Below are 163825 nucleotides of genomic sequence, written 5' to 3'. Positions count from 1 at the left end.
CTGGAACGACGACTATCTCATCAATGCCATCACTCATATGCGATAGCCCTGCCCTCGCGGGGGAGATGCCCGGCAGGGCAGAGGGGGCGCGAAGGTTCGCCAGCCTCCGACTTTACGCAATGTTCTGCCCAAACTCCGCTGCTCCGTCTGATTTCTTTCTGATTTGTACGTCGGCGGGACAGCGCCCCCCTCTGGCCTGCCGGCCATCTCCCCCGCAAGGGACCCGCAAGGGGGGAGATCAGCAGCTTCGCCGCCGAGCGGTCCAGCCTTCCCGCTTGTTGATGTCAGAAAACCTTCATCGTTTCGAAATGTGCCTGAAACATTGAAGCTGGAGCTTGGCGGCGACGTTCAACGCCATCCAGGAGACAGCCATGAACAAGATTTCAATGACGCGGCGCGCTTTCGTCACGTCGGCCAGCGCCGTTGGCCTGGTCGGCGCCTCGGGTCTCGCCCTTCCCTATTACTCGCGCGCCAATCAGCGCCCGGCCTTCACCCATGGCATCCAGTCCGGCGACGTCGACGCGACCAGCGGCATGGTCTGGACGCGCACGGACCGGCCGTCGCGCGTCATGTTCGAAGTGTCGTCGACGGAAAGTTTCGCCAATGCCGTCCGCCTGGCGCCGCTCGATACCTCGCCGGCCAGCGACTATACGGTGAAGCGGCTGCTCACCGATCTCGCCTCCGACCAGGATATTTTCTACCGCATGGTCGCGGCCGATCTTGCCGACATCAACGCCGTTTCCGAGCCGATCGTCGGCCGCTTCCGCACGGCACCTGCCTCGAAGCGTGACATCCGCTTTGCCTGGTCGGGCGACACCGCCGGCCAAGGCTGGGGCATCGACGAGACCGGCATGAAGACCTACGCCACGATCGCCAAGCACACGCCCGACTTCTTCCTGCATTCGGGCGATACGATTTATGCCGATGGTGCGATGAAGGACGAAGTCGACCTGCCCAATGGCGGCAAGTGGAAAAACACAGTGCTGATCAACGAAAAGCGCAAGGTTGCCGAGACGCTGGACGAATACCGGGCGCAGTGGAAATACAACATGATGGACAAGAACGTTCTTGCGCTCAGTGCCATCTGCCCGACTTTCTATCAGTGGGACGACCATGAGGTGCTTAACAACTGGTCGGACTCGAAGGACCTGAGCGCCGACGACCGCTACACAGAAAAATCAATCCATGTGCTGGCAGCACGTGCGGCGCGCGCCTTCCACGAGATGACGACGATCCGCTACGAACCGTCGGAGCCGGGCCGCGTCTACCGCAAAATCGCTTATGGTCCGCTGCTCGACGTGTTCTTCCTCGACATGCGTTCCTACCGCGGCCCCAACGGTCCGGATATGCAGGAGACGATGACGCCTGAATCGCGCATCCTCGGCGAACAGCAGATCAAGTGGTTGAAGCGTGAGCTGGCAAATTCCAACGCGACGTGGAAAATCATCGCCGCCGATATGCCGCTCGGCCTCGTGGTCTGGAATGACGGTACCAAGAAGGTCGGGGCCGAGGCAGTCAGCAATGGCGACAATGGCCCGGCCAAGGGGCGCGAGCTGGAAATTGCCGACCTTCTTCGCTATATAAAGAACGCGGGCATCAGCAATACCGTTTGGCTCACCGCAGACGTGCATTACACGGCCGCGCATTACTACAATCCGGACAAGGCGCAGTTCCAGGACTTCAATCCGTTCTGGGAATTCGTTTCGGGTCCGATCCATTCAGGCACGTTCGGACCGAATGGTTTCGACATGACCTTCGGCCCGGAGCTGAAGTTCATCAAGGCACCGACTGCCGAGCAGGGTCAGAACCTGCCGCCGTCGGCCGGCCTGCAGTTCTTCGGACTTGTCGATATCGATGGCGCTACAGAGCAGCTGACGGTGCGGCTGATGGATCGCGACGACAGCGAACTCTACAAGGTCACGCTCGATCCGGTGCGGTCGGCGTGAGCGACTGCACCATTATCCTCGGGCCAGCCCGAGGGTAGGACGTGTATCAATCGGGATAGCAGACGACGGGAATGTTGGGCCAGACGGCGCTGTCGCATCCGGCATTTTGCTGCCTTTGCTTGAAGGCGGCGCTGACTGGCCCGGTCACCACCGGGTCGACGCCATCGGGAGCATCGGCAAAAAGCTGCTCCGCCGACCGCTTGTCGGACGGCAGGGCAGTCCGCGTCTCCTTGAACGACGCGGCCGACTGCGCCGCGCCTGCCGCGAGGAGGACGGCGAGTGCGCTACATGCCAAAATCGGCCGGAGTCTGCTGCCTGCGTCGATCATGAAATTCGAACTGCCCGGACCATGAAAGGTTCCGCCTTGGTTAATAATTCCACTTCACACCAAGACATTTAAGATTTGGTGACTTTATTTGGTGACTCGCCTCCTCTTTCGCAATTGCGAAAAACCCTGTATGAGCCGCCCAACCGAAAGAGGCAGCGCCTTTGGCCTGCTGCCTGCAACGCTCCCGAGACCAAAACATGAAAATCCGCAATATCGCGATCATCGCGCACGTCGACCATGGAAAAACCACCCTCGTCGATCAGCTCCTGAAACAGTCCGGCTCGTTCCGCGACAACCAGCGTGTCGCCGAGCGCGCCATGGATTCGAACGATCTCGAAAAGGAACGCGGCATCACCATCCTGGCCAAGGCGACCTCGGTCGACTGGAAGGGCACCCGCATCAACATCGTCGACACGCCCGGCCACGCCGACTTCGGCGGTGAGGTCGAGCGCATCCTGTCGATGGTGGATTCGGCCATCGTGCTGGTCGACGCCGCCGAGGGGCCGATGCCGCAGACCAAATTCGTCGTCGGCAAGGCGCTCAAGGTCGGACTGAAGCCGATCGTCGTCATCAACAAGATCGACCGGCCGGATGCTCGCCACGTCGAGGTGGTCAACGAGGTGTTCGACCTGTTTGCCGCGCTTGACGCGACCGACGAGCAACTCGACTTCCCGATCCTTTACGGTTCGGGCCGTGACGGCTGGGTCTCCGAAAACCCCGAAGGTCCGAAGGACCAGGCTCTGGCGCCGCTGTTCGACCTCGTCATCAAGCACGTGCCGGCGCCGACCGTTCATCCTGGCCCGTTCCGCATGATCGGCACCATTCTGGAAGCCAATCCGTTCCTCGGCCGCATCATCACCGGCCGTATCGAATCCGGCACGCTGAAATCCAACCAGGCGGTCAAGGTGCTGCACCATGATGGCACCCAGGTCGAAACCGGCCGCATCTCGAAGATCCTTGCTTTTCGCGGGCTCGAGCGCCAGCCCATCGACGAAGCGCAGGCAGGCGACATCGTCGCCATCGCCGGCTTGTCGAAAGGCACCGTCGCCGACACGTTCTGCGACCTGTCGGTGACCGAGCCGCTGCACGCGCAGCCTATCGATCCGCCGACGGTGACGATGTCGTTCCTGGTCAACGATTCACCGCTGGCGGGCACCGAAGGCGACAAGGTGACCAGCCGCGTCATCCGGGACCGCCTGCTGCGCGAGGCCGAAGGCAATGTCGCGCTGAAGATCGAGGAATCGCCGGACAAGGATTCGTTCTTCGTCTCCGGACGCGGCGAATTGCAGCTGGCCGTGCTGATCGAGACGATGCGCCGCGAAGGTTTTGAGATCGCCGTGTCGCGGCCGCGCGTCGTCATGCAGAAGGGCGAGAACGGCGAATTGCTGGAGCCGGTCGAGGAAGTCGTCATCGACGTTGACGAGGAGCATGCCGGCGTCGTCGTGCAAAAAATGTCGGAGCGCAAGGCCGAGATGGTCGAGCTGCGCCCTTCGGGCGGCAATCGCCAGCGCATCGTTTTCCACGCGCCGACGCGCGGCCTGATCGGCTACCAGTCGGAACTGCTGACCGACACGCGCGGCACCGCCGTGATGAACCGGCTGTTCCATGCCTATGAGCCTTACAAGGGTGAGCTGCCGGGCCGCACCAACGGCGTGCTGATCTCCAACGAACAGGGTGAATCGGTGGCCTATGCCATGTGGAACCTGGAAGACCGCGGCCCGATGGTCATCGACCCCGGCGTCAAGGTCTATCAGGGCATGATCATCGGCATCCATTCCAGGGACAACGACCTCGAAGTCAACGTGCTCAAGGGCAAGAAGCTGACGAACATCCGCGCCGCCGGCAAGGACGAGGCAGTGAAGCTGACGCCGCCGATCCGCATGACGCTGGAACGCGCGCTGGCCTGGATCCAGGACGACGAGCTGGTCGAAGTGACGCCGAAAACCATCCGCCTGCGCAAGCTCTATCTCGACCCGAACGAGCGCAAGCGTTTCGAGAAGTCGGCGAAAGTGGTCGGCGCGGCGTAAGCCACTTTTCTCAGCCATTATGAGGGAGGGAGCACGTGCGTGCTTCCTCCCTCTATCTTACCCGCCGGCAGCCGCGATAATGCCGTCCCGGTCTGGATTACTAGACAGGTCGATGCGGATCGCCGTTCCCGCTCGGGCTGGCCTGCGCAAGGCTTTGGCCCCGTCCGGACCAACGGCCAGCAATCGCTTCTCTTCCCAAACCTGAAGCCGCGATCGCGAGATACCGAGTTCGTTGGCGAGCAACCGGTCGAGCCGCAGCGCTGTCGGCATTTCGAGCTCGAGCTGGAGTTCGAGGCCGGCGGTGTTTTCCGGCCTGTCCCCGAGCACCTGCTTATGAACGGCGGCTTCAGGAAATTCCTCGACGCGCCCGATCCTGCTTCGCAATGCGGCAATATCGAAAGCATGGCGCCGCGCCAGGACCGGATCGTTGCATTCGAGCGCCTGCAGCAGGGCCGGCTCGATGTCGCGGCGATTGCAGCGCTCCAGAATGCCGAAATTCCAGGAATTGTCGCAATCGATGCACCGGTAGATCAACCAGGCATCAATGCGTTTGCCATTAGCATTGACCCGGAATTTGCCGCTGCAGCGATAGGCTTTCAGGCCACCGCAGCGATTGCAGTTGAGGTGAGGTCGCGGTGCGGTCTTGGGCGCGATCGCCCAGCGGATACGCAGTATCGAAGGCATGCCGAAAAGCCCTTCCCGTCGGGAAGTTCGTCAGATCGGCGATGTCGAGATGCCCCTGCGGGCACGGCGTGGCGAGAGACTGCGGCAGTTGGAAATAAGCGTCGCGGGTGATTGTGCGCGACAGCGGTTCAGCAGTGCCAAACCGGTCTCGAACCGCCACCCTGAGGAACACATGATGTGAAAACAGGCGCCGCGACTGCGACGCCCTGCTCTGTGTTGGGGGAGTTGGCGAGACCGGCGGTTACGTAGGCAAAGTGAAGCTCGAAATGATGTCGGGACGACATTTCTAGCCGCGAGGTGCCCAGCCGACAAGCCTTCTTTCGGTAGACGCTACCGTCGTCGGAACAGTTGGGTTATGTTGAATGACTCCAAAAGTTTCTAACGAGATCCGCGTCATGCATTTCACGTCGCTTCTGATTTTTGCCGGCGCCCTGCTTGTTGCCGCCGGCTCGCCGGGCCCGTCGATTGCCGCACTTGTGGCGCGGGTCATCGCAAAAGGGTTTCGCGACGTGTTTCCGTTCCTGCTTGCCATGTGGATTGGCGAAGCGATCTGGCTGTCACTGGCGGTGTTTGGCCTCGCCGTGGTGGCGCAGACGTTCCACTTCGCCTTTGTCGTCGTGAAATGGGTTGGCGTCGTCTATCTCGCCTGGCTTGCCTGGAAGATGTGGACGGCACCGGTCGAGGCAAAAGAAGGCTCGCTGCCGCGCGACGATTCGCCCGTCAGACTGTTCTTTGCCGGCATGGCGGTGACGCTCGGCAACCCCAAGATCATGATGTTCTATCTGGCGCTGCTGCCGACCATCATCGATCTCGGTTCAGTCCGCGTGATCGGCTGGGTCGAGCTGACGGCGACCATGGCCGTGGTGCTGGTCGCCATCGATTTGACATGGGTGCTCGCCGCATCGCAGGCGCGCAAGCTCTTGAGGAGCAAGCGGGCGATGAAGATCGCCAACCGCATCAGCGCCGGCACCATGGCCGGCGCTGCGGCGGCGATCGCGGCGCGGTCCTGAGCCGGCGCGTCAACCCATTTCAATTATCGGTGCGATCTCGACGCTGAAACCCGGGTCCGTCAGGATAGGACAATCCTTGGCTTTGCCGACGGCATCGTCGATGTCTTTCGCTTCGATGATGGTGTAACCGGCGGTTGGATTGCTGCCGCCATTGTTCTCGACCTTGCCGCCGGGCAGCAGGGTCTTCGACATGCCGACTGGATTGCCACCGTCGACCACGGCTGAGCCAAGCTTGCCGTACCAGCCGTTCCAGGCATCCATCGCTGCCTTCCGTTCGGCCTCCTCGGTCGGCATCTTGCCCGAGCCGTGATAGACGTAGAGAAATTTCGCCATGTTCTCCTCCTTTGATCGGCGGCATCGAACCGGCATGCGGTCATGCCGCATGCCGATCATCGGACCAAACCGGCAAACAAGCAACGAGAATGCGATGTAGCTAATATATACGACCGCGGTGCCCTATCGCGCCATCGCGTGATATTCATCGTTCGGCCGCATATCGATCGCCGATGCCAGCCGGTTCGACATGTTGAAGAACGCGGCAGTCGAGGCGATATCCCAGATGTCGCGGTCGGAAAAGCCCACTTGCCGCAGCGCCGCCCGGTCGGCTGCGACGATCTTTGCCGGCTGCTCGGTCAGCTTCACCGCGAATTCGAGCATGGCGCGCTGCCTGTCTGACAGCTCGGCGGCGCGAAAATTCATCACCATCATCTCGCCGAAGGCCGGGTCGCCGGAAAGCTGGCGCACCGCCGCGCCATGTGCAACCAGGCAATAATAGCAATGGTTGACCGATGAGACGACCACCGCGATCATCTCTCGCTCCAGCTTCGACAGGCCGGATTCACCCAGCATCAAATCATTGTACATGTCGGTGAAAGCGCGCAGCTTCTTCTCGTCGAAGGCGTAGGCGAGCAGCACATTGGGAACGAGGCCGAGCTTCTCCCGGCATTTGGCGAAATAGGCGTTGGTCGCTTCGCTCAGCTCCGCCGGTGCGAGGTCCAGCGCGGTGATTTTGTCTGTCATAGGGGATTTCTCCTCGTTTTCCGCCAGGCTGCCGGTGAATTCCGACATTTCGTCGCAAGCCGTCAAACCTTTGTCGCCAAATACCCGTCATCTGCTACGATAGTTGTAAAAACATGACGGGAGGGAATTAGCTCATGGCCGGCCTGAAATCCGCAAGCCAGTTGAAAAAGATGAGTCCGGCCAAGGGCAGCGAAAAGCCCGGCAGGCTTGCCGACTACTTGCTGGCCCGAGCTCCGGCCGAAGATGTCGCCGCCTACGACGTCATCGATCTCGAACGCGCTGCCGAACTCGCCGGCCGCGCTGTCGCCCGGCACAAGAAGGACGACTGCGTCGTTGCCATAGACGTCGATTCCGGTGTCGTCCGCCAAGGCCGGCCGATGACGGTGATCACCGTCGTCAACGACAACATGCCGTTCCTGTTCGATTCCGTCCTCGGTGAGATTACAGAGAGCGCCGGCGAGCCGCTGCTGGTTACCCACCCGGTCATCGTGGTCAGGCACGGCAAGAACGGCGTCGAGGAAATCCTCGGCGATGGCGGTTATGCCAAGGGCGAGCACAGCCATGACCGGCTGAGCGTCATCCATGTCCATATCGGCCGCCTTTCGGCCGAGCAGGCCGAAGGCCTTTCCGCACGCCTGACGAAGCTGCTCGGTCAGGTGCGCGCCGCCGTCATCGACTGGAAGCCGATGCTTGCCCGCCTCGACCAGGCGATCTCGGAATTCCGCTACTCGCCGGTGCCGCTCGACAAGGCCCATGTCACCGAGGCGATCGCCTTCCTCGAATGGCTGCGCGACGACAATTTCACCTTTCTAGGCATGCGTGAATTCAAATACACCGGCGGCGAGAAGAGCGGCATGCTCGAGCGTGCCGAAAAGCCCGGCCTCGGCATCCTTTCCGATCCCGACGTGCTGGTGCTCAGGCGTGGCACCGAAGCGGTGAGCACGACGCCGGAAATCCGCGCCTTCCTGCATGGGCCGGAACCGCTGATCGTCACCAAGGCCAACGCCAAGTCATCGGTGCACCGCCGCATCTACCTCGACTACATCGGCGTCAAGACCTACACCGGCAAAGGCGTGCTTTCGGGCGAGCTGCGCATCGTCGGACTGTTCACCTCGACTGCTTATACGCGCTCGGTGATGAAAATCCCCTATCTGCGCTCGAAGGCCGAAACCGTCATTGCCAAATCCGGCTTCAATCCCGGCGACCACTCCGGCAAGGCATTGATCAACGTGCTGGAGAGCTATCCGCGCGACGAGTTGTTCCAGGTTCCGGTGCCGATCCTGCGCAAGCATGCCGAAGCCATACTGGGATTGATCGAGCGGCCGCGCGTCAGGGCATTGGTGCGTGTCGACCAGTTCGACCGCTTCGTCTCCGTGCTCGTCTTCGTGCCGCGCGACCGCTACGACAGCGTCGTGCGCGAGAAGATCGGCACCTATCTGAAGACCGTCTTCGAAGGCCGGCTGTCGGCCTATTATCCGGCCTTCCCGGAAGGCGGGCTGGCGCGCGTCCACTTCATCATCGGCCGCTCCGGCGGCAAGACGCCGAAGGTCGAGCAGGCGACGATCGAGGCGGCGATTCGCGACATCGTACGGACCTGGGACGATGCACTGCGCGAGACCGCGACCGAGACCGGGGCCGACGCGAAGCTAACGGCCATCGCCTCGCGCTTTTCGGAAAGTTATCGCGACAGTTTCCCGCCGGCCGTGGCGCTGGCCGATGCCGGGCGCATCGCCAGGCTCGATGCGTCAAATCCGATCGCCATCGACTATTACCGTCACGCCGACCAGAAGCCGCATCAGGCGGCGCTGAAAATCTATCACCATGGCAGCCCGGTGGCGCTGTCGCGGCGCGTGCCCGTGCTGGAAAACATCGGTTTCCGCGTCATCAGCGAGCGTACTTTCGAGGTCGGCGACAATCAATCCGGCATGGTCTTCATCCACGACATGGAACTTGAGAACAGCTACGGCAGGCCGATCGACCTCGGCAATGGCGGCGCGCTGTTCGAGGACGCGTTCCTTTCCGTCTGGCGCGGCAATGTCGACAATGACGGCTATAACGGCCTCGCCCAGACCGCAGGCCTGTGGTCGGGCGAGATCACCGTCCTGCGCGCCTATGGCCGCTATCTGCAGCAGGCCGGTATCCCGCAGAGCCAGGACTTCATCGCCGCCGCACTCAACCGCTATCCCGAGATCGCCCGCGGACTGCATGCGCTGTTCGTCGCCCGCCTCGGCCCGACGGATGAGACGGAAGGCGTCGTTCAGGCCAAACATCTGAAGGCCAAGATCACGGATGCGCTGGAAGACGTTCCCAACATCGACGACGACACCATCATCCGACGTTATCTGAACCTGATCGAAGCCTCGCTGCGCACCAATCATTTCGTTGCCGATACGAAAGAGAAGGGCCAATCACTGGCGATCAAGCTCGATTCGCAATCGGTCGACGGGCTGCCGGCGCCGCGGCCATGGCGCGAGATCTTCGTCTATGGCTCCGAGGTCGAGGGCGTGCATCTGCGCTTCGGCCCGGTCGCGCGCGGCGGCCTGCGCTGGTCGGACCGTGCCCAGGACTATCGCACCGAGGTGCTTGGCCTGGTCAAGGCACAGCAGGTCAAGAATGCGGTGATCGTGCCGGTTGGCGCCAAGGGCGGCTTCTACCCGAAAAAGCTGCCGATGAGCGCCGGGCGCGACGCCATTTTCGAGGCCGGCACGGCCGCCTACAAGAATTACGTTTCCAGCCTGTTGTCGATCACCGACAATATCGGCCTGGACGGCGTCATCCCGCCAGCCGGCGTGGTGCGGCGCGATCAGGATGATCCGTATTTCGTCGTCGCCGCGGACAAGGGAACGGCGACCTTCTCGGACACCGCCAACGCCATAAGCGAAAGGCACGGCTTCTGGCTCGACGACGCTTTCGCCAGCGGCGGTTCGGCCGGATACGACCACAAGAAGATGGGCATCACCGCGAAGGGCGCCTGGGAAGCAGTCAAGCGGCATTTCCGCGAGATGAACCGCGACATCCAAACCACGCCGTTCACTGTCGTCGGCGTCGGCGACATGTCGGGCGACGTGTTCGGCAACGGCATGCTGCTGTCGGAGCAGACCCGGCTGATCGCCGCCTTTGATCATCGCGACATCTTCATCGATCCCGATCCCGACATGGCGGCTTCGATGGCCGAGCGCCGGCGTATGTTCGCTCTCGCCCGTTCAAGCTGGCAGGATTACGACAAGACGAAGCTGTCGGAGGGCGGCATCATCGTCTCGCGCAGCCAGAAGTCGATCACCTTGCCGGCGCCCGCGGCTGCGGCGATCGGCCTCGGCAAGACAACGGCCACGCCAGTCGAGATCATGAGTGCCATTCTCAAGGCGCCGGCAGACCTTTTGTGGTTTGGCGGCATCGGCACCTATGTCAGGGCATCGGGCGAGACCAACCAGGACGTCGGCGACCGTGCCAATGACGCGATCCGCATCACCGCGCTCGACCTGCGTGCCAAGGTCATCGGTGAGGGGGCCAATCTCGGCGTCACGCAGCGGGCGCGCATCGAATTCGGATTGAATGGCGGCCGCTGCAACTCAGATGCGATCGACAATTCGGGCGGCGTGAATTGCTCCGACGTCGAGGTCAACATCAAGATCGCGCTGGCTTCCGCCATGCGCAAGGGATCGCTGACCCGGCCGGCGCGCAACAAATTGCTGGCCGAGATGACCGATGAGGTCAGCGCCCTGGTGCTGTCCAACAATTACCAGCAGACGCTGGCGCTGTCCCTTGCCCGCAAGCGCGGCCTTGCCGACATCGCCCATCAGAGCCGTTTCATGGCGGCGCTGGAGGCGCGCGGACTGCTCGACCGTGCCGTCGAGACGCTGCCGTCGCCGGCGGCCCTTGCCGAGCGCGAGACGCGCGGCGAGCCGCTGACCAGGGCCGAGCTCGGCGTGCTGCTCGCCTATGCCAAAATCGTGCTGTTTTCCGACATCGTCGTCAGCGACGTGCCGGACGACCAGCATTTCGACCGCGACCTGATGGGCTATTTCCCGGACCGAATGGCGAAGAAATATGCGTCCGAAATCCACGGCCATCGCCTGCGCCGCGAGATCATCGCCCGTGTCGTCGCCAACGATCTGGTCAATCGCGGCGGTCCGTCCTTCGTCAACAGGCTGCAGGAAGCGACCGGGCGCAGTGCCGCCGATGTCGTGCGCACCTTCGCGGTGGTGCGGGACGGCTTTGCGTTGCCGGCGCTCTATCGCCAGATCGACGCGCTCGACAACCAGATCGACGGGCAGATCCAACTCGACCTCTATCAGGCGGTCAGCCGGCTGATCTTTATGACGAGCGGCTGGTACCTGAAGAATGATGCCGGCACCGCGCCGCTCGGGCAGCGGATCACCGAATTGCAGGATGCGCGCAAGGCGTTGGAGCCGAAGCTTGTGTCGCTGCTGCCGGCCTTCTCTCGCGAGCGGATCGAGGAGCGGCGGCACGGCCTGTCGAAGGGCGGCGCGCCGGAGAGTCTTGCCGAACAGCTGGCGCTGACCGACGTGGCGGAACTCATCCCCGACATCGCGCTGACGGCGCGGACGGCGAGTGCCGGCATCGTCGCTGCCGCCAAGGCGTTTTTTGCAGTCAGCGATGTCTTCCGCATCCCGCGCGTCGAGGACGCGGCGCGCTCGATCACGCCCTCGGATTATTACGATCAGCTGGCCCTTTCCCGCGCCACCGACACGATTGGGGCGGCCAGGCGCGGCATCGCCGTGGCGGCACTCACCGGCCATGCCGAGGCGGCGGATCCGGTGACAGCATGGTTGGAGGCCGGCGGCGAACGGGTCGGACGCATTCGCGAACGGCTGCAGGCGCTGACCGAGGGCGGCGACATCACCGTGTCCCGGCTGTCCGTGGCGTCTGGCCTGATGAGTGATCTGACGGCGCTGTGAGCAGTCTTCCACATCGCGCGGGCTTGCCGGGAAGAACTGCGCTATAGAGCGAACGGCGCGCTGCGTTGGGGCGCCCGGAGCATGATCGCGAACGTAACGATCGGCTTTTGGACAAGATCGTGCTCAACAAGAAGACGGAGCATCATCCCGATTCGATCGGCATGGAGCAAGCTCCAGCGGAGGGGACATGGCTGAGATGGCGGTGCAGCGTGCGTCGGGACGCGGTATCTGGGGATGGATGCTGTTCGACTGGGCGGCCCAGCCGTTCTTCACGGTCGTCACCACCTTCATCTTCGGTCCTTATTTCGTCTCGCGCATGGCCAGCAATCCCGAGACCGGGCAAGCGGCCTGGGGCTACGGCATCGCCGCCGCCGGCCTTGTCATTGCCGTTTTGTCGCCGGTCCTCGGCTCGATCGCCGATCAGACCGGACCACGAAAACCGTGGATAGGCTTCTTCGCCGCGGTCAAGATCACCTGCCTCACCCTGCTGTGGTTCGCCGCGCCCGGCTCCAATCTTTTTCTGGTCGTGGCGTTGTTCTCGCTGGCGTCGGTCGCGGCGGAATTCTCGACCGTGTTCAATGATTCGATGATGCCGCGCCTGGTGCCGAAGAGCGACATCGGTCGGATCTCGAACATGGCCTGGGGGCTTGGCTATCTCGGCGGCATGATCGCGCTGATCTTCGTCGTTACCGTCATGGCCGGCTCGCCTGAAACCGGCAAGACCGTCGTTGGGCTCGACCCGATCTTCGGCCTTGACCCCAGGCTAGGCGAGGACGCGCGCGCCACCGGGCCGTTGTCGGCGGCCTGGTATTTCCTGTTCATCCTGCCGATGTTCTTTTTCACGCCGGATGCGATCAAAGGCATTCCAATCGGGCCGGCGGTGCGCGAGGGCCTGTCGGAACTGAAGTCGACGCTGGCCGAAGTTCGCAAGCGCAGCGGCATTTTTCGCTTTCTCGTCGCCCGCATGATCTATCAAGACGGCGTCAACGCGCTGCTGGCGCTGGGCGGAACGTTTGCGGCGGCGATGTTCCATTGGTCGATCACCGAGATCGGCCTGTTCGGCATCATCCTCAACGTCGTTGCCATCGTCGGCTGCCTGGTTGCCGCACGCCTCGACACAGCACTGGGTTCCAAGACCATCGTGATGATTTCGCTGGTCATGCTGAGCATTGCCACGATCGGCATCGTCTCGACCGGCCCAGGCTATACGCTGTTCGGCGCCTGGGTGATGCCCGGACTGGATGGCGGCGGGTTGTTCGGCACGGCGGCCGAAAAAGCCTACATTTTCTACGGCCTGCTGATCGGGCTTGCCTTCGGGCCGGTGCAGGCATCGTCACGCTCCTACATGGCGCGCAGCGTCTCCGCAGCCGAATCGGGCCGCTATTTCGGCATCTATGCGCTGGCCGGTCGGGCAACGAGTTTTGCCGCACCCTTCATGGTGGCCACGATCACCCTGGCCAGCGGCTCGGCGCGGCTCGGCATGGCGGCGATCGTGCTGTTCCTCGGCGCCGGCATGGCGATCCTGATCGGCACGCCCTATCCGGCGGATCGGCCGGCAGAGTGAGCTGCTCTTCCCCTCTCCCACAGCGGGAGGGTAAGGCGTCCTAATGCCGGAAGTGCCTCACTCCGGTGAAGACCATGGCAATGCCGTGAGCGTCGGCGGCGGCGATGACGTCGTCGTCGCGCATCGAGCCGCCCGGCTGGATGACGGCGGTGGCGCCGGCTTCGATTGCCGACAAAAGCCCATCCGCGAACGGGAAAAAGGCATCCGAGGCGACGACCGAGCCCTTGGTCAAAGGCTCCGTCAGACCGGCGGCCTCGGCCGCGTCGAGCGCCTTGCGCGCGGCGATGCGCGAGGAATCGACCCGGCTCATCTGGCCGGCGCCGATGCCGACGGTGGCGCCGTCCCTGGCATAGACGATGGCGTTCGACTTGACGTGCTTTGCCACGCGAAAGGCGAATTTCAGATTGGCCATTTCGGCCGGCGTCGGCGCGCGCCGGGTCACCACCTTCAGCTCGAGATCATCCACCACCGCATTGTCGCGGCCCTGGACGAGCAAGCCGCCAGCAACCGATTTCAAGCCAAGGCCCGCGGCGCGCGGGTCGGGCAGGCCGCCGGTGACCAGCAGGCGTAGATTCTTCTTGACGCCAATGATGCGGATTGCATCATCGGACGCCTCCGGTGTGATGATCACTTCGGTAAAGGTCTTGACGATCTCTTCGGCGGTTGCGGCATCGAGGATGCGGTTCATGGCGACGATGCCGCCGTAGGCCGAGACCGGGTCGCAGGCCAGCGCCTTGGCATAGGCCGCTTGCAGCGAAGCGCCTTCGGCAACGCCGCACGGGTTGGCGTGCTTGATGATGGCTACCGCTGCGGAGCGGGTCGGATCGAACTCGCCGACCAGCTCGAAGGCGGCGTCGGTATCGTTGATGTTGTTGTAGGAAAGCTGCTTGCCCTGAAGCTGGCGTGCCGTGGCGACGCCCGGCCGCCTGTCGCCGTTGACATAGAAGCCGGCGCCCTGATGCGGGTTTTCGCCGTAGCGCATCACCGACTGCAGCCTGCCGCCGAAGGCGCGCCATGTCGGATGCTCGATCTCCAGCGCCTCGGCGAACCATCCCGAGATCGCCGCATCGTAGCTGGCGGTGCGGGCAAAGGCCTTGGCTGCCAACTTCTTGCGGAAATCCAGCGACAACGAGCCGAAATTCATCTCCAGCGCGTTGAGCACCGAGGCATAGTCGTCAGGGTCGGTGACGATGCCGACGTATGCGTGGTTCTTGGCCGAGGCACGGATCATCGCCGGGCCGCCGATGTCGATGTTTTCGACGATCGCGGCGTAGTCGGCGCCGGAGCGGCGCACCTCCTCGAATGGATAGAGATTGGAGACGACGAGATCGATCGGCTCAATGCCGTGGTCGCGCATCGCCGCGGCGTGCTCTGGATCGTCGCGCACGCCGAGCAGTGCACCATGCACCGACGGGTGCAGCGTCTTGACGCGCCCGTCCATGATCTCGGGAAAGCCGGTGAGCTCGGATACGTCGTGCACCGCCATGCCCGCATCGGCGAGGGCCTTTGCCGTGCCGCCGGTCGAGACCAGCTCGACGCCGGCCGAAGCCAGCGCCCTGGCGAAATCGATCAGGCCGGTCTTGTCGAAGACGGAGAGCAGCGCGCGACGGATGGGTACAAGGTCGGGCGCGGGAATATTCTTGGCGGCGACGGCCATGGGCTGGCGGCCTTTCCACGTGTGGTTGGAGAGCGTCCGCGGGCCGTAGCATATGAGGCCCGGAAATCAAGCCGCAAGGCTTGATCAGTGTCTGCCGTTGCCACCAGCTTCAGCTTTTTCCTGACGGCCGGCGATAATTGTCCGCGTCAGTTGCCAATGGACCTCGGGAATCTCCGAGGCCTTGAAGGCAAGCACGATCTGGCGGCTGCGGCGTGGGCCGCCAAGCCCGGCGAAATAGATCGATTCCTCGACCTCGGGTGCCACTTCGGTGGAGGTAAACACCCAGGTGTCGGCGTGGTCGGCGGTCAGCACCAGACGGTCATGCTCATCCTGGAGCACGTTTATGTCGGGATGGACATGGAAACGCACTGTAACGAAATCACGGCCATTGTTGCGGATAGAAGCGCCGCCCGGCCGCAGGAAGCGGTCCCTGCCGGCAAGCACATTGCCCTCGGTCGACAATTTCAGCTCGCGCTCATGCAGGAAGCCGAAGCGCGCCACATAGCCGTCATGGCGGGCGATGAAGCCCTGGCTGCCCTTCTGGTCGGTGCGCTTGCAAGGCACATGCTGCGGCCCGCCTATCAAAGGCGTGCCGAGCAGGTCGTTGACGCGCAAGGAGTGGTTGAAGCGCGCCGACGACGTGTCGTTGATGGTAGCGGTGGAGTGGGCGGCGGTGGCGCGGGCAAGCGGCCGGAACTCGGCGGCACCATAGGTGTCTATGCCGGCATTGACGATATAATGCTGGCGGCCCGACGACAATTCGAAGGCGAGGCATCCGGCGTGAGCAGCATTGGACACGTCGACGGGCGGCGGCGGGCCGGTATCGGCGATCACCGTGACACCACCCATCGACAGGCGCTCATAACCCGAATGCGGCGCGTGCAGCAGTGGTGCGCCGGCGGTGTCGTCGTGATGCAGGATGCTGGCGATGCGGTCGTGGATGGTGGCGCCCATGCCGTTGAAGCGGGCAAGGCTGCCATCCTGATGGCGAAAGAAGCGCAGTGCCGGCAGCATCCGGTCGATGGCGCCGATCAGGGCGGCCGGCGGTGTCTCGGCCTGATTGGCGTATGTCTGGCGCAATGGCAGAAGGTCGGCGAGGATTTCAAGCACGGTCATCGGATTACGCGAGATATGGCCGCCGTCAGGCAGGATCTGGCGGTCGAGCTCCTCGGCGAGATTGCGGGTGGCACCGCGCAGCGCCGAGGCCGGCGCCGGCAGCGACAAAGCGGCAAAGGCCAGCGCAATGCGGGCGCGCAGCCTGTCCTTGCCGTCCGGCATCTCGCGCACCATGGCGCGCAGATAGCGGATCTGGACGGCAAGCGATTTCAGGAACGCACGGTAGAACGGAAACTCGGCGCCCTGCAACACGATCGAGGAATGCTGCAGCCAGGCAATGACACGCTTGGCCGTCGTGCCGGGCTCCCAGGCGACGCCGGAAATATGGCTGCCATGGATTGCAATCCAGTCGGAAACCAACGCCCGCGCGTTGGCGGCGGCGAGCTCCGTGCTGGCGGCACGCATGTGGCGCAGCCAGCGAAAGCCATGCAGCGTTTTTTGCCAGCCGGGATTGGGCACGTCGATCTGGAAGGGCGATTTGCCACCGGTCTCGACCAGATGCCCCGAAAGCGGATAGCGGCCGTAATAGATCTCGAGCGCGATCTGAGGATCGGCGAGGCGCAGGTCCGGCGGGGCAATCAGGACGCGCTCCGGCGTGCGGCCGGAGTAGCGCCAGCGATAGAGTGGCCCGGCGCGCAAGCGCCGGCGCGTCTTGCGCCAGAACTCCCTCGCGACAAGCGTCCACAGACGCGTCGTGTTACCGGCAGCGATTGCCAAAACCCCTCCTGATCGTCCTCACCCAAGCACAAGTTTATATGATTCAAGAACTTGTGCGAAGGCGAATTCCGCGGCAGTGGGGCCGTTCAGCCTGTTTTCCATGCCTCCTCGCCCCAAGAAGTCGGATGGCGCTTCAAGATCGGCCCTTAGCCGGCTCTGCGCATGCGGGCGGCAAAGAAACCGTCCAGCCCGGAACGCGCCGGTGAGCCAAGCTCCAGATCGGCAGGCGTGGTGCGCAACGTGCCTTGCGGCGTCAGGAATGGGTCGATGCCGGCAATCTCGCCTGGCCGAAGCGGGTCGTCGATGATCTCCGCATTGCCGGCGAGAAAGTCGCGATAGAGCTCTTCGCCTTCCAGCGGATCGAGCGAACAGTTGGAAAAGACGATGCGACCGCCAGGCTTGACCAAGGTGATGGCGCGGGCAAGCAGCCGGCGTTGCAGGTCGGCCAATTTTTCGACGTCGACCGCCGTCTTCGTCCAGGGAACGTCGGGATGCCGCCGCACCGTGCCGGTCGAAGAGCAAGGTGCGTCGAGGAGGACGGCGTCGAAGCGGTTCTTCGGCTCGTATTTGAGCAGATCGGCCTCGACGATCTCCGCGGCCAAGCCGAGCCTTTCGAGGTTCTGCGTCAGCCGTGCCAGCCGCGTTCTGGACATGTCGAGCGCAGTGACATGGGCGCCGGCGAGGATCAGCTGGGCGGTCTTGCCGCCCGGCGCGGCGCAGAGGTCGGCGATTCGCAAACAATTGATGTCGCCGAACAGCCGGGCCGGCAGGCTGGCCGCTGCATCCTGAACCCACCAGGCGCCTTCCCCAAAGCCGGGCAGTTCGGTCACGGAAGCGCTGAGCTTCTCGACCCGCACCGTGCCGGTCGGTAAGACGAAGCCGCCGAGCCGTTCGGCCCACAGCGCCGGGTCCGACTTGACCGAGAAGTCGACCGGCGCCTCATGGCGGTGGGCGAGCAGTATCTGCCTGGCCTTGTCGAGGCCGTAGACCGTTTTCAAACGGTCGGAAAACCATTTTGGTGCCTCGTCGGTTGCGGCAATTGCGGTCGCGAGCTCGTCCTGCTTGGCCCGCGCCAGCGTACGCAGCACGCCGTTGACGAGGCCGGAAAAGCGCGCCGTGCGCGGATCGGACTTGGCGTGCGTCACGGCGAGGTCGACGGCGGCGCTGTCGGGAACATCGAGGAACAGGATCTGTGCCGCCGCCACGTGCAGGATGTGCGAAAGCGCCGTAGCGTTGGGCGGCAGCGGCTTTTCCAGGCGGCGGGCCAAAAGGCCTGATATGGTCATGCGGTAGCGCAGGGCGGTGACCAGAATGGCGCGCACCAGGGCGCGGTCGCGCAAGTCGAGCGCCTTGTATTGCGGATGGCCGTTCTCATGGTCGGTCAGCCCGTCGAGTGGCGTTCTCGCGTCGATGACTGCGGCAAGCAGGCGCGCGGCTGCCTTGCGCGCGGCGAGACCGGCTACGGCCTCGCTGCCCGAATTGTGCTCGCGATCACCTGGAATTGCGTGCCGGCGTTGTGCTGCGCTCACGACCACGGACCTTTGGGTCCGGTCGGATTGCGTCCCCAGGGATTGGGTCTCGGCTTGGCCGGCTCAACCGGCCCCTCGGGCCGGGCGGCCCTGTCCCACGGACCTGACGGCTGCTGCCCGGTCTCTTTCGGCGCCGGCTTTGGCGTCGCGGCCGCTTCGGGTGCGCCGGCCATCTCGCTCGCGATCCTCTGCAATGCGGCGATGCGGTTTTCTGTGCTCGGGTGAGTGGAAAACAAACTGTCCATGCGCTCGCCGGAAAGAGGATTGATGATGAAGAGATGGGCGGTTGCCGGATTGCGCTCGGCATCCGGGTTGCGGATGCGTTCGGCGCCCCGCGCGATCTTGTCAAGTGCCGAGGCCAGCCACAGCGGGTGTCCACAGATTTCGGCCCCGCGCCGGTCGGCCTCGTATTCGCGGGTGCGGCTCACCGCCATCTGCACGATCATGGCGGCCAGGGGCGCGACGATCATCGCCACCAGCACGCCGACGATGCCGAAGGAATTGTTGTTGTCGCGGTTGCCGCCGAAGAAGAAAGCGAAATTGCCGAGCATCGAAATTGCGCCGGCAAAGGTCGCGACGATCGTCATGGTCAGCGTGTCGCGGTGCTGCACATGGGCAAGCTCATGCGCCATCACCGCCGCGACTTCTTCATGTGAGAGCTGCTCGAGCAGGCCGGTGCTGGCGGCGACAGCGGCATTTTGCGGATTGCGGCCGGTGGCGAAGGCATTGGGCTGAGGATTGTCGATGAGATAGGTTCTCGGCATCGGCAGGCCGGCGCGTTGCGCGAGACCCTTCACGATGGCGTAATATTCGGGCGCGTTGCTTTCGTTGACCTCGATCGCACGGTGCATCGACAGCACCATCTTGTCGGCGTTCCAATAGCTGAACAAATTGGTGCCGGCGGCGATCAGCAAGGCGATCATCATGCCGCCGGATCCGCCGACCAGATAGCCGACACCCATGAACAGGGCCGTCATTGCGGCCAAAAGCATGGCGGTGCGAAGGGTGTTCATCGTCTGCTCCGTTCTGGCCCAACAAAGGGGTCGATCCTTGTGGGCCCATCGCTATATGATGGGAAACAGCGGTTCCCGTTTCAATCGGGGCCTGTTTCAATCTAGCGGAAGATCGCATGATCGACAAAACCAGCCAAACGCATGCTAACGGCTCGCCGCACAAGCCACTGACGCCGGCAGCCCGGCGCGCCTTGGCCGAGGCCGAGGCCCGGCGGGAGCAATATCGCGAGAAGGAAGCCACGCTGCCGAGGGAGATCGGTGGGCGCGGCGGCAAGGAACCCGGCCGCTACGGCGACTGGGAGGTCAAGGGCCTGACCAGCGACTTTTAGCCCAGGCAGGGTGCTGGCTAAGCAGGGTACCAGCTAAGCAGGCTGGGCGGCCCGCTCCGCTTCGATGGCAATCCAGCCGCTGGCATCGACGGCGACGCCGATCGCGTCATAGCCGGCGATGGCGGCATGCGGCGTCTCCAACGGATGCCGGTGCGTGGCGCTGATCACGACGACCGCGGCGCCCGCGGCCTCGGCTGCTGCTATGCCTGCCGGTGCGTCTTCGAAGACGAGGCAATCGCGCACGTCGACGCCGAGCCGTTCGGCCGCCAGCCGGAAGCAGTCGGGCGCCGGCTTGCCGCGGGAGACATCCTCTGCCGCAACGATCACGGCGGGAGCCGGAATGCCGGCGGCCTGCAGGCGCAGCAGAGCGAGTTCACGGGGCGCCGAAGTGGCGATCGCCCAGCTCCCGGGCGGCAGCGACGCCAGGAATGCCGCGGCGCCGGTAATCGGGTGGATGCCTTCGACGTCGGCTGCTTCGGCCTGCAAAAGCGCATCGGCTTCGCGGGCAGGATCGATCCCTGGGAGCGCCAGCCGGCCGATGGTCTCGATCGCCCGCACGCCGTGGATGGTCGGCAGGAATGCAGCGACGTCAAGACCTTGCCGGTGCGCCCAGGCTGCCCAGACCCTTTCCGCCGCGGCAATCGAATTGAGAATCGTGCCGTCCATATCGAACAGGAAGGCCGCGAATTTTCTGCCTGCAAACATCGGTTTTCCCGGGGTCATCTTGGAAGGATTATTTCGAAGGGAGCATATCGATCAACCGTAACGTTGCCGCGTCCGTATGGGAAGCCGCGAGACCTCGTTTTCGACGTTCGCAAGGAACCGCGCGCACTCTCCTGCGTTGACCAGCACTATCTTCCATGACGATCGCAGGGGAGGGCGATGCTGATTCGGCTCGGCTATGAAATTGGCATTGAATGCGTTGCACCAACGCCGGTCGTTTCATTGCTCGACATCCACGGGGATCGTCAGGCCGACATCAAGCGGCAGACGCGCGTACTGACGTCGCCATCCGTGCCGACCAGGGTCTACCACGATCTTTTCGGCAATAGCTGCCGCCGCTTCACGGCGCCGGCAGGAAGCTTTCGCATCCTCTATGACGCGGTGATCGAGGACGGTGGCGAGACGGATGAGGTCAACACGCTGGCCGGGGAAGTCCCGGTCGCGGAATTGCCGGACGAGGTGCTCGGCTATCTGCTTGGCAGCCGTTACTGCGAGACCGATCATCTCAGCGATCTCGCCTGGCAACTTTTCGGCCAGCTTCCGCCGGGTTGGGCGCGGGTGCAGGCGATCGTCGACTATGTCTACAACCGCCTGTCCTTTGGCTACGGCTATGCGCGCCCGACCCGCACGGCGGCGCAGGCGCATGAGGAGCGCGTCGGCGTCTGCCGCGACTTTGCCCATCTGGCGATCACGCTCTGCCGCTGCATGAATATCCCGGCCCGTTACGTGAACGGCTATCTTGGCGATATCGGCGTACCCGCCGATCCGGCGCCGATGGATTTCTCGGCGTGGGTGGAAGTGTTCCTCGACGGCAGATGGTACACGTTCGATCCTCGCCACAATGTGCCGAGGATCGGCCGCGTCGTCATAGCGCGCGGCCGTGACGCCACCGACGTGCCGCTGCTGCATAGTTTCGGCCCGCATCGACTCAGCCGGTTCAAGGTCTGGACGCACGAGCAGGAAGGCAATCTCTTCAAGCCGCCCTATCGCGGCGTCGACAAGACCGTCAGCGCACGGATGCTGGCATAGTCCTTTCACAGTCCAGATTTCCATCTCCCGCTACCGCGGTCGTGCTGAACCGGTTCGATACATCTCGTCTGTACCGGATTGGGACGCAGTCCAGTCGTCCTGAATTGCGAGCCTGATCATGGTAAGCGCTTTGTCAACAAAGCCGCGCTGACGCGACTTTCATTTACCGGCTGTTTACCTTGCCGTCGCTTGAAACCGTTTGGAAACAATGGCCTGAGCGAGAGCCGCTCGCTTTCTCGCGCCTGGCGGCGCGATCCGGCCGGATTCCTGCAATGCGCCTTCGGACAGCTGCAGGCTGTGGCGATGGAGGCGGAAGGAATGCAGCGTTTCGGGGGTCTTGTTCAGGCGATCGGCGGCTTTGCCGGGGATCGCAGCGGAAATTTCGCGGTGCTGTTTGGTATAATCAGCTCGGTGCTGGCGCTGAGTGTCGGCTTTGCCGTCAACGTGTCCCAACTCTACAATGTGAAATCGAGCCTGCAAGGCGTCGTCGACGCTGCGGTCACCTCGACGGCGCGCGACCTGACAACCGGCGTCATCAGCGAGGCCGACGCCAGCAAATCGGTGCAGGCCTTTCTCGATGCCAACAGCACGGCGGGTATCCTGCAGGACAACCAGATCGTTCTCGACAAGCTGACCGTCGACCGGACTGCAAACACGGTTCAGGCGGATGTCCATGTCAATGTCAGCTACTATTTCCCGCTTTTCGGCACGAGTGGCATGCAAAGCGTTCCCGCATCGACGATGGCGCTCTATTCGGACAAGCAGATCGAAGTCGCAATGATGCTCGATGTGACCGGGTCGATGGCCGGCCAGAAAATCATCGATCTGCGGACGGCTGCGGCGAATGCCGTCGACAGTTTCCTGGGCGGTCAGGACCCCTCCAAGCCACGAGTGCGGGTTGCCATCGTGCCTTACGCAAATTCGGTGAATGCGGGTACACTTGCGCCCAGCAGCGTCTATGTGGAAACCAGCACCAGCCAACGCAAACAGGCGCCGGCCAATGACGCCGTGCAATATATCTCGGGCTTCATCCGTCCGGACAATTGCGCCACCGAACGCAAGGGGATCTATCAATATTCGGACGCGGGCCCCGACGCCAGCATGGTCAACCGCGACTACCTGCTGTCGTCCTTCGCTTGGCAAACCGGCACCGCCGCCTGCCCGGCCGCCACGCTGATGCCGCTGACGGCGGATGCGACGGCGCTCAAGACGGTCATCAAGAATTTCGTCGCATCCGGCGGCACCGCCGGCCATATCGGCGTGCAGTGGACCTGGTACATGCTGTCGGAGAACTGGGGTAGCATCATGAGGACTTCGCAACGGCCGGCCAAGATGGATCCAAAAAAGGTCGCCAAAATCGCGATCCTGATGACCGACGGCGAATTCAACCTATCCTACTTCGATGCGAGCACGGTGAGCGACGTTTACAATGACGCCGGCAAGGAGCCGACCCGCACGGCCGCCAAGACACTCTGCGCTGCCATGCGCAACAAGGGCATTGAGATATTCACCATTGGGTTTGACCTAAACGAAACGAATGCCAAGGCGACGCTCCAGGATTGCGCCAGCCCGGACACCGCCAAGATCAAGCACTTTTATCAGGCGGCCAATGGAACCGAACTCAACCAGGCTTTCCAGGATATAGCGCGCAACGTCGAGATGTTGACCGTAACCAGATAGGGGACAACAGCCCAAAGGAAAAGGCCGCCGCTTCTTGCGAAGTCGGCGGCCTTCCGTGTTTCCGTCCATGGCGCGGCTCCTGGCGGCGACACTGGTCGCCAGCCGCGCATCTCGCGCCTTAACGGGAAGACTGCTTCCCGAAAGTGCAATCCGCTGAGGCCACGTTCTGGAAAACGAAATCACTCGACATCGGATCACCTCCTTTCGATTTGTTGAACACTCCCCCATGATGGGGTGTCACCCGGGAAATGGCAAGGCGCGGCATCCAAAAATCCTGAACAAGCGTGCTTGCGCACCCAGGCGGCTTGCGGCCGGCCGATCTGGCAGGCAAGATCGGGCCGCTATTGTTCCGGGCCACTATTTTGCCGGGTAAGGGAGGACGGGGATGGAGGCAGCCGAGAGAGCGGCCCGGATTGTTCGGACGGTCATCGAAACGATGAAGCCGGGTTTTGCGGTGAGGCTGTGGACGGGCGAGCGGATCGGCCCGGCTGCCGGCCCGGTGCTCACCATCAACGACCAGGACATCGTCTGGCAGATCGTACGTCGGCCCTCTTTATCGACGCTGATCGAGATGTGGATTGCCAAGGCGGTCGACGTCGAAGACGGATCGCTGTTCGATTTCTATGCCTTGCCCACGCACGGCAAGCTCAGGACGAAGCTCAAGACACTGCCGAAGCTGGCGATCCTGCGCGACCTGCCGGCGGTGCTGTTTTCGCGAAAACAGATGACGGCGCGAACCGATCTTTCCGGCCGCAATCCTTACGTCAGCGGTTCGAGCAAGGAGGCGATCCAGCATCACTACGACATTTCCAACGCATTCTACCGGCTCTTCCTCGACGAGCGCATGGTCTATAGCTGCGGCTACTTCAAGGACTTCGCCAACGATATCGATCAGGCGCAGAGAGACAAGCTCGACCATATCTGCCGCAAGCTTCGGCTGAAGCCCGGCGACAGATTGCTCGACATCGGCTGCGGCTGGGGAGCGATGCTCATCCATGCCGTGAAGAATTATGGCGTCGTCGGCCACGGCGTTTCGCTATCGGAGGCACAGACCGAGTTCGCCCGCGAACGCATCCGCGCTGAGGGGCTGGAGGATCGCATCACCATCGAGATAAAGTCCTATGCCGAGCTGTCCGGTTCCTTCGACAAGATCTCGTCGATCGGCATGTTCGAACATCTGGGGCTTGCCAACCATGCCGCCTATTTTTCGACCATCCATCGCCTGCTCAAACCCGGCGGCATCTATCTGCACCATGCCATCACCCGCCGCGACAAGGGCAGCATGAAGAAGACGCTGCGCAAGGGGCCGGAATTCAAAGCGCTGATCAAATACATTTTTCCGGGCGGCGAACTCGATACGATCGGCATGACGCTCGGCAATCTCGAGGCGCACGGCTTCCTCATTTATGACGTCGAAAACTTGCGCGAGCACTATGCGCGCACCTGCCGGCTATGGGCCGAGCGCCTCCACGCACGCTTTGACGAGGCCATCGCCGAGGTCGGCGAATCCAAGGCGCGGCTCTGGCTGCTTTATCTCACCGGCTGCTCGATTACCTTCGAACGCGCCTCGGCGCAGATTTTCCAGACCGTCGCCACCAGGCGCGCGCGCGGCCCAAGCGGCCTGCCGCCGACGCGGGCGGATTTATACTAATAGCTACAGGAGACGCATCGTGGCGCCGATCTCGACGCGGGCCGGTCGATCGACAGTGCAGTAGACGCCGAAATTATGGGCGTTGTGGCGGACCAGGCTGCGCAGGATTGCCGGGTCGTGGTCGAACCCGTCCTGGCCAATGATGGTGAAGCCGCAGCGGCGGCACGGCTCGGAGATGGTCAGGAGCAGGTCGCCGATCGCCAGCTTGCGCCCGATCCATTCGGTTTCGGGGAATGACCCCTCGATCTTCGGCATGTCGACGACGATGTTGGGGCGGAAGCGGCGCGGGTCGGCGGTGCCGTCTGGATGCAGCAACTTCAACTGCGCCAGCGAAGCGGTGGTCAGCAGATGAATGGGGGCTTTGACATAGCGTTCCGCCAGCAGGGGACCGGCGTATCCCGGTGTAGTATTCTCGCGGCGGAACGGCCGGATGGAGGCCGCAAAGCCGAGATAGGCGGAAATGGCGCGGTCGCTATCAGCGCCCGGTGCGGCTAGCCAGTCGCCATCCGGGACCGCAACCTCCAGTGCGCCGGCCGGCGACAGCCGGGTTCGGATGCGGGGCACCTTGTGCCATTTCACTTCGCGGTCCGGCCGTGCGATTTCATTGTTCGACGTGTCGATAAGACCAAACAGGCGGTCGCCTTCAACGGTATGCCGGGCGACCGAGATCGCCTGCTGGCGCTCGCCGGCGAGCGAGCTCGCGGGATAGCGCCAAAGCTCGGTGACGGCACCCAATATGGCTTGCATCAGCTCTTCTTGTTCTGCCGATTGGCGATCAGGTCGTCGACGACCGCCGGATCGGCCAGCGTCGAGGTGTCGCCGAGCGCGGCAAAATCGTCCTCGGCGATCTTGCGCAGAATGCGCCGCATGATCTTGCCGGAACGGGTCTTCGGCAGGCCGGGCGCGAACTGGATCTTGTCGGGCGAAGCGATGGCGCCGATCTCCTTGCGGACATGGGCGACGAGCTCCTGGCGCAATTCCTCGCTTGGCGTCTCGCCGGCCATCAGCGTGACATAGCAGTAGATGCCCTGGCCCTTGATATCGTGCGGGTAGCCGACGACGGCCGCTTCCGAGACCTTCTCATGCGAAACCAGCGCCGATTCGACCTCGGCGGTGCCCATGCGGTGGCCGGAGACGTTGATGACGTCGTCGACGCGGCCGGTGATCCAGTAGTAGCCGTCAGCATCGCGGCGGCAGCCGTCGCCGGTGAAGTACCTGCCCTTGTAGGTCGAGAAATAGGTCTGCACGAAGCGGTCGTGATCGCCATAGACGGTGCGCATCTGGCCCGGCCATGAGTCGGCAATACAAAGATTGCCGCTGGCTTCACCCTCCAGCACCTTGCCGTCACCATCAACCAGCTGCGGGTTGACGCCAAAGAAGGGCCGCGTCGCCGAGCCCGCCTTGAGGTGGGTGGCGCCCGGAACCGGCGTGATCATGATGCCGCCGGTCTCGGTCTGCCACCAGGTATCGACGATCGGCACCTTGCCGTTGCCGACAACGTTGAAATACCATTCCCAGGCTTCTGGATTGATTGGCTCGCCGACGGTGCCGAGCACGCGCAGCGACTTGCGCGACGTCTTGGTGACATGGGCGTCGCCGGCGCCCATCAGCGCGCGCAGCGCCGTCGGCGCGGTGTAAAAGATGTTGACCTTGTGCTTGTCGATCACGTCCCAGAAACGCGACTGCGACGGGTAATTCGGCACGCCTTCGAACATCAGCGTGGTGGCGCCGTTGGCGAGCGGCCCGTAGACGATGTAGCTGTGGCCGGTGACCCAGCCGACATCGGCGGTGCACCAGTAGACGTCCCCGTCGTGATAGTCGAAGACATATTGGTGGGTCATCGAGACATAAACGAGATAGCCGGCGGTGGTGTGCAGCACGCCTTTCGGCTTGCCGGTCGAGCCCGACGTGTAGAGGATGAACAGCGGATCCTCGGCGTTCATCTTCTCGGGCTTGCATTCGGCCTTAACCGTCGCGACCTCGTCATGGTACCAGACGTCGCGCCCGGCGGCCCAGCCGGTCTTGCCGCCGGTGCGGCGTACTACCAAGACCTTTTCGACTTTCGTTCCGGCCTTGGCGGCGATCTCGATCGCCTTGTCGGTGTTCTCCTTCAAGGGGATCGGCTTGCCGCCGCGCAGGCCTTCGTCGGCGGTGATGAGGAAGGTCGACTTGCAGTCGTCGATGCGTCCGGCCAGCGCGTCCGGCGAAAAGCCGCCGAAGACCACCGAATGAATGGCGCCGATGCGCGTGCAGGCGAGCATCGCATAGGCGGCCTCCGGGATCATCGGCATGTAGATGGTGACGCGGTCGCCCTTCTTGACGCCGTGCTTCTTCATCACATTGGCGAGGCGGCAGACATGTCCGTAAAGCTCGTTATAGGTGATCTTCCTGTCGTCGTAGGGATTGTCGCCTTCCCAGATGATGGCGGTCTGTTCGCCGCGCTTCTTCAGATGCCGGTCGATGCAGTTCCAGGAAACGTTGGTCTGGCCATCCTCGAACCATTTGATTGAGACCTTGCCGTCGAAGGACGTGTTCTTGACCTTGCTGTACGGCTTGAACCAGTCGATGCGCCTGCCGTGCTTGCCCCAGAACTTGTCCGGGCTCTTGACGCTGTCGGCGTACCATTTCAGGTAGGTGTCATTGTCGATCAGCGCGTTCTTCTTCCACGCCGGCTGGACGCGATGGACATGAACATCGGACATTTCTTCGCCTTCCTCCCGAAACCAAACCGCCGGCTTGACTGCCGGCAGGATCGCAGCGTTGCGGCCGCGAATTCGCGCGCATTATTAACAGTTCGGCGATGACGGCAACATTAGACGTTGGATTTGCGCGGCGGGATGCCGCAGGTCCCTTCCCGGGTGGTGTCAGCACTCTAGCGAGACGGCTGCTAACCGCATGTTTTTGCGGCAGAAATCTGGCTCGACCGCAGAAATATCAATAGACGATTAAGCAAATGGGGTGCACAATTTCAGGCTGGGAGGAAAGAGAATCAACCAGGGGACCGCAATGCGCGACCATTCCGAAATGGACCTGATGCTCAAGGGCTATGGCTTGACCACGGCCAAGATTCTTTATCACTTTCCCGATCATCCGCATCTGCTGCAGAGCTTCATCTGGCAGGATTACGACATCGCCCCGAAATTTCCGGTGCTTATCCGCTTCATCGAGTTCTGGCAGGCCAAGCTCGAAGGCCCGCTGCATTCAGTCAGCTACACGCACCAGAAGCTGATCGCGCCGAACGAATGGCGCAAGGTCGACGGCGAGTTCGTGCTGCATTAAAGCACGCGGGCGGCAGCCTGGGAGCCGCCGCCCAGCTTTTGGAGCGTCAGACGGCGGGCGGGTTCAGCCGGGCAAAACCCTCCTGCCGGCGATAGGGAAAATACGGGTAGGGTGCGGTGACCTCGCTTGCCGTGTCCAAGATTTTCATCTGATCCGGGGTCAGTGACCATCCGACGGCGCCGAGATTCTGGCGCAACTGCTCCTCGTTGCGCGCGCCGATGATGACGGAGGCGACGGTCGGCCGCTGCAGCAGCCAATTGATGGCGATCTGCGGTATGGTCTTCCCGGTTTCCTCGGCGACAACATCAAGCGCGTCGACGACCCGATAGAGATGCTCGTCGTCGACGGGCGGTCCGAAGCTTGCCGTGTCGTGCAGCCGGCTTTTCTCGGGCAGCTTCTGGCCACGGCGGATCTTGCCGGTCAGGCGGCCCCAGCCGAGCGGGCTCCACACCAGCGCACCGACGCCCTGGTCGAGGCCGAGCGGCATCAACTCCCATTCATAATCGCGCCCGACCAGCGAGTAATAGACCTGGTGGGCGACGTATCGGGGATAGCCGTATCTGTCCGCCAGGCCGAGCGACTTCATCACTTGCCAGCCGGAAAAATTGGAAACGCCGACATAACGCAGCTTTCCGGCGCGCACGAGCCTATCCAGCGTCGATAGCACCTCCTCGATCGGTGTTGCGGCGTCGAACGCGTGCAGCTGCAGCAGGTCGATGTAGTCGGTGCCAAGACGCCTCAGTGCGTCCTCGACGGCCTTGATGAGGCGCGAGCGGGACGAGCCGGCGTCGTTGGGACCGTCGCCCATCGGCAGCGAGGTCTTTGTCGAGATCAGTACGGCATCGCGGCGGCCCTTCATCGCTTCGCCGAGCACCTGTTCGGAAGCGCCATTCGAATAGACGTCGGCGGTGTCGAACAGGTTGACGCCCGCCTCCAGGCAGATGTCGACCAGCCGCCGGGCTTCCGTCGCATCGCTGTTGCCCCAGGCGCCGAACAGCGGCCCTGACCCGCCGAAGGTTCCAGCGCCGAACGAGAGCGCCGGGACTTTCAGGCCCGATGCGCCAAGATTTCGATAATCCATCTGTTTCTCCTATGGTGTACAAGGGTTCTTCGAGTTGCTACGAGCGGGCGGGTGCCGGTTCACCGAGCGTTGGGCGATCGAGGCGTAGCGCCAGCGCTGCCACGGAAAGCGCCGAGAGCGGCAGCAGGGCCGCGACCCAGGTGACGGCGCCGAGGCCGGGGCCATGGGCGATGACCACGCCGCCGAGCCAGGCGCCGGCCGCATTGCCGAGATTGAAGGCGGCGATGTTGAAGGACGAGGCGAGGCTCTGGCCGGCGCCTTGTGCCTTTTCCAGTACCCACATCTGCAGCGGCGCCACGGTGGCGAAGGCGGCGGCGCCGAGCAGGCCGACATAGATGACGGCCATAACCTGGCTGTGCAGGGCCAAGGTCATGGTGCCGAGCACCAGCGCCAGCACGACGAGACTGCCGAGAACGGAAGGCACCAGCCAGCGGTCGGCGAACTTGCCGCCAGCGAGGTTGCCGGCGATGAGGCCGCCGCCGAAGACCAGCAGGATCGGCGACACCGCTGCTTCCTCAAAACCGGTGATCTCNGTGATCTCGGTCAGCAACGGGGCGATGTAGGTGAAGACGGCGAAGACGCCGGCATAGCCGAGCACGGTGGTGGCAAAGCCAAGCAGGACGGGCGTGCGGCCGAGCACGGCGAGATCGGCGCGCAAATTGCTTTGCTCAGGCGCTGTCTGGCTGCGCGGCACCAGCAGCAGGATGATGGCGAAAGCGACCATGCCGACCAGGGTCACCGCCCAGAAGGTCGCGCGCCAGCCGAAGGCCTGGCCGAGCCATGTTCCGAAGGGGACGCCGAGGATGTTGGCGATGGTCAGGCCGGTGAACATCAGGGCGATCGCCGATGCCTTCTTGTTGGGCGCCACCAGCCCGGTCGCCACGACCGAGCCGACGCCGAAGAAGGTGCCGTGGGCGAAGGCGGTGAGCACGCGCGCACCCATCAGCGTCCAGTAGTCTGGGGCCAGCGCGCACGCGAGGTTGCCTAGCGTGAAGATTGCCATCAGCGCCAGAAGCACGGTCTTGCGCGGCCACCGGCCGGTGGCGATCGTCAGCAGCGGCGCGCCGATGACGACGCCCAGCGCATAGCCGGAAATCAGTTGACCGGCAGCTGAGATCGAGACGCCGAGATCGGTGCTGACGTCGAGCAGCAGGCCCATGATGACGAATTCGGTGACGCCAATACCGAAGGCGCCGGCGGCAAGAGCGTAGAGAGCAAGAGGCATGGCGGTTCCCACTTCGATGACGGCCAGTTTCGACGACGGGCGCCGTGTCCTCTCACGCCCGGCCCGAAAGATCGTGATGCACCGAACTGTGAACCAGCCTTGCCTAGGGCACATTGCCTGTGAAATAGATTCACCAATGGCCAGGCCCGACATCAACCGCTCCGGCGAGATCGAAGTGTTCGTCCGCGTCGTCGAGGCCGGCAGCTTTTCGGCCGCTGCACGTGCGCTGCGCATGAGCCCGTCGGCGGTTAGCAAGCTGATCGCGCGGCTGGAGGGGCGTCTTGGCGCCCGGCTGGTCATCCGCTCGACGCGCAAGCTGCGACTGACCCCGGAAGGGGCGGCCTTCTTCGACAGCGGCGTGCGCATCCTGGCCGACATGGCGGTAGCCGAGCGCGAGGCAGCGGCGGGTGCCGCGCCGCGTGGCCGGCTGCGGATCAATAGCTACGTGCCTTTCGGGCAGCACCGGCTGATCCCGCTTTTGCCGCGTTTTCTAGAACGATACCCCGAAATCTCGGTCGATCTGGTGTTGACCGACAGTGTTATCGACCTGATGGAGGAGCGCGCCGACGTCGCCATACGTGCCGGCCCGCTCGGCGAATCACGGCTAGTGGCGCGCAAGCTCGGGCAGAGCCGGGTGGTCGTCGTTGCCGCGCCATCGTATCTCGAAGCGCGTGGCACACCCAAGACGCCCGCCGATCTCGATCGTCACAACCGGATGGGCTTCTGTTTCGTGCGCCACGTCGAGGGCTGGCCTTTTGTCGACGCGGCCGGCAAGCCGATCACCATATCGATCGTTGGAAACACGCTGGTCAGCGACGGCGAGGCGATGCGGTTGATGGCGCTCTCAGGGGCGGGCATCGCCCGGCTGGCACGCTGGCACGTGGAGGCCGACATTGCCGCCGGCCGGCTGCTGCCGCTGCTGGAAGAGTTCAACCCCGGCGACGAGGAACTGACCCATGCGGTTTATGTCGGCCAAGGCAAGCATTTGCCGGCGCGGGTACGGGCCATTTTAGATTTCCTGGCCGAAACCGCGCGGCTGGGCTGAAGCGGAAGGCATTCGGGAGCCACTTGGCTCCCGAATTTGGCTGCCGAAATGTCACGTCGACAAGGAACTACTTCTTTGGCGTGAACGGCGCCGGCCTGCGGCCCGCCGCCTGGCGTTCGAGCATCCAGCCCGGATATTCGGGCGGGAGCGCGCTGACTTCGTCGAGACGAGCAAGATCGTCGGCATCGAGCTTCAACTCGGTCGCCGCAAGGTTCTGTTCCAACTGGTCCATGCGGCTGGCGCCGATGATGACGCTCATCACGAACGGTTTGGCCAGGACAAAGCCGAGCGCCACCGTGGCGACGCTGACGCCGTGCTGGGCGGCGATCTCGCGCATGACGGCGACCGCTGCCCAGGCACGGTCCTCATTGACCGGCGGGAAATTGAAGCTGGCGCGGCGACCTTCGCCATTGCCGGGGGCACCGGGTCCGTACTTGCCCGAGAGCAGGCCGCCCGCCATCGGTGACCAGACCATCAGCCCGAGCTTCTCCTCGTTGAGCAGCGGCACGATCTCGCGCTCGAGATCGCGGCCAGCGATCGAGTAATACGATTGGACGGTTTCGAAACGGGCAAAGCCCTTGCGCTCGGCAATACCCAACGCCTTGGCGATGCGCCAGGCCTGCCAGTTCGAGACGCCGACATAGCGGACCTTGCCAGCGGCAACCAGGTCGTCGAGCGCCCGCAGCGTTTCGTCTATCGGCGTGACCGTGTCGGTGCCGTGCAGCTGATAGAGATCGATATGGTCCAGCTGCAGCCGTTCGAGGCTACCTTCGACCGAATCCATGATATGGCCGCGCGAAGAACCGCGCTGGTTCGGGCCGCCGCCCATGGCGCCGTGAACCTTGGTGGCGATGATCACGTCCTGCCGATTGACGCCGAGATTTCTCAGCGACTGGCCGAGAAGCCGTTCCGAGGCGCCGAAGGAATAGACATCCGCCGTGTCGAAGAAATTGACGCCGGCGGCGAGCGAGCGGGCGACGATCTCGTCGACGCCCTTCTGGTCGAGGCTGGCGATCAGGCCCCATTGGGCATTCTCGCCGGCCGCGCCGAATGTCATCGTACCGAGGCAAAGTTCGGAGACGAACATCCCCGTATTTCCAAGTTGATTGTAACGCATGGTGGCTCCAGAGGCTTTGGGATAACTCGAACCATATAGGAACGAAACGTTCCGTTTCTATTGCTGGCATAGTCAGCGTCAGCCTGTGGCCTAAGGCCGGCTGCGCCTCATCTGGCGCCGAAAATCGCCGATCCAACCCTGACACTTGTCGCGCCGAAGGCGATCGCCGTTTCGTAGTCGCCGGACATGCCCATAGAGAGCTTGTCAACGCCGGCCTCAAGCCCAAGCTTTTCTAGCAGCGCGAAATGCGGACCGGGGTTCTCGTCCGCCGGCGGAATGCACATCAGCCCTTCGATGGCGAGGGCGTGAACCGAGCGGCAGCGGGCCACGAAGGCGACGGCCTCGCGCGGCTCGATGCCGGCCTTTTGCGGCTCCGAGCCGGTGTTGACCTGGACGTAGAGCCTTGGCGTCCTGCCCTGCCTGGCGATTTCCTTGCCGAGTTCGGCGGCGATCTTTTCACGGTCGACGGTTTCGATGACGTCGAACAGCGCCACCGCTTCCTTTGCCTTGTTCGATTGCAACGGCCCGATCAGGTGCAGCTCGATGTCGGGGAAAGCTTCCTTCAGCGCCGGCCACTTGGCTTGCGCCTCCTGGACGCGGTTCTCGCCGAAGACGCGCTGGCCGGCCTCGATAACCGGACGGATATCGGTGGCATCGAAGGTTTTCGAGACCGCAACCAGCGTCACCGCCCCGGCCTCGCGTCCGGCCTCGCGCTCGGCAGTGGCGATCCTTGCCTTGACGGTGAAAAGCTGTTCGACGGCGCTCGCCATGCCTATATCCTGCCTGTGTTTGGCTTTTCGCCGGATCGCCGCAGTTGACGGGTCCGGTAATCCATGGTGAACACCGCGACGACATTTCCTGAGCCGCCCGGGCATTGTCCGGCGGCTCGCGCATGCTTTTAAGTGAAAAACACCCGATGGCAACCGAACGATACAATCCGCGCGCGTCAGAGCTCAAATGGCAGAACGCCTGGGACGCCAAGAAGCTGTTCGAAGCCGACAACGATGACCCGCGCCCGAAATACTACGTGCTGGAGATGTTCCCCTATCCATCGGGGCGCATCCATATCGGCCATACCCGCAACTATACGATGGGCGACGTGGTGGCGCGCTACAAGCGGGCCAAGGGTTTCAACGTGCTGCACCCGATGGGCTGGGACGCCTTTGGCATGCCAGCCGAAAACGCAGCAATGCAGAACAAGGTCCATCCCAAGGACTGGACCTATCAGAACATCGCTGCCATGCGCGAGCAACTCAAGGTCATGGGCCTGTCGCTCGATTGGGCACGCGAGTTCGCTACCTGCGATGTCGATTATTACCACCGCCAGCAGATGCTGTTCCTCGATTTCGTCGAGAAGGGCCTGGTGACGCGCAAATCCTCCAAGGTCAACTGGGATCCGGAGGACATGACGGTGCTTGCCAACGAGCAGGTCATCGACGGGCGCGGCTGGCGCTCGGGCGCGCTGGTGGAACAGCGCGAGCTGACGCAATGGTTCTTCAAGATCACCGACTATGCGCAGGATCTGCTGGATTCGCTCGACCAGCTCGACGACTGGCCGGAAAAAGTGAAGCTGATGCAGGCGAACTGGATCGGCCGTTCTGAAGGCCTGCTGATCCGCTGGCCGCTGGCCAAGCCAGTCGCCGGCGAGCATGAGCTCGAAGTCTATACGACAAGGCCCGACACCATCTTCGGCGCCTCCTTCATGGCGATTGCGGCCGACCATCCGCTGGCCAAAAAGGCGGCCGAAGACAATCCGGCGCTGGCAAAGTTCATCGACGAGGTCCGCCACATGGGCACGTCGGTGGCGGCCCTGGAGACGGCCGAGAAGAAGGGCTTCGATACCGGCATCCGCGTCGTCCATCCGTTCGACGAGAAGTGGACGCTGCCCGTCTACGTCGCCAATTTCGTGCTGATGGACTACGGCACCGGCGCCGTTTTCGGCTGCCCGTCCGGTGACCAGCGCGACCTCGACTTCGCCAACAAATACGGCCTGCCGGTCATTCCAGTGGTGATGCCGGAAGGCGAGAATCAAGGAAGCTTCCAGATCATCGACGAGGCCTATGTCGGCGACGGCGTGATGATCAATTCGCGCTTCCTCGACGGCATGAAGCCGGATCAGGCATTCGACGAGGTGGCGAAGCTGCTCGAACAGAAGACCATCGGCAACCGGCCGATGGCCGAGCGCAAGGTGAATTTCCGCCTGCGCGACTGGGGCATTTCGCGCCAGCGCTATTGGGGCTGCCCGATCCCGATGATCCATTGCGAGGATTGCGGCGTTGTGCCGGTGCCGAAAGCCGACCTGCCGGTCAGGCTGCCTGACGATATCGAGTTCGACCGGCCGGGCAATCCGCTCGACCGTCATTCGACATGGCGGCACGTCAAATGCCCGCGTTGCGGCAAGGATGCGCGGCGCGAAACCGACACGATGGACACGTTCGTCGATTCGTCGTGGTATTTCGCGCGCTTCACCGCGCCCTGGGCCAACGATCCGACCGATCCCAAGGCCGCGACTGAATGGCTGCCGGTCGACCAGTATATTGGCGGCATCGAGCACGCCATTTTGCACCTGCTCTATTCGCGCTTCTTCACCCGCGCCATGCGCGAGACCGGCCATGTCGATCTCGCCGAGCCGTTCAGGGGCCTGTTCACGCAAGGCATGGTGGTGCACGAGACGTATCGGGTTGGCGGCGCCTCGAACGGCCGCTGGCTTGCGCCCAGCGAGGTCAGGCTGGAGGACGCCGACGGCAAGCGCCGCGCCTTCGAAATCGCCACTGGCGAAGAGGCGGTGATCGGTCCGCTCGAAAAAATGTCGAAGTCGAAGAAGAATACCGTTAGCCCGGAAGAGATCACCGACGGCTACGGCGCCGATACGGCGCGCTGGTTCATGCTGTCGGACTCGCCGCCCGAACGCGATGTCGAATGGACCGACGAGGGTGCGGCCGGCGCGCATCGCTTCATCCAGCGCATCTGGCGGCTGGTGTTGACGGCTGCCGATTCGCTCGCCGGAGTTCGGCCAGAGGCGGCGAAGGACGGCGAGGCCGGAACAGTGTCCAAGGCCGCGCACAAGATCCTCAAGTCTGTCGGCGAGGATATTGAAAAGCTCGCCTTCAACCGTGCCATCGCCCGTATCTATGAGCTCGCCAATGCCTTGACCGTACCGCTCAACGAGGCAGCCGAAGGCAAGGCCGGTCCGGCGCTCCAAGCGGCCTGCCGTGAAGCCGTCGAGATCCTGGTGCACCTGATCGCGCCGGTCATGCCGCATCTGGCCGAGGAGTGCTGGCAGACGCTCGGCGGCACCGACCTTGTCGCCGAACGGCCCTGGCCGGACTACGATCCCTCGCTTGTCGTCGACGCCGAGATCGTGCTGCCGGTCCAGGTCAACGGCAAGAAGCGCGGCGATTTGACAATTGCCCGCGACGCGGACCAAGGTGCGGTCGAAAAAGCGGTTCTGGCTCTCGACTTCGTGCAGAAAGCGCTCGAAGGTAAGGCGCCGCGCAAGGTGATAATCGTGCCGCAGAGGATCGTCAATGTTGTTGCCTGATCCGAAAAAAGCGGAGCTGACGCCGCGCCGTATCATGCTCTACGGGCTGCTCGCTTCGGTGGCGCTGGTTTCCGCCTGCACGGTGCGGCCGCTCTATTCAAGCGCGCCGCTGATCGCCGGCTCTCAGGTCGGCGCTGCTGCCGAACTGGCATCGATCTCGGTCAAGCCGGTCAAGACCCGCTACGCCCAGCAGGTCCGCAACAATCTGATCTTCGCGCTCGGCCAGGGCGCCGGCGAGCCTGCTTCGCCGGTCTATTCGCTTGATCTCGGCGTCTCCGAACTCGTCGAATCGGCGGCAATCGAGCAGGTCACGACCGACGAGGACGAGCCGACCGCCGGCACAGTGACGCTGACCGCCAACTATGTGCTGAGCGATGCCAAGACCGGCACGGTCATAGCGAGGGGCAAGCGCTCTATCCCGTCCTCATACGATAGGCCGCGCCAGGAATTCGCGTCGTATCGGGCGCAGATCGACGCCGAGAACCGCGCGGCGCGCGAACTGGCGGATGTGCTGCGGCTGTCGATCGCCCAAGATCTGATCAAGCACGGCAAGCCGGCGGCAAGCTAGGTCTTTCCATCCTGGATTGAAGCGCTCCGTCTGTGGCGGATTGCGCTGTCAGCAAAAGGCCGATTGCTCGGCCTTTTTTGTTCGACGTAGGACATTTCGCTTCAGCCGATCTTCTGGCCGGTCTTTGCCCAGTCGGCGAGAAACTGCTCCAGGCCCTTGTCGGTCAGCGGGTGCTTGACCAGCGCCTTGAGCGTCGCCGGCGGGGCGGTGATGACGTCGGCGCCGATCAGCGCCGCCTGTTTGACATGGTTCACCGTGCGCACAGAAGCGGTCAGGATTTCGGTCTGGAAATCATAATTGTCGTAGATGGTGCGGATATCGGCAATCAGTTCCATGCCGTCCCAACCGCTGTCGTCGATGCGGCCGACGAAGGGCGAGATGAAGGAGGCGCCGGCCTTGGCGGCGAGCAGCGCCTGGGTGGCCGAGAAGCACAGCGTGACGTTGACCATGCGGCCGTCCGACCGGATGTCCTTGCAGGCTCTCAGGCCGTCGAGCGTCAGCGGCACCTTGATGCAGACATTGTCGGCGATCCTGGCCAGGATCTTGGCCTCCGCCATCATATCCTTGTACTCGGTGGCAACGACTTCGGCTGAGACCGGTCCCTTGACGATCTCGCAGATCTCTCTGGTGACGTCGGCGATCTTGCCGCCCGATTTCAGGATCAGCGACGGATTGGTGGTTACGCCGTCGAGCAGCCCCAAATCGTTCAGCTCACGGATTTCCTTGACATCGGCGGTGTCGACAAAAAATTTCATGGCGGTCTCCTGAAGATTTTTCATGTGCAGGTCATGCACATTCGGGGTCGGACTTTGATCTAGACCAAAGTCGGGGCAAGGTCACGCCTCATGATCGAAGATTCGCCCTTTGTCGCGGCCGCACCGGTGCTGGTCCCAATGCCTGCTGAGCGCCCCTACACCTATGCTGTGCCGGCTGGCATGCGCATGGTGCCGGGCTCGATCGTGCGCGTTCCGCTTGGGCCCCGCCAGGTCGCCGGCATCGTCTGGGACGGCGCCGTCGAAAAGGTCGACGCGAAGAAATTGCGGCCGATCGAGCAGGTTTTCGACTGCCCGCCGATCGACCGCGCGATGCGGCGTTTTGTCGATTGGGTGGCGCAGTACACGCTGTCGCCGCCCGGCATGGTGGCGCGCATGCTGCTCAGGGCGCCGGAGGCGTTCGATCCGGAGCCGTGGATCGAAGGGCTGCAGCGCACCTTCGCCAAGCCCGACCGGATGACGGAGGCGAGGACGCGCGTGCTGGAAACGGCCGAAGGTGGGCTCGCCTGGACGCGGTCGGGCCTGGCGCATGCGGCAGGCGTGTCGTCGACGGTGGTGGACGGGCTGAGGGCGCAGGGGGTATTCGAGACGGTGATGATCCCGCCGCGGCCGGTGGTCGCAGCACCCGATCCCGGCTACGCCGTGCCGGCACTGATGCCCGACCAGAGCGATGCCGCCGAGATGCTGCGCGCCAATGTCGCGGCCGGCATATTCGGCGTCACCCTGCTCGACGGTGTAACCGGATCCGGCAAGACGGAGGTCTATTTCGAGGCGGTTGCGGCCGCGCTCGATCGCGGCACGCAAGTGTTGATCCTGCTGCCGGAAATCGCGCTGACCCACGCCTTCCTCGAGCGCTTTCAGGAGCGGTTCGGCGCCAAGCCGGCTGAGTGGCACTCGGACCTGCCGCCAAGAATGCGCGAAAAGGTCTGGCGGCAGGTGGCGGAAGGCGGCGTGCGGGTGGTCGCAGGCGCGCGCTCGGCGCTGTTCCTGCCGTTCAGGGAGCTTGGGCTGATCGTCGTCGACGAAGAGCACGACCCCGCCTACAAGCAGGAGGATCGCGTCTTTTACAACGCGCGCGACATGGCCGTGGTGCGCGGCCATATCGGCGGGTTTCCGGTCGTGCTCGCCTCGGCGACACCGTCGGTCGAAAGCCGGGTCAATGCCAGCCAGGGCCGCTACAGCAGGGCGGTGCTTTCGGCGCGCTTTGCCGAGGCGGCACTTCCCGATCTCAAGACGATCGACATGCGCCGTGCGCCGCCTGCACGCGGCGGCTTCCTGTCGCCTGTACTGCTCGGCCATATACGGCAGACGCTGGAAAGAAAGGAACAGTCGCTGCTGTTTCTCAACCGGCGCGGCTATGCGCCGCTGACGCTCTGCCGGGTCTGTGGCCACCGCTTCGGCTGTCCGGTCTGCTCGGCCTGGCTGGTCGAGCACCGCTTTCGCGGTCAGCTCGTCTGCCACCATTGCGGGCACAATGAACGCCGGCCCGAGGCCTGCCCGGAATGTGGCACGCTCGATCATCTGGTCGCCTGCGGGCCGGGCGTAGAGCGCATCGCCGAGGAGGTCGTCGCGCATTTCCCTGATGCCCGCACCATCGTACTGTCGTCCGACCTGATGGGCGGCGTGCGGCGGCTGCGGCTCGAGCTCGAAGCCATAGCCAATGGCGAGGCCGACATCGTCATCGGCACGCAACTCGTCGCCAAGGGCCACAATTTCCCCAACATGACGCTCGTCGGTGTCGTCGATGCCGATCTCGGCCTGGCCAATGGCGACCCACGCGCCGCCGAGCGCACCTTCCAACTGCTCAGCCAGGTGACCGGCCGCGCCGGCCGCACCGGCAAGAAGAGCCTTGGCCTGCTGCAGACTTTCCAACCCGACCACCCGGTGATGCGGGCGATCGTCTCCGGCGATGCCGAGGCCTTCTACGAGCGCGAGATCGCCGAACGCGAGCGGGCGGGGCTGCCGCCCTTCGGCCGGCTCGCCGGCGTCATCGTCAGCGCGGCGACTCGGGCGGAAGCCGAAGGGCACGCCCGCGGCCTGCGCCGTGCCGCGCCGCAAGCCATCGACCTGTTCGTCCTCGGTCCGGCCGAGGCGCCGCTGTCATTGATCGGCGGCCGCCATCGCTTTCGCCTACTGATCCAGGGCGAGCGGCGCGCCGACATGCAAGGGTTCATCCGCACCATGCTGGCCGAGGGACCGAAGATAAGGGCCTCGGTGCGGGTCCAGGTCGATATCGACCCGCAAAGCTTTTTGTAAGGTGTCGATTACCCTTTCGAGACGCGTTCGGTGAATGGGTTCAGGTAAGGCACGTCGAGAATCGCAAAATGCCGGGTGTTGGCCGTCAAAACTGACAGGCCGTGCAAACGGGCGGTAGCTGCGATCAGAATGTCCGCCAGTCCCGGATTGGCGCCTCTGGCGATAGTGGCGTCTTCCAGTTTTCCGGCTTCTCGCGCGATTGCTAAATCGATGGGAAGGATGCGCTGGTTGAACTCTAGAAGCAACCTTTCGAACCACTCATTGATGCGCTCCGCCTTCATATGCCCGCCCGCCCGCTTCAGTTTCGCGATTCCTCGTTCCACCTCCAAGATGACGATCGACGAGAGCTGCCAAGAGCCGCGTTCTCCTTGTACAGCAACCCAGTTCTGCACGTGTGACGGAAGCAGAGGCCGACCAGGTGCAAATGCCGAGAGAAAAGACGTATCAAGCAGATAGCCGGTCAAAACTCCACTTCCCGCGACGGCGATTCGTTTCGCTCAAGCTCGATGCCGCCTGGATACCGAAGCAGGAAATCCACGAAGTCTTTTTGGCTGTTCTGCGGATAAAGTTTCCGTCCCTCACCGATTGGCACCACCATGACTGCGGGCTTGCCGTGCTTGGTGATAACCGTGGGCTCACCGTTCTCAGCGGCCTCCACGAGCGCGGAAAGGCTGGCCTTTGCCTCTCGCAGTTGCATCGTCTTCATGCGCGGAACCCCTTGTGGTCTCATGTAGTCACAATATAGGAATTGTGCAGAAAAAAACAGCCCATTGTTTAACGTCCTGTTAGCCCGGTCGAGACAACGGTCGCGCTCGCGTTGAGCTGACGCGCCCTGCAAATTGCCGACGGCCCATCTGGCGCATGTCAGTTGCTTCGCTAGAATGCCCGAAATTTTGAATATCCATTTACGAGGGGACAAGGATGGAATTTGCGTTTCCATGGCCGATGAGCCAGGGCGAGTGGCTGGCATGGTCGAGCGCGGTCGCGACTCTATTGCTCGGCCTGTTGCTATTCCTGGCTCCACAGCTGGCGTTCCGCATCCTGCGGCTGCAGGTCAGACCGGAGAAGGCAGCGGCGATCGCCGAGGGGCGCGGCCGGATGTCGGGCTTCTATCTCGGCGTCAGCCTGTGCTGCATCCTCTTGGCGCAGCCGCTGCTCTACATGGCGCTCGGCTTCTCCTGGCTATTCACCGCCTTCGGCCGGCTGCTGTCGATGATGTCGGACGGCGCCAATACGCCGTTCAACTGGGCATCCATCGTCGTCGAGCTGGTGCTGGCGGCGCTGCCGCTCGCGTTCGCCTTCGGCTTTTTGCCCTGAATCACAGAGCAATCCGGGGTTGGTTGCTGAACTCGGCGAGCGGATGCGACAATAGTGCCTGAAAACCATGCCGGACGACGCATTGCGGTCTGAAAATGCCTGTGCTAGACGGCAATCGACTTTCGACCGGGGATAGCGGAAGCCGCGCCTCCGTGCTTGGAAAAATGCAGTAAGGTCAAAGATTTAGCCAGAGTTTTTGCTCGCGCCAACAATCTGCGGCCTGTCAGACAAGAGAAAAGACGGTCCGTGGCCCAATCGTCATCGCCAATCTCAGGTGTCGCAGAACGCTATGCGGGTTCGCTGTTCGAACTCGCGCTGCAGGCCAATTCGGTGGCCAGCGTCGAGACCGACCTCAACAGTTTCGAAGCGATGCTCGAAGGCAGCGCTGACCTTTCGAGGCTGATCAGGAGCCCGGTTTTCTCCAGCGAAGACCAGGCCAAGGCGATCGCCGCGATCGCCGACAGAGCGGGGATCACGGGCCTCACTGGCAATTTCCTGCGCGTCGTTGCCCAGAACCGCCGGCTTTTCGCCGTGCCAGGAATGATCAAGGCGTTCCGCCAGATCGCCGCCGAACACCGCGGCGAGACCGCCGCCGAGGTCACCTCGGCGCATGCGCTGACGCCTGCCCAGGAAACCGAGCTGAAAGCGGCGCTGAAAAGCGTCGCCGGCAAGGATGTGGCGATCACCGTCACCGTCGATCCGTCGCTGCTCGGCGGGCTGGTGGTCAGGATCGGCTCGCGCCAGATCGATACGTCGCTCAAAACCAAACTTAATTCGCTCAAGCTTGCACTGAAAGAGGTCGGCTGATGGACATCCGCGCCGCGGAAATTTCCGCAATTCTGAAAGACCAGATCAAGAATTTCGGCAAGGAGGCCGAGGTCTCCGAAGTCGGCCAGGTGCTGTCCGTCGGTGACGGCATCGCCCGCGTCTATGGCCTCGACAATGTCCAGGCCGGCGAGATGGTCGAGTTCCCCGGCGGCATCCGCGGCATGGCGCTCAACCTCGAAGCCGACAATGTCGGCGTCGTTATCTTCGGCGCCGACCGTGACATCAAGGAAGGCGATACCGTCAAGCGCACCGGCGCCATCGTCGACGCGCCTGTCGGCATGGGCCTGCTCGGCCGCGTCGTCGATGCGCTCGGCAACCCGATCGACGGCAAGGGCCCGATCCAGGCCACCGAACGCAAGCGCGTCGACGTCAAGGCGCCCGGCATCATCCCGCGCAAATCGGTGAACGAGCCGATGTCGACCGGCCTCAAGGCCATCGACGCGCTGATCCCGGTCGGCCGCGGCCAGCGCGAGCTGGTCATCGGCGACCGCCAGACCGGCAAGACCGCGATCATCCTCGACACCATGCTCAACCAGAAATCGGTGCACGACAACGGCCCGGAGAAGGAAAAGCTGTACTGCGTCTATGTCGCCGTCGGCCAGAAGCGCTCGACCGTGGCGCAGTTCGTCAAGGTGCTGGAAGAGCGCGGCGCGCTCGACTATTCGATCATCATCGCTGCGACCGCGTCTGATCCGGCGCCGATGCAGTTCCTGGCGCCGTTCACCGCCTGCACCATGGGCGAATATTTCCGCGACAACGGCATGCACGCGCTGATCAGCTATGACGATCTGTCGAAGCAGGCCGTCGCCTATCGCCAGATGTCGCTGCTGCTGCGCCGTCCTCCGGGCCGCGAGGCCTATCCGGGCGACGTTTTCTACCTGCACTCGCGCCTGCTCGAGCGCGCCGCCAAGCTCAACGACGACAATGGCGGCGGGTCGCTGACGGCGCTGCCGATCATCGAGACGCAGGCCAACGACGTGTCGGCCTATATCCCGACCAACGTCATCTCGATCACCGACGGCCAGATCTTCCTGGAAACCAATCTGTTCTTCCAGGGCGTCCGTCCTGCGGTCAATGTCGGTCTGTCGGTGTCGCGCGTCGGCTCTTCGGCGCAGATCAAGGCGATGAAGCAGGTTGCCGGGTCGATCAAGGGCGAGCTCGCGCAGTACCGCGAAATGGCTGCTTTCGCGCAGTTCGGCTCCGATCTCGACGCCGCCACGCAGCGCCTGCTCAATCGCGGCTCGCGCCTGACCGAGCTTTTAAAGCAGCCGCAATTCTCGCCGCTCAAGGTCGAGGAGCAGGTCGCGGTGATCTTCGCCGGCGTCAACGGCTATCTCGACAAGCTGGCGATCAACCAAGTCGGCAAGTTCGAGCAGGGGCTGTTGTCGCACATGCGCTCGGCCGGCAAGGACGTGCTCGACGGCATCCGCAAGGAGAAGGCGCTGTCCGACGATCTGCGCGCCAGGCTGAAGGCAGAGATCGACGCCTTCGCCAAGACCTTTGCTTGAGTGGGCCGGACGGGATCAGGTTTGAAGCATGCCTTCGTTAAAAGACCTTCGTAACCGTATCGCCTCGGTCAAGGCGACGCAGAAGATCACCAAGGCGATGCAGATGGTCGCCGCGGCGAAGCTGCGCCGCGCGCAGGAAGCGGCTGAAGCGGCGCGTCCCTATTCGGAGCGCATGGGCGCGGTGCTGGCCAACATCACCCAGGCGATCGGCGGTGGCGGCGATGCCCCGGCGCTGATGACCGGCACCGGCAAGGACGACGTGCATCTGCTTGTCGTCTGCACGGCCGAACGCGGCCTGTGCGGTGGCTTCAATTCGCAGATCGCCCGCTTTGCCCGCGACCACATCCGCAAGCTTCTGGCCGACGGCAAGCAGGTCAAGATCATCTGCGTCGGCAAGAAGGGGTTCGACATATTGCGCCGCGACTACGGGGCGCTGATCATCGAGCGTGTCGATCTGCGCGAGGTCAAGACGCTGGGCTTCGTCAATGCCGATGCCATCGCCAAGAAGGTGATCCACCTGTTCAACGAAGGCGGCTTCGACATCTGCACGCTGTTCTATTCGCAGTTCAAGTCGGTGATCAGCCAGATCCCGACAGCGCAGCAAATTATCCCGGCGGGCGTGGTTTCGGATGCTGCTGAAGCGAAGGATGGTGGCAGCGCTGTCTACGAATACGAGCCGGAGCCGGGCGAAATCCTCTCCGATCTCATCCCGCGCAACATCTCCGTGCAGGTCTTCCGCGCGCTGCTCGAGAATGCGGCCGGCGAGATGGGCGCCAAGATGAGCGCCATGGACAATGCGACGCGCAATGCCGGCGACATGATCAACAAATTGTCGATCACCTACAACCGCCAGCGGCAGGCGCAGATCACCAAGGAATTGATCGAAATCATTTCGGGCGCCGAGGCGCTCTAGGCACGCTCCCAAGGAGGTCATCGACCTCAAGCGTGTGAGAAACAAAGAGACGAAAAGGGTAAAGACGATGGCGAAAGCAGCGACCCCGAAGACGGCAGCCCCTAAGGCCGCGGCACCAGCAAAGGCTCCGGCGGCAGCAAAGGCCGCTCCGGCCAAGAAGGCGGCAGCAATCAAGGCCGCCGCCGTGAATACGCCGGCCGCTACCATCAAGAAAACCGGCTTGGCGGGCAAGGTTCGCCAGGTCATCGGCGCTGTTGTCGACGTGCAGTTCGGCGAACATCTGCCGGCGATCCTGAACGCGATTGAGACGATCAATGTCGGCAATCGCCTGGTGCTCGAAGTGGCCCAGCATCTCGGCGAAAACACCGTACGCTGCATCGCCATGGACTCCACCGAAGGTCTGGTTCGCGGCCAGGACGTCTATGACACCGGCGCGCCGATCACCGTGCCGGTCGGCCCTGGCATGCTCGGTCGCATCATCAACGTCATCGGCGAGCCGGTCGACGAGGCAGGCCCGGTCGACGGCATCGAGATGCGCTCGATCCACCAGCCGGCGCCGACCTATGTCGAGCAGTCGACGGAAGCGCAGATCCTGGTCACCGGCATCAAGGTGCTCGACCTGCTGGCCCCCTATGCCCGCGGCGGCAAGATCGGCCTGTTCGGCGGCGCCGGCGTCGGCAAGACGGTGCTGATCCAGGAACTGATCAACAACGTCGCCAAGGCGCATGGCGGCTTCTCGGTGTTCGCCGGCGTCGGCGAGCGCACCCGCGAAGGCAACGACCTCTATCACGAGTTCATCGAGTCCGGCGTCAACAAGAAGGGCGGCGGCGAAGGCTCCAAGGCCGCGCTCGTCTATGGCCAGATGAACGAGCCGCCGGGCGCGCGCGCGCGCGTCGGCCTGACCGGCCTGACAGTTGCCGAATACTTCCGCGACCAGGGCCAGGACGTGCTGTTCTTCGTCGACAACATCTTCCGCTTCACGCAGGCGGGCTCGGAAGTGTCGGCGCTGCTCGGCCGCATTCCTTCGGCCGTGGGCTACCAGCCGACGCTGGCCACCGACATGGGCGCGCTGCAGGAGCGTATCACCACGACGACCAAGGGTTCGATCACCTCGGTGCAGGCGATCTATGTGCCGGCCGACGATTTGACCGACCCGGCACCAGCGACTTCATTCGCCCACCTCGACGCGACGACCGTGCTCAACCGCGCGATTTCGGAAAAGGGCATCTATCCGGCGGTCGATCCGCTCGATTCGACTTCGCGCATGCTCGACCCGATGGTTGTCGGCGAGGAGCACTACCAGGTCGCGCGCCAGGTGCAGTCGATCCTTCAGCGTTACAAGTCGCTGCAGGACATCATCGCCATCCTGGGCATGGACGAGCTGTCGGAAGAGGACAAGCAGACGGTTGCCCGCGCCCGCAAGATCGAGCGCTTCCTGTCGCAGCCCTTCTTCGTCGCCGAAGTGTTCACCGGCGCGCCGGGCAAGTTGGTCGACCTCGCCGACACCATCAAGGGCTTCAAGGGCCTTTGCAACGGCGATTACGACCACCTGCCGGAGGCCGCCTTCTACATGGTCGGCGGCATCGAGGAAGCGGTCGAGAAGGCACAGCGCCTGGCGGCTGAAGCGGCGTAAGCCAAAGCGAATAGCGAATAGGGAGTAGCGAATAGGGGTCTATGAGCCGGACGAGTTTCTTCACTACTCGCTACTCACTATTCCCTATTCGCTAAATTGATCATGCCTGAAGCTTTCAAGTTCGAACTGGTCTCGCCGGAGCGCCTCTTGGTTTCCGAGCAGGTCGAATCCGTCGTCATCCCAGGCGCCGAGGGCGAAATGACCGTGATGGCGCATCACGCACCGGTCATGACCACGATCAAGCCGGGCGTCGTCACGTTGAAGACCGCTTCCGGCAAGGAAGAACGCTACGTGGTGTTCGGCGGCTTTGCCGACATCGTTCCGGCCGGCTGCACGCTGCTGGCGGAATCGGCTGTGGCCGTCGGCGACATCGACCGCGCCGAGCTTGCCCGCCGCATCCAGGAGGCGAGGGAAGACGCCGCCGACGCCAAGGACGACCAGACCCGCAGCAAGGCCGAGCAGTTCCTTAACCAGCTCACCACGCTTGAAGGCGCCATCCTGCCGGCTTAACGCGAAGGATCAGTTCGGCGTCGAGAAAGCGAGGCTTGCCTCGCTTTTTTATTTGGTGAACAGTCAGGCTGCCTTGGCGTGGGGGGCCGATGACAGAACAAACAGTGCAACAAGAAACAGTCTCGCGATCCAGATGGTCGACGGCCCTGGTGTCGGCCCTTGGCGGCCCGTTTGGCGGATTTCTATGGATTGGCGCTGGCAAACTGGCTGTCATAAGCCTGTTTGTGATCAGTGCTGTCAGCATCGCGCTTTGCTACATCGGAATTCCGGTGGTGCCGGGCATGGATCTTGCGGCGGCGGGCAACTTTTCAGGTATCGGCTTGATGATCCTGTGGGCGACGCTCGTTGTTCCCTTTGCGCATCGGTTCAAGCCGGACAAATGGTATGCGCAAGGGGTGTCGGTGTTCGTGTTGGCGTTTTACGCCTCCATCGTGGCTGCGTTTGTAATCCGCTCGTTGGTGTTCCAATCGTTTTCGATCTCGTCTGGCAGCATGACGCCGACGTTGCGGGAGGGCGACTATCTCTTCGTGTCCAAATCCGCATACGGCTACAGTCGCTACAGCGTGCCCTTCAACGTGCTCTCATTTGACGGGCGCCTATTGGGCGCGGAACCCAAAAGGGGAGATGTGGTGGCATTCAAGTTCCCGCCCGATCCGAGCGTGAACTACATCCAGCGGATCGTCGGCTTTCCGGGCGAAAAGATCCAGATCATCGACGGGATGCTTTACATCAACGAGGTAGCGGTGGGGCTCGAGGATATTGGCTCTTTTTCGTCCGAAGAGTTCCCCGATCCAGTCAAACTTCAACGTGAAACTTTGCCAGAGGGCGTGTCCTACACCGTTCTCAACCTGACAGATTCATCCATCGGGGACAACACGAACTCGTGGATCGTGCCCGCAGGCCACTATTTTGCACTTGGCGACAATCGGGACAATTCCTCCGACAGCCGATTCAGCGTCGGGTTTATTCCCAGTGAAAATCTGGTCGGCAAGGCCGTGCGGCTGTTCTGGAATTCTAAAGGCGTCGACTATTCTTCCCGGCAAGTATTGGATCCGTCAGGCAAATAGCTCACACCGTCAGCGCTTCCACGGCGCGCATGACGCCGCGCAGTTCGGCGAGGCCCTTCAGGCGGCCGATGCAGGAATAGCCGGGGTTCACCTTCTTGCCGATGTCGTCGACAATGGCATGGCCATGGTCCGGACGCATCGGAATCTGCCAGTCCGCCCTGCCTGCCGCCTTGCGCCGCCGCTCCTCGCCAATCAGCGCCGACACGACCGCCACCATGTCGGTGTCGCCGTCGAGGTGCTCGGCTTCGTGGAAGGAGCCGTCGGGCTCCTTGGTGACATTGCGCAGATGGGCGAAATGGATGTTCTCGGCGAAAGCCTTCGCCATTGCCGGCAGATCGTTCTGCGCGCTCGCGCCGTAGGAGCCGGTACACAGTGTCAGTCCGTTAGCCGGCGAAGCGACGGCGTCGAGCAGCGCGCGGGCATCGGCTGCCTTGGAAACGATGCGCGGCAGGCCGAACAACGAAAAAGGCGGATCGTCGGGGTGGATCGCCATCCTGACGCCGGCCTCTTCGGCAACCGGCACGATCTCGCGCAGGAAGGCAAACAGGTTTTCGCGCTGTCCTTCGGTAGAGACGTCCTTGTAGAGGTCGAGGGCGCGGCGGAAGCTCGCTCGATCGAAGATGAATTCGCGCGCCGGCACCCAGCCGATCAGGTTGAGCTCCAGTCTCGCCTTGTCGCTTTCGCTCATGCCTTGCAGCCGCACACGCGCCGCCTCGACACGGGCCGGCGGGTGATCGGCCTCCGCCCGTTTTCGCTCGAGGATGAAGACGTCATAGGCGCAGAGCTCGACGACATCGAAGCGCAGCGCCGTGCCGCCATGCGGCATCGGATAGTCGAGGTCGGTGCGCGTCCAGTCGGTGATCGCCATGAAATTATAGCAGATGGTGTTGATGCCGGCGGCAGCGACGGCGCGGATCGAGGCCTTATAATTGTCGATCAGGGTGCGCCAGTCGCCACTGCGGGTCTTGATGTCCTCGTGGACGACGATGCTCTCGACCACGTCCCAGGTCAGGCCTGCTGCCTGGATCTCTGCCTTGCGCCTGGCGATCTCGTCCGCCGGCCAGGCGCGGCCGTCATTGAGGTGATGCAGCGCGCTGACGATGCCGACGGCGCCGGCCTGACGGACATGGGCAAGCGTCACCGGGTCGTCGGGCCCGAACCAGCGCCAAGTCTGTCTCATGGCTTCTCACTCCCTATGCCAAGCGCCGCCAAGGCAGCGGCAGGCCCGCCCCGCCGCAGGCGCTCGAGATGGGCTGTCGTCAGATCAATCAGTGTCATGCGCTGGGAATGGTCCCTGGCGAAGCCGGCGAGATCGAACATCGCTGTCACAGCTTCATCAGCCGGCCGGCTGCCGAGCGCCGTAAGCCGAGTGTCGATCGGGTCGGTGAAATGGGCTTCGGGCAAGGTCTTGCCGCGCGCCTCGCAAGCGGCGATCCAGGCGGCCACCACCAGCATCAGATGGGCTGGGGGATCACCGGCACTCAGCCGCTCGACGGCCGAGGCGACGATGCGCTGTGGCAGTTTCTGGCTGCCGTCATTGGCGATCTGCGCCGTGCGATGGGCCAGCGCCGTGTTCGAGTAACGTTCGGCGAGCTGGGCCGTGTAGCCGGCCGTATCGAGCCCGGCGTCCGGCGGCAGCGTCGGGATCGCCTCGGCCCACAAGCCGTCGACGAATTGCCGGATCGCCGGATCGGCAAAGGCGCGGTCGACCGTGTCGTAGCCGCTGAGCAGGCCGAGATAGGCGATTGCCGAATGCGAGCCGTTGAGCAGCCGCAGCTTCATGTCCTCGAACGGCCCGACGTCGCCGACCATGGTGACGCCGAACTTTTCCCAGGCCGGCCTGCCCGCCGGAAAGTCGTCCTCGACCACCCATTGGCAGAACGGCTCGGTCATCACCGGCCAGGCATCCTCGACGCCGAGCTCGACGGCGATACGCGCCCGGTCGGCATCGGTGGTCGCCGGCACGATGCGGTCGACCATGCTCGACGGAAAGGCGACGCCGTCGGCGATGTGTGCGGCGAGCCTGGCATCGCCTGAAGTGGCGAGCCTGGCATCGCGCAGTGCGGCGAATTCGACCAGCAGGCGGTGCAGCGTGGCGCCATTGGCCGGAAGGTTGTCGCAGCAGAGCACGGTGAAAGGCTGGATGCCGGTGGCACGGCGGCGCGACAGCGCCTCCGTCAGGAAACCATGCGCCGTTCGTGGCATTTGCGGGTTAGCCAGATCATGGACGATGTCGGGGTGGGTATTGTCCAGTCCGCCGCCGGCTGCCCTCAGATAGGCCTTTTCGGTGATCGTCAGCGTGACGATACGGGTGAGCGGATCGGTCAGAGCGGCGAGCACCGCAGCCGGATCTTCCGGCGCCACCAGCAGCGACAGGATCGAACCGACGACGCGCAGCTCTTCTTCGACGCTGCTCCTGATCGCCAGTGTGTAGAGGCCATCCTGCGGCGCCAGTGCGTCGCGCGTGTCTGGACTACGCAAGGACACGCCGACAATGCCCCAGCCTGTCTCTCCAGCCGCCAGACAGTCGTCGACATAGGCCGCCTGGTGGGCGCGGTGGAACGCGCCGACGCCGAGATGGACGATGCCTGGCGCAATAGCGCCGCGGTCGTAGCGGGGAACCGCGACCGAAGCCGGCAGTGCCTTCAGCGTGCTGTTGGAAAGGCGTCTATTGGTCATTGCGCGGCGTGTCTGATCGAGGTTGCTGGGTCACTGTTGGCAGGCGGCGTAACACCCGTTGCCGTCACGCACAATGGGCAATGGCCGACGAAAAGTCATCATACAACAACCCATTTTTTGTATGTTGACATTATTTCTTTCCAACCCTACCGATGTCCGGATTGGGAGGATTTACGTGGCCGCATTGACGGATCCGGACTTGCTGTTTGCCGCCGAGGCGCGCCCGCTTTCGCTGGCCCGCGATCTCTACGCCGCGGTCAAGGACCTGCCGATCGTCAGCCCGCACGGCCACACCGATCCCCGCTGGTATGCGCTCAACGAGGCGTTTCCCGATCCGGCGCAGTTGCTGATCGTACCGGACCACTACATTTTCCGCATGCTGTTCAGCCAGGGCGTTCGGCTTGAGGAGCTTGGCGTGCCGACACTTGACGGTTCGCCGGTGGAAACCGACGGCAGAACGATCTGGCGGCGCTTCGCCGAGCATTATTACCTGTTCCGCGGCACGCCGACCCGGCTGTGGTTCGACCATGTGCTTGCCCATCTGTTCGGCATCGACGAGCCGCTGAATGCCAAGACGGCCGACCGCCACTACGACACGATCGCGACGCTGCTGCAGTGGGAGAATTTTCGCCCGCGAGCGCTGTTCGAGCGCTTCAACATTGAGGTCATCGCGACGACCGAAGGCGCGCTCGACGATCTCAGATGGCACCAGATGATCCGCGACAGCGGCTGGGACGGCCGCGTCGTCACCGCCTATCGGCCGGATGCGATCGTCGATCCCGACTTCGAAGGCTTTTCGGCCAATCTCGACCGGCTTGGCGAGATCACCGGCTGCGACACCGGCAATTGGGCCGGCTATCTCGATGCGCATCGCCAGCGGCGCGCCTTCTTCAAGAGCTTTGGCGCGACTTCCTCCGATCACGGCCATCCAACAGCCGAAACCGCCAATCTCTCGGATGCCGCCGCCGAGGAGCTGTTCAACCGCATCCGCCGGGGCTCGAACGACGAGCGCGAGCGAAAGCTGTTTCGCGCCCAGATGCTGACCGAGATGGCCAAGATGAGCCGTGACGACGGGCTGGTCCTGCAAATCCATCCCGGCTCCTGGCGCAATCATTCGCCGGCTGTCTTTCAGAAGTTCGGCAGGGACAAAGGCTTCGATATCCCGACTCGAACCGATTATGTGACGGCGTTGAAGCCGCTGCTCGACTGTGTCGGGCTGGAGCGCGATCTCACCATCATCCTGTTCACCCTCGACGAGACCAGCTATGCGCGCGAGCTGGCGCCGCTCGCCGGTGTCTACCCGGCATTGAAGCTCGGGCCGGCCTGGTGGTTCCACGACAGCCCCGAAGGCATGCGCCGGTTCCGCGAGATGACCACCGAAACGGCCGGTTTCTACAACACCGTCGGTTTCAACGACGACACCCGCGCCTTTCCATCCATACCGGCCCGCCATGATGTGGCGCGCCGGGTCGATTGCGCATATCTGGCGCGTCTCGTCGCCGAGCATCGGCTCGGCGAGGACGAGGCGCACGAGCTGGCGCAGGAACTTGCCTATACGCTCGCGAAAAAGGCGTACCGGCTCTAACGGCGCTTGCCGCCATCGTTCAAACGGGAGGAAACCAATGCTGCATTTTTCAAGACGGGCGGGAGCTACGCTACTTGCCGCCGCACTGCTGGCCGGAACGGCAAGCGCCCAGACGGTCCTGCGCTCGTCTGACACACACCCGGACGGCTATCCGACGGTCGAGGCGGTCAAATATTTCGGCGAGCTCGTGAAAGAGCGCACGGCCGGCCGCTATGTGGTCGAACTCTATCCTTCCGCGCAACTCGGCGAGGAAAAGGACACGATCGAGCAGGTGCGCACCGGCGTGATCGATCTCAACCGCGTCTCGATGGCGCCGTTCAACGGGCTCATCCCGGAGACCACCGTACCCTCGCTGCCCTACATCTTCCGTTCGGAAGACCATATGCACAAGGTCATGGACGGGGCGATCGGCGACCAGATCGCGGCGGCGTTCGACCAGGTCGGGCTGGTGCTGCTCGCCTTTTACGATGGCGGCTCGCGCTCCTTCTACAATTCGAAGAAGCCGATCAACACTGTAGCCGACATGGCCGGCATGAAGTTCCGCGTCATCCAGTCCGACATCTTCGTCGATATGGTGGCGGCACTCGGCGCCAACGCGACGCCGATGCCGTATGGCGAGGTGTATTCGGCGATCGAGACCGGGGTGATCGACGGTGCGGAGAACAATTTTCCGAGCTACGACACCGCCAAGCACGCGGAAGTCGCCAAATACTATTCGCTCGACGAGCACACGATGGTGCCGGAAGCCTTCGTCATGGCGAAGTCGAGCTGGGACAAGCTGACGCCGGAAGACCAGGCGATCTTCAAAGCGGCCGCCAAGGAGAGCGTCGCCAAGCAGCGCGAGCTGTGGACCGCCAAGGTCAAGGAATCGCGCGCCAAGGTCGAGGCGGCCGGTTCGCAGATCACGACGCCGGATAAGCAGCCCTTCATCGACGCGATGGGCCCGGTCTACGAGAAGCACGTCAAGGACGACAAGCTGAAGGCCATGGTCGAAGCCATCAAGGCCGTGCAGTGATCAAGCGGCGGCGCGGACATCCCGCGCCGCCGTCCTCTTGCGGAGAAAACCGGTGACTTCCAGCCTAAAACCAAGACCGCTCCTGTCCGGCGTCGCGCAAGTGATGTCGCGCGTCAGCACGGCGGCGCTGTCGATCGCCGGCATCGGGCTGGTGCTGATGACCGCCTTCGTCGCCTGGCAAGTGTTCGGCCGCTATGTTCTGAATCGTTCGCCGAGCTGGACCGAGCCGGGCTCGGTGATGCTGATGAGCTGGTTCATTTTCCTCGGCGCTGCCGTCGGCGTGCGCGAGAACTATCATCTCGGCTTCGACGTCCTGCTCTACGTGCTGCCAAAAGGCGGCAAGCGCTGGCTGCGGATGATTTCGGACCTCGTCGCGCTCGCCTTCGGCATCGGCATGATCTGGTATGGCAGCCAGCTGGTCGCATTGACCTGGGGCTCTGTCTTGCCGTCACTCGGCATATCGGGGGGCTGGGACTATGTCCCGCTTGTCGCGGGAGGCGCGCTCATCGTGCTCTTCACGCTGGAGCGCATCGTGCTTCGCCTCTCCGGCGCGCCGATCGACGATGCCCTCGATGAATTGCCGCCGGCCGAAGTCGCAGCCGAACTCGACACCGCCAACGTGAAGGTCTGACGCCATGGAACTGTGGATTCTCTTCGGCGTCTTCACCCTGCTGATGCTTATCGGCACGCCGATCGCTTTCTGCCTCGGCGTCGCAAGCCTGGCCACCGTCCTCTATATGGGCCTGCCGCCGCTGATCGTCTTCCAGCGCCTGAATTCCGGCATGAGCGTCTTTTCGCTGCTGGCCATTCCGTTTTTCATCTACGCCGGCGACTTGATGGTGCGCGGCGGCATCGCCAGCAAGATCGTTGCCTTCGCCGGCTCGCTCGTCGGCCATTTGCGCGGCGGCCTCGGGCAGGTCAACATCGCGACCGCTACACTATTCGGCGGCATTTCGGGCTCCGCGGTGGCGGAGGCAGCCGCGGTGGGCGGCCTGATGATCCCGCAGATGAAGGCGCGTGGATATGGAGCGGACTACGCCGTCAACGTCACGTCGATGGCGGCGCTGATCGCGCTGCTGCTGCCGCCGTCGCACAACATGATCATCTACGCGATCTCGGCAGGCGGAAAGATCTCCATCGCCGATCTGTTCACGGCCGGCATCATCCCGGGCCTGCTGCTGGCCCTGTCACTGATGGTCACCGCTTATTTCGTGGCGCGCTCCCGCGGCTATCCGACCGAGCCGTTTCCGGGCTTCACCGCGGTCGCGCATCTTTTCGCCGTCGCGGTGCCCGGCCTGCTGCTGATCGCGATCATCTTCGGCGGCGTACGATCGGGCGTCTTCACGGCCACCGAGAGTTCCTGTATCGCCGTCATCTATGCGCTGCTCGTGACCGTCTTCGTTTACCGGCAGATGACCTGGGAAGGGTTCGTTCATGCCACCCATGGCGCCGTGCGCACCACGGCCATGGTGCTGCTTATCATCGGCATGGCGGCGGCATTCTCGTGGCTGATGGCCTTCCTGAAAGTACCGGCAGCGCTGATAGCCTCCATGAACGCGATCTCGGACGATCCGCTGGTCGTGCTTCTGCTGCTCAACCTCTTGATGCTGTTCCTCGGCACGTTCATGGACATGGGGCCGACGATCATCATTTGCACGCCGATCTTCCTGCCCGTGGCGCAGGCCTACGGCGTCGATCCGGTGCATTTCGGCGTCATCATGATCCTCAATTTCGGCATCGGGCTGAACACGCCGCCGGTGGGCGCAGTGCAGTTCGTGGCGTGCGCAGTGGGCAAGATATCCGTCTGGGAATCGATGCGCTCGATCTGGCCGTTCTATGGCGCAGGCCTCGTGGTGCTGGCGCTCGTCACTTACATTCCAGCCATTTCGCTATGGCTGCCGAGCGTCTTCAAATAGGGGTTGCGACATGGCATCGGACACCGCAGTCGGGCTCCGCGTCGAACGAAGACCGAAGCTTTCGGAAACCGTCGTCGCCGCGATCCGCAAGCAGTTGCAGGCGGGCGAGATCCAGCCTGGGCAAAAGCTGCCGACCGAGGGCCAGTTGACTGAAACCTTCGGGGTCAGCCGCACCGTGATACGCGAGGCGCTGGCCAAGCTTGCCGCGGACGGCCTGGTCGAGCCGCGCCAAGGCGCCGGCGTCTTTGTCACCGAGCATATCTCGACAGCGTTCGGGGCTCTGGCAGCGGAGATGGGCAGCAAGGATTCAATTGCCCTCAACGTGCTCGAAGTCAGGTTGGCGATCGAGATCGAATCCGCCGGGCTCGCCGCCCTCCGCCATAACGCCGCACAGGAAGCGGCGATCCAGGAAGCCTTCTTCGAGTTCGAACGGCTGCTCCTCAACAGCGAGCCGACGGGACCGGCCGACCTCGCCTTCCACCGCGCAATCGCCAGCGCCACCAACAATCCGTTCTATGTCGAGATGCTCGATGTGCTCGGCCGGCGCGCCATCCCTTGCGATGTGACCTCGCCCTGGTCGACCGAATTCGCGCAGTCCGACGCCTACCAGCGCGGCCTGCAGCGCGAACACCTGATGATCCTTAATGCCATCTCGGCAGGCGATGCCGAGGCGGCACGGGAGGCGATGCGCGCGCATCTCGGTGCCAGCCAGCAGCGCTATCGCGAACGCCTGCACGCGCGTCAGGTGTTTTATGCCGACTCGGTCAAGGCCGCGGCAACTGAATAAGCAATTGAGGCAGCTCCATGGGACAGCAATGAATCACACTGACAATCATACGGATTTCACCTCGCGCTTTGCCATCGATCCTGTTTCTGCCGCGGCGATGGGCACGGACGAACTGCGTCACAATTTTCTGATCGAGGACTTGTTCCAGCCCGGCCGTATCAGCCTGACCTACACCCATTACGACCGCATGATCGTCGGCGGTGCCATGCCCGCCGGCGCGCCGCTGCCGCTGCAGGCGATCAAGCCAACCGGGACCAAGAATTTTCTCGACCGCCGCGAGATGATCATCGTCAACATCGCCGGTGCAGGCGTCGTGAAAGCCAGCGGCCAATCCTACGAGCTGCAGGCGCGCGACATGCTCTATCTAGGCATGGGCACCGATGAGGTGTCGTTCGCTGCGACCAATCCGGCTGAGCCGGCTAAGTTCTACCTGCTAAGCGCGCCGGCGCATCAGAGCCATCCCAACCGGCTGATCCGCATCGGCGATGCCAAGCGGCTCGATCTCGGCAGCCAGGCGACCTCCAACGAGCGCTCGATCTTTCAGTTCATCCATGCCGACGGCGTGAAGACCTGTCAGCTGGTCGTCGGCATGACCCAGCTTGCCCCCGGTTCGGTCTGGAACACCATGCCGTGCCATGTGCATGACCGGCGCATGGAGGCCTATCTCTATTTCGACCTGCCGGAGACGGCGCGGGTGTTTCACTTCATGGGCGAACCGGACGAAACGCGTCATCTCGTCGTGCGCAACGAGGAGGCGGTGCTGTCGCCGGGATGGTCGATCCATTCGGGCGCCGGCACCTCGAACTACGCCTTCATCTGGGCGATGGCCGGCGACAATGTCGACTATACCGATGTCGACCTGGTGGCGATGGAGGAGCTCAAGTGAGCGACCCCTCGGCCTTCAGCCTTGCCGGCAAGCGTATCCTCGTCACCGGCGCCAATACCGGCATCGGCCAGGGCATCGCCGTGTCGATCGCGCGTGCCGGCGGCGCGGTCGTCGGCGTCGGTCGCTCGGCGATGGACGAGACGGCGGAGAAGATTGCGGCGGCCGGCGGACGCTTCGAGGCGGTCCGCTGCGACCTTGGCGATGATGCCGCCGCCCAGGCGATGCTTGACCGCGTCTGGGACGATACGGGGCCGCTCGACGGCCTGGTGAACAATGCCGGCATCATCCGGCGTGCCGATGCGGTCGACTTGACCGAAGCCGACTGGGACGACGTCATCGGCGTCAACCTCAAGACGGTGTTCTTCCTCAGCCAGAGTTTTGCCAGGCGCGTGCTTGCCGACCCGGGACGGCGTGGCAAGATCGTCAACATCGCTTCGGTGCTGAGTTTTCAGGGTGGCATCCGCGTCGCCTCCTACACCGCCTCCAAACATGGCGTGCTCGGCATCACCCGACTGCTCGCCTGCGAATGGGCGGCAAAGGGCATCAACGTCAACGGCATTGCGCCAGGCTATATCGAGACCAACAACACCGAGGCGCTGCGTGCCGATCCCGACCGCAGCGCTTCGATCCTGGCGCGCATTCCGGCCGGGCGCTGGGGCGCGCCGGAAGACATCGGCGACGCAGCCGTCTTCCTGCTGGCGCCGGCGTCGAACTATATGCACGGCGCGGTGATGCCGGTGGACGGTGGCTGGCTGGCGCGATGAACAACAAAAGATGAGAGTTTGGCGATGACCGGAACCAAGATCTTCTCGCATGCCGGCGAGGGTGCGTGGACGCCGACGCCGGATGGCAACCGCAGGCGCGTGCTCCTGCACACGGACGAACTGATGATGGTCGAGTTCGCCTTCGACAAGGGCGGCGTCGGCGCGCTGCATTCGCATCCGCATGTCCAGGCGAGCTACGTCGCCGAAGGCCGCTTCGAGGTCACCATCGACGGCAGGACCGAGATCTTGGAAACCGGAAGCAGCTTCATCGTTCCTTCCAACCTGGTCCATGGCGTCAAGGCACTGGAGGCGGGACGACTGGTCGACAACTTTACGCCGCCCCGCGCCGATTTCCTCGACTGAGCTGCGGGCCCGAAGATCAGGCTGTCAGTTCTCGGAACGAAAAACCCGCGCCTCCGGAGAGACGCGGGCGTGTTGCCTGGGCGCTTGTGGCGCCGCGGTACTCAAAACATCACCGCAGAACCTGAACCTGCCGAATGATGGTGAAGATAGGATTAACCGCTCCGAGGCGGCGCGATATTCACAGCCAAGGCGAATAGGGGCTGGAACGACGGTCTGATATCGGCCAATGAGAGAGAAGTTCGCTTCAGGCGGTGCCGAGGACAGGACCAGAGGGGTCGATAAATGTTCGAATCTGCTGTCCAGGCAATCACCCGGCGATTCGCCGGGGAATTTCGGCAGGTCGTATCCGCGAAAGTTCTGTAATGCAGATTGCGGCGAGCATGCCGGCAGAGGATTCCAAGCGGCGCGTCCTGAAGGATGTCTTCGGCTTCGATGATTTTCGTCTCGGCCAGGCGGCCGTGATGGAGGCGCTGCTGGCCGGGCATCATGTACTGGCCGTCATGCCGACGGGTGCGGGCAAATCGCTCTGCTACCAGGTCCCGGCGCTGGTGCTGGGCGGGCTCACCATTGTCGTTTCGCCGCTGGTAGCGCTGATGCAGGACCAGGTCGCCGCATTGCGCCTTGCCGGTGTGGCGGCCGATACGATCAATTCCTCGCTCGATCGCGATGCCAATGTCGCTGCATGGCGCCGCGTCGCGGCAGGGCAGACACGGCTGCTCTATCTTGCGCCGGAGCGGCTGATGACCCCGCGGATGCTCGAGGCGTTGACCAAGCTCGATGTCCGGCTGATCGCCATCGACGAGGCACATTGCATCTCGCAATGGGGACCGGCGTTCCGGCGCGAATACGAAGAATTGTCGCGGCTGCGCGGCATCTTCCCCGATGTGCCGATCATTGCGCTGACGGCGACTGCGGACGAGACGACGCGCACCGACATTGCCGCGCAACTGTTCGACGGGCGCGTCGATACCGTGGTGCTCGGCTTCGACCGACCGAACATCAAGCTAAGCATCGAGCCCAAGCAGGACAGCAAGCGCCAATTGCTGAATTTCGTGCAGCGCCATGCCGGCCGAAGCGGGATCGTCTATTGCCTGTCGCGCAAAAAGACCGAAGAGATGGCGGCGTTCCTCGAGCGGAACGGCGTACGCGCGCTCGCCTATCATGCCGGCATGAGCAAGGACGCGCGTGAAGCGAATCAAAACGCTTTCATGACCTTGTCCGGGGTGGTGATGTTGGCGACCATCGCCTTCGGCATGGGGATCGACAAGCCGGACGTCGCCTATGTCTTCCACACCGACCTGCCGGGCAGCTTGGAAGCCTACTATCAGGAAATCGGGCGGGCGGGCCGCGACGGGCGGGCGGCCGAGGCGCATATGCTCTTCGGTCTCGGCGACATCCGTATGCGCCGGCTTTTCATCGACGACGAGGGCGCACCGGCGGAGCACAAGAGGCGCGCGCATGGCCGGCTCGATACGTTGATCGGCTATTGCGAGACGGCGCAGTGCCGCCGCCAGATCCTGCTTGGCTATTTCGGCGAAAGTGCTTCGCCTTGCGGCAATTGCGACAACTGCCTCGACCAGGCGCCGCATGCGGATGGCGACGCCGAGGCGCGGATCATCCTGGCAGCGATCACACAGACCGGCGAGCGCTTTGGCGCTGCCCACGTTGTCGATGTCCTGCTCGGCCATGAGACCGAGAAGGTCCTGGCCAGGAACCACCACAGGCTTGCCAGCTTCGGCACCGGTGTGGCGCATAAGAAGAGTCTCTTGCTGTCGCTGCTTCGCCAACTCGTCGCGGGAGGGTTCCTGACATTGGACTCAGCCGGCCATGGCGGCCTCGCCGTCGCCGAGAAAGGCCGTGAACTCGCCCGGGGCGAGGCTTCATTCCGGTATCGCGTGGACGCGCGCCAGTCATCGCGAGGCAAGATACGTCCTGTGGATACCGCAGCAGGCACGGAAGGTCTGGATTCGGCGCTGCTGGCCGCGCTCAAGGCGGTACGGCTGCGTCTTGCCCGGGAACGCCAAGTGCCGGCCTTCGTGATCTTTTCGGATCGTACGCTGATCGATATGGCTGAACGCTGCCCGCGTGATCTGGACGCCTTCGCCGCGGTCAACGGCGTCGGCGCCGCCAAGCTCAAGGATTTCGGCGAGATATTCCTCGGCGCGATCGCTGCGCATCAGTCCGGTCTCTCGGGTTGAAGACCCACTCCAGCGACGCAATCAGCACCTGCTTCGTCTCGCCGCTGCAATCGCAGCCTCCTGCTGCCGCAAGCGCTCGATCTTCGCGCTTTGGCGGGCAGCGACGGTCGAGGCGACACGCTGCCCTCCCCACAGCCAGTCCGGAATGTTGGTGTGGACGACTTTGCCGCGAGCGATGGCTGTTGCCGACATCTCGTCAGCGACCGTGCCGATCGCCACGTTGAGCTCGACGCAACTCATCTTGTCGTATTTCGCAGCATCAAAGGATGCAGGCAAAGGCGATGCACAACTTCCGACAAACATCAGGCTGCATATCACAGGCGTGGCCGTGGAGATCGGCTTCATTCTCTTATCAAGCACGTTGATGCCGGACAGACGAATATCGGAGGATTCTCGACCTCGGGCCGCTAAGCACTCCCGAGGTTCCGCGTAACTGAAGCATGTGACCTCTACAACCCTCTGTCCTGACCGTCCTATTTGTCCTCGAAGAATTCCGAGAGAACCGCTGCTATCGTGTCGGGGTGCTCTTCTGGGAAAAAGTGCCCGCCTTGGACAGCGCGTCCTTCCACTCTGTCAGCCCATTTCCTCCAGATAGCCAGCGGCCCGCCTTCTTGCGCATACCAGTTCTCCAGGGCGCCTTCGCCACTCCATAGCGCCATTAGCGGGCACTCGATGCGACGACCGTTTGCCTGGTTCAGCGCGTCATGTTCACGATCGATCGTCGCAGCGGCGCGATACTCTTCGCAGATCGCATGAATATGCGCGGGATCGCGAAGCGCATCAACATAGGCGTCCCTGACCTCTTTGGAGACCATTTTCGTCGACGATCCCCATTGCGTTATTGCATCGTCGACGACTGCATCGGGAGCCGCGCCGATCAGACGTTCCGGCAGGGGCTCCGGCTGGGCAAGCAGGCTCCAGGGCCAGAAGCCGAGCGCCAGTCTGGCATCCGCCCGATCCCATGTTGCGGCGGTGGGGACGATGTCGAGGACGGCGATTTTGAGCACTTTGTCGGGATGGTCGAGCGCCAGGCGATAGGCAACCCGCCCGCCGCGATCATGCCCGGCAACCATGAACCGCTCAAACCCCAGTTGCTTCATGGCTTGAACCATGTCGCCGGCCATGGCGCGCTTGGCGTATTGGCTATGATCGGCAGAGGAAACCGGGCATCCGCTTTGGCCATAGCCTCGAAGGTCGGCGGCGACCACCGTGAAGCGGGGCGCCAAGGCTGCGGCGATATCCCTCCACATCAGATGCGTCTCTGGAAAACCGTGAAGAAGCAGCAGCGGCGGACCGGTGCCACCGACCCTTGCGAAAATGGTCGTATAGTCCAGTCGCAAGCTGGTGGCTCTGAAACCTGCAAACACCGTCAGCCTCCTCCGGCGCCGTCAGACAAACTCTCTAAGGGCGCTAACGGTCGCCTGAGGCGAAAACCCCGGCCGCGATGGCCAGGGTTCAAGCCGGCCAATTGCTAGAATCGAAACCAGACCCAGACGCGCCTGCGGAAGCACCGCCTGCGCCGATAGCCATTCCGCCAGTAAACGCGACAGACCCTTCTCCAAGCACGCCGGCGGCGCCGGCGCGGCCGGTGCCACCGGCGATGATAGACTGGTTGCAACTCTGCTTGAGTATCGTCGTCGAAGGTCTCGACGTCCGGCGCCTCGAGTTCATCGAGAATGCCGTTTCTGGCAGTTGGAACGCCGGCCACTGCGTTGATTGGCCGAACCGTGCTTGCAAGGGCCGCGGCCCCGGCAATGCCAAACATTCCTGTCAAAAATAGTCGCCGATCCATGGAAACCTCCCAATCTTCAACCAGCGATAGAACAAGGCTAACGATGGGGAGATAGCGCAGTCGGTGCAAACGCCTAGTGCCGCGCGGCGATTAGCGGTGGTCCGGTCGGCCGGAGGGTGTTGCCTTCTCGTCGAAGTGGGACGGCTACTTCGATCGACAAACACCGGACGCTTTTTTGAATTGATGGCGGCCGAGACACAAGGAACATCGAATGACGTCTGCGCCATAGCCACCCAATTCCACGCTACTGCTCTCGCTTTGGTCGTTGCGTTGCAAGAGGGCTTGACTGCCATCCTACCAGAAGGTAGGTAGCGGCATGGGCAACGTGTCTACTACCTCCGACGACATCCTGGCTTGTGCGCGTTCTCTGATCGTCGCTGGCGGCTACAACGGTTTCAGTTATGCCGACATCGCTGATGTGGTCGGGATTCGTAAGGCGAGCATCCATCACCATTTCCCAAGCAAGGTCGATCTGGTCCGAACGCTGGTTGCGCGGTATCGGGAAGAAGCTGAAGCGGGGATGGCGAATCTCGAACTTCAGGTCTCCGATCCGCTCGAACAGCTTCAGGACTACGCTGGCTATTGGGAAGTCTGCATCGCGGATGCCAGCGCTCCGTTTTGTATCTGCGCGCTGTTGGCAAGCGAACTCCCCGTGCTGCCCGAGGAAGTTGGCCTTGAGGTCCGGGCGCATTTCCGCTCCCTGTCGGCTTGGCTGACATCCGTGCTGGAGCGCGGTGCGCGGCTCGGCCGATTCCAACTGATGGGTACCCCTCGTGCCGAGGCTGAAGCGTTCATGGCGACTGTCCACGGCGCGATGCTTTCGGCACGGGCCTATGGCGATCCGAAGATATTCGCCGTCGTGACACGCCCGCTCCTGGAGCGGCTCGCTCCGCGTTCCCTCCAGATACAATCCTAAGATCTCAACTAACCATAGCCGTAACGGCTCTGCGACGTTCGTCGAGAGCCCTACCTACTAGTCGAAAGGACATCCAATGACGGTTCACAATAGCGATCTTTCCCGCGCCAGCCAGGAACAATGGCTCAAGCTCTATTACTTCGCACGGACGGCGGTCTCGGCTGTCTGGGTGGCGGCTGCCTTTACAGTGGGACAGAATTCCGGGGTGGCGGCGGCGGTTTTGCTCGTGGCTTATCCTGCATGGGATGCCCTCGCCAATTTTGTCGACGCATCGCGCAGCGGAGGATTGGGACAGAATCGCACCCAGACCATCAACGTCGTGGTCAGTGTGGCGACAACGCTCGCGGTCGTTGTTGCGCTGAAGATGAGCATGAATTGGGTGCTCGGGGTGTTCGGCCTATGGGCGATCCTGTCTGGCCTGCTTCAACTCGGCACCGCGGTCCGCCGTTGGAAGAGCTCTGGCGCGCAGTGGGCGATGATCCTGAGCGGAGGGCAATCAGCACTGGCAGGCACGTTTTTCATCGCGCAGGCGCGGATGCCGATGCCGCCATCCATCACCAACGTGGCCGGCTATGCCGCAGTAGGCGCCCTCTACTTCCTGGTTTCGGCGGTGTGGCTGAGTGTGAGCCAATTGCGGCGGAAGGCTGCATAGTCTGCCATCTTGAGCCATCACCGACCCGATCAGAGGGCTGCCAGCTGCTAGTATCGGTTCGCCAAACACAACGACCCGCCCTTATCCTTAAGGACCGATATGTTTGGAATTTGACCACCCGGCTGGGGGCTAGCCGCTCATCCAAGGCATCTCGATCGCGCCGAACGATACAGCGATCCCGAGGGCCATCAGCGCAATGCCCAAAGCAACTTCGAAGCGGCGGCCGCGCTGCAGCAGCTTCTCGACGAAGACGACCAGCGTCAACAGCAGCATCCAGGCGACGCTCATGATGCCCACCGCGACCAGCACGGCAAACAGCGCCCAGCAGCAACCAAAGCAATAGAGCCCGTGCCGCAGCCCCATCTCGAGTGCGCCAACCCGCCCGTCGCGCCAATGCTGCGCAACGAAAGCGAGCGGCGAACGGCAATGGCTGAGGCAAATGTGCTTGAGGGTCGTGAATTGGTAGAGTCCGGCGACGCCAAGCGTGATACCGAGCGCGAGCGGCGCCCATTTCGAACGCTGAGGCGGATCGAGGCTGGTGGCAAACTCGCTTCCGAACTGGACCAGGACATACACGAGAAGGCCCGCCGCCGCCCAGACGAGCATGTAACCCGCGACGAATATCCACGTCGGGATGGCAACGTGCTGTTCGCGCCTGGCCTGCGCCGCCGCGAACATAAAGATCATGGGCGCGGCCGCCGGCAGCATCATGGCAGCCATCATCACCGTCCATACAGCAAGAAAGGCGGCGGCGCCGGCAAGTGACCAGCCGTCGGCGGCAATTCCTGCCATCGCCATGCCGGCCATGCCTTCCATACCCTCCATCCCGCCGCGCACCGCAATGCCCATAGGCATATCCATGCTGAGGGTCAGCGCCCACGCCGCCGCTGTTAGCACGACGAGCGATGCGAGAACACCGAGCGGCATGCCACGCAAATTCCGGAGCCGCGACGATTTCCCGGGGAACGCGTCAGGCATCGGCACGTCCTAGTTCGGGCCGGTCCAGTCGAACGGAATGTGTTTGCTCGAGCGCGCCGTGCCCGTCCAGTCGAGCCCGAAGCCTTTGGTGCTCACCTCGACCGAACGCCCCCAGGTGGCAACCTGGCCCGGGCCGACCTCCGAGCCCGGCGGGTTGATCGTCTGCACCCGCTTGCCGGGTGGTGTTGTGGGACCTGAAAGCGCTTCCGCATGCCCGACGACGAGGCCAGGAATCTCGACCCGCCAGGTGGCAAGGTCGCCCGCCACCTCGAAAGTGATCGGCACGAACTCCATGCCACGCATCTCGCCGATGTTGGCGGCAAAACCCGCCGGCCAGCCGCCAGCCTGCCCGCCGAAGATCGCCTGCAGGGCTTCACGTTGCCGCTCGTTCGCCTTCTCGTCGAGGTACATGCCCATCACGGCCTTTGCCTCGCCGGCCCATAGATTGCCTTCGAACTCGCCGAGCGCCACCAGCGACAGGCCGTCGAGCTTCACGTCGCCATACTGACCCTCGCGTACATGCCAGGCGAGCACGCCCTGGCAGTGATTGCCGGTCGGCCGCTGGGCGAACTCGCAAGGGCAAGGGATATCGCAGCTGCAGATGTCGAACCAGTCGCCTGCAAGCCGCCATTGAGGCACTGCATTCATGGCTCTTCCTCCCGGAATGTAGCGCCATTTATACGTCGAAGGCGGGGCGCACTCCAGCAGTTAGTGCATCACTCGCTGATTTTTGGTGGACTTGACGCCCCAGACACAAGTCACCGCGTTGATCAGCAACTGCTCGCGACGGAACCCAGCCACCATCCAATGCGACCACGAAAGTGGTTTCTTGCTCCGTTCCATGTGCTCGATGAGGTCGTGGGTAGGTTCGCGACGGGTCGATCACCAAATACACGATCCAGCTGACGCTCGCTTGACCCACATTGCGAACCGACAACCTTCCGCAACACCGCTCGGTTGCTTGGTCAACGACCTAGTGGGCCAAGGGTTAACGCCGGGCTGCAATTGAGCTCCGCGGCTTCACGAGCATTTATGGCTGAGTTCGGCAGGCCAAATCAAAAAAATGAAATTAGGATCACTGGCGGAGAGGGAGGGATTCGAACCCCCGATGGGCTTGCACCCATGCCGCATTTCGAGTGCGGTGCATTCGACCACTCTGCCACCTCTCCGCGGTCATGGTCCGCCGTTGCCGGCGCGGCGCACTAGATAACGGCTGGACAGGCAGGTTACAAGGGCCAATCTGCCCCGGCGCCGCAGGTTCCCGTCCGTGCTGCGTTCAAAGCTGCGGTGCCCGATGTTCCATGTTTGCCGGACTGGGCTCAGCCCATTCGCAGCTTGCCCGCGGCGCTTGCCTTGACTCAAGCCGAACCTTCGGTTAGGGACAGCGCGCAATCGGCGTGGAGGGATCTTCCGCGCCGCTTGTTTTTTGAACCCGCAGACTGACAAAAAGACGGCCGAACCGCCTCAGGCGGTTCATCAAGGCCGACCGAACAGCGAAAGGCAAAAAATGTTCGCAGTCATCAAAACGGGCGGCAAGCAGTATCGCGTTGCCGCCAACGATCTCCTGAAGATCGAAAAACTCGAAGCCAATGTCGGCGACATCGTCGAAATCGGCAATGTGCTCGCGCATGGCGAAGGCGAGAACGTCACGTTCGGCGCGCCGTTCGTCGATGGTGCGATGGTCACCGCCGAAGTCGTCGAGCAGGGCAAGAACCGCACGGTCATCGCCTTCAAGAAGCGTCGCCGGCAGAATTCGCGCCGCAAGATCGGCCATCGCCAGCTTTTGACCACTGTCAGGATCGCCGAGATCCTGCTGGGTGGCGCCAAGCCGGCGAAGAAGACCGCCGCCAAGACCGAAGCGAAGGCAGAGGTTGCCGCCAAGACCGAGGCGAAGGCTGAAGCTGAGCCGAAGGCCGCAGCCAAGGCAGAGGCTCCGCCGAAGAAGGAAGCCAAGGCCGAGACGACCGAGGACAAGGCTGCCGAAGCCGCCGCGCCGTTGTTCAAGGCGCCGAAGGGCGAGCCGGACGATCTGACGGTGATCAAGGGCATCGGCCCGGTTGCCGCCGGCCAGCTCAACGAACAGGGCATCACCACCTTCGCCCAGATCGCCAAGCTGTCCGACAAGGATGTCGCCAAGATCGACGAGCACATGCCGTTCAGCGCCGACCAGATCAAGGACTGGCGCGAGCAGGCAAAGGAATTGGCGAAGAAGTAGAACGAACCGGCGCAATCGTCGCCGGATCGGACTTGAAACGGAACGCGAACGCGTTCATAAGACCTTTTAGGCGCCTCGCGGCGCATCGGAGTAGTTAGATGGCACACAAGAAAGCTGGCGGATCATCGCGCAATGGTCGCGACTCCCATTCCAAGCGGCTCGGCGTGAAGAAGTTCGGCGGCGAAGCCGTGATTCCGGGCAACATCATCATTCGTCAGCGTGGCACGACGTGGCATCCCGGCACCAATGTCGGCATTGGCACGGACCACACGCTGTTTGCGCTCGAAGCTGGCGCAGTCACCTTCAACAAAAAAGCCAATGGCCGAACCTACGTATCGGTGAACCCGATGACGAAGGCAGCGGAGTAGCCGGTTCCGCAAGAGAACACCGGCACCCATCTCGGGACCGGTGTCTGGCCAAGCCAGGAAATGGATCAGGGGAGATGGGTTTCCATCTCCCCTTTTTCTTGCCTGGAGGACTGACATGGTTGCCGAAGCGGAAGAGTCAGACGACGAAAGTTACGCGATAGATTGCCCGGTGCTCGCGACCGAGCGGCTGATCATGCGTGCCCCGCGTGAAAGCGACATCGAGCAATTGGTGGCGCTCGCCGACAACCGCCATGTCGCGGAAATGCTGGCCCGCATGCCGCATCCCTATGGCGAGGCCGAGGCACGCGCTTTCCTGGCCATGACGGCATCGCGCCGGGCCGGAATCGCCTATGCGTTGACGCTGGCCGGCACCGAGACCTTCGTCGGCTGTGCCGGGCTCAACACCACGGATCGCGGGCTGGAGCTCGGCTACTGGATCGGCGAGCCGTACTGGAAACGCGGCTACGCGACGGAGGCAGCGCACGCACTGGTCGACCTTGCCTTCCAGAGAACCACGATCCAGGTGCTGCACGCCTCGACGCGGGTGATCAATCCGGCCTCGCGCCGGGTCATCCACAAATGCGGCTTCCAGTATGCCGGCCAGGGCATGCTGAATTCGATCGTTGCCGGCCAGGTGCCGGTCGAGCGCTACCGCCTCGATCGCAAGACCTGGACCAGCCTCAGGAACTGGGTGCATTTTTGAGGCATGTCGATATTCAGGTGATGCCGGCCTGCGAATGGCGGCTTCCTGCGCTTCCGGTGCTCGCGTACTTTAAGTACGCTCCGCTCCGGTTCTCGGAAGCCACCACTCTCGGCACGGCCTGACCTGAATCTCGACACACCTCGGCGCCAAAGATTGCGGGCCAACGTTGACGTCACGCCATCTCGACCCAGACCGGCAAGTGATCCGAACCGGCCGCTTGCCGGTCGACCCACAGGCGCCTCAGCGATTTGGTAAGCGAGGCGCTGGTGAAGATATAGTCGATGCGCTTGTGGCGGCTGGCATCGCCCGGCCGCTTGGGGTCGACCCAGGTGACGAGATCGGCGCCGGCCGCGCCGAGGCGCGCGGCGGCATCGACGGCGAGGTCGGCGGTCACCGGCATGCCGAATTCATGGTCAGGCTGGCCGGCGAGTTCGACGTGTTCCGGCGATCCGGCGAGCATGTTGATGACGACGAAGGCTTCGGGACAAGGCAAGTCCGGTAAGCCGATCTCGGCGACGCCGGAGAGCCCACCGCCCTCGAGCGGGTAGTTCAACAGGCGTTCGCGCAGAAAGCGGATCTGGCTCAGGCGTTCGACCGGGCTGCGATGGTCGAGATGAGTGGAATAGAAGCGGACGAAGCCAAGCGGCGTTTCGATCAGCGCCTCCAGCGCGCCGCGCTGGAAGTTCATCGCCTCGAAACTGCGGCTGCGCGGCAAAAGGAGATTGCGCGACAGATGGATCGGCGTTCTCGACAGCACCATGTTGCCGAGCTGGAAGGTGGTCGTGATGGCGCGGCCGTTCTCCAGGCGCGATCCGGCGTCGGCTTCGAAATTGCTGCCGTAGACGGCAAAATAGTCGGGCAGCGCCTCGCCGAACTCGGCCACCATGTCGCGGCCGCCATTCTTCGGGTTGGCGCGGGTGACCTCCTGCAGCGCGATCACGTCGGCGCCGCGCACCGCATCGGCGATGCGACCGACATCATAGCGGCCGTCGAGGCCGATGCCGTAGTGGATATTGTAAGTTACCAGCTTCATTCCGACATCTCGCGCTTGGAAAGCCGAAGATCGATTTTCGGCAAGGGTCAACCAAATGCTACGCGTCCAGAGATACGCGCGACGTTACAGTAGCAAAAACGGCCCTCGCCCTTCGACCCGCCTTGCTTTAGAGCAATCCCGCAAAGCCAATAGCAGAAACCATACAATCCGATGAAATTTCTCGATCAAGCCAAGGTCTACATCCGCTCCGGCGACGGCGGCGCCGGTTCGGTGTCGTTCCGGCGCGAAAAGTTCATCGAGTTCGGCGGCCCGGACGGCGGCGACGGCGGCCGCGGCGGCGATGTCTGGGTGGAGGCGGTCGACGGACTAAACACGCTGATCGACTATCGCTACCAGCAGCATTTCAAGGCCAAGACCGGGACGCACGGCATGGGCCGCAACATGACCGGCGCCAAGGGTGCCGACGTGACGCTGAAAGTGCCGGCCGGAACACAGGTCTTTGCCGAGGACAATGAGACGCTGATCTGCGATCTGACGGTCGTCGGCCAGCGCTTCCTGTTGGCCAAGGGCGGCAATGGCGGCTTCGGCAACCAGCATTTCAAGACCTCGACCAACCAGGCGCCGCGCCGCGCCAACCCCGGACTGCCGGGCGAAGAGCTCAATATCTGGCTCAGGCTGAAGCTGATCGCCGATGCCGGCCTGGTCGGGCTGCCCAATGCCGGCAAGTCGACCTTCCTGGCGGCCGTCACCGCGGCCAAGCCGAAGATCGCCGACTATCCCTTCACCACGCTGCATCCGGGCCTTGGCGTGGCCCGCATCGACGGGCGCGAATTCGTCATTGCCGACATTCCCGGCCTGATCGAAGGCGCGCATGAAGGCGTCGGCATCGGTGACCGCTTTCTCGGCCATGTCGAACGCACGCGCGTCCTTCTGCACCTCGTCTCGGCGCAGGAAGAAAATCCGGGCAAGGCCTACAAGACCGTGCGCGCCGAACTCGACGCCTATGGCAACGGGCTGACCGACAAGGTCGAGATCGTCGCTCTTTCGCAGGTCGACATACTCGATGCCGACGCACGCAAAAAGAAGGCCGCCTCGCTGAAACGCGCCGCCGGCCGCGCGCCGATGCTGCTTTCGGCGGTCACCGGCGAGGGCGTCGAGGCGGTGTTGCGCGCGCTGATGGCTGTGGTGGCGGAGGCGCGCGAAGCTGTCGCTGCGCCGGTCGAGACGCGCTGGAACGCATAGCCATGGCCGCGCAATCGCTGAAAAATTATCGGCGCATTGCCGTCAAGATCGGCTCGGCGCTGCTTGTCGACCGCACGACGGGCCTGAAGCGCGACTGGCTGGCCTCGCTTGCCGACGACATCGCCGTGCTGGCCAATGGCGGCGCCGAAATTCTCGTTGTGTCTTCCGGTGCGATTGCACTTGGCCGCACCATCCTCGGCCTCGGCAAGCGGGCGCTGAAGCTCGAGGAGAGCCAGGCGGCGGCCGCCGTCGGGCAGATCGCCTTGGCCGGCGCCTGGTCGGATGCGCTCGGCAAGAATGGTTTGAAATCGGGCCAGATCCTGTTGACGCTCGGCGACACGGAAGAGCGCCGCCGTTATCTCAACGCGCGGGCGACGATCTCGACGCTGCTCAAGATGAAGGCGGTGCCGGTCATCAACGAGAACGATACGGTGGCCACCTCCGAAATCCGTTATGGCGATAACGACCGGCTGGCGGCGCGCGTCGCCACCATGATGGGCGCCGACCTTTTGGTGCTGCTCTCCGACATTGACGGGCTCTACACGGCACCGCCTGCGCGTGACCCGCACGCTCGGTTCATTCCGATCGTCGACCGCATCACCCCCGACATCGAGGCGATGGCGGGTGCCGCCGCTTCGGAATTGTCGCGCGGCGGCATGCGCACCAAGCTCGATGCCGGCAAGATTGCAACCGCCGCCGGCACCGCCATGATCATCACATCAGGCACGCGGCTGTCGCCGCTGCTGGCAATCGAGCGCGGCGAGCGCGCCACCTTCTTCCGGCCGAGCAGCAGCCCGGTCAAAGGTTACAAGACCTGGATCGCCGGGCAGCTCGAACCGGCTGGCCGGCTGACCGTCGATGCCGGCGCCATCGGCGCGCTGCTCTCCGGCAAGTCGCTGCTGCCGGCCGGCGTCAAATTGGTCAGCGGCAATTTTGCGCGTGGCGACACGGTGGCGATCCTGTCGCCCGAGGGCCGCGAGATAGCGCGCGGGCTGGTTGCCTATGATGCCGCCGATGCCGTAAGGATCGCTGGGCTGAAGACGACCGAGATCGAAACCGTGCTCGGCTACGAGGCGCGTTCGGCGATGATCCACCGCGACGACCTTGTGGTGAGCCATGCCGGTGGTGAGCAAGTAGTCGGTGACCAGGTTACATAGCGGAGGATGAGCCATGCTGACGCTGCATGAAAAATCCCGGGATGACACCGTCGCGCTGATGGCCGATATCGGCCGCCGCGCGCATGCCGCGGCCCGACCGCTGGCCATCGCAGCGGCCGAGCGCAAGCACAAGGCGCTGGTCGGCATGGCTCAGGCGATCCTTCGGCATGAGCAGGATATCCTCGACCCCAACGCAATCGACATCAGAAATGGCGAGGAGGCTGGCCTATCGGCAGCGTCGATGGATCGGCTGAAGCTCGATCCCGTCCGCATCCGCGCCATGGCAGACGGCATCAGCGAGATCGCCGAGTTGCGCGACCCAATCGGCGAAATCATTGCTGGATGGGACCGGCCGAACGGGTTGCACATCGAACGGGTGCGCACGCCGCTAGGCGTCATCGGCGTCATCTATGAGAGCCGGCCGAACGTGACCGCCGATGCCGGTGCGCTCTGCCTCAAGGCGGGCAATCCGGTGATCCTGCGCGGCGGCTCGGATTCAGCGAATTCTTCCGCCGCGATCCATGCCTGCCTGGTCGAGGGGCTGAAGGCAGCCGGGCTGCCGGAGGATGCCATACAATTGGTGCCTACCACCGATCGCGCCGCCGTCGGCGAAATGCTGAAAGGGCTTTCCGGCAATCTCGAGGTCATCATTCCGCGCGGCGGCCGCAGCCTGGTCGAGCGTGTGCAGAAGGAGGCGCGGGTGCCGGTCTTCGCCCATCTCGAGGGCATCTGCCATCTCTATATCGACCGATCGGCTGATCTCGACATGGCGGTCAAGATCGCGGTCAATGCCAAGATGCGGCGCACCGGGGTGTGCGGCGCTGCCGAGACGCTGCTGGTCGACCGTGCCGTCGCCGTCACGCACCTGGTGCCGATCCTCGAGGCCCTACGGGCGGCAGGATGCGAGATCCATGCCGATGCCGAGGTGCTGAGGCTTTATGCCGATGCCCAGCCCGCGACCGATGCAGACTGGGTGACCGAATATCTCGACGCGATCATCGCTGTGAAGCTGGTCGACGGCATTGGCGGCGCGATCGAGCATATCGAGACGTTCTCCTCGCATCACACCGAGGCGATCGTCGCCGAGGACGCCACAGCGGTCGACCGGTTCTTCAACGAGGTCGATTCGGCGATCCTTCTGCACAACGCCTCGACCCAGTTTGCCGATGGCGGCGAATTCGGCATGGGCGCCGAAATCGGCATCGCCACCGGCAAGATGCATGCCCGCGGACCGGTCGGCGTCGAGCAACTGACGTCGTTCAAATATCGTGTACGCGGGTCGGGACAGGTGAGGCCTTGAAGCTTTGTGTTCAAAGAACCTGAAGCCTTGCGCCCAGCCACCCCCCTCTGTCCTGCCGGACATCTCCCCCTCAAGGGGGGAGATCAGCTCTCGTTCGCGATTTCGCCAATTGCCGGGCGGGCAGAATTCAAGCTGTCATTGAAGCTGACAATCTCCCCCCTTGAGGGGGAGATGCCCGGCAGGGCAGAGGGGGGTGCCTGACGCATGCTTGCCTTGTCCGAACATGCCATATCCTCCCGTTACCTCAAGATGCCGCATGCCGGGAAAGGCGTGGCGGTCGGGCTGTTTGGCGGTTCGTTCAATCCGCCGCACGCCGGGCATGCGCTGGTCGCCGAGATCGCACTCAGACGCCTTGCTCTCGACCAGCTGTGGTGGATGGTGACGCCCGGCAATCCGCTCAAGAACGCTGGTGAACTTGCGCCGCTGGCCGAGCGGCTGCAGCTGTCTGAAAAGATCGCCAAGAACCCGAAGATCAAGGTCACCGCCTTCGAGGCGGCCCACCACGTCCGCTTCACCGCCGACACGCTGGCGTTGGTCAAGGCGCGTAACCCCGGCGTCGATTTCGTCTGGATCATGGGGGCCGATTCGCTTCGCGACTTCCACCGCTGGCAGCGCTGGCGCCGTATCGTGATGACGTTCCCGATCGCGGTGGTCGACCGGCCAGGTGCGACGCTGTCGTTCCTGTCGTCCGTGGTCGCCAAGACTTTCGACTATGCCCGCGTCGACGAAGGCGACGCACCGCGGCTCGCCCGCATGAACGCGCCGGCCTGGACCTTCATCCACGGCCCGCGTTCGTCGCTGTCGTCGAGCGCGATCCGCAATGTGGCAAAGGGCTGAGCGGGCGGAAGGCAAGTCCAGCCATGTCGCATTTGCCGCTGCCTTGACCTGCTTGATGGGCGATCCTCGGTCATGACGATTCTCGAGCGCGACCAGGACAAGAACGGTCTAGGGCAGCCGGCGCCCTCGATCGCCATTGCCAGCATCCTCTTGTCGATGGCGCTGATCGCCGTCGGCAATGGGCTCATGTTCGCCTATATCCCAGTCCGGCTCGGCGCCGAGGGCTTCGATCCGACTTGGGCGGGGCTGATCGTCACCGGCCTTTCGGCTGGCGGCCTCGCTGGCTGCATCCTGACCGGGCCGCTGGTGCGGCGTGTCGGCCATGCCCGCGTGTTCATGGTACTGTCGGCGCTGATCGTGCTGTCCAACGCCGCGGTCGGCGCCGGGCCGCACCCATTGCCATGGATCGCTGCACGGGCGCTCTACGGCTTTGCCATATGCGGCCTGTTCATTGTCGCGCAGAGCTGGCTGAACGATGTCGTCGCAAACGCCATCCGCGGCCGGGTCATGGCTATCTTCTACGTTGCCTATGTCGCCGGACTCGGCGTCGGCTATTCGACGCTGGCGTTGATCGATATCCGCGCGGCCGATGCGCCGCTGATCGGCATTGCCTTCACCGCGCTGTCGATCCTTCCCGTCGGGCTGACGCGGCTCGCGCAGCCACCGGCCCCGCAAGCGGCGTCGGTGGCGCTCGGCCGCGCCTGGCGAATCTCGCCGGTCGGCGTTGCCGGCATGCTTGCCGTCGGCGGCCTGTCGATGACGATTTCGGGTTTTGCGCCAATCCATGCCACCGCCAGAGGCTACAGTCAGGCCGACGTCGCCTTGCTGCTTTCGGCAATGCCGGTCGGCACGCTGATCCTGCAGATTCCCCTCGGCTGGATTTCCGACCGCACCGACCGGCGCTTTGTGCTGATCGCGGCGTCGGCGCTTGCCGCCGCGGCGGGCCTGTTTGCACTGGGTTTCGACGGTGGCGCTCTGGCGACGCTGCTCGTCATCTACGTGGTCTGGGACGGCGCCTCGGAATCGATCTATTCGCTGGCCAGCGCCCATGCTGGCGACCGCGCCGGCAAGGACGACATGGTGGCGCTGTCGAGCTCGCTCTTGTTTGCCTGGTCGCTGTCCGGCTTCGTCGTGCCCGGCATTGTGACCGGGCTTTCCGCCATCTATGGCACGCAGGCCTTCATCTATGTGGCAATCGTCATTGCCGCCGCCTACTGCTTGTTCGTTCTCTGGCGCGTCGGCATGGTGCGGCCCGTGCCCGCCACCGAGACCGGCAGTTTCGCGCCGATGACGGCGCAGGCGCCGTTGCCTGTCGATCTCGCCTTCGCGCCCGAAGATCAGCGCGGGCGCGGAGAGCTTTGAGGGCCATCTGCGGGCTGGCTTCAAATGCTCTATTGCTGCGTGGCTGAGGCCTCCGGCTGCGGCGCTTGCGGCGCCGGCGCCGGAATTGAAAGGCCTTCGGCATCGAACGCCTGCTTGACACTCTTGGTGAGGTCGATCTGGGCGGCGAAGAAATCGGCAGCCGCCGTCCAGTAGCGCAAGGTGATGGCGACGGTGCTGTCCCCGACAGTCGCGACAAAGGCGATCGGCGCCGGCTGCCGCCTGACGCGCCGGTCGGCGGCGGCGACACCGAGCATGGTCTTTTGCGCGAAATCGATGTCGTTCCACGAGCCGATGCTGAGCGTGATGTCGCCGCGGCGCACACCATTGCGGGTGAAATTGCGGACCGGCTGGTTCCACAGGGTCGAGTTAGGTGCAAGCACGTATACACCTTCGACCGTCCTCAGCGTTGTTGCAAACAGCCCGATCTCCTCGACGGTACCGGATATGGCGCCGACCTCGACATATTCGCCGATGCGGAACGGCCGCAGCGCCAGCAGCATGATGCCAGCGGCAATGTTCTGCAGCGTGCCTTGCAGCGCCAGACCGATGGCCAGGCCGGCGGCACCGATGGCGGCAATGATCGAAGCCGTCTGCACGCCGAACTGGCCGAGAACCATGATCACGACAAGCCCGAGGATGGCGTAGCGGACGACCTGCGAGAAGAAATGGCGGAGCGTTTCGTCGAAGCCGTGAACGTGGCCGAGGCCGGCATAGATCGAACGCTCGGCGAGGCCGGCGACGATGTAGCCGATGACCAGCAGGATGACGGCGCCGACCGCCGAAAGTGAGTAGGAGACGATCAGCGTGCTGAGTTGCGCCAGGCCGGATTGCACGGTGAGGAGGGCGTTCTGAGGATCGATCGGCATGTCGGGATTCCGGTTCGTGGATGAGCCGATAACCGCTGCGGGGCGAGGCGGTTCCGAATTTCTGGCCCGGAAAAGCCGCATATTCGGCCGTTACCGGGCGTCTGCTTGCGAGCGGTGTCTTGAAACTGCAACCTAACTCTGCCTATCTAAGCAGTGTCACCTGATTTGAAAGGTGATTTGGTTGTTCTTGCTGCGAAAGGAAATACACTGAGAACAGCACTGCGGAAGAAGGCCGACATCGTGCCTTCGCCGGCCGGGATCAGCGTAAACGACGCCGTGTCCCGCGCCATCAAGACAGTCCTTGCCAGTCTGGAAGACTCCAAGGCCGAAAACATCGTCTCAATCGACATTCAGGGGAAATCGAGCCTCGGCGACTACATGGTCGTCGCGTCGGGCCGATCGCACCGTCATGTCTCGGCTGTCGCCGATCATCTCCTCAAGGCGCTCAAGGATGCCGGGCTCGGCACGGCGCGCGTCGAGGGGCTGGCTGGCGCCGACTGGGTCCTGATCGATTCGGGCGACATCATCGTCCATGTCTTCCGTCCCGAGGTCCGCGACTTCTACAATCTCGAAAAGATGTGGCAGGCGCCGGATCTTGAGGAAGAGACCCTCCACTGAGCCGTATTCGTCTTGATGCATGTCGTTGTGCGACACGCATCAGCGGCTCTCCGAGGCAGGGATGAAGATTACCGTTCATGCCGTGGGCCGAATGAAAGCCGGCCCCGAGAAGCAGTTGGCCGACCGCTATTTCGAGCGTTTCGCCAAGAGCGGCCCTGCGGTAGGCCTCGAATTCGCCGGGATCGCCGAGATTGCCGAAGGCCGCGCGCAGACGGCCAATGAGCGCCGGCGCGAGGAAGGCCAGAAGCTGCAGACGCACTTGCAACCGGGCACGGCGCTGATGCTGCTGGATGAGCGCGGCAAGAACCTTTCCTCCGAGGATTTCGCCGGCCGCATAAGCTTGCTGCGCGATGGCGGGCGCAAGGCGCTGGTGATCGCCATTGGCGGCGCCGACGGCCATGACCAGTCGCTGCGTGACTTGGCTGATCTGACGGTGTCGCTCGGCGCTCTGACCTGGCCGCATCAGCTGGTCCGCGTCATGCTGGGCGAGCAGCTTTACAGGGCGGCCACGATCCTTTCCGGCCACCCCTACCATCGTTCATGAAGCCGGTTCGATCAGCGAATTGACGCCAGCCGCCCGGATTTCTGCCCCAATGCTCATCGACAGTTTGGGCTCATAGGGGTTTGCGGATGGCGGCCGGGCTCGAACATGGTTGATGGTTCGTTAACGAAGCCGCGCATAGAGTTGGGCTTCAATGTCTGAAGACTGGAAATCACGAACGGGCTCCTGGCGCGTGCGCTACGGCATCGCAGCGGCGGTGATCGTGGTTTCGCTCGGGATCGCGCGGGCTGAGAACACGCTCGACCTGGCGCCGGACCCGGACCAGAGCCGCGCCGAATACGAAAAGGTATCGAAAGAGATCACGCTGTCGTCCGAGCGGCTGGCCAAGCTCGCCGCCGACATAGCGGCGGTCAAGAAGGACCATGCCTCGATCACCGCGGCACTGATCCAGTCGGCGATGACCGAGCAGAAGCTCGGCCAGGACATCGAGGACATTGGCGGCAAGCTGGAAGGGCTGAAGGCGCAGGAGCAGAAGATACGCGCCTCACTGGCCGCCAGACGTGACGTTCTGGCCGAAGTGCTCGGCGCGCTGCAGCGCATGGGGCTCAATCCGCCGCCGGCGATCCTGGTCAAGCCGGAGGACGCATTGTCGTCGGTGCGCAGCGCCATCCTGCTCGGTGCCGTGGTGCCGGAACTGCGCCAGCAGACCGACATGTTGCTGGCCGATCTCAAAGAGCAGTCGCGGGTGACGGCCTCGATCGAGGCCGAGCGGGCGCGGCTGACGGCAGCGGTCGGCGAGCAGGCGGCGGAAAAAAGGCGGCTCGGCATGCTGCTCGAAGCCAAGCAGAAGCTCGCCGCCGATACGCAAACCGCGCTGGCCGCCGAAAAGCAACGGTCCGCGACGCTGGCGGCCAAGGCCGGCAGCCTGAAAGAGCTGATCGCATCGCTCGAGGCCGACAGGGCCCGCAAGGCGGCGGATGCGGCCAAGGCAGCCGAGCAAAAGACGGTGGACGCCGACAAGGGCCCGGCATCGGCCCCGGCGCCAACGGAACTGGCCTCGCTGCCGGTGCCGGAGAGCAACAGGCTCACCGCTGCTGCGCCGTTTTCCGCGCTTCAAGGGCAGATCGCGCTGCCGGTCACCGGCAGGATCAAGCGGCGCTTCGGGGCCAACGACGGTAACGGCGCGGTGATGCTCGGTGACATGGTTGCGACACAATCGGGAGCCATCGTCACAGCGCCGGCGGATGGAAACGTGCTTTATGCGGGGCCTTTCCGCTCTTACGGTCAACTCTTGATCCTGAATGCGGGTGACGGCTATCATGTCGTCCTAGCGGGGATGAGCAGAATCAGCGTCGCGTCTGGCCAGTCGGTGCTCGCAGGTGAGCCGGTCGGCGCGATGGGAGAGGCCCGGGTGGCGAGCACCTCGGCATCGAAGAATGGAAATGCCACGCCGGAGCTCTATGTCGAGTTCCGCAAGGATGGAAAACCCGTCGATCCGGCCCCATGGTGGGCGGACCGTTTTTCTGGAAGGACGTGAATGATGCGGAAACTGTCGCTTCTGTTTGCCGGTGCGCTGATGGGTGCATCGGCGATGAGCCTGGTCTATGGCGCGCCCGGCTCGACGGCGAAGGCTGCGGGCTCCGAGACCTATAAGCAACTGGCGATCTTCGGCGATATCTTCGAACGGGTGCGGGCGAATTATGTGACGCCGCCCGACGACAAATCGCTGGTTGAAAATGCCATTAACGGCATGCTGTCCTCGCTCGACCCGCACTCCTCCTACATGAATGCCGAAGAAGCGCAGGACATGCGCGTGCAGACCAAGGGCGAGTTCGGCGGCCTCGGCATCGAGGTCACCATGGAGAACGACCTGGTCAAGGTGATCACGCCGATCGACGATACGCCGGCCGCCAAGGCAGGCGTGCTCGCCGGCGACTATATCGCCAAGATCGATGGCGAGGAGGTTCGCGGCCTGACGCTCAACGACGCCGTCGAGAAGATGCGCGGGCTGGTCAACACACCGATCAAGCTCACCATCCTGCGCCAGGGCGCCGACAAGCCGATCGAACTGACGGTCGTGCGCGACATCATCAAGGTCAAGGCGGTGAAGTTCCGGGTCGAAAACGACATCGGCTACATGAAGATCACCTCCTTTACCGAAAAGACCTATGACGACCTCGAGAATGCCATCGACACCATCAAGAAGCAGGTGCCGAACGACAAGCTCAAGGGCTATGTGCTCGACCTGCGCCTCAATCCGGGCGGTTTGCTCGACCAGGCGGTGAGTGTGTCGGATGCCTTCCTCGACCGTGGCGAGATCGTCTCGACGCGCGGCCGCGATCCGAAGGACGTCACCCGCTTCGACGCGCGGGCCGGCGACGACATCGGCGGCAAGCCGCTGATCGTGCTCGTCAATGGCGGCTCGGCCAGTGCCTCGGAAATCGTTGCCGGCGCGCTGCAGGATCTGCGCCGCGCCACGGTGGTCGGCACGCAGTCCTTCGGCAAGGGTTCGGTGCAGACCATCATTCCGCTTGGCGAGAACGGGGCGCTGCGGTTGACGACGGCGCTCTATTACACACCGTCCGGCAAGTCGATCCAGGGCAAGGGCATCACGCCCGATATCAAGGTTGACCAGCCGCTGCCGGCGGAACTGCAGGGCAGGGACCTGACGCGCGGCGAATCCGACCTCAAGGGCCATATCAAGGGCGCCGACGAAGGCACGACCGGTTCGGGCTCGGCAGCCTATGTGCCGCCGGAACCGAAGGACGATTTGCAGCTCATCTATGCCGAGCAGCTGCTGCGCGGCCAGAAGACCGATCCGGCGTTCCCACCGAATCCGCAGAAGGCCGTGTTGAACCAATAAGGGCAGGCAAGCCGGGCCAAACAGGTCTGGCTGCCTGAGCGAAGCGATGCGATGCTGCCGGGGCCGCGAGGCTCCGGCAGTTTGATTCGGGGCCGCGGCCGGCATGCTGCGCGTCCAGTGAAGCGAGGGGACGCGCCGACATTTTGGATTTGCGTCTCCGGAGGTTTCACTTCGGAGATGCGCGCCGGGGGTGCGGGCTTGGCTGATATCGGCAAGGACATAGAACGACCTCTCGGACAGGCGATCCGGGCGCCGCGCGCAGACAGCAGGATCAGCGCCGGTGCAGTCGCGGCCGCGCTTGTCGTGCTGGCCGTGGTCGGCGTTTCCGGCGCGATCGCCTTGCGCGACAAGCCGTTCCGCAAGCCGCAAGAAGTCGCCGTTTCGACGCCGAAGATGCCGGCAGCGGCGGATCCCGCCGCGGCGCCGGCCAAGGCGACGCCCGCAACGGAAGCGCCAAGCAACGCAAGCGAACAGAAGACGGGCGAACAAACGACAAGCGGGAAGATGGGCGGTCCGCAGATCATCCATGTCCAGACCGAAGAGGGCGACGGTCCGCCCAAGGCGGCCATTGTCATCCGCGACCCTTCGACGATCGGCCAGAACCTCAGGATCGCGCACATTCCCGACAAGGCGCTGATCGAGGCCAGCGAGACCGGTCCGCTGCCGATCCGCGCCGCCGACGGCCGGCGCCCGTTCGATGTCTATGCGCGGCCGTGGTCCGGCGCACGCGGTGCACGCGTGGCGCTCGTCATCGGCGGGCTTGCCGTGTCGCAGACCGGCACGCAGGCAGCCATCGCCAAGCTGCCGGCGGAAGTGACGCTGGCCTTCGCGCCGCAAGGCAACAGCATCGGCCGCTGGATGCAGGTGGCGCGGCAAGGCGGCCATGAGGTCATCATGCAGGTGCCGCTCGAGCCGTTCGACTATCCGAACGTCAACCCCGGCCGTAACACGCTGACAGTGGCAGCGGCGCCGGACGTGAATTTGAAGAATTTACGCTGGGCGCTGTCGCGAACGACCAACTACACCGGCGTCATGAACTATATGGGCGCCCGCTTTTCGGCCGACGCGACGGCGATGGGGCCGTTGATGGCCGAGCTTGGCAAGCGTGGTCTGGCCTATATCGACGACGGTTCGTCGGCGCGCAGCCTGGCATCCGAATTGGCGCTGAAGGACGGCGTGCCGTTCGTCGGCGGCGATACGGCGATCGACGCGGTGCAGGACCGCGGCGCCATATTGAAGAAACTGGATGGGCTGGAAGCGACGGCACGGGCGAAAGGCTTTGCCGTCGGCATCGGCTCGGCCTTCGACCTGACAGTCGATACCGTGTCGTCCTGGGTGACCGAGGCCAAGAAGCGCGGCATCGAGATCGTGCCGATTTCGGCGGTGGCCATAGATCCGGAAAAAGGCTGACATGGCAAAGAACAAGCTCGTTGACGCCGAGACACTGCCCTACCGGCCCTGCGTAGGGGTGATGGTCCTCAATGGCGATGGCATGGTCTGGGTCGGCCATCGCATTGCCGAGCCGGACAGCGAATTCGCTGGAACCACGCAGCTCTGGCAGATGCCACAGGGCGGCATAGACGATGGCGAGGAGCCGCTGCCCGCGGCGGAGCGCGAGCTTTACGAAGAGACCGGCATGCGCTCGGTGTCGCTGCTGGCCGAGGCGCCGCACTGGATCAAATACGACCTGCCGGCCCATCTGGTCGGCGTCGCCTTCAAGGGACGATATCGCGGCCAAACGCAGAAATGGTTTGCCTTCCGCTTCCACGGTGACGAAAGCGAGATCGAAATCAATCCGCCGCCGGGTGGCCACAAGGCCGAGTTCGACCGGTGGGCGTGGCGGCCGATGCTGGAACTGCCCGGTCTGATCGTGCCGTTCAAGCGCAAGGTCTACAAAGACGTGGTGGCAGCGTTCCGGCACCTGGTGGCGTAGCCGCCGGCCTTCCGCTAAAACAGGTCGGCATGACCGACATCTCCAGCAAATCCCTTCCGCAGACCGTCTCTCTACCGCAGGCCGGCGCCCCGAGTGAGCCGATCAGCGAAGCGGCGGCGGGGGCGATCCTGACCGTCGATCTTGGCGCCGTCCGTGAGAATTACCGGCGGCTGAAGGCGCGTCTGGGCGGCGTCAGCTGTGCCGGAGTGGTCAAGGCCGACGGTTACGGGATTGGCGCGGCGCCGGTGGCGGCGGCGCTGATGGCTGAAGGCTGTGATATTTTCTTCGTCGCGCATTTGGCCGGCGGCGTCTTGCTGCGCAAGGCGCTCGGCTCAGACCCGGCCATCTACGTGCTGAACGGCATTCCGCCAGGTGCGGAACGGGAAGCGGTTGCGGCGGGGCTTTGCACTGTCGTCAACAGCGCCAGCCAACTTGCGGCATGGCGCGAGATGGCCGGGCGGGTGGGCCATAAATTGCCTGCCGCCGTCCAGGTCGACAGCGGCATGTCGCGGCTCGGCATGGCGCCCGAGGAGGTGAAAGCCATCGCGCAGGATCCGCAGGCTTTCGATGGTGTCGAACTGACCTTCGTGATGAGCCATCTCGCCTGCGCCGACGAACCCGAGCAACCGGCCAACGAGCAGCAACGGCTGGAATTCGAACGGCTGCGCCGGATGCTGCCGGGAGCGCCGGCGTCGCTTGCAAATTCATCAGGCATTTTTCTCGGGCAGCGCTATCACTACGACCTCGTTCGTCCGGGTGCCGCTCTCTATGGCATCAATCCGACGCCGGCGAAGGACAACCCGATGCTGCCGGTGGTGCGATTGCAAGCCAAGGTCATCCAGACGCGGATGCTGGAGGCCGGCGCCGGTGTCGGCTACGGCCACACTTTCCACACCAAGGCCCCGCTTGCCGCGGCGACGATTTCGCTCGGCTACGGCGATGGCTGGCATCGACGCGCCGCTTCCGCTGCCTGGTTCGAAAATGTGCGGCTGCCCTTCATCGGCCGGGTTTCGATGGATTCGATCATCCTTGACATTTCCGCATTGCCGCCCGGCAAGCTGAAGGCCGGCGACCTCGTCGAACTGATCGGGCCGTCGTCGCAGACCGTGGACCAGGTAGCCGGCCAGGCCGGCACCATCGGCTATGAGGTCTTGACCAGCCTCGGCCACCGCTTCCACCGGCGCTATGTGAATGGCTAGGACGCAAGCTTGTTGTCCTCACGCATGTCGTTTCCCTCAGCATCGGCACTTGGCGGACGCCGCAGAATCCGGCAGACAGAAGGCGGCGATGATCCCGGACCCGAACCCTGACGAGACGCCGTTGCGGAGAACTAAGCGATGAAGATCTTCGTGCTGGGCGGCGGTGTGATCGGGGTCACCACCGCCTATTTTCTTGCCGAGGCCGGCCATCAGGTGACGGTGATCGACCGCCAGAAAGGCCCGGCGCTGGAAACCAGCTTTGCCAATGCCGGCGAGATCTCGCCCGGCTATGCCTCGCCCTGGGCCAGGCCCGGCGTTCCGCTGAAGGCCGTCAAATGGCTGTTGATGAAGCATGGTCCGCTGGTGGTGCGGCCGGCGCTCGATCCGCATATGTGGATATGGCTGGTCAAGATGCTGCGCAATTGCACGGCTGAACGCTACGCGCTGAACAAGGCGCGCATGGTGCCGCTGGCCGAATACAGCCGCGACACGCTGAAGGCGCTGCGCGAGGCGACCGGCATCGCCTATGACGAGCGCGCCAAGGGTACGCTGCAGCTTTTCCGAACGCAAAAGCAGCTCGATGGCGTCGGCGGCGATGTCGAGGTGCTGAAGACCTATGGCGTCCCTTATGAGGTCCTCGACCCCGACGGCTGCATTGCTGCCGAGCCCGCGCTGGCTGGCGTGCGCGAGAAATTCGTCGGTGGCCTGCGGTTGCCCGGCGACGAAACCGGCGACTGCAAGATGTTCACCGACAGGCTTGCGGAGCTTTGCGCGGCACGCGGCGTCACCTTCGAATACGACACGGAGATACGGCGCGTCGTCAAGAAGCGCGATCGCATCACCAACATCAGCACCAGCAAGGGCTGGATGGTCGCTGACGCCTATGTGATGGCGATGGGCAGCTATTCGGCGCGGTTCATGCGCATGCTGAAGCGGCCCATCCCGGTCTACCCGGTCAAGGGCTATTCGATCACCCTGCCGATCAAGGACGCCGCCGCCGCGCCGGTGTCGACGGTGATGGACGAGAGCTACAAGGTGGCGATCACCCGCCTCGGCGACCGTATCCGGGTCGGCGGCACGGCGGAAATCTCCGGCTTCGACATGCGGCTGCACGAATCGCGGCGCCGCACGCTCGAACATTCGGTCGGCGACCTTTTCGCGGGCGGCGGCGACATGCGGTCGGCCACCTTCTGGTGCGGGCTGCGGCCGATGACGCCGGACGGGCCGCCGCTGATCGGGCGCACCGATTTCTCCAATCTCTATCTCAATACCGGCCACGGCACGCTCGGCTGGACCATGGCCTGCGGCTCGGCCAAGGTTCTGGCCGACATCATCTCCAGCCGGGTGCCAGACATCGACGTCGGCGATCTCGGGCCGGGACGATACGCCAAGTAAGACCCCCAGCAGCTTAAGACAGCCGCCGGCCGGTAGGCTTCACGCGAACAAACCCCGGTCCCGTTCGACGGCCTTGGTGATGAAGCTCGCGGCGATCTGGACGCGGCGCAGTGGCCTGACCGATTCATGATAGACCAGCCAGTAGGCGCGGCGGATGGGTGCGACGATATCGAGAGGCACCAGCTCCGGCATCGAGCGGGCAACGAAGGTGTGCAGGATGCCGATGCCGGCGCCGGAACGCACCGCTTCGGCCTGGCCGAGCGCTGAGGAAATGGCGAAGCTGGTGCGCCAGTCGGCGCTGAATTCGGCCGCGTAGTCGAGCGAGGGACTGACGATCAGGTCCGGCACGTAGCCGATCAGCGTGTGCTGGCCCAGCTCGGCGGCGGTTCCGGGCAGGCCATGCGTGTCGGCGTAGGCCCGCGACGCGAACAGGCCGAGCGTGTAGTCGACGAGCTTTCCCGCCACCAGACGGCCTTCCGTCGGCCGTTCGACGGTGATGGCAATGTCGGCCTCGCGGCGGGACAAAGAGAAGGAGCGCGGTACCGGCACCAGCTGGATGGTGAGCTCGCGGTGCAAAGCGGTCAGCGCGCCGAGGCGCCTGGCCAGGAAGGCGACGCCAAAACCGTCCGGCGCGCCGATGCGCACGGTGCCCGAGACGTCGTCGCCTTCGCCTGAAACGGTCGAGCGCGCGGCGATCATGTCGCCCTCCATGCGTTCGGCGATTTCGAGGAAACGTTCGCCTGCCGGCGTCAGCTCGCTGCCGGTGGTAAGCCGGCGAAACAGTTTTGTCCTGAATGCATCCTCGAGGGCGGCAATGCGGCGCGAGACGGTCGCGTGATTGAGCTCCAACCGCCTGGCGGCGCCGAGGATCTGGCCGGCGCGCGCCACGGCAAGGAAGATGCGAACGTCATCCCAGTTCATCGGGATGGTCCGTTTCGATAGAGAGCGCCGTGTTCCCGCCCACCCCCCTCTGGCCTGCCGGCCATCTCCCCCGCAAGGGGGGAGATCGGATGTCCGGTCGGCTTTCGCCAATCTCCAACGTCGCAAAAAGGGCGGTAAGGCCGAAGCCGCCAATCTCCCCCCTTGCGGGGGAGATGTCCGGCAGGACAGAGGGGGGTGTGAAGAAACTCAACTCAGCAATCCAAGCGATAGGAGTACACTCCCTACCATTTGCGCCATTTGATGCACAATCGCGCGCCGCTATCTATTTTCTGCACAACGGTTGCGTTTTCACTCGCGTTGCCATCGCTCCCGCAAAGGCGGACAATGCCTCATCACGAACCAAGGAGAGAAACCATGATCGAATACGGTCATTTCATTGGCGGCAAGCGTGTCGCCGGAACCAGCGGCCGCAAGCAGGACGTCATGCAGCCGATGGACGGCACGGTGCGTGGCACGGTGGCGTTGGCTTCGCAGGCGGAATTGCGCGCAGCGGTCGAAAACGCCAAGGCGGCACAGCCCGGCTGGGCGGCAACCAACCCGCAGCGGCGCGTGCGCGTCTTGATGCGGTTCCTCGAGCTGGTCGCCAAGGAGTATGATGCGCTGGCCGAGATATTGGCGCGCGAACACGGCAAGACCGTCGCCGACGCCAAGGGCGACATCCAGCGTGGCCTCGAAGTGGTCGAGGTCTGCATCGGTGCGCCGCATATGATGAAGGGCGAGTTCACCGATGGCGCCGGCCCCGGCATCGACGTCTATTCGATGCGCCAGCCGCTCGGCGTCGTCGCCGGCATCACGCCGTTCAATTTTCCAGCGATGATCCCGTTGTGGAAGATCGCGCCGGCCATCGCCTGCGGCAATGCCTACATCCTCAAGCCGTCGGAGCGCGATCCGGGCGTGCCGATGCGGATTGCCGAACTGTTCATCGAGGCCGGCCTGCCGGCGGGCATCCTCAATGTCGTCAACGGCGACAAGGAAGTGGTCGACGCCATCCTCGACGATCCCGACATCAAGGCTATCGGTTTCGTCGGCTCGACACCGATCGCCCAGTACATCTATTCGCGCGGCTGCGCGGCCGGCAAGCGCGTGCAGTGCTTCGGCGGCGCCAAGAACCACATGATCATCATGCCCGATGCCGACATGGACCAGACCGTCGACGCGCTGATCGGCGCCGGCTACGGCTCGGCCGGCGAGCGCTGCATGGCGATCTCGGTGGCCGTCCCGGTCGGCAACGACACCGCCAACCGGCTAATGGAAAAACTGGTGCCCCGCGTCGAGAGCCTGAAGGTCGGTCCGTCGACGGATTCTTCCGCCGATTTCGGCCCTCTGGTCACGGCGCAGGCGCTGGAGCGGGTCAAATCCTATGTCGACACCGGCGTCAAGGAAGGCGCCAAGCTGGTGGTCGATGGCCGCGGCTTTTCCATGCAGGGCTACGAGAACGGCTACTATATGGGCGGCTGCCTGTTCGACAACGTGACTGCCGACATGCGCATTTACAAGGAAGAGATCTTTGGGCCGGTGCTGTCGGTGGTGCGCGCGCCGACTTACGAAAACGCCATCAAGCTTGCCAACGAGCACGAGATGGGCAATGGCGTCGCCATCTTCACCCGCGACGGCGATGCGGCGCGGGACTTCGCCTCACGAGTCCAGGTCGGCATGGTCGGCATCAACGTGCCGATCCCGGTGCCGATCGCCTACTATACGTTTGGCGGCTGGAAGGCGTCCTCGTTCGGCGACCTCAACCAGCACGGGCCGGACGCGTTCCGCTTCTACACCAAGACCAAGACTGTGACGTCGCGCTGGCCGTCCGGCGTGAAGGACGGCGCCGAGTTCGTCATCCCGACGATGAATTAGCCGGACGGTTTCCTGTCTGCGCGTCCTCGCTTCGGCTGCGGGCGCGCGGGCCGGTGTGAAGGACGGCGCCGAGTTCGTCATCCCGACGATGAATTAGCCGGACGGTTTCCTGTCTGCGCGTCCTCGCTNGTCCTCGCTTCGGCTGCGGGCGCGCGGGCCGGTGTGAAGGACGGCGCCGAGTTCGTCATCCCGACGATGAACTGATCCAAATCGCAGAAAGCAAGAAAAGGCCCGGGCTTGGAGCCCGTGCCTTTTTTGTCGCCGTCTTCATCGGCATGAACACGAATGTGATGGAACCAAGAAGGCAGCAATCCTCTTAGGTTGCAGTCCTGCCGCGAAGGAGGAGCTGGCAGATCAACCAACGGCGCTGGTGACGGCTCCGGGGGATATCGTCCGGCGCAAAGGAGATGTCAGATGACACGTCTCATGGCGATCATAGCTTGCGCGGCAACGGCGGCGCTTTCCGCCATCCCGGCAATGGCTGCCGAGCAATGCGCGGCACGCGCCGATATGGTCAAGGCGCTCGGCGAGAAGTTTCATGAAAACCCGAGCGCGGTTGGCGTCGTCAATCCGAATGTGGTGCTTGAAGTCTTCGTTTCCGACAAGGGCACCTGGACCATCCTCGCCAGCGATACAAAAGGTCAAAGCTGCGTGATTTCAGTCGGCGAAGGCTGGGAGAGCGCGATGACGATAGCGGCGCTGCCCGGTACCTGAAGTAGGCCTTTCCTATTCACCTGGCCGCAGCCTCGGCACGACAGCCGGGCTGCGGCCCTGTTCTCGGCGACCTTGAAACGGATCTCCCCGCGCCCACTTGAGGCGCGCACGGCTTGCTATTTTTCGTTAGCGATACCATATATGGAACATAGCGAGAACATCCAGAATCGTTCCCGCTGGCGGCAGACCGGAACACGGAAAGGAGCGACGCGATGATGACGTCGGAACCGGCCTGGATCGCTCCGGCAAAATGAGGCCGTCAATCACCTCCCTTTGCCGGATCGTGATGGCAAAGGAGGTGCCCTATGGCACGCAAATCGCTGTTAGGATGGGTGAAGACCGTAGCTTTTGCTGGCTTATTCGCGGTGGGTACGAATGCCGCAAGCGCCCAATATCAATACTGCGTTGAACATGGCGACCTCGTCGCCCACCTGGCCGAGAATTTCCAGGAAAGACAGTTTGCTCTCGGACTGATCGGTCAGGAGGCGGTCATGGAAGTTTTTGTCGCCGATAGCGGAAGCTGGACGGTCATCGTGACCGACGTCGCCGGCAGAAGCTGCATTGTCGCAGCCGGCGAAAATTGGGAAAGCGTGGACGCCCTGCCCGGCCAAAACTCATGAGGGAGCGGGCGGCGTCAGCGCGTAGCAGCTGCCTCAGCGTGGCCGCGCAGCAACGCCATCAGCCGCTTGGCGTCCTTGGCCGCGGCCTCTTCGTCGCCGGCGAGGATCGAGCGGATCAATGCGACATGGTGCTCGGCGGATTCGGCCAAGCCGGTATCGGCCTTGTAGCGGAACCAGAAGCGGCGGCTGTGGGTTTGCAAGGGCGCCGCCAGGCGCGCCGCGAACGGGTTGTCTGCAGCCAGCGCCAGCGCCTCATCAAGCGCCTTGTCGGCTTGGATGAAGCAAAGAACATTTTCCGAAATCACGGCCTTTTGCATGGCCAGCGCTGCGTCATGAAACAGGTCGGCGGCCTCGCGGGTGACGAAGCGGGCGGCCGAGCGGGCAAGCACGACCTCGACGCCGCGGCGGGCGTCGAGGACGCGCAGCCAGTCGCCAGGGTGAAGCGGGGCAATGGCAATGCCGGCACGCGGCCGGACCTCGAGCAGCCCCTCCCAGGCCAGCCGCTGGATCGCTTCGCGCACCGGGGTGCGGCCAAGGCCGAGCCTGTCGATCAGCGCCCCCTCGGTGATGAAGCTCGCGGGCGCCAGTTCGAGCGTTACGATCATATGCTCGAGCCTGCGGTAGGCCTTCGCAGTCGCCGGCTCGGAGCCTGGGTTGTCATATACCAATGCGGCGTCTCCTGATATATTTTTGATATATCATATCAGATTCAACGTTGACAGCCGGCTTCTTAAGAAATATACGACTGATATATCAGATGGAGCAACCGACATGTGGGCCGGAGTTTTCCCCGCCGTTACGACCAAATTCACCGAGGATGATCGCCTCGACCATGCCGAGATGGAGCGCTGCTTTGCGCTGCAGATGGAGGCCGGCTGCGACGGCATCATCGTCTGTGGCTCGCTTGGCGAAGGACCGATGCTGTCGCATGACGAAAAGATCGAGGTGCTGAAGACCGCGCAGAAGATCGCCGGCAACAAACCGGTGCTGTTGACGGTCAACGAAGCCGGCACACGCGAGGCGGCGACGATCGCGCGCCGCGCCGCAAAAGAAGGCGCCAACGGTTTGATGGTGGTGCCGAGCCCGATCTACCATACCAATGCCGAGGAGACAGTCGCGGCACTCAGCGCCGTCGCCGCGGCCGGCGACCTGCCGGTGATGATCTACTCCAACCGGCTTGCCTACCGCGTCGACGTCACCGTCGACCAGATGGAGGAACTGGCGAAGGACCAGCGCTTCGTCGCCATCAAGGAGTCCTCCGACGATATCCGCCGCTCGACCGAGATCATCAACCGCCTCGGCGACCGCTACGATTTGTTCACCGGCGTCGACAATCTCGCCTTCGAGGCGCTGTCGGTCGGCGCTATCGGCTGGGTGGCGGGCCTGGTCACCGCGTTCCCGCGCGAGACGGTCGCTATCTACCAGCTGATGAGACAGGGCCGCCGTGAGGAGGCGCTGAAGATCTACCGCTGGTTCCGGCCGCTGCTCGATCTCGACGTATCGACCTATCTGGTGCAGAACATCAAGCTCGCGGAAGTCTTCGCCATCGATACCAATGACCGGGTGCGCATGCCGCGCCAGCCATTGTCGGGCGAGCGCCGCAAGGCTGTCGAAAAGATCGTCAGGGATGCGCTGGCGGTGCGGCCAGAGCTGCCGACATTCTGATCCAGTCACTTTGAGGCTATTTGCAGATGTGCAGCGCGGCGCATGGCAATGAATGATGATGCTACGCTCGATGTTGCCATCATTGGTGGCGGCATCATCGGCATCTGCGCCGCCGCCTTTCTGGCCGAGGCGGGGCGAAACGTCACGATCTTCGATCGGACGGGGATCTGCGAGGAAACCAGCTCCGGCAATGCCGCTGCCTTTGCCTTCTCCGATGTGCTGCCGCTCGCCCACAAGGGCATGATCAGGCAGCTGCCGAAATGGCTCGCCGACCCGCTCGGCCCGCTCAGCATTCCGCCCGCCTATTTGCCGAAGCTGTTGCCTTGGCTGGTCCGCTTCTGGCGGGCCGGCCGAAGCGACCGCTATGAAGCCGGCCTTGCCGCGCAGGCCGGGATGATGAAGCTCGCCGAGGCGGAATGGATGGGCTTGCTCGACCGTTCCGGCACACGGCCGATGCTGCACGAGGACGGCTCGCTCGAACTCTACGAAAGCGAGGCCGAGTTCAAGGTGTCGCTGCCCGGCTGGGCGGCAAGGCAGCGCTTCGGCATCGGCTTCAACCATGTCGAAGGCAGCGCTCTCGCCGCCTTGCAGCCCGGCCTGTCGCCGCGCTTCGCCAGGGGCACGTTCGTGCCGGGGTGGAAGACCGTCGCCGACCCCAAGCTGCTTGGAAAGGCCTTATGGGCCTATGCCGAGAGGTTGGGCGCGGGGTTCGAAAAGGCCCGGATCGAGCGTATCGAGGCGGGACAGGGCGACGCGATCCTGACCATGGCCGACGGTACGACGCGTCGGGCAAAGCATGTCGTCATCGCTGCCGGGGCCTGGTCGCATCTGCTGGCGAGACATCTCGGCGACGGCATCCCGCTGGAGACCGAGCGTGGCTACAACACGACGCTGCCGAAGACTGCGTTCGACGTAAAGCGGCAATTGATCTTCTCCGGGCATGGCTTTGTCATCACGCCGCTCGAGACCGGCCTGCGCGTCGGTGGCGCGGTCGAGCTCGGCGGCCTCGAAAGGCCGCCCAATTATGCGCGCTCGAAAGCACTGCTCGAAAAGGCGCAAAAATTCCTGCCAGGGCTGGATCCGGCCAATGGCCGCGAATGGATGGGATTCCGGCCGTCGCTGCCGGATTCGTTGTCGGTGATCGGGCGGTCGCAAAAAACGCCGTCGGTGGTGTATGGCTTCGGCCATGGTCATCTCGGCCTGACCCAGGCCGCGGCGACCGGACGCTTGATCCGTGAGCTCGTTCTCGGGCAGAGTCCATCGCTCGATCTCGGTCCGTTCAGTCCGCAACGGTTTTGAGATCGAAGACATTCAGTTGGGAGCCGGCATGGCCAAGAATTCCTTCTTCTGCATAGACGGCCACACCTGCGGCAATCCGGTGCGGCTGGTCGCCGGCGGCGGACCGCTGCTCAACGGCTCGACGATGATGGAGCGGCGAGCGCATTTCCTGGCCGAATATGACTGGATCCGCACCGGGCTGATGTTCGAGCCGCGCGGCCATGACGTGATGTCCGGCTCGATCCTCTATCCGCCGACGCGCGAGGATTGCGACATCGCCATCCTGTTCATCGAAACCTCCGGCTGTCTGCCGATGTGCGGCCACGGCACAATCGGCACTGTGACCTTTGCCGTCGAACATGGGCTGATCAAGCCGAAGACGCCGGGCGTGCTCAGGCTGGATACGCCGGCGGGCCTGGTCGTCGCCGAGTACAAGCAGGTCGGCGACTATGTCGAGGAGGTGCGCATCACCAATGTGCCGTCCTTCCTCTATGCCGAGGGACTGACGGTCGAATGCCCCGGGCTCGGCGAGATCAGCGTCGATGTCGCCTATGGCGGCAATTTCTACGCCATCGTCGAACCGCAAACGAACTATCGCGACATGGCCGACCATTCGGCGGGCGAGCTGATCGCCTGGAGCCCGGTGGTGCGGCAGCGGCTCAACGAGAAATATTCCTTCGTCCACCCGGAGAATCCCGGCATCGACAAGCTGTCGCACATATTGTGGACCGGTGCGCCGACCAACCCGCAAGCCGATGCCCGCAACGCCGTCTTCTACGGCGACAAGGCGATCGACCGCTCGCCCTGCGGCACCGGCACCTCGGCGCGGATGGCGCAGCTTCACGCCAAGGGCAAGCTTGGGGTTGGCGACGACTTCGTCCATGAATCGATCATCGGCTCGCTGTTCAAGGGCAGGGTGGAAAAAGAGGTCACCGTCGCCGGCAAGCCGGCGATCATTCCGTCGATCGGCGGCTGGGCACGGATGACCGGATTGAACACGATCTTCATCGACGACCGCGACCCGTTCGCGCACGGCTTCGTCGTCAAATAGAAAAAACGCTGACGCAGGGGAAGAAAGAGAGCGTAAACGGATTGCGATCAACGACGCAACGATCCCGCTCATCAACTTATTTTGACGGCGATTTCTTCGAAACGAGGCGCATGGTGCGGTTGAATCGTCAAAGACATTGCGTTAGGCCAATGGTAGGGTCCGCGATGGTCCAGGGGCCGGACGGGAATAAAACGGGCAATCGGACGGCGTGCGGCGAAAACACGCATAGCCATCGAAAAATCACGTTGCAATCCGGGCTCGAAACTTTACGACTAGGGGAAATACGAAAAGGAATGCGTCTGCATGGGCGACATTCCAGGGGAGCCACGACAGCATGCAGTATTTTGTCCAGCAGCTTATCAATGGGCTGACGCTGGGATCGATCTATGGGCTGATAGCGATCGGCTATACGATGGTCTACGGCATCATCGGCATGATCAATTTTGCCCATGGCGACATCTTCATGGTCGGGGCATTCACCGCCCTCATCGTTTTCCTCATTCTCGGCGCATTGTTCTATTCCTTGCCGGTGGTGATCGCGCTGCTGATCATGATGATCGTCGCGATGCTGCTGACCAGCCTGTATAATTGGACGATCGAGAAGGTGGCCTACCGGCCTTTGCGCGGTTCGTTCCGGCTGGCGCCGCTGATCACCGCGATCGGCATGTCGATCGCCCTGTCGAACTTCGTCCAGGTGACGCAAGGGCCGCGCAACAAGCCGATCCCGCCGATGGTGTCCACGGTCTACAACATCGAGGGCATCAGCGTATCGCTGAAGCAGATCATCATCGTCATCGTCACCGCGCTGCTGCTGGCGCTGTTCTGGTATTTGGTCAACAAGACCTCACTAGGCCGGGCGCAAAGGGCATGCGAGCAGGACCGCAAGATGGCGGCGTTGCTTGGCATCGACGTCGACCGCACCATCTCGATCACCTTCGTCATGGGTGCGGCCCTTGCTGCCGTCGCCGGCACGCTGTTCCTGATGTATTACGGCGTCATCGCCTTCTCCGACGGTTTCACGCCCGGCGTGAAGGCGTTCACCGCGGCGGTGCTCGGCGGCATCGGCTCGCTGCCCGGCGCCGTGCTCGGCGGGCTGATGATCGGCTTCATCGAAAGCATGTGGTCGGCTTATTTCTCGATCGACTACAAGGACGTCGCCGCCTTCTCCATCCTGGCGATCGTCCTGATCTTCCTGCCTTCCGGCATATTGGGCCGGCCAGAAGTCGAAAAGGTCTGAGGTCATGGCGGTCACTGTATCTCCGGAGCGCGGCGTCGTCGCCACCCCAGTGCAACGCGCCACGCGCGAGGCGCTTTATGCTGGTGCCATCGCGCTCGGCCTGTTCGTGCTGTTCATCGGCCTGCGGACCGATCAGAACATCTCCAACGAGCTGATCCTCGTACAGCGCTGGGGCCTGCTCGCCGCCGTGGTGATCGCCACCATGCTCGGCCGCTTTCTCTACGTTGCCTACGGCCAGCCCTTCCTGGCCAACCAGAAGATTGCCGACATCGCCACCGGGCTGTTGCCGGAAAGCGTGGCGACGCGGTTCTTCCGGTTGCCGTATTTCATTGCTGCCGTCGTCGTAGTGGCTGTGCTGGCGCTGCTGGCCGGCTCGCTCGATGGTTTGCTGGGGCCGGGTCTCGCCGGTTATGCGCGCTTCGCGCGGGCGCTGGCGATCATCTATGCGCTGGCCTCGGTGCTGTTCTATTTCCGCACCTTCATCCTCGCCCATTTCTCGGCGTTGGGCATAACCGCACTGGCGCTCTACCCGATCATCGTCGTGGCGGTGCTTGCCGGGTACGCAGGGTCGATGGCCGGCGGGTTCCAGGGTTCACTGAAATGGGTCGACAATTTCGGCATCCAGATCCTGATCTATGTGATGCTGGCCTGGGGGCTGAACATCGTCGTCGGCCTCGCCGGCCTGCTCGATCTCGGCTACGTCGCCTTCTACGCGGTCGGCGCCTATGCCTATGCGCTGCTCGGCACGCATTTTGGCCTGTCGTTCTGGATCCTGCTGCCCGCCGCCGGCGCCATGGCCGCCTTCTGGGGGGTATTGCTCGGGTTTCCGGTGCTGCGTCTGCGCGGCGATTATCTGGCGATCGTGACGCTTGCCTTCGGCGAGATCATTCGTCTCGTGCTGATCAATTGGCGCGAGGTTACGAACGGCTCGGCCGGCATCTCCGGCATCCCCAAGGTCACCTTTTTCGGCCTGATGACGTTCAACGTTTCGGATCCGAATTATATCGCCAAGGTGTTGGATATCGCCACATCGAGCGCCTACTACAAGATATTCCTCTACTATCTGATCCTGGGGCTCTGCCTGCTCACCGCCTTCGTCACGATAAGGCTAAGGCGCATGCCTGTCGGCCGCGCCTGGGAAGCGCTGCGCGAGGATGAGATCGCCTGCCGCTCGCTCGGCATCAACACCACCACCACCAAGCTCACTGCCTTTGCCACCGGCGCCATGTTCGGCGGCTTCGCCGGCTCGTTCTTCGCGGCACGGCAAGGTTTCGTCAGCCCCGAATCCTTCATCTTCCTGGAGTCGGCCATCATTCTGGCTATGGTCGTGCTTGGCGGCATGGGTTCGCTGGTTGGCATCGCCGTCGCCGCCATGGTGATGATCGGCGGCACGGAGGTGCTGCGCGAACTCGATTTCCTGAAGCAGGTCTTCGGCCCCGACTTCACCCCGGAACTCTACCGCATGCTTTTATTCGGCATGGCCATGGTCATCGTCATGCTGTGGAAGCCGCGCGGCTTCGTCGGCAGCCGTGAACCGACAGCCTTCCTCAAGAAGAGCAAGGCCGTATCCGGCTCCTTCACCAAGGAAGGCCACGGCTGATGAGTGATACGAACCCATCTCCCATGAACGATGCCATCCTGCAGGTCGACCATCTGTCGATGAAATTCGGCGGTCTGGTCGCCATCGGCGATCTCTCCTTCCAGGCCAAGCGCGGCGAGATCACCGCGCTGATCGGACCGAACGGCGCCGGCAAGACCACGGTGTTCAATTGCATCACCGGTTTCTACAAACCGTCGGAAGGCATGCTCACGCTCAATAGGCGCGACGGCTCGAGCTATCTGCTCGAACGCCTGCCGAACCATGAAATCCCGGCACGCGCCAAGGTGGCGCGCACCTTTCAGAACATCCGCCTGTTCTCGGGCATGACGCTGCTCGAGAACCTGCTGGTAGCCCAGCACAACAAGCTGATGAAGGCGTCCGGCTACACCGTGCTCGGCCTGTTCGGCTTCAGCGGCTACCGGAAGGCATCGGCCGAGTCGGTCGAACTGGCCAGGCACTGGCTGGAGAAGGCCGATCTCGTCGACCGTGCCGACGACCCGGCCGGCGACCTGCCCTATGGCGCGCAACGACGCCTCGAGATCGCGCGGGCGATGTGCACGGGTCCGGAGTTGCTCTGCCTCGACGAGCCGGCTGCCGGCCTCAATCCGAAAGAATCAATGGCGCTCAACGCGCTGCTGATGGACATCAAAGACAACACCGGCACCTCGATCCTGCTGATCGAGCACGACATGGCGGTGGTCATGCAGATTTCCGACCACGTCGTGGTGCTCGAATACGGGCGCAAGATATCGGACGGCAGCCCGCATTCGGTACGCACGGACCCGCGCGTCATCGCTGCCTATCTCGGCGTCGAAGACGAGGAAGTCGAGACGGTACTGACCGAAGTCGGCGACGAGGACGTCATCGAGCAATTGGACACCGGTCCCGATTCCGCGCACGGCCCAGGCACATCGTCTTCGTATCTCGCCGGACCGGTGACCGATACGATCGGCCACAGCGAGGGCGAGCGCGTGACCGTGTCGAAAGGCGCCTCGAAAGCCGGGCAGTTCGATGCAAAGTCGAGTGCCGCGGCAAGCAAGGCAGCAGCGCAAGCCGCCGCTCCCCCGGCCAAGGCGGAACCCGCTGCAGCTAAGCCGACCGCGAAACCCTCCACGGCTAAGGCGCCGGCCAAGTCGAAGGTCGCGGGCGTTTCGAACCGGCTCACAGCGCCACGTGGCGGCGAGGCCGACAATCTGACCCGCATCAAGGGCATCGGCACGGTCAACGAGAAGAAGCTTAACCAGCACGGCATCTTCCATTTCGACCAGATCGCGGCATGGAAGAAAGCCGACGTCGCGGCCGTCGAGGCCTATCTCGCCTTCGACGGACGCATCGCCCGTGAGGACTGGGTTGGTCAGGCCAAGCTTCTCGCCGCCGGCAAGGAGACGGAATTTTCGCGCCGCGTCGACGCCGGGAAAGTGGAAACGAGCCACGCTTCCGGGAAAACTGCGAAAACAGTTGCCGGCAAGACTGCTGCCGCACCTGCGGGCAAGCGCGGAGGGCGCAAGTGATGGCCGGCACAACGCTGCTCGATATCAAAGGCGTCCAGACCTACTACGGCAACATCAGGGCGCTGAACGGTGTCGACGTCACCGTCAGGCAGGGCGAGATCGTGGCGCTGATCGGCGCCAACGGCGCCGGCAAGTCGACGCTGATGATGACCATTTTTGGTGCTCCGCGGGCCCGGGCGGGCACGATCACCTTCGCCGGCACCGATATTACCCAGATGCCAACGCATGAGATCGCGCGGATGCGGATCGCCCAGTCGCCGGAGGGCCGGCGCATCTTCCCGCGCATGACGGTGATGGAAAACCTGCAGATGGGCGCCAGCCTCGACGGCCTCAAGCATTACGACGAGGACGTCGAGAAGGTGTTCACGCTGTTTCCGCGCCTGAAGGAACGCATCGCCCAGCGCGGCGGCACCCTGTCGGGCGGCGAACAGCAGATGCTGTCGATCGGGCGTGCGCTGATGGCACGGCCGAAGCTGCTCCTGCTCGACGAGCCGTCGCTCGGCCTGGCGCCGCTGATCGTGAAGCAGATCTTCGACGCCATCCGCGAGTTGAACCGGACCCAAGGGCTGACAGTGTTCCTGGTCGAGCAGAACGCCTTCGGCGCGCTGAAGCTCGCGACGCGCGGCTATGTCATGGTCAACGGCAATGTGACGATGAGCGGCACCGGCAAGGAGCTGCTCGCCAATCCGGAAGTGCGCGCCGCCTATCTCGAAGGCGGCCACCACTGAGTTCAGGAGACTTCATCATGCAGGGCATTCTCTACGAGGAACCCTCGATCTGGCAGTTCTTCTTCGTCACCTGCCTGCTCGGCGGCTGGGCGGCATGGATGACCGGCAAGGCCAGCGCCCAGACATGGCGCAGCTTCCTCCAATTGTTCGCCTACATGCTCGGCCTTGGCATTGGCGTAAGGTTCATTCATCACGCGCTGTTCGGCGGCACGATGTTCTCGCTGCATTACTATATCGTGGATACGATCGTACTGATGATATTGGGCTTCATCGGCTATCAATACACGCGCACAAACCAGATGGTGACACAGTATAATTGGCTCTATGAAAGAGCATCGGTTTTGAGCTGGAAGCCGAAAGGTTGACGTTCATGATTAACGCCGTTTCGGGGATGAATCGGCGTGACAAGTGCCTGAAAATCGGCAAAGTACGTTTTCTGCGAGTAAAAGTGGGCATCGCATGAAAGCATCATCCAACGCCCACTCCGTAAATGGGAGCGTTTTACATGAAAAAATCACTTTTGTCCGCCGTCGCCCTGACCGCGCTGATCGCGTTCAGCGGCAGCGCGTGGGCTGACGTCCTGGTTGGCGTCGCCGGTCCGATCACCGGTCCGAATGCCGCCTTCGGCGCGCAGCTGCAGAAGGGTGCCGAACAGGCCGTCGCCGACATCAATGCGGCCGGTGGCATCAATGGCGAGCAGATCAAGCTCTCGGTCGGCGACGACGTCTCCGATCCGAAGCAGGGCATCTCGGTCGCCAACAAGTTCGTCGGCGACGGCGTCAAGTTCGTGGTTGGCCACTTCAACTCGGGCGTCTCGATCCCGGCGTCGGAAGTCTACGCGGAAAACGGCATCCTCGAGATCACGCCGGCCGCGACCAATCCGAAGTTCACCGAACGCGGCATGTGGAACACGTTCCGCACCTGCGGACGTGACGACCAGCAGGGCAGCATCGCCGGCGCCTATCTCGCGGCGAACTTCAAGGATGCCAAGATCGCGGTCATCCACGACAAGACGACCTACGGCCAGGGCCTTGCCGATGAGACCAAGAAGGCGATGAACGCAGCCGGCCTGACGGAAGTCATGTACGAAGGCGTCAATGTCGGCGACAAGGACTTCTCGGCGCTGATCGCCAAGATGAAGGAAGCCGGCGTTTCCATCATCTATTGGGGTGGCCTGCACACCGAAGCCGGCCTGATCATCCGCCAGGCGGCTGACCAGGGCCTCAAGGCGACGCTGGTTTCCGGCGACGGCATCGTGTCGAACGAGCTGGCCTCGATCGCTGGCGACGCAGTTGCGGGCACGCTGAACACGTTCGGCCCGGATCCGCGTCTGATCCCGACGAACAAGGAACTCGTCGAGAAGTTCCGCGCGCAGGGCTTCGAACCGGAGGCCTACACGCTTTACTCCTACGCCGCCATGCAGGCGATCGCCGAAGCAGCCACCGTTGCCAAGTCGAACGACCCGCAGGAAGTTGCCAAGGCGCTGCATGAGAAGGGTCCGTTCAAGACCGTTCTGGGCGACCTCTCCTATGACGCGAAGGGCGATCCGACGTTGCCCGGCTACGTCATGTACGAGTGGAAGAAGGGCGACGACGGCAAGTACACCTACATCCAGAAGATGTAAGCCTGTCGACGACGATAATTTTGGAGATGCCCGGCGCTTGCGCCGGGCATTTCCGTTTTGACGGCATCGAGTTGATTTAAATCGGTTTAGCCGCTGCCCGATTTTGTTTGCACTGCAGCATTTTCGCGCTAATCATGTCCGGCAGTTCCCTTCCCCGTGTCCGGAGCCCTGTCCTTGGCAATCTCGAAGATCCTTGTCGCCAACCGCTCCGAAATTGCCATCCGCGTCTTCCGCGCGGCTAATGAACTCGGCCTCAAAACCGTGGCGATCTGGGCGGAGGAAGACAAATACTCCCTGCATCGCTTCAAGGCCGACGAAAGCTACCAGGTCGGGCGCGGGCCGCACCTGACCAGGGATATGGGGCCGATCGAAAGCTATCTGTCGATCGAGGAGGTTATCCGCGTCGCCAGGCTTTCGGGCGCCGATGCCATCCATCCAGGCTACGGCCTGCTGTCGGAGAGCCCGGAATTCGCCGAGGCCTGCGCCACGGCCGGCATCATCTTCATCGGGCCAAAGCCGGATACGATGCGCAGGCTGGGCAACAAGGTCGCCGCCCGCAATCTCGCAATCGAAGTCGGTGTGCCGGTAATTCCCGCCACCGATCCCTTGCCGGACGACATGGCGGCGGTGAAGGAACTCGCCAGGACGATCGGCTACCCGGTGATGCTCAAGGCGTCCTGGGGCGGCGGCGGCCGCGGCATGCGCGCCATCCGCTCCGAGGCCGATCTCGCCCGCGAGGTGATGGAAGGCAAGCGTGAGGCGAAGGCGGCTTTCGGCAAGGACGAGGTCTATCTCGAGAAGCTGATCGAGCGCGCCCGCCATGTCGAGGTGCAGGTGCTGGGCGACACGCATGGCAATGCGGTGCATCTGTTCGAGCGCGATTGTTCGATCCAGCGCCGCAACCAGAAAGTGGTCGAGCGGGCGCCGGCTCCCTATCTCGAAATGTCGCAGCGCGAGGAGCTTTGCGCCTATGCGCTGAGGATCGCGCGCGAAACCAGCTATATCGGCGCCGGCACGGTCGAGTTCCTGCAGGATGCCGATACCGGAAAATTCTATTTCATCGAGGTCAATCCGCGCATCCAGGTCGAGCACACCGTCACCGAACAAGTGACCGGCATCGACATCGTCAAAGCACAGATCCACATACTCGACGGCTTTGCCATCGGCACGGCGGAATCGGGCGTGCCGACGCAGAAGGACATCAGGCTCAACGGGCACGCGCTGCAGTGCCGCATCACCACTGAAGACCCCGAGCATAATTTCATCCCCGACTATGGCCGCATCACCGCCTATCGCGGCGCCACCGGCTTCGGCATCCGCCTTGATGGGGGCACCGCCTATTCGGGCGCGGTCATCACCCGCTTCTACGATCCATTGCTGGAAAAGGTGACGGCGTGGGCGCCGACGCCGGCCGAGACCATCGCCCGCATGAACCGGGCGTTGCGCGAATTCCGAATCCGGGGCGTGGCGACCAATCTCACCTTTCTCGAGGCGATCATCAATCACCGGAGCTTCGCCGACAATTCCTACACCACCAAGTTCATCGACACGACGCCGGAACTGTTCGCCAGCGTGAAGCGGCAGGACCGCGCGACCAAGCTGCTCAACTATCTTGCCGACGTTTCGGTCAATGGCCATCCCGAGACGCGCGGCCGGCCGCAGCCAAAAGCAGATGCGGCGCCACCGGTGGTGCCATATCTCAACGGCAATGTGCCTGACGGCAGCAAGCAGAAGCTCGACGTGCTCGGGCCGGAGAAATTCGCGGCGTGGATGCGCGAGCAAAAAGAGGTGCTGGTCACCGACACGACAATGCGCGACGGGCATCAATCCTTGCTCGCGACGCGTGTGCGCACCTATGACATCGCCGGCATCGCCGGCACCTATGCGCGCGCTCTGCCGCAGCTTTTGTCACTCGAATGCTGGGGCGGCGCAACATTCGACGTCGCCATGCGCTTCCTCACCGAAGATCCATGGGAGCGGCTGTCGCTGGTGCGCGAGGCAGCACCCAATCTTCTGCTGCAGATGCTTCTGCGTGGCGCCAACGGCGTTGGCTATACTAACTATCCCGACAATGTCGTCCAGCATTTCGTCCACCAGGCCGCTGCTGGCGGCATCGACCTGTTCCGCGTCTTCGACTGCCTGAACTGGGTCGAGAACATGCGTGTGGCCATGGATGCGGTCGGCGCCGAGGGCAAGCTGATCGAAGCGGCGATCTGCTATACCGGCGACATACTCGATCCGGCGCGGGCGAAATACGATCTGAAATACTATGTCGGCCTGGCCAGCGAATTGCAGGCGGCGGGCGCCCATATCATTGCCGTCAAGGACATGGCGGGGCTTCTAAAGCCGAGTGCTGCCCGCGTGCTGTTCAAGGCACTGCGCGAGGCGACAGACCTGCCGATCCACTTCCACACGCACGACACATCCGGCCTGTCGGCGGCCACCGTGCTGGCAGCGGTGGAGAGCGGTGTCGACGGCATCGACGCGGCGATGGATTCGCTATCTGGCAACACCTCGCAGCCATGCCTGGGTTCGATCGTCGAGGCGCTGAAGGGCACCGAGCGCGATCCGGGCCTCGACCCGCAATGGATCAGGAATATCTCGTTCTACTGGGAGGCGGTGCGCAACCAGTACGCCGCCTTCGAAAGCGACCTGAAGGGGCCAGCATCGGAGGTCTATCTGCACGAAATGCCTGGCGGGCAGTTCACCAACCTCAAGGAACAGGCGCGCTCGCTTGGGCTGGAGACGCGCTGGCACGAAGTGGCGCAGACCTATCACGACGTCAATCTGATGTTCGGCGATATCGTCAAGGTGACGCCGTCGTCCAAGGTCGTCGGCGACATGGCGCTGATGATGGTCAGCCAGGACCTGACCGTCGCCGACGTCGAGAATCCGGCGCGGGACATCGCCTTCCCGGATTCTGTGGTGTCGATGTTGCGCGGCGACCTCGGCCAGTCGCCGGGCGGCTGGCCAAAGCCATTGCAGAAGAAGGTGCTGAAGGGCGAAAAGCCGATCACGGTGCGGCCGGGTTCGCTGCTCAAGGCGGCGGACCTCACGGCCAGCCGCAGGGAGGTCGAGGAAAAGCTCGAGCGCAAGCTCAGTGAGTTCGAGTTCGCGTCGTGGCTGATGTATCCGAAGGTGTTTTCGGATTTCGCCGCCGCGCAGGAGACCTACGGCCCGGTCAGCGTGCTGCCGACACCGACCTATTTCTACGGCATGAAGCCGGAAGACGAGATTTTCGTCGACATCGAGAAAGGCAAGACGCTGGTGGTGCGCTGCCTTGCCATGGGCGATGTCGACGAAAAGGGCATGGTCACCGTGTTCTTCGAGCTCAACGGCCAGCCGCGCCGCGTGAAGGTACCGGACCGGGCGCATGGCGCGTCCGCTGCCAAGGCACGGCGCAAGGCGGAGCCGGGCAATGAGGCGCATGTCGGCGCGCCGATGCCCGGCGTCGTCTCGGCGCTTGCGGTCGCTGCCGGCCAGGCGGTGAAGGCCGGCGACGTGCTGCTGTCGATCGAAGCGATGAAGATGGAAACGGCGCTGCATGCCGAGCGCGACGGCACCATAGCCGAGATGCTCGTCAAGGCCGGCGACCAGATTGATGCCAAGGATCTGCTGATCGCATTCGGGTGAAATAGGCCGGCATCAGACAGCCTTGTCGGCGCCTGGCAGCAGCCCTTCATGCCGCATCGATAGCACCTTGACCCGCCGCGCCCGGTCGGGCATCGAACCGCTGCAATTCGCCGCTCGGGTCACCCCGAGTCGCGGTGAGAAAACGACGCGGAGAGAAGAATATGGCCGACGACATCACCGAGACCAGCCAGACTGTTGCCGCCGGCCAGTTGCGCGCCTTCATCGAGCGTATCGAGCGGCTCGAGGAAGAGAAGAAGACGATTGCCGACGACATCAAGGAAGTGTTCGCCGAGGCCAAGGGCACCGGCTTCGACACTAAGGCGATGCGGTCGATCATCCGGCTGCGCAAGAAGGACCAGGCCGAGCGGCAGGAAGAGGAGTCCATCCTCGATCTGTACAAGGCCGCGCTTGGAATGGTGTAGGCCGGTAATAGCCTTGGGCGCCGGTTGCGGCGCCCCTCAACGGTTCGAACATGAGCGAATTCGATTTTGGCGCCCGCCGCGCCTCTGAATTCCGCCAACGCAGCTTCTGGACGCTGTTCGCGGAACGGCATCCGGATGAAAGGGCTCTGCTGGCGAGGCGTGGACCGTGGTTCTGGCAGCGTGGGCTGCCCGACTTCGCATTGGTCCTTTCCATGTACGTCGCGCCTGCGCAGAATCATGTCGGCGTCTTCTTCGGCCGCAACGAGAAGTTCGGTGCCACGCAAGCCTGGTCGCGGCTGAAGCCGTTCCAGCCGGCCATCGAAGACAGGCTGAAGCTCAGGCCAGAACAAAGTTGCGACGGCCTCGGCATCAATTCGATGTGGCGGGTGAATTGTTTTGCCGAAGACAATTGGCCGGCGATGACCGACTGGCTGGTGACGGAAGCCTCGCGTTTCGAGCGCGCGATTGCCGAAGTTCTGGGTCAGGAATAAAGCAGGGTTTCCAGACGCAATCCTTGTGGAAGGGTTGCGCTGGTGAGCAGAGCGAGGGAGCCGGTGGATCGATGACGATCATGTCGCGCGTTGCCGCCTTCTTCCGCTCACGCTGGCTCGGCGGCGTGCCGCTCGATCGGCTGTTCTGGCGCGACCTGGTTGTTGTCGGCACAGCGATCAACGTCGCGTCGTCGGTGGTGGCGCTCATTCTGCTCGGGCTGAAGCTGCCGCTTGCGCTGGTTCTGGCGGTGCATTTCGCGCCGGTGCCCTACAACATCTTCCTGACTTTTGCCGTTTGGCGAACTGCCGGAAAATCAAGTGGCGCCAAGGCCTCGCTGATGACGCTTGGCGCCACGTTGTGGCTGATCCTGGTGGTCGTGGCCTGACGATCAGGCGGCCGGCTCGAATTTGAGCGCCACGCCGTTGATGCAATAGCGCAGACCGGTCGGCGGCGGGCCGTCCTCGAAGACGTGGCCGAGATGGCTGCCGCAGCGGGCGCAATGGCATTCGGTGCGGACCATGCCGTAGCTGCGGTCGACAGTAGTCTCGAGCGAACCCGGCACCGGGTCGTTGAAGCTCGGCCAGCCGGTGCCGCTCTCGAATTTCAGCTTGGATTCAAACAAGGGTTGGTCGCAGCCGACGCAGGAGAAGGTGCCGGCGCGCTTCTCGTGCAGCAGGGCGCAGCTTCCCGGCCGCTCGGTGCCGTGGTTGCGCATCACCGCATATTGCTCAGGCGTCAGCCGGGCGCGCCATTCGGCGTCGGTGCGGGTAACGGGGTAGGTGTGGCTGTCCATTTTTTCCTCTTAGCTTAGGTCGCTATTTGGGTTGCCTTCCCAACTTCGCCTGAAATAGGGATTTGTTACCGCGTTTGCCCGTATTTCTATCCTGTCGCGAAGAATTCCTCAGGCGATGGCGGCGAGATAGCGCGCAACCGATGCTGAAAATGCCGCCTTTGCATCTCCGATGACGTTCTGGTTCCACCACGCGCCATAGATATGGTCGAACGCGAAAGGCTCCAGCGCGGCCTTGATGCCGAGCACTTTCGAAGCGTTGAGCGGGATGTAGTTCGGGTAGCTGTACATGAAGCTGAGATGGCGGCGAGTCGGCGTCACCTGCACGATGTCGCCGGCCAGGATGGCATTGCCGCCGTCGCGCTTCCAGTGCAGCACCTGGCCACCGGCAAAGTGGCCGCCGCAGCGGATGAGCGTCAGCGACGGGTTTATGGCGCGCGTCTCGCCTTGCCAGCTGATGATCGCCGGATGCGGCCGCATGATCCACTGACAATCATCGGCGTGCAGATAAATCGGCACGCCGCCAAACGCCTCGCTCCACTCGACCATTGCCGAATAATAATGGCAGTGGGAAATGGCGATCGCGGCGAGGCCGCCCCGGCGGTTGATCTCGGCCACCGCCTCGTCGCTGACCATCGAAATGCAGTCCCACAGCACATTGCCGTGCGGCGTTTGCGCCAGCAATGCCCGCTGGCCGATGGCGAAGCGCGGCTCGATGCCGAAGGCGAGCACGCCGGCGTCGTCTCTCATCACGAGCCGATGGCCGGCGGCGAGCTCTTCCGGCGTGGTCCAGGCCTGGCCCTCCCAACGCACATATTGCCGCTCGTCCTCGCAGATCGGGCAATGTCGCGGCGGCGTCGCTGTCGCCGCGAACTGGACACCGCATTGCAGGCAAAGGAAACAGGTCGACCTTCCTGTTTTGCGTGGATCCATTCAGTGCTTCCTTGAAAGTTGCTTCGTCGCGGCTTCGAGGCCGGCGAGCGTCAGTGGAAACATGCGGCCGTCAAAAATATCGCGGATCATGGCAATCGAATGGGTAAAACCCCAGTTCTTCTCGGCTTCCGGGTTGAGCCATATGGCATTTGGCCATTGCTGCAGCAACCGCCCAAGCCAGACGGCGCCGGCCTCCTTGTTCCAGTGCTCGACCGAGCCGCCGGGATGGGCGATCTCGTAGGGGCTCATCGAGGCGTCGCCGACGACGATCACCTTGTAGTCGGGGCCATATTTATGCAGGAGATCGAAGGTCGGAATCACCTCGGCATGGCGGCGGCGATTGTCCTTCCACACGCCCTCGTAGAGGCAGTTGTGGAAATAGAAATATTCGAGCTGGCGGAATTCGGCGCGGGCAGCCGAAAATAGCTCCTCGACGCTCCTGATGTGGTCGTCCATCGAGCCGCCGACATCGAAGAACATCAGCAGCTTGACCGCATTGCGACGTTCGGGTTGTGTCTTAACGTCGAGATATCCGTGCTCGGCGGTGGCGTGGATGGTCCCTGGCAGGTCGAATTCCTCTTCGGCGCCTTCGCGCACCCAGCGGCGCAAGCGCTTCAGCGCGACCTTGATGTTGCGGGTGCCGAGCTCGACGGCATCGTCGAAGTTCCTGAACTCGCGTTTGTCCCAGACTTTTACCGCACGGCGGTTGCGGCTTTCGTGCTGGCCGATGCGCACGCCTTCGGGATTGTAGCCATAGGCGCCGAAGGGCGAGGTGCCGCCGGTGCCGATCCATTTCGAACCGCCCTGATGTCGGCCCTTTTGCTCCTCCAGCCGCTTCTTCAGCCTCGCCATCAGCTTTTCGAAGCCGCCCAGCGCCTCGACCAGCTTCTTCTCCTCATCGGTCAGGTGCTTTTCGGCGAGCCTCCGCAGCCATTCCTCCGGGATGTTTGCGACATCGACCGGGTTTTCGCCAGCCCGCGCCTCGACACCTTTGAAGATGTGCGAAAAGACCTGGTCGAAGCGGTCGATGTGGCGCTCGTCCTTCACCAGAGCGGCGCGGGCGAGATAGTAAAAGCCCTCAACATCATAGTCGACCAGCCCGGCCTCCAGCCCCTCCAGCAGCGACAGATATTCGCGGAGCGAGACCGGAACCCGCGCTGCCTTCAGTTCGAGGAAGAAGGGGATGAACATCTCACGGTCTACAGCAGATCATACTCGATGAAGCCGGTCCTGCGCGCCACATGGTCGTAGAGCTTGCGTGCGGTGGTGTTGGTCTCGTGCGTCATCCAGTAGACGTTCTTGACGCCGATCTTGCCGGCTTCCTGCCTGACCGCTTCGATCAGGGCGGCGCCGACGCCCTTGCCGCGCACATCGGGGTCGGCAAACAGGTCCTGCAGATAGCAGTTGTTTATCTCCGACCAGCAGGAGCGATGGTAGAGATAGTGCGTCAGGCCGACGGCCTTGCCGTCGAGGGTGGCGATGAAGCCTTTCGGCTCGAACTCGCCCGCCGTGAACAGCCGCTTCCAGGTGACGGCGTAAACCGCTTCCGGCAACTTGGTTTCGTAGAAGGTGAGATAGGCGGTCCACAGACGCCGCCAATCGGCATGGTCGGATTGCGCCAATGGGCGGACGGTGATCTCGGTCATTTCATTTCCCTCTGAACTCGGCAACCCGAAGCTGCCTCCGTCCCTGACCAAGGGCAACGGTCCAGCGACGGGAAACCGCTGTCCGAGGGCTTTCGTCGGCTTCCGACTGACCAGCCCCTCACCCCTGCCGTCTCGCCATGAAGGCCAGGCGCTCGAACAGATGCACGTCCTGTTCGTTCTTCAGCAACGCGCCATGCAGTTTCGGCAACGCATTCTTCGGGTCGGCGCGCAGGTCCTCGGGCGCGATGTCGTCGGCGACCAGCAGGCGGATCCAGTCGAGTGCCTCGGAGGTCGACGGCTTCTTCTTCAGGCCGGGCACATCGCGGATCTCATAGAACTGGGTCAATGCCGCTCGCACCAGTTTCTGCTTGATGCCGGGATAATGCACGTCGACGATTTTGTGCAAAGTGTCGACGTCGGGGAAGCGGATGTAGTGGAAGAAGCAGCGGCGCAGGAAGGCGTCCGGCAATTCCTTCTCGTTGTTGGAGGTGATGATGACGATCGGCCGGACGGTGGCGCGGATGGTCTCGCCGGTCTCGTAGACGAAGAACTCCATCCTATCCAATTCCTGCAACAGATCGTTGGGGAACTCGATATCGGCCTTGTCGATCTCGTCGATCAGAAGCACGACTTTCTTGCCGGCGGCAAAGGCATTCCATAATTTGCCGCGCTTGATGTAATTGCGAATGTCGTTGAAGCGCTCGTCGCCGAGCTGGCTGTCGCGCAGCCGCGAGACGGCATCGTATTCATAGAGACCCTGCTGCGCCCGCGTGGTCGATTTGACGTGCCATTCGATCAGATCCAGACCGAGCGCTGCCGCCACCTGGCGGGCAAGTTCGGTCTTGCCGGTGCCGGGCTCGCCCTTGACCAGCAACGGCCGCTCCAGCGCGATCGCCGCGTTGACCGCCACCATCAGATCCTTGTCGGCAACATAGGCTGCCGTGCCTTCGAAACGCATTTTTGCTCCCGGGTTCATCGCGCGACCCTAAGGACGCGGCCTTCGGTGTGCAAGGCGCTGCTGGCGAAGCGGGGATTTTGCCGGCGCTGACCTCGTTGAGGGGTTCTGCGTCGATTTAAGACTCGAAGCGTGTCGTCTCTCTGGCGCTGGGCCTGCCGTCTGCCTATATTGGCGGGGACGGTCTGCGCTTCCCGGCAGGAGAACATTTTCCCCGGGGCCTTAATGATCCCTAGGGAGCTGTCCCTGGGAAGACCCGTGGGTTTTCTCATACGGCGCCCACCTACTTTGTAGGTTCCCGGGATCGCTCTCTCCACCGGTTGTGTGGATCGTCACTCACATTTCAGTGGGCCATGCGGTAGGAAACGTCGCTCCCAAAACCCCGTCCAGATCCGACTTTTTCTATCCTGGCTCCATGACCTTCCGAAAAGACCTGAAAAAAAATCTCCGCAACGAAGCCCTCGGGCGCCGCGACGCGCTCGATCCGTTCTGGCGGGTAGAGGCAGCACTCGAAATGGCCGAGACGGCGCGCGACCGGATCACCGTCGAGCCGGGCCAGATCGTCTCAGGCTTCTGGCCGATGCGCTCGGAAGTCGACGTCCGGCCGCTGATGTTTGCCTTGCGCGAGAAGGGCGCGAGGCTCTGCCTGCCTGCCATTCTCGACAAGACCACCATCGTTTTTCGCGAACTGGTGCGCGGCGCGCCAATGATCGACATGGGCTTCGGCACCGTCGGGCCGCATGAGGAAGCCGAGGTACTCGATCCGCAGGTGATGCTGGTGCCGCTTGCCGCCTTCGATGCGCGCGGCCACCGCATCGGTTACGGCGCCGGCTATTACGACCGGGCGATCGCGCGGCTGGCCGACAACGGACAGCAGCCGCGGCTGATCGGCATTGCCTTCGACTGCCAGGAGGTGGCCCTGGTGCCGGACGAGCCGCATGACGTGATCATTCCGGAAATACTCACCGAGAGCGGGTTGCGCCTGTTCGCGCCGAAATTGTAGATAAGTTCCTGGACGCATGGTCTTTTCCGAAAGTCATGCAGCTTTTTGCTTCGCTGACCTTCGGTTCGGGATCACGCTTATATGAGACTTCTCTTCCTCGGCGACATGGTCGGCAAGACAGGACGTACGGCGGTGTGGGAACAACTGCCCGGCCTGATCTCGGATTTCAAACTCGACTTCGTCATCGTCAATGGCGAGAACGCCGCCGGCGGCTTCGGCATCACCGAGGAGATTTTTCGCGAGACGATCTCGGCCGGCGCCGATGTCGTCACCACCGGCAACCATGTCTGGGACCAGCGCGATGCGCTGATTTTCGCGCCGCGCGAGGAACGCTTCCTGCGTCCGTCCAATTTCCCGAAAGGCACGCCGGGGCGCGGCTCGGGCGTCTACATCGCCAGGAACGGCGCGCGCGTGCTGGTCGCCAACATCATGGGCCGGGTGTTCATGCATCCCGAGCTCGACGATCCATTCCAGGCCGGCGAGCGCGAACTTGCCGCTTGTCCGCTTGGCGAGCAGGCCGATGCGATCGTCATCGATTTCCATGCCGAGGCGACCTCGGAAAAAATGTGCTTCGCCCATTTCGTCGACGGCCGTGCCAGCCTTGTTGTCGGCACCCACACGCATCAGCCGACCGGCGATCACCAGATCCTCAATGGCGGCACCGGTTATATTTCCGATGCCGGCATGTGCGGCGATTACGATTCCTCGCTCGGCATGGACAAGGAGGAGCCGCTCAACCGGTTTTTGTCCAAGGTGCCGAAAGGCCGTTTCGAGGCGTCGACCGGACCGGCGACATTGTGCGGCGTCGGCGTCGACATTTCCGACCGTAGCGGCCTGACTGAACGGATCGCGCCGTTTCGCCGCGGCCCGCGGCTGGAGGAAACGGCTCCTTCCTTCTGGTCGTGACATTGATATGGACGCTTGCAATACCCAATTGCCGGCGAAACTGCTCTAGATCGTAGAGGGGACGACCTCCATGCAGCTAGTCGAATTCCTGGCGCCGCATTTCGCCTTTGTCTCCGACCCGACGGCATGGGTCGCGCTGCTGACGCTGATCGTGCTGGAGGTCGTGCTCGGCATCGACAATCTGATCTTCATCTCGATTTTGACCAACAAATTGCCGGTAGCGCAGCGAGCCCGCGCCCGGCGGCTCGGCATCTCCGCCGCGCTGATGATGCGGCTGATCCTGCTGGCCACCATCTCGATCATCGTCCAGTTGACGATGCCGATATTCACCGCCTTCGGCCACGGCTTTTCATGGCGCGACCTGATCCTGATTGCCGGCGGCCTGTTCCTCGTCTGGAAGGCGACCAAGGAGATCCACCACACGGTCGATCTCGATGATCACCCGGACACGATGATGGGCGAAACGCTGCAGCTTTCGCTGGCCGGCGCCATCTTCCAGATATTGCTGCTCGACCTCGTCTTCTCGATCGACTCAATCATCACCGCGGTCGGCATGACCGACGAAATCGCGATCATGTACATCGCGGTGATCGTGGCGGTGAGCGTGATGATGCTGGCGGCCGGGCCGCTGGCCGATTTCATCGCCAGGAACCCCAGCATCGTCATGCTGGCGCTCGGCTTCCTGCTGATGATCGGCATGACGCTGATCGCCGACGGCATGGGTTACCACGTTCCGAAGGGCTACATCTACGCTGCCATGGGTTTTTCGGCACTGGTCGAAGGGCTCAACATGCTGGCCCGGCGGCGGAAGAAGGCAAAGGGCGGCGGGCACTGAGGATGGCCCACCGCGGTTGACCTAATGCCCCGGCAAACCCTTCGGATGGCGGTCGCCGGTCAGGCCAAGCGTCAGGCCTTGCTCGAGCCACGCCTTGGCGCCGGCGAGCACCAGCGCAAAACCGCCGGTCGAGTCGATCGCCTGCTTGACCTGCTCATCGGGGCTGCCGGCAAAGCCGAAATTGCGGACCTCGAGAAAGGTCGTGCCGCCCGGCATCTCGGTAAAGGTCCACACCACCGTGGTCGGCGGATCGCTCCATTGCATGACGATCTTCTCGTTCGGCACGATCTCGCTGACCGTTACCGTCGTCGAGACGCCATACATGCGCCATTCCCAATGGATTTCCTTGCCGCTGTCCAGCCTGTCGCTGCCGTGGGTGAACCAGAATTTTGTCGTGATCGCCGGATCAACGATAGCTTCGAACGCGTCGGCGACCGGCCGCCTTATCAGCATGCCGGCTTCGGCGGTCGGTGTTTCACGGATTTCCATAGCGTCCTCCTTTCCACGGCGCCGCCCCGGTTCACCAAGCATCGGGTTCGCGCACGAGGTGAATGATGTTGGCCGGGTTGGTGATCCAGCCGCCGCGAAAGCCTTCACCCAGTGCCTCGATGGCGTCGCAGCGCACGACGCCGGCCCTGGCGAGATGGTCCGCCGCGCCTGGAAAATCATCGGTGAACAGTTCCAGCCAGACCTCGGCCTGACTAAGCATCGGCGCCTCGTCGATCCACAGGCGACTGGGACCGAGTTCAAAGCCGATAGCGGGCGCCTTGGCCGTGAATGGCTTCAGGCCGATGACGTCGCGATAGAAGGCGATCGTTGCCTGGTATTGATGTGGCGGCACTTTCATGGCGATGTTGATGCCGCCGCTGATCTTCGCGGTCATTTGCTGGCTCCATTCCCGTGTTCAGGTTCGATTGGCCGGTTCGGTCCAGAACCCGCTATGCCAAATTGATTTGCCAGGAGACTCCGAACCTGTCGTTGAGCCATGCAAACCGGCGGCTGAAACCATAATTGTCCAGCGGCATCAGAAATTTGCCGTGCTTGGCCAGGGCCTCGACAATGCCGTTCAGCTCTGCCTCCGTGGAGCAATCCACATACATCGAGACCGACGGCGTGAATGTGAAGGCATGGTGCACGGGGCTGTTGTAGACCATCACTTCCAGACCGCTTATGGACACGCGCGCCAGCTTGACCGTCCCTTCCGGGCCGTCTTCGCCGGAGCCGTAACGTGTGACGTCAAGGACGCTGCTGTCGGGGATCGTCTCGCAATAGAAGGTCATTGCCTCTTCGGCCTTGCCCTCGAACATCAGAAATGGCGTCACTTGCTTCATCGCAGGCCTCCGTCATCTTGGTGGTTTTTCAGATGTTGTTCTCGTTGGCCGGCTCGCCCTTCATCTCGCTGCGGTAATAGCCGTCGCGCAGATTGATGCCGTATTCGACATAGGCCTTCATGCAGGCCAGCATCTGCGACCAGCCCTCGCAATTGAGATAGGACTTCTTCAGGCCGACCGCGTCCTCGCGCCAGCCGGTCTCGGCGATGGTGACAAAGGTGCCGCCATCATCGAGCGGTTCGAAATTCATCTCGATGCGGGTCTTGTAGGCTGGCTTGCCGTCGGCATCGGAGGCGTCCCAGTGCAGCACGATGCGGCTGTCCTTGATCACTTCGTCGACCTCGACGGGGACCTTGCCCCACCAGACAACACCGGCACCAGCCACCAGCGGCGCGCTGGCGCCGCCGATCGTAGTGAAATAGCCGCTAAGCTTCTTCGGATTGACGACCGCGTCGAAGACTTCGGCGACCGGCTTGCCAATGCGGCCGGAAACCCTGAATCCAAGAGACATATCCACAGCTCCTTCCTTGAAGGGTTCAACGATATGTTATAGAAACATAACATGTCAAGCCATTCGCGGGACGACAATGTTTTCAAGGCGCTGGCGCATCCGCGCCGGCGTGAGTTGCTGGACCGGCTGAAGGATGCGCCGCAGACCACCGGCATGTTGTGCGATGCCTTCCCCGACATGGACCGCTGCACGATCATGCTGCATCTGAAAGTGCTGGAGGAGGCCGACATGGTCGTGGCGCGGCGCGAGGGCCGCGAGCGTTGGAACCATCTCAACGCGCTGCCGATCAAGCACATCCACGACCGCTGGATCAGCCAATATGCCACGCACGCGATCAGCATTCTCGACCGGCTGAAGTCCGATCTGGAGGGGTGAACGGCCGCCGAAGCCTGCCTTTTCGGGTCTCAAGCCCTTGCGTGTCGTCTGCCACGGCGCGGCTGGACGAATTGAGCCGATTTATCTATAAGCCGGCCATTCCGACATAGAGCGCCGTACGTCCGTCCGGACGCAGCAGGACGTTCTGAGATTTTGAATTCGAGCACTTTGCAAGGCGCCGGGTGGTTCACCAGGCCGCGGATGCTCTAGCCGAGAAGACGACAGGGGTGCCATGGCTGGCCATTCACAGTTCAAGAACATCATGCACCGCAAGGGCCGTCAGGATGCGGTGCGATCGAAAATGTTTTCCAAGCTGGCGCGCGAAATCACCGTCGCCGCCAAGAGCGGCACGCCCGATCCATCGATGAACCCTCGCCTGCGCCTTGCGGTGCAGAACGCCAAGGCGGTGTCGATGCCGAAGGACAACATCCAGCGCGCCATCAACAAGGCGTCGATGGGCGATGCCGAGACCTACGAGGCCGTGCGCTACGAGGGTTATGGGCCGGGCGGCGTCGCGCTGATCGTCGAGGCGCTGACCGATAACCGCAACCGCTCGGCGTCGAATGTGCGCGCTGCCTTCACCAAGGCCGGCGGGGCGATGGGCGAGACCGGCTCGGTGTCGTTCATGTGGGACCGCGTCGGCGAGATCTACTATCCGGCATCGGCCGGCAGCGCCGAAAAGGTGATGGACGCGGCGATCGAGGCCGGCGCCGACGACGTCCAGTCGGACGAGGAAGGCCACACGATCTACTGCGCCTTCGAGAATCTCGGCGAGGTGTCGAAGGCGCTGGAAGGCGCGCTCGGCGAGGCTGAATCGGTGAAGCCGATCTGGAAGCCGCAGACCAATATCGCGGTCGACGAGGAGCGGGCACAATCGCTGATGAAGCTGGTCGCGACGCTTGAAGATGACGACGACGTGCAGAGCGTCTACGCCAATTTCGAGGTCGACGAGGAGACCTTGGCGAAGCTCAGCGCGGCATGACCCAACACGCGCTGCCTACAGTCCGCATCACCTATTGCACGCAGTGCCTGTGGCTGCTCAGGGCCGGCTGGATGGCGCAGGAGCTGCTGTCCACTTTCGGCACCGATCTCGGCGAAGTGACGCTGGTGCCCGGTACCGGCGGCATCTTCACCATTTCCTGCAATGACACGCTGGTCTGGGACCGCAAACGTGACGGCGGTTTTCCCGACGCCGCAAAGCTCAAGCAACTGGTTCGCGACGTCATCGATCCGGATCGCGATCTCGGCCATGCCGATCGCAAGGGTCATAAGTCGAAGGACCCTGCCTGAGGGTCTTCTTGCCCCGGCATTCACCGCCACGCGAAGATAAAGCAGCCCAGCGCCACGATGGCGGTGGTGGTGCGGACATGGTTCCACATCACCCAGTCCTTGAGATAAGTGGCCCATACCGCGGCGCCGTTGGCGCTTGCCGGATCGACGGCGGCCAGGGCGTTGTTGAGCGGCACGTTGAACATCATCGTCACGATCGGGTTGCCGACGAGATAGATCAGGGCGCCGGCGAGAAGCCAGAACGCGCCCGGCTGGCTCCAGCCGATAAGAGCGCCGGCGGCAAGCACAAGACAGACCAGCCCGGTGCCGAATAGCGCGGTCATGAATGCCGGCGTAATCACGGTGATGTTGATCGAATTCATGGCGGCGATGCCGCCTCCGGCAGGCAAGCGGGCGAGCGCCGGCATGATAAAGTTGGAGAAGGCGAAGAAAACGCCGCCGACAACGCCTGAGCCAATGGCAGCGACGAAGGTGAGGGTGGGAAGCAGTTTCATGATCATGTCAGTTCCTCCAGATGCCCGTGGCGGCGGTTTCGGTTGCGTAGGTGGAAAAGTCTTTTGGGGCGCGGCCGAGCACGCGCTGGACGCCGTCGGTCAGCGTTTCGTTGCGGCCGTCGAGCACTTCGGTGAACAGCTCGTTGAGCAGCCAGGCGAACTCTGCCGGCAACTCGTGCTCGGCGATGGCGGTGGTGAACTCGGCATAGGAAACCCGCTTGAAACGAATGTCGCGGCCGGCGGCCCTGCCGATCTCGGCGACCGCGTCGGCAAAGCTCAGCAGCCGCGGCCCGGTCAGCTCATAGAGCTCTCCGACATGTCCTTGCTGGGTTAGCACGGTAAAGGCGGCCTCCGCGATATCGTCGGCATCCACAAATGGTTCGCCCACACTACCGACAGGCAACGCCACCTCGCCCTCCTGCAAAGATTCGACGAGGAAGCCTTCACTGAAGTTCTGGGAAAACCAGGCGCAGCGCAGGATCGTCCAATCGGCGCCTGAAGCTTTGAGCATCTCTTCGGCGCGCTGTGCTTCCGTTTCGCTGCGCCCCGACAGCAGTACCAGCCGACGCACACCACACTCCACGGCAAGACGAGAGAAGGCGCCGACCGTGTCGGCCGCGCCGGGCACCGCAAGATCAGGATAGTAGCTGATGTAGACGGCGCCCACACCATCAAGTGCGGGTTCCCAGGTCGTGCTATTTTCCCAGTCGAAGGGCGGCGTACCCGAGCGCGAGCCGATCTTTACCGGCAGGCCACGCGCCGTCAGCCGCTCAGCGAGGCGGCGGCCGGTCTTGCCGGTGCCGCCGAGGATCAAAGTTGGTTTCGTTACAGTAGGGTTCATGTCGATTTTCCTCAGTTTGCAAATGTGAGTAATCCTCACATTTGCCAAACGTGATAAACCCTCGTATTTTGCGAGTCAAGCCAATTTGTTGATTGTTCGCCTGGAGACAGTGATGGAAGGCTCTGCCGTATCGGATTCACAGGATGGCCAGATCGCATCGCCGCGCCGGGCGCCGAGCCAGCAGCGTAGCCGCGAGCGGGTCGAGCGCATGCTGGCCGCAGCGTCGGCGCTGATCGCCGAGCAAGGCAGCGATGCGATGCGCATGGGCGAGGTGGCCGAGAGGGCCGGCGTGTCGATCGGCTCGCTCTACCAGTTCTTCCCGGACAAGCGGGCAATCATTTGGGCGCTGGCCGAACGCTACACCGCCGAAAGCCAGGCCTGCATTGCGGCAGCACTGGCCGAGGTCAATGACGCCGAAGGCCTGCGCCAGGCGTTTTCGGAGCTGGTGGATATCTACTACCGGTTATTCCTGGCCGAGCCGGTGATGCGCGACATCTGGTCGGGGACACAGGCCGACAAAGCATTGCGCGAGCTTGAGCTTGCCGACAGCCGGGCCAACGCCGAATTCCTCACGGCGGTGCTGAAGCGGTTGCGGCCGTCCGCCGATCCGGAAGCGCTGGAAACGACGGCATTTCTCATCTGGCAGATGGGCGAGGCAGCAATGCGGCTGGCGATTTCGGTCGACCGGCAAGAGGGTGACAGGCTGGTTGCGGCCTACAAGCGGATGGCTCTGCGGGAGTTGCTCGGCGCCTGACCGGCGCCGCGCGCATTCATTTTCCCTTGTCTGGCAAGGAGATGGCCGGCATCGTGCCCTTCGGCGGCCGATACTTCCGCCGCCATGCCTTCGGGCTCAGGCCGGTGATGCGCCGGAACTCACGGTTGAAGTTCGATTTGCTGAGGAAACCGGCGTCGAGCATGATGCGGGTGATCGGTTCGTCGGTCGCCGCGAGCAAGCGGCGGGCCTCATCGATCCTCCTGCCGTTGACGTATTGGGATACGCTCGATCCGTGGACGCGATTGACCGCCGATGACACTTGCCGCGCGGGGAGGCCGAGCCGCCTGGCGATGCGCCCGAGGTTGAGATCGACATCCTTGTAGAGATCTTTCGATGTCATCAGCGCGTCGACCGCCGCCGCGATCGCGGAATCTTCGCTGGTTGCCCGTGGCGTGGTTTGGGCGTGCGACACATCCTCTTCCTCTTCGTCGGAAGCAGCGGTTTCGCTGGCAACAGCGGCCGCGCCGCCGAGCAGCAGCAGCGCCAGGACGTTGGCGGCGGCAATCACCGCGCCGGAATGACTGCCGCCTGTCCATTCGAGGTCGAAGCTGATGATGATGTCGGTGACCGGCGATGCAAGGATCGCCAGCGCCGTCACCAACAGCGATCGGTAGGACCGCAGGACGCCGTCGAGCCGCGATTCGACAAGAACATCCGGACCGGCCAGCGCTAGCCAAAGGAGGGCGGCGCCATAGGACAGGAAAACGAGGATGATCACCGGCCCGACCGGCTCGCGCCAGAAGATCAGGAGCAGGACAACCAGGCAGGCCGGCAGCAAATGCGGCCAGAGTAATGCCAGGCGATGCGCGGACGGTTCCTTGCCAAACCGCTGAAGGCTATTCAGGCAAGGGGTGCGATCAGTGTCGCCAGGACCGACTGAAACGGCATGATTGCCCTGACATCATAACCCCAGCGAATGCCGATCAGCACCGACTGCAAGGCATAGGCGGCGATCAGCAGCATGAAGGCGATGTTTTCACGCAGATCGGCCTCGTTTCGGCGGACCATCTGCACGAGCAGGATGACCAGCAACAGGGCAACGACGAATGGCAGGGGAATGAAGATCATGATCGCAAGCGTGGTTCCAAAGCGGGCAGCGGCCGACAATGACCCGGATTGCGTTCGCGGTCGTCCCGGATCGCGATCAAGGTCGCGGAAATCGACGTTTCAGATCATCTCGACAACGCCACGGTCCAGTCGCGACCGCCCAACATGATCGGAGACAATGATGGAATCCGCAATTCTCGTCTTGCTGCCTTTTGCCGGCGTTGCCCTGGCATCGCCGGCGACCGATGAGGCCGCCAAGACGCTCGATCTCGTCGGGGTGAGCGCCGTCGTCATCACCGGCGAAGCCAGTTCCGTCAAGCTCACCACTTCGTCCGCGGCACCCTACCACGCGACGATCAGCGGCCGCCGCGAAGGCTGGTTTGCGAGCTGGTATTCGAGTTGGTTCGCCAGTGACTGCCGTTCCGCCAGCGACATGAAGCTGGTGGCCTCGACGCTACGCATCGACGTTGCTCCCTCCTCATGGCTGGACCCTTCGGACTGCGTGGTCGAGATCAACGCCAACATCCAACCCGAGAGTTCCGTGTCGATCGACCAGGCGGCGCTGCAAGCCAACATGGCGGGGAATTTCTCTACCATCGCCATCGCCGGCAAGGCCGCCGATGTTTCACTCGACGGGCATGCTTCGAGCATCGATCTCAAGGGCGAGGCGCTGAAGGTCAATCTCTTCTATGGCAGCATCCGGCAGGACGAAAACATCGCGATTGCCGGCAAGGCGCTGGATGCCATGCTGTCCTTCGGCCAGCAGGTTCCGATCAGCTATTCGGTGATAGCTTTGGCGTCCTTCGTCGACAGTTCGCTTCCCAACACCGCCGGCGCCAAACCCTCGATCGTCATCAAGGGCGATTTCGTTCGCGCGACGATCCGCTGAATAAAAAACCCGCCACAAGGGCGGGTTTTTTATCTGCAGGCAGCCAATGCGGCTTGAGCGTTCTTCGACCTTACAGGCCGAAACCTTCGAAGCGCTTCTTGAACTTCGACAGGCGGCCGCCGCGGTCGAGCAGGGTCTGCTGGCCGCCGGTCCAGGCCGGATGGGTGGTCGGGTCGATATCGAGGTTCATCGTATCGCCTTCCTTGCCCCAGGTCGAACGGGTCATGTATTCGGTGCCGTCGGTCATGACGACCTTGATGGTGTGGTAGTCGGGATGGATGTCGGTCTTCATGGTTCTGTTCCTGGCTGCCGGGTGCTGCCGACGGGCTAAAGCCTGCGTCGATGCGCCCCTTTTTAAAACTCGAAGCCGCAGCTATTGAGGAGCCACGGCTTCTAAAACGGTCGGCGAGCCTATACATCAGCCGGAATTGAATCACAAGGCCGCGGCAAGCGCATATTGATGGCGCAAACCTCAAAAGGCCAAAGGACACGGTCATGGCGAACATCAGCGGCGATGCAGACGAGCGCAGGCGCTCGCTGAGGCCGCTGCAGCGCCTGTTTCCCTACATCACCCATTACCGCAAAATGGTCATCGGCGCGATCGTCTCGCTGGCCGTCGCCGCGGCGACGACGCTGGCGCTGCCGCTGGCCGTGCGGCGGATGATCGACCACGGCTTTTCCGCTTCCGATTCCAGCTTCATTGCCGAATATTTCGCCATGCTGGTGGTGATGGCCGCCGTGCTGGCGGCGGCGTCTGCCAGCCGCTACTATTTCGTCATCACGCTGGGCGAGCGCGTCGTTGCCGATATCCGCCGCGATGTCTTTGCCCACGTCACGACGCTGTCGCCCTCCTTCTTCGACACGGCCCAGTCGGGCGAGATCGTCTCGCGGCTCGCCGCCGACACGACACAGGTCAAATCGGCCGTGGGTGCTACCGCCTCGGTGGCTTTGCGCAACGTCATCCTCGGCCTTGGAGCCGTGGCGATGATGGTCTTCACCAGCCCAAAACTGTCCGGCCTGGTCATCGCGGCCATTCCGTTAATCGTGCTGCCGCTGGTCGCCTTCGGCCGCTCGGTGCGGCGCAAGTCACGGCTGGCGCAGGATACTCTGGCCAATGCCACCGCCTATGCCAGCGAGCAGATCGGCGCGGTCCGCACCCTGCAGGCCTTCACCAACGAGAAGCTTGTCACCGGGTATTTTTCATCCGCCGTGGAAGTAGCGTTCGAAGCGGCGCGGGCCTCGATCTTTGCCCGCTCCTTTCTCACCTTCTTCGCCATCTTCATGATCTTTTCCTCGGTGGTGGCGGTGCTGTGGTTCGGTTCGCGCGATGTGCTCGACGGCACGCTGTCGCCAGGTACGCTTGGCCAATTCCTGCTCTATTCGGTGTTCGCTGCTGGCGCGCTCGGCGCCTTGTCGGAGGTCTGGGGCGAACTGTCCCAGGCAGCAGGCGCTGCCGAACGGCTGACCGAGATCCTGGCCGAGAAACCCGCGATCCAGGCGCCCGCCGATCCGAAGCCGCTGCCGGCAAAGGCGAGAGGCGCGATCAGCTTCGACGATGTCTCCTTCTCCTATCCGGCCCGGCCCGACCGCGCCGCCGTCCATGGCCTCAGCTTTCAGGTCATACCCGGCGAGACGGTGGCGATCGTCGGACCATCCGGCGCCGGCAAGAGCACGGTGTTTTCGCTGCTTCTGCGCTTCTACGATCCGGAAGCCGGCAGGATCGTCATCGACGGAGTCGATCTGCGCGAGGCCGATCCGGCCGCGATCCGCGCGCGCATAGCCATCGTGCCGCAGGATGTCACCATCTTTGCCGCAAGCGCGCGCGACAATATCGGCTTTGGCCGGCCCGGCGCCAGCCAGGCCGAGATCGAGGCGGCGGCGAAAGACGCGCTTGCCGACGAGTTCATCCTGAAACTCGAAAAGGGCTATGACAGCCAGGTCGGCGAGCGCGGGGTGACGCTGTCGGGCGGCCAGCGCCAGCGCGTGGCGATCGCCCGCGCCATTTTGCGCGATGCGCCGATCCTTCTGCTCGACGAGGCGACCTCGGCACTCGATGCCGAAAGCGAGACGCTGGTGCAGACGGCGCTCGACCGGCTGATGCAGGGGCGTACCACGATCGTCATCGCCCATCGGCTGGCAACCGTGCTGAAGGCCGATCGCATCCTGGTCATGGATGGCGGCCGCATCGTCGAGGAAGGCACGCATCAGAGCCTGGTCGCCAAGGGCGGCATCTATGCGCGGCTGGCCAAGCTGCAGTTCGAAACCGGGGCGAATGCCTTCAGGGGCGCGGCCGAGTAGGTCCCCCAGCGACCGCTGGGATTCTTCAGCTACCGAAAGCTCGGCGTTTGCCGCGTCGATAGGCAATGAACAGGGGAACGCCGACAAGCAACGACAACAAAAGCATGTTGGCGACGGTCTGTCGCTGCTCCTTTGCCGGATCGCTGAGCTGCACATCGGCAGGCGGCTCTTCATAGGTAAAATCGTACTGCCACCGGATTTCGTCCGCGACGTCATCGACGGTTTTCAGATAGTCGGCAATCGCCTTGGCCGGCACTTCAGTTGCCAGGCTCTGAAAGTTCCATTCGACTTGAAATTCGGTGGGCGTGTTGGACCAGGACGCCTTGAGAGACAGATAGGGCGTCACGACGTTTTTCATCGACTCGCCGGAAAACCTCGCCTTGAGGTTGCGCACCGTTATCTTGTGACGCCGGTAGAACTGGGGGCCGATGGAGACGGGCCCGGTTCGGTCGACGATTGTCGGGGTTGGAAGAGAGTTGTTGCCGAGATCGGCCGCGCGGATCGGGAAATTCTTTGCCAGATCGTTGGCCGCCAGCGCCTCTGCCGGCAAGCGATAACTTTCCTTCACGCTCACTATGTTGTCGTCGCGGCGATCCACGATTTCCGGCTTGGCGACGGTTTGGATGCCCGGATATTGCTTGTTGTAGTATTTCAGGTAGGCGTCCGACACCTCGCTCAGCGACCGGCTGGCCAAATTGCCGCGCATCCAATCGGCATCGGCGTCCTGATATGTCGAGAAGACCGTCAGCGCGAGGGGATCGCCCGGTTTCCGCGGAAAATCGAAGTCCTCGGCGATCTGGATCGATGGGCTGGTAAGCACAGGACTCGGCATCTTCTCCAATCCGCCGGTGCTGGAAAGCGGCAGCGCGAAGCCGTAGTCCGACTGTGCGAGATTGGGCGCCTTGCCGCCCTGAAGATAGTCGGTAGCATCCAGCCAATATGTCTTTGTTCCGATCCTCGCCTTGACGATGGCATGGTCGAAATCGCGAAGCGCCGGCAGATGCTGGTCCAGGGCCCGCCCTTCGTCGAGATCGGCCAGGGCAACCTCGGCAGCAATGCCAAGCCGCACAAGCGAAGAAACCAGCAGCAGTGCCTTGTCCTTGCAGTCACCAAACCCGCTCAGGATGACGGTCGCGGGATCACGCGGAATGTAGGAACCGGCACCCATCGACAGGCTTACATAGCGGATCTGGTCCTGCACCAACCGCATTGCCTCGACCATCCGGTCTTCGGGCACGGGATGCCGCAGTGCGATGTCGTCGAGCTTTGCGGCAAAAGCCGAGGGAAAAACGGTCGCTGGCTTGTAATAGGGCGCAACAGCATCGACCACACTTTGCCAATTCCCGGTCGATGCGACATCGATAGAGCCCCAGCCTGGATATGTCGCGGGCAGGTTGTCCTCGACATTGACCGGTTTCGGGTTTGGAATTTCCCACAGATAGGTCGTGTCCGGCCCTGTCGACGAGATCGAAGGCTTGAGTTGGGTCCCCCTTGTCTTGGTCTCGAGCGGCTGGCCCGAAGGCCAAATGATGCTCGTGCGGATAAGCGCTACCGGCTCTTCCCATTCGGTGGAGAAATTCTTGAAGAAGAGATCCTTGCCGACGAGCGGCGTTATTTCATAGGTCGATCCGTAATCAACGATGTCGCCGGCGCGCACGTCATCGATGTTGACATGTGCTGTCAGCCAGCCGTCGAAGACGCCTTTCTCGGCATCTCTTTCCCTGCGGAAGATGTCGAATTCGACGTCTTCCAGCCGGTCCAAAACGGCGCCGTCGCGGATGATGTGAAGATGGTTGAGCGTGACCTTGTGCCGGGACGGATCGAATTGCAGATCGATACTCGCGCCTCGATCCAGCCCGGGACGGTCAACGATTTTATAGACTGTGCGCGAGTACTCGACATAGCCGCCGGCGCGATGCTTGATCTGGTCGTCCGAGAGCAGCCATGAAACGCCATTCTTGATTTGATCCGATCGGGTGGGATCGGCAGCCGGTATATCAACCTGCGTTACCCAGCTTTCCGCGGGGCCCTTGAGAACCATGTCGTCGGACATGGCCGGAGAACTCAGGCCGATCAACAAGATGAAAAATACCAAGCGGGGCCAGAAAGACTTCATCCCATGAAAACTGTAACAGGCAGACATCTACGCTCGCCCAACTTGGAAGAACTCCTTTTTCAGAGGCTTTCCTTCCAAAGTAAAGGCCAGTTTCGCGGATTTCTGCAGTCACCGCAGCAAGAACCAGGAACAGACGAAGCGACTCAGTTACCGTACCGCTTCTTCAGGTGATCGGTGAAATGCACGGCATTGAGCTTTTCGCCGGTGGCGCGTTCGAGCAGTTCCGGCGTCGACCAGCGCGAGCCTTGCGACCAGATCCTTTTGCGGCGCCAGTCGTTGATCGCGGCGAAATCTCCCTTGGCGAGGTCTTCGTCGGCTGAAGGATGATCTCTGGTCAGCGCCGCCCATTGCTGCGCCGCCATCATGGCGCCCAGCGTGTAGGAGGGGAAATAGCCGAAGGCGGCACCCGGCCAGTGGACGTCCTGCATCGGACCATCAGCCGGATTGTCTGATGTCGACAGGCCGAGATAATCGCGCATCTTGGCATCCCAGGCCTCGGGCAGGTCGGCTGCTTCCAGCCGCCCCGAGACAAGCTCCTGCTCCAACTCGTAGCGCAGGATGACATGCAGCGGGTAGGTGACCTCGTCGGCATCGACGCGAATCAGACCGCGCTCGACCCGGTGCACATGCGGCAGGATGTCGTCGATCGTCCAGCTCTCACCAAGGTGTCTTTCGACCACCGGCAGTGCCCAGCGCCAGAATTCTGGATTGCGGCCGATCTCCTTTTCGACGAACAGGCTCTGGCTTTCATGCACCGCCATGCCGCGCGCTCTGCCGAGTGGCCAGTGCGCCCACGCCTTCGGCAGGTTCTGCTCGTACAGCGCATGGCCGGTCTCGTGCAGCACGCCCATCAGCGCCGACAGGAAATCCGAGGTCTTGTAGCGGGTGGTTATGCGCACGTCGCTCGGCACACCGCCGCAGAAGGGATGGTGCGAAACCGACAGCGAGCCGTGGGTGAGGTCGAAGCCGACTGCGGCCATCATGGCGAGGCCGAGCTCGCGCTGCTTGTCCAAGGGGTAGCTGCCGGAAAGCGGCTTCAGCGGATGTTTCGCCAGCCNCCAGCCGCTCCTCCTGCACGGCAAGTGCCTCCGGTACGAAGCCTTTCAAGAAAGTCTTCAACTCAGCAAATAAAGGCGTGATGTCGGCGGTGCGATTGCCCGGGTCATATTGCTCCATCAGCGCGTCATAAGGCTCGAGCCCGAGCACCTCGGCGCGAAATGTCGCCTCCTCGCGCACCAGCGCCACGACGCCTTCGAGCGCCGGCAGGAAGCCGGCCCAGTCGTTCTTGGCGCGCAGGTCGCGCCAGAGTTGCTCGGAGCGCATGCGCACAGTCGTCTGGCGCTCGACGAACTCGACCGGCAGGCAGGTCAGGTTGGTGTATTGCCGGCGGAACTCCCTGACCGCGGCCTGCTGCTCTTCGTTCAACGCCTCCTGCTCGGCCGCCGCGATCCAATCGGCAATCTCCGGCGCAGTCGCCTGGGCGTGGTGCATGCCGGCAAGCGCCGACATTGCCTCTGCGCGCTTCTCGCCGCCGCCGACCGCCATATGGGTCGCCTCGTCGGCGCCGAGAATGGCGAGGGCATGTTCCAGCGCTTCGAGCTTGTGGCCGAGGTCGTCGAGATTTTGAAAGGACATGGTGGGTTCCGGTGATTTGACGGCGGGAAAAGATACCAATGGAAAAGTGTTGGCAACCCCTGAAAACCGTCTGCGACCGATGCATCGACTGCCGGCCGCAACGGCCGAAAGGCATCTTGCGGAAGCGGTGGCGTGCGTGATCAATGTCGTTGGCGGCGGCAGACCGCAATGGGGGAGACGAAACATGATCGCCAATGTACTGGTCGGGCTGGTGGCCGTGATCCACCTCTGCATCGTCTATCTGGAGATGGTGCTGTGGGACACGCCGCGCGGTCACATGGTATTCAAGCTGACGCCGGAATTCGCCAGTGCCTCGAAAGTGCTTGCGGCCAATCAGGGACTTTACAACGGTTTTCTCGCAGCTGGGCTGATCTGGGGGCTTTACCTCGGCGAAGCCGGTTTCCAGTTCAAAGTCTTCTTCCTGCTCTGCGTCGCCGTCGCCGGCCTCTACGGCGCGGCGACGGCGGGCCGTAAAATCCTGTTCATCCAGACAGTGCCGGCAATGCTGGCGCTGATTGCGTTGGCGTTGTGCTAGCGCATGATCCCTGAACCGAAAACTGGAAAAGGATCATACGCAAAATCAATTGCCACAGCGCCGGGCGCTGCGGCCGATCTCAGCCGCCTGGATAGTTTGGGCCGTAGCCGTTAGGATAGTATCCGCCATCGCCGCCGTTGCCGATGAGGAAGGCACTGCCGGTATCAGCGCGTAGCTTTTGGCTGACATCGTCGAGCTGCGCCAGCAACTGCTGATATTGCGTGCTCGGCATCGTTCCCTCGCGCGCGGCCCTCTGGGCGGCCCGATCGAGTTGAGCGACCTGCGTGCGCAAGTCACGCGCCTCGCCCGGCTCGAGCTTGTTCGCCCGGATGGCGCCCTGGATACCCGTCTCCACGCTCTGGATCTGATTGATCAAGGCCGTCTCACGCGGGCCGGCGTAAGCGCCAGCAAACGGAACGGCGAGGAGAAGTGTGGCGAGCGTAGCAGTCCTGAGGTTCCTGGGAGCGAAGAAGCGCATGGTTGCGTCTCCTTTACTGGGGAAGGCGATGGTTGGGTTTTCCTGCCTTCCGGCCGCGGGCCGTCAGGTTCCGTCGCGTCGCGATGAGCGGTTCCACCGCCGGCGGTTCTCGGCCCAGACCAAGGCTAAAAGGCGGTGGCGGCAAAGTGTAATTAAAAAAAGGTAATTTTTTCAGCTCTTGCGGCTGCCGCACCAGTGCCCTAGATGCCGCCGACTTGAGCCGGCTCGATCCGGTGCATGTAACGAGCCAAAGGCTTGCAGATCACCGCTCGGTCAGCTTCAGCTCGATGCGGCGGTTCTTGTTGCGCGCCTCTTCGGTATCGGCGGGGTCGAGCGGCTGGAATTCGCCGAAGCCGGCCGCGACCAGCCGGTTGGCCGGCACGCCGTTCTCGATCAGGAACTTGACCACCGATGTCGAGCGCGCCGTCGACAATTCCCAATTGTCGCGGTAGCGGCCGGTGCCGGAGAGCGGCTTGTTGTCGGTGTGGCCGTCGACGCGCAGCACCCAGTTGATCTCCGGCGGGATCTCCTTCTGCAATTCGATGATGGCATCGGCGAGCTTCTCCATTTCGACCTTGCCGGCATCGTTGATCACTTCGGAGCCGGTCGGGAAAAGCACTTCCGACTGGAAGACGAAGCGGTCGCCGACGATGCGGATGTTCTCGCGGTCGGCGAGAATTTCACGTAAGCGGCCGAAGAAATCGGAGCGGTAGCGGTTCAGTTCCTGCACGCGTTGCGCCAGCGCGACGTTGAGGCGGCGGCCGAGATCGGCAATCTTGGTGTTGGACTCGCGATCGCGCGTTTCGGACACGTTGAGCGCTTCTTCGAGCGCTCCGATTTGCCTGCGTAGCGCCGCGATCTGCTGGTTGAGGATTTCAACCTGGCTCAGTGCCTGTTGACTGATCTGGCGCTGGCTGTCGAGCTCGCCGGAAAGTGCCGTTGCGCGCTGGTTGGCGGCGTCGCCGGCGCCAGCGCCTTGCGCCAGCAATTGTTCGAGCCGGCTCTTTTCCGCCTCCGATGCAGACAGCGAGGCCTGCAAATTGGCAAGGGTGTCCTCCTTGTCCTGCGTCGTCGAGCGCTCCAGCGCCAGAAGCTGGGTCAACTCATTGATCTGGGAGTTGAGGCGGTTGAGCACCGTGTCCTTGCCGGAGATCTCGCGGCCGAGCAGGAACTGCGCCAGCACGAAAACCGTGAGCAGGAACATGATCGCCAACAGCAGCGTCGACAGCGCATCGACGAAGCCAGGCCAGTAATCGATGCGGCGGTCGGAGCGCCGGCCTCGTGCCAACGCCACGTCAATGCACTCCAGGTTTCTTCAAGGCGTCGGCGATCTTCTCCAGGGTGTTGCGCATCGCCTTCTGCTCGTCGGACTGGGCCTCGACCCAGTCGCGCATGATCTGCTGTTCCGAGCGCATGTTCTTGACCAGGCCAGAAATGCCGTCGGCGAGATTGGCCATGGCGGTGGCGACGCGCGGATTGGAGCCGCCGCCATTCTCCTGCAGGGTGCGCAGCTTTTCCGACAACAGACGGATTTCATCGGAGGGTTCGCTCTTGGCCGCGTCGGCAACGACGATGTCGGAGGACAGGTCGGTGACCGAGGACAGCCAGTTCTCGAGCTCGGTATAGAAGCGCGTCTGGGCGCGGCCGGCCTGCAGGTCGAGGAAGCCGAGCACCAGCGAGCCGGACAGGCCGAACAGAGACGACGAGAAAGCGGTGCCCATGCCGGCCAAAGGGGCGGAAAGCCCCTGCTTCAGGGATTCGAGCACGGCCGCTGCGTCGCCGGTGCCGGGATCGAGCGACTCGATGGTTTCGCGGATCGAGCCGATCGTGTTGAGCAGGCCCCAGAAGGTGCCGAGCAGGCCGAGGAACACCAGCAGCCCGACAAGGTAGCGCGAGGTGTCGCGGCTTTCGTCGAGGCGGGTGGCGATCGAATCCAGCATGGTGCGCATCGAACTGGTCGAGAAGGCAATCGTCGAGGAGCGGCCGATCATCGCCTTCATCGGCGCCAGCAGCACGGGTTCGGTGGTTTCGGAACCGGCGCGGAACGAATTGACCCAGCGCACCTCGCGGAACAACCGGCCGACCTGGACGAAGGCCAGCAGGATGCCGACCGCCAGCACGCCGATGATCAGGCCGTTGAGGCCGGGATTGGTGACGAAGGCGGTCGAGATCTGGCGGGTCAGGATGGCGGCGATAAAGGCCACGATGAACAGAAAGATCACCATGGTCAGCAGAAAGACCTGCGGGCTCGACAATTTGTGCGGGTCGTAGATCAGAACGTCGGAGCGCCTGCCCATGCCGAAGGATCTGAGTAAAGTCATCCGTGCCCCGTTTCCGATGCCATCGCCGCCGATCACATTGTGTTTGCGACTCTAAACGGAATTGTGACGAAATTGAATGGCGCTTGGCAATATTGCCACTGTCCGCGACCGGAGGTCAAAGCCGGTTGATGACCAGGCAGTCGACCATGGCGGCCAGATGCAGGCCGGCGCCGGTGACGACAAAGCCGTGCCACAGCGCATTGTGGAAGCGCAGGCCTTTCCAGGCGAAGAAGATCACGCCACAGGAATAGACGATGCCGCCGGCAACGATGAGGGCGATCGATGTCGCCGGCAGCGTCCGTAGGAGCGGCTCCACCAGAACGATGCCGCTCCAGCCGATGGCGAGATAGAACACGATTGCCAGCCGGTCGAAACGGCCGGGGAGAAAGACCTTGATGGCGATGCCGACCGTCGCGGCGATCCAGACCAGGACGATCATCGAAACAGCCAGCGGCGAGCCGCCGAGCTGGGCAAGGAACGGCGTGTAGGTCGCAGCGATCAGCAGGTAGATCGCCGCATGGTCGAAGCGCCGCAATATCCATTTCGCCGGCGACGATACCGGCCACAGATTATAGGCCAGCGAAACCGACAGCACGGTGAGCAGCGAGACCACATAGAAGGCGGCGGCGACATATTCGCCGGGGCCGGTTCGATAGGCGGCCAGTGCCAGCAACGTCGAGCCGGCAGCGATCGCCAGCACGATGCCCACGGCGTGGACGATACCGTCGGCGATGATCTCGGCGCGCGAGTAATGCCAGCGCCCCATGAAGGGGATGTCGAGCTGGGATAATTCGCTCTGGGATGTGGGCCGGCTGTTCGTCATCGATGATCCTGCGTCGCCTTATCTGGGCGGCCGCGGGACAGTATTTCAAGCTTTGGTTGCGGTTTTGCGACTGCGGCGCTTCAGCGCGGCGCGACTACATCAGCGCGCTGGGAGCGGCTTCTTCACCGTCTTCAACAGCGCGCGTTGCATGAGTTCGTTGCCGGCAACGACCGAACCGGCGGTCAGCATGTCCTGGCCGCCGGCAAAATCGGAGACGAAGCCGCCCGCCTCGCGGATCAGCAACATGCCGGCGGCAATATCCCAGGCCGACAGGCCGATTTCCCAAAAACCGTCCATGCGGCCGGCGGCGACGTAGGCGAGATCGAGCGAGGCGGAGCCGAGGCTGCGCACGCCCGAGACCTCGGCCATGACATTGCGCAACTCGACAAGGAAATTGCCGTGCTGGCCACGCCCGAGATGCGGCACGCCGCAGCCGATCACCGCATCGACCAGCTTGGTGCGGCCGGCGACGCGCAACCGTCGATCGTTCATGAAGGCGCCGCCGCCACGCTCGGCGGTGTAGAGCTCGTCCATCGCCGGATTGTAGATGACGCCGGCGACGATCTGGCCTTGGCGCTCCAGCGCGATCGAGATCGCGAACAGCGGGATGCCGTGCAGGAAATTGGTGGTGCCGTCGAGCGGATCGACGATCCAGCGGTGCTGGCCGTCGTCGCCCTCGATCACGCCGCGTTCCTCCATCAGGAAGGCGTAGCCGGGCCGCGCCTTGGACAGTTCGGCAAAGACGATGTCTTCGGCCTTGCGGTCGGCCTGGCTGACATAGTCGCCCGGCCCCTTCATCGAGACCTGCAGGTTCTGCACTTCGCCGAAGTCGCGCGACAGCGAGCGGCCGGCCTTCATTGCGGCCTGGACCATGACATTGAGGATCGCGGAACGCGCCATTGCTCTTCTTCCTGTCGCTGCGCCTATCTGCTTTGACGCGTGATCCTATCCAAAAAGTCTGCCACTTTTCGGGATCACGCCTTAGTCGGCGCGGCGTACGTAAGTGATTTCGTTGGTATCGACGATGATACGCTCGCCCGAGCCGATGAACGGCGGCACCAGCACACGGATGCCGTTTTCGAGTATCGCCGGCTTGTAGGACGAGGCTGCCGTCTGGCCCCTCACCACCGGGTCGGCCTCGGTGATGGTCAGCGTCACCTGGTCGGGCAGCGAAATGCCGATCGGCCTTTCGTCATAGAGCTGGACCGTCACCATCATGCCGTCCTGCAGGAAGGCGGCGCGATCGCCGACGAACTCCTTTTGCAATTCGAGCTGCTCGTAGCTTTCGGTGTCCATGAACACCAGCGCGTCGCCCTGCTCGTAGAGGAAGGAAAAATCCTTCAGATCGAGCCGGATCTGCTCGACCGTCTCGGCCGAACGGAAGCGCTCGTTGAGCTTGGTGCCGTTGATCAGGTTCTTGAGTTCGACCTGGTTGTAGGCGCCGCCCTTGCCGGGCTTGACGGTGTTGGTCCTGACCGCCACCCAAAGGCCGCCATCATGCTCGATGACGTTGCCGGGACGGATTTCGTTGCCATTGATCTTGGCCATGGTGAGGTGATCCGGAAATGAGATGATCGCCGCAAAGGGCAATTTGGCGCCTCCAAGACCACAAATCGCTAGCAGAGGCAAGGAGCGCCTTCCGATGAAGCGGGAACGAAGCTCGCCCGGCAGCGCGGCGCGGCAGCCTCAGTCCGTCCTGACGATGGCGGTTACGGCCGCGCTCATGGCGTCGGCTACCTCTGTTAAAAGATGCAGGTGCGGCGAACGCAAGACGACAATTCGCAGCGACAGCTCGAGGCCGGGAGCGTCGACCAGGGCAATGCCCTCCGGCAGCTTTTCCTGCAGCAGCCGCTTGGGCAGCAGGCCAAGGCCTTGGCCTCGACGAACCCAGTCGATCTGCAGCGCGCTGTCCTGAATCTCGGCGCCGACCATCAACCTGTGGCCGCCCTCGGCAAGGGCAGCCGCCAGCCGCCGGCGCGCGTCGCAAGGTTCAGGACTGAGAACCCAGGGCATGGTCTTGACGTCGGCTTGCCGGCCGGTGTTTTCGGCGGCGATGATGGCGAGGGGCTCGGTTCCGACAACGCCGTCGCCAGTTTTGGAATTGCCGCCGTCCAGGATGAAGGCGAGGTCGAGCTGTCCGCGCTTGTGCTGGTCGGCCAGCTCAAGGCTCCAACCGCTCTTCAGACGCAGCGAAACCTTCGGAAACCGCGCCACGGCATCAGCAATGGCGGCGGCCACGGCTTTGTCGCAAAGTCCATGGGCGAGGCCGAGCCGCAGCAGACCCTCCGGCTCGTTGCCACTGGCGAATGATCGCAGCGCGTCGACGGCGGCGAGAATGTCCTTGCCGCGTGCCAGCACCTCTACGCCGGCCGGGGTCAGTCGCGACGGCTTTAGCCGGCGGTCGAGCAATTCCGTGCCGAGCATCTCCTCCAGCCGCTGGATCTGGCGGGTGACGGCCGGCTGCGTCAACGGCAGGCGTCGAGCCACCTTCTGAATCGAACCCTCCTCGGCAAAGAGGGCCAGTGTTTTCAGTTCTTCGAGCACGAGACACCTGAACATGTCAGAGAGGCATAATTATGCTGAACATTATGAATTTGAAATCCGATGGATGGCAAGCGATTTTCCTGCGGCAGCACCAGCAGAGAAGAAACACGATGAAAGCGATCGAATTGCAGAGCCCGGGCGGCCTCGAGAATCTCAGAATGGTCGAGCGGCCGATGCCTGAACCAGGGCGCCAAGAGATGATTGTGAAGGTGAAGGCGACGGCGCTGAACTACCGCGATGCCGAGATCGTCCGCGGCAGCTATCACACGAAGTTTGCATTGCCGCTGGTGCCGCTGTCGGACGGCGTCGGCGAAGTCGTAGCCGTCGGCGCCGAGGTCAGCAGGTTCCAGATCGGCGACCGGGTCTGCGGCACGTTCTGGCAGCGCTGGGTCGGCGGCAGTTTCGCGATGGCCGAGCCCTCCTATCAACGTGGCGGCCCGATCGACGGGCTGCTCAGCGAATTTGCTCGGCTCGATGAACAGGCGGCGGTGCTGGCGCCGGCCAATCTGAGCGACTTCGAGGCGGCGACGCTGCCCTGCGCCGGCGTGACGGCATGGCACGCGCTGTTTACAGAGGGCAGCGTCGAGCCCGGCGACACCGTACTTTGTCTCGGCACCGGCGGCGTTTCCTTGTTTGCGATGCAATTCGCCGCCGCTGCCGGGGCGCGCGTCATCGTGACGTCGAGCAGCGACGAGAAACTTGCACGGGCAAAGCAACTGGGCGCGCATGATGGCGTGAACTATCGCAGCGTCCCCGACTGGGCATCGGCCGTGTTGGGATTGACGGATGGGCGCGGCGCCGACCATATCATCGAGGTTGGCGGACCGCAGAGTTTTACACAATCGCTGAGGGCAGCGGCGCGCGGCGCCCAGATCAACGTCATCGGCTATCTCGGCGGCAGTGACGGCGCCATCAACCCGCTCGACATCTTCCGCCGGCAGGTCAGGGCGCGAGGCATACCGGTGGGCTCACGCGAATCCTTCGAGGCGATGAACCGCGCCATTGTCGTCAACCGATTGAGACCGGTGATCGACCGGGTCGTACCGTGGACCCAGGCCGCCGAAGCCTTTCGGTACCTTGAACACGGCTCGCCCTTCGGCAAGGTCGTGCTCGATCATACGCAATGAGCCTCGCGCTTGCGAGTCCGGGTGCAATGAGTCGCGAGATCACAGTCAGGGCAGGCGATTGGCCCGTTGCAGCGCCTGCTGCGTCTGCTCGTCGGTCAGGCCCTGCAGGAAATCGTCCATCTCTTGGTCGATGAGCCCAGCGCGGCGGGCGACAACATACCAGGCGCCGGCGAGGATCAGATCCGGATCGGTGCCGATGCCGTTCATGTAGAGCTTGGCGAGACGGTTCTGGGCGGCGACGTTGCCGCCTTCTGCGGCCTGCTTCATCCAGTTAAAGCCCGATTTCAGGTCGCGGGCGCCGCCGCGCCCCTCGATCATCCAGGTGGCGAGATCGATCTGCGCCGTGTCGTAGTTCTGCCGCGCAGCCTGTGCCAGCAGGCCGCGGGCGCGGACATCGTCGCGCGGCTTGCCGCCGGCGCCATTGGCGTAGACCTGTGCCATCGCATATTGTGCGTCGGCAAGCCCGGTCGCGGCGGCGCGCTCGTAATAGGATACGGCTTTGGCAATACCGGCATCGCCGGGCTCCTGTTCGACCATCAGCTGGGCAAAATTAAACTGCGCCAGGCGGTTGCCGGCTTCGGCGGCGGCCTGCATCAGCGCATAGGCCTCCTTCTCGTCCTTTTTGACGTAGCGGCCATCGAGCAGCATCAGCGCATACTGGAATTGCGATTCCGGGATGCCCTGCTCGGCGGCAAGCGCATACCACTTCGCCGCCCCTGCCGCGTCGACCGGCACGCCGAGGCCGCGCGACAATATCTCGGCCACCAGCGTCTGTGCCGCCGGATCGCCGTTTTGAGCACGGGAAATCGCAAGGTTGTAGGCCGTCTTGTAGAGGCCGCGCTGAAAGGCGCCGTAGGCGGCGTCGGACGGTTTTGCGCCGAAGCGGTCGGGGTTGATGGTATCGGCCGACGGCAAAGGGGCCGTGGTGGCGGGCTGCGGCAATGGTGGGAGAAACGGCTTGTCGGCAGGCTCGCTGGAATCCGGCCTCGGCTGCGGCAGCGGAACGGGTTCCGCCGCTATCGCCTGGGTTACGGCCGTTGCGAGAAAAGCGCTGAAAAGGATCGTCCGAGAGAGCACGTCAGTCCTCGAAGCGCGGTGCGGTTTCGTCGAGCAGCGCGTTGGCGGTGGCAACCGCCGTCTTCGGATCGACGTCGCCGGCGAAAACCGCGCTGGAAAGCGCCACGAATTCGGCACCGGTGGCGGCGACAGCTTCCACCGAGGCAAGATCGGATCCGGCCATGACGATGCAAGGGATCTGGATCACGTCCGCCCACCATTGCCCGAGCGACAGGTTGCGGGGATGCGGCTCCGGCTTGTTGTCGTAGCCGAAGCGACCGAAGAAAATATAATCGGGCCTGACCTCGCCAAGTTCCAGCGCGTCGTCGCGGGTCTTGGCGCCGCCGGTGCCGACCATCATCCTGGCCTGGAAGTGTTCGATCGTTTCGGCGAGCTCGTCCTTGCCGACCTCGACATGGATGCCGTCGGCCTGGACGCGGCCGGCGATGCGGGTGTCGCCAGCAATGATGACGGCAATGCCGGCCGCTTGCGCCACCGGCACGATCTGCTCGGCAAAGGCCTGGAAGGCGGCCTCGTCCATGCCGTTTTCCGGCAGGATCAGCGAGGCGACGTCACCGCCGTCGAAGGCTGCGGCGATGCGCTCGGCCGGCACGTTCGGCGGCGCGATCAACACGATACGGCAGCGGTTGGGGGGCGTTGCGTCATTCATTGGTGTTCGGTCCCGGTTATCGCCTATGCCGGGCGAAGATGGTTGCATTGCGGCATAGAGCAAAGTGCGGGGATTGAACAGGCGGCAGGGGGATCACGATTGCCGGCTAGATCTATCGGGGCTCGGCGCATGACTACCGTTGGCCGAAATTCTCCTCGCCTGGTCGCTTGCGGGCTCTACGCAGGCACTTTCGATTTCCAAAGCGACCAGCCGAGGTTCATGCCGGCGGCGGCGACCAGGATGGCGGCGGCGCCGGCGATCTGCGCCGGATGCAGCCGGTGGCCGAAGGCGACGACGTCGACGAGGATGGCGACGACTGGATAGATGAAGGACAGCGACCCCTGCAGATGCGTCGGCAGTTTCTGGATGGCGCCGTACATGAGGATGTACATCAGGCCGGTATGGACGATGCCGAGCGTCGCCAGCATGACCCAGCTCCGCGCATCGGCGGGAAGGTGGGTGAGATTGGCGAAAGGTGCCAGCATGAGAACGCCGACGCAGACCTGGATCAGGGCGATCAGGTGCGGCGGCGTGCCTTTGAGCTTCTTGGTGACGATAGCCGCAACGGCCCAGAAGAAAGCCGCGGCCAGCGCCATCGCAATGCCGGTAAAGTAATCCGTACCATGATCGCCTGCATCGGGCGCGGCCTGCACGATCAGCAGCATGCCGGCGAAGGCGATGCCGAGCCAGGTCAGCTTGGTCACCGTCAGCCGTTCGGAGAAGAAGAGCGCGCCAAAACCGACCAGCATGAAGGGTTGCGTATTGTAGACAGCCGTGGCGATCGAGATCGACGCGCGGGAAAACGCGCTGAACAGCAGCAGCCAGTTGATAACGATGGCAGCACCGCCGAGAGCCGCGATCGCGACAATGCGAAGCGACAGCCTGCCGCGCAGCAGTCCCAGCGCCGTGCAGATAACCAGCAGCGTTACCGCACCGAAGGCGCAGCGCCAGAACACCACGTCCATGATGGGTTGGCCGGACAGGACGACGAACCAGCCGATCGTGCCGAGGATCGCCATCGCCGCAGTCATTTCGATCGTGCCGCGTACCGTGTTGTCCATGGATGCTCCCGAAACCCGTTGAGATTCTATAATCCCACGGCAGATATGGGCCTTTCCATGACTTGTAGCTGGTGATATGCAGAACGAACCTAATTTAATTAGGTAAACATCGGCTTTTTCTTGGAATTGTAAAATGCTGGACGAGCTCGATAGAAAGCTCCTCGATATCCTGGTCAGGGATTCACGGACCTCGCTGAAGGAACTGGCGCTGCAGGTCGGGTTGTCGTCGCCAAGCGTTTCGGAGCGGCTTCGGCGGCTTGAGGATCGCGGCGTCATTCGCGCATTCACCATCGACATCGATCCGCAGGCGCTCGGCTACGCCTTGCAGGCGATCGTTCGCATCCGGCCGTTGCCCGGTAAGCTGCACATCGTCCAGAAGCTGATCGAGGAAATCCCGGAATTCGGCGAATGCGACAAGGTGACGGGCGATGACTGCTTCGTCGCCCGGCTGTTCGTCCGCTCGATCGGCGAGCTCGACGGGATTCTCGACCGCATCGCCGACAAGGCCGAAACCAGCACCGCCATCATCAAGGCGCAGCCGATCCGGAGACGCCCGCCGCCGCTCGACATGCCAAACATGTGACGGGCTCCGGTGGCGTGGCCCACGTATTTGCGGTCGCGGTCTGGCCATTTCTGGTCTATTCCAGAGTTCAACTTTCCCTCCAGCCTCCTTTCCCCATGTCAGGCCTGCTCATCGATCCCTGGTTCTATGCCGCGGCCATGCCGGCCGTCATCCTCGTCGGCCTGTCGAAAGGCGGCTTCGGCGGCGCCGTCGGCTTTGTCGGCGTGCCATTGATGGCGCTGACCATGCCGCCGGTTCAGGCTGCCGCAATTCTTCTGCCAATTCTGTGCCTGATGGACATTGTCTCGGTGTGGACATGGTGGGGTATCTTCGACCGCAAGATGCTGGCCGACATGATGCCGGGTGCCGTGATCGGCATTGCCCTTGGCTGGCTGACGGCGGCACTTGTAACCGAAGAGATGGTCCGGCTGATCGTCGGCGCGGTCGCCCTGATCTTCGTGCTGCGCTGGCTCTATTTGCAACTCCGCCACGGTGCCGGCCACGCGGCGGAGCCCAACCGCGTTGCCGCCGGCTTCTGGGGTACCGTTGCCGGGTTCACCAGCTTCGTCGCCCATGTCGGCGGCCCGCCTTTTCAGGTCTATGCGTTGCCGATCAGGCTGGATCCGAAGGTGCTGTCCGGCACCGCGGCGATCTTCTTCGCCGTCACCAATGCACTGAAGCTCATCCCCTATTTCGCGCTCGGCCAGTTCGACACCACCAATTTGACCGCGTCGGCGGTGCTGATGCCGCTGGCGCCGCTGTCGACAATCGCCGGCGCCTGGCTGGTGCGGCGGATGCGGCCGGAGCTGTTCTATCCCTTCACCTATGCGACCGTGGCGGTCGTCGCGGTCAAGCTTCTGTGGGACGGCATCGCCGGCCTTCTGTAAGACGGCGGCCCCAGGCGGCCGCCGCCGGATTCCTTAAACCTCAGGCGGCACTCGGCAGCAGCGGCCGCGTCCTGCCAAGCGCGAGAGCAGCGCCGGTTGCCAGCACGAACGCCATGCAGCCAAGAATGGTGATGTCGTGCAGTGTCGGCTTCAGCACCATGTCCGCGATGATCATCAGCATCACCGAATAGTCGAAGCGCGCGGCATTGAGGACGCGCTGGCCCTGGGCAAGCACCGCCGGCGTCACGCCATCCTTGGCGATCATGCCTGCCATGCGGTCGGCAGTCGGCTTGAAGACGAACATGCCGATGCAGAAGGTCGTCGCATAACCGGCAAGGCCGATCAGCACCCACAAATCGGAAAAGCCGACCCAGAAGCCGCACATGATGAGGCCGAAGAGCAATGTCAGCATCGACATCGGCGCGAAGAACCGGTTACCGAGCTCGCCAGTGGCGCGCATCGCCTGCAACATGCCTTCGACGTTTCCAGCGCGGTCGGCGCGTACCGCAAGCAGCATCAGGGTGAAGCCGCCGCCGACCCAGAGGATCGCCGAGACGATGTGCAGAAATTTAACGGCCGAGTACCAGTCCATTGTTCGCTCCTTGAGAAATTTTCATGATTGCCGGAGCGCAATTTTGCTCCGCCTCGTTGCGAGGAGCGGGCGTTTAGCGCGGCGCCTGTTTCGGAACGATGTCGCGCGGCGAGCGGATCTGTTTCGGTATGTCGGTCACGATCTGGAGGAACCGTGGCGCAAGCGCGTCGCCCCCACTTTCCAGCCGGTGGTGAGAGCGGCGGCTTAGCCGGCCATCTGTGCTGTTACGGCACAGATGCTGGGCGCTTGATCGAAAAATATGCCCTGCGTTAAGGCTTTGTTAAGCTTTACAGGCGTTTACTATGTCCATCCAGTGATCTGGATTCTTACCGAGTGGTTGGAGCCACTTTGTTTGACGCCTCCCTGTTAAACTCCTGAGAGCCGCCTTATCCGCGGCTCTTTTTTTGTTCGCCGGCATGGAGCCCCTTGGGCCAAATGCGGCCGTTAACCGTTTGTTAAACATGTGCTTGCCTTCGCCGGCAGCGAAGCGCATTTTCAAGCTTCAGTCGTTTAGGCTGCCGGATATGGCGGCCAAGAGCCGAATCGGCCGGCTGTCAGGCAAGTGCAGGGGCGCAGCGATGAACGAGCCTTCGAAGGCGAGCGCGAACACCATCAAGCTGGCGGAGCGCCGGGTTTTCTCCCAATCCTTCAAGCCGCTCTATCAGGAAGGCATGGGCTTGGTCGAGCAGGCGGCCGAATATCTCGACGGCAAGGGCCGCGCCGAGGCCAAGAAGCTGTCGAGGCTGGCGGCGACGCTTTATGCGGCCGAGTCGATGCGGCTGACCACCAGGCTGATGCAGGTCGCCTCGTGGCTGCTTTTGCAGCGGGCGGCGAATTCCGGCGAGATGACCCGCGATCAGGTGGCTTCCGAAAAATCCAAGGTGCGTCTCGACACCGCCTCCGCGCATGACGAGGCGCCCGGCTGGGCCGAGCTGCCGACGGATTTCGTCGACCTCGTCAACCGCTCGCTGCGCCTGCAGGCGCTGGTGCGCCGCATGGACGAGGAGATCTATGGCGGCCTCGCCGAGGTGCCTCAGTCGAGCCGTCGCCTCAATCCGGTCTCCGACCAGATCACGTTGCTCAACACGGCTTTCGCCCGCGGCTGAGAGACCGTTTGGAAACTCTACTCCAGCGGCCATCTGGCGGCGTTTTCTCCGCTTACCTGCAGCGCCGCGTCCTTTTGGACGCGCAAAGGACGCTGCAGCACTTTGATTGCGCATGATCCCCTCGGGATCACGCGTGGGCTCACGGACCCAAATGTCCGCTGCGCTCCGGTTCTCGAAACCACCACCATATGACTCGCCGGAGCGACCTTTCGAAACGGTCTCAGAGGCTTTGTGGACATCACGAGCCCCGTTTCTGGTTTGTTCACATTTCGCTGGCATCGCTGCCCGCCGAAGGTAGACTTGGCGGATGGGGGAAGCGATTCGCATCATCGGCATCGATCCGGGGCTTAGGCGCACCGGCTGGGGCATCGTCGAAAGCCTTGGCAATTCGCTGCGCTTCGTCGCTTCCGGCACAGTACGGTCCGACGACAAGGCGGCGCTGGCGGTGCGTCTTTGCCAATTGCATGACGGGCTTGCCGAGATCCTGCATGCCACGATGCCGCACGAGGCGGCGGTGGAGCAGACCTTCGTCAACAAGGATGCCGCGGCGACGCTGAAACTCGGCCAGGCACGCGGCATCGCCATGCTGGTGCCGGCGCGCGCCGGCCTTGCCGTTGCCGAATATGCGCCCAACGCCGTCAAGAAGGCGGTGATCGGTGTCGGCCATGGCGACAAGAAGCAGATCCATATGATGGTCAAGGTGCTGATGCCGAAGGCGACTTTCGACACCGACGACGCCGCCGATGCGCTGGCCATCGCCATCTGTCACGCGCATCACAGGCAGAGCATCGCCTACAGGATGGCGATGCCGGCCGAATAAGTTTGTTCTTGACTTGTTCTCCAGTGAACAATAAGTAATACCAACGAGGTATTACCATGCGCGTTACCACCAAGGGCCAAGTGACCATCCCGAAGGAAATACGGGATCATCTGGGTATCGGCCCGGGCTCGGAGGTGGAGTTCGTCCCCACCGAGGACGGTGCTCGTGTCATTGCGGTCGACGAAAACATGTCGAAGGAGGAAGCCTCGCGCAGATTCAGCCAGATGCTCGGCCGTATGGCTGGTACGCTGGATCTGGGGGGCATGACGGCGGACGAATATGTGGAATGGCTGAGGGGCCCGCGTGAAGACCTCGACATTGATTGACACAAACGTCCTGATCGACGTTTGGGGTCCTGCCGGACGGGAGACGAAATGGTCGGCATCAGCAATTACCGCATGCCGGCGCGACGGCGCTCTCGTAATCAATGCAATCGTCTGGTCCGAACTCGCGCCGTTGATCGCGACCGAACAGGCCCTTCGCCAAGCAGTCGACATGCTCAAGATGGATCGCGAATTCCTGCCGTGGGAAGCGGCCTTCCTTGCTGGTGTCACGCACTCCCGCTATCGCCGCGCCGGCGGCCTCCGCGAACGAACGCTGCCGGATTTCTTTATTGGAGCCCATGCGGTTGTCGCTGGGCATCGCCTGCTGACGCGCGATGCCGCGCGCTATCGCAGCTATTTCCCGGACCTCGATATCATCTCTCCGGAAACCCACCCGGCATGATCGGCAAGCTCAAATGATCGGCAAGCTAAAAGGCACGCTGGACGAGATCGACGAGGATTTCTGCATCGTCGATGTGCATGGCGTCGGCTATGTCGCCTATTGCTCGGCGCGCACGCTTGCCGCATTGCCGCCGCCCGGCGAGGCGGTGATATTGTTCATCGAGACCTATGTGCGCGAGGATATGCTGCGGCTCTATGGGTTCCAGTCGGTGCTGGAGCGCGAATGGTTCCGGTTGTTGATGAACAATGTGCAGGGCGTCGGCGCCAAGGTGGCGCTGGCAATCCTGTCGACGCTGGCGCCGGCCGACCTCGCCAATGCGATTGCGTTGCGCGATATCGCCATGGTCAGCCGTGCGCCGGGCGTCGGCAAGAAGGTGGCGGAGCGCATCGTCACCGAGTTGAAGAACAAGGCGCCGGCCTATGCAGGTGCTGCCTCCGGCACCATCGGCCTGAAGCAGGAGCTCGGCGAAGGCGTTGCTTCGGCGCCGATCACCGACGCAGTCTCGGCGCTGGTCAATCTCGGCTATTCTCGCGACACTGCCGCCAACGCAGTGGCGGCGGCGTTGAAGACGGCCGGCGAGGAAGCGGACGCGTCGAAGCTGATCCGCTTCGGGCTGAAGGAGCTGGCACGGTGAGATGTTGCCCGACAAATAAATTCCGACTAGGAACAAGAGCATGGTCGGATATGCGGGCTTGACCTCCAGGGGGCAGCTTACGATTCCAAAGAAAGTCCGGAACGAGTTGTCGCTCAAGTCAGGCGATACTGTTGCCTGGACGGTCGTGGATGGTCTCCTGATAGGAACGCCGCGCAATCTCGAATTTGCCGACCTCGCTGGATTTCTGGGTGATCCACCTAACGGGCCCGCTACGCTGGAACAGATCGACGCGGTGGTAAGGGATGCAGTGGGCCGCCAGGTTGTTGGCGAGCAGCAAGACGCCGAACGAGAGGGTGCCGGGTGACGTTAATCCGTGTCGATACGAACTTTTTCCTTCGAGCGGTATGCGCATGAGCCTTTCGCCACGCCTCATTGCTCCCGACAAACGCGGCGAGGACGCCGAGCAGACCTTGCGGCCGCAGACGCTCGGCGACTTCGTCGGCCAGGCGGCGGTGCGGGCCAATCTCAAAGTGTTCATCGAGGCCGCCAAGGGCCGCAGCGAAGCGCTCGATCATGTGCTGTTCGTCGGCCCGCCCGGCCTCGGCAAGACGACGCTGGCGCAGATCATGGCGCGCGAGCTCGGCGTCAATTTCCGCTCGACCTCGGGTCCGGTCATCGCCAAGGCCGGGGATCTCGCGGCGCTGCTCACCAACCTCGAAGACCGCGACGTGCTGTTCATCGACGAGATCCACCGGCTCAACCCGGCGGTCGAGGAAATCCTCTATCCGGCGATGGAGGATTTCCAGCTCGACCTGATCATCGGCGAGGGGCCTGCGGCGCGCTCGGTCAAGATCGACCTGGCCCGCTTCACGCTAGTCGCCGCCACCACCCGGCTCGGCCTGTTGACCAACCCGCTGCGCGACCGCTTCGGCATTCCGGTGCGGCTCAATTTCTATTCCGTCGAGGAACTCGAGCAGATCGTGCGGCGCGGCGCCCGCATCCTTGCCATGCCGCTCGGTGACGACGGTGCTTTGGAGATCGCCCGGCGGGCGCGCGGCACGCCGCGCATCGCGGGCCGGCTGTTGCGCCGGGTGCGCGACTTCGCCAGCGTTGCGGGCGACGGCCATGTCGACCGCAAGATCGCCGACGAGGCGCTGACGCGGCTGGAGGTCGACGGGCTCGGCCTCGACGCGCTCGACCGCCGCTATTTGTCGATGATCGCCCGGAATTTCGGCGGCGGGCCGGTCGGCATCGAAACCATCGCCGCTGGGCTTTCCGAGCCGCGCGATGCCATCGAGGACATCATCGAACCCTTTCTGATCCAGCAAGGCTTTATCATGCGCACTCCGCGCGGCCGCGTGCTGGCGGCCAATGCCTGGCGGCATCTCGGCCTCGACGCGCCGAAGGACCTGGCGCAGCAGCAGATCAGCCTATTCCAGGAAGAGCCGTAAGTTCCGCTGCTTATGGCTTCGGTGCTGGCAGTTCCCGGCCCCGCCCTCCAGGTCTTGATCATCGCCGGTCTATGCGCAAAACAGGTGTTGCTTAAAACAGGGCCCGTCGGGCCAAAAGGACAGCAATGGACGATCACCGTGAATCGGCATTGTCCGCCGGGCTTTCCGGCGCGCTGACGGAATTCGGCCATCGATTGATGGCGCGGGTCTATTATGCAGACACCGATTTTTCCGGCGTCGTCTACCACGCGCGCTATCTCGAGTTCTTCGAGCGCGGCCGTTCCGATTATCTGCGCTTGGCCGGCGTCCACCACACCGAGCTTGCCGAGGGCAAACATGGCGAGAAAATAGTCTGGGTGGTGCGGCGCATGGAAATCGATTTCCGCGGTTCGGCCCGCATGGACGACATCCTGACCATCGATACGCGCACCGACGAGATTTCCGGTGCGCGGATCGTCATGGCGCAGCAATTGAAGCGCGGCAGCGAAGTGCTGGTCGAGGCGCGGGTCGAAGCGGCGATCGTCGGCGACAACGGACGGCCGCGGCGCTTTCCCAAGGACTGGATCGCAGCTTTCATGCCAAGAACGCGCAAATAAAGATTCAGAGGCGGACGATCCCGGAACTTCCGGTCCACGCCAGAATCGCCGGGCGACCTATCAGGGCGCGGCAATGCGCCGCGCTGTACGTCCTAACCCATCCTTAACCATAACGGTCCATGAAGGGATTGGTTAAGATTGGAAGAATCCAAGCGCCTTCCTTTCACCAATATTTGCCCCGAAAAGGCCGCCAATGGTGCATTTGGGGTTATTCCGCCAGCTTAACGCGAACGGACCACAAGGGATGCCCATGGGCCAGCCGCCAGCCACGCCCGGAAAATCTTTAAGGACGTAACATGGAAAACATCGCTCTCGCCGAACCGGGCGCGCATTTATCGATTTGGGCCTTGTTCATGCAGGCCGGTTGGGTGGTCAAGCTGGTCATGATCGGGCTGCTCTGCGCCTCGATCTGGACCTGGGCGATCATCGTCGACAAGCTCGTCGCCTATGCCCGCATGCGGCTGGCGCTCAATCGCTTCGAACAGGTGTTCTGGTCGGGACAGTCGCTGGAAGAACTTTACCGCACGCTCGCCGACCGCAAGACGACCGGCATGAGCGCGATCTTCGTCGCCGCCATGCGCGAATGGAAGAAGAGCTTCGAGAAGGGCGCGAAATCGCCGCTCGGCCTGCAGACCCGCATCGACAAGGCCATGGATCTGGCGCTGACCCGCGAGATGGAAAAGCTGGAAGGGCGGCTCGGCTTTCTCGCCACCACCGGCTCGGCGGCGCCCTTTATCGGCCTGTTCGGCACGGTTATCGGCATCATGACCTCGTTCCAGGCGATCGCCGCGTCGAAGAACACCAGCCTGTCGGTGGTCGCGCCCGGCATCGCCGAGGCGCTGCTGGCGACGGCCATCGGCCTGCTCGCCGCCATCCCTGCCGTCATCGCCTACAACAAGCTGTCGTCCGACGCGAGCAAGATCGCGGTGCGCATGGAAGGGTTCGCGGATGAGTTCTCCGCCATACTCTCGCGCCAAATCGATGAAAAAGTCGTGCAGAAGGCCTGAGGAACGATCATGGGAATGTCCGTAAGCGCAGGTGGCGGAGGACGCGGCGGGCGCGGCCACAGGCGGCGCGGCCGCCATCACGCCCTGATATCGGAGATCAACGTCACGCCGATGGTCGACGTGATGCTGGTGCTGCTGATCATCTTCATGGTCGCGGCGCCGTTGCTGACGGTCGGCGTTCCGGTCGATCTGCCCGAGACGAAGGCCAAGGCGATGAACGCCGATACCCAGCCGATCACTATTTCGATCGACGCCACGGGTAAGATCTTCCTGCAGGAGACCGAAATCCCGCTGGAGGAGCTGGTCGCGAAACTACAGGCGATTTCCAAGACCGGCTACGAGGAGCGCATCCGCATCCACGGCGACAAGGCTACGAACTACGGCACCGCGATGGAGGTGATGGCCCAGATCGCGGCCGCCGGCTACAAGAACATCGGCCTGATGTCATTGCCGAAGCAGGACCAATAGACGCGAGATGAAGACCGGCCTCACCACATCGGTGACCTTGCATACGGTGGCGCTCGCCTTCGGCCTGTTCACGCTGTCGGCGCCGGCTGCGCTTCCGTCGTCCGATGTCGAGTCGGTCGCGGTCGAAATCGTGCCGATGGAGGCCGTCTCGCAGGTTTTGCAAGGCGACAAGAAAGCCGTGATGCACGAAAAGCCGGCGCCGCTGCCGACACAGCGTCCCGACATCGTTCCCGACGCCCAGAAAGTCGGCGATAACAGCGTCGACACCGACAAGCCCCCGACACCTGAGCCCAAGCCCCAGCCAGTCGACATGACGGCGGCTCCGCCACCCGCGCCGACGCCAGTCGAAAAGCCCAAGCCCGAGGACGTGCCGAAGCCGAAGGAAGAGCCGAAGCCAATTCCCGCTACGGAGGTGGCGCCGGTGCCGCAGCCGAAGGAAGAGGTCAAGCCCGAACCTGTCAAGCAGACCGAGCCCAAGCCGACGCCGGCCAAGGAGCCGACGCCCACACCGCCGCAGGACAAGACTGCCGCGATCGATCCGCAGCCCGAGGTCAAGCCGGATGCCGTCGCCGAGGCGATTGCCAAGCAACCGCCAACCGAGGAGGCGCAGCTTCCGGACTCGGCGCCAGCACCCGAGGCTCGGCCGAAGCCGCAGCCGGCCCAGGCCGAAAGCGCCAAGGCGCCGGAGCGCAAGGACGCCGACAAGCCGGTCAAGGAAGCCTCGTCCAAGCCGAAATCGGACGACAAGCAGTTCAACGCCGACGAGATTTCGGCTCTGCTCGACAAGCGGAAGCCGGCCGGTGGCGGCGCCAAGCGCTCGACCCAACAGTCTTCGCTCGGCGGCGACAAGGATCAGGGCCAGAAGCTTTCGAAATCGGAGCAGGGGGCATTGGAAGCCCAGCTTGGTGGTTGCTGGACGCTTCCGGCAGGGCTCGAGGGCTCGGAAAATTTCGTCGTCGTGGTCCGGTTTAATCTGGACGCCTCCGGCAAGTTGGATGGCCGGCCGAGCGTTGAAAAGTCGAGCGGAAACCGCCCGTTTGACGAAAGTGCAGTGCGCGCGGTTCAGAAATGCGATGTGGCCGGCTTGCAGGTTCCCGCGGGCAAGCAAGACATCTGGTCCGACGTTCGGGTCACTTTCGACCCCAGGGAGATGCTCGGCCTTTAGGCCCGGCGCCCACAGAGTCAGCGAAGAAAAGCGAGAAGACATGAAATCCATCCTCAAGCCGCTCCTGATGATCGTAGCGATGGCGCTGGGCATGACTGCCGCCGCCACCTTGCCGGCGCGGGCGCTCGTTGAGCTCAACGTCAACAAGGGTAATGTCGAGCCGTTGCCGATCGCCATTACCGATTTCCAGGGTGGCGATGCACTCGGCGCCGAGATTTCCGGCATCGTCAGTGCCGACCTGAAACGCTCCGGCCTGTTCGCGCCGATCGACAAAAGCGCTTTCATCGAAAAGATCTCGAACCCGGATGCCACGCCGCGCTTCGAGGACTGGAAGGTGATCAATGCGCAGGCGCTGGTCACCGGCAGTGTCGGCAAGGAGGCTGACGGCCGTGTCCGCGCCCAGTACCGGCTGTGGGACACCTTTGCCGGCCAGCAGATGTCGGGCGAACAGTTCTTCGCCAACGACGCCAATACCAGGCGCGTCGCCCACATCATCGCCGACGCCATCTACGAACGGCTGACCGGCGAGAAGGGCTATTTCGACACCCGCGTCGTCTTCATCGACGAGTCCGGCGCCAAGAATGCGCGTAAGAAGCGGCTTGCCATCATGGACCAGGACGGCGCCAACGTCCGCTATCTCTCGAACGGCAAGTCGATCGTGCTGACGCCGCGCTTCTCGCCGAACCGGCAGGAAATCACCTATATGTCCTACGAGAGCGGTCAGCCGCGGGTGTACCTGCTGCAGATCGAGACGGGGCAGCGCGAGCTGGTCGGCAATTTCCCCGGCATGACGTTTGCGCCGCGCTTTTCGCCGGATGGCCAGAAGGTAATAATGAGCCTTCTGCGCGACGACGGAAATTCCAACATCTTTGCCATGGACCTGAGAAGCCGCTCGACGACCAGGCTCACCAATTCGACCGCCATCGATACCTCGCCATCCTACTCGCCTGACGGCAGCAAGGTGGTGTTCACGTCGGACCGCGGCGGCCGCGCGCAGATCTATGTGATGGGCGCCGACGGCTCGGGCCAGACCCGCATCTCGTTCGGCGACGGCGTCTATTCGACGCCGGTGTGGTCGCCGCGCGGCGATCTCATCGCCTTCACCAAGCAGACCGGCGGCGAATTCCAGATCGGCGTCATGCGCACCGACGGTTCGGGTGAGCGCATCCTGTCCACCGGCTTTCAGCAGGAAGGGCCGACCTGGGCGCCCAACGGCCGGGTGCTGATGTTCTTCCGCGATTCCAATGGCGGACCAAAACTTGTTTCGGTCGACCTCACCGGCCGCAACGAACAGTCGATCCCGACGGCGAACTTCGCCTCGGATCCGGCCTGGTCGCCGCTGCTCGAATAGAGGAACTGAGGAATTGACGAACTGACGAGTTGAAGAACTGAAGAATGGAGAAGCCAGGGGCCTACATCGAGCACGCGAGGGATTTGGTAGTCTATAAGCGCGCCTATGCGGTTTCCCTTGGGGTACACAGAGCCACGCTTGCTTTTCCGAAAATGGAGCAATACGCGCTCGCCGATCAACTACGTCGTTCCAGCAAGGCGATCTGCGCCAATTTGGCTGAGGGTTTTGCCAAACAGACCCGCTCCAAGCCCGAATTCGCACGCTTCATTTCGATGGCCATAGGGTCATGCAGTGAAGTGGAGACGTGGATTTCGTATGCGTTCGACCTCGAGTATATCACACAGGTGCAACGCGACGACTGGTTGCAATCCTATGCCCGCATCTACGGAATGCTGGTCAATCTCAGAGAGAAGCTGAGGTGATCTCTTTCCTCAATTCCTCAACTCTTCAATTCTTCAATTCCCTCTTTTTCATGTTTTGGCCGCATTTCCGCCTACGGTCCGCGCTCATTGTCGCCCTTGAGTAGCCCTCGGCAGAACGGTTGTGGACGGCAGCCGAAACCAAATTTTAACCGTGTTTCTTGAGCGCCGGTTAACCCAAACGTGGTTACTGGACGATCAATGAAATCACTCGAATTGCGAAGGAGAGGCGGCATGGGCCGTATCGCAGCACTTACCACAAACCCGGTCATGATCGCGCTGGTCGCGATGCTCGCGATTACCGGTTGCGCCTCGAAGAAGACGCCGAACAGCGCCGCCGATCTCGGCCTCAACGGCGCCGGCGCGGCAACGCCCGGGTCGGCCCAGGACTTCACCGTCAACATCGGCGACCGCATCTTCTTCGACACCGATTCATCCTCGATCCGCGCTGATGCGCAGACGACGCTGTCGCGCCAGGCGCAGTGGCTGAACCAGTACAAGCAGTATGCCATCGTCATCGAAGGCCATGCCGACGAGCGCGGCACACGCGAATACAATCTGGCGCTCGGCGCCCGCCGTGCTGCCGCCACGCGCGACTTCCTGGTCGCCAAGGGCGTTTCGGCGCAGCGCCTGAAGACCATTTCCTACGGCAAGGAGCGTCCGGTCGCGGTTTGCGACGACATCTCCTGCTGGTCGCAGAACCGCCGCGCCGTCACCACGCTGGGCGGCGCCGGCTCCTGATCGGCATAAATGCAACACTTGGTGCGAAAGGCGGCCAAAGGGCCGCCTTTTTCATATCTGCCCGCTCCAAACAAAATTTGGCCGAAGTCTCACGTCCTGTTAAGAGCCGAGAGCGTCTGGCTAGTCCCAGTTGGCTGGTCTACTTCGAGTGAGAGGCGCGCAACAACGGTTTCACGGCGAGAGGCACATGCATTTCAGATCGGTCTTGAGCGGCACGCTTGCGCTGCTGCTCGTATCAAGTATCGCGGCACTTGCTGACGGGGCAAGCGGCACCGAGCAGTCATCGGAAAGCGGCTTTTCCTTCCATCTGCCGACGATCAAACTGCCCGGCATTTTCGGTGAAAAGAAAAAGCCGGATCAGGTTCAACTCGCGCAACAGGATGGCACCGGCACTCCGGCGCTGGAGGAACAGCTCCGGCAGATGAACGGCAAGATCGAGGAACTCAACTTCCAGGTCCTGCAGATGCAGGAGCAGATCCGCAAGCAGCAGGAAGACAACGAATTCCGCTTCCAGCAGTTGGAAGGCGGTCCGCAAGGCGCGCAGCAGCCGGCCGAGCAGAAGAAGTCCGAGGCGGCGCCCAACAGCGACAATCCCAACGGCGACAGTAACGTGGCGGAGGCGCCGGCAACGCAGGCTCCGGCCGCTGCCGACACGCCGCCAGCCGGCGACAAGAGCGTCGAGGACGTCATCGTCGAATCGCCCAACGGCGATCCCGGCAAGCTGATCCCCGGCGCGCCGCCCAAGACGTTCGGCACCATCACCGTCGACAAAAACGGCAATGTCGTCGAAGCCGACGGCAATGCGCAGGCGAACGCGCCGGAGCAGAATACGGCCCCAGCCAACGGCGCCAACGCAGCCGGCAACAAGGCCGGCAAATCCGACGATACGGTGGTCGCGGCACTCCCCTCGACCAACGACCCGGAGGAGCTTTACCGCAACTCTTACCAGTTCATCCTGTCGGGCGACTACAGCACCGCCGAACAGGGCTTCCGCGACCATATCGCTCGGTTTCCCCGGGACGCCAAAGCGGCGGACGCGCATTACTGGCTCGGTGAATCGCTGCTCGGCCAGCAGAAATACCGCGATGCGGCCGAGACTTTCCTCGCAGCCAGCAAGGACTATCCCAAGGCCAAGAAAGCGCCAGACATGCTGCTGAAGCTCGGCGTTTCACTGGTCGGGCTGAAGCAGCGCGACGTGGCCTGTGCGACCTTCAGCGAGATCGGCAAGCGCTACCCCGATATTTCCGGCGCGCTCAAGGAGCGGGTCAAGCAGGAAAGGGCACTCGCGGCGTGCTAGTTTTTCTGTTGCACGTCGTTGCCCCAAAACCGGGCCCACTTTTGGGCGACATGCATGACGCTCGACACCGAGCCTGATCTTTCGGATTTTTCGCGGATCGACTTTTCCAACGGCGCTGTTGTGGCCGTGTCCGGCGGCAGCGACTCGACCGCCCTTCTCCTCCTCCTCAAAGCCCATCTCGACCGTACCGCACCGGCAACGAAATTGCTGGCGGTGACGATCGATCACCAATTGCGGCCGCAAGCGGCAGCGGAAGCGCAAGCCGTGGCCAGGCTGTGCGCGGCGCGCGGCATTGCCCATCGCATCCTCGTCTGGTCGGGGCACAAACCAGCGATCGGCCTGCCCGCCGCCGCGCGCGAAGCGCGATACCGGCTGCTCGCCGAGGCCGCCGAAGCGGCAGGCGTCGGGCTGATCCTGACCGGCCACACCGCCGACGACCAGGCCGAGACCGTGCTGATGAGGCAAGCGCGTGACGAGGTGCCAAGTGAGGAGAGGCCGCGGGGCCTTGCCGGCATGGCGCCGGCAACCCTCTACGACTGGCGGTACTGGATCGTGCGGCCACTGCTCGGCGTGCGGCGTGCGGAGCTGCGCAAATTCCTCCGGCGCGAACAGGTCGCCTGGATCGAAGATCCGACCAATGCCGACACTGCTTTCGAGCGGCCGCGCGTCCGCGCGGCACTTGTTGAAGGCAACGATGCGCTTCGCATGGCTGAAACGATGGCGCTGGCCAGAAAGGCGGCGGTCGAGCGTGAGCAGTTAGGACAGCGCGCGGCCATGCTGATCCGCGGCTTGGCCTCCAGGCCGGCCGCCGGCCTCGTCCGCCTCGATCAGGATTTTGCGACGGTCGCCGACCGCCGGGCGGCTATTTATGCGCTGCGCATCCTGCTGGCGGCGACCGGCGGTACCACCTTCCTTCCCGACCAGGCCCGCGGCGAAGCCCTTTTCGGCCGGCTCCGGGCCGGGCCGCTTTGTGCCACATTGTCGCGGAGCGTGGTCGATGCCCGGCGTACCGGCATCTTTCTGCATCGTGAGTTGCGCGATCTGCCGCCCGCTGTTGCGGTTTCCGACAATGCCCTTTGGGACGGCCGCAGACGGATCACATTGAGCGACAGTTCAGGTGCATTGTTGATCGCGCCGCTGTTGGTTGCCCCGCTCGGGGTGGCTCTTGCCGCAAAGCGGGCAATTGCCGGGCATGGCACGCCGGCAAGCCTTGTGCGTGCCGCCTTGGCCGCCGAACCAGCGCTATGGCGGGATGGCGAATGCCTTGGTCTGCCTGGGCAAGGCCCGGGTTTGCCTGAGGAAAGCCCGATGCCGGCGGCGGTCGCCGCATATCCGGCAGTCGCGCCCTTCGCCCGTTTCCTGCCGTCCTTCGATCTGGCGCCGGCCGATGCCGTCGCCGCGTTGCTTGGCGCGGCGCCGGTTCCAGCCGCGCCATTCGGCGGCCACAGTGCCGGCCTACCACGGGCGAAAGCTTAACCGAGACCTGCTGTTATGCTTGGCAAGGGGAGACGCTCTCCCTATGTTAGGGCCAAGTTTCCTCTCACGACGTGCGTCCGCCCAGCGGGCGCCAACGGGACAATTGATGAATCCAAATTATCGCAACCTCGCGCTCTGGGCGATCATAGCGGTCCTGCTCATCGCTCTCTTCAATCTTTTCCAAACGCCGCAGACGCGTGGAGCCTCGAGCGATGTCCCCTATTCGCAGTTCCTACAGGAGGTCGCGGCGGGACGGATCAAGTCGGTGACCATCGCCGGCGCCCGTATCTCCGGCAACTACACGGACAGCTCCAACGGCTTCCAGACCTATTCGCCTGGGGACCCGTCGCTGGTTTCGCGGTTGCAGGACAAGAACGTCACCATTAATGCGCGTCCTGAATCCGACGGCTCCAATTCGCTGTTTGGCACCCTGATATCCTGGCTGCCGATGATCCTCATCCTCGGCGTCTGGATATTCTTCATGCGCCAGATGCAGTCCGGTTCCGGCCGCGCCATGGGCTTCGGCAAGTCGAAGGCCAAGCTTTTGACCGAAGCGCATGGCCGCGTCACCTTCCAGGACGTCGCCGGCGTCGACGAAGCCAAGGAAGATCTGGAAGAGATCGTCGAGTTCCTGCGCGACCCGCAGAAATTCCAGCGGCTCGGCGGCAAGATCCCGCGCGGCGTGCTGCTCGTCGGTCCTCCCGGAACCGGCAAGACGCTGCTCGCCCGCTCGGTCGCCGGTGAAGCCAACGTGCCGTTCTTCACCATTTCGGGCTCGGATTTCGTCGAGATGTTCGTCGGCGTCGGTGCAAGCCGCGTCCGCGACATGTTCGACCAGGCCAAGAAGAACGCCCCTTGCATCATCTTCATCGACGAAATCGATGCCGTCGGCCGCCATCGCGGTGCCGGCCTCGGCGGCGGCAATGACGAGCGCGAGCAGACGCTGAACCAGCTGCTGGTCGAGATGGATGGCTTCGAATCCAACGAAAGCATCATCCTGATCGCCGCCACCAACCGGCCCGACGTGCTCGATCCGGCGCTGCTCAGGCCGGGCCGCTTCGATCGCCAGGTGGTGGTGCCGAACCCCGACATCGTCGGCCGCGAGAAGATCCTGAAGGTGCATGTGCGCAACGTGCCGCTGGCGCCCAATGTCGACCTCAAGGTGATCGCACGCGGCACGCCGGGCTTTTCCGGCGCCGACCTGATGAACCTGGTCAACGAGTCCGCCCTGATGGCGGCGCGGCGCAACAAACGCCTCGTCACCATGGCCGAATTCGAGGACGCCAAGGACAAGATCATGATGGGCGCCGAGCGCCGCTCGTCGGCGATGACGCAGGCCGAGAAGGAACTGACCGCCTATCACGAGGCCGGCCATGCCATCCTGGCGCTCAACGTGCCGTCGGCCGATCCGCTGCACAAGGCGACCATCATCCCGCGCGGCCGGGCACTCGGCATGGTCATGCAGCTGCCGGAAGGCGACCGCTATTCGATGAGCTACAAATACATGATCTCGCGCCTCGCCATCATGATGGGCGGCCGTGTCGCCGAGGAGTTCAAGTTCGGCAAGGAGAACATCACCTCGGGCGCCTCCTCCGATATCGAGCAGGCGACCAAGCTGGCGCGCGCCATGGTGACGCGCTGGGGCTTCTCCGACAAGCTCGGCCATGTCGCCTATGGCGACAACCAGGAGGAGGTGTTCCTCGGCCATTCGGTGGCGCGCACGCAGAATATCTCGGAAGAGACGGCGCAGATCATCGACGCCGAAGTGCGCCGGCTGATCGACGAGGCCTATTCGACGGCAAGGTCCATCCTGACCAAGAAGAAGAAGGAATGGATCGCGCTGGCGCAAGGCCTGCTCGAATACGAGACGCTGTCCGGCGAGGAGATCAAGCAGCTGATCGCCGGCAATAAGCCCGCACGCGACCTCGGCGACGACACGCCGCCGAGCCGCGGCTCGGCCGTGCCGAAGTCCGGCCGCCGCAAGAAGGGCCCCGAGCCCGAAGGCGGCATGGAACCCCAGCCGTCAAGCTAGGCTCCGGCCCAGGAGAGATCGACTTCGAAACGCCGCGGCTCTGACCGCGGCGTTTTCTTTGGGGAATGCGACCCTTCCTGCATCGCTGGAAATTGGTGAAAGTGACGGTGACGGCCAATCTCCCCCCTCGTGGGGGAGATGTCCGGCAGGACAGAGAGGGGCGCGGGGAACGCGGCCTTCTATCGTCCTCGTTGACGACTTCGGGAAGATCGACAAGGCGCGCCGGTGAAGGAAATTCGCAGTTTTTTGCCGACGGCGCCACATTTTGTTCTTGCTTTGTGCCGGCAGCTATGCTACTAATTTGCGTATGGTGCCAATTGGCTCCAACGACCCGCCCGCCGAGGCGGGTTTTTTGTTTCAGGCTCCTTCGACCAAACGTGGCGCGTGCTGCCGACCATCGATGTCGGCGGGACAGCGCCCCTCTCTGTCCTGCCGGGTCCTGCCGGACATCTCCCCCACGAGGGGGGAGATCGCTAGAGCGGCGGCCGACTGCGCGCGGATGCCGCCTCTTCGGAACGCGCGGCAGCATGCAGCAACAAAAAAGCCCGCGAACCTTGCGGCTCGCGGGCTCATGTCGTCGGATGATGGCGCTGGTCAGCTCTTCAGCTTGGCGTTGCAGAGGCTGTAGAAGCCGCCGCCCTTCTGGATCCACCTGAGGCCGCCCAGCGTGTTGGCGTCCTTGTTGGCGTAATACAGGTCGAGGCAGGTGTGCATGCGGCCCTTGGCCGGGGTCTCGGTAGCGTATTTCTTGGAGATCGCCGTCGGGAATTTCACGCCCTGGGGGGCGGTGATGGTCGGCGCTTGCGGATCGCCGGTGTACTTCGCATCGGGAGCCGGCAGGGTGTCGTCGTCGTCGGCTGCGCCGGCGCCGCATTGGCTCTTGCGGAAGTCGTTCCACTTCATGCCGTTCAAAGTATTGCCGGACTTGGCGGCCTGATATTTGGCGCTGCAATCAGCCATGCTGAGGCCTTTGCCGGTATCGGTCGCGGCAGCTGTCGTCGCCTTGGCAGGTGCCGCGGCAGGTTGTGCCGCTGCAGTTGCGCCGGCGGCGCATTCACTCTTGCGGAAATCGTTCCATTTCATGCCGTTGAGCGTGCCGGCAGCCTTGGCGGCCTGGTATTTGGTGCTGCATTCCTTGGCCGTCAGGCCCGGCGCAGCGTCGTCGGCGGTGGCTGCCGCAGCCTTGGTCGTGGCGGCGGGTTGTGCGGCTGCCGTCGCGTCGGCGGCGCACTGGGTCTTGCGGAAATCGTTCCACTTCATGCCGTTCAGCGTGCCGGCGGCTTTTGCCGCCTGGTACTTGGTGCTGCACTCCTTCGCCGTCAGCCCAGGCGCCGCATCGTCGCCGGCGGCTGCCTTGGTGGTGTCGGCGGCCTTGGCCGTGGCTTTGGCTGGGGCGGGATCGGTCGTAGCGGCGGTGGCATCGGTGCCGCATTGGGCCTTGCGGAACTGGTTCCAGTTCTGCCCGCCAAGCGTTCCCGCATCCTTGGCCGCGTTATACTTGGTGCTGCACTCGGCCATGGTCAGCGCATTGGCAGGCGCCGCCAGGAATAAGGTCGCGACGGCAAGGCCCGTCAAAGTGGCAAGTCGATGGATGAGCATGCGTTTTCTCCCTATGGCGGTTCATGATATGTCCCAGTGCAGCAATAGCGCTCAACGGCTGGTTGCGCCAGATGCTAAGTAGCGTAGAGACAATTTAGAAGTGCATTCTTTTCTTTAAGGTGATGAATTCGTTGCCGGGACTGTTTCCCAGCCAAGTTCGTCCGGGTGCATTGCACGGAGAGCGCGCATATGGCTCGTTCCCAGCGAGTACACTGCGTCGCATGACAGCCAGTCAAATCGGCGGGTGCGACGGACCTGAGCCTATCTCTGTCTGAAGCAGCGCGATGCGGATTCGGGTTCAAGGCCACACTGTCACAAACCAAAGGATCCAGATGAGGTTTGAGGCTGACGTTTCTGATGCTGCTGCCGCAACAAGGGCTCGAAACTTGAAAATCAACACACTAGCGTGACGCAAAACACACAAGACAACAATTTTCTAAGGATTGGTCGTCCATAATCATACAATGTGATGACAGAGCTCGGCCGATTTTATGGCATGAGATGCTCGGAAAGAACCATCGGGAAGCTGGCTAGCATGGCAGGACATTATTTCGGTACGGACGGTATTCGTGGGCGCGCCAACAAGTTTCCAATGACGGCGGAGGTCGCCATGAGGGTCGGCATGGCCGCCGGCCTCTCGTTCCAGCGCGGCAGCCACCGCCACCGCGTCGTGCTCGGCAAGGATACCAGGCTTTCCGGCTACATGATCGAGAACGCGATGGTGTCCGGCCTGTGCGCCGCCGGCATGGATGTCTTCCTGCTCGGCCCGATCCCGACGCCGGCGGTTGCAATGCTGGTGCGCTCGCTGCGCGCCGATATAGGGGTGATGATCTCTGCCTCGCACAACCCCTATTACGACAATGGCATCAAGCTGTTCGGCCCCGATGGCTACAAGCTGTCCGATGAGATCGAGGAGCGTATCGAGGGGATGCTCGACAAGGATATCGAACTGGCGCTTGCCGATTCTGATGGGCTCGGCCGCGCCAAACGCGTCGACGGCGTGCATGACCGCTATATCGAATTCGCCAAGCGCACGCTGCCGCGCTCGATGTCGCTGTCGGGCCTGCGCATCGTCGTCGATTGCGCCAATGGCGCCGCCTACAAGGTGGCGCCCGACGCGCTATGGGAACTCGGCGCCGAGGTCGTTGCCATCAATGTCGAGCCCAACGGCTTCAACATCAACAAGGAATGCGGCTCGACTCATCCGGCCGGCCTGCAAAAGAAGGTGCACGAGGTGCGCGCCGATATCGGCATAGCGCTCGACGGCGATGCCGACCGCGTCGTCATTGTCGACGAGAACGGCGCGATCATCGATGGCGACCAGATCATGGCGCTGATCGCCGAATCCTGGCACCAGAGCGGACGGCTGGCCGGCGGCGGCGTCGTCTCGACGGTGATGTCCAATCTCGGCCTCGAACGCTTCCTCGGCGACATGAACCTGCAGTTGCATCGCACCAAGGTCGGCGACCGCTATGTCGTCGAGCACATGCGTGCCCATGGGCTCAATGTCGGGGGCGAACAGTCGGGTCACATCGTGCTGTCCGATTTCTCGACCACCGGCGACGGCCTCGTCTCGGCGCTCCAGGTGCTCGCCTGCATCAAGCGGCAGAACCGGCCGGTCAGCGAATTGTCGAAGAAGTTCGAGCCGGTGCCGCAGCTGTTGAAGAACGTGCATATTTCCGGCGGCAAGCCGCTCGAGGAGGCGCCAGTCAAGGCAGCGATCGAAGATGCGCGCCATCGCCTCGGCAAGGCCGGGCGCCTGGTCATCCGGCCATCCGGCACGGAGCCGCTCATCCGTGTCATGGCGGAGGGCGACGACCCGCAGCTTGTCGAGTCCGTGGTCAACGACATCGTCGAGGTCATTTCGGAAACGCGCAGCGCCGCCTGATCTCCCTCCAACATCAGTTCAAAAGCCCGCCTTGCCGGCGGGCTTTTTGTTGGATTGCCTGTCAGTCCTGCTACAGCAACGGTCGCCCAGATTCCTCGAATTTTAGAGATTCGTGGTTAATCGATACGGTTAAACGCCTTTTAACCTTTCCGATTCATTATCCACAACTGAGGTCAATCATATTTCGGGCGCGTTCGCCGTTCGAGGGTTCTCAGGGGTGATAAGCATGTTCAACACAGCAAGAATGGCTCTCCTGGTCGCGCTGTTTGCCGGCGTCGGGCCGGCATTCGCCGCCGATTTCGTCGAGCCGCCGGTGGTCGAGGAGGCGCCGCCACCGATCGCCTACGAGCCGCCGGCCGAGTATGGCGGCTGGTATATCCGCGGCGATATCGACTATCACTGGTCGAAGTTTCGTGGCGGCGACTACATCACCTATGGACCGCCTCCCGGAACCGGCACTTTTGACAGCGGCAAGCTGAAGAGTGCCTTCTCGGCCGGTGCCGGCGTCGGCTATCAAATCGACCGGCACTTCCGCACCGACTTGACCGCGGACTGGATGAGCAAATCCACCTTCCGCGGCTCGACCAGCGGCATCTGCCTCGATGGAGATCCCTGTACTTCCGTCGATACCTCGTCCTATACGGCGCTGCTGCTGCTCGCCAACGCCTATGTCGATATCGGCACATGGCACGGTATCACGCCCTATGTCGGTGCCGGCATCGGCGGTGCCTGGGTTAAGTGGGATACACTCCACAACAGCGATGAAGACGGTGAATTCTTCCACCGCGGCGGCAAGGGCTGGCGTTTTGCCTATGCTGCCATGGTTGGCGCATCCTACTGTTTGACCGATCGCGTCAAGCTCGACGTCGGCTACCGCTACAGCCATATAAACGGTGGGAAGATGTTCGACTTCGGCAGCGGCGTCGGCCCCGGCTATGACGACGGCATCAATGTTCATGAGGTGCGCGGCGGCCTGCGCTATCAGTTCGGCAGATCGGACTGCGTTGAACCGGAACCTTATGTTCCGGAACCCGAGCCCGTCTACACCAAGTAGTCACTTCGAAATCGAGGAATTTTTCGACCGCCCGGCTGATGCCGGGCGGTTTCGTTTGGCTACCTGAAGATGCTGCGACGCTCTGTGACACCGTCCAGCTCGAGGGGTGCAAACGGATTAAATCAATTGCTAACGCCTTATTATCCTTAACCCGCACTTAACCACTATGGTTAACAATGCTCCCTGAAACGGCGCGCGCGATCGCGAATGCGCCAAGTTCGGGAGCCGGGGACCATGACATTCAAATCGCCTGTAGCACTGGCGCTTGCAGCAGTCGTCCTGATGCCACTGACGCCGGCGCTTGGCGCCGATTACGATCCGCCGGTCTATGTCGACCAGGCGCCCGACTATGTACCGGTCGAGGTTGGCTCGGGATGGTATCTGCGCGGCGATGTCTCCTATCTGGTGCAGAAGAGCTTCAAGGATGAGGATTTCGCCTTCACGCCCGCGAGCTTCGACGAAAAGGAAGATCCCATCTTCGCCAGCATAGGCTTCGGCTACCATTTCAACGACTATCTGCGGGCCGATCTCAATGTCGGCTATCTTCCCGGCAACAAGATCGACGTCGGCTATAACGACGGAACGACGGTGGCATCGGCGACCCTGAAGAACTATGCCTTCTCAGGCATATTCAATGGCTATGTCGACCTTGGCACCTATGTCGGAATCACACCTTATCTCGGCGCTGGTATCGGTGTCGTCCAGAGCAAGCGTCGCCTCTCGGCGAGCTACTTCACCGACAACGCCAACCCCGCCGACGATTTCGTCCTGCGTGACAACAAGACCCAATACTCCTTCGCCTACACGCTGAATGCCGGCCTTGCCTACCAAGTGTCCAAGAACGTCTCAGTCGATCTGGGCTATCAGTATTTTTCCGCGCCAGACGCCGAATATGTGACTGCGGAGAGCCTGACTTCTTTTCCGATCCGCAAAGGAATCAACAATCATCAAGTCAAAGTCGGACTACGCTACGACCTCTGGTAGGCTCGATCGAAGCCGAGGCGTTAACAATGGCGGGTCGTAGGCCCGCCGTTCGCATTTTTGCCCCGGGCGCTGGCAATATCCTGACAGCGACAAAAACTTTCCCCTTGACGCCGAAAGCCTGAACGCATATCGCCGTTCGTGGGCCACCCCTCCCCAACGAGGGGCCACTATCTGGAAGGATAGACCACGATGACGACGCATACGAAGCCCGGATTCCGTCCGGCAAATCCCAATTTTTCCTCAGGTCCCTGTGCAAAACGCCCCGGCTGGTCGGTCGAGGCGCTCAAAAATGCCGCGCTCGGGCGCTCGCACCGTGCCAAGATCGGCAAGACCAAGCTCGAACAAGCGATCGAGCTGACGCGGGAAATCCTCCAGGTTCCGGCAGACTATCGCATCGGCATCGTGCCGGCCTCGGACACCGGCGCGGTCGAAATGGCGCTGTGGTCGCTGCTCGGCGAACGCGGCGTCGACATGGTCGCCTGGGAGAGCTTCGGCTCCGGCTGGGTCACCGATGTGGTCAAGCAGCTGAGGCTTGCCGATGTGCGCAGGTTAGAGGCCGACTACGGGGCACTGCCCGACCTGACCAAAATAGACTTCGACCGCGACGTGGTCTTCACCTGGAACGGCACGACGTCGGGCGTGCGCGTGCCGAACGGCGATTTCATCCCGGCCACCCGCAAGGGCCTGACCATTTGCGACGCCACTTCGGCGGCCTTTGCGCAAAAGCTCGATTTTCAGAAACTCGACGTCGTCACCTTCTCCTGGCAGAAGGTGCTGGGCGGTGAGGGCGCGCATGGCATGCTGATCCTCAGCCCGCGCGCCGTCGAACGCCTGGAAAGCTACAAGCCGGCCTGGCCACTGCCGAAGATCTTCCGCCTCACTTCCGGCGGTAAGCTGATCGAGGGCATCTTCAAGGGCGAGACTATCAACACGCCGTCGATGCTGTGCGTCGAGGACTATCTCGATGCGCTGCATTGGGCGAAGTCGATCGGCGGCCTCGATGCGCTGATCGCCCGTGCCGACGCCAATGCCGCCGTGCTCGATGGCTTTGTCAGGAAATCTTCCTGGCTCGGCCATCTTGCAGCCGACCCGGCGACGCGCTCGAACACTTCGGTCTGCCTTTCCTTCACCGATCCGGATGTGGCGGCACTCGACGCCGACGGACAGGCCGCGTTCGCCAAGGCAATTGTCTCGGTGCTCGACAAGGAAGGCGTCGCCTATGACATCGGCGCCTATCGCGACGCCCCGCCCGGCCTGCGCATCTGGTGCGGCGCGACGGTCGAGGCCTCCGACCTCGAGGCGCTGCTGCCTTGGCTGGACTGGGCCTTTGCCGCGCAAAAGGCGTCGCTCAAAGCGGCGGCCTGATCCCTCCCCCTCGAGGGGAGGGTGGCCCGAAGGGCCGGGTGGGGTCGCCTCCACCCGCTCAACGACACGAGCTCAACGATCCACCATCCAGAAAGATTCGGCCGCATCCGGCCGCACCGACCCCACCCCGGCGCTTCGCGCCGACCCTCCCCTCAAGGAGGGACGCCAATCGCAAAGGACCAAGCCAATGCCTCGCGTTCTCGTCTCGGATAAACTTTCCACCACCGCCGTGCAGATCTTCAGGGATCGCGGCATTGACGTCGACTATTTGCCGGATCTCGGCAAGGATAAGGAAAAACTGCTCGAGGTGATCGACCAGTATGATGGGCTGGCCATCCGCTCGGCGACAAAGGTCACGGAGAAGCTGATCAACGCCGCGACCAGGCTGAAGGTCGTGGGCCGCGCCGGCATCGGCGTCGACAATGTCGACATCCCGGCGGCGAGCCGCAAGGGCATCATCGTGATGAACACGCCCTTCGGCAATTCGATCACCACTGCCGAGCATGCGATCGCCATGGTCTTCGCGCTGGCCCGCCAGATACCGGAGGCCAACGCCTCGACCCATGCCGGCAAATGGGAAAAGAACCGCTTCATGGGTGTCGAGATCACCGGCAAGACGCTGGGCATCATCGGCTGCGGCAATATTGGCTCGATCGTCGCTACGCGCGGCGTCGGCCTGAAGATGCATGTCATCGCCTTCGATCCGTTCCTGTCGGACAGCCGCGCCGAGGAGCTCGGCGTCGAAAAGGTCGAACTCGACGAGCTGTTCGCCCGCGCCGACTTCATCACGCTGCACACACCGCTCACCGACAAGACGCGCAACATCATCGATGCCGCGGCGATCGCCAAAATGAAGACGGGTGTGCGCATCATCAATTGCGCGCGTGGCGGGCTGGTCGTCGAGGCCGACCTGATCGCGGCACTGAAAAGCGGCAAGGTGGCAGGCGCCGGCATCGACGTGTTCGAGGTCGAACCGGCGGAGTATAATGAACTGTTCGGCATGGAGAATGTCGTGGCGACGCCGCATCTCGGCGCGTCGACCACCGAAGCGCAGGAGAATGTCGCCCTTCATGTCGCCGAGCAGATGTCCGACTATCTGATCAAGGGCGCCGTTTCCAACGCCATCAACATGCCGTCGATCACCGCCGAAGAGGCGCCGCGGCTGAAACCTTTCGTCAAGCTTGCCGAAGTGCTCGGCGCCTTTGTCGGCCAGGTCACCGAGGATCCAATCAAGGAGGTCGAGATACTGTTCGACGGCTCGACCGCGACGATGAACACGCGCGCGCTGATCAGCGCCACCCTTGCCGGGCTGATCCGGCCGCAGGTCTCCGACGTCAACATGGTGTCGGCGCCGATCATGGTGAAGGAGCGCGGCATCATCGTCGCCGAGGTCAAGCGCGACAAATCCGGCGTGTTCGACGGCTATATCAAGCTGACGGTCAAGACCGAGCACAGGACGCGCTCGATCGCCGGCACCTGTTTTTCGGACGGCAAGCCGCGCTTCATCCAGATCAAGGGCATCAATCTCGACGCCGAGGTCGGTCAGCACATGCTCTACACGACGAATGCCGATGCGCCTGGGATCATCGGCCTGCTCGGCACGGTCTGCGGCGAGAACGGCGTCAACATCGCCAATTTCCAGCTCGGCCGCAACCGGCCGGGCGGCGATGCCATCGCATTGCTCTATCTCGATGCGCCGTTCCCGGAAAAGGTGTTGGCGCAGGTGCGCTCGCACAAGTCGATCGACTCCGCCAAGCGGCTGCACTTCGACGTCGGCGCGGCCTGAAATTCGGTCGCCCCGTGTGCAGCAGCACGCGGGGCGCTTCCACGGTCGTTGATGGACCGCAGTGAAACGTCGCGGCAAGCGACTTCATTCAGCGGCGGATATCGCCGTCTTCCGTCCGCTGTATTCGGCGAGGCCGATGCCGCCGAGCACCAGCGCGAGCGCCAGCGCCTGATAGAGCTGGAATGTCTCGCCGACGATCAGCACCGACAGCAGCGTACCGAAGATCGGCACCAGGTTGATGAACAGGCCGGCCCGGTTGGCGCCGATCAGCTCGTTGCCCCTGATATAGAAGATCTGCGATATGACCGAGGCACCGATGGCGGTATAGAACGCGACCGCCCAGCCGCGTGCATCGGGGACGATGACCTTGCCGGCGGCAATCTCCCACAGGAAGAAAGGCAGCGATGTGATGAGTGCGGCGACCGACAGCGCCAGCATCAGGCTCTGCCAGCGGATGACTGGCTTCAGCCGCAACCCCACCGAATAGAACGAGTAGCAAAGCACGGCGACCAGCATGATGGCGTCGCCGAAGTTGAGATCCAGCCTGAGAAGCTGGCGTGGATCGCCATGGCTCGCCGTCACCGCGACACCGGCGATGGTCAGCACGACGCCGATGACCTGCACGCCATTGACGCGCAGGCGAAAGAGCACAAAATTGGCGATGATGATGACGATCGGGATCGCCGCCTGCTCGATCGAGACGTTGATCGCCGTGGTGTAGTTGAGCGCCGTGTAGAAGATCGTGTTGAAGAAGGCGAAGCCGCAAGCGCCGAGCCCGCCAAGCAGCAACCAGTGCCTGCGCACCACCGGCCAATCTTGGCGCAGCGTTGCCCAGCCGATCGGCAGCAAGATCAGAACCGCCAGCAGCCAACGCAGGAAGACCAGCGTCATCGGCGAGATATGACCGACCGCCAGCTTCCCCGCCACGGAGTTGCCGCCCCACAGCAAGATGGTGAACAGCAGGAACAGATAGGCGGCTCGATGCATCGTGAAGTCCCGGCCAGGCGGAGAGAAATGCGCGGTCGTTGCGGGCCTATTGCGGCAGCTCGCGCAAGTAAATGATGTCAAAGGCGAAAATTGTTGTGCCTCGGAGCGTTTTGGGCGGCAAAGAATGGTCGCGCTCGCCCGGTCTTGACGCTATAGAGGCCTGTCGTTTCGAACCGTTTCAAGCTGCCTGGCGCGGCATCTCAAGGGAAAAGAAGCATGGCCAATGTGGTGGTCGTAGGCTCGCAATGGGGCGATGAGGGCAAAGGCAAGATCGTCGACTGGTTGTCCGAGCGCGCCGACGTTGTCGTGCGCTTCCAGGGCGGCCACAATGCCGGCCATACGCTGGTCGTCGATGGCAAGGTCTACAAGCTGTCGCTGCTGCCGTCCGGCGTGGTGCGGCAAGGCAAGCTGTCGATCATCGGCAATGGCGTCGTCTTCGATCCGCACGCTTTCGTCGCGGAGGTGGCGAAATTGAAGGCACAGGGCGTCGAGGTGACGCCGGACCGCCTGAAAATAGCCGAAAACACCGCGCTTATCCTGTCGCTGCACCGGGAGCTGGACGGATTTCGCGAGGACGCCGCTTCCAATTCCGGAACGAAGATTGGCACGACCCGTCGCGGCATCGGTCCGGCCTACGAAGACAAGGTGGGCCGACGCGCGGTCAGGGTGATGGATTTGGCGGATTTGGAAACGCTGCCCTTGAAGGTCGACAGGCTGCTGACGCACCACAATGCGCTGCGCCGTGGGCTCGGCCATGCCGAGGTCACGCATGAGGCGATCATGAGCGAGCTGATCTCGGTCGCCGACGAGATTCTGCCCTATATGGACCGGGTCTGGAAAATCCTCGACGACAAGCGCCGCGCCGGCGAGCGCATCCTGTTCGAGGGCGCGCAAGGCACGCTGCTCGATATCGACCATGGCACCTATCCGTTCGTCACCTCCTCCAATACGGTTGCCGGCCAGGCCGCTGCTGGATCCGGTGTCGGCCCGGGCGCCATCGGCTATGTGCTCGGCATCACCAAGGCCTATACGACGCGCGTTGGCGAAGGCCCGTTTCCGACCGAACAGAAGAACGAGATCGGCGAGTTCCTGGGCACGCGCGGCCATGAATTCGGCGTCGTCACCGGCCGCAAGCGCCGCTGCGGCTGGTTCGATGCCGTGCTGGTCCGCCAGGCTGTCGCCGTCAACGGCATCAAGGGCATTGCGCTGACCAAGCTCGATGTGCTCGATGGGCTGGACGAGATCAAGGTCTGCACCGGCTACCGCCTCGACGGCGAGGCGATCGATTACCTGCCGGCCAGCCAGGGCGCGCAGGCGCGCGTCGAACCGGTCTACGAGACGCTGGAGGGGTGGAAAGGCACCACCGCCGGCGCGCGCAGCTGGAACGACCTGCCGGCCCAGGCGGTGAAGTACGTCCGCTACATCGAGGAGCTGATCGGCGCGCCGGTCGCACTCCTTTCCACCAGCCCTGAACGGGACGACACGATACTTGTGACCGATCCGTTTCAAGACTAGTTTCTCAGCCTTTCCGGGCATTGCGGCTGATTTGCGGGGGCCGGCCCAGAAACAAAATGCAGGTCGACTGAAGCATGGTAGATTTTGTTTCTGTTCTGAAAAAGACGCTCGACAATCTCGGCGAGCCGTCGGCGGAGGTGCGCGCCAGGGTCTACGACAAGGCCCGTTCGACGATTGCAAAGAAGATTGCCGAACGCGATCCACCGCTTGCGCCGTCGGACGTCGCCAGGCAGAAGCGTGCACTCGAAGATGCCATCGCAAGCATTGAGCGAGAGTATGGCAAACCGGCGCCGGCATCCGATCCGCTGGCGGAGCTGGAGGACATCTTCTCCTCCATCGACCGCAACAAGAACCAGCCCAGCCATGTCCGCCAGCCGGCCAAAACCGAGCCGGCCAAGACCGAGCCGGCAAAGACCGGGCCGGCACAGACTGGGCCGGCATGGCAGCCCACGCCCGCCAAGGCGGCGCCGAACTGGCAAAAGCCGCAGCCCGTCGCTCTTTCTCAGGAGCGCGCTGGTCCGCCGCCGTCCGACATGGATCTTCCGACAGCCGATGACCAAGACGGGGTTTTTCGGGGCGATGACTTTTCCAACGACGGCGACCCCGCGGAGGACAGGTTCCAGCGGCTCCATCCTGCCGAGCGCAGGCGCAGCTATGGCGGTGTGATTGCCGCTGCCGTCGCCTTGCTGGTCATTGCCGGTGGCGGTTACGCCATGTGGCTGAACAAGGATGCGTTCGGCAGCATGCTCGGCCTCGACGGGACCAAAACCGTCACCACCGAACCGCTGGTAAAACCAGCCCCGGCCAAGCCGGTGGCCGATGCGGCCGTACCGGCCGCCGCGCCTCCGACGGAGGCTGGCGAAGGCGCGAAGTTCACGCAGCGCCTGACGCCCGAAGGCCACGAGGTCGATCCCGGCCCCGCGGCCGGGCAGGCGGGCATCGGCGAAGGCGAATCCGTCGCCGCGCTGACCACGCCGCCGTCGGCCGCACAACC

At 63.1% G+C, this 163825-nt stretch carries 156 protein-coding genes, 1 tRNA gene, 1 other RNA gene and 3 pseudogenes; 102 read left to right on the top strand and 59 right to left on the bottom strand.

Annotation, left to right across the window (positions count from 1 at the left end):
* Positions 1-371: 371 nt before the first annotated feature.
* Positions 372-1946: an alkaline phosphatase gene (locus X760_RS57355; protein WP_023719740.1), complete on the top strand. Its 1575-nt coding sequence runs from the start codon at positions 372-374 to the stop codon at positions 1944-1946.
* A 46-nt stretch (positions 1947-1992) separates the two neighbouring features.
* Here X760_RS57355 and X760_RS57350 read toward each other — a convergent pair whose 3' ends face one another.
* Positions 1993-2274 (bottom strand): hypothetical protein, encoded by a 282-nt coding sequence (locus X760_RS57350; RefSeq protein WP_023719739.1) that lies wholly within the window; start codon positions 2272-2274, stop codon positions 1993-1995.
* 197 nt (positions 2275-2471) lie between these two features.
* On the opposite strand from X760_RS57350, the gene typA reads away from it, so the two are divergent.
* Complete coding sequence (gene typA / locus X760_RS57345) at positions 2472-4301, top strand: translational GTPase TypA (RefSeq protein WP_023719738.1); 1830 nt, start codon at positions 2472-2474, stop codon at positions 4299-4301.
* A gap of 57 nt (positions 4302-4358) precedes the next feature.
* On the opposite strand, the gene X760_RS57340 is transcribed toward typA, so the two are convergent.
* The gene (locus X760_RS57340) at positions 4359-4985 is read right to left on the bottom strand and encodes a DUF1062 domain-containing protein (RefSeq protein ID WP_023719737.1); all 627 of its coding nucleotides are present in this window, start codon (positions 4983-4985) and stop codon (positions 4359-4361) included.
* Between the two features lie 395 nt (positions 4986-5380).
* Between X760_RS57340 and X760_RS57335 the strand changes: the two genes are divergently transcribed.
* Complete coding sequence (locus X760_RS57335) at positions 5381-5995, top strand: LysE family translocator (RefSeq protein ID WP_023719736.1); 615 nt, start codon at positions 5381-5383, stop codon at positions 5993-5995.
* Between the two features lie 9 nt (positions 5996-6004).
* On the opposite strand, the gene X760_RS57330 is transcribed toward X760_RS57335, so the two are convergent.
* A complete protein-coding gene (locus X760_RS57330) occupies positions 6005-6328 on the bottom strand; it encodes a YciI family protein (protein ID WP_023678126.1) in 324 nt (107 codons plus the stop codon).
* A 123-nt stretch (positions 6329-6451) separates the two neighbouring features.
* Positions 6452-7015: a peroxidase-related enzyme gene (locus X760_RS57325; RefSeq protein WP_023719735.1), complete on the bottom strand. Its 564-nt coding sequence runs from the start codon at positions 7013-7015 to the stop codon at positions 6452-6454.
* A 134-nt stretch (positions 7016-7149) separates the two neighbouring features.
* Here X760_RS57325 and X760_RS57320 point away from each other — a divergent pair, with 134 nt between their 5' ends.
* Both X760_RS57320 and X760_RS57315 read left to right on the top strand, forming a co-directional pair.
* The gene (locus X760_RS57320) at positions 7150-11934 is read left to right on the top strand and encodes an NAD-glutamate dehydrogenase (RefSeq protein ID WP_023719734.1); all 4785 of its coding nucleotides are present in this window, start codon (positions 7150-7152) and stop codon (positions 11932-11934) included.
* Positions 11935-12121: 187 nt separating this feature from the next.
* Positions 12122-13498 (top strand): MFS transporter, encoded by a 1377-nt coding sequence (locus X760_RS57315; RefSeq protein WP_023719732.1) that lies wholly within the window; start codon positions 12122-12124, stop codon positions 13496-13498.
* 40 nt (positions 13499-13538) lie between these two features.
* On the opposite strand, the gene purH is transcribed toward X760_RS57315, so the two are convergent.
* The 4 genes from purH to htpX form a co-directional block, all read right to left on the bottom strand.
* Positions 13539-15155, bottom strand: coding sequence for a bifunctional phosphoribosylaminoimidazolecarboxamide formyltransferase/IMP cyclohydrolase (gene purH / locus X760_RS57310; protein ID WP_023719731.1), 1617 nt, complete (start codon positions 15153-15155; stop codon positions 13539-13541).
* Between the two features lie 84 nt (positions 15156-15239).
* Positions 15240-16988, bottom strand: coding sequence for a heparinase II/III family protein (locus tag X760_RS57305; protein ID WP_023719730.1), 1749 nt, complete (start codon positions 16986-16988; stop codon positions 15240-15242).
* A 146-nt stretch (positions 16989-17134) separates the two neighbouring features.
* Complete coding sequence (locus tag X760_RS57300; protein WP_023719729.1) at positions 17135-18523, bottom strand: RsmB/NOP family class I SAM-dependent RNA methyltransferase; 1389 nt, start codon at positions 18521-18523, stop codon at positions 17135-17137.
* A complete protein-coding gene (htpX, locus tag X760_RS57295) occupies positions 18514-19530 on the bottom strand; it encodes a zinc metalloprotease HtpX (RefSeq protein WP_023719728.1) in 1017 nt (338 codons plus the stop codon). The genes X760_RS57300 and htpX overlap by 10 nt, the downstream gene beginning before the upstream one ends.
* A 116-nt stretch (positions 19531-19646) precedes the next feature.
* Here htpX and X760_RS57290 point away from each other — a divergent pair, with 116 nt between their 5' ends.
* Positions 19647-19859, top strand: a complete 213-nt coding sequence (locus X760_RS57290) for a DUF1674 domain-containing protein (protein WP_023719727.1) — start codon at positions 19647-19649, stop codon at positions 19857-19859.
* A gap of 33 nt (positions 19860-19892) precedes the next feature.
* On the opposite strand, the gene X760_RS57285 is transcribed toward X760_RS57290, so the two are convergent.
* Positions 19893-20564 carry an HAD-IA family hydrolase gene (locus tag X760_RS57285; RefSeq protein ID WP_023719726.1) on the bottom strand — a complete coding sequence of 224 codons (672 nt, stop codon included), beginning with the start codon at positions 20562-20564 and terminating at the stop codon, positions 19893-19895.
* Between the two features lie 177 nt (positions 20565-20741).
* Here X760_RS57285 and X760_RS57280 point away from each other — a divergent pair, with 177 nt between their 5' ends.
* The 3 genes from X760_RS57280 (at position 20742) to X760_RS57270 (ending at position 24942) form a co-directional block, all read left to right on the top strand.
* On the top strand, positions 20742-21611 hold the full coding sequence (locus tag X760_RS57280; protein ID WP_023719725.1) for a transglutaminase family protein: 870 nt from the start codon (positions 20742-20744) through the stop codon (positions 21609-21611).
* A gap of 318 nt (positions 21612-21929) precedes the next feature.
* Entirely contained in the window at positions 21930-23291 is a 1362-nt protein-coding gene (locus tag X760_RS57275; protein WP_023719724.1) for a pilus assembly protein, read from the top strand.
* 385 nt (positions 23292-23676) lie between these two features.
* A complete protein-coding gene (locus X760_RS57270) occupies positions 23677-24942 on the top strand; it encodes a cyclopropane-fatty-acyl-phospholipid synthase family protein (RefSeq protein ID WP_023719723.1) in 1266 nt (421 codons plus the stop codon).
* 3 nt (positions 24943-24945) lie between these two features.
* On the opposite strand, the gene X760_RS57265 is transcribed toward X760_RS57270, so the two are convergent.
* A complete protein-coding gene (locus tag X760_RS57265) occupies positions 24946-25689 on the bottom strand; it encodes an MOSC domain-containing protein (RefSeq protein WP_023719722.1) in 744 nt (247 codons plus the stop codon).
* The gene (acs, locus tag X760_RS57260; RefSeq protein WP_023719721.1) at positions 25689-27644 is read right to left on the bottom strand and encodes an acetate--CoA ligase; all 1956 of its coding nucleotides are present in this window, start codon (positions 27642-27644) and stop codon (positions 25689-25691) included. The genes X760_RS57265 and acs overlap by 1 nt, the downstream gene beginning before the upstream one ends.
* A 304-nt stretch (positions 27645-27948) precedes the next feature.
* Here acs and X760_RS57255 point away from each other — a divergent pair, with 304 nt between their 5' ends.
* Positions 27949-28221, top strand: coding sequence for an usg protein (locus X760_RS57255; protein WP_023719720.1), 273 nt, complete (start codon positions 27949-27951; stop codon positions 28219-28221).
* A 46-nt stretch (positions 28222-28267) separates the two neighbouring features.
* Here X760_RS57255 and X760_RS57250 read toward each other — a convergent pair whose 3' ends face one another.
* A complete protein-coding gene (locus X760_RS57250; protein WP_023719719.1) occupies positions 28268-29302 on the bottom strand; it encodes an aldo/keto reductase in 1035 nt (344 codons plus the stop codon).
* A gap of 37 nt (positions 29303-29339) precedes the next feature.
* Entirely contained in the window at positions 29340-30527 is a 1188-nt protein-coding gene (locus tag X760_RS57245; protein ID WP_023719718.1) for an MFS transporter, read from the bottom strand.
* Between the two features lie 136 nt (positions 30528-30663).
* On the opposite strand from X760_RS57245, the gene X760_RS57240 reads away from it, so the two are divergent.
* Positions 30664-31572, top strand: coding sequence for a LysR family transcriptional regulator (locus X760_RS57240; protein WP_023719717.1), 909 nt, complete (start codon positions 30664-30666; stop codon positions 31570-31572).
* Between the two features lie 67 nt (positions 31573-31639).
* Here X760_RS57240 and X760_RS57235 read toward each other — a convergent pair whose 3' ends face one another.
* Together X760_RS57235 and X760_RS57230 are read right to left on the bottom strand one after the other, a co-directional pair.
* The gene (locus tag X760_RS57235; protein WP_023719716.1) at positions 31640-32689 is read right to left on the bottom strand and encodes an aldo/keto reductase; all 1050 of its coding nucleotides are present in this window, start codon (positions 32687-32689) and stop codon (positions 31640-31642) included.
* A gap of 107 nt (positions 32690-32796) precedes the next feature.
* Positions 32797-33459 (bottom strand): YggS family pyridoxal phosphate-dependent enzyme, encoded by a 663-nt coding sequence (locus X760_RS57230; protein ID WP_023719715.1) that lies wholly within the window; start codon positions 33457-33459, stop codon positions 32797-32799.
* Between the two features lie 146 nt (positions 33460-33605).
* Between X760_RS57230 and leuS the strand changes: the two genes are divergently transcribed.
* The gene (leuS, locus tag X760_RS57225; RefSeq protein WP_023719714.1) at positions 33606-36230 is read left to right on the top strand and encodes a leucine--tRNA ligase; all 2625 of its coding nucleotides are present in this window, start codon (positions 33606-33608) and stop codon (positions 36228-36230) included.
* Positions 36217-36798, top strand: coding sequence for an LPS assembly lipoprotein LptE (gene lptE / locus X760_RS57220; protein ID WP_023719713.1), 582 nt, complete (start codon positions 36217-36219; stop codon positions 36796-36798). Before leuS ends, lptE begins: the two co-directional genes overlap by 14 nt.
* 101 nt (positions 36799-36899) lie before the next feature.
* Here lptE and fsa read toward each other — a convergent pair whose 3' ends face one another.
* Positions 36900-37553, bottom strand: coding sequence for a fructose-6-phosphate aldolase (fsa, locus tag X760_RS57215; protein WP_023719712.1), 654 nt, complete (start codon positions 37551-37553; stop codon positions 36900-36902).
* Between the two features lie 90 nt (positions 37554-37643).
* Between fsa and X760_RS57210 the strand changes: the two genes are divergently transcribed.
* Positions 37644-39827 (top strand): primosomal protein N', encoded by a 2184-nt coding sequence (locus X760_RS57210; protein WP_023719711.1) that lies wholly within the window; start codon positions 37644-37646, stop codon positions 39825-39827.
* Positions 39828-39835: 8 nt separating this feature from the next.
* Here the strand turns inward: X760_RS57210 and X760_RS57205 are convergent, their stop codons facing one another.
* Positions 39836-40291, bottom strand: a complete 456-nt coding sequence (locus X760_RS57205; protein WP_023719710.1) for a type II toxin-antitoxin system VapC family toxin — start codon at positions 40289-40291, stop codon at positions 39836-39838.
* Positions 40288-40533: a type II toxin-antitoxin system Phd/YefM family antitoxin gene (locus tag X760_RS57200; protein ID WP_023719709.1), complete on the bottom strand. Its 246-nt coding sequence runs from the start codon at positions 40531-40533 to the stop codon at positions 40288-40290. The genes X760_RS57205 and X760_RS57200 overlap by 4 nt, the downstream gene beginning before the upstream one ends.
* 215 nt (positions 40534-40748) lie before the next feature.
* On the opposite strand from X760_RS57200, the gene X760_RS57195 reads away from it, so the two are divergent.
* The 7 genes from X760_RS57195 (at position 40749) to lepB (ending at position 47603) form a co-directional block, all read left to right on the top strand.
* Positions 40749-41144 carry a DUF4345 family protein gene (locus X760_RS57195; RefSeq protein WP_023719708.1) on the top strand — a complete coding sequence of 132 codons (396 nt, stop codon included), beginning with the start codon at positions 40749-40751 and terminating at the stop codon, positions 41142-41144.
* 246 nt (positions 41145-41390) lie between these two features.
* Complete coding sequence (locus X760_RS57190) at positions 41391-41951, top strand: F0F1 ATP synthase subunit delta (RefSeq protein ID WP_023719707.1); 561 nt, start codon at positions 41391-41393, stop codon at positions 41949-41951.
* On the top strand, positions 41951-43480 hold the full coding sequence (gene atpA / locus X760_RS57185; protein WP_023719706.1) for a F0F1 ATP synthase subunit alpha: 1530 nt from the start codon (positions 41951-41953) through the stop codon (positions 43478-43480). The genes X760_RS57190 and atpA overlap by 1 nt, the downstream gene beginning before the upstream one ends.
* A gap of 28 nt (positions 43481-43508) precedes the next feature.
* Positions 43509-44393, top strand: a complete 885-nt coding sequence (locus X760_RS57180; RefSeq protein WP_023719705.1) for a F0F1 ATP synthase subunit gamma — start codon at positions 43509-43511, stop codon at positions 44391-44393.
* Between the two features lie 67 nt (positions 44394-44460).
* Positions 44461-46026: a F0F1 ATP synthase subunit beta gene (atpD, locus tag X760_RS57175; protein WP_023719704.1), complete on the top strand. Its 1566-nt coding sequence runs from the start codon at positions 44461-44463 to the stop codon at positions 46024-46026.
* A gap of 102 nt (positions 46027-46128) precedes the next feature.
* The gene (locus X760_RS57170) at positions 46129-46536 is read left to right on the top strand and encodes a F0F1 ATP synthase subunit epsilon (protein WP_023719703.1); all 408 of its coding nucleotides are present in this window, start codon (positions 46129-46131) and stop codon (positions 46534-46536) included.
* A gap of 281 nt (positions 46537-46817) precedes the next feature.
* The gene (lepB, locus tag X760_RS0138175) at positions 46818-47603 is read left to right on the top strand and encodes a signal peptidase I (protein WP_051409685.1); all 786 of its coding nucleotides are present in this window, start codon (positions 46818-46820) and stop codon (positions 47601-47603) included.
* Between the two features lies 1 nt (position 47604).
* Here lepB and uxuA read toward each other — a convergent pair whose 3' ends face one another.
* Together uxuA and X760_RS57160 are read right to left on the bottom strand one after the other, a co-directional pair.
* A complete protein-coding gene (gene uxuA, locus X760_RS57165; protein ID WP_023719701.1) occupies positions 47605-48783 on the bottom strand; it encodes a mannonate dehydratase in 1179 nt (392 codons plus the stop codon).
* Complete coding sequence (locus tag X760_RS57160; RefSeq protein ID WP_023719700.1) at positions 48780-50282, bottom strand: mannitol dehydrogenase family protein; 1503 nt, start codon at positions 50280-50282, stop codon at positions 48780-48782. The genes uxuA and X760_RS57160 overlap by 4 nt, the downstream gene beginning before the upstream one ends.
* Before the next feature lie 175 nt (positions 50283-50457).
* Here X760_RS57160 and uxaC point away from each other — a divergent pair, with 175 nt between their 5' ends.
* The 9 genes from uxaC to recQ all read left to right on the top strand — a co-directional run bounded on the left by uxaC (position 50458) and on the right by recQ (position 59796).
* A complete protein-coding gene (gene uxaC, locus X760_RS57155; protein ID WP_023719699.1) occupies positions 50458-51867 on the top strand; it encodes a glucuronate isomerase in 1410 nt (469 codons plus the stop codon).
* Positions 51868-51904: 37 nt separating this feature from the next.
* Positions 51905-52882, top strand: coding sequence for a TRAP transporter substrate-binding protein (locus tag X760_RS57150; RefSeq protein WP_023719698.1), 978 nt, complete (start codon positions 51905-51907; stop codon positions 52880-52882).
* 103 nt (positions 52883-52985) lie between these two features.
* Entirely contained in the window at positions 52986-53513 is a 528-nt protein-coding gene (locus X760_RS57145) for a TRAP transporter small permease (protein WP_023719697.1), read from the top strand.
* A 4-nt stretch (positions 53514-53517) separates the two neighbouring features.
* Complete coding sequence (locus X760_RS57140; RefSeq protein ID WP_023719696.1) at positions 53518-54798, top strand: TRAP transporter large permease; 1281 nt, start codon at positions 53518-53520, stop codon at positions 54796-54798.
* A gap of 10 nt (positions 54799-54808) precedes the next feature.
* Positions 54809-55585 (top strand): FadR/GntR family transcriptional regulator, encoded by a 777-nt coding sequence (locus tag X760_RS57135; RefSeq protein ID WP_023719695.1) that lies wholly within the window; start codon positions 54809-54811, stop codon positions 55583-55585.
* A gap of 28 nt (positions 55586-55613) precedes the next feature.
* On the top strand, positions 55614-56471 hold the full coding sequence (gene kduI / locus X760_RS57130) for a 5-dehydro-4-deoxy-D-glucuronate isomerase (protein ID WP_023719694.1): 858 nt from the start codon (positions 55614-55616) through the stop codon (positions 56469-56471).
* Positions 56468-57235, top strand: a complete 768-nt coding sequence (gene kduD, locus X760_RS57125; RefSeq protein ID WP_023719693.1) for a 2-dehydro-3-deoxy-D-gluconate 5-dehydrogenase KduD — start codon at positions 56468-56470, stop codon at positions 57233-57235. The genes kduI and kduD overlap by 4 nt, the downstream gene beginning before the upstream one ends.
* Before the next feature lie 24 nt (positions 57236-57259).
* A complete protein-coding gene (locus X760_RS57120) occupies positions 57260-57598 on the top strand; it encodes a cupin domain-containing protein (RefSeq protein ID WP_023719692.1) in 339 nt (112 codons plus the stop codon).
* Positions 57599-57960: 362 nt separating this feature from the next.
* Entirely contained in the window at positions 57961-59796 is a 1836-nt protein-coding gene (recQ, locus tag X760_RS57115) for a DNA helicase RecQ (RefSeq protein WP_023719691.1), read from the top strand.
* A gap of 21 nt (positions 59797-59817) precedes the next feature.
* Here the strand turns inward: recQ and X760_RS57110 are convergent, their stop codons facing one another.
* Both X760_RS57110 and X760_RS57105 read right to left on the bottom strand, forming a co-directional pair.
* Positions 59818-60072, bottom strand: coding sequence for a hypothetical protein (locus tag X760_RS57110; RefSeq protein WP_245278615.1), 255 nt, complete (start codon positions 60070-60072; stop codon positions 59818-59820).
* Positions 60073-60269: 197 nt separating this feature from the next.
* The gene (locus X760_RS57105) at positions 60270-61163 is read right to left on the bottom strand and encodes an alpha/beta hydrolase (RefSeq protein ID WP_023719689.1); all 894 of its coding nucleotides are present in this window, start codon (positions 61161-61163) and stop codon (positions 60270-60272) included.
* A gap of 741 nt (positions 61164-61904) precedes the next feature.
* Between X760_RS57105 and X760_RS57100 the strand changes: the two genes are divergently transcribed.
* Positions 61905-62504 carry a TetR/AcrR family transcriptional regulator gene (locus X760_RS57100; RefSeq protein WP_023719688.1) on the top strand — a complete coding sequence of 200 codons (600 nt, stop codon included), beginning with the start codon at positions 61905-61907 and terminating at the stop codon, positions 62502-62504.
* 76 nt (positions 62505-62580) lie between these two features.
* Positions 62581-63156 carry a DUF308 domain-containing protein gene (locus X760_RS57095; protein WP_023719687.1) on the top strand — a complete coding sequence of 192 codons (576 nt, stop codon included), beginning with the start codon at positions 62581-62583 and terminating at the stop codon, positions 63154-63156.
* Between the two features lie 129 nt (positions 63157-63285).
* On the opposite strand, the gene X760_RS57090 is transcribed toward X760_RS57095, so the two are convergent.
* From X760_RS57090 to X760_RS57080, 3 genes are all read right to left on the bottom strand, one after another.
* On the bottom strand, positions 63286-64083 hold the full coding sequence (locus tag X760_RS57090) for a DUF2182 domain-containing protein (protein WP_245278614.1): 798 nt from the start codon (positions 64081-64083) through the stop codon (positions 63286-63288).
* Between the two features lie 60 nt (positions 64084-64143).
* Complete coding sequence (locus X760_RS57085) at positions 64144-64782, bottom strand: DUF1326 domain-containing protein (protein ID WP_023719685.1); 639 nt, start codon at positions 64780-64782, stop codon at positions 64144-64146.
* Positions 64783-65213: 431 nt separating this feature from the next.
* Positions 65214-65303, bottom strand: a tRNA-Ser gene (locus tag X760_RS57080).
* Between the two features lie 338 nt (positions 65304-65641).
* Here X760_RS57080 and X760_RS57075 point away from each other — a divergent pair.
* From X760_RS57075 to X760_RS57065, 3 genes are all read left to right on the top strand, one after another.
* Positions 65642-66349 carry a 50S ribosomal protein L21 gene (locus X760_RS57075; RefSeq protein ID WP_023719684.1) on the top strand — a complete coding sequence of 236 codons (708 nt, stop codon included), beginning with the start codon at positions 65642-65644 and terminating at the stop codon, positions 66347-66349.
* A gap of 98 nt (positions 66350-66447) precedes the next feature.
* Positions 66448-66717 carry a 50S ribosomal protein L27 gene (gene rpmA / locus X760_RS57070; protein WP_023678077.1) on the top strand — a complete coding sequence of 90 codons (270 nt, stop codon included), beginning with the start codon at positions 66448-66450 and terminating at the stop codon, positions 66715-66717.
* Positions 66718-66832: 115 nt separating this feature from the next.
* Positions 66833-67420: a GNAT family protein gene (locus X760_RS57065; RefSeq protein WP_023719683.1), complete on the top strand. Its 588-nt coding sequence runs from the start codon at positions 66833-66835 to the stop codon at positions 67418-67420.
* 172 nt (positions 67421-67592) lie between these two features.
* On the opposite strand, the gene X760_RS57060 is transcribed toward X760_RS57065, so the two are convergent.
* Positions 67593-68453, bottom strand: a complete 861-nt coding sequence (locus X760_RS57060) for an endonuclease/exonuclease/phosphatase (RefSeq protein ID WP_023719682.1) — start codon at positions 68451-68453, stop codon at positions 67593-67595.
* 171 nt (positions 68454-68624) lie between these two features.
* On the opposite strand from X760_RS57060, the gene obgE reads away from it, so the two are divergent.
* From obgE to X760_RS57035, 5 genes are all read left to right on the top strand, one after another.
* The gene (gene obgE, locus X760_RS57055) at positions 68625-69656 is read left to right on the top strand and encodes a GTPase ObgE (protein WP_023719681.1); all 1032 of its coding nucleotides are present in this window, start codon (positions 68625-68627) and stop codon (positions 69654-69656) included.
* 2 nt (positions 69657-69658) lie between these two features.
* Entirely contained in the window at positions 69659-70813 is a 1155-nt protein-coding gene (proB, locus tag X760_RS57050) for a glutamate 5-kinase (protein ID WP_023719680.1), read from the top strand.
* 13 nt (positions 70814-70826) lie between these two features.
* Positions 70827-72113, top strand: a complete 1287-nt coding sequence (locus tag X760_RS57045; RefSeq protein WP_023719679.1) for a glutamate-5-semialdehyde dehydrogenase — start codon at positions 70827-70829, stop codon at positions 72111-72113.
* A 249-nt stretch (positions 72114-72362) separates the two neighbouring features.
* A complete protein-coding gene (locus X760_RS57040) occupies positions 72363-72950 on the top strand; it encodes a nicotinate-nucleotide adenylyltransferase (RefSeq protein WP_031194203.1) in 588 nt (195 codons plus the stop codon).
* 72 nt (positions 72951-73022) lie between these two features.
* Entirely contained in the window at positions 73023-74312 is a 1290-nt protein-coding gene (locus X760_RS57035) for an MFS transporter (RefSeq protein WP_023719677.1), read from the top strand.
* Between the two features lie 29 nt (positions 74313-74341).
* Here the strand turns inward: X760_RS57035 and X760_RS57030 are convergent, their stop codons facing one another.
* A complete protein-coding gene (locus X760_RS57030) occupies positions 74342-75199 on the bottom strand; it encodes a mechanosensitive ion channel domain-containing protein (RefSeq protein ID WP_023719676.1) in 858 nt (285 codons plus the stop codon).
* Between the two features lie 240 nt (positions 75200-75439).
* Here X760_RS57030 and rsfS point away from each other — a divergent pair, with 240 nt between their 5' ends.
* The 8 genes from rsfS to X760_RS56990 all read left to right on the top strand — a co-directional run bounded on the left by rsfS (position 75440) and on the right by X760_RS56990 (position 83709).
* Entirely contained in the window at positions 75440-75817 is a 378-nt protein-coding gene (gene rsfS / locus X760_RS57025) for a ribosome silencing factor (RefSeq protein ID WP_023678068.1), read from the top strand.
* A 61-nt stretch (positions 75818-75878) separates the two neighbouring features.
* Positions 75879-76361, top strand: a complete 483-nt coding sequence (gene rlmH / locus X760_RS57020) for a 23S rRNA (pseudouridine(1915)-N(3))-methyltransferase RlmH (protein ID WP_023719675.1) — start codon at positions 75879-75881, stop codon at positions 76359-76361.
* A gap of 151 nt (positions 76362-76512) precedes the next feature.
* The gene (locus X760_RS57015) at positions 76513-77856 is read left to right on the top strand and encodes a murein hydrolase activator EnvC (protein WP_023719674.1); all 1344 of its coding nucleotides are present in this window, start codon (positions 76513-76515) and stop codon (positions 77854-77856) included.
* Complete coding sequence (locus tag X760_RS57010) at positions 77857-79182, top strand: S41 family peptidase (protein ID WP_023719673.1); 1326 nt, start codon at positions 77857-77859, stop codon at positions 79180-79182.
* Between the two features lie 198 nt (positions 79183-79380).
* Positions 79381-80592: a divergent polysaccharide deacetylase family protein gene (locus X760_RS57005; protein ID WP_023719672.1), complete on the top strand. Its 1212-nt coding sequence runs from the start codon at positions 79381-79383 to the stop codon at positions 80590-80592.
* A gap of 1 nt (position 80593) precedes the next feature.
* Entirely contained in the window at positions 80594-81115 is a 522-nt protein-coding gene (locus X760_RS57000) for an RNA pyrophosphohydrolase (protein ID WP_023719671.1), read from the top strand.
* Between the two features lie 29 nt (positions 81116-81144).
* The gene (gene alr / locus X760_RS56995; RefSeq protein WP_023719670.1) at positions 81145-82314 is read left to right on the top strand and encodes an alanine racemase; all 1170 of its coding nucleotides are present in this window, start codon (positions 81145-81147) and stop codon (positions 82312-82314) included.
* A gap of 138 nt (positions 82315-82452) precedes the next feature.
* Positions 82453-83709 (top strand): D-amino acid dehydrogenase, encoded by a 1257-nt coding sequence (locus X760_RS56990; protein ID WP_023719669.1) that lies wholly within the window; start codon positions 82453-82455, stop codon positions 83707-83709.
* Positions 83710-83748: 39 nt separating this feature from the next.
* Here the strand turns inward: X760_RS56990 and X760_RS56985 are convergent, their stop codons facing one another.
* Positions 83749-84630, bottom strand: a complete 882-nt coding sequence (locus X760_RS56985) for a LysR family transcriptional regulator (protein WP_023719668.1) — start codon at positions 84628-84630, stop codon at positions 83749-83751.
* Positions 84631-85005: 375 nt separating this feature from the next.
* Between X760_RS56985 and X760_RS56980 the strand changes: the two genes are divergently transcribed.
* The 3 genes from X760_RS56980 to X760_RS56970 all read left to right on the top strand — a co-directional run bounded on the left by X760_RS56980 (position 85006) and on the right by X760_RS56970 (position 87836).
* Positions 85006-86502 (top strand): CoA-acylating methylmalonate-semialdehyde dehydrogenase, encoded by a 1497-nt coding sequence (locus X760_RS56980; protein ID WP_023719667.1) that lies wholly within the window; start codon positions 85006-85008, stop codon positions 86500-86502.
* 414 nt (positions 86503-86916) lie between these two features.
* Positions 86917-87216: a hypothetical protein gene (locus X760_RS56975; RefSeq protein WP_023719666.1), complete on the top strand. Its 300-nt coding sequence runs from the start codon at positions 86917-86919 to the stop codon at positions 87214-87216.
* 305 nt (positions 87217-87521) lie between these two features.
* A complete protein-coding gene (locus X760_RS56970; RefSeq protein WP_023719665.1) occupies positions 87522-87836 on the top strand; it encodes a hypothetical protein in 315 nt (104 codons plus the stop codon).
* 14 nt (positions 87837-87850) lie between these two features.
* On the opposite strand, the gene X760_RS56965 is transcribed toward X760_RS56970, so the two are convergent.
* Positions 87851-88504 (bottom strand): GntR family transcriptional regulator, encoded by a 654-nt coding sequence (locus tag X760_RS56965; RefSeq protein WP_023719664.1) that lies wholly within the window; start codon positions 88502-88504, stop codon positions 87851-87853.
* A gap of 103 nt (positions 88505-88607) precedes the next feature.
* Between X760_RS56965 and X760_RS56960 the strand changes: the two genes are divergently transcribed.
* From X760_RS56960 to X760_RS56900, 13 genes are all read left to right on the top strand, one after another.
* Positions 88608-89501: a dihydrodipicolinate synthase family protein gene (locus tag X760_RS56960; RefSeq protein WP_023719663.1), complete on the top strand. Its 894-nt coding sequence runs from the start codon at positions 88608-88610 to the stop codon at positions 89499-89501.
* Between the two features lie 48 nt (positions 89502-89549).
* Positions 89550-90800 carry an FAD-binding oxidoreductase gene (locus X760_RS56955; RefSeq protein ID WP_023719662.1) on the top strand — a complete coding sequence of 417 codons (1251 nt, stop codon included), beginning with the start codon at positions 89550-89552 and terminating at the stop codon, positions 90798-90800.
* A 28-nt stretch (positions 90801-90828) separates the two neighbouring features.
* Positions 90829-91830: a 4-hydroxyproline epimerase gene (locus X760_RS56950; RefSeq protein ID WP_023719661.1), complete on the top strand. Its 1002-nt coding sequence runs from the start codon at positions 90829-90831 to the stop codon at positions 91828-91830.
* Positions 91831-92164: 334 nt separating this feature from the next.
* A complete protein-coding gene (locus X760_RS56945; protein WP_023719660.1) occupies positions 92165-93067 on the top strand; it encodes a branched-chain amino acid ABC transporter permease in 903 nt (300 codons plus the stop codon).
* 4 nt (positions 93068-93071) lie between these two features.
* On the top strand, positions 93072-94667 hold the full coding sequence (gene livM, locus X760_RS56940; RefSeq protein ID WP_023719659.1) for a high-affinity branched-chain amino acid ABC transporter permease LivM: 1596 nt from the start codon (positions 93072-93074) through the stop codon (positions 94665-94667).
* Positions 94667-96178 carry an ATP-binding cassette domain-containing protein gene (locus tag X760_RS56935; RefSeq protein WP_023719658.1) on the top strand — a complete coding sequence of 504 codons (1512 nt, stop codon included), beginning with the start codon at positions 94667-94669 and terminating at the stop codon, positions 96176-96178. The genes livM and X760_RS56935 overlap by 1 nt, the downstream gene beginning before the upstream one ends.
* A complete protein-coding gene (locus X760_RS56930) occupies positions 96178-96906 on the top strand; it encodes an ABC transporter ATP-binding protein (protein ID WP_023719657.1) in 729 nt (242 codons plus the stop codon). The genes X760_RS56935 and X760_RS56930 overlap by 1 nt, the downstream gene beginning before the upstream one ends.
* Positions 96907-96923: 17 nt before the next feature.
* Entirely contained in the window at positions 96924-97271 is a 348-nt protein-coding gene (locus X760_RS56925; RefSeq protein ID WP_023719656.1) for a DUF6867 family protein, read from the top strand.
* A 140-nt stretch (positions 97272-97411) separates the two neighbouring features.
* Positions 97412-98530: a branched-chain amino acid ABC transporter substrate-binding protein gene (locus X760_RS56920; protein WP_023719655.1), complete on the top strand. Its 1119-nt coding sequence runs from the start codon at positions 97412-97414 to the stop codon at positions 98528-98530.
* A gap of 174 nt (positions 98531-98704) precedes the next feature.
* Complete coding sequence (gene pyc / locus X760_RS56915) at positions 98705-102163, top strand: pyruvate carboxylase (RefSeq protein WP_023719654.1); 3459 nt, start codon at positions 98705-98707, stop codon at positions 102161-102163.
* 161 nt (positions 102164-102324) lie between these two features.
* The gene (locus X760_RS56910) at positions 102325-102585 is read left to right on the top strand and encodes a DUF2312 domain-containing protein (RefSeq protein WP_023719653.1); all 261 of its coding nucleotides are present in this window, start codon (positions 102325-102327) and stop codon (positions 102583-102585) included.
* A 50-nt stretch (positions 102586-102635) separates the two neighbouring features.
* Entirely contained in the window at positions 102636-103076 is a 441-nt protein-coding gene (locus X760_RS56905) for a hypothetical protein (protein WP_023719652.1), read from the top strand.
* 71 nt (positions 103077-103147) lie between these two features.
* Entirely contained in the window at positions 103148-103462 is a 315-nt protein-coding gene (locus X760_RS56900; protein WP_023719651.1) for a hypothetical protein, read from the top strand.
* 3 nt (positions 103463-103465) lie between these two features.
* On the opposite strand, the gene msrB is transcribed toward X760_RS56900, so the two are convergent.
* From msrB to X760_RS56875, 5 genes are all read right to left on the bottom strand, one after another.
* Positions 103466-103870, bottom strand: a complete 405-nt coding sequence (msrB, locus tag X760_RS56895; RefSeq protein ID WP_023719650.1) for a peptide-methionine (R)-S-oxide reductase MsrB — start codon at positions 103868-103870, stop codon at positions 103466-103468.
* 108 nt (positions 103871-103978) lie between these two features.
* Positions 103979-104800, bottom strand: a complete 822-nt coding sequence (locus tag X760_RS56890; protein ID WP_023719649.1) for a hypothetical protein — start codon at positions 104798-104800, stop codon at positions 103979-103981.
* Complete coding sequence (locus X760_RS56885; protein WP_023719648.1) at positions 104801-105991, bottom strand: VWA domain-containing protein; 1191 nt, start codon at positions 105989-105991, stop codon at positions 104801-104803. It abuts the gene before it with no gap.
* An 8-nt stretch (positions 105992-105999) separates the two neighbouring features.
* Entirely contained in the window at positions 106000-106446 is a 447-nt protein-coding gene (locus X760_RS56880) for a GNAT family N-acetyltransferase (protein WP_023719647.1), read from the bottom strand.
* Positions 106447-106564: 118 nt separating this feature from the next.
* Positions 106565-107404, bottom strand: coding sequence for a MoxR family ATPase (locus tag X760_RS56875; RefSeq protein ID WP_023719646.1), 840 nt, complete (start codon positions 107402-107404; stop codon positions 106565-106567).
* Positions 107405-107580: 176 nt separating this feature from the next.
* Here X760_RS56875 and ssrS point away from each other — a divergent pair.
* The 4 genes from ssrS to X760_RS56860 all read left to right on the top strand — a co-directional run bounded on the left by ssrS (position 107581) and on the right by X760_RS56860 (position 110145).
* Positions 107581-107736, top strand: a non-coding RNA gene (gene ssrS, locus X760_RS74835) — 6S RNA.
* An 80-nt stretch (positions 107737-107816) separates the two neighbouring features.
* Positions 107817-108404, top strand: coding sequence for a 5-formyltetrahydrofolate cyclo-ligase (locus tag X760_RS56870; protein ID WP_023719645.1), 588 nt, complete (start codon positions 107817-107819; stop codon positions 108402-108404).
* Between the two features lie 81 nt (positions 108405-108485).
* A complete protein-coding gene (locus X760_RS56865) occupies positions 108486-109310 on the top strand; it encodes a YmdB family metallophosphoesterase (protein ID WP_023678036.1) in 825 nt (274 codons plus the stop codon).
* Between the two features lie 70 nt (positions 109311-109380).
* A complete protein-coding gene (locus X760_RS56860; RefSeq protein WP_023719644.1) occupies positions 109381-110145 on the top strand; it encodes a TerC family protein in 765 nt (254 codons plus the stop codon).
* A gap of 21 nt (positions 110146-110166) precedes the next feature.
* Here the strand turns inward: X760_RS56860 and X760_RS56855 are convergent, their stop codons facing one another.
* The 4 genes from X760_RS56855 to X760_RS56840 are packed head-to-tail and all read right to left on the bottom strand — an operon-like array spanning position 110167 to position 111987.
* Positions 110167-110634, bottom strand: coding sequence for an SRPBCC family protein (locus tag X760_RS56855; RefSeq protein ID WP_023719643.1), 468 nt, complete (start codon positions 110632-110634; stop codon positions 110167-110169).
* 31 nt (positions 110635-110665) lie between these two features.
* Positions 110666-111028 carry a glyoxalase/bleomycin resistance/dioxygenase family protein gene (locus X760_RS56850; RefSeq protein WP_023719642.1) on the bottom strand — a complete coding sequence of 121 codons (363 nt, stop codon included), beginning with the start codon at positions 111026-111028 and terminating at the stop codon, positions 110666-110668.
* Positions 111029-111083: 55 nt separating this feature from the next.
* Positions 111084-111476, bottom strand: a complete 393-nt coding sequence (locus X760_RS56845; RefSeq protein WP_023719641.1) for a VOC family protein — start codon at positions 111474-111476, stop codon at positions 111084-111086.
* Between the two features lie 28 nt (positions 111477-111504).
* Entirely contained in the window at positions 111505-111987 is a 483-nt protein-coding gene (locus X760_RS56840) for an SRPBCC domain-containing protein (protein ID WP_023719640.1), read from the bottom strand.
* A 51-nt stretch (positions 111988-112038) separates the two neighbouring features.
* On the opposite strand from X760_RS56840, the gene X760_RS56835 reads away from it, so the two are divergent.
* The 3 genes from X760_RS56835 (at position 112039) to X760_RS56825 (ending at position 113652) form a co-directional block, all read left to right on the top strand.
* Positions 112039-112362, top strand: a complete 324-nt coding sequence (locus X760_RS56835; protein ID WP_023719639.1) for a helix-turn-helix domain-containing protein — start codon at positions 112039-112041, stop codon at positions 112360-112362.
* A gap of 232 nt (positions 112363-112594) precedes the next feature.
* The gene (locus X760_RS56830; protein ID WP_023678028.1) at positions 112595-113344 is read left to right on the top strand and encodes a YebC/PmpR family DNA-binding transcriptional regulator; all 750 of its coding nucleotides are present in this window, start codon (positions 112595-112597) and stop codon (positions 113342-113344) included.
* Positions 113341-113652, top strand: coding sequence for a SelT/SelW/SelH family protein (locus X760_RS56825; protein WP_023719638.1), 312 nt, complete (start codon positions 113341-113343; stop codon positions 113650-113652). The genes X760_RS56830 and X760_RS56825 overlap by 4 nt, the downstream gene beginning before the upstream one ends.
* Before the next feature lie 20 nt (positions 113653-113672).
* Here X760_RS56825 and X760_RS56820 read toward each other — a convergent pair whose 3' ends face one another.
* Together X760_RS56820 and X760_RS56815 are read right to left on the bottom strand one after the other, a co-directional pair.
* Positions 113673-114152 carry a DUF1772 domain-containing protein gene (locus X760_RS56820; protein WP_023719637.1) on the bottom strand — a complete coding sequence of 160 codons (480 nt, stop codon included), beginning with the start codon at positions 114150-114152 and terminating at the stop codon, positions 113673-113675.
* 1 nt (position 114153) lies between these two features.
* The gene (locus tag X760_RS56815; RefSeq protein ID WP_023719636.1) at positions 114154-114987 is read right to left on the bottom strand and encodes an NAD(P)H-binding protein; all 834 of its coding nucleotides are present in this window, start codon (positions 114985-114987) and stop codon (positions 114154-114156) included.
* A gap of 112 nt (positions 114988-115099) precedes the next feature.
* On the opposite strand from X760_RS56815, the gene X760_RS56810 reads away from it, so the two are divergent.
* On the top strand, positions 115100-115741 hold the full coding sequence (locus tag X760_RS56810) for a TetR/AcrR family transcriptional regulator (protein ID WP_023719635.1): 642 nt from the start codon (positions 115100-115102) through the stop codon (positions 115739-115741).
* 16 nt (positions 115742-115757) lie between these two features.
* Here X760_RS56810 and X760_RS56805 read toward each other — a convergent pair whose 3' ends face one another.
* Together X760_RS56805 and X760_RS77990 are read right to left on the bottom strand one after the other, a co-directional pair.
* Entirely contained in the window at positions 115758-116540 is a 783-nt protein-coding gene (locus X760_RS56805) for an AraC family transcriptional regulator (protein WP_245278613.1), read from the bottom strand.
* 62 nt (positions 116541-116602) lie between these two features.
* Positions 116603-116830, bottom strand: a complete 228-nt coding sequence (locus tag X760_RS77990) for a hypothetical protein (protein WP_245278612.1) — start codon at positions 116828-116830, stop codon at positions 116603-116605.
* A gap of 160 nt (positions 116831-116990) precedes the next feature.
* Between X760_RS77990 and X760_RS56800 the strand changes: the two genes are divergently transcribed.
* Entirely contained in the window at positions 116991-117698 is a 708-nt protein-coding gene (locus X760_RS56800) for a hypothetical protein (RefSeq protein WP_023719634.1), read from the top strand.
* Positions 117699-117768: 70 nt separating this feature from the next.
* Here the strand turns inward: X760_RS56800 and rpmE are convergent, their stop codons facing one another.
* The gene (gene rpmE / locus X760_RS56795; protein WP_006327661.1) at positions 117769-117990 is read right to left on the bottom strand and encodes a 50S ribosomal protein L31; all 222 of its coding nucleotides are present in this window, start codon (positions 117988-117990) and stop codon (positions 117769-117771) included.
* Between the two features lie 203 nt (positions 117991-118193).
* Between rpmE and X760_RS56790 the strand changes: the two genes are divergently transcribed.
* Entirely contained in the window at positions 118194-119996 is a 1803-nt protein-coding gene (locus X760_RS56790) for an ABC transporter transmembrane domain-containing protein (protein ID WP_023719633.1), read from the top strand.
* Positions 119997-120021: 25 nt separating this feature from the next.
* Here X760_RS56790 and X760_RS56785 read toward each other — a convergent pair whose 3' ends face one another.
* Both X760_RS56785 and X760_RS56780 read right to left on the bottom strand, forming a co-directional pair.
* Complete coding sequence (locus tag X760_RS56785) at positions 120022-122049, bottom strand: DUF3857 domain-containing protein (protein ID WP_198030503.1); 2028 nt, start codon at positions 122047-122049, stop codon at positions 120022-120024.
* A gap of 206 nt (positions 122050-122255) precedes the next feature.
* A pseudogene (locus tag X760_RS56780) lies at positions 122256-123747 on the bottom strand (carboxypeptidase M32).
* 184 nt (positions 123748-123931) lie between these two features.
* Here X760_RS56780 and X760_RS56775 point away from each other — a divergent pair.
* A complete protein-coding gene (locus X760_RS56775) occupies positions 123932-124282 on the top strand; it encodes a DUF1304 domain-containing protein (protein WP_023719631.1) in 351 nt (116 codons plus the stop codon).
* A 79-nt stretch (positions 124283-124361) separates the two neighbouring features.
* Here the strand turns inward: X760_RS56775 and X760_RS56770 are convergent, their stop codons facing one another.
* The 7 genes from X760_RS56770 to X760_RS73745 form a co-directional block, all read right to left on the bottom strand.
* Positions 124362-124760, bottom strand: a complete 399-nt coding sequence (locus X760_RS56770; RefSeq protein ID WP_023719630.1) for a hypothetical protein — start codon at positions 124758-124760, stop codon at positions 124362-124364.
* A 262-nt stretch (positions 124761-125022) separates the two neighbouring features.
* Positions 125023-126054, bottom strand: coding sequence for a peptidoglycan -binding protein (locus X760_RS56765; RefSeq protein ID WP_023719629.1), 1032 nt, complete (start codon positions 126052-126054; stop codon positions 125023-125025).
* A 1-nt stretch (position 126055) separates the two neighbouring features.
* The gene (locus X760_RS56760; RefSeq protein ID WP_023719628.1) at positions 126056-127081 is read right to left on the bottom strand and encodes a MotA/TolQ/ExbB proton channel family protein; all 1026 of its coding nucleotides are present in this window, start codon (positions 127079-127081) and stop codon (positions 126056-126058) included.
* Between the two features lie 115 nt (positions 127082-127196).
* On the bottom strand, positions 127197-127904 hold the full coding sequence (locus X760_RS56755) for a hemolysin III family protein (RefSeq protein WP_023719627.1): 708 nt from the start codon (positions 127902-127904) through the stop codon (positions 127197-127199).
* A gap of 99 nt (positions 127905-128003) precedes the next feature.
* Complete coding sequence (locus tag X760_RS56750) at positions 128004-128804, bottom strand: inositol monophosphatase family protein (RefSeq protein ID WP_023719626.1); 801 nt, start codon at positions 128802-128804, stop codon at positions 128004-128006.
* Positions 128805-128885: 81 nt separating this feature from the next.
* Positions 128886-129452, bottom strand: coding sequence for an elongation factor P (gene efp / locus X760_RS56745; RefSeq protein ID WP_023678016.1), 567 nt, complete (start codon positions 129450-129452; stop codon positions 128886-128888).
* A 138-nt stretch (positions 129453-129590) separates the two neighbouring features.
* On the bottom strand, positions 129591-130463 hold the full coding sequence (locus X760_RS73745; protein WP_023719625.1) for a LysR family transcriptional regulator: 873 nt from the start codon (positions 130461-130463) through the stop codon (positions 129591-129593).
* Positions 130464-130558: 95 nt separating this feature from the next.
* Between X760_RS73745 and X760_RS56740 the strand changes: the two genes are divergently transcribed.
* Positions 130559-131575 (top strand): NAD(P)-dependent alcohol dehydrogenase, encoded by a 1017-nt coding sequence (locus X760_RS56740; protein WP_023719624.1) that lies wholly within the window; start codon positions 130559-130561, stop codon positions 131573-131575.
* A gap of 45 nt (positions 131576-131620) precedes the next feature.
* Here X760_RS56740 and X760_RS56735 read toward each other — a convergent pair whose 3' ends face one another.
* The 3 genes from X760_RS56735 to X760_RS56725 all read right to left on the bottom strand — a co-directional run bounded on the left by X760_RS56735 (position 131621) and on the right by X760_RS56725 (position 134362).
* A complete protein-coding gene (locus X760_RS56735) occupies positions 131621-132652 on the bottom strand; it encodes a tetratricopeptide repeat protein (RefSeq protein ID WP_023719623.1) in 1032 nt (343 codons plus the stop codon).
* Position 132653: 1 nt separating this feature from the next.
* A complete protein-coding gene (locus X760_RS56730; protein ID WP_023719622.1) occupies positions 132654-133301 on the bottom strand; it encodes a thiamine phosphate synthase in 648 nt (215 codons plus the stop codon).
* 176 nt (positions 133302-133477) lie between these two features.
* On the bottom strand, positions 133478-134362 hold the full coding sequence (locus tag X760_RS56725) for a DMT family transporter (RefSeq protein WP_023719621.1): 885 nt from the start codon (positions 134360-134362) through the stop codon (positions 133478-133480).
* Positions 134363-134495: 133 nt separating this feature from the next.
* Between X760_RS56725 and X760_RS56720 the strand changes: the two genes are divergently transcribed.
* The gene (locus X760_RS56720) at positions 134496-134945 is read left to right on the top strand and encodes an Lrp/AsnC family transcriptional regulator (protein ID WP_023719620.1); all 450 of its coding nucleotides are present in this window, start codon (positions 134496-134498) and stop codon (positions 134943-134945) included.
* A 95-nt stretch (positions 134946-135040) separates the two neighbouring features.
* Complete coding sequence (locus X760_RS56715) at positions 135041-135811, top strand: sulfite exporter TauE/SafE family protein (protein ID WP_023719619.1); 771 nt, start codon at positions 135041-135043, stop codon at positions 135809-135811.
* A gap of 40 nt (positions 135812-135851) precedes the next feature.
* Here X760_RS56715 and X760_RS56710 read toward each other — a convergent pair whose 3' ends face one another.
* Positions 135852-136403, bottom strand: coding sequence for a DUF2269 family protein (locus X760_RS56710; RefSeq protein WP_023719618.1), 552 nt, complete (start codon positions 136401-136403; stop codon positions 135852-135854).
* Positions 136404-136981: 578 nt separating this feature from the next.
* On the opposite strand from X760_RS56710, the gene X760_RS56705 reads away from it, so the two are divergent.
* The 6 genes and pseudogenes from X760_RS56705 to X760_RS79115 form a co-directional block, all read left to right on the top strand.
* Positions 136982-137509, top strand: a complete 528-nt coding sequence (locus X760_RS56705; RefSeq protein ID WP_023719617.1) for a DUF1465 family protein — start codon at positions 136982-136984, stop codon at positions 137507-137509.
* Positions 137510-137816: 307 nt separating this feature from the next.
* Positions 137817-138329, top strand: coding sequence for a crossover junction endodeoxyribonuclease RuvC (gene ruvC, locus X760_RS56700; protein WP_023719616.1), 513 nt, complete (start codon positions 137817-137819; stop codon positions 138327-138329).
* 56 nt (positions 138330-138385) lie between these two features.
* A complete protein-coding gene (locus tag X760_RS56695; protein WP_023719615.1) occupies positions 138386-138655 on the top strand; it encodes an AbrB/MazE/SpoVT family DNA-binding domain-containing protein in 270 nt (89 codons plus the stop codon).
* Positions 138633-139055 carry a type II toxin-antitoxin system VapC family toxin gene (locus X760_RS56690; RefSeq protein ID WP_023719614.1) on the top strand — a complete coding sequence of 141 codons (423 nt, stop codon included), beginning with the start codon at positions 138633-138635 and terminating at the stop codon, positions 139053-139055. The genes X760_RS56695 and X760_RS56690 overlap by 23 nt, the downstream gene beginning before the upstream one ends.
* Before the next feature lie 13 nt (positions 139056-139068).
* The gene (gene ruvA, locus X760_RS56685) at positions 139069-139689 is read left to right on the top strand and encodes a Holliday junction branch migration protein RuvA (protein WP_023719613.1); all 621 of its coding nucleotides are present in this window, start codon (positions 139069-139071) and stop codon (positions 139687-139689) included.
* A 40-nt stretch (positions 139690-139729) separates the two neighbouring features.
* Positions 139730-139801 (top strand): annotated as a pseudogene (locus tag X760_RS79115) (AbrB/MazE/SpoVT family DNA-binding domain-containing protein); the annotation flags it as partial.
* Positions 139802-139807: 6 nt separating this feature from the next.
* On the opposite strand, the gene X760_RS79110 reads toward X760_RS79115, so the two are convergent.
* Entirely contained in the window at positions 139808-140062 is a 255-nt protein-coding gene (locus tag X760_RS79110; protein ID WP_348633225.1) for a hypothetical protein, read from the bottom strand.
* Between X760_RS79110 and ruvB the strand changes: the two genes are divergently transcribed.
* From ruvB to ftsH, 11 genes are all read left to right on the top strand, one after another.
* The gene (gene ruvB / locus X760_RS56675; protein WP_023719611.1) at positions 140061-141101 is read left to right on the top strand and encodes a Holliday junction branch migration DNA helicase RuvB; all 1041 of its coding nucleotides are present in this window, start codon (positions 140061-140063) and stop codon (positions 141099-141101) included. The two genes, X760_RS79110 and ruvB, sit on opposite strands and share 2 nt — an antisense overlap.
* 125 nt (positions 141102-141226) lie before the next feature.
* Positions 141227-141697 carry a tol-pal system-associated acyl-CoA thioesterase gene (gene ybgC, locus X760_RS56670; RefSeq protein WP_023719610.1) on the top strand — a complete coding sequence of 157 codons (471 nt, stop codon included), beginning with the start codon at positions 141227-141229 and terminating at the stop codon, positions 141695-141697.
* 296 nt (positions 141698-141993) lie between these two features.
* Positions 141994-142704, top strand: coding sequence for a protein TolQ (tolQ, locus tag X760_RS56665; RefSeq protein WP_023719609.1), 711 nt, complete (start codon positions 141994-141996; stop codon positions 142702-142704).
* Between the two features lie 9 nt (positions 142705-142713).
* Positions 142714-143172: a protein TolR gene (tolR, locus tag X760_RS56660; RefSeq protein ID WP_023719608.1), complete on the top strand. Its 459-nt coding sequence runs from the start codon at positions 142714-142716 to the stop codon at positions 143170-143172.
* 7 nt (positions 143173-143179) lie between these two features.
* Positions 143180-144337: a TonB family protein gene (locus X760_RS56655; RefSeq protein ID WP_023719607.1), complete on the top strand. Its 1158-nt coding sequence runs from the start codon at positions 143180-143182 to the stop codon at positions 144335-144337.
* A gap of 40 nt (positions 144338-144377) precedes the next feature.
* Positions 144378-145688, top strand: a complete 1311-nt coding sequence (gene tolB / locus X760_RS56650) for a Tol-Pal system beta propeller repeat protein TolB (protein ID WP_023719606.1) — start codon at positions 144378-144380, stop codon at positions 145686-145688.
* 44 nt (positions 145689-145732) lie between these two features.
* Complete coding sequence (locus X760_RS56645) at positions 145733-146110, top strand: four helix bundle protein (protein WP_023719605.1); 378 nt, start codon at positions 145733-145735, stop codon at positions 146108-146110.
* Between the two features lie 231 nt (positions 146111-146341).
* A complete protein-coding gene (gene pal, locus X760_RS56640; RefSeq protein WP_023677992.1) occupies positions 146342-146848 on the top strand; it encodes a peptidoglycan-associated lipoprotein Pal in 507 nt (168 codons plus the stop codon).
* 187 nt (positions 146849-147035) lie between these two features.
* Positions 147036-148145, top strand: a complete 1110-nt coding sequence (ybgF, locus tag X760_RS56635) for a tol-pal system protein YbgF (protein WP_023719604.1) — start codon at positions 147036-147038, stop codon at positions 148143-148145.
* Positions 148146-148199: 54 nt separating this feature from the next.
* Positions 148200-149621, top strand: a complete 1422-nt coding sequence (gene tilS, locus X760_RS56630; RefSeq protein ID WP_023719603.1) for a tRNA lysidine(34) synthetase TilS — start codon at positions 148200-148202, stop codon at positions 149619-149621.
* A 106-nt stretch (positions 149622-149727) separates the two neighbouring features.
* Positions 149728-151653: an ATP-dependent zinc metalloprotease FtsH gene (gene ftsH, locus X760_RS56625; protein WP_023677989.1), complete on the top strand. Its 1926-nt coding sequence runs from the start codon at positions 149728-149730 to the stop codon at positions 151651-151653.
* A 594-nt stretch (positions 151654-152247) separates the two neighbouring features.
* Here the strand turns inward: ftsH and X760_RS56620 are convergent.
* Entirely contained in the window at positions 152248-153252 is a 1005-nt protein-coding gene (locus X760_RS56620) for a hypothetical protein (RefSeq protein WP_023719602.1), read from the bottom strand.
* A 535-nt stretch (positions 153253-153787) separates the two neighbouring features.
* Between X760_RS56620 and glmM the strand changes: the two genes are divergently transcribed.
* The 5 genes from glmM to serA all read left to right on the top strand — a co-directional run bounded on the left by glmM (position 153788) and on the right by serA (position 160329).
* Entirely contained in the window at positions 153788-155140 is a 1353-nt protein-coding gene (gene glmM / locus X760_RS56615; RefSeq protein WP_023719601.1) for a phosphoglucosamine mutase, read from the top strand.
* A gap of 226 nt (positions 155141-155366) precedes the next feature.
* Positions 155367-156194, top strand: a complete 828-nt coding sequence (locus X760_RS56610) for an outer membrane protein (protein WP_023719600.1) — start codon at positions 155367-155369, stop codon at positions 156192-156194.
* Positions 156195-156428: 234 nt separating this feature from the next.
* The gene (locus X760_RS56605) at positions 156429-157178 is read left to right on the top strand and encodes an outer membrane protein (RefSeq protein ID WP_023719599.1); all 750 of its coding nucleotides are present in this window, start codon (positions 156429-156431) and stop codon (positions 157176-157178) included.
* A gap of 189 nt (positions 157179-157367) precedes the next feature.
* A complete protein-coding gene (locus X760_RS56600) occupies positions 157368-158543 on the top strand; it encodes a phosphoserine transaminase (RefSeq protein ID WP_023719598.1) in 1176 nt (391 codons plus the stop codon).
* Between the two features lie 187 nt (positions 158544-158730).
* Positions 158731-160329, top strand: coding sequence for a phosphoglycerate dehydrogenase (serA, locus tag X760_RS56595; RefSeq protein ID WP_023719597.1), 1599 nt, complete (start codon positions 158731-158733; stop codon positions 160327-160329).
* A gap of 84 nt (positions 160330-160413) precedes the next feature.
* Here serA and X760_RS56590 read toward each other — a convergent pair whose 3' ends face one another.
* Complete coding sequence (locus tag X760_RS56590) at positions 160414-161316, bottom strand: DMT family transporter (RefSeq protein ID WP_023719596.1); 903 nt, start codon at positions 161314-161316, stop codon at positions 160414-160416.
* 216 nt (positions 161317-161532) lie between these two features.
* Between X760_RS56590 and X760_RS56585 the strand changes: the two genes are divergently transcribed.
* Positions 161533-162831 carry an adenylosuccinate synthase gene (locus X760_RS56585; protein WP_023680654.1) on the top strand — a complete coding sequence of 433 codons (1299 nt, stop codon included), beginning with the start codon at positions 161533-161535 and terminating at the stop codon, positions 162829-162831.
* A 74-nt stretch (positions 162832-162905) separates the two neighbouring features.
* Positions 162906-163825, top strand: a pseudogene (locus X760_RS56580) (hypothetical protein); the annotation flags it as partial.

The organism is Mesorhizobium sp. LSHC420B00 (assembly GCF_000503055.1).
Classification (GTDB): domain Bacteria; phylum Pseudomonadota; class Alphaproteobacteria; order Rhizobiales; family Rhizobiaceae; genus Mesorhizobium.
This window is presented reverse-complemented; position numbering and strand designations above follow the sequence as displayed.

Bases quoted from the DNA above. Each gene is read 5' to 3' on its own strand.
- X760_RS56990 (WP_023719669.1), top strand. From the start codon at position 82,453: ATGAAGATCTTCGTGCTGGGCGGCGGTGTGATCGGGGTCACCACCGCC.
- typA (WP_023719738.1), top strand. From the start codon at position 2,472: ATGAAAATCCGCAATATCGCGATCATCGCGCACGTCGACCATGGAAAA.
- tolB (WP_023719606.1), top strand. From the start codon at position 144,378: ATGAAATCCATCCTCAAGCCGCTCCTGATGATCGTAGCGATGGCGCTG.
- X760_RS57250 (WP_023719719.1), bottom strand. From the start codon at position 29,302: ATGGATTATCGAAATCTTGGCGCATCGGGCCTGAAAGTCCCGGCGCTC.
- X760_RS56850 (WP_023719642.1), bottom strand. From the start codon at position 111,028: ATGACCGCGAAGATCAGCGGCGGCATCAACATCGCCATGAAAGTGCCG.
- X760_RS56865 (WP_023678036.1), top strand. From the start codon at position 108,486: ATGAGACTTCTCTTCCTCGGCGACATGGTCGGCAAGACAGGACGTACG.
- X760_RS56815 (WP_023719636.1), bottom strand. From the start codon at position 114,987: ATGAACCCTACTGTAACGAAACCAACTTTGATCCTCGGCGGCACCGGC.
- X760_RS57355 (WP_023719740.1), top strand. From the start codon at position 372: ATGAACAAGATTTCAATGACGCGGCGCGCTTTCGTCACGTCGGCCAGC.
- X760_RS56790 (WP_023719633.1), top strand. From the start codon at position 118,194: ATGGCGAACATCAGCGGCGATGCAGACGAGCGCAGGCGCTCGCTGAGG.
- X760_RS57075 (WP_023719684.1), top strand. From the start codon at position 65,642: ATGTTCGCAGTCATCAAAACGGGCGGCAAGCAGTATCGCGTTGCCGCC.
- X760_RS57180 (WP_023719705.1), top strand. From the start codon at position 43,509: ATGCCTTCGTTAAAAGACCTTCGTAACCGTATCGCCTCGGTCAAGGCG.
- ruvC (WP_023719616.1), top strand. From the start codon at position 137,817: ATGGGGGAAGCGATTCGCATCATCGGCATCGATCCGGGGCTTAGGCGC.
- tolR (WP_023719608.1), top strand. From the start codon at position 142,714: ATGGGAATGTCCGTAAGCGCAGGTGGCGGAGGACGCGGCGGGCGCGGC.
- X760_RS56860 (WP_023719644.1), top strand. From the start codon at position 109,381: ATGCAGCTAGTCGAATTCCTGGCGCCGCATTTCGCCTTTGTCTCCGAC.
- X760_RS79110 (WP_348633225.1), bottom strand. From the start codon at position 140,062: ATGCGCATACCGCTCGAAGGAAAAAGTTCGTATCGACACGGATTAACG.
- X760_RS56590 (WP_023719596.1), bottom strand. From the start codon at position 161,316: ATGCATCGAGCCGCCTATCTGTTCCTGCTGTTCACCATCTTGCTGTGG.
- X760_RS57090 (WP_245278614.1), bottom strand. From the start codon at position 64,083: ATGCCGCTCGGTGTTCTCGCATCGCTCGTCGTGCTAACAGCGGCGGCG.
- acs (WP_023719721.1), bottom strand. From the start codon at position 27,644: ATGTCCGATGTTCATGTCCATCGCGTCCAGCCGGCGTGGAAGAAGAAC.
- ruvB (WP_023719611.1), top strand. From the start codon at position 140,061: ATGAGCCTTTCGCCACGCCTCATTGCTCCCGACAAACGCGGCGAGGAC.
- X760_RS56960 (WP_023719663.1), top strand. From the start codon at position 88,608: ATGTGGGCCGGAGTTTTCCCCGCCGTTACGACCAAATTCACCGAGGAT.
- X760_RS57145 (WP_023719697.1), top strand. From the start codon at position 52,986: ATGTCGCGCGTCAGCACGGCGGCGCTGTCGATCGCCGGCATCGGGCTG.
- X760_RS56920 (WP_023719655.1), top strand. From the start codon at position 97,412: ATGAAAAAATCACTTTTGTCCGCCGTCGCCCTGACCGCGCTGATCGCG.
- serA (WP_023719597.1), top strand. From the start codon at position 158,731: ATGCCTCGCGTTCTCGTCTCGGATAAACTTTCCACCACCGCCGTGCAG.
- tilS (WP_023719603.1), top strand. From the start codon at position 148,200: ATGACGCTCGACACCGAGCCTGATCTTTCGGATTTTTCGCGGATCGAC.
- X760_RS56600 (WP_023719598.1), top strand. From the start codon at position 157,368: ATGACGACGCATACGAAGCCCGGATTCCGTCCGGCAAATCCCAATTTT.
- X760_RS56880 (WP_023719647.1), bottom strand. From the start codon at position 106,446: ATGACCGAGATCACCGTCCGCCCATTGGCGCAATCCGACCATGCCGAT.
- X760_RS73745 (WP_023719625.1), bottom strand. From the start codon at position 130,463: ATGTTCAGGTGTCTCGTGCTCGAAGAACTGAAAACACTGGCCCTCTTT.
- X760_RS56975 (WP_023719666.1), top strand. From the start codon at position 86,917: ATGACACGTCTCATGGCGATCATAGCTTGCGCGGCAACGGCGGCGCTT.
- X760_RS56785 (WP_198030503.1), bottom strand. From the start codon at position 122,049: ATGTCCGACGACATGGTTCTCAAGGGCCCCGCGGAAAGCTGGGTAACG.
- X760_RS56950 (WP_023719661.1), top strand. From the start codon at position 90,829: ATGGCCAAGAATTCCTTCTTCTGCATAGACGGCCACACCTGCGGCAAT.
- lepB (WP_051409685.1), top strand. From the start codon at position 46,818: ATGGATCTTGCGGCGGCGGGCAACTTTTCAGGTATCGGCTTGATGATC.
- obgE (WP_023719681.1), top strand. From the start codon at position 68,625: ATGAAATTTCTCGATCAAGCCAAGGTCTACATCCGCTCCGGCGACGGC.
- X760_RS56645 (WP_023719605.1), top strand. From the start codon at position 145,733: ATGGAGAAGCCAGGGGCCTACATCGAGCACGCGAGGGATTTGGTAGTC.
- X760_RS56705 (WP_023719617.1), top strand. From the start codon at position 136,982: ATGAACGAGCCTTCGAAGGCGAGCGCGAACACCATCAAGCTGGCGGAG.
- X760_RS57325 (WP_023719735.1), bottom strand. From the start codon at position 7,015: ATGACAGACAAAATCACCGCGCTGGACCTCGCACCGGCGGAGCTGAGC.
- X760_RS56900 (WP_023719651.1), top strand. From the start codon at position 103,148: ATGACGATCATGTCGCGCGTTGCCGCCTTCTTCCGCTCACGCTGGCTC.
- rlmH (WP_023719675.1), top strand. From the start codon at position 75,879: ATGAAGATTACCGTTCATGCCGTGGGCCGAATGAAAGCCGGCCCCGAG.
- X760_RS56925 (WP_023719656.1), top strand. From the start codon at position 96,924: ATGCAGGGCATTCTCTACGAGGAACCCTCGATCTGGCAGTTCTTCTTC.
- X760_RS56970 (WP_023719665.1), top strand. From the start codon at position 87,522: ATGGCACGCAAATCGCTGTTAGGATGGGTGAAGACCGTAGCTTTTGCT.
- X760_RS56905 (WP_023719652.1), top strand. From the start codon at position 102,636: ATGAGCGAATTCGATTTTGGCGCCCGCCGCGCCTCTGAATTCCGCCAA.
- X760_RS56610 (WP_023719600.1), top strand. From the start codon at position 155,367: ATGTTCAACACAGCAAGAATGGCTCTCCTGGTCGCGCTGTTTGCCGGC.
- X760_RS56855 (WP_023719643.1), bottom strand. From the start codon at position 110,634: ATGGAAATCCGTGAAACACCGACCGCCGAAGCCGGCATGCTGATAAGG.
- X760_RS57350 (WP_023719739.1), bottom strand. From the start codon at position 2,274: ATGATCGACGCAGGCAGCAGACTCCGGCCGATTTTGGCATGTAGCGCA.
- X760_RS57240 (WP_023719717.1), top strand. From the start codon at position 30,664: ATGGCCAGGCCCGACATCAACCGCTCCGGCGAGATCGAAGTGTTCGTC.
- X760_RS57100 (WP_023719688.1), top strand. From the start codon at position 61,905: ATGGGCAACGTGTCTACTACCTCCGACGACATCCTGGCTTGTGCGCGT.
- X760_RS56955 (WP_023719662.1), top strand. From the start codon at position 89,550: ATGAATGATGATGCTACGCTCGATGTTGCCATCATTGGTGGCGGCATC.
- X760_RS57140 (WP_023719696.1), top strand. From the start codon at position 53,518: ATGGAACTGTGGATTCTCTTCGGCGTCTTCACCCTGCTGATGCTTATC.
- X760_RS57150 (WP_023719698.1), top strand. From the start codon at position 51,905: ATGCTGCATTTTTCAAGACGGGCGGGAGCTACGCTACTTGCCGCCGCA.
- X760_RS57320 (WP_023719734.1), top strand. From the start codon at position 7,150: ATGGCCGGCCTGAAATCCGCAAGCCAGTTGAAAAAGATGAGTCCGGCC.
- X760_RS56875 (WP_023719646.1), bottom strand. From the start codon at position 107,404: ATGCGTTTCGAAGGCACGGCAGCCTATGTTGCCGACAAGGATCTGATG.
- X760_RS56750 (WP_023719626.1), bottom strand. From the start codon at position 128,804: ATGGCGCGTTCCGCGATCCTCAATGTCATGGTCCAGGCCGCAATGAAG.
- X760_RS56945 (WP_023719660.1), top strand. From the start codon at position 92,165: ATGCAGTATTTTGTCCAGCAGCTTATCAATGGGCTGACGCTGGGATCG.
- X760_RS56770 (WP_023719630.1), bottom strand. From the start codon at position 124,760: ATGCGCTTCTTCGCTCCCAGGAACCTCAGGACTGCTACGCTCGCCACA.
- X760_RS56755 (WP_023719627.1), bottom strand. From the start codon at position 127,904: ATGACGAACAGCCGGCCCACATCCCAGAGCGAATTATCCCAGCTCGAC.
- X760_RS56885 (WP_023719648.1), bottom strand. From the start codon at position 105,991: ATGTTCATCCCCTTCTTCCTCGAACTGAAGGCAGCGCGGGTTCCGGTC.
- X760_RS57210 (WP_023719711.1), top strand. From the start codon at position 37,644: ATGATCGAAGATTCGCCCTTTGTCGCGGCCGCACCGGTGCTGGTCCCA.
- htpX (WP_023719728.1), bottom strand. From the start codon at position 19,530: ATGAACACCCTTCGCACCGCCATGCTTTTGGCCGCAATGACGGCCCTG.
- X760_RS77990 (WP_245278612.1), bottom strand. From the start codon at position 116,830: ATGATCTTCATTCCCCTGCCATTCGTCGTTGCCCTGTTGCTGGTCATC.
- recQ (WP_023719691.1), top strand. From the start codon at position 57,961: ATGCAGATTGCGGCGAGCATGCCGGCAGAGGATTCCAAGCGGCGCGTC.
- X760_RS57015 (WP_023719674.1), top strand. From the start codon at position 76,513: ATGTCTGAAGACTGGAAATCACGAACGGGCTCCTGGCGCGTGCGCTAC.
- X760_RS56830 (WP_023678028.1), top strand. From the start codon at position 112,595: ATGGCTGGCCATTCACAGTTCAAGAACATCATGCACCGCAAGGGCCGT.
- X760_RS56910 (WP_023719653.1), top strand. From the start codon at position 102,325: ATGGCCGACGACATCACCGAGACCAGCCAGACTGTTGCCGCCGGCCAG.
- leuS (WP_023719714.1), top strand. From the start codon at position 33,606: ATGGCAACCGAACGATACAATCCGCGCGCGTCAGAGCTCAAATGGCAG.
- X760_RS57065 (WP_023719683.1), top strand. From the start codon at position 66,833: ATGGTTGCCGAAGCGGAAGAGTCAGACGACGAAAGTTACGCGATAGAT.
- rpmE (WP_006327661.1), bottom strand. From the start codon at position 117,990: ATGAAGACCGACATCCATCCCGACTACCACACCATCAAGGTCGTCATG.
- ruvA (WP_023719613.1), top strand. From the start codon at position 139,069: ATGATCGGCAAGCTAAAAGGCACGCTGGACGAGATCGACGAGGATTTC.
- X760_RS57040 (WP_031194203.1), top strand. From the start codon at position 72,363: ATGCCGCATGCCGGGAAAGGCGTGGCGGTCGGGCTGTTTGGCGGTTCG.
- X760_RS56935 (WP_023719658.1), top strand. From the start codon at position 94,667: ATGAGTGATACGAACCCATCTCCCATGAACGATGCCATCCTGCAGGTC.
- X760_RS56820 (WP_023719637.1), bottom strand. From the start codon at position 114,152: ATGATCATGAAACTGCTTCCCACCCTCACCTTCGTCGCTGCCATTGGC.
- X760_RS57135 (WP_023719695.1), top strand. From the start codon at position 54,809: ATGGCATCGGACACCGCAGTCGGGCTCCGCGTCGAACGAAGACCGAAG.
- X760_RS57085 (WP_023719685.1), bottom strand. From the start codon at position 64,782: ATGAATGCAGTGCCTCAATGGCGGCTTGCAGGCGACTGGTTCGACATC.
- X760_RS57340 (WP_023719737.1), bottom strand. From the start codon at position 4,985: ATGCCTTCGATACTGCGTATCCGCTGGGCGATCGCGCCCAAGACCGCA.
- ybgC (WP_023719610.1), top strand. From the start codon at position 141,227: ATGGACGATCACCGTGAATCGGCATTGTCCGCCGGGCTTTCCGGCGCG.
- X760_RS56715 (WP_023719619.1), top strand. From the start codon at position 135,041: ATGTCAGGCCTGCTCATCGATCCCTGGTTCTATGCCGCGGCCATGCCG.
- atpA (WP_023719706.1), top strand. From the start codon at position 41,951: ATGGACATCCGCGCCGCGGAAATTTCCGCAATTCTGAAAGACCAGATC.
- uxuA (WP_023719701.1), bottom strand. From the start codon at position 48,783: ATGAGACAGACTTGGCGCTGGTTCGGGCCCGACGACCCGGTGACGCTT.
- X760_RS57095 (WP_023719687.1), top strand. From the start codon at position 62,581: ATGACGGTTCACAATAGCGATCTTTCCCGCGCCAGCCAGGAACAATGG.
- X760_RS57170 (WP_023719703.1), top strand. From the start codon at position 46,129: ATGCCTGAAGCTTTCAAGTTCGAACTGGTCTCGCCGGAGCGCCTCTTG.
- proB (WP_023719680.1), top strand. From the start codon at position 69,659: ATGGCCGCGCAATCGCTGAAAAATTATCGGCGCATTGCCGTCAAGATC.
- X760_RS56840 (WP_023719640.1), bottom strand. From the start codon at position 111,987: ATGTCTCTTGGATTCAGGGTTTCCGGCCGCATTGGCAAGCCGGTCGCC.
- X760_RS57060 (WP_023719682.1), bottom strand. From the start codon at position 68,453: ATGAAGCTGGTAACTTACAATATCCACTACGGCATCGGCCTCGACGGC.
- X760_RS57010 (WP_023719673.1), top strand. From the start codon at position 77,857: ATGATGCGGAAACTGTCGCTTCTGTTTGCCGGTGCGCTGATGGGTGCA.
- X760_RS57335 (WP_023719736.1), top strand. From the start codon at position 5,381: ATGCATTTCACGTCGCTTCTGATTTTTGCCGGCGCCCTGCTTGTTGCC.
- X760_RS56585 (WP_023680654.1), top strand. From the start codon at position 161,533: ATGGCCAATGTGGTGGTCGTAGGCTCGCAATGGGGCGATGAGGGCAAA.
- X760_RS57120 (WP_023719692.1), top strand. From the start codon at position 57,260: ATGACCGGAACCAAGATCTTCTCGCATGCCGGCGAGGGTGCGTGGACG.
- ybgF (WP_023719604.1), top strand. From the start codon at position 147,036: ATGCATTTCAGATCGGTCTTGAGCGGCACGCTTGCGCTGCTGCTCGTA.
- X760_RS57315 (WP_023719732.1), top strand. From the start codon at position 12,122: ATGGCTGAGATGGCGGTGCAGCGTGCGTCGGGACGCGGTATCTGGGGA.
- fsa (WP_023719712.1), bottom strand. From the start codon at position 37,553: ATGAAATTTTTTGTCGACACCGCCGATGTCAAGGAAATCCGTGAGCTG.
- atpD (WP_023719704.1), top strand. From the start codon at position 44,461: ATGGCGAAAGCAGCGACCCCGAAGACGGCAGCCCCTAAGGCCGCGGCA.
- X760_RS56695 (WP_023719615.1), top strand. From the start codon at position 138,386: ATGCGCGTTACCACCAAGGGCCAAGTGACCATCCCGAAGGAAATACGG.
- X760_RS56740 (WP_023719624.1), top strand. From the start codon at position 130,559: ATGAAAGCGATCGAATTGCAGAGCCCGGGCGGCCTCGAGAATCTCAGA.
- glmM (WP_023719601.1), top strand. From the start codon at position 153,788: ATGGCAGGACATTATTTCGGTACGGACGGTATTCGTGGGCGCGCCAAC.
- X760_RS57270 (WP_023719723.1), top strand. From the start codon at position 23,677: ATGGAGGCAGCCGAGAGAGCGGCCCGGATTGTTCGGACGGTCATCGAA.
- X760_RS56720 (WP_023719620.1), top strand. From the start codon at position 134,496: ATGCTGGACGAGCTCGATAGAAAGCTCCTCGATATCCTGGTCAGGGAT.
- X760_RS56775 (WP_023719631.1), top strand. From the start codon at position 123,932: ATGATCGCCAATGTACTGGTCGGGCTGGTGGCCGTGATCCACCTCTGC.
- ftsH (WP_023677989.1), top strand. From the start codon at position 149,728: ATGAATCCAAATTATCGCAACCTCGCGCTCTGGGCGATCATAGCGGTC.
- X760_RS57030 (WP_023719676.1), bottom strand. From the start codon at position 75,199: ATGCCGATCGATCCTCAGAACGCCCTCCTCACCGTGCAATCCGGCCTG.
- X760_RS56870 (WP_023719645.1), top strand. From the start codon at position 107,817: ATGACCTTCCGAAAAGACCTGAAAAAAAATCTCCGCAACGAAGCCCTC.
- X760_RS56985 (WP_023719668.1), bottom strand. From the start codon at position 84,630: ATGAACTGGGATGACGTTCGCATCTTCCTTGCCGTGGCGCGCGCCGGC.
- lptE (WP_023719713.1), top strand. From the start codon at position 36,217: ATGTTGTTGCCTGATCCGAAAAAAGCGGAGCTGACGCCGCGCCGTATC.
- X760_RS57045 (WP_023719679.1), top strand. From the start codon at position 70,827: ATGCTGACGCTGCATGAAAAATCCCGGGATGACACCGTCGCGCTGATG.
- X760_RS56810 (WP_023719635.1), top strand. From the start codon at position 115,100: ATGGAAGGCTCTGCCGTATCGGATTCACAGGATGGCCAGATCGCATCG.
- X760_RS57330 (WP_023678126.1), bottom strand. From the start codon at position 6,328: ATGGCGAAATTTCTCTACGTCTATCACGGCTCGGGCAAGATGCCGACC.
- X760_RS56710 (WP_023719618.1), bottom strand. From the start codon at position 136,403: ATGGACTGGTACTCGGCCGTTAAATTTCTGCACATCGTCTCGGCGATC.
- X760_RS57290 (WP_023719727.1), top strand. From the start codon at position 19,647: ATGATCGACAAAACCAGCCAAACGCATGCTAACGGCTCGCCGCACAAG.
- purH (WP_023719731.1), bottom strand. From the start codon at position 15,155: ATGGCCGTCGCCGCCAAGAATATTCCCGCGCCCGACCTTGTACCCATC.
- rpmA (WP_023678077.1), top strand. From the start codon at position 66,448: ATGGCACACAAGAAAGCTGGCGGATCATCGCGCAATGGTCGCGACTCC.
- X760_RS57195 (WP_023719708.1), top strand. From the start codon at position 40,749: ATGGAATTTGCGTTTCCATGGCCGATGAGCCAGGGCGAGTGGCTGGCA.
- X760_RS57235 (WP_023719716.1), bottom strand. From the start codon at position 32,689: ATGCGTTACAATCAACTTGGAAATACGGGGATGTTCGTCTCCGAACTT.
- X760_RS56845 (WP_023719641.1), bottom strand. From the start codon at position 111,476: ATGAAGCAAGTGACGCCATTTCTGATGTTCGAGGGCAAGGCCGAAGAG.
- X760_RS57265 (WP_023719722.1), bottom strand. From the start codon at position 25,689: ATGCAAGCCATATTGGGTGCCGTCACCGAGCTTTGGCGCTATCCCGCG.
- X760_RS56725 (WP_023719621.1), bottom strand. From the start codon at position 134,362: ATGGACAACACGGTACGCGGCACGATCGAAATGACTGCGGCGATGGCG.
- X760_RS57255 (WP_023719720.1), top strand. From the start codon at position 27,949: ATGCGCGACCATTCCGAAATGGACCTGATGCTCAAGGGCTATGGCTTG.
- X760_RS56980 (WP_023719667.1), top strand. From the start codon at position 85,006: ATGATCGAATACGGTCATTTCATTGGCGGCAAGCGTGTCGCCGGAACC.
- X760_RS57035 (WP_023719677.1), top strand. From the start codon at position 73,023: ATGACGATTCTCGAGCGCGACCAGGACAAGAACGGTCTAGGGCAGCCG.
- X760_RS57000 (WP_023719671.1), top strand. From the start codon at position 80,594: ATGGCAAAGAACAAGCTCGTTGACGCCGAGACACTGCCCTACCGGCCC.
- tolQ (WP_023719609.1), top strand. From the start codon at position 141,994: ATGGAAAACATCGCTCTCGCCGAACCGGGCGCGCATTTATCGATTTGG.
- X760_RS56605 (WP_023719599.1), top strand. From the start codon at position 156,429: ATGACATTCAAATCGCCTGTAGCACTGGCGCTTGCAGCAGTCGTCCTG.
- X760_RS56835 (WP_023719639.1), top strand. From the start codon at position 112,039: ATGTCAAGCCATTCGCGGGACGACAATGTTTTCAAGGCGCTGGCGCAT.
- X760_RS56620 (WP_023719602.1), bottom strand. From the start codon at position 153,252: ATGCTCATCCATCGACTTGCCACTTTGACGGGCCTTGCCGTCGCGACC.
- livM (WP_023719659.1), top strand. From the start codon at position 93,072: ATGGCGGTCACTGTATCTCCGGAGCGCGGCGTCGTCGCCACCCCAGTG.
- X760_RS57285 (WP_023719726.1), bottom strand. From the start codon at position 20,564: ATGTTTGCAGGCAGAAAATTCGCGGCCTTCCTGTTCGATATGGACGGC.
- X760_RS57280 (WP_023719725.1), top strand. From the start codon at position 20,742: ATGCTGATTCGGCTCGGCTATGAAATTGGCATTGAATGCGTTGCACCA.
- X760_RS56655 (WP_023719607.1), top strand. From the start codon at position 143,180: ATGAAGACCGGCCTCACCACATCGGTGACCTTGCATACGGTGGCGCTC.
- X760_RS56825 (WP_023719638.1), top strand. From the start codon at position 113,341: ATGACCCAACACGCGCTGCCTACAGTCCGCATCACCTATTGCACGCAG.
- X760_RS57160 (WP_023719700.1), bottom strand. From the start codon at position 50,282: ATGACCAATAGACGCCTTTCCAACAGCACGCTGAAGGCACTGCCGGCT.
- msrB (WP_023719650.1), bottom strand. From the start codon at position 103,870: ATGGACAGCCACACCTACCCCGTTACCCGCACCGACGCCGAATGGCGC.
- X760_RS56930 (WP_023719657.1), top strand. From the start codon at position 96,178: ATGGCCGGCACAACGCTGCTCGATATCAAAGGCGTCCAGACCTACTAC.
- X760_RS56760 (WP_023719628.1), bottom strand. From the start codon at position 127,081: ATGACTTTACTCAGATCCTTCGGCATGGGCAGGCGCTCCGACGTTCTG.
- X760_RS57230 (WP_023719715.1), bottom strand. From the start codon at position 33,459: ATGGCGAGCGCCGTCGAACAGCTTTTCACCGTCAAGGCAAGGATCGCC.
- efp (WP_023678016.1), bottom strand. From the start codon at position 129,452: ATGGCCAAGATCAATGGCAACGAAATCCGTCCCGGCAACGTCATCGAG.
- pal (WP_023677992.1), top strand. From the start codon at position 146,342: ATGGGCCGTATCGCAGCACTTACCACAAACCCGGTCATGATCGCGCTG.
- alr (WP_023719670.1), top strand. From the start codon at position 81,145: ATGACCGACATCTCCAGCAAATCCCTTCCGCAGACCGTCTCTCTACCG.
- X760_RS56890 (WP_023719649.1), bottom strand. From the start codon at position 104,800: ATGGATCCACGCAAAACAGGAAGGTCGACCTGTTTCCTTTGCCTGCAA.
- X760_RS56730 (WP_023719622.1), bottom strand. From the start codon at position 133,301: ATGAATGACGCAACGCCCCCCAACCGCTGCCGTATCGTGTTGATCGCG.
- X760_RS57275 (WP_023719724.1), top strand. From the start codon at position 21,930: ATGCAGCGTTTCGGGGGTCTTGTTCAGGCGATCGGCGGCTTTGCCGGG.
- X760_RS56800 (WP_023719634.1), top strand. From the start codon at position 116,991: ATGGAATCCGCAATTCTCGTCTTGCTGCCTTTTGCCGGCGTTGCCCTG.
- kduI (WP_023719694.1), top strand. From the start codon at position 55,614: ATGAATCACACTGACAATCATACGGATTTCACCTCGCGCTTTGCCATC.
- X760_RS57200 (WP_023719709.1), bottom strand. From the start codon at position 40,533: ATGAAGACGATGCAACTGCGAGAGGCAAAGGCCAGCCTTTCCGCGCTC.